The sequence below is a fragment of the Priestia sp. USM5 genome, from assembly GCF_058323215.1.
Window position 1 is genome coordinate 1537470 of sequence record NZ_JBSGKN010000001.1, and the last position, 224043, is coordinate 1761512.

Consider the following 224043-nt stretch of genomic DNA (forward strand, 5'->3'; position numbering starts at 1 on the left):
ATGAAATGTATTTACCAGGCTTAGTGGATGATTTATCTCTATTAGACGAAGCAGGTAATGATTTTTCAATTGAAAAAGTAAAGCAAGGCTTATTAACGCCTGTTTTCTTCGGAAGTGCGATTGCGAACTTCGGCGTACAGTCTTTCTTTAATTCATTTTTACAATTAACATCACCGCCGCAGCCTCGTGAATCAACGAATGGCACCGTTCAGCCTACCGATGAAAACTTCTCAGGTTTCATCTTTAAAATTCAAGCGAACATGAACCCAGCTCACCGCGACCGCATTGCGTTCGTACGCGTATGTTCAGGAAAATTCGAGCGTGGAATGAACGTAACATTAGCAAGAACGAACCGCAAAATGAAGCTAGCGCAGTCTCATCAGTTCTTGGCATCAAGCCGTGAAACAGTAGACACAGCGTATCCAGGGGATATCATTGGCTTGTATGACTCAGGTACGTATCAAATTGGCGATACCATTGTAGGAGAGGGAAAAGTATTCGAATTCGACGCTCTTCCAAAGTTCCCGCCTGAACTGTTTGTAAAAGTTCGTGCGAAAAACGCAATGAAATCCAAGCACTTTGAAAAAGGAATTAATCAGCTTGTACAAGAAGGGGCGGTACAGCTTTACCGTACGCCGTTCTTTGGAGATTATATTTTAGGAGCAGTCGGTGAACTTCAGTTCCAAGTATTTGAACATCGTATGAAAGGTGAGTACAATGTCGATCTTGAATTCACACGCATGTCTCACAACATTGCAAAATGGGTAGACAAAGCAACAATTGAAGATCGCATGCTAGATTCTCGCGTGATGCTAGTGGAAGATCGTGATAAGCATGCTGTTCTTATGTTTGAAAACGATTTTGTATGGCGTTTGTTCCAGGACAAATATCCATCTGTTAAATTCCTAGATCCGTTTAATCTATAAAAGAGTATAAAAAAAGGAAAACGATACATACTACTTTCATAAGTAGACAGTCGATTTTCCTCCTTTGCTTAAGAGTCAGTATTTACTGGCTCTTTTTTTAATGAGCCACTGATTTTAAATTTAAAAGAATGACTCCTGCAATGATTAATACGATGCCAAATACCATCGTAAGACTGCCGCTTTCTTTCCAAATGACTACACCAATCACAGCTGTCACAGCAGTTCCTACACCAGACCAAATGGCGTATGCAACGCTGAGCGGAATGTGCTGAAGCGATGTGGAAAGCGCATAGAAAGCAAGACCAAATCCTAATAAAACACCAAGACTAGGCCAAAATTTTGTAAATCCGTTTGATGCTTTTAACATAGATGTACCAAATAACTCTGAACTAATTGCAATTGCTAAAAATAAATAGGCTTTCATCGAAAACCCTCCTCTGTTAATTTCCGAAGTTGTTGTTGAATCTGTTTTTGCATGTCTGGATCCACGGGTGCGAGCCCAAACATTTGGCTGAACCATAATCCATCGGCTGCTAAGCGCACAATGGTAGCAAGGACAGGGTCAATGCCATCTTGTTCAATATGGTGCTGCCACTTTTCGTAGTGTTTTTGAAGGTGCTGCAGAAGTTCAGGATTCGTTGCAATACCTGCAAGCAACCCTGCGCTCATCGCTTGTTCACGCTGAAGGTCATGAAGGGTCTCAGCGAGATAAGCCCGGCTCCATTTGCCAGGAGAATTGTCATGTTCAACTTGTACGTTTAGTCCGTCATCATATTTCTTGGTGACTGAATACAGCATTTGCTGAATCAATTCATCTTTTGATGAGAAGTGGTACAACAAGCCGCCTTTACTAACACCGGCTTCTTTTGCTACTTTTTCAAGCGTCAAATTTCCAACGCCGTCACGCTGCACAACCTGAGTGGCCCCAAGCAATATATCATCATATGTAGACACATGAATTTCCTCCTTTTTGATTTTCCCTAGAATACTTTACCGTCTGGACGGTTTGTTTGGCAATACTTTTATTTCGAATTTCAAAAAAAATTTTTGTGCACACTAAAATATAAAGTATAAAAACAAAAATGAACGCGTAAACAAAGGGTTAATCCGTTTACTACTTTTACTATATGAAGAAAAAGGAAAATGAAAGCCTGGGTATATGAAAGATAAAAGAAAGGTGTGAAGAAACAGATGAGGGATGTGTATCAAAGTTTTCAAGAATTATCTCAGTGTGAACGAGCCGGAATCGATTACGAAATAGAGTGTGTCATTCGCCGGAGAGAAATTGTCGTGCTTGCGATTCACGGAGGAACGATGGAAATTGGGACAGAAGAAGTAGCGGAAAAAATAGCAGAAAAGCTGAACGCAACGGTGTACGTATTTAAAACACTGAAAACAGAAAATCCGTTTGAATTACATGTTACGTCTGCAAACTACGATGAAGAAATGGCGCGTCATCTTGTGAAAAAATCAGAGGTCACAATTTCTCTTCACGGTGCCTATAGCGATGTCTGTACAACTTATATTGGAGGAAGAGACGAAAAGTTAGAAAAAGCGGTGCGTCAAGCACTTTCTAATTTTCCGATCAGTGAAACGCCCGTACATTTAAAAGGCGTTTCACCTCGAAATATCGCCAACGACAATCAGCGGCATAAAGGACTGCAGCTTGAAATCACCACTCCGCAGTATGAACAATTATTACAGGATGAGCAGCTGGTCAACGAGTATGTGAATGCGATAGTATCGGCTGTGAACTCAGTGATGTAAAGATAAATTCAACAGCTTTCTGTATATCGGCTGCAATAAGAGTTGGTTGTACATCAGCCCACTTTTCTCGTTCATGTAACGTGTCATGCCCGGCACCTGTTAACACTAAAATGCAGTGAGCGCCTGCTGCACTGGCCGCTACTAGGTCTTTCCACCGGTCGCCAATCACGATGCAGTTAGCCAAATTTAAGCTGTGCTCCTCCGCTGCTTTTAACAGCATGCCGGGGTTTGGTTTGCGGCACGAACAGGCGTCTGAATCTTCATGAGGACAAAGGTAAACATCATCAAATCCAAAAGCTAAAAGTTCAGAGATAAACTGTGATTTATTTACCTTTCCTTTTGCAACATCGGGCTGATTTGTGAAGGAAAACAGCGGAATGTTTTGTTTTTTTATGTCTTTAATCGCTTGCTTTGCTTGGGGGAACAGCTGAAAATCACCTGGATATTGAATGTCATTACTGCCTCCAATCGTTCCGTCTCGGTCTAAAAATATTGCTTCAATCATGTTATTCACCTCTTTTTCTATCATAATATAAAACAGGATGAATTTGGTAAAAATTTTGTTTTTTGAAAAAAATCAAAGAAATATGACTGTCTTTTTACTTCTCATCATATGGATAAGTTAAATAGAAGTGGTGAGGAGGGGGAAGACAAGTGAACGAAGAATCGTTTTATTCACCATTTATAAGCGAAGAAGGAAAGAAAAAAACAATTGGAGAAATTGAGTTTTCAGATGTGCAGCGCATGATGGAAAAACATTTAGAAGAAGGCTATCAGCTTGAGTTCAAGCGCGAAGTAAGCTCAACGGTCAAACGGAAAATCCCAAATATCATCGCTTCGTTTGCCAATGAAAAAGGAGGGTGGCTTATTTTTGGCGTAGATGAAGACGACCATTCCATTAACCTGCTCGAGCGCAAGGAATATGAGCTGTTTATTAATAATATGCTGAAAGATGTCACCAATCCCATTCCTCGTATCGTTACGCGCTTTTTATCACCTGAAGATCACCCCGGGCAAGGTGTTTTTGTTATTTGGATTCCCGAAGGTCCGAACCCTCCGTACATGTCTTACGGGAAAATTTACAGAAGAATTGGAAGCGGCACATCTCCGGTTACGGAAATCGATGATCGCTATCATTTAGATCGTCTTTATCAAAAATCGGAGGATCAAACGCAGCGAATAGAGGAATTTTGCACAAAAGAACTGTCTATCTATAACAGAAAGTGGCCGATGCACGGGAAAAGCTATATTCATTACGGGATGTGTAATATGTACGTGCTGCCACTATATGATTTGCATTTAATCGAACAAATGGAAGAAGAACGGTTAAAGCAATATATTTTAAGCAAGTCTAGCGAACCAAAATACTATCGTTTGGACGATGAGAGTACGGTGATGCTGCATACACCGTTTGTCAAAGCTTCTTATTCAGCGGAATCCATCATTTTTCGAAGCACAGATGTAATTGATGCATATGATAAAACAATTGCGTGGGAGCAGTTTTATAACGGATCAGCTAAGTTTCACATTCCTATTCCGTATATGGAAGAACCAAAACAAATTCATGACGTGCTGAAATCCAGCATTTCAAGCTACATTGATGAGACGATTTTTGAGCAGTTTCAATATATAAACGGACCCTTTTTTCTTACATCTTTAATCAGCTGCATCGGCGGATACATCGATTGTATGATGGAATTAAAAACTGAGCTCGAAGACATGATTATTGTAATTGATTTAGAGAACGTTCGAAATGATGTGCTTTACTTTCCGCATCAGCAGTTTCAAACATTTCTAGAAGAAGAAGGGCTCGTCTTTTCAGATAAAAAGCAGTATCGGTTTAATCAATCATTTAAAACAACAAAACTAGGGGGAAACGTCGAGCTTCTTGCCTACGTTGATTATATCGTAACGGCGTTTGGGCTTTCAAAAAACCAGTCCATGGACTTTCTTAAACATTCGTTAAACCGAGTATAAAATATACAATTTTTTGACAATAGCTAAAAAAATGACAAAAATGAAAAAAAGTATGATAATATCTTTCGTAAGTAATGAGCAAGTAAAGAAGAGAAAGGGGACTCTTTTTTACAGCTGCCGTTGCTAGGTAGGGTTAAACATAAGGGGAGAAAAAGTAATGAAAAAAGCGACATCCATACTTCTAATTGTCCTAGCACTTGCTGGTCTAGGAGGAGTATGCGCTGCTTATTACCATTTGGAGCAGCAAAAGCAAACGGAAGAAATGACGTATGAACAGAACTACATAACCGTAAGAAATGCATGAAAAAACCAGCCGATCGGCTGGTTTTTTTGGGGTTTCAAGTCATAGTAAGTAAAATAAAGATTTTGCTTGTTCAGTTTTTTTAAATAACTCCAATGATGTATAGACGCAAAATAGAAAGCCAACGCTTGAAAAAATAAAAAACAAGCGGAGAAAAGGGCGTTTTTTTTGAATGCGAAAGTACGTAAAAACAACGAGTGAACATACAAGCAGTACGCTCATAGCAGCAAATCGAATCGCGAGCTCTGCTAAATCATCAACCGTGCTTTGAAACAGTTTTAGCGTTTCATCGTTCAAATCAGTCTCAGGAATGTTCGTTTTGTCTTGCTGATTTAACACCCCTACATCCCATTTTTCTCGACTATAATCATGAGAAACCGTGTAGTAAAACGGACCAAGCTTTTTTTCATCTGCACCGTCATCAGCAAGTGCTGAAGCTGGATGCATGAATGCTAGAACAAAAAATAAAAAGCTCCACTTTCTCATTACCAAAGCCTCTTTCTAACTCAGACTATCTCCCATTATAAACCAAAAATTTTTATGTTTCCATCATCCCTCTTTCCTATTTCCATTTCTATATATAAAGTGAAAGGGGGAATAAAAGATGGCAGAAAAAATTCAGCATTCAAGCCAGCTTCGCTTAGTATTAGAACAAGGAATAAAAGAGGATGGAAAACCCGATTTAAAGACAAAATCCTATATGAACATTCAGCCGGGAAGTTCTGCAGATGCACTCATTACAGCAAGCGAAACCATTGCCAGCCTGCAGTCGCTGCCGCTTGTTGAAATCAACGAAGTTGTCACGTTTTCACTTTTAAAATAAGAAAAGAGGTAGAGTATGAAAACTTTAACGATGCAGTTTTTGAATGAGTCACAAAAAGCAGTAAGCCTATCGATTGAATCACCAAAAGATACGTTAGACGCAGCAGCCATCACAGCAGCAATGAACGCGCTGATCGCAAGCGATGTCTTTACTTCAAGCGGCGGAGCGCTCGTTGCCAGAAAAGGCGCCCAAATTGTCGAGCGAAATGTAACCGAATTTACGATTTAAAAATGAAAGTCCTTCCACTTCGGTGCGAAGGGCTTTTTTAAAAGGAGAGAGGAAGATGGCAGAGTGGTTTACGCTTGTTTCAGACGTTGGTTTTCCTATTGTGGTGACGCTTTATTTACTTCACCGAATCGAAGCCAAGCTCGATACAGTTGTGCTGTCCATTCAGCATTTAACCGATGAAGTAAAAAAGTGATTATGACAATTGTAAGGCGGTTGTCATGGAAAAGTTGACGGATTTGACACCTCACACTACAATTAGTAGTGTGAGGTGTCGAATATGAAAATTGAAAAATTCAAATTTAACGAAACCGGCCTTAATCGCTTTTTTGGCCCGCTTGAAGCAAAAATTATGACGGCTTTATGGAACGGAAGTGAAATGTCCATTAAAGACGTGCAGCACGTGCTTGAGAAAGAAAAAACAGTTAACTTCAACACCGTTATGACCGTTATGAATCGACTGGTGGAAAAAGGCGTGTTGCAAAAGCGTTTAAAAGGACGTACGTCGATGTATCAGCCGATTCTTTCTAAAGAGGAATTTATCGACGCTCAGTCGAAAGAGTTAACGCACGAATTGATCGATGAATTTGGCTCGCTTGCTGTTACTCATATGCTTGATGCGCTAGAAGAAGTCGATGATTCACTGTTAAGTATGCTCGAATCAAAAGTCAAACAGTTAAAAAAGGATGAATAATCAATGAATCAAGGAATACTAAAGCGTTCAAAGCTTATTTTTAACCTGTGCTTTTTTATTGCCGTGACGTTGCTTATGCAAATGGGGATGTATGTGCTGCATTTGCTGTTTGGATGGAATTTATCGTTTAACTTAATTTTACTTTGTAACAAAGTAGCCCACTTTTTCGGCTTGTTTTTTATTGAATACATGCTGAATGCCGTTATTTTTCACACGATGTTTGTACTGTTCATTAAAGCTGTAAAGCAAGTGATTCAAATGCGGAAAGTCCGTAAAATGATTACGAAGCTGCGAGATGAAACAACAACGGCTGACCTGCAAAAAGCGTACGGAAAGGATTTAACGGTCTTAACAACAGATCAGCCCATTGCCTTAACGATGGGGCTGTTTACACCGCATATCGTCCTGTCTACAGGGTTGCTGTCGGTGCTTGATGAAAATGAACTCGAAGCCGTTATTTATCACGAGCAGTCGCACGTTGCAAACAAAGACCCGCTCAAAACGTTTTTGCTAAGTACGCTTGCCTCTGCATTATGGTATATTCCATTTATTAAATGGAGCCATAAACGCTTCAAAGTTATGCGTGAAGTGCTGGCTGATCAAGATGCCATTGTGAAAAATGGCACGCCTGCTCACATCGGCAGCGCGCTTTTAAAAATGGTGAAAACGGGACAGACAAGTCTCTCGTGTGCGCACGTATCGTTTGCTGATACGTCTGTTAATTATCGCATTCAATATATTTTAAATCCGGAAACGAAAATGCCGATGCAGCCTCCTGTTATTTTAACGCTGACGTCGCTATACGTGTTTTTTATTTTGTGTGCGCTGATTTTTACAGCTCTAACAGCTTTGTAAGTTTGTAAGAGAGAAAGAAAAGAAGGAGATGAGATTGTGTCAAAAGCAAAGAAAAAGAAAAAAGTAACGCCCAATCAGCAAACATCCTCAAGCAAGTGGATTTTTTGGGTGATTGGAATTATTGCGGTCTGTATTTTAGGGTTAATCGTCCTTTCGAATATGTCAAAGGGCGGAGGAGATGAAAAGGCCGCTCTTACATATGATAATCAGCCGTATCTTGGAAAAGAGTCAGCTCCGGTAGAAGTGGTAGAGTTTGGAGATTACAAATGCCCGGCTTGCAAAAACTTCACGGAATCCTTTTTCCCGCTGATTCAAAAAGATTATGTGGATACAGGTAAAGTGAAATTCTACTTTATGAACTATGCATTTATCAACAACGACTCCTCTCGTGCAGCAGAATTCGCCGAAACGGTATACAAAGAGCTTGGAAACGATACATTTTGGAAATTCCATGAACTTCTTTATAAAAAGCAAAACGCAGCGGACGAAAAGAAAGATGTCTTAACGGAATCCTACTTAGAAGATACGCTGAAAGAAGTGTCAAGCGATGCCGATGCGAAAAAAGTAGCGAGTGCATTTAAAGACGGAAAAGGAAAAGATGCGTTTAATCAAGATATGAAGACAGCCAATGACTTAGGCATCACAGGTACACCAACCATTTATGTAGGCGGCAAAAAATTCGAAGGAAAAACAATCGATGACTTTGATCAAATGGTCAAAGATGCGGCTAAGGAGAACAAATAATGAACAAGTCTTTGGTTTTCGGGTGGATTACAGCGCTTATCGCGATGCTTGGAAGCTTGACGTTTAGTGAAGTTCTTCACTTCATCCCGTGCGAACTTTGCTGGTATCAGCGAATTTTAATGTATCCGCTCGCGATTGTGCTAGGTGTAGCCGTGTACCGGAATGATACGTTCATCTACAAATACGTCCTGCCGTTTTCGGTGATTGGTATGGCGCTTTCAGGCTATCATTATTGCCTGCAGAAGATACCGGCTCTTAAAGCATTTGAAACGTGTACAAGCGGTGTTCCTTGCTCAGGTCAATATATTAACTGGCTTGGATTTATCACCATTCCTTTTTTAGCGTTTATTGCGTTTACCATTATTACGATTATGATGCTTGTTCTTCGCAAGCAGATGAAAAAAGCTTAACCTCCGGGTTAAGCTTTTTTTATCTGAAAACAAAAAAAGTCCCGCTTACAAGAAGCGGGTGCAAATAGGGTACATCTATGAAAAATGATGAAATTGTTTTGACAAGAACAGTATATAAAAGAAAAGTGAAAAAACGGTGAAAAGAGAAAAGCTTTTTTAAAAAATATGCTTTTCTTATAAAAAAAGCCCCGCTCACAAAAAGCGGGGAATAAATAGGGGTCATTTATGAAAAATGATGAAATTGCTTTGACAAACTTAGTATACAAAAGAAAAGTGAAAAAACGGTGAAAAGATGGAAGCTTTTAGAAAAAATAAAAAAAGACCTGTTTTGGGGAAACAGGTCACTAGAAAGGGAGTAAAACTATGAAAAAATATGCTAATTGGCTTTACATGTACTATCTTACCGCCCAATAGTGAAAAAACAGTGAAAAGAAACATCAAACAAAAAAAGACCTGCTCTGGGGAAGCAGGTCTTCACAAGGGAGTAAAACTATGAAAAAAATATGCTAATTGGCTTCGCAAGTACTATCCTATACCTTTATGGTGAAAAAACGATGAAAAGAGAAGCGGGATATAAAAAAGACCTGTTTTGGGGAAACAGGTCATTAGAAAGGGAGTAAAACTATGAAAAAATATGTTAATTGGCTTCGCAAGTACTATCTTATACCTTTATGGTGAAAAAATGATGAAAAAAGAAACTGGATAAAAAAAAGACCTGCTCTGGGGAAGCAGGTCTTCAAAAGGAGTAAAACTATGAAAAAAATATGCTAATTGGCTTCGCAAGTACTATCCTATACCTTTATGGTGAAAAAACGATGAAAAGAGAAGCGGGATATAAAAAAGACCTGTTTTGGGGAAACAGGTCATTAGAAAGGGAGTAAAACTATGAAAAAATATGTTAATTGGCTTCGCAAATACTATCCTATACCTTTATGGTGAAAAGATAATGAAAACGAGGTTAGGATATAGCTCCTATTTTTCCATATTATAGATTCATTTCTCTTTAATAGGGTATACGTTCATTAGAATCGATATAAACTTAAAGAACTGGCAGGGAGGGATATATATATGGAAAAGAAGCACGAAGCAACTGCAAATCAGCGCGTGGTTCACCGCGCTCGAAATAGCTGGTCAGGCTTTTTGTTTGGCGTAGGGTTAGTTGCTTTTATTGATGAAGCAGTGTTTCATCAGCTGCTTCATTGGCATCATTTTTATGATAAGTCCACAACGGCCGCTGGTTTAGTGTCGGATGGTTTGTTTCATGCATTCAGCTGGTTCGCTACAATCGCATCACTTTTTATGGTGGCAGATCTAAGGCGCCGGGGCGGCTGGTGGGTGAAAAGGTGGATAGGAGGAGTATTGCTTGGAGCGGGAGCGTTTCAGCTTTATGACGGGACCGTGCAGCATAAGCTTATGGGCCTTCACCAAATTCGGTACGGAGTGAAGATTGCACCTTACGACATTACGTGGAATGTACTTGCATGTTTGATGCTGCTTATTGGCATCATGTTAACATGGTTTACACGTAAACAAGGTGCACATCATGATTAAATATGAAGTACTATCTCAGCTTTTATTAGCCCTGCCTTTTGTCGCTGCCTTTTTTTTATACGTGTGGGCTGTAACGTCTTCAAATGCAACGTATAGAAAATGGTCATTATATAGGACGTCCAGCTGGACACTTGGTATTTTATGCGCCATATCTTCTGTAGCAGGACCGCTCGCAGCTCGTGCTCATATGGACTTTACCGCGCATATGACAGGGCATTTGCTTTTAGGTATGCTAGCTCCGCTTTTAATGGCGTTAGGAGCACCTCTTACACTGCTGCTTCGCACGCTTCCGGTTCATGCAGCCAGAAAGGTGTCAAAACTTTTAAAAGGGCGGTTTGTTCGGTTTATCAGCAGTCCGGTGACAGCTTCTGTTCTTAACGTAGGAGGACTTTGGATTCTTTATACAACGAGTCTGTATGGCATGATGCATCACTCTTTTTTCGTGCATGTCGCTGTACATATTCATGTATTTTTAGCCGGCTATTTATTCACCGTATCGATGATTTCAATTGATCCTTCGCCGCATCAAAAAGCTTTTACGCACCGAGCGTCCGTATTGGTTCTTGCTCTTGCCGCTCACGGTATTTTATCAAAATATGTGTACGCTCACCCGCCTATGCACGTCTCGGTAGAAGAGGCGCAGCAAGGGGCTATGCTGATGTATTACGGAGGCGATTTAATCGACTTATGTTTAATTGTACTTCTTTGTTATGAATGGTTTAAGCGGGTTCAAAAAGTCTCTTTTACATAAAAACGCGCAGAAAGCATCATGCTTTCTGCGCGTTTTTTTAGTGAATGTTTCGTTTTTTAAAGCGTCCGCCGCGGACTTCGGTAATATCTGCAACGGCTAAAAAGGCAGTAGGGTCAAAATCTTCAACAATGGTTTTTAGCTTTGATTCTTCAAGGCGCGTAATGATGCAGAAAATCACTTTTTTATCATCGCCCGTATAAGCACCTTCACCGTGCAAATAGGTAACGCCTCGACCTAGACGCGCATTAATCGCATCGCCGATGTCATCAGAATGATCACTAATAATCCAAGCTGATTTTGATTCTTCCAATCCTTCTACAACTGTATCAATGGCTTTAGCCGCAATGATGTACGCAAGGATAGAATACATGGCGCGGTCCCACGTGAACACAAATCCCGCTGCTCCTAAAATGAAGAAGTTGAAAAACATTACAATTTCTCCTACAGAAAACGGAATTTTTTTACTGATTAAAATGGCAAGTATCTCCGTACCGTCAAGCGCTCCGCCGTAGCGAATTACGAGTCCAATTCCAATTCCGAGAATAATCCCTCCAAAAACGGTAGCAAGGAGAACGTCTGCGGTAAACGCGGGGACATGGTGAAACCTAGAAGTTAAGATGGATAAAACTAGTATGCCAAAAATAGTGGAAAGGGCAAATGTTTTTCCCATTTGCTTGTACCCGATAAATACAAACGGAAGATTTAGTACAAAAAGAAAGATTCCTAGATTTACGCCGGTAATATGCGAAAGCATGATGGAAATACCGGTAATTCCTCCGTCAACAACGTGGTTTGGAACAAGGAAGATTTCAAGTCCTGTGGCCATGAGCAGGGCACCGATCGCAATGGCGATAGCCCTACCAAATACCTGCCCCTTGGACAGCTTTCGGTGCTGAATTTTCGCTTTTTCGAGTTCTGTCATTTGCATGTCTCCTTTGATGTCTCCTATGTATTTCTCACTTTAGAAAAGTGAAACTATCTTTAATTATACCTTACTATGCACAATTAGTGGGGATAGACGGCTTAATTACTTGTTTCAACCTATAAAAAAAGCCTGCTTTAGAGTCATAAGCAGGCTTTTTAAGGAGTAAAACGATGAAAAAAGATAGTTGGCTTCACGGCTTTAACTATATAGAGGCTTGATGAAAAAATGATGAAAATGCCGGCATGTGCGGCAAGAAAATCGGGGATACTAGTTAAAAAAGGCCAAAAGGAGATGACGAAATGAGCGTGTGGATGATGTATAATCACTTGATGCATTCGCAAATCTTTTTAAGCAGCGTATTAATTAGCGGTATTCTTCTTGTTAGCGGAGGATTTGTGTACGGCAGAATAATGAGTAAGAAGTGAACCTAATATTGCCGCGAATAGGTTGTTAATGGAAGATGCTCAATAGTAGCTTGGTTAATGTTATACTTGCTCCATAAGCTTAGCGTGGAGGTGTCAGCATGAGCAAGCATCATGATCTAACAGCATCATACGGAGAATCGCTAGTGACGTGTGAACATCAGTTTGAAGCTAGCTATTACTATCATCAAGTGCGCGAACAGTGCATGAATCACATTCATGAAATAAGCAAAGCGGTAGCTGAATTCACCGTTGATTTTACAGATGAAAGTTTGAAAATATTAGAGCTTCTTTACTATGATCTAGAAGACGGCGATCGCTTTGACTGTTTTTCAATGACAAAAGAAGAATTCGAAGAGTGTATGGGCGTATACTTTGGTGAGGTGGTTACATCTACGATTGATGAAGCGCGCTGGGTTGTGAAAGAATATCCGCTTATGGAAAACAAGTATGTGACCGGAATTGAAAAAGGGAATCTTTCACTCATGTTTCCCCATGGCTTTTTTAACCATAAAGAGCGTCATCCAGAGTGCGTTTTTACTCTTTATCATTTATATAAACAGCTGCAAAAATAGGAAAAAGGTGAACGTAAGTTCACCTTTTTTAATGTCCAAGCTTTATGGGAATATAAATATCCATTTCATATGTATCACTATATAAATTGCCGTGTATAGCTGTATTTACAATTTCAAGAGCAGGACCTTCAATCATGCTGTAAGGAGAGTTCTGCAGCCATTCATTCCAGATGCTGTTATACGTCGACCTAAGCGATGTAATGGGACCTCTGTGTTTAAACTGCAGGTATGTAAACGAAGGAAACGTATGAACGCTCATACCGCTTGGAATACAAGCCGTATCAGCCACTTCTGTACCTGCAATATAAAAATAATTTTCTCTTTTCGGAGCCATGCAAATGCCTGTAATCATATGAGGTTCTTTTGAAGAAGTAATCATTTCTTTTTCTTTAAGTATTTGCTTCAAAAGATTCTCTTTTTGATACTCTCCGTTTTTTGCTATGCCTATCACTGAAAATCCTTCTTTATATACAACTTTACCTTGCATAATCCACCTCGAATTTTTCAAGCTCTAGCTTTTATTCTATCAATCATAAATTACTTTACCGTGATTGTAACATAATCTTAAGTAGATATCGATGCAGAAAATGGAACATTACAGTAGCCAGCTTTTGTGAATTAAGAAATAGTTTTAACAAGCTGGTTTAAGGAGGTCTTTGAACTCTTAGTCATGTAAACCAAAAGGTAAGTATATACTTTATTACCGTATATTCCATATAAATAAAGGGAGGGAAAGTAATGGGAGACTTGATTCAAAGCCAGCTGAATATATTTTCATCGCAGTCTCAAAGCGTGCAGTCGTTGACTTACGGTTCTGAAACGAGCATTTTAACAGTAAATGCTGAGACCAAAAAAAACAATCAGAAGATGAAGATAGATGGATTTGCTACAGTTGAAGCAAACATTCCTCTTGGATTAACTAGTTATCAATACGGGGTAACACTTAGAGTATATAGAAATTCTCAGCTTTTGTTTTCACAGAATTTACAGCAAGGAGCTGCAGCCGTTTTAACACTATCATTCACTCAGCAAAATGTTCTTTCTTTTACATGGGTAGATACAGTAGCATCAATTGGTACATACACGTACTCAGTCAGAATGGAATTTTTTGTCCGTTCTTCAACTGGGGTGACCGTTCAAACGACCACCCGTACAATTGCGATTACTACATAAAAACAGCGCCAGAATTCTGGCGCTGTTTTTACTAATACAACACTTTATTTATATAACGTTTATGAAGAGTAAATCCGGGAAACTCCTTAATATAAGTCAAAATGGTAGCTAAACCAGTAGTCGTCCTGCACGTTCTTTGTGTTTGAAGCGACAATATGCTCATGACCTTGTTCATCCGTGGCAATCCAGTTATAGTTGATATCCATTTTAATCGGATACATATTGCCTTTTTTAAACAAAATAACGGGGGGAGTTACTTCAACAAACTCGTTTAGTTTTTTAACAACATTTTCTTTACAGCGCATTAGCTCCATGTCTTTTTCTCCTTCGGTGTTATTGCACAATCATATTTTTTGCGTTGTGCACAATATATAATTTAAAATAACAAAGGTAAGTTTAGCACATTTTACAAAAAACAGAGAAATAAAAAGGAGCGATATCGATGAATGAACAAATTTTATTAGCAGAACGCCCAAAGGGAATGCCAACAAAAGATACGTTTAAATACGAAAAAATTGAAATGCCTACAGCGAAAGAAGGCGAGGTACTTGTTCAAACACTTTACCTTTCTGTTGATCCGTATATGAGAGGACGCATGAACGATACAAAATCATATGTTCCTCCATTTGAGCTAAACGCACCGCTTGCAGGCGGCATTGTAGCACGCGTAACGGAATCAAAATCAGATCGCTTTAAAGAAGGCGATATCGTGACAGGTATGCTTCCTTGGAAACGCTATTCAGCCGCAGAAGCAAAAAACTTACAGAAAGTTGATCCAGAGCTAGCGCCAATTACAACGGCTATCGGCGTTCTTGGTATGCCTGGTCTCACAGCTTATTTTGGACTGCTTGAAATCGGTCAGCCAAAAGAAGGCGAAACAGTAGTCGTTTCCGGTGCAGCAGGTGCTGTTGGATCTGTTGTTGGTCAAATCGCTAAAATTAAAGGCGCACGTGTTGTCGGCATCGCAGGTTCTGAAGATAAAATTGCTTATTTAAAAGATGAGCTCGGATTTGATGAAGTGATTAATTATAAAAAAGGAAATGTGAAAGAAGCATTGAAAGAAGCGTGTCCTAATGGAGTTGATGTTTACTTTGAAAACGTCGGCGGAGAGATTTCAGATGCAGTTGTTAGCTTATTAAATAAATTTGCGCGCATTCCACTTTGCGGCCAAATTTCACTGTATAACTTAGAAAAACAAGATGTTGGACCACGTGTTCAAACACCTTTATTAATTAACAGTGCGCTAATGAAAGGGTTTATCGTAGCCGACTATGCTGACAAATTCCCTGAAGGCATTAAGCAGTTAGGCGAATGGGTGCAGCAAGGGAAAATCAAGTACAGCGAAAACGTTGTAGAAGGTTTTGAAAATGTACCTGAAGCGTTCCTTGGGTTATTCGAAGGAGCAAACTTAGGAAAACAGCTTGTAAAAGTAGCAGAATAAGCGTAAAAAAACCGTGCGGGATCATTTCCGCACGGTTTTTTTACATAGTTGAAGCCGTTTGTTGCTTGGCTTCTTCTTCAATATGTTCACCAGTTCGTTCGATTGGCGAGCGTTTGTGATAGCGTCCAAGCAGTCCTGTCATGATAAAAATACCAATTAACGAATAAAGAACTTGAACTACGCCGAATACCACTGTTGCAGAGCCTACAATCAACACATCTGTCAAAAGCATTGTTTTACCTGGATTAATGCCAAATCTCTTATCAAGAAACACGCATAGCATGTTGATTCCGCCAAGAGAAGAGCCGTGACGAAACAAAAAGATTAGTCCAATGCCGACGATAATGCCGCCCATAACCGCGGCTACAAGCGGATGCGGAAGTGCAAATGAAAAGTTGGCAGCTAATAAATCGGACATCACTGACATCAAGCTAACGCTGATGAAGCTTTTTATCGTAAACTGCAGTCCAATTTGTGTAAGAGCCATAAAATAAAACGGTAGATTGATGATAAAGAACAATACCCCAAATGAAATACCGGTTAAATGCTGCAGCACAATGCCAAGTCCTGCCGTTCCGCCAATAACGAGGTTAGAAGCGGTTAAAAATTGAATTCCGATGGCAACGCATAAGCAGCCAAAGGTAATCCATCCCCATTGTTTTACGTGATTCATATCTCCATCCCCTTTTGTATATTTATACAATACTTTCGATAGAAAACACCGTCTTTTAATTCACAAAATCTATTTTACTATATATCTTTTCAAAAAAAAGCACTTTTGTGAGAGAATCTAACACAAGATAAAAAGTTAGATAATTCAGATTTATTGAGTTCTTCTGGAGCAAATGAGTGATAAGCCGATATGTTTCTAAAAAAAGATTAAAAAGAAAGAATGAGAAAAACGGATTTTGGAAAATGTATAAACAAATATTTGGATAATGGTCAAAAAAAGGGAAGGAATATCAGTTAAAACGAACTATTTTAATTATTAATTAAAATATTATTCGTATTTGTGTTGATTTTTTGTTTGATTGAGGTAATATATAACATTATTAGCATGAAAATATGTAGAGATGGAAGTGGATGCAAAATGAATAAGAAATTATCAGCGTTGACAGGGGTGGCTGTACTTGCTTTTTCGCTTACAGCATGTGCCCCTCAGCAGGAAAAAGAGGTTTCTGCTGAGAAAAAAGAACCCGTTCAAAATCTAGCTGATCAGCAAATTATGGCGGACGCTTGGTACCAGACATCCGGCGAAATGAAAGCTTTGTATTACCAAGGCTATAATACAGGGAAGCTTCGTTTAGATAAGACGCTTGCAAAAAGTACCGATAAAAAGCCTGCCATTATTTTGGATTTAGATGAAACCGTGCTTGATAATAGCCCATTTCAAGCTTCAGCCATCAAAACGGGTAAAGGATTCCCTTATAAGTGGGATGAATGGGTGCAAGCAGCAAAAGCGAAAGCAGTGCCAGGTGCTGTCGATTTCTTGACGTATGCAGATCAAAAAGGTGTAGATATTTACTACATTTCAGGCCGTACAACTTCTCAGCTTGAGGCAACAATTAAAAACCTAAAGAATTTACATATTCCTCAAGCAACCAAAGACCATGTGCTGTTGACGGGTCCAAAAGACGAAGGAAAAGAAACGCGCCGTCAAAAAGTAGCGAAGAATCATAATGTAGTCCTGCTGTTTGGTGATAACTTATCTGATTTTAGCGGCTTTGATAAAAAGTCGATGAACGATCGAAATAAGCTTGTAGAAGAACAAAAAGAAGCATTTGGTCAAAAGCTAATTGTGTTTCCAAATCCAATGTATGGAGATTGGGAAGGAGCTATTTATAACTACGACTACTCAATTTCGGACAAACAAAAAGATAAGCTTCGCCGCGAACAGCTTCAATATTTTAATTAAAAAATAGGTTGAAACATAACGAAATCGCTCCAATCAAAAGGCGAACAAATTGGATACATGAGCTGAACCGCTTGTTACACCGCTGTTGATTTCCGTACAAGACTTCGCTTTCCGCGGGCGGCCGATGAGCCTCCTCGTCGCTTCTCTCCTGCGGGGTCTCATCTATTCCGCTTTTCCCGCAGGAGTCTTCGTCTTGCCCTCCAATCAACAGCTGGTATCACCTGCATTGAATGAAACCTGTGTTCAGCATCACAATAAAAAATCCGAACGAGGTTGATTCTTCATTAAGAATCAACCTCGTTCGGATTTCTCTTCAACTCACATATTGTTGTCCCAGCTTCTTTTAATCTTTTTACTATACCCTATTTAAACGATAGCTTGTACAAATGATCCTGCTTTTTAAGAAAGAAGCCACGGAGCATAAGGAGCTTGCTTCCACTCGTGTTTTAACATGCCATAAATTACAAGATCGTGGTAGTGGTCATATAGATATTCACCTTCTCTGCAAATGCCTTCTTCCGTAAAACCTAGACGCGTAGGGATGGCTTTGCTTTTTTCATTATTAATGCCGCAGCGTATTTCGACTCGATGAAGGTTTAACGTATTAAATGCATAATTCAGGCATCCGTGTACGGCTCTTGTCATAATGCCTTTTCCTTGGAAATCATGTCCAATCCAATAGCCGAGACTTGTACTTTTATTTCCCCAATTAATTCCGTGGAAACCAATCATTCCGGCGATTTCTCCGTAGTACCGAATGATCGCCTGGAACCCTTGGTTATTATAGTATTGAGCTCTCCATTCAGGGATGAGTTCATCATAGTCAGCAATACTTTGCATGCTATCTACCCATGGGAGCCATTCTTTTAGGTAAGGTCTTGACTCGTTAATAAGAGAAAGCAAGGGGAAAGCGTCAGTTGATTCAATTAAATGCAAACTAACTTCGTCATCAATTTTGTATTCAAACATACGAAAGCCTCCTGTGATGATGGGCCTGCTGAGATAAGCGTAGCGTGTAGGCAGTTCTAACATCTAGTTTTTCTTTATTCTACCACAAGTAGCAGAGCCGAGAACGAGGAAGTTTGAGCTAAACGTAAATAACGCATAAAGTCGATAGGATTTTAATGATTAAAAAAATTAATAATTGAAAGCACTTTTATCAATATTTTTACAGAAAAGAAGCATATACAGTGATACAATGGAAGAAGAGATAAGGCGTTGTATGTATACATACTTTCTAACAAACATGATATTGGATTGATAAAAGCAGGTGGTAAAAACATGGATGTACAACTATTAATAACGGTATTTGCACTCGGGTTTTTCGGGTCATTTTTAGCAGGTATGCTTGGAATTGGAGGGTCAGTTGTTTTGTACCCGCTGTTGCTATTTGTTCCGCCTCTTGTAGGAGTGGGAATATTCAGCGCGCACGAAGTAGCTGGTATAGGAGCTGTGCAGTCGCTGTTTGCCTCCGTTTCAGGAGCTCTTGCTTATAAAAAGGGCGGCTATTTGAATAAACCGTTAATTTTATATATGGGCGTCAGTGTCTTAGTTGGTAGTCTCATTGGTTCAACGCTATCAAACTCGTTTTCAGAAGGAATGATCAATTTCATTTACGGCGTGATGGCAACAATTGCTGCAGGATTAATGTTTATGCCCAAAAAAAATAATCCAGCGGCCGATTCATTCGAAGTGACGTTTTCAAAACCTTTGGCAGCAGCCCTGGCGTTTTTAGTTGGAATTTGCGGGGGGATTGTCGGAGCAGGAGGCGCATTTTTACTTGTTCCTATTATGATTACCGTGTTAAAAATTCCTGTGCGCGTAACGATTGCAAGCTCATTAGCCGTGACGTTTATTTCGTCTATGGGAACAACATTCGGTAAAGTAATGACACATCAAGTCCTTTTGCTTCCGGCGCTTATGATTATTGGAGCAAGCTTACTAGCAGCTCCGATTGGCGCTTTTGTCGGGCAAAAGACGAAGGTAGCGTCGCTGCAAGTGATCTTAGCAGTCGTTATTACGGCGACTTCGTTGAAAATATGGTTTGATTTACTAATGAAATCTATTCATTAAAAAAAGCTGCCTCTTTAAGGGCAGCTTTTTTATTTTGTAGTTGATGCAACAAGGTGAGCGACTAAAATATAGCGTTCAGGTGCTGAACCAACGTAGTTAAATGGATAACAGGTGCTGACGGTTAAAGTGGCTCTAGGTTTTGGCACAATAACGGTCCGGTCATCCGCATCCACAATTCGTACTTTGTTTACTTTGTATGTGAAGGTGCCTGCTGCTGTACTTACCACAAGCGAATCGCCTTCACCCACGTCGCCAAGCTTACGAAAAACCGTATCGCGATGTCCTGATAGAACAGAATTGTCGTTTTGACCAGGCAGCACGCTTCCCGCAAAATGACCGACGCCTTTTTCTAATTCATCTTCGTTCGTACCGTGATAAATTGGCAGCTTCGCATTTAATTTAGGAATATATAGTTCTCCCATTAAATCACCGATTTTTGGCTGTTTCGGATAAGACACATTTGACACTTTCGGCTTTTTTTCTGAGCTAGCAGTACGAGAGTGTACCGCTTTTTTTGGTTCAACAGAAGAAGCTTCAGCAGAAGAGTCTGCTGTTGATGAGTCCTTGCTTTTAGAAACTGAAGCTGCGGCTGGTTCTTCTGTATCCATTGTTTTAAATGCCAAATAGCCTCTTGCAAATTTATAGGCGTTTGTTGTTGTAAACCAAAGACCAAAGCAGATGACAGCGGCTAAAAGGGAAAGAACAATCAACCGCTTTTTACGATTGATTGTTCTTCTTATTTTTCTTGGTTCCATTTTATGCGCGTCTCACTTTGCGGAAAAGAACAAAGCCAGCGGCTACAAGCACTAATCCAATTAATGTATTTGTTACATAATTAGAAGCCGTTTCCGGAAGTTTTCCGCCTTTAACGGTTTTTTGTACAGCGCTATTCGTTTGTTGCTTCTCCGGTTCTTGTTTCTTTTCTACTGCTGGTTTTTGCGCTTGAGCTGGTTTTGCTACAGCTTCAGCAGATTTTTCTACTTCTTTTCCTGTATCTGTGATGATATCAGAATTAAACATATCGCCTGTGATCACCATGTCTGCTAAAAATTCACCGTCTGTTGTATAAAGAGAAATTTTTAGACTTGCATTTTTTAATTCTTCTAAGTTGATTAAATCAGTAAGAGAAAGCGGTCTTTCATTTCCGCCTTGTACAAGTGAAAATTTAGCGTCTAAATGGAAGATTGATAGCATTTCTTTATAAATAGACATTAATTCAGCGATTTGATCAGCAGATAATTCTGTTGCTGTATCAAAATCTTCGAATGCCGCTAAGCGCTCGCCTAATTGATCTAAGCGGTTAAGCGTTGCTTCATTTGAAAGCTCATCTTCTAACGATGTAAAATGTGCTTCAATTCGATTTAACTCTTCTGAAGTTAAGCCTAATTCAGACTGCATAAATGATAGTAAGCCGCTTAAATCTTCTTCACTTAATTCATCATCGTAAGAAGTGTCTTCTTCGTCATATGACTCATCATCTTCATACCAGTCATCGCCTTCTAGATAGAAGCCGACATCATCGTATAAATCATCTAGGTACACATAGTCGTCTAAGCTTTGGCCGTTCTCTTTTAATAACGCATTTAAGCTTGTTTTGTCTAAGTCAAAATCTGCATACAAATCTTGCACATTATGTAAGTCAGCTGCAATCGGTTCACCTAAAAAATCTTCTAAATCTGCGATTGTATCGTAGTTTTCAAGACTATCGTCATACAGTGAAAGTGAATATTCAACGTCGTCTTTGGTTACTTCAAAACCTCGCGTTTGGCTTACCGATTTTAAATATTTGTTGAAGTCTGCGTCAAATGTTGACGCGGCTGCGAATGAAGACGTTGGAAATACGCCAACAAACAGCAGAAATGATAATAAAATTGTCCCCAGTTTTTTCATCAATTTTCTCCTTTTTTTTACGTTTTCTACAAGATTATATAGTAAGAGTTATAAATTTACAATATATACTTATATTATATATACCTTGAATATAGTGGTAATTTAAGGTATTTATAGAACTATATATTTTGAGAATACCATATGGAAGGGAGCGGAAAGCCCTAGGTAGAAAAAAGGGAAAAATAAAGAAAAAGGTTTATAATTTTTTTGACAGAGCAGAAATATAAAGAAACATCAAAAAAGAACAGCATTTAGAAGCTGTTCTTTTTGAAATGATATGTAAGCATTAGCATAGATAGTTGAAATTCGATACCGTTCCGCTTTAGAAAAAGGTGGCTACGAGTTATGATTTTAGTAAGGATAGTGAAGAAAAGTGAGAGCGCGGTTTTGTCAGCTCTATTTTGATTCCTTTTAGTCTTAAACGTTCTACAAACTGTTTGCGTTTTTTTCGCTTTTCATGCGGGGATTGATTCATATTCGCCTCATCCTCCATATTTAGTCAAGTAGCTAACATATCATTATCATAATCAAAAGATGACGGTTACACAATAAACATTCTCAAATATTCACAAAGATTTAAAATTTGTTACATTGATAGTGTACATGTACCCCATTCTCTTTTTTTATAACATCTCAATGTGCTGTTTTTAAATTGAAGTTTTATGAATTCCGTCGCAGAATAAAAAAACATGATCAAAATGAGCACGCAGACTTTTATATTTTGATTCATGGTGCTTAAAAGCTATACTAGTAGTGCGTATAGAAAAGACGAAAACGAGATTGGATATCTCATCTATTCGTATACAAAAAAGAAAGAGGGATCTTGATGAAAACAGAACAGCAGTATTTTGAAGAAGGAAAATCAATTCAAATATATATGAACGACATGAGTACATTAAAAGAGGAAAGTTTAGCTGTTTATGAACAATTTCAGCTTCCTAAAGATGGACTGGCTGACAAATTAAAAGCTCACAAGCTTCACTTCTTAGCAATTACTGAAGATTGGTGCGGAGATGCGATGATGATTAACCCAATCATTCGTAAAGTAGCTGAAGCTGCCGGTATCGATGTGCGTGTTGCACTGCGCGATGCGGACACCGAATTAATTGATCGTCACTTAACAAACGGCGGCCGTGCTATTCCGATTATTTTAATTTTTAATAATGAAGGAAATTTACTAGGTAAATGGGGTCCTCGTGCTCCTGAAGTTCAGCAGATCGTGGATGAGCTTCGCGCCGAACTTCCTTCAAAAGAAGATCCTTCGTTTGAAGAAAAGCAAAAAGAAGTCTTTTCTGCGTTACGAACAAGATATAAAGAAGAACCGGCTCTTTGGTCGTATGTTTATAACAGCTTCAAAGAAACAGTGTTAGCTGTTGTAAAATAATTTAAAAAAGCAGGGTAAAATGAGCGCTTCATTTTACCCTGCTTTTTTTCTGGTTATTGCAGCAAAATCGTTTGTATATCACTTTAATGAAAAGGCTGTTTTTATAAATGTTAGTGTTCAAAACGCGTACTTTTAATTGGTAAAACGCACAAAATTCTAAAAATAAAAATATTTTTTATTCAAAACGCGTACTTTTTTAACTTGATGATGATATAATAGCAAATAATAAATGAAGAAGGGGGACGGGTGAATGAATGTAAAAGCTTTTGGTTAGTACTTTTAAGCAGCATTTTTAGAGATCAAAATGAATTTTATTTTTTAAATTTAATGAAAGCGCTTAATAACTCACTTCTCAGAATATATAGAAGAAAGGTGTTAGATACATGAATAACTTACATAGAAAAATGGGAACGTTTTCTCTCATGATGGTCGGCCTTGGATCTATTATTGGATCAGGATGGCTGTTTGGGGCATGGAGAGCTGCTCAAATTGCAGGCCCTGCAGCAATTGCTTCTTGGATTATTGGAATGGTTGTTATTTTATTTATAGCTCTTTCTTACAGTGAACTAGGATCGATGTTTCCAGAAGCAGGAGGTATGGTTAAGTATACGCAGTACTCGCACGGCTCATTTCTTGGCTTTATTGCGGCTTGGGCAAACTGGATTGCCATTGTATCCGTTATTCCTGTTGAAGCGGTTGCCTCTGTTCAGTACATGAGTTCATGGCCGTGGGAGTGGGCGAAATGGACAGGGAGTTTAGTAGAAAACGGGATTCTTACTGGAAAAGGCTTGGCTATTGCTACAGGGCTATTAATCATTTATTTTCTTTTAAATTATTGGACGGTAGGCTTATTTTCGAAAGCTAATTCACTTATTACCGTTTTTAAAATTGTGATTCCAGGGCTTACAATTGGTGCTCTTTTATTTGCAGGATTTCACGGCGGAAACTTTTCCTCTGCAGGAGGCGTTGCTCCAAATGGATGGGCAAGCGTGTTGACAGCTGTTGCTACGTCTGGGATTGTGTTTGCTTTTAACGGTTTTCAAAGCCCTATTAACATGGCGGGAGAAGCGAAAAATCCGGGACGCTCTATTCCAATTGCCGTGGTAGGATCCATTTTGATTGCAACCGTGATCTATGTATTGCTTCAAATTGCGTTTATTGGAGCGGTAAATCCTTCAGAAATCGTAAAAGGATGGAGTCATCTGAACTTTAATTCGCCGTTTGCCGATTTAGCGATTGCACTAAATATTAACTGGCTTGTTATTGTTTTATATGCAGATGCGTTTGTATCGCCATCAGGAACAGGTATTACGTATACAGCTACCACGTCACGCATGATTTATGGTATGGAAAAAAATAAATACTTGCCGAATATACTAGGACGAGTTCATCCGCTTTACGGCGTTCCTCGTCAAGCCATGTTTTTTAATCTATTTGTCTCATTCATCTTTTTATTTTTATTTAGAGGCTGGGGAATTTTAGCCGAAATTATTTCTGTAGCTACGTTAATTTCATATCTTACTGGTCCTATCACAGCTATGACGTTAAGAAAAACGGGGACCGATCTTTATAGACCTTTACGTATAAAAGGGTTAAATGTAATAGCGCCTCTTGGCTTTATTTTTGCTTCACTTACTCTTTACTGGGCGAGATGGCCGTTAACTGGACAGGTATTATTTATTATTTTAATTGGTTTGCCAATTTATTTTTATTACCAAGCAAAATCAAAATGGAAAGGCTTTGGTCAAAACTTCCGAGCTGGCGTTTGGATGATTGTCTACTTATTATGTATGATGACAATTTCCTGGATAGGAAGTGAAAAATTCGGGGGACTCAATATTATTAAATACGGCTGGGATATGGGACTTATTGCAATTGTTGCACTTTTCTTTTATGCTTGGGCACTTAAAAGCGGGTACAAAACAGAGTATTTAAAAGAAGCAATTCATGTTAATAATGAAATGAAAGAAGCGGAAGCACAGACTGCCTCGGCTAAAGAGCAAGTTATAGAAAAACAAATTAAATAAGTAGTAAAAATAAGGCTGGGACAAAAGTATTTCAGTTAAAGTCAAATGCGAACTATTAATTATTTTTTAATTGGTAGTTCGTGTTTTTTGTTGTTATGTTGAAGATAGATTTCATGTTTTCAATTGCTTCTAGCAGTTGATTGGAGGACAAGGCGAAGACTCCGGCGGGAAAAGCGGAACAGGTGAGACCCCGCAGGAGCGTAAGCGACGAGGAGGCTCAGCGGCCGCCCGCGGAAAGCGAAGCCTTGCACGGAAATCAACAGCGGTGTAACAAGCAGCTCAGCTCATGTATACAATTTATTCGTCTTTAGATTAGATTGATTTAGTTATGTCCCATCCTTTTTTTATGGATAAATTTTCTTTTTTTGAATACTAGATAGTAAAAAATGCTATAATGGTTGGCAAAATCATGCAGGGGGAGAACGGCTTATGGATATCGTATCAATCACTTCTTTTTTAGGTGTAGCCGCTTTGCTTACGGTTATGCCTGGTCCTGATAACTTATTTGTTTTAGCACAAAGCATATCAAACGGTAAATATGCAGGGATTTCGACTTCATTAGGTCTTTGCACGGGCTTGCTTGGTCATATAGCAGCGGCAACGTTGGGTCTGTCGGCTATTATTTATCAATCAGCTTTAGCATTTGCTATTGTCAAATACGCTGGGGCAGCTTATTTATTATATCTGGCTTATAAGACGTTTACAGCCAAAGATTCCGCTCTCGCTGTTGAAAATAAAGAAGCCATTGAGTACAAGGTGCTATATAAAAAAGGAGTGATTATGAACCTGCTAAATCCAAAAGTTTCGCTTTTTTTTCTTGCTCTTTTACCTCAGTTTGTTAATCATTCAACCGGACACGCCACACAGCAAATGCTTGTTTATGGAGCTGTGTTTTTAGTTCAAGCGCTGATTATCTTTACGTTAATTAGTCTATTTGCAGGGAAAGTAGGGGAGTTTTTGCGAAAATCTCCGGCGCTGTCTAAGCGGCTTAATCTCGTGCAAGGCTCTATCTTTACGCTTATTGGCTTAAAAATTGCTTTTAGTGAGAAATAGCAAAAGATAAGATGGCGAACCTGCTTTTTATCTCTATTAAAAGGCGTGGACATAGGTTAGTTAAAGGGAGATCCGAACGATAAATCCAATTCGTTCGGATTTTTTATGTTTATGGTAAAATCCAGTTTTTTAAGTTATTGTTCTCTAACCTTTAAGAGGACGAACCCTTCTTGTCCACTTACATATATATATAGAATGAGAGATAAAACATCGGACAAAGCCGGTGTTAACCCCAAGTTCTTTCATATTATGGCTGAAAGGAAAGGTTCACATGAAAAAAGTATGGCTAGATGCAGGGCACGGCGGTACAGATTCAGGCGCTTTAGGAAATAATTTGCGTGAAAAAGATATTACGCTGCAGCTTGTATTACACGCGCGGGCGTATTTAGAGCATAACTATTTAGTAGATGTTCAAGTAACTCGTTCAACCGATGTGTTCGTTTCATTATCAGATCGAGCGAACCGAGCTAATGCATGGGGAGCAGATATATTTGTTTCAATGCACATTAATGCCGGCGGAGGTACTGGATTTGAAACGTATCGCTATCCATCACAAGAGGGAAGTCAATCTTCTCTTTTACAAAAAGAGCTTCATGCAGAGATTTTACCAACCATGCGCAAATTTGGAACGATTGCAGATCGCGGTTTAAAAACAGCTAATTATGCTGTACTGCGTGAAACAAATATGCCTGCTGTTTTAACTGAAAACTTATTTATCGATACAACAGCCGACGCTGAAAAATTAAAAAACGCGACGTTTCTTCGTGAAGTGGGAGAAGCACACGCGCGTGGAATTGCTGCGTATTTAAACTTACCTTCTACTAGCGTTACATTCTATACCATTCAATCTGGAGATACGTTTTATAGCATTGCAAAGAAGTATAATATCACCGTTCAGCAGCTGCAGGATGCAAATAACGGCGTAGATCCTACCAAACTGCAAATTGGGCAGCAGATTGTTCTTCCTGTCACTACGTATACTGTACAAGCAGGAGATACGTTCTATAGCATTGCAAAGAAGTATAATATGACTGCTCAGCAGCTGCAGGATGCAAATCCCAGCGTAGATCCTACCAAACTGCAAATTGGGCAGCAAATTATCATTCCCGCTGTTTAATATCTGTAAATAAAAAAGATGACACGGCAGCGTGTCATCTTTTTTATTATTGAACTAATCTTACAAGCATATGGGCAAGGTGATGCTGCTGTTCTTTGTCTCCAACTTTCCACAGTTCGTGAAGCAGGTTTTCCTCTCGATTGCGAGGCTCTTCATGCTTAGCGAGATAATCAGCTACTTTCTGAGCTGTTTTAGCCAGCTGTTCCTCATTCATCCCTAACTTTTCACCTTTTGAGACCTTGTCCCCTAGATAACTTTTAAATCCTTCGAAGCTAGAGAGAATATCCTCTTTTTTCTCCTCGCTCATAGAATTAATGGCTCCTTCAACTTTTGCTGAATGATTTGTTTCTACAGAATTACTCATAGATTTTTTCTCCTCTCATGGTTATATTTGGGTGTTAGAAAGCATATTCCCTGAGGATTCAGTAAATAAACGTCCAAATGTGTTATTTTTACATGATGGCGTTTTACAAGGACTTAAAAAGGTGAGGTCAAACGAGATTTTATCAACCAATAATAAAATGACAAAAAAAGACTTTGAATAAAGAAATCAAAGTCTTTATATGATTTTTATACTGAAGCATCATATTTCCGGCGTAGGAGTAGGCGTGGCATAGCCTTCCTTATATTTATGATCAATTTCTTGACGAATGTCTTCGATGCTTTTGCCTTTGCTGTAGTCTACTACAGCTTGAGCCGCTATTTCTAAGCAGACACCGCATTTTGTTCCGTGATCATCCCACGTTACTGCGCCGTTTTCTTTGTTTTCAAAGATAAAACAGTCGTAGTTGTTTTGATGATTAGCTTCTTCTCCACATCCGCAGTAGCAAGGAATGTTTTCTAGTAAGGTTTGATGCTTAGCAGCGGCTGCATAAATAAGTTGCATATCTTCGGGCTTGTCACTCAGAAAGGAAGGGAGAGTTTCACTATTTTTTGTTTCTTCTCATTTATCCCCTAATGTGTGCGGCTGATGTTCTTCATGTTGTGTTGTTTCTGTATGTTTGTTAGCTGAAATTTCTTTACTTTCGTTTCCACAGCCGGACACCATGCCTGCTGCAAGGACAACTGGTATGACCTTTGATTTCATCATCAAAATGTTCATCCTTTCTTCAATTAAAGATAGAAAATAATATGTACATCCATCACGTTAAAAAGACATCATTCGTCTTTGAAGTCATTCATCAACTTTCTGCAAAATAATTTTCCGATACATACCTTTCAACATGACGCTTGAATTTTCCTTCAAGATAAGCTGATCCCGGCTTGCTTCAAGCATATGTTCAAAAGAGAGGCCAATATCTGTTCCTAGTAATTTTACGAAGAGGCGGAATATTTTTTTAGGAAAAGCCGCGGATTTCTTTTTGGTTTCAAATTTATCAAAAATCAGGATCGTTCCCTTGGGCTTTACTACTCTTGTCATTTCTTTTAAAGCTTGCTTTGCATCAGGTACTACGCTAAGAATCAAGCTTGCTACAACAACATCAAACGAAAAAGAGTCGAATGTTAGCTGCTGAGCGTCCATTTGGTGGAAAGTTATAGACGGGTTTTTGTATTTATCTTTTGCTTTTTGAAGCATTTCACTGGAATAGTCGATGGCTGTTACATTTACTTGATGAGGAATAAAAGCTAAATCGGCACCCGTTCCAACACCTACAAATAAAATGCGCTGCTCAGACGAAAAGGGGACATCTTGAAAGACTTTTTTTCTGGCTCGATAAAACATCCCGTTATTAAAAAAGACATCATAAAAAGGGGCCCAGCACTTATAAATAAATTGGTTCCAGCGGTTATTCACGTAAACCCTCCTAAAAAATAAGCTTTCCAACGCATGCTGGAAAGCTTATAGATTCCATTTATTTTTTCATTTTGAGTAAGCGAAGGCTGTTTAAAATAACAAGTAGCGCTGCTCCTGTATCGCTTAAGACGGCAATCCACAGAGTAAGCCACCCTGGGAAGATAAAGGCTAAGGCAATGACTTTAACAATAATAGAAAACCAAATGTTTTGTTTGATAACAGCTAACGCTTTGCGACTTAGCTTCATTGTATGAGGAAGCTTTTCTAAATTGTCTGCCATCAGGACAATATCAGCTGTTTCCATGGCTGTATCAGTACCAGCACCGCCCATTGCAATGCCAAGATCAGCAGTAGCAAGGGCAGGGGCATCGTTAATTCCATCTCCAACCATAGCCGTTTGATACCCTTCATGTTGAAGCTGCTGTATGGCCTTTACTTTGTCTTCAGGCAGCAAATCAGCGAAATAGCGGTCTACCCGAGACTGAGAAGCAATCATTTTAGCTGTTCCTTCGTTATCACCGGTTAACATCACAATTTGCTGCATTCCGTTTTGCTTAAGGCTTTCTAAAGCAGATATGGTTGTATGTCTGATGGTATCAGCTACGCTAATAATGCCTAGAACACTTTTAGCTGTTCCGACAATAATAATCGTTTTACCTTCGTTTTGAAGCTTTTCAATCTGAGACCAGCAGTGTGTTAGAGGTGTTCCTAAATCTGAGAATAATTTTGCATTACCTGCGTAATAAACCGTGTCTTGAATTGTTGCTTGCACGCCTTTTCCCGTAAGGATTTTAAAATTTGATCCTTGTAAAGAAACGACTTTTTTCTCCGCAGTATAATCCACGATAGCGCGGGCAATAGGGTGATTCGAATAATCTTCAAGCGTTTTGGTTATCGCTAAAAGCTGATTTTCTTCAGCAGCAAGGGAAACAACTTCTGAAACGGCTGGTTTGCCTTCTGTTAGCGTTCCTGTTTTATCAAAAGCAATCGCATTGATTGCACCGGCTTTTTCTAAAAACGTCCCGCCTTTAATGAGCACACCATTTTTCGCCGCGTTTCCAATCGCAGATACAATGGCGACGGGAGTCGAAATGACTAGCGCGCATGGACAAGCGACAACTAATAATTCAAGCCCTTTGTAAAACCACTCGCTCCATGCACCATCAAACAGGGGAGGGATGACCATAATGAATAAAGCTAAAATAAAGACAATAGGTGTGTAAATGGTTGCAAATTTATCAACAAATGCTTGAGTCGGCGCTTTTTTCTCCTGTGCTTCTTCCACTAAATGAATGATTTTAGCAATGGTCGTATCTTCGACTAGCTTTGTTACTTTAATTTCTAACGATCCGCTTTCGTTAATCGTGCCGGCATAGACAGCATCGCCCATTACTTTATCAACGGGAATAGATTCACCTGTAATAGGAGCTTGGTTGATACTGGATTCCCCGTTTATAATTTCACCATCGAGCGGAATTCGGTCTCCTGGCTTTACGACAATCGTGCTGCCAATTGAAATATCTTCCGCAGCTTTTTTAATCAGCTGCCCGTTTTCCTTTACCCATGCTTCAGAAGGAGCTAAATCCATCAAACCTCGTATCGAGTTTCTTGTTTGTTCAATTGATCTTGTTTGCAGAGCTACACCTAAAGCAAATAGCCAGACGACCGTAGCACCTTCAAGCCATTCACCAATAACAGCTGCTCCAAGTGCTGCAACGGTCATTAAAACATTCATGTCTAAAGAACGGCTTTTGATTCCGTAATAAGCACTTTTAGCCGGCTTATATCCGCTAACAATCATGGCAATAGCGTACAGTACAGTTGTCATATAAGAAGCAATTCCTGTATGAGAACCGATAAAACCTAGTGCGATGAGAATACCTGAAAAAATAATCGGACCATTTTTGCCTTTATGGTGCCGAGATTCAGCGGGCTGCCTGCTGCTGGTCACTAAAGTAGCGGTATACCCAGCTTTAGATACTTCTTTAATAATGTCATCAGCTTCATTATCATGTTCAATTTGTGCTTTTCCCGTTGAAAAGTTAACGCGTACGTCTTTGACAGCAGGAACTGTTTTTAAATGATTCACAATCGTGTTTGCACAAGCTGCACAGTCCATTCCTTCAATCAAATACGTTTTCATTTTCTTATTTGATTGAATAGGCTCAATACTAAAGCCCAGTCTTTCCACTGAGTTTGGAATGAGTGACAGAGCTGATTCACTTGCCGCCGCCACTTGAAGCTTTCCTGTATTGTAGTTGATTGCTACGTGTTGAATATCGTTTAACGTTTTTAAACTTTTTTCAATCGTAGCAGCACAAGAAGGACAATCCATTCCATACACGCGGTATTCAGCCGTTTCTTCTATGTCACTGCCTGTTGCTATATCGTGATCGCTGCAGCACGAATGCTGGCTTTTATCGGTCGTTAACGCACTTGTATCTGAACAGCAGCTGTGACTGTGTGCGTGACTCTTTGTACTACAGGAAGAAGGTTCTTCAGTAGGTGCGGCTTCTGAAGAAGAGGAGCAGCAGGGGCTGTTCTCAATTTCTGATGAAGAAGGGCCGCTGCAGCAGCTTCCGGTATGGTGATGATGTTTTTTATCTTCGTGTTTCATTGTGTCCCACTCCCTATACGGTAAGAAAAACTTAAATGGTTACATCTTCTTTTTTAGCAAACATAATATCAATTACTTGTTTAATATGTGCATCCCTTAAAGAATAAAAAGCTAACTTTCCTTCTTTGCGATAATTGGCAATTCCTATATTTCGCAGCAGTCTTAAGTGATGAGAAGCAGTAGCAACCGTAGAGCCTACAATGTTGGCTACGTCACATACACATAATTCCTCACCTTTATAAAGGGCTAATACGATTTTCAGCCGCGTTTCATCTCCCAACGCTTTGAACATCGTAGAAATATCCTGAACAGCTTCAACATCGATAGAAGGCTTAATACGATTCACCTTTTCTTCGTTAAAACAATAAATATCACAGCGGTCTTTTGGCATAGTTTCCTCCTTCATTCAAACATTCAAATGATTGTTTGTTTATAATATATGCCAATTTAAAAAAATGTTCAAACATTTATTGATTATTCGGACTTTTTTTCTGAGCAAAACATAAATATAGAAAGAATAAATATGAAAAGTATGCCTATTAGTGTATGTACTCTGGACTAAATGGTGCGGACAAAAAGAGAATGACTTTACGTGTAGAACAAAACAAAAAGCCACCCCTATAGGTAGCCTTTCAATGACTTTTAAAAATGAGAGAAATAACCGAATACAGCGCAAATTATGTTCATTTGGTTATCGTTTTAATCGATTAAATAATAAATCTGCTGCATTATTTAACACCTTGTCCGATTCTTTTAATCGCTTGTCTGAGTTTTCTAAATAGGATTGAGCAGATAATACAACATCTAATGGATCCTTGACATTTTTCTTTTCGGTGCATACTAAATGACCAACATTATTTTTCCAATGAATCGTGCATTTAAAATTCACAAATGTATCATCGCTCGTTCTCAAACGCAAATGCCTGATGATGGGGTTAGATGAAGAGTGCTGTGACAGCATCCACATTGCTTGTTTCCGGTCGTCTTTATGAATAATGCTCCACAGACTGGAGACTGAAGAAAAATAAGAATGTGCTTGACTAGAAAAATGCAGGATTTCACCTTCTTGATTTAATTGAAAGTAAGGAACGGGGATCCATTTAAGTATGTTACTTTCCATCATGCACCTCTCCCAACTTAAGTAATCTCTTTTACCATATCACAATTACCTAATATTTGTATGATTTTTATCATTTTTCCCACTCTTTTCTCCGTTTTAAGCTGTAAAAGCTACCGAATTATTCAGTTTAAAACACTTGAAAAAGGAACGTGTGTTCGGTAAACTAAAAATTAAAGGAGCGAATTCTATGGAACGGCTACTTCAAGAAAGCTACTCTTCGAAACGACCTGTTGAAATTATTTATATGGATGATAAAGGATGTTTGACACAGCGATTTATCATTGTGTATAAAATTGATCCTCAGAGCGTAAAAGCTTGGTGCTTACTAAGGAACGAGAAACGAACGTTTAAAATAGAGAATATCCTTTCATGCGGATTCAGCAATAAAAGGAAAAGCAGTTTTAGGCAGAAAGCTCACTCAATTTAAGAGGGGCTTTTTCATATCATTTCCTCTTATGGCGTGTGAGTTATTTTCATACACTATATCCACCAGAAAGGGGAATGAACATGACATTAAACCAAGGAAAGAAAACTAAACATATTGCTAAAGGGAGCACGGAAGAAAAAAATATGACAATGCAGGGTGAGAAAAAACAGCATGAAGCACAAAGTACCTCTTTGTCTCATAATAATTGTCGTGCAAACCTTGACGGAGATTAATCTATAAAAGGAAAGCTTTCGTCTCCGAGGCTTTCCTTTTTTGTGTATATTGCATTTTTAAGTTAACTCGTATTTTTCTGAGCCAATCACAATATAGTCTTTCGCTTCACGTGTTCATACTATCCTATCTCGCATCCTTCGTTTTTAGAATCATTTTTCTGACGTTCTTGCAACATTGGGTCTACTATATTACTCATAAGCGAACCTCAGCCTTAACGGGACAGAAAAGGGGAAATGAAGATAAAAATTCTGCGTTTCTTCATTATAATAAGAAAAAACGATCTGTTTACTAGTATTTAAATCTTTCGAAAAATCAAAATAAATAATGATTGATTTCGTCACTTTATTGTGGTTTCATAATAAAGTGTAAAAAGACCATTTTTCTTACAGAGAGAAATGAGATAGAGTACTTCTGTGTTGATTCTTTCTTTTGAATATAGTATACATACAGGGGTATAGAAATTAGTTGGGAGGAAAACATGGCGATATTATATATGAGCATAGGTATTTTACTTTTATTAATTTGTTACAGTTTTTATAAACGCTATGTGCCGGTGCAGGGAATAAAGAAAGTGACGACCGTCGACTGTGCTTCTACAACGATTTCGTATGTAGATGTTCGTCATTTTCATGAAATGAAACAAAACCCCTGTCAAAAAGCAATCCATATTCCGCTTCCTTATTTAGAGAGACAGCATGAGGAAATTCCATATAAAGAAGTGGTCGTAATTGTTCCTGACAGCATTTCCCGAAATTTAAGCATTCGGCAGCTCAAAAAACATGGATATCAGGTCAAAGGATACATGTGTGCGGAAAGATGTGTATAATAAAAAAACGGCAAATAAGCCTTAAACGACTTTGATATAGAAGGATATAATAGATAAGCTAAGCGATACTCATTTCAAAATGGGTATCTTTTTTTGCTTTAAGGATTAAGAAGGGGAGTGGAGATCGGTTTCTTTTGGTTCAACAGCTACTGAGTCTTTTAGCGTATTTTTATGACAAAAGGTTTGAAAAATCCCTTTTGTGGTAAAAAAAAACGTAGTTCTCCTAGTGCATAGACAGAGGTTTAATAGGAAGTTATAATTTAGGCAATTACATAAAAGGGGAGTAAGCTAAGGAAGGTGAATAGATGTGCGAAAGATAAAGCGGTTGCTATTTCTGTTCATTTGTATAGCGGTTGTAATTGTTGCGTATGAGATGATTCGATATCCGATTGAAAACAATGCTGAAAGTGTGCAGCAGCATTTGCGAAATTGGGAGCATAAAGAAAGTATTGATGGTTCTGCAAGGATTACGCTGCAAGATTTTAAACGGGTTGATCACTCTAATACATACATAGCCTTATTCTCCATACCTGGTGATAAAGAAGGAATGGCCGTATTGAAGCAAGGATGGAACAAACGCCTGCGTATTGAAGTCAGTACCAAAATGAGCAATTTAGTGGATTATGATGATATCCATACAAATAAAGGTACATATGCGCTGTTTACAGGAACAAATAGAAGTAAACAAATTGAGCGCGTAAAGGCGGCTTTGGTGCACGATACATATACAATTGATGCCGCGGTTCCAAAAAGTGATTATTTTGTGCTGTATGAAAAAATACCGAGTCATATTAAACATCCGTTTCCAGCAACGACAACGCTGCTAGATAAAGCAGGGGATGATATCACGGTTAAAGAATTTATGGATCAAGAGCTGCGTGAATAACACGCGGCTTTTTTCTATAATAAAAAGCTTTTTAAAAAAATTCACGTTTTGTTCATATTTTCGAAAGAAAGAATTTTAAGCAAAAAAATCAAATATTTGCTACAAAACAAAGGGGAATTAACGGGCAAAATAAGTTTCATACAGGGCGTCACATTTTCTTTGAAAATTTGTCACAAAATATTCAATTATGTCGATGTGTATTGATATATCAATGTTGAAGCAAACGTGCAAAGCTAATTTTGCAGTTATTCCTAAAGAAATAGTTAAGAAATGGGAGCTGAATCCTTTTATTTACATTTATTCATACCAAATTATGTGATAGAATATCGCAAGGTTGAAGCACTCTAACCCTATTGGTACAGTCACTATATTAGAATATTTTTAATATAAAAAAATAAAGCAAAAGGGACGAAAAAAATGTCATTTTGTATTACAATAGTAGTGGCCTACAAATAAGGGGGAAGAGAGTCTGTATAAAAATGTCGTTATCTAGCGAAAGATAGCGCATTTTGAATGTTCATCAATATAGGCTTCGCATCATGTGTTGTTAGAAAGGAGAGTTTTAAGTGAAACCAAAAAAAGGATTTTGGAAGCTAGTAGGTTTACTATCTGCGCTTTCACTAGTATTTTTGAGCGGTTGTTCAAAACTTGCTGTATTGAACCCGCAAGGTCCTGTTGCAAAAACGCAATCTGATTTAATCATTTGGTCTATGTGGATGATGTTGATCGTGGTTGTTGTCGTATTTGCTATTTTTATATTTGTTCTTGTCAAATATCGTGAAAAACCTGAAAACATGGACTATGAGCCACCTGAGCAAGAAGGTAACTTAAAGATGGAGGTTATTTGGACAGCATTCCCAATCATCATCTTAATTCTATTAGCAGTGCCAACTGTTAAAGCGATCTACTCTGCAGAAGAAGTACCGGCAGAATCAAAGGATAAAGATCCAATCGTGATTCACGTTACATCTGCAAACTGGAAATGGATTTTCAGTTATCCGGAACAAAATATCGAGACGGTTAACTACGTAAACATTCCAGCAGATACGCCAGTGAAATTTGAGTTAACGGCTCAAGGACCTATGAACTCATTCTGGGTACCAGAACTTGGCGGACAAAAATATTCGATGAACAATATGTCAATGCCATTATACTTAGAAGCTGATAAGCCTGGTTCTTATATGGGACGTAGTGCTAACTTCTCGGGTGAACATTTCACTCAAATGCAGTTCGAAGTTCAAGCTCAAACGGACAAAGACTTCAAAGAGTGGGTTAGTGACGTAAAAGGTACAGCTGGTAAATTGACTGAAAAGAAATATGATCAAATCCTAAGCCCAGGCGTTGTTGGTCGTCAAACTTACAACGGTACACATTTAAAATGGATTGACCATGCAAAAGATGTATACATTCCTGGCAAAGAGCTAGAACGTGGTACAGGACATGATCACAGCAAGATGAAAGAAGACGAAAAAACGAGTAATGAAGAAATGGAAAACATGGATCACTCAAATCATGAATAACATTCATTTATTACACTAAATAACGTAATGATTGGGGGAAGACATAATGAAGCTAGATGAATTTTTCGTCACTGGCGAACCTATGATTTACGCTGCTGACGCAGCAATCGCTATGACGGTCATCGGTATCGTTTTTGTCTTAACATATTTCAAGAAATGGAAATGGTTATGGACAGAATGGTTAACAACAGTTGACCATAAAAGACTCGGTGTCATGTACATCCTTTCAGCTGTATTAATGCTTTTCCGCGGCGGAATTGATGGAATCATGATGCGTATGCAGCTTGCATTCCCGGGTATGAACATTTTAGATGAACATCACTACAACGGAGTCTTCACGGCTCACGGTGTTATCATGATCTTATTCATGGCAATGCCATTTATTATCGGACTAATGAACGTAATCGTTCCATTACAAATTGGTGCGCGTGACGTAGCATATCCGTTCTTAAACGCAATCAGTTTCTGGACATTCTTTATGGGAGCAATGCTATTTAACCTTTCTTTCGTAATCGGAGGAGCTCCTGATGCAGGTTGGACAAGTTACTTCCCGCTTGCAGGTAAAGAATTCAGTGAGGGTATCGGAAATAACTTCTATGCCGTTTCACTACAGATTGCTGGTGCTGGTACATTAATGACTGGTATCAACTTCTTTGTAACAATTTTAAAAATGCGTGCCCCTGGCATGACAATGATGAAAATGCCAATGTTTACTTGGTCAATCTTCATCACATCAATTATTATCATTTTCGCGTTCCCTGTATTAACAGTAGCGCTTGCACTTATGACACTTGACCGTGTATTCGGAACAGCCTTCTTTACAATGGCTAACGGCGGTCTTCCAATGATGTGGGCTAACTTATTCTGGATTTGGGGTCACCCTGAAGTATATATCGTTATTTTACCGGTATTCGGTGTCTTCTCAGAAGTTATCAGTACACATTCTCGTAAGAACTTATTCGGTTATAAAGCAATGGTAGTATCAATGGTCGGTATCGCATTCTTAAGTTACCTTGTATGGGTGCATCACTTCTTTACAATGGGTAACTCACCGTCAGTTAACTCGTTCTTCTCAATCACAACTATGTTAATTGCCGTACCAACCGGAGTTAAAATCTTTAACTGGCTCTTTACAATGTATAAAGGCCGTATCAAATTTACGACTGCGATGCTTTGGTCATTAGCGTTTATTCCAAACTTCGTAATCGGTGGGGTAACAGGGGTTATGCTTGCGATGGCATCAGCCGATTATCAATATCATAACAGTTACTTCCTAATCGCTCACTTCCACTATGTATTAATCTCTGGTACAGTGTTTGGCTGTTTCGCAGGTTTATACTTCTGGTATCCGAAAATTTTCGGTCACACGTTGAACGAAAAATTAGGAAAAATTTCATTCTGGATTTTTGTTGTTGGATTTAACGTATGTTTCTTCCCACAATTCTTCCTAGGTTTAGACGGTATGACTCGTCGTATGCAAACTTATGCAGACAACCTTGGCTGGAACGGATTAAACTTAGTTTCAACAATCGGTGCATTCTTAATGGGTCTTGGCTTCTTCGTATTAGTAGTTAACTTATTATACAGTGCATGGAAAAACAAACGCGACACTGCAAACGATCCTTGGGATGGTCGTACACTTGAGTGGTGGACTAAATCACCAGTTCAAGCTTACAACTTTGCAGTAATTCCTCATGTGAAAGAAATGGATGCATTCTGGCACATGAAAAAACGTAATGAAACAGAAATTAAAGCAGAAGACTTAAAACCAATTCACTTACCAAGCAACTCTGGTGTGCCGTTTATCTCAGGTATTTTCTGGTTTATCGGTGGATTTGGCTTAGTATTTGAATGGATTCCAATGGCAATCGTTGGATTAGCAGGTATTTTTGCTTGTATGCTTGCTCGTTCATTTGATTATGATCCGGGCTTCTATGTAAAAGTAGATGAAATCAAGAAGGTTGAAGGAATTACAGGGGGTGACAAATAATGGCAGGACATTTAGATAAATCATTGCCGTTAGAATACCAAGAAGAACAAAGTCGCCTGAATATCCTTGGATTCTGGATTTTCTTAGGTGCCGAGATCGCGTTGTTCTCTACGCTGTTCGTAACGTACTTAACGTACCATACGCGTACAGCGGGTGGCCCTACTGCAGAAGAACTGTTCGTTGTTAAAGATTTTATGATCGAAACGCTGTTACTACTATTCAGTAGTTTCACGATGGGAATTGCCATCTTTAAAATGCGTAATAATGATTTAAAAGGACTTTTAGTTTGGTTTGTTATTACACTTGTTCTTGGTGGAGGATTCCTTTTCTACGAAATTCGTGAGTTTTACATGTACGCAGTTCACGAAGGTGCAACAATGCAAACAAGTGCCTTCTTATCAGGGTTCTTTACACTACTTGGAACGCACGGTCTTCACGTAACAGTCGGTGTATTCTGGGCAATCAGTATTATTATTCAATTAGTAAGACGAGGATTAACACCAGTTACTGCTCGTAAAGTATTTATTATCGGTTTATACTGGCATTTCCTTGATGTTGTATGGATCTTCATCTTCACGCTTGTATACTTGAACGGATTGGTGGGATAAGACATGGAAAATAAACAAGGCCAAAAAGCAGGTTTTCCGCTTAGTCATGTATTTGGGCTTATCCTTTCACTAGCCTTAACATTCGCAGCGCTTGGTTTAGTAGTGCTAGCTGATCTATCAAGAAGCATTACGATGACTCTTATCATGATCCTAGCGTTATTACAAGCAGCAATGCAGCTAGTAATGTTCATGCACATGACTGAAAGTGAAAATGGTAAAGTACAGGTTGCAAATATTCTTTACAGTTTCTTTATTGCACTTTGTATCGTTGTTGGTACACTGTGGATTCTTGCAGCTCACTTTAACCATTAAAAATAAAACCACTTACTTCGGTAAGTGGTTTATTTCTTTTCATTCAGTTTATATTTCAACGTTTGATATTCTCCCGTAGCTACTTTTTTTACTACTTTTCCTTTATCATCTCTATAAACATTTACTTGTTCGTATACTTCAATTCGGTATCCGCCTCTTTTTTCTGTTTTAACATGAACTTCTTTGACCGACATATTTAATTGTTCCGCAGCGTCTTCATCAGCAGAGGTTTCAACAGCTCCTCCATCAAGTGAAAGGTGAGCTAAGCTGTCAAACGACTGCTGGGAATTGTTATCAACGTAGCTTGTCACGACTAAAATGCCGGCAAAAAACAATACTAAAAAAAGCGTCCGGACTTTTATCTTCATCTTAAAACACCCCCGTAAACTGACAAACAAGCACGACTGCACCTAATATCCAAACGTAAATCGCAAACGTTTTTAACGAATGATGCTTTAAATAATTGATCATCCATTTTACCGCTACATAACCGAATAAAGCAGATGAAAGGGTAGCGACGAATAAAAAGAAAACGGAGAGCTGCTCGACTTCACCTGTGACTACATCTTTTAACTGAAGTAACACCGCTCCGCAAATGGCCGGAGTCGACAATAAAAAGGAAAAGTAAGCGGCTGTTTCACGGTCTAATTTTCGCATTAACGCAGCTACCATCGTTAAGCCAGACCTGGATACAGCAGGGAATATCGCAGCTGCTTGAAACGAGCCGATAAAAAAAGCATCTCCGTATGAAATATGATCCATTTTTTTATAGCCATTTTTTACGGAATCACCAAACCATAACAGCAGTCCCGTCGCAAGAAATTCCCAGCCGATCGTTAAGCCTGATTTAGAAATGCTGTCAAAATAGTCTTTAAACAAAAGACCAATTGCAACTGCAGGGATCGTTCCTATCACTAAAAGCCCTGTAAGCTTGCTAAAGGGATGCCGAATAATATGCCATAGCTCACGCTTATAAAAGACAAACACAGCAAGCAGAGTGCCCATGTGCAGCATCGTATCTAAATACAATCCCGCATCGTCTAAGCCAAATAAGTGGCGCCCTAAATACAAATGCCCCGTGCTGCTTATCGGTAAAAACTCTGTAAGCCCCTGAATGATTCCCAAAATAAATGCTTCAAACCACGACATCTTATCACCTCATACAGCGTGTCCTTATTAGTAGTGTATAGAGGAAGTTCTGAGAACATGACAAAAACATGGAAGTATAGGCATTCATTTAGTGAAATAAATACGTAAAAATAGGTCATAGTATAAGAAGAGACGACCATTCTTATCTCCATCTCATCCACTATGGAAAGAGGTGCTTAAAATGATACGAAAATGGGTTGCTGTATGCGTCGTATTCGCTGCTTTTATTTTTCCGCAAGCAGTAAGTGCTGAACAGCCAAAAGTAGAGGTGTTTCAAATTGAAACGGGCAGAGTCGTTCGTTCAACGCCCAAACCTCCAAATGTTCAAAAAGAAGCCGAAAAAAGTATTGCGTCCATTACTGGTTTATATAAAAAGGCAAGTCCGCTTCCTAAAAAAGGCTATCTTGTTAAAGTACCTCTTGATCCAGCCGTGAAAATTGAAAATAGTGCGGTCAACACGCTGGCAAGTGAAGTTATTTTTGTTCTTGAACCGAACCAAAAACCAATCATGATGGTATTTGACAATGAAAATAGAACCTATTTTTTTGAATTTACTCATGATTTAACTCTTCTCAGAAAAGCATTACAGCTATAAGTCATCGAAATGATGGCTTTTTTTTACATAGATAGTTGACAGTTTATTATGATAAATGTAATATATTTAGAAAAGTCAGAAATAATAAGGGGGAGAATTATGTGATAGCTCTACGACCGTTCTCCAAAAAAGACTTTAAACAGCTAATGGATTGGATTCCCTCCGAGTCATTTATGGTGCAATGGAGCGGCTCTAGCTTTTCTTTTCCGCTTACTCCTAGACAGTTAAAACACTATATTCGATATGCAAATGAAGATGGTGCCTCTACCTATGCTTTTTCTGTCATAGATGACAATGAACAGCTTATTGGGCATATTTCCCTGGCTCATATTGATTATTATCATAAAACAGGAAGAATTGGCCGAGTGCTGCTTGGTGAAAAGTATAGAGGAAAAGGGTTTTGCTCGCACATGTTTGAAAAAATGTTAGCTTTCGGTTTTGAAGAACTGGGCCTTCACCGAATTTCGCTCGGCGTCTTTGATTTTAACGAGCGGGCGATTCAGTCTTATGAACGAATTGGCTTTACACGCGAAGGCCTTCTTCGAGATGTCCGGCTTGTAGATGGACAGTACTGGAGCTTAATTGAAATGAGTATGCTAGAAAGTGAATGGGCACAGCGTGATGTGCATCAAAAATCAAGCTAACATCTACTAGTGAAAAGCCAGCTTCCCAACAAGCGGGCTTTTTTGACGTGTGCTTAAATTTCCTCAAGAAGGTATAAATTTTCATTCATTAAGGCATATAGAGAGTAAGTGATGTGTAAAGGAGGCCGTATGAATGAAAAAATACAAAGTAGGCATCTTAGCGGCATGTATGTTGCTTTTAGGAACCGCTGGGTTGGGAATTGTCTATCAGCATCAAACATCTGCTAAAGAGCAGCCTCATTCGTTTAATGTACTCGTTATGGGCGTAGATGAAAGGCCAGGCGATACGGGCCGCTCAGATGTATTAATGGTGGTCAATTTAGATAAAAGCCATAATAAAGCAAAGGTTATGCCGATCCCTAGAGATACGCGCGTGCACATTGATGGAAAAGGGATGGATGAGAAAATTAACCATGCTTATCGATACGGAGGCATTCCTTTAACCGTGCGCACGGTTGAGAATTTTTTAAATATTGACGTTGACTACTATGTGAAAGTAAATATGGAGGGGTTCAAAGATGTAGTCGATGAACTTGGCGGCGTGAACGTGAATAACCCGTTTCCTTTTGTCTTTGATTCATTTATCTTTCCTGAAGGAGAAAATGCGTTGAACGGTGAAAAAGCTCTTGCCTATGTACGGATGAGACATGAAGACCCAAAAGGTGATTTAGGAAGAAACAATCGCCAGCGTCAAGTGGTGGAAGCTCTATTAGATAAAGGAATGAACATGTCAACGGTGAAAAATATCCCAAGTCTTCTCACGCTCGCAAAAAAGCATATCCAAACGAATATTGATGTCAGCGATGCATTTACGATGTATAACGTCATTAAGAATGGACGGCCTGATTTCGAAACGGTAACGGTAAAAGGAGAAGGACAAATGGTAGATGGTACATGGTATTATGTTGTAAAACCATCTGAAAAAAAGCAGCTGAGCGCTATGTTTCAACAAACCCATTAATAAAAAAGAGGGCTGAATTTTTTCAGCCCTCTTTTTATTCACCAATTTCTTCTTGACGCTGCAAGCAAGAAATTTGTTTTTTCTCTGGATGGACACCAAATGTATAGCCCCACGTTTGCAATTTATCTAGAATGATTTCGTCTTTTTTAAAGCCAAAGATCATCACTACATCTTGGTTTTCATCTAAAAGCAAATACTTTTCATCTTTGCGCCACATCGTTAAGTTTGACGCATAGAAAAGATTCCAGCCGTTATTCATGCGATGGCCGGTTGCTTGGTTTTTATAGTTGACAATCATATTTCTTCCTCCATTAGTGAATCTTTCTAAAAGTAAAACTTCAAAGAATATTATAAACGTTCTCTTCCTAGAAATCTATTATTTATCCTATTGAGGGGACCTCGCCGTGATGTTTATAAAATACATGTGATAAAAGATTTAGTATATAAGGATATATCTGTATAAAACAAGAGTCAATAAGTAAGAAAACGGAGAAAAAAAGGGTCTAAAAGCGTATATAATTGAAAAAAATATAAGTTATCTAGCTTTAAAGACTTAAAAACACGCTTTTCAGACCCTGGACATGCTTTTTCGAATTTCTACCTACAAGAAAGAAGGCAGAGGTGCGAAATGTGTAGGTGAATCTAAATGAGTTTACGGTAAACATGGAGCCCCAAAACGTGGTACACGCTAGAAAAGGGGGAAATTCAACGATGTCCAAAAAAGCGCTATGGATTAAAAATGCTTCGCAAGTTGTAACGGCCAAAGAAAATAAAGGTCCTTTAGCTGGAAAAGAAATGAGAAACTTGACGGTGATTGAAAATGGCTCAGTCTGGATAGAAGGAGATCAAATTGTGACCGTAGGTACAACAAAAGAGCTAGAACAAAAATATGAAAAGGAAAGAAATGATGCAACGATTATTGATGCTTCTCACAAAATTGTAACTCCGGGTCTGATTGATCCTCATACACACGCTGTGTACGCTGGCTCTCGTGAAGAAGAATTTTATAGGCGGTTTGAAAGACCAACTTCTTACTTGGATTTATTAGAAGAAGGTGGAGGTATTCACTCCACTGTCGTTCAAACACAGGAAGAGTATGCGTATCGAATTTATCAGCAGAGCTATGAGCGTCTTACGTCTTTTCTAGCTCACGGAGTCACGACTGTAGAAGTCAAAAGCGGGTACGGCTTAGAACTAGAAACAGAACTAAAGCAGCTGCAAATCGCTAAAATGCTGAATGATACACACGCAGTTGATGTCATAAGCACCTTCTTAGGAGCACACGTCGTACCTTTAGCATATAAAAGAGATACGCAGAAATACGTCAATTTACTTATTCACGAAATGATTCCTCAAATTTCTTCTTATAAGCTCGCAGCATTTAATGATGCTGTATGTCTTCCAAATGCTTTTTCATTCCAACAATGTCAAGAAATACTCGAAGCCGGGAAAAGCCATGGCATGCTTCCTAAAATACATGCCGACCCCTTTGAATACTGCAGAGGAGCAGAGCTCGCAGCAGAGGTAGGAGCGATATCAGCAGATTATCTTTTGTATGCTTCTGATGAAGGGTTAAAGAAACTGGCTGAAAAACGGATCGTAGCCACACTTTTACCGGGGAATTCCTTATTTGTTGGAATGAAATGGCCAGATGCTAGAAAAATGATCGATTTAGGCGTTCCGGTTACTCTTTCTACAGACTGCAATCCAGGTTCATCTCCAACGACTTCACAGCAATTTGTGATGAATCTGGCATGTATGAATATGAACATGAGTCCTGAAGAAGTGCTTGTAGCCACAACTATTAACGCAGCTCATGCTATTAATCAAGGAGATAAGATTGGGAGTATTGAAGCCGGAAAACAAGCTGACTTAGCGATTTTTAATGTCTCTAGTTATCGAACCCTTCAATATCAGTATGGCTTGAATCATATTGATAGCGTAGTGAAAAAAGGAGAAGTAGTTGTAGAAAACGGTAAAGTTTTGTAAAACAAGTTTATAGAAAAAGAGAAAAGGGTAAAGAATAGAGAATTTGTCACACATGCAAAGGCAGGGAATTTAGATATGATTACAAAACAAAATGTTATTCCATTACTAAAAGAAGCTTGCCCATCTTTTGAGCCAAGCGAAGAAATCAACTTCAACGATAAAGAAGAGCTGCAGCATGAATTAAGCCGAGTAGCGGGTCATTTGATCTCTCTTGAATATAACGGCCAGCTCGAACGTGAACCGGATGTGTTTGAAGCGATTGAACAGCTGTATATAGAAGGTGAATCTGATGTGAAAGAAGCTGTTACAACGGGACTCTTTCAAGCAATGCATGAAATGATTATAGATCAGCAAATTAGTCCAGAAGAAATTGGAATGCTATTAAAACCTCACTCACTGAAGTGGTGGAAAACGATTGACCACTTTAGCGAAAATAGTGCGGAACAGTAAGGAAAAAGAACGTCATGGAAACATGATGTCCGTGACGTTCTTTTCTTTTACTGTTCTTTTTTCAGCTGGCGCTCTAAAATAAAAGGACCAAACGGAATAACCGACATAAGAAATGCAAATAAAGAGCGGCCGATTGACCATTTATGCGCGAATTTTACATGAACGACTGCAAGAGCATACAGCACAAAAAGTGCACCGTGTGCTGCGCCTACAACTGATACAGCTTCGGGTATGCCTGCTGCATATTTTAGCGGCATAGCAATGCCCAGCAGCAGTAAAAATGAAATTCCTTCTAAAATTCCTACTAAGCGCAGGCGACCGATTGGTGATGTAAGAACCATGTTTTCTCCTCCCGTAACGACGGAATAAATTTCTGTATCGATGACAAAAATGTACCATAGCAAGCTCTTCATATACAAGCATCATTTGTATCTGTCACAAAAAAGTCGAAAACGCTTTAATTTGTGCTATAGAAGTATTTTGTTTGAAAAACTGACATACTCTTGTGATGCAATGTATAAAAGAGCACACTACGTGTTGACAAGTTATTTTAATTATTTTATATGTATAGTATCGAAAACGTATGAGAGGATTTTTATCATGACAAACCGAAAACAGCAGCGGGAGAAAATTTTAGATGCTGCTTTTGAAGTGTTCGGATCCAAAGGTTACTATGAAGCAAAAATGATTGATATTGCTAAACTAGCGGGTGTATCTAAAGGAACGCTTTACTTGTACTTTTCGTCTAAAGAGTCGCTTTATATCGCTGTTAATAATCGTTCGTTTGATGAGTTTTTGTATCATGCAAAGCGAAGAACAGATAAATGCCAAACGTTTCACGAAAAGCTCTATTCAGTTGCGAAACATCACCTGCTCTTTTTTTACGAAACTAAAAAATATCCGGACTCTTTTTGGCAAGCCCCTCACCAAATGCCAGAAATGATGGGTCGTCTTCATCAATTTTTTGAGGATTATCACGGGCTTGTTGCTAAATTGATTGAAGAGCAAAAAATAAAAAACGCTTTTTTACACTCAAAAGCGTTTTGCAGCATGTTAAATGGGTATAGGATGGATATCGTTTCCGATGATGATATAACAGAAGAAGATATCATGAACTATGCGGAGTTCATTGTGAACTTATACATTGAAGGCTGCTATTTTGAGACCCAAAAATGACTCGTCGGTACTGGTTGATAATGGAGGGATATGATGAGTAACAGCAGCACAGTAATTAATTTTTCATATTTTCAAGAACAAACCGTTACCAAGGTAAACACAGACAACACCCTGCCGTTTTCTCTTGGATTTAGTAAAGGCGGACTTGTGGCAGAATGTCCATGGAGACTAAAAAACAAACGCAGCATCTTGCTTGGTCAAGCAGACTGGAAATCGCTACATTCCGCCGAGCAGCGTCAGCAAGTCGAAGCGCTGCTGCTTGGCCAGCGCATTCTCTCTATACAGTGGTATGAAGATATCGGTATACTTCGAATTGCGTTTTCTAATGGGTATGCGCTAGATATGTTTCATGACAGCTCGTTTTTTGAAGGCTGGGATTTATATGGTCAAGACGGCTTTTCCTTTATCTCGCTTCCAGGGGGAGCGTGCGACCATCAAATTTCAGTTTGTATAGACAGTTCATCAGCACATGAAAGGAGGTGAGTTTTTTTACGAAAAACTGACCCATGGGTACTCTAAAATTGTTTAAAAAAATAAAACGGGTCTGCAGCTATTAAAGGATGAAGGCTTCTCAAATAACTTAGTTACGTAACGGAGGAAAAAGATGAATTTTTTGACGAGATTTAGTTTAAAAAATGCGGTAGCTGTGTTTATCGTTTCATTTTTACTTATTTTAGCGGGGCTATATTCATTTTCAAAACTAAAAATTGATTTACTGCCGAATATCGAATTTCCGCAGCTGTCCATTGAAGCAACGTATCCTGGGGCTTCTCCTGATGACGTAAATGAAAGTGTCACGTCGAAAATCGAAGACCAAGTAAAAGGAATTGAAGGCGTTAAAAGCGTACAAAGCGTATCATATGAAAACGTCGGTATTATTAATTTAGAATTCCCGTTTAATACGGATTTAGATAAAGTTGAACAGCAAATTAACTCGTCGATAAAAGAATTAGATTTGCCAGAGTCATCAAATGTAGACGTAAACCGTTTTTCATTTGGTTCCTTCCCGATTTTCAACATTTCACTGTTTGCAAAAGATGATGCAAATCTTGAAAAAGTATTAAACGATGAAGTGATTCCTGAATTGAATAAAATTCAAGGTATTAACTCCGTCTCAGTTGGCGGTGTAAAAGAGGACCTTTTACAAATTACGGTCGATAAAGAAAAAGCAGCTCAAGCTGGTTTAACGCTTGATGGGATGAAAGAACAAATTAATCAAAAAGCCGTTTCCTTCCCAGCAGGAACATTAAACGGAAAAGAGCTCCAAATTCCAGTGCGAGTAGAAGAAAAAGTTGCCACGATCGATGCATTAAAGAAAATCCAGCTGAAATCCACGATGAACCCTGAAGCACAGCCTGTGAAACTTGGCGATATTGCCAAAGTCGAAGCCGTAACAGAACAAGGCGAATATACACGCTATGACGGCAAAGATGCGCTGTCGATGGCCATCACAAAAAAGCAAGACGCTAATACGGTTGAAGTGGCCAACGAAACGATGAAGATTTTGAAAAAATATGACGATCAGTTAGACTACGCAATTGGCTTTGACTCAGCTGACGGCATTGAAAAGTCTGTTGAAACATTAGTACGCGAAGGATTGCTCGGGGCATTATTTGCGTCACTCGCCGTGCTGATTTTCTTGCGTAACTTCCGTGCGACAATCATTGCGATTATATCGATTCCATTATCGCTGTTAGTATCAGCTATTTTCTTAAACCAGCTTGATATTTCGCTTAATATTATGACACTAGGTGGAATGGCTGTAGCCGTTGGGCGCGTAGTGGATGACAGTATTGTTGTGATTGAGAACATTTTCAGACGCGTTCGCCGTTCAGAAGAAGGCATGAGCAATGAGCTTGTCGAGTCGTCAACAAAAGAGATTTTAAAAGCAATTACCTCGTCTACGATTACAACGGTTGTCGTATTCTTGCCAATCGGCTTTGTAGGAGGAATTACAGGAGAGTTCTTCTTGCCGTTTGCTTTGACAGTTGTTTTTTCACTGTTAGCATCTCTTCTTGTAGCGATTACAATCGTGCCGATTCTCGCAAAGTTTGCATTTAAAAAAGTACCGCCTGAAGAAAAAGAAGGAAAGCTGCAGCGCGGGTATGCAAAAGCGATTGCATGGTCGCTTAATCATAAAATCAAAATTTTGATTTTATCCTTTATTTTACTGTTTGGATCATTTGCGCTTGTTCCTTCACTTGGCTTTACGTTTATTCCAAATGAAGAACAAAAAATGCTTCAAGCCAACGTTCAATTACCGGCATCTACGTCCCTTGAAAAAACAAACGATGTATCCTTAAAAATTGAAAAGATGTTTGCGGACCAAAACGAAATTTCAGACGTGACAACGGAAGTTGGATCACGCGACTTTTCAACAGGTGTAAAACGTCCGAACCAAGTTGGCTATTTCTTGAATGTAAAAGAAGGCGTGAATGTCGATACGTTTATTGATAAAGTTCAAAAGAAAATGGAAAGCATCACGAAAGAAGAATCACCGAAAGCAACAGTTAATGTGCAAGAAGCATCAACAGGAGGGCCGCCTACAAATAATAACGTGACGGTTGATTTATATTCTTCTAATTTAGATGACTTGCAAAAGGCAGCTAAGCAAGTGGAAAACCACTTAAACAAAGACAAACGTCTTAAATATGTAACAAATAACTTCTCAGATAAGCAAAAGCAGCTTGTAGTAGAAGTAGATCCTGATAAAGCCGCAGAGTATGGAGTATCTGGATTTCAGCTGCTTGGTACAATCTCTGATCAAACCAAACCGGTATCGGTTGGAGACTTAAAATTGGATAATACAAAACGAGCGGTTCAGCTTTCGTACGATAAAGACCTTGCCTCAGTAAAAGAAATTAAAGACCTGCAAGTGTTTACAGAGAGAGGGCCTGTGTTAGTAAAAGATATCGCTGACGTTCGTACAATTGATACGTTCACTTCTATTCAAAAGCTCGACGGTAAAGTATTTGCGCGAGTAGAAGCAGACATCAAAGGCGATGATGTTCAAGCTGTGACCAAAGATGTTGTAGATGGAGTGAAAAAGCTAGACTTGCCGAAAGATGTGAGCTTGGACGGAGGAGGCGGAAGCGACGAGACAGTAGAAGTCTTCCAATCTCTAGGTCTAGCCATTTTAACAGCAATCGGCCTTGTGTATTTAACAATGCTCGTTACGTTTGGAAAAGCGCGTATTCCATTTATCATTTTATCGTCACTCATTTTTGTGCCAATCGGTTCGTTAGTTGGTCTTGTCATTGCAAAAGAACCGCTGTCTGTCAGTGTCATGATTGGATTCTTAATGCTGATTGGAATCGTTACAACAAACGCGATTGTGCTTGTAGATCGAATTACCCAAAATCGCGAACAAAAAGGCATGACGATCCGTGAAGCCCTTATTGAAGCTGGGAAAACGCGCTTGCGTCCAATTTTAATGACGGCGTTTGCTACCATTGCTGCTTTAATCCCGCTGGCGCTTACTACGTCAAGCGGAACGCTGATTTCAAAAGGCTTAGCCATCACGGTAATTGGAGGACTTACGTCATCTACTCTTCTTACTTTAATTATTATTCCAGTTGTATACGAACTCTTCTTCGCAAGACAAGTAAAAAGAGAAAAACAGCTGGAAAAAGAAACGACATAAGAACTATTTTCTAATAGAGGAAAATATGACCATAGACTATATGTTATAATAAAAGTACGTTTTAACCCCTTATATTATAGAAAAAGAAGCGGCGCTTTCGAGCGCCGCTTCTTTTTTATGTAAAATCATTATTTACAAAAAATGATTAAATGTCTTGTATGGAGGGAAAGAGTGTTAACAGGAAGCTTTACTATATCATCGTAGAGTTATCTAAAAACCATACAAAGTACAGGAGTGTCGTTTTCGTGAGTTCAACAAAGAAAGCTGTATTTATCAGTTCCATTATTTTAAATGTCCTTTTCATAGGTGTTTTTGCTTTTTATGCAACAAGCAGCAGCGCGATGAAAAATCCGCTGTCATCTAAGGGTTCGTCTAAGCAAAGCTATAGAGACAATCCTTATTACATTGAACGGACTACTTTGTTCAAGCAATTAAGTATTCCTAAAGAGTCCATCGTATTTCTCGGTGATAGCATTACCCAGCGCTCTGAGTGGAGCGAACTTTTTCATAATAAGCAGATTGTCAATCGAGGCGTAGCCGATGATACAACTGAAGGGGTATTGCATCGTTTAAAAAGCATTACAGATGCTAAACCAAAAAAGATTTTCTTAATGATTGGCATTAACGATTTAAATGAGCAAAAATCTGTAAAAAAAACCAAAGCCAATTACGCTGAAATTCTTGAACGTATTCATAAAGAATCACCGAATACAAAAGTCTATATTCAAAGTGTACTGCCCGTGAACAATAAAAAATGCGGCGACGCAGTGGACAATAAAGATGTTATCGCATTAAACAACTATGTAGAGCGTCTAGCTAAGAAACATAGTGATTCTTATATTGACCTGTATTCGAAAGTATCTACACATAATCAGTTAAAAAGTAGTTTCACGGTGGATGGTCTTCATTTAAAAGGCCAAGGCTATGCTGTTTGGAAGCAAGAAGTTCAGTCATACGTAAACCAATAAAAAAAGCGCTCCGGAAGGAGCGCTTTTTTTAGATAAGCTCTGGTAAATGTTTTTTAGCATCGTATTCGACAAGAGCATCATCGTTTTTAATGCGGTGTAAATAATCAGGATTTGAAATTAGCGGGCGGCCAATAGCAGCTACGTCGATCCAGCCGGCTTGAAGCGCTTTTTCAGCTGATTCAGGCGTTAAATCACCCACGCCGATAATCGGTCCATCCCAGTACTTACGCGTGATTTCATAAAGGTTTTGGCCGTTTTGGACATCTTCGTAAAAATCAAGCATAGACGGGTGAATAATCTCAATGCCTGTTTCTTTAAAAGCTTCTGTATACGTTTGAATGGCTTTTTCGGTATCATCCCAGCGATAGTCTGGTTTATCAAGCTTATGAGGAGAGAAGCGAATCACAACTCGTTCTTTTCCGATAGCGTCAATAACAGCAGAAATCACTTCTTTCATAAACGTTAATCGCTGTGCAAGGTCGCCTCCGTATTCATCCGTGCGTTTGTTAGACCAGTCTGAATTAAATTGATCAATTAAATAGCCGTGAGCACCGTGAATTTCAACGCCGTCAAAGCCTGCTTCAATGGCATTTTTAGCTGCTTGAGCGTACTGTCCTACAACTTCTTTAATATCTTCTTTTGACATTTCTTCAGGCTCTTCGTACGGCTTGCGGAAACGAGGCACTTGACCTTGTGCTGCAATAGCAGAAGGGGCCTGAGGTTTATGCCCATTGATTAACCCGGAATGACTCAAGCGGCCAACGTGCCAAATTTGAGCGATAATCGTGCCGCCTTCTTCATGAACAGCTTCTGTTACAGGCTTCCATGAATCAATTTGTTCTTGTGTATAGATACCGGGAACGCCAGGATTTCCTTTTGCGCGTTCGCTGATAACAATTCCTTCACTAATAATTAAGCCAATACCATCCTTTGCGCGGCGGCGGTAGTAGTCTACAACGTCTTGACCGACTATGCCTGTCTCTGGATCAGCAAAGCATCGTGTCATCGGTGCCATTGCTGTACGAGTGTGTAAATCAAATGCTTCAATGTTTGTTGGTTGGAATAATTTTTCAAATTTACTCATTTTATATTCAGCTCCTTAAGAGGAAAGTATAGCTGCGAACGTTTTTGCAGCGGGTTCAGTTTATTGTAACAGGGGATTTGTTTTATCTTCAAACATTTCGACTTCCGAAAAATGATTACAAAAAAAGCCGGCTGTTTTGACAGCCAGCTTTTACAATATTAATGCTGTTTGTTAGGAAGTTTTTTCTCCGGGTGGCCAGTAGCTTGACCCTGCTTATTTTTACGCTGCTTTTCTTGATTGTCGTTCAGCTTTTGAACAAATTGATTTGTGTTTTCCATTATCCATACCTCCTTTATGAGCTTTCCCTGTTACTATAACCCATTGCATTCAAAAACATGACGCCAATCCGCTAAAAGCAGCTCCATATATACACCGGTATATAGAAATTAACAGGAAAATCGTGTATACTGTTGTAAAAATAACGTTAATGTTTCGTGAGTTTATAATTTCTTATTCATTCATGAACAAGAAAAGGTGTTACGCAATGAGTGATTTTTTTAGCGGGAAAGAAATGTCGTTTATTTTAATTTTGACATTCAGCGTGTACATATTTGTCTGGAATGTGCCCCTTCAGGCGACCAATGCCATGATGATTTACTTTATCCTGCTGTTTTTGTATACAGTCAGTAAGCTGCTTTTTTCTCCTCAGTTCCGACAATTTCCGCTTGTTAAGGTGCTATTGGCCATTTTATTTGTTCTTATGCTGGCTGAAATAATCGTTGCTTACAGCACTCATAGCATAAAGATTACAGATTTACATCATATTTTCGATTATTTCAGTCATATGGATTTGTATTCATAGTATGTACAGCAAAAAAATGATTTACGACGAAATCTTCTCTGAGTTCTGGCTGTGCTTTTTTATATTTTTTACACACTGCTTGCACAAGGAAAGAGAAAGAGTACGTTCTTTGACCAAAAGATCAGGGGAATGCCAAATTTCTTTGAATAGCTCTGTTAAGATGCTTTCGCAAGCATGTGGATCTTTTACTGCTGAATAGACAAGACGATACAAAAGCGTTTCATATCGATTGTAAAGCTGATGAAGTGCTTCTTTCTTTCGGTTTTTTATCTCTTGAATGAGTAAAAGATCATTGTTCATAAACGAGCCCCTTCGAAAATCAATTATAGTTCATTGTACCCTTGTTAAGATGAGCATAAACACCTAAAAAGGAGAGGCTTATGAGCTATGTAGTATCAAAAAAACAAGCCAAAATACTCAACGAGATATCAAAGAAGAGAACTTGGGGAAGTGAGAGACAACCTGCACGCTTTGCTCGTTACGTATCCAAATGAGCTGATAAACTTATTGTAGCTGGATGTGCAATGATTTTCCTTACAGTCGTCAGTTTACTAATCATCGGCATATATACAGTTTGTACATGGCTGTTTTTATAAAGAAAAGGTGCACATCAGTGCACCTTTTCTTTATGAATGTTGCTTCACTACGTGATTGATAATTTGCTCGGCTGCTGCAGCCGGTCCAGATGCCTGCTGGAAACTTACGTTGATTTCTTTAATTCCTTTTTTATAGGAATCGTCGCGGACAACTTCGTCAACGGCACTTCTTAAAAGAGAGGCATTTAACGTTTCTTTTGCTAAGCGATAACCAGCGTTTAGTTCCACGAGCCTTTGAGCAACGATCGGCTGATCTTTGCCATGAGGTAAAACGACTAACGGTACGTTAAAATGAATAGCTTCGTTTACGCTGTTCATGCCTCCGTGCGTGATAAAAACGTCCGCTTCTTTTAACACGTCAAGCTGAGGAACATAGGGCAAAATAATAAAATGCTCTGGCGCTTTTTTAATTCTTTTAAAATCGGCCCGGTCTCCTGCTGCAATCACAACTTTTCCATCAAAATCGCTAAATGCGTCGATGCAAAGGTTGAAAAAGCCTTCTACGTCATGAAGTACCGTTCCCATTGAAATATAAAGAACTTTTTCGTCTTTCAGCTTTTCTAATGGAAAATCATGAGAGCGGTGACGCTTTGGAAAGCTTGGCCCAATAAATAAACACGAGTCATCAAAATGTTCATGAAGCGGCTGGAAAAAGCGGCTTGTGTACACGACCGTTAATTCGCCTTCATTGTTCATAAATTGAAGCAGATTTTTAGGCTCTATGCCAAACTGATTTTTAAGCAGGCTGAGCCCGTACTGAGCTTGTTCATCCGGCTGAAATGGAACGTCTGAATCAGGATGAAGAGGCATCATTGCTAAGCGGTCTTTCGGCATTAAAAAAGAAGCAGATGATACAATGCCAGGGATCCGCAAATAATCACGCACTAATTCGCCTGCTCCAAACTTGTCGTAAAACACAAAATCAAATTCAATTTTTTTTGATAATATATGAACAAGCTTCAGCGTATCTAAAGACGTTTGGATGTGGATGTTTAAAAAAGCGTTGATTCCTTGAGGAGTTTCAGGCTTGATGGATACACCGCTTAATAAGTCTGGGTGAATGTGTACGATAGCCCCGGCGTTTTCAAGGCGCTCTTTAAAACGCTCGGCCGTAATGTAATGAACTGTATCACCTCGGTCTGAAAAAGCTTTTACCATTCCAAGCGTTGGGTTTACGTGACCTTCAGCGGGAAAGTTGATCATTAAAATGTTTGCCATTTTTTCACTTCACTTTCGGTAAGATTTCTTCAAGCGTAATCAAATATAAGGAAGTTGACAACTAATTTGGTTAGCGCATTTATTTTTTGAAGCCCTGCCTTTGTGTATAAAACGTGAAAAAATATAACTTTTTTCCTAAAAAATAACATAATTAAACTGAGTTTATGATAGAATTTTGAGAGCACTAGAGAGAAAGAATCATTTTTGGAGGTTGCTATTTTGAGTACGTTATCAACAAATTCAGAACCGGTTTTAAAGCCTAAAAAGAAAAAAGAGTTTACTTACTTCACATTGCTTCTATTTATCGTGTTGGGCTTTGGACTGCAAATCATAGCCGGAATTGGAGTAGCTATTTACGATGAAGTTATGGGTTCAAATATGACAGGAATTTTATTAGAAGGCCCATATGCTCTGCTTGTAGACGCGGCATTTTTTCTAGGGGTTGCGGTGCTTTATAGACCTGTGCGCAGATTTTTAAAACCTATGTGGAACGTCTCGGTATTAAAAGAAGGGAAAACGTATGTATATATTGTGGTAGGCTTTTTAATTGTAGCCGCGGTGCAGTACGTGATGCTTTCATTTTTAAACGTAGAAAGCGCAGATCAGCAGCAAAAAGATTTAAATCAAGGCAGTTTTAATCAAACGCAGCTTTCAAGCTGGATATTTTTTATAAGTGTAGCAGTTATCACGCCTATTAAAGAAGAGCTGCTTTATAGAGGTGTTTTATGTGGTTTCTTAACCAAACGCCATCACGTGCTTGTGGGCATTTTCGTTTCCGCTCTTGTATTCGGTCTTTTACATATTGGCTTTCCGATTACAGCTACCGTCATGGGACTTGTTTTCGCCATTATTTATTATCGAACAAAATCTATTTTCCCATCTATGATTTTACATATGCTGTGGAATGGATTAGTGAGTATAACCGTGTTCTTTTAAAAGAGGGTAAAACAAAGTAGTTTCGTTGAGGGAAAATCCGAACAATTCATCGTTCGGATTTTTTTATTGGTAGGATGAATCTAAGTTTCATGCATGTAGCTTCCTTCTAGCTGTTGATTGGATGGATTTCGTTATGTCTCAATTTCTTTTTATTTCGATAAAGACGCCGAATGCTTTACGCGAATTTTCCCAACTATTAATAACCCAAGAGGGTAAAATAGTCCAAATAACAGACTGTACGGAATCCACGTATCTCTGTCCCACGTTTGTTCATAGGGAATGCTTGGATACACGATAAGTGAAAATGTAACGGCAATAATGCCTAGCGGAAGAGTTAAAATTCGGTAGTTTTTTAATTCAAGAATTTGAGCGAGTCCGGAAACGGTCGCATAATAGTAGAGAGACGTTTTGAAATAAAGAGATAAAAACCACATAATGGCCATGATTACTTCAATATTTTTCAGAAAATCGGCAACTTCGATACGCCTTGCAAGCTCATAGCTTGGATATAAAGCGATACGTGTATACGTATTTCCAAGTACAAGAATGCCAAGTAATAAAATAATAATCATAATGCCTCCGCCGATTAAGCTTCCTGTAAAAAAAGCGCGGTTCCGCTGATCAGGTTCCCCTACGTGAGCAGGGAAAACGGTCAGCAATACAATGAAAGTGAGAGACGTAATACTTGTAAAGACCAGAATAGATCTAATAATAGGCTTAACGCCTACCTCTAACAAAGGCTGCAAATTCTCATAATGAATTTGAGGGAAGATCGAAAAAACTAAGATTAAAAACGGAATAACAAACCAAGGAAAGAGAATTTCAGCACAGCGGGCAATCGTTTCAATGCCAAGACGAACGCCGACAATCACAATTCCCATAAACAAAATATGAACAGCAAGCATAGGCGTTTGAATAATAATGCGAGTTGTTAGAAATGAGCCCACGTAAAACAAAACTTGACTGCAAAAAAGAAGAGTAGAAGCGACAAATAAAAGAGAGACAAACTTTCCTAGCCACTTGCCTAAAATGGCTTCGTTTAGTTCTACAAGGGTTTTATTCGGATAAAGGCTAGAAAGTTTGATATACATCCATACAAGAAAAACGCCTACACCTACGCCTAAAATGGCTGGAATCCATGCCTCTTGTTTAGAATCAGCCGTTAAGCTTCCAGGTACGACTAAAATAGTGTCGCCTAAACTATAAAAAATCACGAGTATTCGAAACTGTGCTGCGGATAATTTTATCTGACTATGCACGTTGTTCACTTCCTTTTACTTCAACAGACTGAACAAAAAATCACTAAAAGGTTTTAATAAAAAAGCAATGCCGTCTCCAGGGTTAGGGATTTCCACACCGCCATATTTTAAACTAACAATTAAAATACTTACTGTGAACAAACTCCAAAAAATTCGCTTTTCTCTTTGACTGTTCACTTTTTTTAAATAAGGTATTTCTACTAAACAAACAGCTGCACAAAGTAAAAAAATCCCTAAAAATATAAGCATGTATCAACCTCAATTAGTAACCCTTCAAAAATAATGAAGGGATGTTAAAGACGCCTGTGTTTCAAAAATAGTATCACCCAAAATGGCTTCATTTATGAAAAGTAAGACTAAAGGCAGTGCAAAACCGTGTTATAATGACCAAGTTGAGCGTTATAATAGAGAAAAAACAGCATGATTACAAACAAGTAGATACATAACAAGGTAAGGATGGGAGAGAGATAGATGGCAGACGAATTCAAAAAAATACTAGATGACAAAGAAAAGGTACAGCTTATGATCGCCGCCGTTGTCATGGTCGGAGGCCTGGTCGTTTTGTTAAAAAGCGTTGCAACGGGTCAGGCAATGGGCCAAAAATGGCTAGAAAGTAAAGGGAATGTAGACACAGATCTGTATGTTGAAACGGTAAAAAGCTACATACACCTGTATCAAATTGTGGGTGGCGTGATGTTTGGAGGAGGCCTTCTCACGTTACTTCGTGCTAAGCTAAAGAAATAAAGCGGCAGCAAAATAAAAGATCATAGTCCAAAAGAAGTGTCATATCTTTTTAATAACTTAAAAAATAGTGAAAAGGAGTTATGTATGAATAATGAAGAAAATACACCGGCTTATCATCTGTTTATGATGATAGGAGCGCTTGCTATGCTGATTTTTGGTGTTGTCGGTTTCTTTATTCAGTATCCTGCTACGTTAAGTTTTGTGATGTGCATTGGCGGAAGCATCATATTTTTGCTGCATTTATTTGAATATATGAAACCTAAAAATGAACTATAGCATCTTCAAACGAGGAAATCTAGAAGCAAAGGAAGATGAGAAATGCAGAAACATCGTACGTACGAAACGCTAGTTGATCTTTATCAAAAAAGCGCAAAAATTCATTATGAAATCGATTATCGAGATAAAAAATCTGTAAAAAAAGGAAACCGAGCTGCAGAAGATATGAAAAAAATTGCGCAGCTCATTCATTTATACTATCCAGGCATGCTCTTTGAATTTTCAACACTGCTGACGAATCCTACTTATCGAATTGACCTATGGGCTGCACATCATATTTTAGAAATTATGAGCTATTCACCAATGCTTGAGGACAACGCGCTTTCCGTCATTGAACGCTACGCCGACGAAAATGATTTTACGGCTTTAGGGAATCGCATGTGGTTAGGTCAGTGGAGAGAAAAACAGCGCTAAAACCCATATAGGCAAACAAGAATAACTAAAAGGAAGATAGATATATGAGTTTACGTACATTAAAGAATGGTATAGGCGTCACCATTCGAGAAGCAGAATCAAAAGACGCAGAGAAAATGATTGCTTTTTACAATCGAGTGGGAGGAGAAAGTGATTTTCTTTCATTTGGAGAAGGGGAGTTTCTTAGACCAGTTTCAGAGTATGAAGTGTTTTTAGCTTCTGTAAAACAAGAGCAAAACTCTCTTATAGTCGTGACTGAAAAAGAAGAAGAAATCATTAGTATTGCATCCATCACCTCGTCTCAAAACCCGCGTAATAAGCATATGGGTACCCTTGGTATCGTGGTAGAGAATGCTTATAGCGGGCTAGGGCTAGGAAGACAGCTAATGATTGAGCTGATTGAATGGGCACGTATGAATAAACAAACAAAAAAAATCGAACTTGTGACGCGAGAAGATAATCAAAGAGCTATTTCTTTATACAAACAGCTAGGGTTTCAAACAGAAGGATTAAAAGAAAAAGACACCTATATAAATGGCGTCTACTATAATACAATGCTTATGGGTCTTCACTTATAAAAAGAGGCTGAGACAAAAGTATGTTAAGTGAATGAAAATCCGAACGATGAATCGTTCGGATTTTTTCATTGTGGTGATGAACGTAGGCTTCATATAATTGATGTAGTTATATCTCAATCTCTTTTGATTTATTGTTTTTTAGCATCAGCAAATGTACTCATCGCCTCGTTCATGAATTTCGCTAATCCTTTTCCGTAGCGATCGATGTTGGCTGTAAACCGCTCATCTTGTACATACATCTCTCCAAGACCTTTAAAGGCTTCTAACGAATACGTTCCAAAGTTCTCATTTAAAAATTGATACCATTGCTCAATGGCTTTTTGAGCTTCTGTAGAGGATGGTGACAGATCACGCAGAGAAGCTAAGTGAGTGTAGATACTTTCCCATTCGTTTGACATGCGCTGCTGTTCTTCATGTGAAAAGCTTTGTACTTTTTCATTCGCTTCATCTACTCGCTGATTTCCCCAGCGCTTCCGGGCTTCTTCTTCGTATGGGTTATGCGAAAAATCCAGCCCTTTAAACCGCTCTTTTTCGTTCATTTTAATCGCTCCTTTTTCATATTGAATCGTTTTATTAATGGTTGCAATCATTTGATCGAGCCGACTGCGTTTTTCAATCAGCATGTTTTTTTGCAGTATTAACGCTTCTGTGCGATTAAATGTTGGGTCTGTTATAATCTCGTGAATTTGTTTTAAAGGGAAGCCAAGTTCTTTAAAAAATAATATTTGCTGAAGCATATCAAGATTGGCTGGTGAATAAAGCCGGTAGCCGGATTCACTGACAGCATCAGGTTTTAATAGCCCGATTTCATCATAGTGATGCAGCGTGCGGACGCTGATTCCTACTAAGTCAGCCACTTCTTTTACTTTTCTGTTCATTCTTTCATCTCCCTTCTGAAATCTACTATAAAATATAACGCAGCGTAAGGGTCAATACTAAAAAAGAAATAATTGACTTTTAGTTTATATGCATTTATATTTAATTAGCATTAACTATTTATAACATGAAATAAATAAGCAAGCCTGGAGGAATAGATGTGACAAAAAGCAATCAGTATCTTGGGGAGATTCGTTCATCGCTTCAAGTGCTATTTGAAAAAATGCAGCCCGAAATGATGGAGAGCCTTAATGAGCATGAGATGACTCCTACGCAATTATTTGTTCTTTCTTATTTAAAGAAAGTAGGGAGCAGTAAGGTTTCTCAAATTGCAGAGCTAATGGATGTAAAACCGAGCGCCGTGACTCTTTTAGTGGATCGTCTTGAACAGCACAATTTTGTTGTAAGAGAACACAATAAAGAAGACAGAAGAGTTGTTGACATTACCTTAACGGAGTTTGGGCATCGCAAACTTGAAGACGTGCTAAATGGTCGAAAAGCCATTATGGACCGCTACCTTTTGCATCTAACAGAAGAAGAGCTTTCCATGATGGCTTCTATTACGAAAAAGCTTGCAACATCAGCTGCTTCTTATAAAGATAAGCAGCAGTAACAAAAAAGAGGAGAGACACACGATGGAAAATCAAAAAAATTCAAAGCGCACGCTTTTATTAATTGGGTTAATTATTGCGATGTTCTTTTCTGCACTTGATGGAACCATTGTCGGAACAGCTATGCCAAGAATCGTAGGAGATCTTGGTGGTTTAAGCATGATGACATGGCTGACAACAGCCTATTTATTAACGTCAACAACGGTTGTTCCGATTGCAGGAAAGCTCGCTGATTTAGTAGGACGCAGAGTAATTTATGTTACAGGACTTATTATTTTTATGGTGGCTTCTGCTTTATGCGGGATGGCAAATAATATGACAGAGCTTATTTTATTCCGTGCATTACAAGGAATTGGCGGCGGCGTTATGATGCCGATGGCAATGATTGTAATCGGTGATTTATTTACAGGAAAAGCACGAGCAAAGTTTCAAGGAGTATTCGGAGGAATTTATGGTCTTGCTTCTGTCATCGGTCCGCAAATTGGCGGATGGATTGTTGATTCATTGAACTGGAAATGGGTGTTTTACATTAACTTGCCGGTAGGGATACTCGCTACCGTTTTTATTGCGCTCGGACTTCAAGGAAAAAAACATACAGGACCTGTTAAATTCGATGTAGCTGGTATGTTCACAATGGTTATCGGAGTAGTAAGCTTGCTTCTGGCCCTGAGCTTTGGAGGAAAAGACTACGACTGGAACTCTTGGCAGATTATTAGTTTGTTTGCACTTGCTGTTGCTGGGATCATAAGCTTTATTATTGTGGAAACGAAAGCTAAAGAACCGATTCTTCCGATGTATTTATTTAAAAACCGAACGTTTACGCTTTTAAATATCATTGGCTTTTTTATGAGCATTGGTATGTTCGGAGCTATTACATTTGTTCCGTTCTTTATGCAAGGAATCGTTGGAGTCAGCGCCTCAGAATCAGGTACCATTATGACACCAATGATGATTTCAATGATTGTAACGAGTATTATTGGAGGTCAGCTTGTTTATAAAGTTGGAATCAAGCCTCAAATCGTTACGGGTATGCTCATTATGGCAGGAGGGTTCTTCTTGTTAACAACATTAGACCTTCATACTAGCAAGCTTGTTGCTACTTCTTATATGGCCGTAATCGGTTTAGGAATGGGTCTTGTAATGCCAATTTTAACGCTTGCTCTTCAAGAAAGCTTTTCAAAAGAAGAGCTCGGTGTTGTTACATCATCAAGTCAATTTTTCCGTTCAATTGGAGGAACGTTCGGTATTACCATTTTAGGAGCGATAATGAACGCCAAATCAGGTACGCTTCTTACTGACAAACTCGTTCCATATTTAAACTCATTGCCTGCTCAAGCAAGCGCTTTTGCCGACGGGTTCAAAAAAGCGATTGATACGAATCCTGAAAGTGTGCTGCAGATGCTGTTTAGTCCTGAGGCGCTAAAGAGTATTCCAGCTGCGCTTTCAGACAGCATTGTGCCTATTTTGAAGACCTCGCTAATGAGCGCATTGCACAGCGTCTTTTTCATGGGCTTAGCTTTTATTATTTTAGGAGCGGTATGCACATTGTTCTTAAGACAGATCAAGCTTTCAAATAAAAAAGCCGAAGAAAAACCAGAAGAAGGCATTGCTGAAGTAGAGCCATCACATTAAAAAAAGCGCACAAATTTGTGCGCTTTTTTTCTATATTAACTAGTTGTTTCATTAGGCTTGCGAAGAAAAGGGGATTGTTTAGACGTGTCATACGAAATTTGATCAAGCAAATACGATAAATATAAGTTCAGTTCAAACCGATCTTCCGACACAAAATCTGTAAGCGCTTGCTTATTATCTTTCCACATAGTAATTCCTCCTTAATTTTACATACTAATGAATGGATTTAATATCAGAAAGCAAAAGGGAAACAACGGCTTCATTTTCGTCTTTTACGGATAGAATTTGCTGATGGAGATTTAAGTTGTGCACGCGGCCTTTGCACGTTTGCAACGTTCCATCTTTATAGTAAGAAACAGTTATCGTCCCACTTTTCGTTAATTCTCGTAAAAACATTCAAGAAGCCTCCTTAAAAAAGATTACCTGATTTAAAAGCCAGTCCTTTCATTTGAGATGAGCAAAAGGGAATGGTATGTACTGCAAGCTTCCCTTTATATTCTTCACCGTGTATGAATAGATAAAAGGTTGCTAGCTCACCTATAAACTGTCCTAAATTTCAGAATATACTGTCTTTTGTGTATAGTGTTTTTTAAAAGGATTAATGTTACATTTATTATGTAACATTCTGATGAGAAAGAAAACCGTTTCTACAAAACTTCTCTAAAAATTACAAAATATTCATATTCGTGTGAAGGATGTAGAATGAGCAGATATGGAAGTAACTGCATTTATAAAAAACGTAACGACAGCTTCAATTATTAATGATCTTAATACTAGTTATCAATTATATGTATTTTACTAATTTATTCTTCTCCGATAAAATGCAGGTAGACGAATTTGATAAGAATTTTCTAATGATTTATATAATTAAATTTGATATAATCTATAGGAATAATAATGTATGAAGGGAAACATCATTGATTAATTAGACACAGGTATTACATGTTGTTGAAGATGATTCGTAAAAGCATACATATTTAAATTATATATTTTTGTGAGGTGGACAGTGTTGCAACTTAAGGTAGTAAACAGCCCTTTTAATCAAGAACAAGCAGATTTGCTTAATCGCCTTCTGCCGACATTAACAGAAGCACAAAAAATGTGGTTGAGTGGTTATTTAACAGCATCTCAATCTACGTCTGCCGAAGGAACGCCAGACGTTTCTTCAGCAGCGCCTGCTCAAGCGGAGCAGACGATTTCAAAAGACGTAACGATTCTTTACGGATCACAGACAGGAAATGCTCAAGGTCTTGCTGAAAATACAGGCAAAACGCTTGAAGCAAAAGGTTTTAATGTAACTGTATCTTCTATGAATGATTTCAAACCAAATAATTTAAAGAAACTTGAAAATTTATTAATTGTTGTAAGTACACATGGAGAAGGAGAGCCGCCTGATAACGCGCTATCTTTCCACGAATTTCTTCACGGCCGTCGAGCGCCAAAGCTTGAGAATTTCCGTTTTTCTGTCTTGTCGCTTGGAGACAGCTCATACGAATTTTTCTGTCAAACAGGGAAAGAATTTGATGTGCGCTTAGCAGAACTTGGCGGTGAAAGACTGTATCCGCGCGTTGACTGTGATTTAGATTTTGAAGAGCCCGCAAATAAATGGCTTAAAGGTGTTATTGACGGATTAAGCGAAGCGAAAGGACACAGCGCTTCGGCAGCTGTTCCGGCGGAAGCTCCTGCAGGAACTTCCCCGTACTCAAGAACAAATCCTTTTAAAGCAGAAGTGCTTGAGAACTTAAACTTGAACGGCCGCGGATCAAATAAAGAAACGCGACACTTAGAACTATCTCTAGAAGGTTCAGGTTTGACGTATGAACCAGGAGACAGTTTAGGTATTTATCCTGAAAATGATCCTGAGCTTGTTGATCTTCTTCTTAACGAATTCAAGTGGGATGCGAGTGAAAGTGTAACGGTTAATAAAGAAGGAGAAACGCGTCCTCTTAGAGAAGCGCTACTCTCTAATTTTGAAATTACCGTGTTAACAAAGCCGCTTTTAAAGCAAGCAGCTGAGCTTACTGGAAATGATAAATTAAAAGCGCTTGTAGAAAATCGCGAGGAATTAAAAGCATACACACAAGGCCGTGATGTAATTGACTTAGTTCGTGACTTCGGCCCATGGAACGTATCAGCACAAGAGTTTGTAGCTATTTTACGCAAAATGCCAGCGCGCCTTTATTCAATTGCAAGCAGCTTGTCAGCAAATCCTGACGAAGTTCATCTAACAATTGGAGCGGTACGTTACGAAGCGCATGGACGCGAGCGTAAAGGTGTTTGTTCAGTCCTATGTTCAGAACGTTTGCAGCCAGGTGATACGATTCCTGTATACCTTCAAAGCAATAAAAACTTTAAGCTTCCTCAAAACCAAGAAACGCCGATTATTATGGTGGGACCTGGTACAGGTGTGGCTCCGTTCCGCTCATTTATGCAAGAGCGTGAAGAAACAGGAGCAAAAGGTAAGTCATGGATGTTCTTTGGAGATCAGCACTTTGTAACAGACTTCCTTTACCAAACAGAGTGGCAAAAGTGGTTAAAAGACGGCGTGCTATCGAAAATGGACGTGGCGTTTTCACGCGATACTGAAGAAAAAGTATACGTACAAAACCGTATGCTTGAACATAGTAAAGAATTATTCCAGTGGTTAGAAGAAGGCGCATCTTTTTATGTGTGCGGAGATAAAACAAATATGGCACGCGACGTGCACAACACGCTAGTTGAAATTGTTGAAACAGAAGGCAAGATGAGCCGCGAAGAGGCGGAAGCTTACCTTGCTGAAATGAAGAAACAAAAACGTTATCAGCGTGATGTATACTGAGGATTGAAAGGAGATTTTCAACATGGTAAACAAAATTTTAAAAGCGCCCGAAGGTCCTCCAAGTGACGTTGAGCGCATAAAAGATGAAAGTAATTATCTACGCGGTACATTAGGAGAAACAATGCTAGACCGCATCAGCTCAGGTATTTCTGAAGACGATAATCGTTTGATGAAGTTCCACGGAAGCTACTTACAAGATGATCGAGATCTTCGTAATGAACGTCAAAAACAAAAGCTAGAGCCAGCTTACCAATTCATGCTTCGCGTTCGTACGCCAGGCGGTGTTTCAACACCAGAACAGTGGCTAGTGATGGATGATTTAGCACAAAAATACGGAAATGGAACGTTAAAGCTGACAACTCGTCAGGCGTTCCAAATGCACGGAATTTTAAAATGGAACATGAAGAAAACGATTCAAGAAATTCATGCTTCTTTATTAGACACAATTGCAGCTTGCGGAGATGTAAACCGTAACGTAATGTGCAATCCGAATCCATATCAGTCAGAAGTGCACGCTGAAGTATTCGAATGGTCAAAAAAATTAAGTGATTATTTATTGCCTCGTACAAGAGCGTACCACGAACTTTGGCTAGATGAAGAGAAAGTCATTAGCACACCGGAAGTGGAAGAAGAAGTGGAACCAATGTATGGTCCGCTCTATTTGCCAAGAAAGTTCAAAATTGGCGTAGCTGTGCCACCTTCTAACGATATTGACGTGTATTCACAAGACCTTGGCTTTATTGCCATTTTAGAAGACGAGAAACTTGTTGGATTTAACGTAGCAATCGGCGGCGGTATGGGTATGACGCACGGGGATAAAGCAACTTACCCTCAGCTTGCAAAAGTGATTGGCTTCTGCCGACCTGACCAAATTCTAGAAGTAGCGGAAAAAGTCATTACGATTCAACGTGATTACGGAAACCGCTCTGTGCGTAAAAACGCGCGTTTTAAATACACGGTTGATCGTCTTGGATTAGAAACGGTAAAAGAAGAGCTTGAAAACCGTCTGGGCTGGAGCTTAGACGAAGCAAAATCTTATCACTTTGATCATAACGGAGACCGCTACGGCTGGGAAAAAGGTGTGAAAGGAAAATGGCACTTTACTCTTTTTGTTCAAGGTGGACGTATTGCTGACTTTGAAGACTATAAGCTTATGACGGGTCTTCGTGAAATTGCAAAAGTTCATAGCGGTGATTTCCGTTTAACGGCCAATCAAAATTTAATTATCGCGAACGTATCCACTCAAAAGAAAAAGCAAATTAGTGACTTGATTGAACAGTATGGATTAACAGACGGCAAGCATTATTCGGCTCTTCGCCGCAGCTCATTAGCTTGCGTATCGCTTCCGACTTGCGGGCTTGCGATGGCAGAAGCTGAGCGTTATCTTCCAGTTCTTGTTGAGAAGATTGAAGCAATTGTAGATGAAAACGGCCTTCGCGATAAAGAAATCACGATTCGTATGACGGGCTGTCCTAACGGCTGTGCGCGTCCTGCTTTAGGTGAAATTGCTTTTATCGGTAAAGCGCCGGGCAAATACAATATGTATCTTGGAGCAGCATTTGACGGCAGCCGCTTAAGCAAAATGTACCGTGAAAATATCAGTGAAGAAGAAATTTTAAATGAACTGCGCGTCTTACTTCCTCGCTATGCAAAAGAAAGAGAAGAAGGCGAGCACTTTGGTGACTTTGTCATCCGCGCTGGAGTAATTGAAGCTGTAACAGACGGCACGAATTTCCACGCATAATACGTATGAAGGGACTTTTCTAACTTACAGAAAAGTCCCTTTTTCTATTTTAGTATTCTCTAACAAATGCAGCTACTCCAAATACCCCTAATCTTTCAGCAGTAATTTGTTCAAAGCCGTTGTCAAGTAAACAATGAGCTGCAGTGCGGTAGCGCTGACCTTGAGCTAACAAACGTCCGCAAGGATTTGCGCGGCCAATTACCGTTGCTTCTACGATGGTACGAGGAGCTTGTCTATCCAAAGGATTTCGCTCCCACAGAATTGTCACCACATCCGGAGGACGCGGAATAGATACATTACCTGTGTGTTCATGCATAGCCATCACCTCCTTACCCTATAGTAAATGCAAAAAACGCCAAACTGCTTGTACACATGCTGATTTTTATTAAAAAAGGCGTTCAACTATGCCCCAGTTAACCACTTTTATGGAAATGAAGGAATCAATAGAAACAGCTGATAGAAAAAAGAATGCTATAATGTAAAAGAAAGGAATTTTCACCAAGGAGGGAGAAACATGCAGCAAAAACGAGTAGCGGTTATTACAGGGGGAGCAAGCGGGATTGGCAAAGAAACTGCCTTAAAGTTCGCGCAAAAAGGAGACGCAGTGGTCATTGCTGATTATGATGAAGGAAAAGGAAAAGAGACTCTTCAAAAAATTGAAGAAGCTGGAGGCCACGCTTTATTTGTGCAAACGGACGTCACCAAGTTTGAAGAAGTGGAAGCACTGATTGAGAAAACGGTGAATACATTTGGACGAATTGATGTGATGTTTAACAATGCAGGGATTGGACGTCCTACATCTATTTTAGATCAAGACTTAGAAGAATATCACCGTATTATTAATGTGAATCAGCACGGCGTTACATATGGGATTATGGCAGCAGGCAGGAAAATGAGAGAGTTAGGTATTAAAGGCGTCATTATCAATACGGCCTCTATTTTTAGCTTCTTAGCCTCACCCGGAACGTATGCTTATCATGCAACAAAAGGAGCTGTTGTGATGATGACAAAATCAGCTGCGCTAGATCTCGCTAAATACGGTATTCGCGTCGTCGCCGTTGCGCCAGGATTTGTTGATACGCCTATTATTCAAGGCTATAAAGACAACGGTATGATTGAAGGAATGAAAGCAAAAACGATGAGCAGAAAGCTCACTAATCCAAAACAAATTGCAGATATGGTTTATTTGCTGTCCTTAGAAGAAGCGGGAGCTGTAAACGGCAGTGTCATCATGGCTGATGATGGGTATGCGGCGTTTAAATAAAACGAAAAAGGATTCTTTTCTTAAAAAGAATCCTTTTTTTATTATGTAGGAGGCAGGGAGCTATAAACAAACGTATCGTGAGCTTTTCCGTTTTGATACATATAGTTTTTTAACACTCCTTCTTGTTGAAACCCGAGCTTTTCAAGCACGTGCTGAGATGCTTTGTTTTCAAGAAACACAACAGCTCCAATCCGCACTAGCTGAAGGGTAGCAAATCCATAAGCCATAACAGCCGAAGCAGCTTCCGAAGCATAGCCGTGCCCCCAGTGCTGAGGGTGCAGCTCATAGCCAATTTCCGCCCGCTTATGCTTTTGGTTCCACTGATTCAATCCAACTGTCCCGATTAGTTCCCCTGTATCGAGCCGTTCGATTCCCCAGCGCAAACCTTTTTGATTTCTGTAATTTTCAGCAAAAATATCAATCAGCACCAAAGCTTCTTGGAAAGTTGTGAATTTTTCTTGCCCGTAATATTTGATAACTTCTTCCTGAGAAAAGCAGTCAAAGATAGTATCTGCATCCGCTTCTGTTATTTCACGCAGTGTAGTGCGAGGTGTACGAAGAATAGGAAACATACGTTTCTCCTTTCTATTTTATATAGAAAGATTTCGTCAGCTCAGAGAAAATACCTTTTATTTTTCTGTTATAAATTAAGTGGAAATATGAGCTAAACGACTAAGAAAAACATAGGAACAGCTTCTAAATAACGCAAACATTTGTTACGTACTAGCACTAAAAACAGTATACTAAAAAAACAAATAGGACTAGCTGCACGTTTAGCAGCTAGCTTTCCCATTTGCAAGAACCTATTTTTTCGTTAACTGATTGCGATCTTCAATTTGAGGAGGCTCTTCAAGCCATCCGTTTTGAATCATAATTTTTCCACCTTCTTTTGCAAAAAAGTAAATGTCTTTAGCCAGCTGCAGCATTTTGAGCGGCAAATCACTTCTTAAGCTAAAAGCACCCCCTAAAGCATTGCTTCCTAGGCCAAAGGTGCTTAGAAGACTGGTGTTGTACATCATTAATTTATCTGAAAAAGGAGAAACAGTTGAGCTTGTTGCTTTTCCGGCATGGGTAGCAGGAGGCTCTATATAGCTATGACGTAAAATATCTCCGAGTTCTGTTTCAATTTTTTTTGATAGCTTCATCCCGCTGACAAAATGCTGCTGTGCCTCTTTGTTGCCAGCTGCTTGAGCAAAGCCAATCATCAGCTGCATTCCGACAAGATTTGTATCAACGGCATGTTGAATAAGCGACACTTCAATTGTATTAAGAGATCTTTTTTCACTAAGCCAACTTAGCCCGCCGATATAATTTTGTTCGTGGACAAACCGAACTTCTTTTGGCATCGAAACGTAAGGAGGCTTTGCAATGACGCCGGTTTCTAATAATATCTGAGTGGATTGATTGTATATGTTCTGCGATTCTGATGTTGCATTTACAAAAAAATTCCGTATATCTTCCCGGTAGGACATCGTTGAATGCAAAGCAAATAGGCCTGTTTCAATCTGAGACATTAAGCGTACGTACATGATTTCAAACATGGAGTCGAACAGTTTCGGCACTCCTAGGTTTACATCATGTTTAGTAAATCCTAAAGGAATAACCGCACCTTCGTTCTCTAAAATTTCTTTGATTTGCTCTGTAATATTTAATGAGCGGCTATAATACAGCTCAAAAAGCTCTTTATGATCTTCTTTACCTTCAAGACAATATTCTAAAAACCTCGAAATCATCGTTTTTTCTTGATAAGTCATCCATAAGTTAGCGAGCTCCGAGGACGTGAGCGGCGGAAGTTTTGATGTGCTCATTGTACACATTCCTCCTGAAAATAGTGATATGTAAATATGTATAGCTTCATTAGTATTTCTTTTATTTATAGGAATATTCTTCTTTTTACTTTACTGAAAAGATTCATTAGCTGTTATTATAGTAAGATAGTTGAAGGAAATAAAACTTACCAACAAGTCAGTTGTATGATAACTGATATGAATAAAACTAAGTTTTTCTATTACTTTAAATAATTTGACAATTGGTGTTATTCTTACTATTATGGAAACATAAGTTTTACATATATTGCTAGAGTTCAGCAACACATTCTAGCAGCACTATAAGTAAGGAGCTTACGATGAAGCACATTGTCCAAGCAACAGATCATCCTAGAACGAAAGAGACGTTAAAAGAAGATTTACGCAGGTTAGGCATCACACAAGGGATGACTATCATGGTTCATTCTTCACTATCTTCATTAGGATGGGTAAACGGAGGTTCAGTAGCCGTTGTTCAAGCTTTAATGGAGACAGTGACAGAGGAAGGAACGATCGTTATGCCGTCACAGTCGGTCGATCTTTCGGATCCATCAGAATGGGGCAATCCGGCTGTGCCAAAAGAGTGGTGGGAAACTATTCGGGAAACGATGCCTGCATATGATCCAGCCCAAACGCCAACAAGCGGGATGGGACAAATTGTGGAAACTTTTCGAACATATCCTGGAGTAAGAAGAAGCAGCCATCCAATGTATTCATTCGCCGCTTGGGGAAAGGACAGCGAAGACATCTTAAGAGATCATCCCCTTGAATTTAGTTTAGGCGAAAATTCTCCTCTTGAAAGGCTTTACAAAAAACATGCCTTTGTTTTATTATTAGGTGTCGGGTTTGGGAATAATACTTCTTTTCATCTAGCAGAATATCGGATTCCATATCGAAACGTGATTCAAAAAGGATCTCCAGTTATAGATTCAGGAAAGCGAGTATGGAAGACGTATAAAGAATTAGAGTTTCGAGAAGGGCTGTTTGAAGAGATAGGTAAAGCGTTTATTGAAGCAAAAGGAATAAAAGCTGAAAAAATTGGTTCAGCACGTGCATACTTCTTTTCAATGCCTAAAGCCGTCGATTTTGCTGAAACGTATTTGAAAGCGCTATAGTGAGCGGTTGTATGTTTTCTAAGTTGTCTGTATATCAGACAACTTGAAGTGAGACAAACAAGAGTTGCCGACACGTCTAGACTTTATATTAACAAAGCGCAGCAGTGGTTTAAGCAAGATAGTTTACTTTTTATGTTTCTTGTTTCATAATGGCACTTGTCTGTGAATTTATTCAGTCAGGTTGTCTTACAATTATGGAGATAAAAAGCAAGTGTTAAATAAATTCATTAAAAAATTTAAATGTATAGAAAAAAAGGAGAGAATACAATTATGTCACTACGTGATCAAGCACTACATATGCATCAAGAAAAACAAGGTAAGTTAGAAGTTAAATCAAAAGTTGAAGTTCAAAACGCTCAAGATTTAAGCTTAGCTTACTCTCCGGGAGTAGCAGAACCTTGTAAAGAAATTCATGAACATCCAGAAACGGTGTATGATTACACAATGAAAGGAAACATGGTCGGCGTTGTGACAAATGGTACTGCTGTTCTTGGTCTTGGAAACATCGGACCTGCGGCTTCACTTCCCGTTATGGAAGGAAAAGCAATTTTATTTAAAAGCTTTGCAGGCGTAGATGCATTCCCAATTACACTTGATACAACAGATACAGATAAAATTGTTGAAACTGTGAAATTAATGGCTCATACATTCGGAGGCATTAACTTAGAAGATATCGCAGCTCCACAGTGCTTTGAAATTGAAGAGCGCCTGAAAAAAGAAGTAGATATTCCTGTGTTCCATGATGATCAGCACGGTACAGCGATCGTAACAGTAGCAGGACTTGTAAATGCACTAAAAATTGTAAACAAATCAATGGAAGATTTAAAAATCGTCTTAAACGGAGCAGGAGCTGCCGGCATTGCTATTACAAAACTTCTTTATTCTTACGGTGTACGTGACATGATTATGTGTGATACAAGAGGTGCTATTTATGAAGGACGCCCTCAAGGCATGAACAAAGTAAAAGCGGAAGTGGCTTCTTATACAAACGTAAACAAAGAAAGCGGTACGCTAAGCGATGTAATTAAAGGCGCAGATGTATTTATCGGCGTATCTGCAGCAGATGCATTATCTCAAGAGATGGTTAAATCAATGAATGAAGATGCAATTATCTTTGCGATGGCAAATCCTAATCCCGAAATCAAGCCAGACGCTGCAAAAGAAGCAGGAGCGGCTGTTATTGGAACAGGTCGTTCAGACTTCCCTAACCAAGTAAATAACGTTCTTGCATTCCCTGGAATTTTCCGCGGTGCGTTAGACGTTCGCGCTACTCATATTAACGAAGAAATGAAAAAAGCTGCTGTTGAAGCAATTGCAGCCCTTATTACAGAAGAAGAGCTAAACGCAGATTACGTGATCCCTGGACCATTTGATCCTCGCGTAGCGCCAGCTGTAGCAGAGTCTGTAGCAAAAGCAGCAATGGATTCAGGCGTTGCCCGTATTACAATTGATCCAGCACGTGTAAAAACACATACAGAACAATTAACAAAAATCGAAAACTAATAACGGATAAAAAAGCCCTTTGAAACGCTGTTTCAAAGGGCTTTTAGGTTAAAGACCTGCTGTAACCCCAGTGAAATCTAAACGTAACACCATTTCATCTCCTATATGATGTACAATAAAGAGAAAAGAACCCAGGTTTTGTATCATAAAGGGAGGAACAAAGATGTACACCGTATTTTCAACATTTAATGTACCGGATGAAAAAGCTGAAGAAGTGATTGGAATTTATAAAAATCGTTCAAAATCAGTCGACGAGGCTCCAGGATTTGTAGATTTTCTACTTCTTCAAAACGATAAGCGAGCAGGGGAGCTCACCGTTCAGCTTACATTTGATACGAAAGAGAATTATTTAAGCTGGGTACGAAGCGAAGATTTCAAGCGTATTCATGATTTAGAGAAAAAGTACCCTGATCAAGAACTGGCAGCCGTCATCCCAAAAGTTTCTCAGTACAAAGTGGTGGCACGATGAGTTCACTTCCCGTTAATAAGATCGTCGAAAGAGTAACGGAGAAAATCTACGAGTTAGAACCTTCTTTGCTCGAAAAATTCGGAGAGCGCGGCAAAGAAAGATGCCATGAAGATAATCATTATCATATGAAGTATCTTGAGACAACATATAAGTTAGACAATCTGCAAATTTTTACGGACTATGCCTTATGGTTAAACAATTTACTTACAAGCCGAGGCATGAAAACACAGCATATTATTGATAATTTTAATTTTATACAAGAAGCGCTGTTTGAACTAGATAATTACGGTGATAAACAAGTACAGGCGTATGTGACTTACTTAGAAGAAGCGAATCATATATTGAAGCAACAGCAGCTTTAAAAAGAAGCTAGGACAAAAGTGTTTTAGTTGAAAGAAAATCCGAACGGGTTTGATTCTTAATAAAGAATTCAACCCGTTCGGATTTTTTCATTGGTAGGGTGAACGTAGGTTTCCTGGATGTCGTTATGTTTCATTTTTTGTTTTACATATGTATAAAGGTGGAAATAAAAAAGAAAAAGGAGAATACATATGCAAAAACAGCTAACAAAAGGAATCCTGTCCTTAGTCACTCTATGTATGATTGGAAGTGCGGCAGCTTGTTCAGGTGAACCAGCTAACAAGACAAAATCAGACAATCATAAAGCAGAGGAAAAACCAATTGAAGATCGTCAAGAATTGACAAAGCTACAGCAGTATTCCAATGACCCAGACATTAAAAAGGGGAAAGAAGAAGATTTTGACTTGATTGGTACGTTAAAAAAAGACGCTGAAAAAGAAATGACGCTGAGTATTGATGATCAACTTGTTAAAGTACCAAAGAGCTCTGGGATGGAAGTGGAAGGCTCACAGCTAAAAGATATGCTTAATAAAGAAGTAGAAGCTGAGATTGACGCAGCTACACAAGAAGCAATTAGTATTGAATTAACTCCAAAAGCAAAAGCAGATAAAGATGGCGTGTACGAACAAGATGGAAACGAACGTAAAGTTGTGGGTATTTTTATAGAAGAAAGTAACAAACATATAACGGTAAAAGTTCCAAACGGCAAAAAAACGTATCAAAAAAGCACTGACTTTGAAAAAGAAGAAAAAGGCAGTTTAAAAGAAAAGACGGTATACCTTGAAATCAACTCAGCTAACGAAGTAGAAAGTATAGAAAAAGAAGACCGTGAATAAATAAAGCTACAGTTCTTCTTTCCTTCCTTGCTCTCTTGACTTTTCGAACTGTCTCACTTAACGTTACAGTAGAGAAAGAAAAAAGGTGGTTTATGGAAGATGAACAGTGAATTTACCATTGCCGTGCACAGCTTAGTGTTCCTAGCAAATTTACCAGATCACCGAGCAAGCAGTGAATCGATTGCTTATAATATCTGTACCAATCCTGCACGGGTTCGGAAAACAATGAGTACACTCAGAAAAAACAACTTGGTTCGGACAAAAGAAGGGCTAGGCGGCGGTTATACTTTAGGCTGCAGCCCTGCTGAAATAAGTCTTGGGCTGATTTACCGAGTTATATCAACAGGAACGTTGAAGCCTCACTGGTGCAGCGGCGACCCTGACGCTGACTGTATTGTGAAATCAAACATTCAAACAGTGATGGACGACATTTTTACAGAGAGTGAGCAAAGCGTAATCAGGCATCTAGATCAAATTACGATCGAAGACGTGCTGAAAAAAGTTAGAACTGCTCACTAAGAAGCACCTTGCTTATGCAAGGTGCTTTTGTTATGACTCTTTGGAAGCTGCTGTTTCATTCACTGCTGCTTTTAAGTCATCATTTACTTTTCTTCCATTCTCTAAATACTCTGTTTTGAAGCCGCTTTTTAAAGCCCATGTGTAGAAGAGAAGAGAAACAACAACAATAATCCCCATATCCCATCCATATTTAATGACATTAAGACCGCCAAACTTTTCGCTTCCAAGCCATGAGATAGTCATCATACAAAGTAAGTATACAACCATCCATACGCCGCCTTTGAAGTTCTGTCGAAAGCCTTTCCATTTAGCCTTTGCTTGATAATAAAAATAAATAGGAAGGCCGATTAAAATAATAAACAAAACTTGTCCAGTTAGCGGCCAGCGCGCCCAATATAAGGTTAAAGAAGCAAAAATAAAACCAAGCGGCGCAATGATGCTTAATCCCTTTAAACGAAGGGGACGATATAAATCGCTGCCAGTTCGTCTTAGCGTCATAACCGTAACAGGACCTGTAATGTAAGAGATAAGCGTAGCGACTGAAATAATTTCAGCAAGCACGCCCCAGCCCCGAAATAAAAACAAAAAGACAAGAGCAACAGCTAAGTTAAAAAACATGGCTTGACGCGGAACACCATAAATCGGATGAAGGCGTCCTAGGACACTTGGCAAATATTTATTTTGTTCCATACCATAAATCATTCGAGCAGTAGTAGCTGTATACGTAATACCTGTTCCAGATGGTGAAACAAACGCATCTGCATACAGGACAATGACAAGCCAGTTAATGTTAAGGGCAATGGCTAAATCTGCAAACGGAGAGTTAAAGTTTAAATGACTCCATCCCTTCGCAATATCAGAAGGATTTACTGCCCCGATAAATGCAATTTGTAGAAGCAAATAAATGACTGTAGCAACTAAAATTGAGCCTACTACCGCAATCGGAATAGAGCGGCCCGGATTTTTCGCTTCTCCCGCCATATTAATAGGGCTTTGAAAACCGTTAAAAGCAAACACAATCCCAGACGTAGCAACTGCTGTAAGCACGCTAGCCCAGCCGTTTGGTGCGATGCTGCTTCCAGAAGTGAAGTTCTCGCCGTGAAAGCCTACAAACAAAAGTGCTCCGATTGTAAGTCCTGGTATAACAATTTTAAAAATAGTAATTAACGAGTTGGCTTTGGAAAATAGTCCAACTGTCCAATAATTCAGTAAAAAGTAAATAATCAATAGCACAGTAGCGATAGCTAATCCTTCGCCAGTTAACGTTCCTTTTTCTACGAGGTGGCTTGTCCACTGTGCCCACTTCCAAGGCCACGAACTCATATACTGTACAGAAGCTACTGCTTCGACTGGAATAACGGATACAATCGCAATCCAGTTTGCCCAAGCAGCAATAAAACCAATAAACGAACCGTGTGAGTACTGCGTATACTTGACCATCCCGCCGGCTTCGGGAAACATGGATCCTAATTCACTGTAAGAAAGTGCAATAAATAAAATAACGACCATTCCAATGACCCATGATAAAATAGCTGCCGGCCCTGCAATTTGAGCTGCTCGCCACGCTCCAAATAACCAGCCGGAACCAATAATTGATCCAAGTCCCGTCATGGTTAACGCGAATGTTCCCATTCTTCGATGTAAATTGTTCATCTGACTAACACCTTTCATGTAAAATAAGTCTTTCGTTTAAACGTTGTTGCTTTATTATTATTATTCTGAAATCTTTCGCTGTCAACTTTTGTCGTTACATGCAGTTCTTAATACCTATTGATTTCCAGTTATGCAGGACAGCTATCCTCAACCTTTCTGTCATAGCAATTAAAGCGCTTTACTTTCTTTTTCATCCTACAAGAAACCCTACAGAAATAGATAAAAACCGACAAAAAGTTATCAAGTTCGTATCTTATGCACTAGCAATATGAAAAAATTAGGGGATAAGTGGTAGTTATATTCCCTAAAATTGTGAAGAGAAAACACACTTCATAATAAAGCCCCTTTTGAATAGCGGAATAAATACCTTCAAAAGGGGTAAGAATTGGCTTTTTGAGCCTTTATCTTTCTTGATGTTTATACTCGAGTAATTTTACGACGTTTTCTACATCATTTTCAGCAGAAAGGTCGTTGATATTCACTTTGTAAATAAGCGTATCCGTTGCAAAGAATTCATCTTCTCCCTCAGGTTTTACTTTCAAGTTTAAGATTTTTACCCGCACAATATGAGTAAACTTACCGCCTTTACCTGGCTGTATTTCACCCATTTGTATTCCGATATCATCTTTTTTAATCGGGCGAACTTTTACTTTTTTATGCTGTTTACCGTACACCTTCTCATAATGAGAAGTAATATCTTGATGTACCCAAGGTTCAAGAGATTGATAAATAAAATCTTTTACAACAGGCTGACTTACGTGTGATTCTATATTTTCTTCTGGTATATTTTCTTCTGCGGAAATGGAAAGCGTAAAACAAAAAAAGACAAATGCTGCTAAAAACAAAAATTTTCCCACGAAAAAACCCACCTTACCTGTTCGTTTATGTAGCTGATTTTCTAGATCTGCATCTTTATCTTTTGAACAAAGGGAAGAAGGTATGCACAATTTTTTTGTGGAATTTACCTTATTGAAAACCAATTTCGTTTAAATAAAATATGTTCTAAATAATTGATTGAAAATTCAAACGCGGTTTACGTACAAAAATAGCCAAGTGCGCCTTTACATAGGGACACTTGGCTATTTTCATGAATATTTTATGCTGCTGTTTTCTTATTGCCTTTGAAAATAAAATAAAGAGCTAATAACATAAATGCTACACCAATCCAGCGGGATAGATCAAAGGGTACTTCTTTGCTTCCAAACCAGCCAAAATGGTCGATAATCATACTTGCAAATAACTGACCGATAACAGTTGAAATATTAGCTGCTGTTACGCCAATTTTAGGAACGGCTAGAACGGTTAGAAACAAATAAGATGCTCCGAATAAAGCGCAAGTAAGCTGCCATTTAGGGACATCAAAAACAGAGAGAATGTTTCCTTGTCCAAAGAAGACAACGACAATCGTTAAAATCATGGCACCTGTTGCAAAGGTTAAAAAAGCTGTTTCAAACGTACCTGTTTTTTTACTTAAAGTACCGTTAATAGAAGACTGAGCGCTTAGCGTTAATCCTCCTATTAAGGTAAGTATCACCATCAATAAACTCATTGTAAAACCCTCCTAGAAAATAAGTACAAGCGCAATTCCCATACATACAATAGCCATTACGCGTTCTTTGTTAATTTTAATTTTGCTGCTGCCAAGCCAACCAAAATGCTCAATGATCATGCTTGTAATCATTTGGCCCACAATAACCGCAACCATTGAAACACCAATTCCGATAAAGGGGATACTAATCACTAAAATCGTTAAATAAACCGTACCTAATAATCCACCGGTTAAATTCCACTTAGGCGCTTTTAAGACGTAAGGTAAATCTCCCTTTCCAGCAAATAAAGTGGTCAGACCTAAAATGAGCGTTCCCATGATAAAAATATAATAACTGCTTTCAAGTTTTCCAACTGTTTTTCCGAGTTCTCCGGCAATGGCGCCTTCCACACTTAAAGCAGCGCCGCCTAAAACCGCAACTAAATAAACCAACAACTTCACGTTTATCACTCCAATATTTCTTTATATTTGTATATCTAGAAAAATAGATATAATGAGTGAAAAAAACTCGTTAAAGTTTTTTTCGTAAGAATGAAGAAAGCTCTTGAAGCGTCTCTTCGTTTCGGCGATAGTATGTCCATTGACCGTGCCGAATTGACTCTAACAAACCTGCTTTTTGCATCATGGAAAGATAGCTGGATACTGTTGACTGAGACAGCTGAGCTTTTTCTTGAATATCTCCCACGCAAACACCGCCTCTGCTGCTGACCTCCTTAGGCAAATGTGCTTGTTTGTCTTTAAAATGCTTTTCAGGTTCTTTTAACCACTCTAATATATTTAATCGAGTTTCATTAGATAATGCTTTAAAGATATCAATAGGTTTCATACTTATTATTTTATTCGTCACAGCTCAGATGTCAAATGTTCAAGTTTGCATTTTATAGCTAAATAACTAGCAATGGGTTGAATTATAACAGCTGTGAACAAAAAGTTAACTTATAATAGGGTATAAAGAAGAACGTTTTATCCAGCTGCTTTTCTATTTATATAAGTAGAAAGTATCTTATTTTTGTGAGTAGAACAGATGACATATCCCTTATTTTTTAAGGGATAGTTTAGTAAAATAGAAAAAAGTGAATAACAAAAGAAGCTAGTCTATTTGCTCAGGGGGAGGGCTGCATATGCAAGGGAAAACAAAACAAGTGCGCTTTCGTAATATGGTAGCGTATGGATTTGGGGATTTATTTGGCGGAGGATCCTTTTTTATTATCGGCACATTATTTATGGTTTTTTTAACGGATGTAGTCGGGCTTTCTCCTGTAGAAGCAGGAACGATTGTAGCTCTTGGAAAAGTGTGGGATGCTTTGTTAGATCCAACCATTGGGTACATATCTGATCATCTTCAGACAAAAAAAGGACGAAGAAGAGTCTTTTTTCTTTTTGGAATCATTCCAGTTGCCATCACGTTCAGTATGCTGTGGATTCCTATTGAAGGCTCACATATGTTTAAATACTCCTATTTTATTTTAGCCTATCTTTTATTCAACACGGCGTTTGGTATGGTGATGGTTCCTTACAACACGCTAGCAGCAGAAATGACGACAGATTATAGTATTCGTTCGAAAATGACGGGAATACGCATGGTCTTTTCACAAGGCGCTTCATTTTTAGGTGCTTTTTTCCCGAAACGAATCATTGATGCATTTCCAGGCGGACAAGGATATTTAATCATGGGCATTATCTTTGGACTTCTTTTTGCTCTTCCATGGATTTTTGTTTACAAGGGAACATGGGATAGCGGAGAAGTAGTGGAACGAAAAAAGAAAAACGGATTTTGGTTAGAATTTAAGCAGCTGTTTATCAGTTTTGGAAGTGCATTTAAAAATAAGTCGTTTAACGTGTACCTTGCCATGTATTTAGCATCTTACATTGCAATGGATGTATTTAATGCTCTTTTCTTTTATTTTATTGCCTATTACATGCTGCGCGAAGCGATTTATGCAGATACCCTGAGCTTTGTGCAAATTACACAAGTGCTATTTATTCCTCTTGTTACGTACATAGCCATTAAGTTAGGAAATAAATTAACCTATAACTTCAGCATGGTCATTTGGGGAACGGGCATTATTTTATTCAGTTTCCTAACAACAGATAGCTCGTTAGTTCTTATTTACTTAGCGGCATTTTTTTTAGGAAGCGGTCATTCGGGAGCGATCATGATTCCATGGAATGTACTGCCGTTTGTATCAGATGTAGATGAGATGATTACGACAAAAAGACGAGAAGGCGTGTATGCAGGGCTGATGTCATTTATTCGAAAATCGTCTCAGGCGCTTGCGATTTTTCTTGTTGGTATTGCCTTAAAGAATATTGGCTATGTACCAAATGCCGAGCAGTCAGCGTCTACGCTAGCCGGCTTACAAAAGCTGTTCATGATTGTACCTGCTATTTTAATTCTCATGGGAATTATAGCAACCATATGGTTTAAAATAAGTCCGAAAAATCACAAAATTTTATTAGCTGAAATTGAAAGAAGAAAAAAGGGGGGCCCGGCGACCGCCGTTACTCCTGAAGCGAAAGCGGTTTGTGAAAGTTTAACGGGCTATAAATACGAACAGCTTTGGAAAGACGTAACCATTTCAAAAGAAATTCGAGATAAAACGGTTGTTTAGCCTTTAGATTCACGAAAAAAAGTAAAATTTTTAGCGCGGGGATTCGCTAATTATATCCAATAAGAAACTTCCTCTGACGTATTGCCTTTTAACAACAATAGAAATTCTCCTGCCTATCGACTCATTTTTTAGGTGAATTTTAGAAAGGAAGAATTTCTTGCCATTAAAGATGTGCAATTTGGCACGTCTTGATAGGGTGGATTGTACAATTTATAATGAAACTATAAACTAACCACAGGCGCTTTCAAGGCGCAGGTATAAATTAGAAAAAAGGAAGGTACAGTTTATGCCAATTCGATATGTTTGTCCACAATGCCAAGGAGCCGGTAAGAAATTTGGATTGATAAAGTGCAAAGTGTGCAACGGCGAAGGAAACATCATCATGTCTTCTAATGAGCCAGATCCAACTAAAAATAAAAAATTAAAATCATCTTCTAAACAAGATAAAGCAATGTAGGCTATTGCTAATAAAGGTATGTATGAACCCCGCTTTTCTACAAAAAAGCGGGGTTTTCTGCTAGACAGACGAACGCTTTTCTTATGATACAATAAAATAAAAGTCGCTAAAATAATAGATAGGGAACCGAAAGAAGAGGGAAATAGATGGAATACACCGCAAAACAATTTACGCCGCAGTTAGAAAAGCATATACATAAGGTTGAAAGGTCTATGCAAGAACTTCTCAAATCCATATATGAACAATATAAAGAAGCTTTTGAAAAAAAGGGGATGGAGATCTCTGTAGATGTGATCCGTGAAGGGGAAAATCCTTTTCACCCTGGTTATCACGCCACTATTCAAGTGGGTATTTTAGAAAAAGATGAGTTTTTAGATGGTCTTTTTATTCCTATCTGGCACTGTGTACGCACATTTTTGGGCATTCGTTCTTCGAAGAAGCTCCCAGGCAGCAAGATAACCGGAGAGCTGATGGAAGAAACAGAAGAGGAAATAACAAAAGAAGTAGTAGCCTATTTAGACATGCAGCTAGAAGATTAGAAGCAACCTGCTTCTAATCTTCTTTAAATTGAAGAAGGTGCAGTTTCTTTTTCAATTTGTCTTTTAGCACGAATAAAGGCCGTCAGCTGCTGAATTTCTTCTTGAGATAGTTCCGCACCGTCGACCGTAATTCTATGAGTTTGAGGCGATGTTAATTCGATGGGTGCATCTGAAGGAGAATGAGGTTCCTTTTCCTTACCTAGCAAGTAGTCTGTTGATGTATCAAATAGTTCTGCGATTGTAACGAGTGCTTCAAGAGAAGGACGACGATAGCCAGATTCGTATCCTGCGTAGGTGCTTTTAGCAATTTCAAGCTGGTCAGCTGTATATTGAAGAGACCATTTTTTTTCTTTCCTGAGTTGAGCTAATCTGCTTAACATTCATGACGCTCCTTTGTAGGTGTAGTATGTAAAAAACCGAGGCATTCAGCTCGCGCGCAGATCTTTGGAATCAAACCGTGAGCCAATTTACATTTTTATTCATTATATCATTGCCGTAGAGAAAAGTGTACGCGAAACGAATAATTTTTCTCTTGATTTATTGAATTTGGGTTACTATAATTACAGGTGAAGTACGCGAAATGAATATAATTTATTTGATAGATTGTCAGGTTTTTTTACAGAAATTAAGCAAAGGGGATGTCGGTTTTGAAAAAACTATTATTGTTATCAACTGGCGGAACGGTCGCTTCACTTGAAGGTGAAAATGGACTTGTTCCTGGAATGGAGCCAGATCAATTACTAAGCTACATACCTGATTTAAATGAACATTGTCAAATTGACAGCAAATCTCTTATGAATCTTGATAGTACAAATATGCAGCCTGAATGTTGGATAGAGATGGCAAAAGCGATTGAAGAGCATTATAATGAATACGATGGTTTTGTTATTACCCATGGAACAGATACAATGGCCTACACATCGGCAGCTCTTTCTTACATGCTTCAGCATTCTAAAAAACCAATTGCGATTACAGGATCTCAAATTCCTATTTCATTTAGTAAAACGGACGCGAAGCGCAATATTGCAGATGCGATTCGCTTTGCATGTGAGGAAACAGGCGGAGTCTATGTAGTCTTTGACGGTCGTGTGATTCAAGGCACAAGAGCAATTAAGCTTCGTACAAAAAGTTATGATGCATTTGAAAGCATTAACTATCCATACGTGGCGTCTATCCATGATAATACGGTGGAATATACAAAATCGGTTGGCTCTAGTAAAGAAGAGTTGACGGTTAATACATCTCTTTGTACGGATGTGGCAGTTGTCAAACTGTTTCCCGGCATTAAGCCTGAATTTTTCGATGGATTAAAAGATGTATATCAAGGCGTTGTTGTTGAAAGCTATGGAAGTGGAGGAATTCCATTTCAAGTTCGCAATATTTTAGCCAAGCTTATTGAATTGACAAATCACGGTGTATCCGTTGTCATTACTACTCAGTGCCTTGAAGAAGGAGAAGACATGGGCATTTATGAAGTAGGCCGAATGATTAATCATGACAGCGTCGTTCGCTCAAAAAACATGAACACAGAAGCCATTGTTCCTAAATTAATGTGGGTGCTCGGACAAACCAAAGACCCTCACCAAGTGAAAAAGATGATGGAAACGTCGATTGCAGAAGATATTAATTAAAAAAGAAAGCAGGTACAGCTATGAAACAAGAAACAGCAGGATATCGTACAGAAGCTGATTTTCTAGGAGAAAAACAAATTCCAGCAGACGTATACTACGGTGTACAAACCGCACGTGCCGTAGAAAATTTCCCGATTACGGGTTATAAAGTACATGAAGAAATGATTAAAGCGCTTGCTATCGTAAAAAAAGCGGCAGCGCTTGCAAATATGGATACAAAGCGCTTGTATGAAGGTATTGGAAATGCGATTGTGCAAGCAGCTGATGAAATCTTAGCAGGTCAGTGGCATGAATACTTTATTGTGGATCCTATTCAAGGCGGAGCAGGAACGTCAATGAATATGAATGCTAATGAAGTGATTGCAAACCGTGCCCTTGAAATTATGGGAGACAATAAAGGCGAATACGGTAAATTAAGTCCTAACAGCCATGTGAATATGTCTCAGTCAACAAATGATGTATTTCCAACGGCTATCCATATTTCAACGCTGAACTTATTAAATAAACTTCTTGTTACAATGAATGATATGCATGATGTATTTAAACGAAAAGCCCAAGAATTTGATCATGTGATTAAAATGGGCCGTACGCATCTTCAAGATGCTGTACCCGTTCGTCTTGGTCAAGAGTTTGAAGCATACAGCCGCGTGTTAGCGCGCGACATTAAGCGTATTAGCGCGACGCGTGACCACTTGCATGAAGTAAATATGGGAGCGACAGCTGTTGGAACAGGCTTAAATGCAGATCCTCGCTATATTGAAAATGTAGTCAAACACTTAGCCGATATCAGCGGTCTGCCGCTTGTACATGCAGAGCATTTAGTGGACGCTACTCAAAATACAGATGCTTATACAGAAGTATCTGCGGCGCTTAAAATCTGTATGACGAATATGTCTAAAATTGCAAATGACCTGCGTTTAATGGCATCAGGTCCTCGTGCAGGCCTAGGTGAAATTAGCCTTCCTGCTCGTCAGCCTGGTTCTTCAATCATGCCAGGAAAAGTAAATCCGGTTATGGCTGAATTAATCAATCAAATTGCGTTTCAAGTAATGGGAAATGACCAAACGATCTCTCTTGCTTCAGAAGCAGGTCAGATGGAGCTTAACGTCATGGAACCTGTGCTTGTATTTAATTTACTTCAATCAATCAGCATCATGAACAACGGTTTCAGAAGCTTTACAGATCACTGTCTAGCAGGAATTGAAGCAAACGAAACGCGGATGAAAGAATATGTAGAAAAAAGCGTAGGGATTATTACAGCTGTTAACCCTCACTTAGGCTATGAAGTCGTATCGCGTATTGCGCGTGAAGCGATTTTAACAGGAAAACCAATTCGTGAGCTTTGCCTTCAATACGATGTGTTAACAGAAGAGGAATTAGATCTCATTTTAAATCCATTTGAAATGACGAACCCTGGTATTGCAGGAAGTTCATTATTTGATCGTCAATAAAGAGAACGGCTTCCATAAGGAGGCCGTTTTTTTTTTATAAAGACATTTGCTGAATGACGCGGCGCATTTTCTGAGCTGTTGCAGCCAAGACGTCATCATTTTCAGCATATTCGGGTATTTGCGTATAAAAATCTCCGAAACACTCCTCTTTATATCTCGGAACGATGTGCATGTGAAAATGAGTTAACTCGTTAAACATACCCCCGTTTTGAGAGAGAGTAACTCCGTCTGGAATAAAAAGCGTCTTAACTGCTTTTGTCATTAGCTTCGCTGCATTCATCACGGCTAGTATGTGTTCAGTATCAAATTCGTCGATTTCCACTATATGTGCTTTAGGAAGAATTAAGAGGTGTCCTTCGTTAAACGGCTTGTGGTCTAGCAGGCATGTCACAAACGAATCTTCAAATATCATATGCGATTTTTCTTGGTTATTTGCTAATCGACACCCTAAGCAATCTATACTTGGATTCCCCATCATATGTTCTCTCCTTTTTTAAGATAACTAAAGTGTAGCACGAGAAGTGTCAGGAGGAATAGATTGAAATATACACAGTTGTTTTTTCGCTTAGTAAAGAGAGCCCGGGTATATGACCTGGGCTCTTTGGTTTGTTCTTTTTATTTATAGGCTTTGCTGCTTTATCTAAAATTTACCATGGTTTTAATTGTAAAATAAATATCTTTACAGTATAATGACAGTGTAACAGTTAACTGTAACTAAAAAGGGGGGATTGTTTGAAAACATATACAGGCAAGCAAATTACGGAATTATTAAACAATGAAGGTGCGGACTTGAACCTGCGTACGGTGAGGTATTACACGCAAATAGAAATTGTTCCTCCGCTGGAGCTAGTGGGAAATAAGCGCGTCTATACAGATCAGCATGTTCATTACTTTCGAGCCGCTTTAACATTATCAAAAGCAGGGGAGTCACTAGCTTCCATTCAAGAAACGCTGCGTTCAATGAGTGTGGAAGAAGTGAAAAGTATAGGTGCGCAGCTCCCCCTTTACCAAAGCAAACAAATTCAAAATCAAGAAATGCATCAAGTCAATGAAGATGTGTTTGTCGCTATGAATCGGAATTTATCAGCAGACGTACGGCAAAAAGTAATTGAGTCTGTTACTCAGATTTTAAAGGATCATTCATCGCATGATTAAATTAGCCATAGCAAAATCAGTAATGGAAAAAGAAGAAGGAATGAACCACCTATGTATTACATTTGAACGATCGCAAATAAAAGTTAAAAACATCACGATTGATATTCAGCTGCCCGAAGGTTTGTTCAAAACAAGAAACTTAAATGGGTACTGTGAAAACCCACAAGGACAAATCGAAGTAAAACATATTGACGATGAACCTTTATTAATAGAGCTCTACACGGAAGAGACCGTTTTATATCCACAGGCAGAGATTGCAGTTGTGGTGACTTGCCGCGATGAACGCTTGCATATACAGCAAGAAAGACATTCTCTAACGATTAAATTTACCGATGAAGATTTGATAGGGGATTCATTTTTAAATCAAGAAGTCAGTGCAAAAGTAAAAAAATTTGCTCGTATTAATTCAGTGGAAAGAGGCGGTCACATGAACTTAACTCCCTATGTAGTAGAACAAACAAGTAAAGGAGAGCGTGCCTATGACATTTATTCAAGGCTGTTGCTCGACCGAGTGATTATGCTCACAGGTGAAGTTACGGATGAGGTGGCTACTAGCATTATCGCTCAGCTTTTATTTTTAGATGCAGAAAACCCAGAAAAAGATATTAGCATTTATATTAATTCACCGGGAGGGTCCATTACAGCGGGCATGGCTATTTTTGATACAATGCAGCTTATACGTGCAGATGTAAGTACATTGTGTATAGGGCTAGCAGCATCTATGGGTTCAGTTTTACTAGCGGGCGGTCAAAAAGGGAAACGTTTTGCTCTTCCTAACAGCGAAGTGATGATTCATCAGCCGCTAGGAGGAGCAAAAGGACAAGCAGCTGAAATTGAAATTCGAGCGAAGCGTATTTTGCGCTTAAAAGACCACCTAAATGAACTTCTGTCTGAACGAACAGGACAATCGCTGTCAACGATTAATAAAGACACTGATCGAGATACATTCTTTACAGCGGATGAAGCAAAAGAATATGGCTTGATTGATCAAATTTTAGTTCATCAATAAGGAGGATACCATGTGGAAAAGTCAAATCGTTATTCAGTAGAATATGAATGGGGAAACGTGATTTATTACCAAGAAGTAGAAGCAATGACGATACACGAAGCAAAAGAATACGTTCAACATACAAAAGTAAACGCCGCTATTCGCGCTGTTCATGTCATAGAAGATGTCGAATCGTAACGAAAAACTGGATCCTTTCGGGGATTCAGTTTTTTTGAGCAAATGAAGCAGGGATTTATAGGAAGAAAAGAGAATGCAAAAAGAGATTTAAAAACGAGCAGCTGGTAGCATCATTCAGCAAGAACATCTCATTTCAATTACAAAAAGAAAGGTAGATGTAAATGAAAAAAGTATGGTCTGGATTAGTAGTTCTCATTGCTATTTGTTGGGTGATCACAGGATGTCAGCAAAGCAGTGCTTCAAGCGGTACTGTTGAACAAAAGCTCGTAATCGAAAAATACATAGCCGATAATCAATATGGCCATGCGGTTAAAATGAAAGACCAAAATCAAGTGCAGAAAGTGCAGCAGTGGTTAAAAGATGTATCCTGGAGAGAAGAAAAAGCTGAAATGATTCGAAAACCTAACTACATTCTTCACTTTGAACCGGTAGAAACCAAAAAGGATATAAAGGTACAATCTTACCGGATGTGGGTCAACTTAGACAACGAAACCGTTGAATTAGCTACAGATACACACTACGCACAGTTAAAGGGCAAACAAGCAAGGTCATTTATTGAACTAGTAGAACCGAAATAGAAAGCAGCTATAAAACAATGTCCAATAAAAGCTAAAACTGCACCCGTTCATATTGAAGCTATCTTCACCGATATGCTTGATGACCTCGAAGGGACAGAGGTGCTCATTACTAACGCGCTTGATATGAGGGTGTAGAAATATTAAATGTCAGAGGTGACAAACAGCAATTATTAAATGTAGCCATAAAGAATTACACTTACAGGTAGGTCCATTATTAAAACATTTTGCTATAAGAAGTAAGGGAAAAAGAGAAATCAAGACGCTGATTTCTCTTTTTTATTTAGGCGTGTCGATGATTATTATTTCCGCGCATTTTGCGTAAAACAAAACTCACAATTAAAACTAAAATAACAGCACCAATAATTGCAGGAACAATTGCGAATCCGCCGATCTCTGGACCGAAATCTCCAAAAATTAGAGAGCCTAACCATGCTCCAATGAAACCAGCGATGATGTTTCCGATAATTCCACCTGGAACATCTCGTCCTGTTAACACACCAGCAAGCCAGCCGATAAGTCCTCCAACAATAAGCGTCCAAATAAATGACATATACCTAACCTCCTTTTTATAGGGAATTCCTTTTCAGTCTTTCCTAAAACACATTTTGTCATGCGACATGCTTGCTGCAAACCCTTTTGCATTTTTTCATCTATTTATCATATATGCTAAAATAGTCTAACTTCAAATTGAAATGTTATGTATGAGAATTCACTGTGAAAGTAACGATAAAACGAAAGAGAGAAGTTCAGCTTATGTACGTTTTAGACTCAATTTAGCTCATTCTATTCGCAAAAAAGGACATCCGGTTTATTTTTAAAAGCTTTTTCCCTTAGTTTTACTTTTTTCAACAGTATTTGTGATATCATTTTAAGTAAACAAATTCTTAACGGGAGAACAATATGGAGTCATTATTATTAGATAAAAAGCTTAAACACATTACGAATTTAATTCTAGAAAAAAAAGAAGAGTTCTCAAAACAAAAACAAGATGAAGACAAAGATATTCAACAACAGTTAGAACCGTGGCGCGTTCATTTAATTAAAATATACGCTGATTCTGTATCAACAAATGATACGAAAAACTTTGAAGTGCTTGAGGAATGGGGAAGAGAAGTAGCGAATTTACTCGTTACTCTTCAGCTTCCGTTAGATGTAGCATTAGAAGAAATCAGCTATTACCGAAATATTATCGGGGAAATTATTAAAGAAGAAGCAAAAGCTGAAACGTTTACGTTTGATGCCTTCTATCAAGTTATTTCTCGTTTCAACTTAGTAGTGGACAAGGCTGTGCACTGGGTTAGTAAATCGTATATGACCGATTTTGCAAACAAAATTCAATCGGCTCGCTATGCAATTGATGAACTTTCAATTCCTGTGGTACGCATTACGAAAGAAATTGGCGTGATTCCTCTTGTTGGCGATTTAGATACAAATCGTGCTCAAATTTTAATGGAAAATGCCCTTCAGCACGGCAGCGAGTACAAGCTAAATTGGCTGATTATTGATTTATACGCAGTTCCAATTATTGATACGATGGTAGCGGACCAAATTTTCAAAGTAATCGGTGCTTTAAAATTATTAGGAATTCAAGTAGTTTTAAGCGGTATCCGTGCTGAAATTGCTCAGACGATGGTGAACTTAGGGTTAGATTTGGCTGATATTACAACTTTCAGTAGCCTTCACCAAGCAGTGGAATATGTTAATCAAGCGGACTAATATAAAACAAAAGCCCATGATATGGTTACATACTCATGGGCTTCTATTGATAGAAGAAAATTTGAAGTTTATTTAATAAAGCATCTAATGATTGACTAACTTGAAGTGTGTTAGGACTTGTCATTCCTTCACGGACAGCCGTTTGAATCATCAACGTTCGTGTCTGTTCGATTTCTTCTATTAGTATTTGGTACATAGATTTGTCTTTTTGATGGGTTGAAAGCAGCATGTTGATTCCTCTTTTTTTATAGTGATTATGGTTAAATTAACATTAATAGGTTTATTTTTCAATATTATGAAATTAAAAATAGTAAATTTTAAGAATTTTTCATATAAAAAAGAACCTCTTTTTCAACAGAGGTTCTTTTTCTAATATAATAATTCATTATGCATGTTTATGACTACCACGCATTTTTCTCATGATGAAACTTACGATTAACACTAAAATGATCGATCCGATAATAGCAGGAATAATAGCAAATCCACCTACAACTGGTCCGAAGCTTCCAAAGATAGCTGAACCTAACCAAGAACCGATGAAACCGGCAATAATGTTACCAATAATACCTCCTGGAACGTCTCTTCCCGTAATTAATCCGGCAAGCCACCCAATAATACCACCTACAATAAGTGCCCATAAAAATGACATAAATATCATCCTCCTTTTTAATGATGTATTGCTTATATAGGTTAGTACCCCACTTAAAAGAAAACTATTCATAGAATAACAAAAAAATAAAAAAACTTGGAAAAGGACTTAAGAACTGGGATAGAGTCATAGAAAATAGACTAACTAGTATATAATAGAAAAAGGAACATAGTTTAGAAGAGAAAGGAGACATGAAGTGAAAATAAAAAATCAAAGCGATATAGTAGAACAACACTTGATTCAGCACTGGATGTATTTTCAGCATACGAAGAAATCTGTGAAGGTGGATACACCAGAAATGAAATGGATTTCTGCATCTCCTTATAATCGCTGCATATATGCAGGAACCCGTCATATTGAGACTGCGTTAGGGATGTGCTCTTCGGAAGGGGAAGAACCTCTATGGATTGTTGGTCCATCTTCATATGATAACCTTGGGCCAGTTCTTCATAAAAATGGATTTGTTCCTTATGAAAAATGGATCGGAATGATTCAGCACATTCAAGAAAAAGAATACGTACACACAGGAGTAGAAGAGTTTCAATGTAAGCGAGTGCACACAGAAGCTGAATTGAAAGAATGGATTACGGTATACATAGATGGCTATCAAAAACCAAAAGAATATCAAGCTGACTTTCTTGAAAGGTTTAGGGAGCTTATGCAGCACACTGACCAATATCACTTATATTTGGGTCTTTATCATAACCGGCCAGCTGTAGCTGGGTCTCTCTTTTTTTATGACGGTACAGCGGGTTTGTACTGTATCACTACAGCTAGACATATGAGGAGAAAAGGCCTGGCTACCGCCTATTTGAAGGAAGTTCTTACTGAAGCAAAAAAACAGGCAGATACGTGTATTTTGCATGCTACAAGTGCAGGAAAGCCAGCCTATGAAAAACTTGGTTTTACAGCGGTTAACGAATTTGATGTATACAGATGGAGAAATAGAGATGGAAAATAATGTGCTGAAGCTTGTGAAACAAGAGACAAAATTCGACAAAATTTTAAAAAAGTGTAGCTTCCACTTCGTTTTTGGTGTATCCTAGGAAAAAGCAGCAGCATGAGCTAGTGTTGTACATAGAACACAGATAAAAGGAGTCATTATGAAACATTTTTTTAAAACGAGCACGTTTTGGATAGGTTTAGTTGTCGGAATCGCGCTCACATTTGGGGGATATTTTACTGTTACTAGTATTTATGATTATTATTTAGGACGAGAACAGCTGAAAGTATTGACTGCCTCTCAGAAAAACCTTCAAACTGCTTTTAAAGAGTATAATCAGCTTATGGCCGAAAAAAAAACCAAAAAGCAATTTATCAATGAACTCGATGATATTTCAAATACGATAAACTATGAATATAATGAATTAGCTTCCCTTGATCCTACGATGAAAACGATGTATAAGCATACGGGCGTCATCGATGATATGGAACTGATGATTGATAATATCGATAGCATTTATGAATTAACGATGAATGATCACAAAGACGCAACAAAACCGCTTCAAACCTACGTATCTGATTTAATGGAATATGTAGAAAAAGATATGAAAAAAGAAATAAGCATGCTAAGTAAATAGAAAAAAACAGCTGTCTAAACAAATAGGCAGCTGTTTTTTTGTTGATTATAAAAGGAATCTTTTGGTTGCAGGCGAAAGAGTATACTATGCACCCACTCACTTACGTGCACCACGTTCACAAAAAAGGGAGGACATAGTATGAAAAAAGTGGTGGTTATCCTATTTAGTTTATTTTCATTAACCGCATGTCAGGTTCCTACAGCTGAAACGCTTGAAGATCCTTATCCACCCGCTATAAAAATAATAGCCGAAGGCAAAGAAGCCATCATTAAGCCTTTATTTTTTTGCTGGACCGAATGTGAAGCTGATTTTGGCGAACGAAAAAATTTCAGACAAATTGTTATGAAAGATAGTATTCCCGTCTCTCAAGGTGGTCAAGTGTCCATTGAAATAGATGGTAAAGAACCTAATGCGCTTTATTACAAACAAATTCGCAATCAGTCTATTTATGAAAACATAGTAGAAAAAAAGGACATAAAAAAAACATCTGCTATTACAGTAGATTCTGCCTCTCACAGTAACAGTGATCGGTATATACTCGTAGCGGACTGGAAAGATAACAACGGTGAAAAGTTAATCGGGCGCGTCTACTATACTCCAGTAAAATTTGAAACGCCATAGATATGGCTCTCTATGCTGTAATAGAGAGCCATATGTTTAACTAATAGAATTAAGCGCCTGTGCAAGAGAAGAAGTAGTCTTGACCTGTTCAAATGAAAGCCCTAAGCGAATTGCAGTTTGAGAAATTTCCGGTCGAATTCCAGATAAAATTGTTTGCACCCCGATTAAACGAAGAGCTTTTACCAAATTAAAAATCTCTTGTGCCATCATCGTGTCAATCGTAGCTACACCGAGCAGGTCAATACATAAATGTTCAACGCCTTTTTCCGAGCATTGCTGAAGCGTGTTTTCTAAAATAAACTGACTTTTGACCGTTCCAATATCCCCCACAAGAGGCAGAAGGGCAACTTTGTTTTGAAGCATGATAACAGGAGAACTTAATTCATTAATTAACTCTTTCTGAGCGTTCAGCTGTTCTTGCGTATTCTTATGATATTCTTGAATAAAGATATAAATAGATAGATCAAAGGCTTTAACAATAATGTCATACCACATAAATATCTTATCCACGCTTACCTCTTCTGGGTGCAAAGAGATAAACTTCTTTAAGTAATTAACGACAATTTTTTGTGAATTAAAATATTCTCGAACGATAAAGTGAAGAGGCGTACTTAAATGCTTTGGATCACGTGCAAGTTCGACCGACCACTGCTGGAAATCGGAAAAAAAGTATTCCTCATCTTTTATAAATACGTCAAATAAATGCTGAAAATAATCTTGATTTTGCTGCTTCAGTTCTTTCACAATTACTGGATTTTTACTCGAATACACGGAGAACTCGTTTTCATCGTCGAGCTGATTGTACCAGTCTTCAGTTAATTGAAGAGAATGTTCTTTAAAAAAATGATATAGGTCCTGATTTCTATGCATGAAGACTCTCCTTACATATGTATAGTCTAATTGTTTTATAAATAAAGGCATAAAAGCATCCCCTGATCTAGAGTGAGGATGCTTATAAATAAACCCATTATGAAGCGCATTTATTTTCCTATACGCCTTGTTTTCCCTAACTGTATAATCTCAAACCCAATTTATTAAAAAATAAACATTTTTTAACTAGCCTATTCATGCATTTTACCTATTTTTCATAAAGAACCACTTCTTGTGCTTATAGCTTTAGCTTCGGTAAGGCATCTTTAATGCTTTGATAGACTAAAATAAAAGACATATCATCTTCTATAGTGCTCATATGTATGGCCATGTTAGGAGAAATTCCTGTTAAAACAAGCTGAGTTCCCATGAGCTTCAGCCAATTGTAAATATTAAGAATATCACGGCCGAATGAATCATTAAATTGCGCTAACCCTGATACGTCTAGGATTAAATAACGATCTTTGCTGGTTGTGTTACGCGAGGTGAAACTATTGAATAGCATTTCTATACGCCGTTCGTTTAACGTTCCGATTAATGGAAGAACAGAGATTCCTTCCTCTATTGGCACGATAGGAGTGGATAGTCTTTCAACTTCTTCCAAAGCTTGCTGAAGCTGTTCTTGGGCTGTAATTTCTATGGTAACGTCTTTTTGAACACCGATAAAGTAATATTTATCTTCTTCTTCTATATATGTTGGGTCAATCGTTAGCTGATTATGAAAGAAAGAGCCGTCTTTTCGGTAATTCACAAGCGTAACAGAGACTGACTGATTGCGGCTGATAGCGCTGCGAATTTCATCAACGTGGTGCGGGTTTGTAAGAGGACCTTGTAGAAAACGGCAATTTTCCCCTAATACTTCTTCTTCCTTATAGCCGGTCATAAGGGAAAACCCTTGGTTGAGGTAAATAATTGGATTATCAGGTAAAGAAGGATCCGTCACGATAATGCCAGATTGTGAGCTATGAAGGGCCTTATTTAAAATGGACCATTTTGAATCTTGAGCTTCAGGTGTAGTCAATGCATTCCCTCATTCCTTGGAAATTTTATAAAAATATTGTGACATAAACACGTCAAAAAAACAATTTTCGATGCGTTTGCTTCTAGAGAAAGAATGAAGATAAGGAAAAATATGTTATAATAGTTTCGGGGGCAAAGGGAGTGTGAACAAATGTGATAACAATCAATTTATTTAATGTTAGTTTCTTTGTGATGGCGCTAGTAGGCTTTATCCTCATTTTTTGTTTGCGTATAAAGTTCAAGCGGCCACTATCATTGTTTAAATGGTCTTTTTTGTTCGGAACGGTGCTGCTGTTGCTAAGTTTATACTTGTTTATGGCGACGAGCCAATATATTCATTTGATATGCAATACAATCGGCTCAGTTATGACAGCGCTCTATCTTATCAGTATTATGGTGGGAGCAGAAGAGTCATAAATACATATGTTTGAAAGTCTATTAAAAGTGGAAAATAAGTAGCGATGCTTAAAAGAGAAAGAAACGAACTTACATTCTTTCAGCCGAAATAATGACAACTGGAAAAACACCTCGGTAAAAAATGCCGAGGTGTTTTTCATAAATAAAAGGGAAAGGAGAATATTTAGAGAAATACTAGTCATATTTTACTGAGTATAGTAAGATTGAAAGTTATTATTCTATTTTTATATTGTTGCTATTGGCAACATGTGTTAGTCTAAAAGTGGTATACATTTTAGGCGATCTTGAAAAAGAGAGACGAGAAGCTTTTATTCAAGTTTCTTAAAAGCTTTACGTTTACTGAGGTGAAACAATGAAATCTCAAGTACAAAAATTTGTAGGCTATTTATTAGCTGGTGATCAAGACAGCGCTTGGGAAGTTGTGCTAGAAGAAATCCAACAGGGAAAGAACAGCCTAGATATTTATGAAAATTTAATTACAACCGCAATGCGAGTAACTGGAGATATGTGGGAAGAAAATATCATTTCTGTAGCTGATGAGCATGTTGCAACTACGACGTGTGATTATGTGCTAACTCGCTATCGCTTTTATAAAAAAATTCAGGGACACGCTTCAGACACCGCTCCAAGGGCACTGCTTCTATGCTTGGAACAAGAACAGCACTTCATTGGTTTAAAGATGGTGGCTTTATTGTTTGAGGAACATGGTTGGAATACTCGCTTTTTAGGTGCCAATCTACCTCTGGAATACGCTGAGAAAATGGCTATAGAATGGAAGCCGCACATGGTAGGATTATCTGTCAGCATTCCTTATCATATTGAGAGGCTTGCTGAATATACCAAAACTTTGGACAAATTAGAACCAAGACCAACAGTAATGGTAGGAGGGCGTTTAGTTTCTCAAATTGATTTCCGTTCTTACTGTTCTGAGCATACACGCCTAATTCCGGATCTTTACCAACTAAATAACTGGTTAATCAGTTATCACAAAGGAGTGGAAGTTAATGTCGATGCTTGAATATGTTCCAATTCCTTACTTTCTAGTGGATACTGAATTTAATATTTTGGAATGGTCGCAACAATCAGGTCATTTATTTAAGCCTTCAGCTAATTTTTTAGATCTTGTAGACGTATTTAGTCAAGAAAAGGCGAGAAAGTTTTTAAGCTTGCGCCAGAAAGATTCTCGAGAATTGTCTGTAGACGAACCCCATGATGAGCAAACGCTTGTCCAAAGCCGAGGCCAGGCTATTCAGAAAGTAGAGCTTGTGATGCAAACCAATGATTCGCCGTATTCACTGTTTGAATGCTTAATTCAATGGGATAGTGATATAGGTCATTTAGTTTGTATTCGCCAAGATGAACGTATACAGGAGCTAACGAATCTTGTTCAAGACCATCGGAAACGATTAGCAGATACAGATTTTGAACTGCTTGAACAAAAAGAACGTCTCGAAAAATCATTACAAAAAATTAAGCAATTGTCCGCTTCTTTTATTAAATTATCCTCTAAAGTAGGGCTTATACCTCTTTTTGGAGACTTAGACACAGCTCTTGTAGCTGAAAATACGTCCATTTTGCAAAACTTTGCACATGAAGGAAATTACACCACGCTTCTATTTGACTTTGGGGGCCTAGATATATTAACAACCGAAGGAATTCAAGCTTTTGCAGGCTTTATGCAGTCCTTCTATCTTATGGGGATCACATGCTATATTATTGGCATGAAACCGCACCATACGGCTGCTTTGAAAAATAGAACGTTTGGTGAACAAATTATTTATATGAATAACCTAAGTGAAATTATTGCTGTGAATAAAAATGTGAGTTAAAAGGGTGGAGGAGAAGAAAGAATAACTTTCTTCTCCTCTTTCTGTATACACTTCTCTTCTTATAATTAAACATCTATTAAAGAATCTTTTTATATTTCAGCTGAAAGAATGGCGTTAAGACGTTGAAGCCCTGTGTCGTTTTTAATTAACGGTATTCAAATGTTTTACGGGGGAATATTTCTACTCGTGCTATCTTTATGTACAGAGCAGATTCATGTTTCGACTATTATGCCTTGGAACGCAGTATGGTCTATTGTATATTTAATTTTTGTTGGTTCAATTGCTGGACACGGCTTATATTATTGGCTAATCGCCCAAACAAATCCGGTTTTTCCATCTACTTGGTTGTATGTATCTCCTTTAATCGCCGTGTTAATCGGCTATGTAGTCTTAAATGAAGCTATCACGCCTTCTATTATTGGCGGAGGTCTTCTTATTTTAATAGGAGTATTTATGGCCAATCGTGAAGCTTTGGGAGTACATTTTAAAAAAGGTGTGCTATTCAAAAAGCAGCTGTAAAACAAGTCGCCATTTGCTGACTTGTTTTTAGTTAATCGCAAGACAAAAAAGGGTGAAGAAGATATCAAAGATGACTAAAAGCCTCTTTCTAATGAAAGAAGAGGCTTTTTTGTTAAGAGTTTGCTGACATCGTATGAGACGGCAAAATGATGTCTTGGTCTACTAGGAAGGATAAAAGTTCTCGTGTAGCATATGACATATAGCGATCTTTTTTCAAAATGATGCCGAGCTCCCACATTGGAGTAGGTGCGGCAATTGGAATACTTTTAATAAAGGGATTATTGATTTTCGGAAACACGGACTTTGGTAAAATAGCAATACCTAATTCAGAAGCAACTAGTTCAATAATCAAATCCCATTGAGAACTTTCGTACGCTATTTTTGGATGAAAACCCGCTTGAATGCACTCATGAATAATGCGATCATGAAGAGAGAAATCTTTGCTGAACAGGACAAACGGCTCTTCTCTAAGCTCGCTCAAAGCAACAATTGATTTAGCTGCCAGGGGATGCTCATGATGAATGTATAAATTAAACTCTTCTTCAATAAACGGATAGACGTGAAAAAGAGGGTTTTGAATAGGCAATACGATAATGCCAAGGTCTACTTGTTCGTTTTCTACAAGTTCGACAATTCGCTTTGCGCCAAGCTCCACAAGCTCTAATTTCACCTGAGGATGTTTTGATGTAAAGTTTTTTGCGATCATTGGGAAAACAACAGTCCCTACTAAAGGAGGAATCCCTACTTTAATATCTCCTGTAGGGAGATTTCGTAAATCATCTAACAGAGCATGCAGCTCGTGAAGAGTGGATACCAGCTTTTGGCTTTGCCCATATACAATCTGTCCTGCATCGGTTAATGTCAGCTTTCGAGTAGAGCGATCAAAAAGGTCTACGCCGAGTTCTTCTTCTAGTTTTTTTACAATTTTACTTAATGCTGGCTGAGACAAGTGAATTGCAGCTGCTGCTTTCGTGAAACTTTTTTGATTAACTACTTCCATGAAATGTTGCAGTTCTCGAATATCCATAAATTCTCCTCACTAGTATTCTTAGTTTTCATACTATTTATTCTATTTATCTATTTTACTTATGATTCAAATAAATGTAAACTCTTACATAAGGAAGTGAATAGTGATTCATCCAAAAATAGCACATCAAATTCCTCTAAATACGTTAGAAACCCGCATATTTGTAAGCGTTAACAAAAAGTACCCTCGAAGAAAATCCTAAAAAAATATTTTTTTCTCCCGTAAAACAAAGCCGCGAGCGCAGAAATAACACGTGTTGAAATGTTCATTTTGTATACTGTTCTGACAATTAAGAAAGAGGAATAAAATGGTATAGTGCACCACTAAGGTGAGTCTATTCATTCTGCAAACGAGCCGTACATAAAAAAAAGGGCCGGTTTGTTAAAAATAATTGGGGGAGTGGTTGAGATGACATATGTTAAAGGACTAGAAGGAATCGTTGCAGCTGAAACAAAAGTAGGGCATGTTGATGGAGAGAAAGGTCAGCTGATTTATCGCGGATATTGGGCAAAAGATTTGGCGATCAATTATTCTTTTGAAGAAGTTTCTTATTTAATTTGGAACGGCACGCTGCCAAATCATGATGAGTTAAAAGCATTTAAACAAGAGATGGTGACTCATCGTACGCTTCCAGCTAATATTGTTGCGTTAATGGACTGTTTGCCAAAAGATACAGAAGTGATGAGCGCGCTTCGCACATGTATCTCGGCGTTAGGAGACCCTTCATACAGCTGGCCTCCGACAAAAGAGCAGGCGCTTGCGATTACAGCGGTAACACCTACCATTATTGCCTATTGGTATCGTAAAATGAATGATCTAGAAATAGTAGAGCCTAACGAGCATTTGGATCATGTAGCAAACTATTTATACATGATTAACGGAGAAATTCCAGATCAAAGTTTGGTTACGGCGCTAAACGCCTATTTTGTTTTGACAATTGAGCATGGAATGAATGCCTCAACCTTCTCATCACGCGTTATTTCATCTACCGAATCTGACATGGTTTCAGCTATATGCGGAGCAATTGGCGCGATGAAAGGTCCGCTTCACGGAGGAGCTCCTTCTGGTGTTATTAACATGTTTGATGAAATTGGAAGTGAAGAGAATATTGAGCCTTGGGTTCGTAAAAAATTAGATAATAAAGAGAAAATCATGGGGTTTGGTCATCGCGTTTATCGCACACATGACCCAAGAGCAGAAGCATTAAAAGAAGTATCGAAACAAATTTCAGGAGACAACGGGCTATTTGATTTAATTGTTAAAATTGAAGATAAAACCATTGAATTACTAAATGAATACAAGCCGGGGAGAGGCATTTATACCAACGTAGAATATTTCGCTGCAGCGGTTATGAAAGCGGTTGAGCTTCCGTCTGAACTATTCACTCCGACCTTCACAGCAAGCCGTGTGGTTGGTTGGACAGCTCATGTCGTGGAACAGTCAGAAAATAATCGTATTTACCGACCTCAGTCTGCTTATATCGGTTATACGCCAGTTGAGCAAAATCAATAATAAACCGGATTTCACATAAAAAACGTCGGTAGATCCGACGTTTTTTTCATATGGTTAAATATATTCTTTTTGAGAATAAAATCGCTTTAATAAATAGAATAATCCGACTGCTAAGCATAAACTTGCTGCAGCTAAGCTAGAGGTAATCATGGCGTGTTCACCTTCGGTCGGGGTATGTGAAAGTTTATAGCTGCTGTAGCATAAAAGAGCTGTGATACATAAACAGCAGGAGCTAATCAATCCATACCGTTTTTTGAACCCAATAATAGATAGTAATACAATCAAATAAATCCCGCTCACCATCATCATAATTGGAAACTGAGGGTGGAATTTAATTGTATATAACAAATAATCGATGTGAGAATAGTGATGAACCGCCGAGGACTTTGTTAGCCCTCCGGTCAAACTAGCTGATAAAGGTCCTTCAAGCATCGAAGAGCCGTTATACCAAGTAGCGACTGAGGAAAGTAAAAAAACAAAACAACTTGCAAATAGCTGCGTCATGCATTTTATTGACACGTATAGAAAGCTCCTCTCAATAACCATCTTTTGTTAATACAAGTCCGAAAATTATTATAGCAGGTTTTGAAAGTAAAAAAAGCACTATTGGAATGGTTTCATAAAACGTTCATATTTCAAAAGGTTTGTTTTTTCAAAAGAAAGGGAAAAAAGGTGAAACGGAAGATATGAATAGAGGAGAGAGAAAGATGAAGGCAGCAGTGATTTTGAATCCAAACGCAGGAAACAAAAAATTAGTAAATGAAATTGACTTTATATGTGATCGGTTAAACACTGCATTTGAGACGGTTACGTTATATAAAACAGAGCAGCCTGGAGATGGTGCCGAGCTGGTAAGAAAATTGGAAAGCGAAGCGGATGTCATTATTGGAGCAGGAGGAGACGGGACGATTTATGAGTTGATCAACGCTCTTGCTCCGCTGAAGCAACGCCCTGTATTTGCTATTTTACCCGGAGGAACGTGCAACGACTTTTCGCGTGCAATCGGAATGAATCAAAATCCTTTAAAAGCAGTGGAGCAAATTATTGAAAAGCAGACGGAAGCAGTGGATGTTGGAAAACATGGCGAAGATTATTTTTTAAACTTTTGGGGAATCGGTCTCGTAGCTGATGTATCTGAAAATATTTTAGAAGAAAATAAAGAGAAATTTGGTAAGCTCTCTTACTACATGAGCGTAGGTAGAACGTTAAATCAAGCAGAGCCTTTTCAATTAAAAATGACGAGCGAAAAAGCTTCCTATGAAGGAGAAGCAGTTATGGTGTTAATTGGGAACGGTCCTTTTTTAGGAGGAACTCGCGCTATGCTAGGAAACAGCTCATTTCAAGACGGATTATTAGATGTATTCGTTATTAAAGAAATGGGAATCGAGCCGGTTATGGCATGGTTACAAACAACTCCTGATGAGGAACAGCTTGCCCCTGAAAGCAACCTTATGCATTTTCGGACAAAAGAAGTCCATATTGAAACCACTCCTGAAAAAACGGTAGATTGTGATGGAGAAAAAGAAACGACAACACCTTCAACGATTACGGTTCTCCACAATCACATAAATATGATAGTAGGAAACAAATAAAAAAAACGCTGAAACTTCAAGCGTTTTTTTTATGAAGACAGCCATCGCGGAGAAGTGAAGAGCATAATCATTATGCTGCTCATCGTAATAACAAGCATGGAGTAGCAAAAAGCTGTAAATCCGATAATATGTAAGCCCACTATCATAATCGTACTGTCTAAGATAAAAATGGTTATTCCTATATTAATTTTCCATTTTTTTGATACAATAATAGCGATTAAATCCAGACCGTCCGAACTGATGCCGTAGCGAAGCATCAGTCCTATTCCCATTCCTACGAGTGTGCCTCCAAGCAATGAGCTAAAGAGCAAAGGAAGCTCCAGCGTGCCTTCGAGAATAGACAGCCATTCTGTCATAAAAAAAGAAACAAACAAACCTATACTTCCATAAAAAAAGTTTTGGCGATGACGAAAAAAAGCATATAAATAGACAGGTACGTTCAAAAAGAAAATGGACATTCCGATAGGAGTTCCAAACACATAATATACGATAAGCCCAAATCCTATAAGTCCACCGTCTAGTAAGTGATACGGAGCAATAAATCCGTTTAGCCCTAGTCCAATTAATAAGCTGCCACAGCAAATCGAAACCACTCTCGAAAAAATATTCCTCACCCTATACGTTAAATTTTAATGGGAGTACTCGTCCATCTATGTATATGACAAGCTTAGGTTATTTAGAAGTAAAGAAGAAGAAAAAAGAAAATTATGTAAAAAGTATTGATTCTATAACTCTGATATTCTATAGTTAATCTAACTTCGTTTTCACGACAATTTCTTGATTTTTTACCATACTGTTTAACTGTTTGTATTTTTTAATATATATAAAAGTTGTGTTCTGTAAAAAGCATACGATTGTAATAAGTCGATAAAAGCAAGCCGCTATATAAAGGGGTTGATTACGTGTAGGATTCTCTTTCTTTTCAGTCATACTAAAAAGAAAGAGGGATTGTCGTGAAAAATCGTTCCGTACTTTTTTTATGGTTTGGTCAAAGCCAAGCTAATTTAGCAGATGTATTATATATTGTTGCGTTAATCAGCATTCTTTACGCTCAAAATAGTTCTCCTGTGCTGCTTTCATGCATTCCGTTTACCATTACGGCTGCTAAGTTTTTGAGCAGTTTTACGGTGCCTTTTCTTATAGATCGCTACAGAGCTAAGCGTATTCTTGTGGTGTCTCAGCTGTTAAAAACCAGTGTTTTGTCTATGTTTTTCTTGTGGCATATGTCGCTTATCAGCATGCTGTGCTGCGTGGCGCTTATTGCTTTTTTCGATGGGTGGGCAGCTCCGGTTCAAAGCTCTATGCTTCCTCATTTAGTAGATAAAGAGAAGCTGTTAAAATGGAACAGTATGTTTAATGTCACGGATCAAACGATTCAAATTGCAGCCTATCCGCTTGGAAGCTTTCTGATTATTAGCTGGGATGCTACCGGCCTTTTATGGCTGTCATTTTCGTTATTTAGTTTGTCACTCGTATTCATGCAGGCCATTCGCATGAACGTTCATTCTTCTAAAACGAAGCAAAAACAAGGGTTAAAAGAGGGATGGAAGCTAATTTGGCATTATCCGCGCCTGCGGGTTTTATTAGTCATGGAGGTTTTAGAAGGGATGGCTGCCGGCGTTTGGGCATCAGCTATTGTCTACGTGTTTGTGAAAGAAATATTAAATAAAAATGAAGCTTGGTGGGGATATATTAACAGCAGTTTTTTTGTTGGAACGGTTCTTGGTGGTTTCGTTTTGCTGAAGATTTCAGTTGAGCAAGAGAGAAGTCTTTATCATATCGTAATACTAGGCAGTCTTTTTTCAGGTTTCTTTACATTATTGTTCGGAGTGATATCTGTGCCGTTTCTTTCCCTTTTACTTAGTTTTACTATTGGCATTGCCCTTCAAATAAGCGCTACGTGTTCTTACACGCTTACACAAACGGCCGTTCCTTTAGAAAAGCTTCCTAAGGTGCTTTCCGCTACGCTGAGCGTTTCATATGTGACGTTTGGACTTTCGGTGCTGCTGCTTGGCGCTGCTGCTTCGCTAAATGTGACGGCGGCGTTTCTAACGGCAGGAGGACTGATTGTAATCAGCGGCTGCGTAGGTTTATTCTTACGAAATTATGCGCTTGCTAACTAAAAAAGGTTGCTGTTTGCAACCTTTTTTTAAAACAGCGTATTTTCTCTCCTCAACCATAAGCCGTATAAGGTTGTTTGCTTTAAATATCCCCTTGTGTAAAAGTAGGGAGCTTTTCACGAAAACGAAAGGAAAAAAAGTATAGCTATCGAATTATGTTAAGAGCGTTGAGCTAAAAGGAGTGATTAAATGGTTGTCATTCGACAGGCGGTTGAAACTGATCGAGAGCGACTGGCTACGTTAATGCAAGAATATATAGTGAAATTCTGCGAGCAGCCTGACCCTTCCCGGAAAGCTTTAACTTTACATATTAAGCGTCTATTGAATAATCCTTCCTACGGTATCCAGTTTGTTGCTGAATTGGAAGGGAAACTAGTAGGTTTTGCGACGGTGTACGTATCGTGGAGCACCCATTATTTTAAAGAAACAGGCGTCTTAAAAGATTTGTACGTATCTCCTTTAAACAGAGGAAATAAAATTGGTGAACGTTTGTTTAAGATTTGCCTTGCCTATTCTCAAAAGTATGAGTTTGCAGGAATGACCGCTGAGTGCAGCAGTGAAAATAAAGTTGCTCAAAACCTTTATCAAAAAATGAACGGTAAAGAAAATGCAGGGGTTCAATACCGTTTTTTTTAAGAGAAGTACAGCTTTTACTTTTAAGACTTCTACTAAATGGCAAAAATATGTTATAGTATGAAAAGTGAAATTGATGAAAATGTCGGTGGGCTATATGTTAGATGATGGTAGGAATAGTAGGGGGAAGTTGGACTAGCTGTTTGAAAGGCGGCCATCCTATTTTTAGTATAGCCGCAAGGAAGGAGCAGGACCTTGAAAAAAAATCCAATCTTAAACGCGTGGAAAATAGTAACTGCGACGAGCGGTTTTTTACTTGCGCTGTTTATCTTTAAAGTCCGAAAAGGAAGATAACCATATAAAAAAAGCTCCTCGATTGAGGAGCTTTTTATTATTTAGTAATAGGAAACGTCAAGGGAGTCACTGTTGATAAAGAATCTCGGTAAGAATGATAGGTGAAATAATGACGTGTTGGACTATAAATAGTCATGTAAAGTAAATAATCATATTTCGTTTCCATATAGAAAAAAACGCCGTCTTCGTGGAGTGCATAGAAAGAGTACGAAATCCCGAGCAGCGTTTGCTTTTGTACGCTTGCGCTTGGATTTTCTTTAATCCATTCATACAGTTCAAAAACACTCACTCCTGGTGAAGATTGCAGCGTATGTACTTTGTCATATAACTTATCAGATACATCCGAAACCGACTGTTTTAATTGGTTAAATAAGTTGGACATTTGTTCTTTCATTGTGGTGATCTCCTTTACGGGTAGTCAGCTATTAGCATGCTCAGAGAAATTCACGCTTATGTATAGTTAGTGAATGGCTGATTTGAATTTGCCGCCCTGCGCTTCTTGGGTATCCATAATGGTTGTAAATGCCTGTGGATCAATTTCAGAAATAATGGTTTTAAGCTTGGTAATTTCTAAACGCGTCACAACTACGTATATGACTTCTTTTTCTGTACCTTCAAATCCGCCTTTACCATACAGTTTCGTCACGCCGCGGCCTAGACGATGCGTAATAGCGTCTGATAGCTCTTCATAGTGATTTGACACAATAAAAGCTGCTTTTGTTTCATCAAGCCCTTGAATGATCGCATCGATTGTCTTAGACGCAATATAGTACGTAAGGATCGAGTACATGGCCTGTTCCCAACCTAGCACGAACCCTGCCCAAGCGAAAATGAAGATATTTAAAAACATCACAAATTCACCCACAGAAAACGGGATTTTTTTTGTTAATAAAATACCTAAAATCTCAGTTCCATCTAACGCTCCACCGTGACGAATGACCGTTCCTACACCCGCTCCTAAAAGGAGCCCGCCAAATACGGTAGCAAGAAGCGGTTCAGATGTTACAGCTGGAACATGGTGCAATTGAGATTCTACAATGGATAAAGCAACAACTGCAAACATAGATGAAAAGCAGAAGCTACGACCAATTTGTTTGTATCCACTATATAAAAAAGGGAGATTAAAGATGATGATAAGAAGACTGAACGGCAATTTCGTTAAGTAAACTAAAATTAGAGAAATACCGATAATACCGCCGTCAATTACGGAATTTGGGACTAAAAATAATTCGATAGAAACGGCAGCCAAGGAAGCTCCAATTAACATCATAATGTAGCGATAAATGAGCCGACCTGCCTTTTCCTTTTTGTGCTGTTTCGTTGTCATAAAATCTTTCCTTTCAACATACTGCCTATACGCAACTCTTACTAGTATAACTAAGTCTTGGGAACTCTATCCAATTATCTACTTTAAAAAAGACTAGCCAGAATAAACAAAATCCTGTTAAATTAAACGGTAGACATTTGCTGAAATAAAGGAGCTGTACATATGATAAACGTTTATATTCCACCGCTTCAAACAAGCGCTGGCGAAAAAGCGGCACGCTATATTGATACATTAACCAAACCGATAGGAAGCCTTGGAAGGCTCGAAGAAATAGCAGTTGAATTAGCGGCCATGACCGGGGAAGCTTTTCCGACAGTCACGCCGCCAGGAGTCCTCGTTTTTGCAGGCGATCATGGAATTGTAAAAGAAGGAGTTTCAGCTTACCCTCAAGACGTAACGGCACAAATGGCGCTAAATTTTTTGCAGGGAGGAGCAGCTATTAACGTGTTTAGTGGGCAAATAGATGCCCAGTTCAAACTGATTGACATCGGCATTGCTTCTGACCTTTCCCATAAGGATCTTGTACAACGCAAAGTGAAGCTGGGCACAGCAAGTTTTTATAAAGAAGACGCGATGACGCGCAGTGAGGCAGAATTGGCTGTTCAAGTCGGATATGAAGAAGCTGAAGAGCTTATTGCCCAAGGAATTAAATGTTTGATTGTGGGAGAAATGGGCATTGGAAACACTACGTCAAGCACGGCTATTTTAGCTGTATTGACAGGAGAAAAAGTCTCTAAGCTTGCAGGAATGGGCACAGGGATTTCTGACGAACAACTGCGCCACAAAGTGAAGGTAATTGAAGAAGCGCTGCAAAACAGGCACATCAACCCTCAGGATCCGATTGATATTATTAGTAAAATAGGGGGGCTTGAAATTGCAGGGATGACAGGTGCTATGCTGGCGGCAGCTGCTCACCGTATTCCTATTTTAGTAGATGGTTTTATTTGTACAGTTGCAGCTCTTCTAGCGACAGAAATCAATACACAAGCAAGAGACTATATGTTTGCTAGTCACGAATCTGTTGAACAAGGTCATGCGTGTGCAATGAAGCTTCTTGGCAAGAAACCGCTTCTCAACCTCAATCTTCGGTTAGGTGAAGGAAGTGGAGCTGCTGTTACATTTCCGCTGCTGCACTCGGCTTCGCTGATGATTGCTAATATGGCTACGTTTCAATCTGCGGGAGTGTCTGAGAAAGAATAAACTTAGAAAAAAATAAACCTAAAAAAGACATGGGAACAAAACCATGTCTTTTTTCTTTATTTTATAAAAAAATCTTATATTTTTAACATCATAAACCAATAAACGCTAAAGCTAGCACCTGTTAAAATAAATGATCCAATAATTAACAATACCAGTGCAACGCGTCGTTTAATCGCTTGAATTTCTCTATCTTTTGGCAAACGTCCCATTGGTCTTCCTCCATTATGTAAATATTTCACGTATTTTCCTATTTTACTCCGCTTTAAAAAGAGAGAACATATGTCAAAGTTACTAAAAAACAAATTATTTTACAAAAAAATTGTATCCACGTTACAGCAGGGCAAAGAATACGTATTTTTTCAGTTAGAAAAGGACTGCTCTAAAGGTTTACTTACATGGCAACAACCTTTATCATATAACTGACTATACTATGATGTTATCCAAAGTTGGAAGAAATCTCAATAAATGTGAGTGTTATAATTACATGATAAGAGTCAGAAAATTTTAAAAAAGAGTGTGAGCAAACAATGAACGGTATGTTGATTATTCGGAACGGTGCTCCTTTTTATGAAGGAGCTTCCGTGCCTATTCCAAAAGATAAAGCTTGTATTATCGGACGAAGCAGTGAAGAATGGGAGCCTTATCTGGCCTTTCAAAGTGCTTACATTTCACGCAAGCATTTTGAAGTAACGTACGAAAGCAATGCATTTTTCATTACAGACTTGTTTAGTAAACACGGGACAAAAGTAAACGGAGAAGAGTTACAGCCTGGAACCCCTCGTTTCTTGAAAGAGCAGGATGTCATTACCTTAGCAAATGAGGAGGCAGCTTTAGTATTTAGAAATGATGATATGGATGCAACCCTCGATTTAGGACCTTTGCTAAAACAAATAAATAAGCCATTTTACACATTAGATCCAATTTTGCAGAAAGTAAAAGTAAAAGAGGAAACGTATATTCTGTCAGATAAAGAATACGCGTGCTTAGCTTACCTTCTAGAATATAACAATCAATTTGTTTCAAAAGAAGCATTAAAAAAAAGCGTTTGGCCTGAACGAGTAGAGTCAAATGGAGAAATTCTGGTAGCAGCGGAAGAGCTGAATGCGCTGATTTACCGGGTTCGCAAAAAAATAGGAACATATTTAGAAATCGAAGTGATTCGAGGAAAAGGATATTGGCTGCACTTTAACGAAAATGGACGTGAATAGAATCACGTCCATTTTTTAATCTCGTTTTACAGCATGTACACGTATATGTTTAGCTTCTGCTAGCCAAGATCCGTTTTGAAATAGTTTGTCTTGCATTCGATTTTCTAAGCGCGTAATGAGGACATTTTTAGTTTCTGTCGTCACGTGAGCAAAAAGAGGGGCTGCATTTGTTTCGAGCCAATTACGCAAGCCGTTTTCCCCTTTTAACAAGAGGGGCCGGCTGTAGTGTATGGCCGTGGTGACTTGAAAATTCTGTGATTCCAAAAGAGAAGAATATTCAGCTACAGAAGGGAAGTACCATGGGAAATCTACATCGTTATAAGGGATATCAAACGTTTTAAATTGACGAATGATTTCTGTGAAAATTTCGTCCATGTTTCCTTTTCCCCAAAATTCTGCTACAAATCGGCCATTTGGTTTTAAAGCATTGTAAATGTTTTTAATGACAAGGTGAGGGGGACGGATATCGTGTAAAGTTGCATTGGAAAAAACTGCGTCAAATTGTTCGTAATAAGGAAGGTTAAGGGCGTTTAACTGTTCAAAGGATAGAGTCGGGTACTGATGACGAGCCTGTTCAATCATATTTTCAGAGCAATCGATGCCCGTTGCACGGACATGAAGCTTATTGAGCTGCGAAATAAATTCGCCAGTGCCACAGCCAATATCTAAAATATGTTCGCCAGCTTGAGGAGAAAGAAGGTTCATAGCACTTCCTCCAAATGAAGAAACAAACGGAAGATGATACACTTGAGCAATTTTTTGTTGATTAACAGTTTGACTCATGAAGTGATTCCTCCTTTGTAAAAGATGATGACGATCGTTTTATAAGAAGAAACAAGCTTTGAATAGTAGATATGAAGTTATTGATAGAATTATACCATATATCTTACTTATTATGCCGAAAACTCCAAAGAAAAAGCGCACCAAACTTCTAGCTTGGGCGCTTACAAGTCGAACTATTTTATAACCATTAACCGAACTGAACAAATAGAGGAAGATCTGTATGACCCATCTCACGTACGTAGACGTATAAATTTCCTTTATGATGAATTTCATGGTCAATGGCCATTTGTAAAAGCTGTCTTCCAGGAAGCTTTCTTCCAAACGCTGCAGTTGCGTCAATGGTCTTGTTTAAGTCATCTTCGCTAAGTGAGCGTAATACGTCTACTGTTTTGTTCGTATATTCAGCTGCAAGGTCCGATAATGACTTACCGCCAAAATCAGCTTTTTGACCAAGTGGAGATAAATCACCGGATTTTACCACTGATGCAAATGCATAAAAGGATGTTAAAATATGCGTAGATAAGTCAAAAGCTGACATAGATGTCGGGGCAGGCTTGTATTCGTAGTGACCTGCTTCAATTTTGTTGATTAATTCATTAGTTACGTTTCGATGTGCTAAAAAGTGATGAGTCATTTGTTCAACTGTCATGATAAAAGGCTCCTTTATTATGTATTCGCTTCTGAGTATAGCATCTGAAAATCAGAAAGCGAAGAAAAAACTTTAATAAAAAGAAAAACAGCTGCTTACATGCAACTGTTTTTCTTTTTATTAGAAATTACGTTGTTTTAACTCTTCAAGTAATAACTCCATACCTTCGCGGCTTAAAGTTAATTTGCCATCTGCGATTGTTACGTTGTCAGAAGATACTTCACCAGTAATCGCACAAGCACCGTTCGGCTCATATTTCTTTAAAATAATTCGATCTGTTTCGACAAAAATTTCAACAGGATCTTTTACATCTATTTCAAGAACACGTCTTAACTCTTTAGGAATTACGATACGACCTAAATCATCTACTTTTCTTACAATACCAGTCGATTTCATTTTTTAATCACCTTTACTTTTATATTTTATTGAGTACACAAAATATTATTTTTGGAATTTCTAAGATGATTATATACTAGATAACCGCTAAATTTGTCGAAGTTATTAATATGTAAATGAACTGTAATATTATTGAAATATTATCTGTAAATACAAATCCTCCTACAAAATGGAATATGTAGGGCTCTTTGTATGATATAGGAGATGAAGGAATTAATTACATTTGACATACAATTTTATTTATGTTTATACAGCAGTTTAGGAGAGAGGATACATGTAAGCGTGGAAGCAAACAAGTTGAAAAAATGAAGAAAATATGATTAAATTTAAAAAGTAATTTGCTCAAAATAATTAAATCGTAATGATTACGTATTTTAAATAAAAATTGATAAAGCGAAAGGATGACAAAGAGTTTGGCTAAAAAATCAAAAGTTGTAAAAGAACAAAAGCGCCAAGAGATAGTAGCGAAATATGCGCAATTGCGCCAAGAGTTGAAGGAAAAAGGAGATTACGAAGCGTTAAAAAAATTGCCTAGAGATTCTTCACCAACGCGCTTAAATAATCGCTGCCGCGTTACCGGTCGCCCTCGAGGCTATCTTAGAAAATTTGAAATGTCACGCATTGCTTTTAGGGAATTGGCCTACAAAGGACAAATCCCAGGTGTTAAAAAAGCAAGCTGGTAGTATAAAAGCCCTCATAATGAGGGCTTTTATTATTTATTAGCTGCAAAGTATCGAGCAATTCCTTGATAAATACCTGTAGATATTTGCTGCTGATACGCATTAGAAGAAACAATTTGCTCATCGTGAGCATTTGATAAAAAGCCTAATTCAAGAAGTACAGCACGCTGGTTGTTTTCTCGAGTAACATAATAATCTCCAAAACGAACCCCCATATCCTTCATAGAAGGCGCATTTTCAGCCATGCTTTCTTGAATGTATTTTGCTAATTCTTTATCTTTAGCTTCACTGTAATAAAATGATGCGATGCCGTTTGCAGAAGATGAAGTAGAAGCGTTATAGTGAACGCTGATAAATGCATCTGCATGCTTTGCTTCACTAACGTTCACACGTCCGCTCAGTGAAATAAAAGTATCGTTTGAACGCGTCATAAATACATTTGCTCCGGCATTAGCTAAGCGGCTTGCCACAAGTTTTGCGGTTGTTAACGCTAGGTTTTTCTCAATCGATGACTTGCCTGAAGTGCCAGGGTCATATCCGCCGTGCCCAGCGTCTACCACAATAATTTTATCTTTTAAAGCAGCAGATGGGGAAGGCAAACTAGCTGAAGTTGTAGAACCAGCCGCAGCTGTTAACCCTTTTGACACCCATGCTGTTTGACTTGCAGAGTACTGAATTTGCACCCAGTCATTCGTTTCGCCTACTTTTTTGAATCGTTCGCCTGCTTTTGCTACACGAATAATTCCCGCACTTAAGCTCGGCTGACTGCGCAAATTTGAAGCTTTTGTAATTTGAATCGACTGGGCTGGTTGTGAAGACTGTCCAGAATTAGCTTGTAAATACTGACTTGCTACCCAGCCCGTTTGGCCGCTTGCCGTTTTAATCTGAGACCAAGATCCGCTTTCTTTTAAAACCATTACTTTTGAATTGCGCGGTAAGTTTGTTACGACCGATGCGCTTGTGCTTGCAGAAGAACGAACGTTTAATGAACTGGCGTTAACGACCGCTGACTTAGATGACGTGGATCCAGAATCTTTAGCTGGCGCAGAAGAAGCAGAGCCTGCTTGTAGGTACTGACTTGCCACCCAGCCCGTTTGACCACTTGCTGTTTTAATCTGTGACCAGGATCCGCTCTCTTTTACCACCGTTACTTTGGAACCCCGGGATAAGTTCGTCACGATAGACGCGCTTGTGCTTGCAGAAGAGCGAACGTTTAATGAGCTAGCGTTAACAACAGCTGACTTGGATGTTGTAGAACCCGAGTTACTAGTCGGTGTAGAAGAACCGGAGCCTGCTTGTAGGTACTGACTCGCTACCCAGCCCGTTTGACCTGATGCTGTTTTAATCTGTGACCAGGATCCGCTTTCTTTTACCACCGTTACTTTTGAATTGCGCGGTAAGTTCGTCACGACCGATGCGCTTGTGCTCGCAGAAGAGCGAACATTTAATGAGCTAGCGTTAACAACAGCTGACTTGGATGTTGTAGAACCCGAGTTACTAGTCGGTGTAGAAGAACCGGAGCCTGCTTGTAAATACTGACTCGCTACCCAGCCTGTTTGACCCGCTGCCGTTTTAATCTGTGACCAAGATCCGCTTTCTTTTACCACTGTTACTTTGGAACCTCGGGATAAGTTCGTCACGATAGACGCGCTTGTGCTCGCAGAAGAGCGAACATTTAATGAACTGGCGTTAACAACGGCTGACTTGGATGTCGAATTTGCCGTAGACGTACTGTTTGTTTGTGTTTTGTTTATGTATTGAGATGAAATCCAAGCTTCTTTACCGTTATACGTAATTTTAGCCCATCCCTTGCTTTCATCTACTATATTAACGGTGTTTCCCTTCGTTACTTTTCCAACGATAGCGCCGCTTGTACTAGGCGTTGCACGTACATTTAACGATGTAGCAGTTACTTTGGCCGATTCAGCTGCATCTGCGTCAATCGAATGCAAAAGCAATGAAGAGCTTAAAAGAACAGAAGAAACGGCTGTGTACATGACATGTTTTTTATTCATTTTTTCCTCCTTGCAAATTACAAATTTCAACATAAGTTAATTAGTATACAAAGCATATATCGGCAAATAGCCCAAAATTTTGAGTTAAATCTACTATTATCTCATAATGCCGATATTATCCATCATACTATATGTCGAATTTCAATTGTATAATGAATTTGAACTATCTGCCATCCTTAACGATAAAATTTTACATTAATGTAAAATATAATTATATCAAAGGTGAAATGTAGGGACGTCAAGGGCATATAAAGGTCTTTAGCCCTTTGTTCACCGATGTTTTGAGGACATGTTTTATACTAGAAAAAATGTAAAATAGTATAAAGCAGCTGAATGTGAATATGATAGAGGAGAGATAGCAAATAAAAGAGTATCTATCTTTTGGAGGAGGAAACATCCACAATTATGAAACATTCAGAATAAAAATAACAAAAATATATAAAATAATATAAAGCCTGTCTATATCGATGGAAAAGCTCATAGCATAAACCAAAAGTAAATAGTTAGAAAATTCTTTCTTTTTACTTTGAAACATGGTACAGTATAAAAAAGTGAAAGGGTGGAAACTGATATGCGAAAGATTGTTCAGTATGAAACAAAGTGGTCGCTTTTGTATCAAATGGAAAAAGAAGCGTTACTTAATACACTAAAAGATTTTTCAGTAGACATCGAACATATTGGAAGCACGTCCGTTCCAGGATTGGCAGGTTCACCAATCGTTGATATTTTAATCGGCGTCAAACGCGAAGAAGACATAAATGAAGTGCGCGCTATATTAAAAAATAAATCTCACGTATACGTAGCGGAAAAAGAGATGTTCGTCTTATTAAAAGAAGGCGTTCCAGCTGCACACTACCCTCCAATTATGACAGCTAAAAATGCCCGTAAGCTCATTCCACATGATGCTAGAAGAAGTCATGTGTACGTAACGGTCAGTGAATCACCTTACTGGAATGAACGAATTAATTTCAGGGAGCAGTTACGCTCGAGCGAACGTGCTAGAAAAAAATATGAAGGTATGAAATACGAGCTTTCAAAACGATTGTGGAACGATATTTCTACCTATGAGTACAAAAAAGAAGAATTCATTCAGCGCAGTCTATAAAAAACGTCATTTCAATTGAAATGACGTTTTTTTAATTAATTATCTTGTAAAACAATGGTCTCAAGCTTATCAGCAGTATTTACTGCGAGAACCGTATAGTTTTTACCGCTTTGAAGATTTGTTCCAGGAAGACTTAGTATTTCTTTTCCGTCTGCTGTGGAAACAGATAAATCATACGAACCCGGATTTACTACTTGATAACCTGAAATGCTTTTAAAAGACAGATCTTTAAATAAAGGAGCAGCCCCTTTAGGACCTACGTTTACCGCAGGAGCATCAGGAGATAAATGAGCAACACGTAAGCTTGCTTTTCCATCCATCCCTTGCTTATTATTCGTAAAAGCCTGCAGTTCAAGATTTTCGGCTTTATTTACAGCGGCTACTGTATACGATTTTCCACCGTCTACAACAAGGGTAGCTTCGATGATGGAATCTTTTGTTCCTTTTGTCTTCGCTTCGTATACTTCTACTTTATGAGAACCAGCTGACAAAGGCAGGGAGTTGGAGACATCTTTAAACTTTGCTCCTTCTACTAAAGCTTTGTCATCCACAAAAATGTCTACAGCTGGAGCATCTGGTGAAGCATGAACGATACGAACTTCTGCATTTTGAGCTGGTCGCTCATCTGCAGCAGGAGGTGTTTCAGCGGCAAATACTAACATGCGGCTAAGTGCCAAGAAGGCAATCACTGCTACCATTACGAATAGTCGTTTCATCAAGTATCACTCCTTTTTTAGTATACACAGCTTTATGTAAAGAGAAGGACTGTGCAGTTGTTAGCGTATACTAAATAAAATCAACTATTCGTTTGTTTGTTAACTTTTAACGTGTTTACTGAGATTTCTGACGGAAAAATCGAAGAATAGCCAAAATATTGTACAAGGTTGTTAAGAGCCACGTCAATAAAAAGCCTAGGCCAAGTCCGATATTGGCATCTATATACGTATGCGTGAAGTCATCATATACGACGTAGGCAAGAGGAGCAATTGACAGTAAAAGGAGAAGAAAAAACAAAAGTGTTTTCCATCTGCTTAAAGTGAAGGTTAGATAAAAGAAAAGGAAAGCGGAAAACAATAGAAGACCGTCTCGAATAGCCCAAGGTAAAACGCCGATATGTGGATTAGCGAGAAGAAAGGTTGGAACAATTGAAAGGAGGAAAAGGAGAGACAGCAAAGTCACGTGAAGGGTGTTCTTTTTTGTAAAAGCCGGTATCAATAAAAACGCTGCCGTTGCACCTAAAAGAAAATTACAAATTAAAATAAACTCCATCCAAACACCTCATTTATCGAGTATTACTTTTAGTCTATTCAAGACGCTGTTAAAGTAGATAAAAAAAGCTGCGATGAACATCGCAGCTTTTGATCATTCGAATTTAAATCCTTGTTTTTCAAGCATCGCTCGAACTTCTGGATAATAAATGGTTTTGTAAATAGCGGATACAGTTTGTGACCAGTTGCGGTCATCTGCACCGTTTGTTCTCTTTTTCATATACTCTGCCATTTCAGCATCATAGTCTTGAATCAATGACTTTAAGTCATGATTATAGCTTTCACGATGGTGCACAGCAGCTTGTGGCAATCGAGGCTTTTTCGCAGAATGATCTGCCGGATGTCCAATGACAAGACCGCTTACTGGGAATACGTATTCCGGTAAATCTAGGAGTTCAATGACTTCTAGTGGCTTTCTGCGAATTCCGCCGATTGGTACTGTACCTAAACCGAGTGACTCTGCTGCAACTGTTGCTGCTTCTAAAGAAATTCCAGCATCGGTTGCCCCCACCAAAATTGACTCAAGCCCATCGGTTACGCCAAGAGGCGCATCGTTAAGCTCAGCTGCAATCTTAGCACGATTAAAATCTGCACAAAAGATTAAAAATAGAGGAGCTTGGTCAATCCACGCTTGGTTGCCCGCAAGCTCTGAAAGCTTTTTCTTCTTTTCTTTATCTTGGACGCTAATAATAGTTACTTGCTGTCCGTTAATAGAAGAAGCGGCTGACTGAGCAGATTGAATAATTGTATCTAAATGCTCGTCGCTTACTGCTTCGTCTGTATATTGACGGATAGAACGATGATCTTGAATTGTACGAATTGCTTCATTCATGATGCGTCATCCTTTCAAAGAAGTTATTTTTAGCCTTGTAATGTTTTTACATCTAAAGGTGCTACAAGTACGCCAGTTTGAGCAAATGCTACAAAACTTTGGAAATGAGCTGATTTATTGTGTGCTTGAATTGCTTCTTCGCTTTTCCACTCTTCAATCATCATAAATGTGTTAGGTGTAAAAGCATCTTCAAATAGTTGATAGTTGCTGTTTCCTTCTTCTTGTAAAGAATGCTTAATTAGTTCTTGTACGTTTTCTAAAAATTCTTCTCTTTTTGCTGGGTTAACTTTCATTGAAGCTTGTAAATGAATCATGGATGATTCCTCCTTTAATAATGATGGTGCTTTATATTATTTGTTTTGTTTTTAATCTTTCATTCAATTTACGATTAAAATGAAGATAAGTTCGAATATCATCGAACAATGAAACTATAACACCGATTAAATAACAGTGCAAGGAATTTAGTTCGAAAGTTATCGAACATTGATACACAAAAGAAGCTGTGTTATATTTTAAGCATGAGAAAACCTTATCAACCACCGAAATCTGAAATTAAATTAACGCCTATTTTACATGCGTTGAGTGATCCTAACCGGCTGCGAATTGTACAGTGTTTAGCGACAAGAAAGGAGCAGACCTGTTCGTATTATCAAAAATTAAATGTATCAAAATCAACGCTATCACATCATATTAAAGTACTTCGCGAAGCTGGAATTATCAAACTACGTATAGAAGGTACGCAGCACTATTATTCCTTGCGTTTAGAAGAACTTGAGGAACTGTTCCCAGGTCTGCTTCCTTCCATTATCAATATAGATGAGCAATTATTTTAAAAGCTGAACGATGTTTTGTTCAGCTTTTTTGTTCAAAATAAATGTGTCCATGCAGGCTGCATCCGGGATTAAAAGAAGAACGACAGTGAGGGCAAGTCGAGTTACAGGTTAAATATTCATTAATTGAGAGCTCATGTTTACATACTCCGCAAAGAATAGCTTTTTCATTAAACATAGATGTTGGCCATCTTTTAATGTCGTGATCCGCATGTGCGTTATGACATTGATAGCATGGATAATATGTATAACAGCAATAAAATTTTATTGCGATAATATCTTTATCCGTATGATAGTGCGTACAGCGCGTTTCGGAATCCACTGTGTCACCTTTTACTGCAGGTACAGATTTGTTCATTATCATCACTCCTTATGAAAAGTATAGCATGCTTTTATACGCCTTATCATACATATGTAAAAAGAAAAATGCTATAATAAAACCATCGTTTTACATGTCAGATCGCATGATAAAAAGATTAGATAAAAATTGATGTCAAAACAGATCGATTAAGTGATGCAAAGAGAGGAAGAAAAAATGAGTAAGCAAGTTATCGTTTTTACCGGAGGCGGAACAGCGGGGCACGTAACGCCAAACATTGCCATCATGAAAGAATTAGACAGTGAAAAATGGGATATCCATTATGTCGGTTCTCACAATGGTATTGAGAAAGAATTAATTACAAAATTAAACGTTCCATATCATGCGATTTCAAGCGGGAAGCTGCGTCGATACGTAGATATGGAAAATGTAAAAGATGTATTTCGAGTAGCAAAAGGGGTTGGCGATGCACGTCGCGTGCTGAAAAAACTAAAGCCTTCTCTTGTTTTTTCAAAAGGCGGTTTCGTCACAGTTCCTGTGGTAATGGCTGCTAAATCTTTAAACATTCCCGTGTTCATTCATGAAAGTGATTTAACACCGGGACTGGCAAATAAAATTGCGCAGAAATTTGCCACTAAAATTTTTACTTCTTTTGATGAAGCCGCAAACTACTTTCCAAAAGAAAAAGTGCAGGTTGTTGGTTCACCTATTCGAAAAGAGCTATTTAGCGGAAGCGCAGCGAACGGGGAAAGCTGGCTACGCTTTTATGATAAGCGCCCCATTTTAACGATTATGGGCGGAAGTTTAGGAGCACGCCGTATTAATGAAATCGTTCGAGAGTCTTTGCCTGAACTGCAAAAGAAATTCCAAATTGTACACCTTTGCGGAAAAGGCAATATTGATACAAGCCTTGAAAAAGAGTCAGGCTACCGTCAGTTAGAATACGTAAACGAACAGCTTCCTGATGTTCTAGCGGCAACTGATTATGTGATTACACGCGGTGGATCCAATGCCATTTTTGAGTTTTTAGCTCTTCATAAACCGATGATGATTATTCCTTTATCAAAAGCACAGAGTCGCGGAGATCAAATTTTAAATGCACAATCTTTTAAGAAAAAAGGCTACTGTATGGTTGTAGAAGAAGAACAGTTAACAAAAGAACTGTTTTTGCGTGAAGTAAATGAGCTTCAGCAGCAAGCAAGTACGATGAAGCGTACAATGCGTGAAGCAACAAAAACGGATGCCATTTCAATTCTTGTAAATGAAATTGAGAAAATGAGCTAAAAAAGAGACTGAAACAGACGTATGTTAGCCGAAGTGAAAAACGAACCATTGATCAAGGTATTTGATTAGTGGTTCGTTTTTTTTTAAAATCTATTATTTTAAAATAATGAATAAACATAGAAAAATAAAGCTTTTAAAATTTCAAAAAATGTTGTTGACAGTAAATTTTAACAGGAGTAAGATTACTCTCATGAAACGTTCCACTGTGAAACGCTGAGTCTTTTCTGAAAGAGAAGGAAAGAGCGGAGGACCCAATTATCAGGGGTGAATCTCTTAATTGAGTAGGGTTACTTTCTTGACCCGAACCCGTCAGCTAACTTCGTAAGCGTTAAGAGAGAGGATGGTGTAATCGTGGTCGTTTTCTATAACAGCGGATAGTACGCTCCTTTCAAAATATAGGTGAAAGGAGCGTCAGGATGCATTTATCTAAGCAAATGATTCAAATGATTGAATATCGGGCCATGTGCGATCAGCAATCTTTTGATCTAGCAAACCGCTATTTGTCTACGTTAGCTAATCAAAGTTTTAAACGCAGCAGTAAAAACTATTATTAAGTCTAAAAATTAAATAACAAATATACGCTTAATCAATTATGAGCGGGGGACCCAATATTTTGTACGTATGTACTAGGGGTGAATCTCTTAACTGAGTAGGGTTACTTCCATAACCCGAATCCGACAGCTAACTCCGTAAGCGTTTTGGGAGTAAAAAATTCGTGTCAATCACGGCTTATTTGTCGTGCATTAAACCGCGGAAGAGAACTCTCTTCTGCGGTTTTTTAGTGGAAAAAAATAGCATCACGTCTCACCTTTAGCTTTCTTGGACGTGATGGTTTATGTAAAGCAATAGTTACTAAGCTTAGAAGCTATCATTTTTGTTAGGAAAAAGTCAGGAGGGAGCAACGTGGATATAATCATGCTTGGAACACTTGCCATATTAACAGCTGCTATGTACGGAATTATTTGCTGGTCGTCTCATGTAGTAGATGAAAGAGAGGAGAAGTGAACGTGTCGTTCATTTTGTTAGGTATTTCAGTTCTCGTTTTAATTTATTTAGTGTATGTACTGTTAAATCCAGAACAATTTTAATAAGCGGAGGAATAAAAAGTGGGGATTTTTCTACTATCAGTTGCGCTGCTGCTTGTTTTTGTAGCGCTTATTGCAAAGCCCGTAGGTATTTATATAGCGAATGTGTTTTCAAACGATAAAAACACTAGCTTGATAGGAAAGATAGAAACGGTGATGTTTAAAGCAGCAGGAATTAAAGGGCTTAATCAGACGTGGAAGCAATATGCATTTGCTCTTGTTTTGGCGAATACGTTTATGATTTTTGTGGTGTACCTTATCTTCCGGTTTCAGGGGGTACTGCCGCTTAACCCAAGCCACATCAAAGGAATGGATCCGGCACTCGCTTTTAACACGGCCATTAGTTTTATGACAAATACGAACTTGCAGCACTACAGCGGCGAATCAGGTTTGTCCTATTTCTCGCAGATGGCAGCCGTTGTATTTATGATGTTTGCAGCACCAGCAACGGCACTTGCAGTAGCAATCGCTTTTATTCGCGGGCTAGCAGGGAAGGAAATGGGAAACTTTTTTGTTGACTTTGTAAAATCAATTACGCGTATTTTACTTCCTATCGCTTTTATAACAGGCATTTTATTTATGTTTTTAGGTGTCCCTCAAACGTTAAGCGGAACGGTGACTGCCCATACAATAGAAGGGGCAACACAGCAAATAGCAAGGGGACCAGTTGCTTCTTTTCTTTCAATCAAAGAGCTAGGCAACAACGGAGGGGGATTTTTTGGTGTCAATTCAGCTCATCCATTTGAAAATCCTAATGCGTGGAGCAATGTATTACAAATCGTCCTTATGCTGTTATTGCCAACAGCCCTTCCTTTTACGTACGGAAAAATGATTGGACAGCGTAAACAAGGCCGCATCTTGTTTGTAGCGATGAGTATGCTGTTTATCGTTATTTTAAGCACAGCGTTTGTAACAGAGTGGGGAGGCAATCCAAGACTTGGTGCTTTTCATCTAAATGAAGCGAGCGGTTATATGGAAGGGAAAGAAGTCCGTTTTGGTGTCGGCATGTCGACGCTTTACGCCATCGTGACGACAGCAAGTGAAACAGGTGCAGTCAACACCATGCACGATACCCTGACGCCTCTTACCGGGTTATTAACGCTTGGAAATATGATGTTAAATACCGTATTTGGCGGTGTCGGAGCAGGATTTATGAATGTTATGATGTACGTCATCATTGCCGTATTTTTATCAGGTTTAATGGTTGGAAGAACACCAGAATACGTAGGTAAAAAAATTGAAGGAAAAGAAATGAAGCTAATCGCCGTGACGCTTATTCTGCAGCCGCTGCTAATTTTAGGAGGAACAGCCGTAGCACTTACCACTCATTTAGGAATGGAAGGTATATCAAACCCTGGCTTTCACGGCTTAAGTCAGGCACTGTACGAATTTACGTCGTCAGCAGCAAACAATGGGTCCGGTTTTGAAGGACTCGGTGACGCAACGCCGTTTTGGAACATTTCTACGGGAATTGTTATGTATATTGGACGCTACTTCGGACTAATTACAATGCTGGCGGTATCGAGCTCACTAGCATCTAAGCAGCTTGTTCCCGAAACACCTGGAACATTTAAAACGGATACGTCTTTATTTAGCGGCATTTTAATTGGAACTACCGTTATTGTAGGAGCACTTACGTTTTTCCCAGTGCTTGTGCTTGGGCCGGTTGCTGAGTATTTAACACTGTAATCAAGAAAGCGGAGGATCATAATGAATAAACGGAATTTTGCAAATAATATTGAATTGGATCGCAACAGTCATATTCAAGGTTCTGTAGATAAACAAGCTTCATCGATTTTTATTCAATCAGTAAAGCAGGCGTTTATCAAGCTCAGCCCAAGAACGATGATAAAAAACCCTATCATGTTCGTAGTAGAAATCGGGTTTATAATTACGCTTTTTTTAGCCGTTGTTCCGGACCTTTTCGGAGAAAGTACAGTAAGCACAGGATTTAATGTTGCCGTATCTCTCGTGTTATTTTTCACCATTGTTTTTGCTAATTTTGCAGAAGCATTAGCAGAAGGACGAGGAAAAGCACAGGCAAACTCATTAAAGAAATCGAAAGGCGATATTACAGCTAATCAGCTTCAAAACGGGCAAATGATACAAGTTCCGGCATCGCAACTAAAAAAAGGAGACATCGTCGTCGTTTCACAAGGCGAAATGATTCCTGGAGATGGAGAAATTATTAAAGGACTGGCGTCCGTTGATGAATCGGCCATTACGGGGGAATCGGCACCTGTTATGAAAGAAGCAGGCGGGGATTTTAACTCTGTAACGGGAGGTACAAGAGTTGTCAGCGATGAAATTACAATTAAAATTACGTGTGAGCAAGGTGAATCGTTTTTAGATAAAATGATTTCGCTTGTTGAAGGAGCAGAGCGTCAAAAAACGCCAAATGAAATTGCGCTAAACACGGTTTTGACAAGTTTGACGATTATTTTTTTACTAGTTGTTGTGACGCTTCCTGTCTTTACAAACTATTTACATTTTCAACTCGACACGGCTATTTTAATTTCACTGCTCGTCTGCCTTATTCCTACGACGATTGGAGGATTATTATCGGCGATTGGAATTGCTGGAATGGATCGAGTCACGCAGTTTAACGTGATTGCTATGTCAGGAAAAGCAGTAGAAGCAGCTGGTGACATCAATACAATTATTTTAGATAAAACCGGCACCATTACGTTTGGAAACCGAATGGCTCATCAATTAACGACTGTAGAAGGCGTAGACGAACGTGAACTGTACAAATGGGCGTTTGTTTCTTCTCTTTACGACGAAACACCAGAAGGACGCTCGGTGGTTGATTTTATCCAAACTCGCATGGGAGTAGAAGACCTTAGAAAAACGCAGGGAACGTTTGTAGAATTCAAAGCTGAAACGCGAATGAGCGGCATTGACTTACAGAATGTATCTGTACGAAAAGGAGCAGTGGACGCCGTCACGGCATGGGTAGAGTCAAATGGCGGGAAGGTTCCCTCTGATTTACAGCAAAAAGCGAACGAAATTGCAGGAGCTGGTGGCACGCCGCTTGCCGTCGCCGCCGATGATAAAATTTATGGCTTGATTTATTTAAAAGACACGGTAAAACCAGGAATGAAAGAACGCTTTGATGAACTTCGTAAAATGGGCATTAAAACAGTCATGTGCACAGGAGATAATCCGTTAACCGCAGCAACTATTGCAAAAGAAGCTGGAGTAGATGAATTTATTGCGGAATGCAAGCCAGAAGACAAGATTCAAGTCATTAAATACGAACAGCAGCAAGGCAAGCTAGTTGCGATGACAGGTGACGGAACAAATGATGCCCCTGCACTTGCTCAAGCTGACGTTGGTTTAGCAATGAACAGCGGAACCTCAGCTGCTAAAGAAGCAGCAAATATGGTGGACTTGGATTCGGATCCCACTAAAATCATTGAAGTCGTTTCAATCGGAAAACAGCTATTAATGACAAGGGGTGCCTTAACTACATTCAGCATCGCAAACGATATTGCTAAGTATTTCGCGATTATTCCAGCGATGTTTACCTTGGCGATTCCGCAAATGGAGGCTCTTAACGTAATGAAGCTGAATTCACCTCTATCTGCTGTATTGTCAGCGCTTATTTTTAATGCCGTCATTATCCCGCTGTTAATTCCCTTAGCCATGAAGGGAATTGCCTATAAGCCGATGAGTTCTAACGCCCTGCTGCGAAAAAATTTGTTCATTTACGGATTAGGTGGGGTATTAGTTCCATTCATTGGGATTAAAGCGATTGACTTATTACTTTCATTTGTGATGTAGAGGAGAAGAAACGATGATACAAACAGAACGAACGGGAAGCATTATTGTTCGCTTAACAATTATGATGATGATACTTTGTGGTCTTATTTATCCTGTTGTGATGACAGGTATTGCTCAAACAGCTGTTCCAAGTAAAGCAAACGGCAGCCTAATCTATTCAAACAATCATCAAGTTATCGGTTCTAAGCTGATTGGGCAGCAGTTTACAAGCAATGCATTTTTTCACGGCAGAGTCTCTAGTATTGATTATAACGGGGCAGGATCTGGGTCGTTGAATTTAGCACCTTCAAATAAAGATCTTACGAATCGTATCGAGAAATCCGTAGCGGCGTGGAAAAAAGAAAACGAAGTGCCCAAAGAAGGAATTCCAATTGATGCCGTCACAAATTCGGCTTCTGGACTCGATCCTGACATGACGCCACAAGCTGCATATGCACAAGTAGAGCGTGTGGCAAAAGCCACACATATTAAAGCCAACACGCTAAAACAGTTAATCAAAGAACATACTCAGCAAGGGGCTTTTAGTGAAAAACGAGTAAATGTAGTAGAGCTAAATTTAGCTGTTCAACGAGAGCGCTAATTACATGCACTCGCTTCATGTACTGAAGCGAGTGTGATAAAGGGGCACAAACAATGAAAGAAAAAGAAGCTCATCCATACTTTCGAAGAAAAACTCCGGAAGAACTATTGCGTGAACTTCATGATCAGAAGCGCGGAAAGCTTAAACTCTACATCGGTGCCGCACCGGGAGTAGGGAAGACGTATAAAATGCTTCAAGATGCGCATGACTTAGTCAAAGAAGGCGTAGATGTCGTAGTTGGATATGTAGAAACACACGGCAGGAATGAGACTAAGGCGATGATTGGAAATCTAGAAGTAATCCAAAGAGAAACCGTTTTTTATAAAGGAAAAGAATTACAAGAACTTGATTTACTGGCGATTGTAAGAAGGCGGCCAAAAGTTGTAATTATCGATGAACTTGCTCACACAAATGTTCCGACAAGCCGCCATAAAAAACGTTTTGAAGATGTTTCTTACCTGCTCAACCAAGGTATTTCAGTTATGTCAGCAATGAACATTCAGCATATGGAAAGCGTACATGACCTCGTATATGCTGTTACCCAAGTAAAAGTTCGTGAAACGGTGCCAGATTTATTTATTCAGCAAGCAGATGAAATTCAGCTTGTCGACGTTACACCGGAACAGCTGCAAAAGCGTCTTCGTGAAGGCAAAATATACGAAGTCCATAAAATTGAACAAAGCCTGCAGTCTTTTTTTAAGCTCGCAAATCTCCATGCCCTTCGTGAATTAACGCTCAGAGAAATAGCGGATGAAGTGGACGGTAAGCTCATTCATTCCCATGAAATTGGTGTAACAGGTATTTGTGAACGCATTTTAGTATGCATTCAATACAGTGAAACAGCTGAAAAATTGATTCGAAGAGGCTGGAGAATGGCGAACCGATTGAAAGCAGATTTGCTGCTGCTCCATGTTTTTAAAGGCGATCAGACTGAGAGGGAGAAAACACAAATCAAACAGTGGCAGGCATTCGCTGACCGTTTCCACGCATCGCTAATTGTTGAAGAAGCTAAAAAGCAAAAACCAGCTGCAGTGATTGTGAACGTAGCCAAGCAGTATCGCGTTACTCAAATCTTACTAGGGCAATCAGCGAGGACAAGATGGGAAGAGATTCGAAAAGGCTCTATTGTGAATACAATTATGCGACAGACTCATAACATCGATATTCATATTGTTTCAGATTCAGCAAAACAACAAAAATAAAATGCATATATAACAAAAGGAGAATATGAGTGAATATTGCGTTCTTTTTACTTCCTAAAAAAGAAGTGGTTACCCTATCGACACGGTCAACGATCCGTCAAGCATTGGAGAAAATGGAGTATCATCGCTACTCTTCTGTGCCGCTTATTAATCAAAAAGGAGAATATGTAGGGACTTTGGCAGAAGGAGACTTGTTATGGAAGCTAAAAAGCCTAGAACATATAGAACTCCATGAGTTAGAACACCTACGAATTGAGGAGGTTCCAAGACATCGCGATTACGAAGCTATCACCATTAACGATGAAATGGAAAGTATTTTGTCACGCGCGTCTGAACAAAATTTTGTGCCAGTTGTAGATGATCAAAACATTTTTATTGGACTCGTGCGGCGAAGAGAGATTATAGAGTATTGTATCTCCCAACTTTTTATACATGGAGAAACGCCTTTAAATGTGAAGATTTAGTTAAGTTTGCGTAAAAAACATAATTTTTACATAAAAGGTAGTCTCTTTTTATATAATTAATGTTATAATAAGAGATGTAAAGACGAAACTTGCGTAATGTAAGCCTCTAACATTTGTTAGAGGTTCTTTTTTTACATAACATAAAACATTTGATTTCAGTTCTTTCTATGGTTAAGTTAGAATAAGTGTTAAAGTAAGAGGTTTCTTGCTTTTTTACATAAGAAAAGTGAGCTGTACAAAGGAGACAAAGCATATTGACTACGGAAAAAACAAAAAGCGATCAATTACGCAGCATATTCAAAACTATTATCTTCGCTATCGCTCTAGTATTTATGATTCGCGCATTTTTATTTTCTCCGTATATTGTAGAAGGCGCTTCAATGAACCCAACGCTGCATAACGGAGAGCGGTTGTTCGTGAATAAACTGTCGTATTCGCTCCATGATATTCGCCGCGGAGATATTGTGATTATTAAAGATGAGGCTAAGAATAAGCATTATGTAAAAAGAGTAATCGGTCTGCCAGGTGAAAAAATCGAAATGAAAAAAGATCAGCTTTATATTGATGATAAAAAAGTAAGTGAACCTTATTTAAAAACGAATCGTCAAATTGCCAACAACATGGATATGGAGCTTACGGGAGATTTTGAACCCGTACAAATACCTAAAAACGAAGTATTTGTAATGGGTGACAACCGTCTGTACAGTATGGATAGCCGCAACGGTCTAGGTCTTATTGATGAAAAACGAATTGTCGGAAAAAGCGAATTTGTATTTTATCCGGTCAAAAAAATAAGAAAAACAACGTAAAAAGAAATGCCGATAAAGGTATTTCTTTTTTTATGCCTATGTCTACTCCGCTTATAGATGGGCAAGCTAAGGGAAAAAAGGTGTGAATCAATTGAAGACGGCCTATGAAAAGTTATTTAAACATTTTAAATTTGTTGATGCTCTTGAGATGAAAAACCGATTAGCAATGGGACCTATACTCACATACGCTTCACGAGAAAACGGGGAAATATCCGATATCGATCTGACTTTTTACGAAAAACGAGTAGGGGGCGTCAGTACGGTAATTATCGGCCCCGCGTTTATCACAGAAAATGGCCAAGTAGCACATGGTCAAATCGGAATTCATCGTGATCAGGTCATACGAAAGCTTCATCAACTAACCCAAATGATTCATAGAAGAGGAGCTAAAGCGATTCTTCAACTATCGCACGGGGGAAGAAAGTGCGTAGAAATGGAAAGTAAGTGGCAAGCAATTAGCCCTAGTGAAAAGCCTCACAAACGTAAAGGAAAAAAGCCTGTTCAAATGACCGAGCGCGATATAACTTATATTGTTCAAGCGTTTGGCGAAGCTACCACAAGAGCTATGGAAGCAGGGTTTGATGGAGTGGAAATTGACGGAGGAAATGAATGTTTACTGCAGCAGTTTACGTCAAGGCAAGCCAATGAACGAAGTGATTCTTATGGAGGAAGCGCAGAAAACCGCTTCACTTTTGCACTTGAAGTTATTCGTGAAGTGACGCGTCGAGCAGCACATGCGGGCAAACCATTTATTGTGGGATATACATTAGCGCCCAAAGAAAAAGGCTATTTAGGAAATAAAGTGGAAGATACATTTGAGTGGATTGATCGTCTTGTTCATACAGAAATTGATTATTTACATATCAGTGCTTTGCATGAACCTACCTCAAAAAGGGAAGAAAATCATTCACTGCTTTCTTTGATCATTAAGCACGTCAATTACCGGGTCCCTCTTGTGGGTACAGGAGGACTTACGGCAACGGAAGTCGCAGAAGCTTTTGAGCAAGGTCTGGCTTTAATTACGATTGAACAAGCGTTAGTCGTACAGCCAGATTGGGTAGAAAAAGTGATAAATAGCGATGAGCCTACTTCTATGGATGTGACGTCATTAGATAAAGATGTGAGTTTACCACCTGAAGTGCTAGCTCACTGGCAAGACATGCATAAAAATGACCGCCCTTATTAAGTGAGCGGTCGTTTTTATGTTGTTGACTTAACAAGAAGAATTTTATTTTACTGATACTATAACCAAGCAGCATACATAGACTAAAAGAAAAACTAAAAACACAGTTGACTTCTAGGAATAGTTAGGATTACAATATAAACAACTTATTTATAAAACGGACAGCTGATCGGACATACCGAAGGCTTCTAGCAAACAACTGTTGGAGGCCTTTTTGTGCTCTCTAACAGAAGATTAAAGTGGAGGGACAACATGAAAAAGTTAATTACGTTTGCACTTATTGGCTTTTTAGCTCAGTTAATTGACGGATCACTTGGAATGGCGTACGGGGTGACATCAACTACCCTACTTTTAACGTTTGGAATTGCACCAGCTGTGGCTTCGGCATCTGTTCACTTGGCAGAAGTTGTAACAACAGCAGCGTCTGGTGTTTCACATATTAAATTTGGCAACGTAGATAAATCGATGGTTTTAAAACTGATTATTCCTGGTTCCATCGGGGCTTTTGTAGGAGCCTGCTTTCTAAGTAATTTACCTGGAGATGCAGTAAGACCTTACGTTTCAACATTCTTATTGCTCCTAGGAGTTTATGTGTTATTTCGCTTTTTATTTACGTTTAAAACAAACGAAGAAAAGAGCACCAAACCTTTATCGACGAAGCAGTCCATTCCGTTAGGATTAATTGCTGGATTTGCTGATGCTACAGGAGGAGGAGGCTGGGGGCCGATTGCAACGCCTGTATTGCTAGCTAAAAAAGGCACAACAGCACGGAAAGTCGTTGGAACCGTTGATACAAGTGAATTTGCTATTGCCGTCTCGGCTACACTTGGCTTTTTAATTTCTCTCGGCTGGGAGCAGGTAAACTGGTTCTGGGTAGGCGCTCTTATGATTGGCGGAATTATCGCGGCTCCGATTGCTGCATGGTTTGTTCGTATTATCCCGGCTCACTTGCTTGGTTCGCTTGTTGGTGGGTTTATCATTTTAACAAATGCTCGAACACTCTTAAATACATGGGTATCAAGCAGCTCAACGCAGATAGCTGTATACGCATTTATCCTTATTGTATGGGCAGCAGCAATCGTTTACTCATTTTTACAAGGGAAAAAATATAATCAAAATCGAAACGTAGAAGTTTCGTAATAGAAGGATGGAATAAAAATAGCTTAGTTAAAGAAAGATCTGAACGTGTTTGATTCTGTATAGAGAATCAAATGTGTTCAGATTTTTTTATGGTTAGAGTGAAGGCAGTTTCATGTATGTAGTGGCCTCTAGCTGTTGGCCGGAGGGCAAGGCGAGGAATTACGCGTAAAAAGCGGAACAGGTGAGACCCGGCAAAAGTGGTCGCCCTCGGAAAACGAAGCCTTACACGGAAGTCAACAGCGGTGTAACAAGGGAGCATACTAGCGTATTTATCTCATGCTCGTCTTTAGATTGGGATGATTTTGTTATGTCTCAATCTCTTTTAGTATCTGAATACCGTAAAATAGACGAGCGTAGATATTTTTTTTGCGTCTTATGATACAATAGACGAGTTCATTCATGAGTGGGAATACTTTCTAACACATATAAAATTCATTGAATCGTCGAGGTGTGAAGAGTAAGTGGTCTATTTTATTTTAGTATTAGTAGCAGCTATCGAAGTAATTGTCTTATTGATTAATCGACCTGTATTTGCAAACATTCCGTATGTGCAAGTATATATTGTTCCTTTGTTAATAGTAATTGTCATAACGATGTTACTTTCGCGAAATCCAAAGAGGTTTATGCGGTGGTTTAAACAAGGGCTTATTACGATTTCAGTCGTTGTACTTGTATTCGTACCGGTTCTCTATGCCAAAAATCTCCCGCTGTATGGTTATAATGAAGCAAAAAAAATGCTTGCGCAAAGAGAACAGCTCTTGCTAAGTCAGTTCCAAAAAGGAAAATACGTATATCCAGCAAAAGACAGCCCTAAAAAATACAGGTATCTATTCAAAGTTCATCGTGGAAACGGCATGCTTGAATATGTATTCGACCCATACACAGGCGGTTATGAAGTTGTGACAGATGTGATAAAAAAATAAAGGTTTAGCTTATTTAAAGCTAAGCCTTTTTATATGAGAAAAAATTGAAACTTTTTGAAAATCTGTGCGTATTTACTAAAGAGCGTTCACAAAAAAGTCACAAAAGGAGTTGTACAATGGCAAAATTAGAATACCGACTGCTAAAGCCTGATGATACGTTTGTATCTATTTATCACTATCAGTCTATTGAACTTGAACAAATTTTAGCAAGAAGAGAATGCGAATTTTTTGTTAAAGAAGGAATAACGTATAAACAAACTTCATCTGCAGTCGAAGATGATATACATATTATTTATGTGAAAGAACATGAACATGGACCGAAAGAGCAAGCAGAAGGTGATCACAGAGAGATTACGTTAGAAGTCCGCGAACTGAATTCTCTTCAAGGACATCCGATTTTATTCGCCTCTTCATTTTATACGCATTTGGACGTATTAAGCTATATCGGAACTGTTTATACGTACTATAATGGATTGGAATGGGAAAGAGACTCTGCGGAAATTGATGAAGACCGCAGCGCGTACAGTTTATATGTAACAAAAACAGGCATAACGTATGAAAGGGGAAAGGCTTAATGTCAAAAACAAAAAAAATGATGGCGGGGGTTTTGACCACTGCTTTAATGACATCGCTCGTTGCCTGTGGTTCAACTGATCAGGCAAGACCAGCTAAACCGAAAGATAAATCGTGCGACAAGTGGAAATGGGATGAAGATACGAAAACGTACTACTGTTCAGATTCTTCTTCTTCGCACAGCGGTTCATATTATCACGGAGGGCGCTACTACGGGTCTAAAAAACAGCTGACCTCATCATCGTCCTATAAATCATTTAAATCAAGCAGCTCGTATAAATCTGGAATTGGGAGCGGCTCTAAAGGCGGTTTTGGCGGGTAATGCATAAAGAAAAGCGAGAAATGTTTTATAAAGAAATTCAAGATTTTTGGTACGACTTATATGGAACAGAGTATGCTCTTTATGACGTACATATGGAGTCTTCTCACATCATTCATTCTATTAAAGAAGCAGCAAATCAAATCGGGGAACTATTTTTTAAAACGGCACCTTTACTTCGTTCATTAGATGATCAGACGCTTCTTTCTTTAGGATTTCCAAAAGCCAGTTTACCGTACCTGCGACTGAAAACGATGGAAACAGAAAGTGTTATTTCACGCCTTGATTTTGCTGTTACGGCTGATCAAATCAAGCTTCTAGAACTAAACGCGGATACGCCTACATTCATCAAAGAATTATTTCATGTAAATGAGTTAGTCTGTCGGCATTTTCAGGTTCAAAACCCTAATAAGCTTGAAGAAAAAAAGCTTGCTTTAGCATTAAAACACGCCATTTTTGAAGCTTATAACGAGCTAGATAGAACGAACTATCCAAACGTCGTTTTTTCTTCTCATGATACACATGAAGAAGATAAGCTAACGACTCTTTATTTAATGAAGCTAGCCGATGTAGATGCTACATACGTTCCGTTATCGCAGCTTCGAATTGTCCCTGCCTCTACAGTTGAAGAAGGTGAACATATAGAAGCGGGCGTGTATGATCAACATGGACAAAAAATAGACGTACTCTATCGCCAAACTTATCCGCTTGAACATTTAATTGAAGATGAAGATCCGAGTACGCATGAAAAAGTCGGACACATGCTTTTAACATTGGTACAGCAAAAACAAGTAGCCATAATCAATCCGCCTTCTGCATTTTTACTGCAGTCTAAAGCCGTGCAAGCACTCATTTGGGCTTTGTATGAACAACATCATCCTTTCTTCACTAAAGAAGAGCATCACATTATTGAAACATACTTTTTACCAACGTATTTAGAAGAAGATCCATTTATTGAAAGAAAACAAGCATTTGTGAAGAAACCATCGTTTGGTCGTGAGGGAGATACCGTTGAAATTTATAATGAAGACGGAATCAAAATAGACGAAGATCAGCATAAGACATATCAAGAATACACGGCTGTATATCAACAGTTTATTCCTTTGCCAACTGCAAAAATGAAGACGCAAACGAAAACAGTAGAGGCTCATATCATGTACGGGTGCTTTTTATTAAATGGAAAAGCAAGCGCAGTAGGAATTCGAGCTGGAAATCAAATTACAGATAACGAATCGTATTATTTGCCGATTGGATTAAAATGAAAAGGGGAACTAAAAATGACACAATGGATTGATTGGGCTAGTATAGGGAGTTTTTTATCTCACGTAGCGGTAGGATTAGGGCTATTATTTATCGGAGTAATCGTATTTGAATTAACAACAAAATTTAATGATCGTGAACTTATAAAAAAAGGAAATGTCGCAGTCGCTTTGAAGTTATGGGGAAAAGGAATTGGGCTTGCTATTGTCATTTTCACTGTGTGGAGCAACAGCTTAAATTTGGTAGATGCAACTCTTTGGGGAGTAGTAGGTATCATTACTCAAGTAGTGACATATTGGATTATTGAATTTATTATGACGCCTAAAACGAGCCTAGCCAAAAAAGTAGAAGAAGGAAATGTAGCGGTTGGAGTAACTCTTTTTGCAGCATCGATAGCCGTTGGCCTTATTGTCGCTGGAAGCTTAACATATTAAAAGAAGGCGATTCCTGTTTTACGGGGAATCGCTTTTTTTATGTCCAGATTGCTCGTGTTCACTTAGTAATAATATACGTGTATTTTCACGGTCGGCACGAACAATTTTTTGCTGTGTGTAAAGCGGAATGACAAAGAGCAAAATAAATAAAAAAACATAGCTCATTTTTGTTATCCTCCCATGTAAATTGTAAACGCCTGCTAATAGTGTGTGACAAACAATACGTAAATATAGCATATTTGACTGGATAAACTGGGAAAAATTGAGGGGTGCAAAAAGAATATAATCTTACCTTCAACAAAAACTAAAAGCAGTATAGAGACACGTCTTTTATTAAGAAAGGAGTTGGGAAAAGTGAAAAGGTGGCTCATTTTGTTTTTATTGATCGTAATCGCATCTGGATGTGGCCGTCCAGATGAAACGTCTCAACCGAGCATTTTCCTTATACCAGAAGGGTACAAAGGATGGGTTATGGTCGAATATGATAAAGATAACGGAAATCCTAGCAAGACAGAAGGAGACTACACTGTATTTAAAGTAAACGAGCAGGGAGTCGGGAAAACCAAAACGCTTTTAAGCGGCGGCGGCTGGGCAAGAAATAAATATTTCTATGTAAATAAAAATGGAGAGCGAAAGCAATTGAAGCAAGGGAAGATGATTCATGGCACGACTCAAGGTAACAAAAATCATACGGTAACCTACTTTTTCGTCGGCACCGCAAAAGAGTTCGACAAGGCCGGGGACTATCGAAGAAAACTTACCGAAGAAAGTTCTTCGTAAAAAAGAAACGCTGCCTCTTTGGCAACGTTTCTTTTCTATCTTCATTTGAATGTGCAAAAGACGGTGTCTTTTAAACGTTGAATTTCGTTTAGTGCTTCTTCCTGCTTATGAATTACCCAATCTGGCAATGAGTGTTCAACCGACAGCTCGTCGAAACAAGCCCCGCATGTTTTAACTTCAATATAAGATTCAATATATTGAAGGTGATCTAAGTTATAAGCCCAAAGTCGACGTTCAGGGCAGATTGTTTCCAAGTAAAGCGGAAGCTGAAAAAAAGGATCTACTGCTTCAGAAAGTTCTAACGGTCCTTGGCCCTCAGCGCTGATGACGTCTAGATAACCACAGTGAGGACACGTGCATGAGTGTGTTGACCCGCTCAATTTTTTATCCAGTTTTACAACTCGCGCACATAGTTCGCAGTTTGGACATTTTACTAAGATAAAGTCAAGGAACTTATCTAAAAATTGCTGCTGTATTACTTGTTGATTTGTCATTTTTTGTACCTCTAACTGTCAAACTTTTTTTAGTTACGAAAATAAATCATGAAACCTACATACTATTCATAACACATGATGGGGGTTAAAACAACAAAAACCCTTTTCGACAGCAGGGTTGTGTGATATAGTATGACAAATCAGAATAAATAAAGAAAAATGGTGAGAAAACATGAGTCAAAACGAACAATGGACATCAAAACTCGGCTTTATCTTGGCATCCGCCGGTTCAGCAATTGGAATCGGAGCCATTTGGAAACTTCCTTATGTAGCCGGAACAAGCGGAGGAGGGGCCTTTTTTTTACTGTTTATCTTGTTTACAGCAATTATTGGTTTGCCGCTTTTGCTTGCTGAATTTGTACTAGGTAGACATACACAAAAAGAAGCAATTCGTGCTTATGATGCAGTTGCTCCCGGTTCTCTTTGGAAAGGAATCGGGTATTTAGGCGTGATTACATGCTTCATTTTATTATCTTTCTATAGTGTAGTAGGAGGATGGATTTTACAATATATTTTTGCAAGCGTCACGGGTCAGCTCAATGGAGTAAGTGACTACGGGAGTTTATTTAACTCCACCATTGCTAATCCAACAAATGCTGTTATCTCTCAATTTGTTTTTCTTCTTTTAACAATTGTTGTAGTAGCAAGAGGTATTCAAAATGGTATTGAAAAAGCAAACAAAATTTTAATGCCTGCTCTCTTTATTTTATTTATTATTATTATTATTCGTTCTTTAACATTAGACGGAGCGATGGAAGGCGTATCTTTCTTTTTGTATCCAGATTTTTCAAAGCTTACCTCCCAAACCATTTTGTTTGCAATGGGACAAGCATTCTTTTCGCTTAGCGTAGGCGTTTCGGTTATGGTTACGTACAGTTCGTATCTGTCCAAACAGCAAAACTTGCCAAAATCGGCTATTTCAATTTCAGCGTTAAATATTTTGATTTCTTTACTAGCAGGTTTGGCAATTTTCCCTGCAGTCTTTTCAATGGGCGTAAAGCCGACGGAAGGACCAGGTCTTTTATTTATTGTATTGCCTTCTATTTTTGAACAGCTTCCGTTCGGAATTGTGTTTCAAACTTTCTTTTTGGCGCTGTTTTTATTTGCTACTTTAACATCTGCGTTTTCGATGTTAGAAATTATTGTTGCTTCATTAGCCAAAGGAGAGCAGCATAAACGCATAAAGCTATCTTGGATTTCGGGCTTACTAATCTTTGTGGTAGGAATACCTTCAGCACTATCGTATGGTTTATTAAGTGACGTATCGATCTTTGGAAAAAGCATCTTTGACGCTTTTGATTTTCTTGTAAGTAATATCCTTATGCCTCTCGGTGCTCTTTTAATTGCCATCTTTGTTCCTTGGAAGATGAAAAAAGATGTGTTAATTGAAGAGTTTAAGCATGGTTCGACGAATGTGAAGCGCTGGTTCTCTTTATGGCTTCTTGCTATTCGATACATCGCACCTGTTTTAATTATCATTGTATTTATTAATATGCTAGGCTTTATCTAACGAAAAAACGCTGTTAAAACGCTTGGTTTTAACAGCGTTTTTTTTGGAGGAAAAGGAGGAGTATGATGCTGGATTTCTTGTACGATATGTTTGTAGGAGCAGGGGTATTTATTTTATTATTCGTTCTTTTGCTAGTAGCGAGAACGTCGGGGAAACGCAAGAAATAGGCGGGTATAATTCCCAGTGTAAAAACCTCAAAAAAGACTAACACCACAGAATTAAACTATGATAATATATTATCCTATGAGCATAACCAATGCTCACATATGTTGTGATGAAGCGTTTTTTAGAAAGAGGGATCATCTTGAGTGGAGAAGTTCTTGTCAAGATTTTATCTCAAGCGTATGAACAAAAAAAGACATTACCAATCGTCTCATTCTCGTCTTTTTTTGAACAAAAAAAGGTGGGCTTTCGTTTAAATAACGATGTGTCCGCTGATATCATCTACCATACGCTTACATGTATTCAGAGAAAAACGTGTGTCCAAGATGTGTTAGTGGAAGTACTAAAAGTTGATAGTCCAAACAATGACGGGGCATTTTCTGATTGTGTATATATTTTAGCAAATGGTACAAACCAGCAAGTGAAAGAATGGGTTCAACCCTTACATCCTAAAAGAGTTACACAAGGATATCAGCACGGGACACCCATTGATGCGCCACAGTTAAAAAATGACTACCACGTGTTTGCCGTTACTTGGTCATAAGCGTTTAACCCAAAAAACATCCTGCTGTCGCTGCAGGATGTTTTTTGTTAATAAGGATGGGCGTCTTTTCCTTTTTCATTAGCTTCTTCTACCGCATCAGCAGCTTTGTTGCTTCCTAACGGTGAACCGCCTTCTTTTGGCAATTTCCCATATGTAGGAGTCATTTCTGCTCCCATTTCAATTTCTAAAGAACCATCATCATGCATGAGAAGACCGATACCATTAGCTACTCGATTGCCGTAGTCAAAATCACATTGAGTTAAAAGCTCAATCATCTTTGTTTGAACGGTATGGTGACAGCACTTTAAACCGTCTACTAAGTTTTGAATAAGCTCATCACGTTCCCAGTCTTCTAATAAACGATAGCGTTCACCAGCTTGCTTAAAGTCATTTGTACGGTCAATTTTTTCTTTTTTTACATTCCCTTCAACATAAGGCTGATGAGGTTTTGGATGATCATGCGCTTCTTGAAGACCTCCAAGAGAAGATGGCTCATAATTCACATGCGGGTTCTGACCAGGAGCTGCATCTACATGATAGGCCATTTGACCATCTCGTTGATTTGTTGCTACATGTTTTTTCGGCGCGTTAATAGGCAGTTGCAAGTAGTTTGTTCCCACGCGGTGACGCTGCGTGTCGGAATAAGAAAACGTTCTTCCTTGCAGCATTTTATCATCAGAAAAATCTAGCCCATCCACAAGCACACCCGTACCAAATGCGACTTGCTCCGTTTCAGCAAATACGTTGCTTGGATTTTTATCTAGGACCATTTTACCTACTGGAAGAAATGGAAACTGGTCTTCCGGCCAAATTTTCGTGTCATCAAGCGGATCGAAATCTAGTTCGGAATGCTCTCCGTCTTCCATGACTTGCATACAAAGTTCCCACTCAGGGTAGTTGCCGCTCTCAATCGCTTCATACAAGTCTTGAGTAGCGTGACTGATATTTTTAGCCTGAATTTCCTCTGCTTGTTTTTGGGTCAAATTTTTAATTCCTTGTTTTGGTTCCCAATGGTATTTAACAAGAAAGGCATCGCCATCTTTGTTGACCCACTTATATGTATTAACACCGGAACCTTGCATTTGCCGATAGTTAGCAGGTATTCCCCAAGGTGAAAATAAAAAAGTAATCATATGCATAGCCTCAGGTGTATGAGAAATAAAATCAAAAATACGCTCGGTATCTTGACGGTTTGTCACAGGATCGGGCTTAAAAGCATGAATCAAATCAGGGAATTTAATAGCATCGCGGATAAAAAATATTTTAAGGTTATTTCCTACTAAGTCCCAGTTCCCGTCTTCTGTATAGAACTTTACAGCAAATCCCCTTGGGTCTCGCATCGTTTCTGGAGAGTCCTTTCCATGAGTTACGGTAGAAAATCTGACAAAAACGGGCGTCTGTTTGCCTGCTCCTGAAAAAACTTTTGCGCGGGTGTATTTTTCAACGGGCTCGTCCCCAAGCTTTCCGTACGTTTCAAAATATCCATGAGCTCCCGTTCCTCGGGCATGAACAACACGTTCCGGTATACGTTCACGATCAAAATGCGAAAGTTTTTCAATCAGCTGGTAATTTTCAAGAGTAGCAGGTCCTCTGTTGCCTACCGTTCGAGAATTTTGGTTATCACGAATGGGGTGACCTTGACGCGTCGTAAGCGTCTGCTCGTTCTCTCCGTTTGCATAGCGTTTGTCTTCCGAGTCACCTGATCCGCTAACATTTGTACCATGAATGCCTTTATGGCTCATAAAATAATCCTCCTTATTTAAAACATAACCAAGACTATTTTTTTCAGCACGCGCTTTTTTATTCATTAATATGGAAATAATATAAATTTTTAGAAGAAAAGCTGTTTTGCTGAAGAGGGGAACAAATCCACTAAACGAATAATTTTAAAAAAAGTTTCACATTTCAAAAAAAAATAAATTGTTTTTTTTGAAATATAAAGATAATGTTACGGGTGATTTTTTACCTATTATTAGTGTAGGAAAAGGAATAATATTGGAATATATTAGCTTTTTTGTCGAACTTATTAAGTGTTAAACGACAATAAACTACGACAATATACACCATACGGCTGCGCTACTGTCGTTTCCTGTAACATAAATGTAATATTAGTGATGTTATTTTGTAATAATGTGTTGTTACAATGTAAACGTCTTATAGATTAGTAGATTATGGCATTGGAGGAACCTTTTTTTATGAAAAAGTTGATATATTCGTTAGCGTTATGTGGATCTTTAACAGTAGTACCTACAATTAGTGAAGCTGCTTTAGGAGATGCTACGCTGCACCCAGGAACAAGTAATTCAGATGTGAAAGAATTACAGCAAAAATTAAAAAACAAAGGTTATTTTACATACGGTACAACAACAAACTATTACGGTTCAATCACGACTAGCGCAGTAAAATCGTTTCAGCGCGCAAATGGTTTATCAGCAGATGGTATTGCAGGTCAAGCTACATTTAATAAACTGCTAGGAAGCGGAAGCTCATCAAGTTCATCAGTTAGCTCAAGCTCATTGCTGCGCGTTGGTTCAACAGGACCAAACGTACAATCTTTACAGCAACAGCTAAAGAATAAAGGCTATTTTAAAGGAACTACAACTCAATACTTCGGTTCAATTACAAAGAATGCAGTAATGGCATTTCAACGTGCAAATGGACTGTCTGTGGATGGAATTGCGGGTCCAGCTACGTTAAGTAAATTAAAAAATGGGGGTTCTAGCGCTTCAACTGGCGGTTCTAGCTCTAGCAGCTCAACTATTTTACGTCAAGGTATGAAAGGTTCAGCAGTAAGCAGCCTTCAGCAAAAACTAAAAAATAAAGGTTACTTCTCAGCTGGTGTAACAGGATACTTTGGCTCAATTACAACAAGTGCAGTAAAATCATTTCAACGTGCAAATGGTTTATTAGTAGACGGAGAAGCGGGTCCGGATACGCTAAATAAATTAAACTCAAGCAGCTCAAGCAGCTCAAAGCCTTCAACATCAACAGGAAGCAGCTCAAGCTCAAGCTCAGCTTCAAAAGTTATTTCATACGGTAAACGTTTTATGGGAACACCTTATGTTTGGGGCGGAGCTGCGCCTGGAGGATTTGATTGCAGTGGTTACCTTAACTATGTATATCGCAATGCAGTAGGTGTAAGTCTTCCTCGTACAGTTGCTAGTATCTATCAAACTGGTACGCGTGTAAGTTCACCTCAGCCTGGAGATATCGTTTTCTTTGAAACGTACCAACCAGGAGCTAGCCATGCTGGAATTTATATCGGAAACGGTCAATTCATGCATGCAGGTTCTTCAACAGGCGTAACAATCACATCATTAAGCAACTCTTACTGGTCAAAACGTTACTTAGGAGCAAAGCGTTACCTATAAGAGTGTAACAAAAAGGAGTAGTTGCATAACTATTCCTTTTTTCTATGCACCGTAAACGTAAAAGTAGGAAATTTTTGTGTCGTTTGGTATGATAATTGGAGAATAAACAAAAGGAGTGTATAACATGGCTATTGTAGATGTAACCATTATTCCGGTAGGTACGGAAACGCCAAGCGTGAGTCAGTACGTAGCTGATATTCAAAAAGTGCTGGCCAAGCATGAAGATGAAATTACATATCAATTAACCCCTATGAATACATTGATTGAAGGGGAATTAAGCACGCTGCTAAAAATTGTTCAAGAGATGCATGAAGTACCTTTTGAAAATGGTATTCAGCGCGTGTGTACAAATTTACGAATTGATGATCGCCGTGATAAAGAAAATCATACGATGGCTGGGAAATTACAATCAGTACAGTCTAAATTAAAAGCGAAATAAATAATATGCACTACAATAAAAAACGCTTGAGTATCTACTCAGGCGTTTTTTATTGTAGTTATACTTAATTGGCATGCACAAGAGAAAAAATTTGAAAAGCTACGCGCAGCCGAAGGGTTTCCTCTGACGTGTGAATAGGTCTTTTTAGTAACTCTTCGCATTTTTCGATTCGATAGATTACCGTGTTCCGGTGAACGAATAACTGCTTAGCAGTCTCTGAGATTTGGCAATTGGAATTTAGATATGTTTCGAGCGTGTCAAGTAAGATGGAGCGATCTTTCTTATCGTACTGCAGCAAACCTTCTAATGTTTGAGAATAGTAATCCTGTAAATCGTTTGCTGGAAGCAACCTCAGCAGCTCTTTGAACTGTTTTGGCTGATAAAATTGAATAAGCTTTGACTGATCTTTAAAATGGATGGTTTCAAGAGCTTCAACAGCTTCTTTATATGAGTCAGCGATTGTAAGTAGGGATTGGCTTTGGTTTCCAATTCCAAATGACATTCGCTTATCGTAGTGACGGTAAACAGCTTCCTGCAAGCGATGCAAGCATTCTATAATCATAGGTTGAGAATGAGGTGTAAACAAGAGAATGTAAAGATTGTCATAGAAAAACAAAACGGCCTCTGTAGGACCTGCTGATAACTCATATTGAAGGAGCTCATAGATCATATCATCATCGCTGTAAGGCGTGAATGTAGAATGAATTTTCCCAACGGCGCAAATATAGCTGTTTCCTGCTGATAAGCCCATCATCTGTGCTTGAAAGGAAGCATCCTCAGGCGTTTTATAATAATTGTTAACAAGCTGATTGAAAAAATCGTTTTTTCGTCGCCGTTCAGCTTCATACAAAGCCTGCTGTCTCATCATTTCGAAGGATAAAACGTTTGTCGCTTGTTCAATCGTTAGGAGCGCTGAATCGGATAAAGAAACTTGGTGTTCAATAAATAAATAACTGTACTTTCTTGTATGAGTAGCAATCGGAAAAAGCGTAACGGTTTTTTTTGTGTTCAAAAAGGAAAAGGTTGTATATTTTGACGTTCGTAAAAACAGCTGCTTAGCGCCCGCTACCGCTTCTTCCATTGGGAGCGAAAAAGGTTCGCGTTTGTTTGTGTAAAAGAGTTCATGGCCATGGGTATCAAAAAGGGCAACGTGAGCATTGCATAACGTTTGAATGGATTGCATAATTTTCTCAATGCCTTTTCCTTGTAAGATGTAGGAGGAAAATAGCTGATGTGTGACCATCGCTTGCTGAAGCTCGGCTGTTTTTTTATCTAAAATAAAGCTGAGAGATTCATTAATAACCGCGCCTAACGTTTCGTCCGTTTGGAAATCAATGATTGGAAAGTGAAGTTCATCAGCTAGCTGACAAATAGAAACAGGCACGTGTTCGAAAAAACGCTTCGTTTTTATGGCCAATCCTGCACATTTCTTTTTAGCCATTCCTTCTACAAGTTTTGCTAAGCTTTCTTCATGTTCTTTGAAGTGATAACCCGTTGTAATTAAAAATTCTCCTTCTTTTAAAAAAGATAAAATATCGGGTGCGTCCATCATATTGACGTTATGTACTTTGCGGGTGACCCCTTTTTGTCCGGCTACTACAGATGCTTTCTCATAAATCGGGATGCGTAAAAGAGTTTGTAGTTCCATTATTCATTACTCCCTTTGTTAAAAATTCTCACATTTCCCTGCGCGTATTTTTATCTATCTTCTATTTTATAAGAAAGTTTAGTTAAAATAAATAAAATTTTCAGAAAAAAATGTATAAATTGTTAATGAAGAAGTTTATTTAATTCTGTAAGATAAAATAAATAACATATAACGTTAGGAAAAGTAACGTATATAAGACTTTGTGTATTTAGTGATAATAGCTAAAAAAACACTAAATCATTGTAGAAAGTGTTAATGAAAACAATCAGTCATTTTCTTAAAATGAAGATAGCAGGAGGGATAGCAATGGTTGCAGATATGACGGGAAAATCTAAGCTTTGTCAGCAAATCGAAGAAAACATTAGCTGGTTGTCACAGTTTGGGTTAGATGAAAAAGAAGGTGTCACGAGGCTTTTATATACGGAACAGTGGAATGCAGCTCAAAAGGCATTGGAAGAAAAAATGAAGGGACTTCACCTCAAAACGTATTACGATGATGTAGGAAATTTATTTGGACGGTTGCAAGGAACGGGTCCAGAACAACAAGTTATTTTAACAGGATCCCATATCGACACCGTGATAAACGGAGGAAAATATGACGGGGCTTTTGGTGTTGTGGCAGGTATCATTGCTCTGCAGTACCTATATGCGCATTATGGCTCCCCTACAAAAACCTTAGAGGTCGTATCACTTTGTGAAGAAGAAGGTAGCAGATTTCCTCTTACGTATTGGGGATCAGGTAATATGAATGGATTACACAGCAAAAGTGATGCAAAACATGTTATAAATAAAGAAGGGGTTAAGCTGGATGACGCAATGAAACAGCTCAATTTCGGAGAAGGCCTCCACAGCGAGCCATACCGCACAGACATCGCTTCTTTTATTGAACTGCATATCGAGCAAGGAAAGCAGCTTGAAATGTCTCATTGCGATATCGGAATTGTTTCTAGTATCGTCGGGCAGAAACGATTTACAGTATCTGTTAAAGGTGAAAGTAACCATGCGGGCACAACCCCGATGAACATCCGAAAAGATGCATTTTATGTGAGCTGCAAACTCGCTAAGGCATTTATTGAATTGAGCGAAAAATATCATAACGCTTTATACGTAACGGTTGGAAAAATTACACTTTCTCCAAATGCACCGAATGTAATACCAGGATATGTAGAATTCACGGTCGATATAAGACATCATGAGTATAAGGTTTTACAAGAAGCAGAACGAGAAATGAAGGAAATTATCAAGCGAACAGCAGGGGATTTAGAAGTGAATCTCAACTGCTGGATGGATGAAAAACCTGTTGCCATGAGCGAACAATTATCTGAACTTTCCAAAATTATTTCCTCGGAAAAGAATATCTCCTCCCGAGAATTAGTAAGCGGTGCAGGACACGACTCGCAGGTATTCGGGCGAAGAGTTCCCACATGTTTGTTATTCGTCCCGAGCCAAGATGGAATCAGCCATTCCCCAAAGGAATTCACCAAAGGAGAACAGTTAGAAAAAGGAGTAAAGGTCTTAATAGAACTATTATATAAACTTGCCTACTAGGAGGAATTTGACATGACTATAACAAAACAGCTTCATACACCGCCGCGTACGATTATGACACCAGGCCCCGTAGAAGCAGATCCACGCGTATTAAGAGCATTAGGAACACCTATTTTAGGTCAGTTCGACCCCGCATTTACGCGCATTATGAACGAAACGATGGAAATGCTTCGTGAGCTATTTCAAACCAAAAACAAATGGGCTTTTCCCGTTGATGGAACGTCTAGAGCTGGGATTGAAGCAGTTCTTGCAAGTGTAGTTGAACCGGGCGATAAAGTATTCGTCCCGATTTTCGGCCGCTTCGGCTATTTATTAACGGAAATTGCCGAGCGCTACGGAGCTGAGGTACACAATATTGAATGCGAATGGGGAGAAGTGTTTGACCCTGAGACCGTAATCCAGGAAATAAAAAAAGTAAACCCAAAAATCGTTGCAATGGTTCATGGCGAAACGTCTACAGGGAGAATGCAGCCTCTTAAAGAAATTGGTGCTGCATGTCGCGACCAAGATGTTTTATTTATCGTCGACGCAGTAGCTACTATCGGCGGTACGGATGTAAAAGTAGACGAGTGGAACATTGACGCATTGATTGCAGGTACACAAAAGTGTTTATCTGTTCCGTCGGGTATGGCACCTATTACGTACAATGATCGTGTTGAAAAAATTATCATGGAACGTAAAAAAGTTGAAAAAGGAATTGCGACAAAAGCAGATGCTCAAACTGTTCGTCTGCGTCCAAATATTATCAGCAACTATTTTGATTTGAGTCAGCTTCAAGACTATTGGAGTGAGCGCAGGCTAAATCATCACACGGAAGCAACGTCCATGCTCTATGCTTTGAGAGAAGGACTGCGCGTTATTTTAGAAGAAGGGTTAGAAGAAAGATTTGCAAGGCATCGTCTCCACGAAAAAGCACTTGTAGCCGGAATTAAAGCAATGGGATTATCTTTATTTGGCGATGAGCACTCAAAAGTTCCAACCGTTACGTGCGTCTTAATTCCATTAGGAATTGACGGGGAAGCAGTTCGTTCTACGCTTCTTGAACAATTTGGAATTGAAATCGCAAGTTCTTTTGGGCCGATGCACGGAAAAATATGGCGTATCGGTACAATGGGATACAGCTGCCGTAAAGACAACGTTCTCTTTACATTAGCCGGTCTTGAAGCAGTGCTTATTCGAAACGGGGCAAGCGTAAATGCAGGTTCTGCTCTGCAAGCAGCTTTAGAAGTTTATGAGGAAGAAGTAGCGTTGTCTAGTCTGTAAAGATTCGTTATTCACCATATAAAGAAATGAGGAGATTTTCTATGAGCGAATACTTTTTCACACACCCATATGCATCGCAGCGTACGTGCACGTTTGGAAAAAACGGAATGGTAGCAACTAGTCAGCCTCTTGCCGCTCAGGCGGGTCTTGAAATGTTGAAAAAAGGAGGCAATGCAGTAGATGCTGCTATTGCCTCCGCAGCTTGTTTAACGGTGGTAGAACCTACTTCAAATGGAATTGGCGGAGACGCATTTGCTCTTGTGTGGATAAATGAAGAACTATATGGACTCAACGCGAGCGGTCCTGCTCCTGCTTCTATCTCTATTGAGGCTCTGCGCGCCATGGGGATAAAAGAGATGCCGGCTCGCGGTTTTGTTCCTGTTACGGTCCCAGGTGCCCCGAGTGCGTGGGTGGAGCTGTCAAAACGCTTTGGCCGGCTACCGTTAAAAGAAGTGCTGCAGCCGGCTATTTCTTATGCGCAAGAAGGGTTCCCAATCTCCCCAATTTTAGGGTACAATTGGGAACGAGCGTTTGAACGATTTACACACGCGTTAAAAGGTGAAGAATATAAACACTGGTTTGAGACATTTACTAACAATGGATCTGCTCCTAAGGTAGGGGAAATGTGGCGATCACCAGACCATGCTGCTACACTGCTTGGAATTGCCGAAACGAATGGGGAATCTTTTTACAGAGGGGATTTAGCTGATAAAATAGCAGCTTTTTCGAAAAAACACGGCGGATTTTTAGCAAAAGAGGATTTAGCAGCTTTTAAAGCAGAGTGGGTAAAGCCGATTTCAACTTCTTACCGAGGATACGATGTGTGGGAAATACCGCCCAACGGCCAAGGCCTTATTGCGCTTTTAGCTCTAAATACGCTAAAAGGTTTTTCTTTTGATGCCAAAGATTCTGTCGATACATACCACAAGCAAATTGAAGCTATGAAGCTAGCGTTTGCAGATGGACAAAAATTTATTACAGATGCTGATAAAATGACAGTAGCAGTTGAAGATTTGTTGAATGATTCTTATGCAAACAAGCGCAGAGGGCTGATTGGTGAAAAAGCGCTTATTCCCGAAGCCGGACAGCCGTCTCATAGCGGCACGATCTATTTGGCTACAGCTGATGGAGAAGGAAACATGGTATCATTCATTCAAAGTAATTACATGGATTTTGGCTCAGGACTTGTCGTACCTAATACGGGCATATGCCTGCAAAACCGCGGGCACAATTTTTCGTTAGACCCACAGCACCATAACCGATTAGAGCCTGGAAAACGAACCTATCATACCATTATTCCTGGATTTTTAACAAAGAATAAAAGTGCTGTAGGTTCATTCGGTGTAATGGGTAAATTTATGCAGCCGCAAGGACATGTGCAAGTCATCATGAATATGATTGATTTTCATCTAAATCCTCAGGCAGCTTTAGATGCACCAAGATGGCAGTGGATTGAACATAAAAAGGTTCTTGTGGAAAAAGAAATGCCTTCACATATTGTAGAAGCATTAGAACGCAAAGGGCATGATATTCATGTGGCTACGAGCAGACATACGTTTGGAAGAGGGCAGATTATTTTAAGAGATGAACAAACCGGTGTATTATACGGCGGCACAGAAGCACGAACAGACGGAGCCGTCGTTGCTTATTAAATCACAGAGAAAGGAGCGCGAGAAATGCGACAATTGGATATTTTTATAGCGTTTTTTCGCTCAGGTATGCTCGGCTACGGAGGAGGACCTTCAGCTATTCCACTTGTAAAAAAAGAAGTAGTCGATACGTACAAGTGGATGGATGACGATGAATTTGGCGATTTGTTAGCAATTGCCAATACGCTGCCTGGGCCTATTGCGACAAAGCTGGCTGGATACATCGGCTATCGAGTCGGCGGTATCTTAGGTCTCGGTACAGCTTTATTTGCAGCCGTTATTCCAACCGTTTTTTTAATGGTATTACTGTTGACCACTTTAACGCAATTTAAAGATCAGCCCTGGGTTATGGGGATGACCAAAGCAGTCGTTCCTGTAGTGGGAGTGATGCTCGCGGTTATGACATGGGATTTTTTTAAAAAATCAACGTCTGGTTTAGGCTGGACGCCAGCTATTATCTTACTCATTATTAGTTTAGGACTAATGGAATTTGCCCATATTCATCCAGCAGTTATTATTATTGTACTTATGGCAGCAGCTTGGATTCCGCTAAAACGAAAAGGAAAAAAAGGCGAAAGTGATGAGCACAAGCAAAAGAGGGAATCGGTATGATTTATATTCAGCTATTTATGGCGTTTTTTGTTTCAAATATTTTAGGCTATGGAGGAGGACCTGCGTCGATTCCGCTCATTCAAAAAGAAGTTGTAGACCGCTACCATTGGCTTACCGTTAAAGAGTTTAGTGAAATGCTGGCAATTGGAAATGCGCTTCCAGGTCCAATTGCGACAAAAATGGCGGGATTTATCGGATATCAGCAGGCAGGGATTTTAGGCTCGGTGATTGCTCTTTTTGCAACGATTGCTCCGTCGGTTTTGCTTTTAGTCATTTTACTTCGAATATTATTTAAGTATAAAGATTCACCAAATGTTAAGAAAATGACCAACTACATTCGTCCCGTAATCGCTATTTTACTTGGCTTAATGGCGTATGAATTTTTTATGAATTCATACGGTGATTCAGGTATATGGCAAACTCTATTTTTAGTAGCAGCCAGCTTTCTTTTATTGGAAAAATTACGTGTGCATCCAGCGTTCGTTATTGTCGGAGCACTCGTATACGGAGCTGTTTTTCTTGCTTAAATGAAGCTCTCAAATGCTGAGAGTTTTTTTTGTAAAAGAGACGAAAAGAGGGAGAACAATGGTTGAAAAAGCACTATTAGAAGACGTGCAGGACCTGGTTAACCTGCGAATGCTGCTCATGAAAGAACTGGGAGAACTAAATGGGAGTGAGGAGCTGTTTCGAAAGGCGACAGAAGAATATTTTACTGCGAATATAAATAGCCCAAATAATTATACGGCTATTTTAAAAGTCGATGGAAAAGTTGTATCATCAGGAAGCATCGTCTTTTTTATACGTCCGCCTTCACCGGGTAACCTTCAAGGAAAAGAAGCATATGTTATGAACATGTATACAGCTTTTGATCACCGAAAGCACGGCTATTCTTCCGCTATTTTAAAGCACTTGATGCAGTACGGCCAAAAAAGTGGTGTAAATCGAATATGGTTAAATGCTTCCGCCGCTGGAAAAAGCTTGTATCAAAAACATGGATTTATTGAATATGACTCTGAAATGGAATACGTGTTTGAAAAAAATTAAAGTGACAAAACTCTTGATAGAGAGAGGTTTGAAGGGGAAATGGTTTTTAAAAAATAAAAAAAATTAATAAAAAGTGTTGACGAAGATAAAAAAACCATTCATAATACAAATCAACATCACACAACATTACACACAACTTGGAAGCGACAAACAGTTTCAAACGATCGGAACTGATTATCCAAGTACGCATACATAGTCAATACTGAGCGTTGATAGGAGCACGAGTAGAAAAAATTTCCCTGTATCAGAGAGCTGACGGTTGCTGCGAGTCAGAACAAAAATTTTTTCGAAGTACATTCCTTGAGCATCTTTTCCGAGCAGGAAAAGACGGCCTGGCCGTTATTTTAATGAAGAGGCAAGCAAAATGCTTGCAACTAGGGTGGTACCGCGAATTTTCGTCCCTACTGACTCTTAAGAACAATCTTAAGGGTGAGTAGGGACTTTTTGTATTTCGGTCCATTATAATTTTATATCCATTACAAGCGATGAAAAGAGCATAGTAGCAAAATCTTCCCTGTATTCAGAGAGCTGATGGTTGGTGCGAATCAGTACAAAAGAGATTGCGAATTACATTCTTGGAGCTTTCTTTTGGCAATAGTCAAAAGCGGCAATAGCCGTTATCTTAATGAAGAGGCAAGCAATGCTTGCAATTAGGGTGGTACCGCGATCAATTCGTCCCTACTGATACAATCAGTAGGGACTTTTTGTATATCCGCATAAGCGGCTGTGTAGGTGTAAAACGGATTTTTAAATACAAACTAAACGAAAAGATCCGTTCAAGGTTGTAAAATCAAAGGAGGATTTTTAAAATGACAAAATCACTAGAACAATTACGAGGACAAATCGACGAAATAAATTTAGAAATTTTAGAATTATTAAATAAACGCGGTGAAATCGCACAAGAAATTGGAAAAGTAAAAGGTACACAAGGTGTGAATCGCTTTGATCCAGTTCGTGAACGTAAATCATTAGATCAAATCTTAGCTAACCATAATGGTCCATTCGAAGCTTCAACAATTCAGCATATTTTCAAAGAAATTTTCAAAGCAAGCTTAGAACTTCAAGAAGACGATCACCGTAAAGCACTTCTTGTATCTCGTAAAAAGAAATCAGAAGATACAATCGTTGACATCAATGGCACAAAAGTAGGACCTGGAAACTTAGAATTCGTAATGGGACCATGTGCAGTAGAAAGCTACGAACAAGTAAAAGAAGTGGGCTTAGCGCTTAAAGAACAAGGCATTACATTAATGCGCGGCGGAGCGTTCAAACCACGTACATCACCTTACGATTTCCAAGGTCTTGGAGTGGAAGGATTAAAAATCTTACGTCAAGTAGGAGATGAGCTAGGTCTATCAATTATCAGTGAAATTGTTTCTCCTCAAGATATTGAAACGGCTCTAGACTACGTAGATGTGATTCAAATTGGTGCACGTAACATGCAAAACTTCGAGCTATTAAAAGCTGCAGGTTCTGTAGACAAACCAATTCTTTTAAAACGTGGATTGGCAGCAACAATTGAAGAATTCATTAACGCTGCTGAATACATTATGTCTCGCGGAAATGGAAACATTATTCTTTGTGAACGCGGTATCCGCACATACGAGCGTGCAACACGCAACACATTAGATATCTCAGCTGTTCCAATCTTGAAAAAAGAAACGCATTTACCAGTTGTAGTAGACGTAACGCATTCGACAGGACGCAAAGACTTACTATTACCATGTGCAAAAGCAGCGATTGCTATCGGCGCAGATGCTGTAATGGCAGAAGTTCATCCAGACCCAGCAGTAGCACTATCAGATTCAGCACAGCAAATGAACATTCCTGAATTCCACAAATTCATGGAAGAATTAAAAGGTGCAGCAGTAAAATTATCTTAATTTCATAGTGATACAGTGATAAGAAACTAGTAGCAAACATTTCCCTGTCTCAGAGAGCTGACGGTTGGTGGAAGTCAGTACAAAAATGTGAGCGAATTACACTCTTTGAGTACTCTTTTACAGAGCGGTCAGCGGATCGTTAACAATTCGAGGTGGCAAGCAATGTTTGCAACTAGGGTGGTATCGCGAGAAAAACTCGTCCCTATGACGTAGGGGCGAGTTTTTTATTTTTTATAACAGAAAGGAATCGATAATATGAGATATTTAACAGCAGGAGAATCGCACGGACCTCAATTAACAGCGATTATTGAAGGAGTACCGGCAGGACTTGAGTTAACAGCCGAACATATTAATGAAGACTTAGCAAGAAGACAAAAGGGACATGGGCGCGGACGCCGCATGCAGATTGAAAAAGACCAAGTTCAGATTAAAGGCGGTGTTCGCCACGGTGAGACGCTTGGTTCACCAATTGCTTTAGTCGTTGAAAACAAAGATTTTACGCATTGGAGAAATATTATGGGTGCTGATCCAGTTGATCATGATGAAGAAGTAAAGAGACAAATTACAAAACCTCGTCCAGGTCACGCGGATTTAAATGGAGCGATTAAATACGGCCACAGAGATATGCGAAACGTATTAGAACGTTCATCTGCTCGTGAAACGACGGTACGAGTAGCCACAGGCGCAGTTGCCAAACAAGTATTAAAAGCTGTAGGTGTAAATATTGCATGTCACGTACTTGAAATCGGCGGTGTGAAAGCTGAAAAAACGGCATATGAGTCGCTAACAGAACTTCAGGAAAAAACTGAAGCGTCACCTGTTCGCTGCTTAGATGAAGAAGCGGGACAGAAAATGATGAAAGCAATCGATGATGCAAAAGAAAATGGAGACAGCATTGGTGGCGTAGTGGAAGTAGTAGTAGAAGGAATGCCTACTGCAGTAGGCAGTTACGTGCACTATGATCGTAAGTTAGATTCAAAGCTAGCTGCTGCTATTATGAGCATTAACGCGTTTAAAGGCGTTGAAATCGGCGTAGGCTTTGAAGCAGCTCGCAGACCGGGAAGTGAAGTCCATGATGAAATTCTATGGGATGAACAAAACGGCTATACGCGTAAAACGAATAATGCAGGAGGTTTAGAAGGAGGCATGACAACAGGGATGCCGATTGTGGTGCGAGGCGTCATGAAACCTATTCCTACCTTATACAAGCCGCTGCAAAGTATAGATATTGATACAAAAGAGCCGTTTGCTGCAAGTATTGAACGATCAGACAGCTGTGCAGTACCGGCGGCGGCGGTTGTAGCAGAATCAGTGATTGCTTGGGAACTAGCATCTGCTATTATCGATCAATTTGGGGCAGATCGAATTCAGTTAATTCAAGAAAATGTAAAAAAACACGAAGAATACGCAAAGCAATTTTAAAGAATAGAGGAGAATGAAAGGTGAAAACACGTGTATTACTTATTGGCGTTGGCCTTATTGGAGGATCATTAGCGCTAGCTATGAAGAAGCATCGTCACGTAACAGTCGTTGGAGCTGATATCAACACAAATGAAGTACAAGTAGCCAACCAGCTAGGTATCATTGATTATGTAGCTGAAGATATAAAAACAGAAGCAGCCCAAGCAGATTATATCGTGCTTGCTACTCCAGTAGAGTATACGACAGCATGGATACACGACCTTTCTACTTGGAAGCTTAAAGAAACGGTTATCGTAACGGATGTCGGAAGTACAAAAGGTGAAATTATGAAAGCAGCCCAAGCGCTGAATAAAAAACGTATTTCATTTATTGGGGGGCATCCGATGGCTGGTTCTCATACGAGCGGTGCAGTCAATGCACGAGCGGATTTATTTTGTTCGGCGCGCTATATTTTAACGCCGTTTGAAAATGAGCAAAAAGAAAAAATAGATGCGCTTATGCATTTGCTAGAGCCTACAGGTGCACAATTTGTACCGCTTGATGCAGCTACTCATGACCAAATCACCGGAGTTGTCAGTCATTTACCACATGTGATTGCAACCAGTCTAGTAAGACAAGTCAAAGGCTATTCAGCAAATAATCATCTTGTTACAGAAATGGCGGCAGGCGGTTTTCGAGATATTACGAGAATTGCTTCAAGCAACCCTCATATGTGGAGAGACATATTAAAGCAAAACCGTTCTATGCTTTTAACATTGCTCGATGACTGGATGAAAGAAATGGAACAAGTAAAACTATTAGTAGAAAAAGGTGACGGACACGAGTTATTTGATTACTTTTCAGATGCTAAAGAATTTCGTGATTCGCTTCACGCATAAAAGGAGAGACAGATTGTGACAGTAAAAGCTTTACGAGGAACGATTCAAATTCCAGGAGATAAATCCATTTCTCACCGTTCCGTCATGTTTGGTTCAATTGCAGAAGGAACAACAACAATTAACGGATTTTTGCCGGGAGATGATTGCCTTAGCACCATTTCCTGCTTTCAAAAACTAGGTGTAGATATTCAAATGATTGATGAACAAAGCGTCGTGGTAAAAGGAAAAGGTCTACAAGCGCTAAAAGAGCCATCTGATATCTTAGATGTCGGAAATTCGGGCACCACGATTCGCCTCATGATGGGGATTTTAGCAAATACACCCTTTCATTCAACGTTAATTGGAGACGAATCTATTGCCAAACGCCCTATGAAGCGTGTGACTGGTCCGCTTCGTGATATGAATATTCATTTAGACGGCCGAAAAGACGCTAATTTTACACCGCTTGTTATTCGAGGTGGGAAAGCAAAAGGTATACACTATACATCTCCTGTTGCAAGCGCACAAGTAAAATCAGCTATTTTACTTGCTGGACTGCAGGCGGAAGGAACAACTTCTGTAACGGAACCGGCGAAATCGCGTGATCATACAGAACGTATGCTAGAGGCGTTTGGAGTTAAAGTGAAAGAAGAAGGATTAACCGTTTCAATTGAAGGCGGTCAAACGTTAAGAGGAACGCATGTAGAAGTGCCTGGTGATATTTCGTCAGCTGCATTCTTTTTAGTAGCGGGGGCTATTATTGCAAACAGTCGCATTGAAATTCAAAAAGTTGGGATGAATCCGACTCGAACGGGTATTTTAGATGTGTTTTCAAATATGGGGGCTTCGATCGAGACAGTCAAAGAAACAAAAGACACGGCGGAACCCTATGCAGATTTAGTTGTAGAAGCTTCTCACTTAAAAGGTACGGAAGTAGGCGGAGACTTAATTCCACGTCTAATTGACGAAATCCCAATTATTGCACTAGCTGCCACACAGGCAGAAGGGATTACCGTTATTAAAGATGCTGCAGAGTTAAAAGTCAAAGAAACAAATCGTATTGATACGGTAGTGAATGAGTTAACCAAAATGGGAGCTAACATTGAAGCAACGGAAGATGGAATGATTATTCACGGAGGTACAAAACTTCATGGAGCAAATGTAAACAGCCACGGAGATCACCGTATCGGCATGATGCTTGCTGTTGCCTCTTGTATTGCAGAAGGGGAAACAATTATTGAAAATCGTGACGCGGTATCCGTTTCATACCCGCAGTTTTTTGCTCACTTAGAGTCTTTACAGCAGTAAATTCCCTTATTATGTTAAAATAGCAGTTTGAAAGTTGTAAGGAATTTATAAAATTAAAACCAATGACTCTATATTTCGCCGGAGAAATCCGATATAATCATTACAACACCTCTAGTATTAAATAGAATTTGGTGAATGATTATGTTTTTGATGATTGTCTACATCGGGGCCATTTTATTTTTTATAAAAATGTTTATGGATCGAGATTTTATTTGGTTTTTGTTTCTATTGCCATTTTTGATGTTTGTTATGTTTTTTGAAACAGACTATCTTGATCATGTCCCTGAATCTGGAAGGTTAATTATCTTTACGTTTTCTTTTTTAGTCATTTATGCAATGGTTTTAGTGTATAATCGATACTTTAGAAAAGAAGGATGTAAAGAGTAAATTCAAATGTGAATCCATTGATAATGATAAAAAAAGCATGCCCTACGGCGTGCTTTTTTTATCGCTTGAATTGACATCCACTGGTGTAAGCGGCTTTTTAGCAGGGCCTTCTACCACAGATCCGTCGTAAGAAAAACGAGAACCGTGACAAGGACAGTCCCACGTGCGGTCACCGGCGTTCCAATTTACTTCACATCCTAAGTGCGTGCATGTAGTATCGACGCAGTGAAGCTTCCCTTGAGGATCTTTATACGCCCCCGTACGTTTGCTGTTTACATATACGACCGACCCTTCATCATTTTGAAGCTGATCGAGTCCTTTTTCAGGCATTGAAAACTTACCGGTAATAAAGTGTTCAGCCACATCAAGATTTTGACGAAAGAAATGCTTAAGGCTAGGGTCCGCATAAAAACGAGACGGATTATACAACTCTGCATATGGGTTGTCTTTCCCGGTTATTGCATCCCGGATAATATGTGCTGCAATGGTGCTATGAGTCATGCCCCATTTTTTAAATCCGGTAGCAATAAAGATATTTGGCTTGCTTTCTTTAAGGGGCCCGATATATGGAATTTTATCAAGCGTAAATAAATCTTGTGCAGACCATTTATAACGAAAATGTTGGACAGTAAAATTTTCTTCGGCGAACCTCTGAAGGGACTCATAGTGAAACATAGTATTAATTCCTTGTCCAGCTTTGTGGCCTTCTCCGCCAATTAAGATGAGTTCTTCTCCGTCAACTTTTGTTGAACGCAGCGAATGAGTAGGCTGATCAGCACTTAAATACATGCCTCCAGGGTAAGCTTGTTCAACTTTTGCTGCTAACACATACGAACGTTTGGCATACATGCGCGTATAGTAAAATCCCGCTCCATCATAAAATGGAAAGTGTGAACACGCCACTACATATTTGCAAGAAATGCGATGTCCGTCTCTTGTGACAACGGTGGGCGACGTGCTTTCTTCTACATCCGTTGCTACGGTGTTTTCAAAAATCAATCCGCCGCTTTCTGTGAATTTTTTTACTAAATGAAGCAGATATTTTAACGGATGAAACTGAGCTTGATCTTTCATAATAGCTGCTGCTCTAATATCAAAACTAAAAGGAATCTCTGTTGCAAATTCACATGGAATATGTAATCGCTGATAGGCTCGAAATTCTTTACGAACTCGATGGTCAAACTCCAGCGTTTCTCCGTATAAGTAAGCATCTTGTACTGAAAAATCACAGTCAATGTTTTCCGTTTGAATTAAGTTTTTCATAAACTGCAGAGCTTGTTCGTTTGCTTTATAATACAGCAGCGTTTTTTCTTCGCCAATGTGTGAAAGCAGTTCATCGTAGATAACGTCATGTTGAGCTGTAATCTTTGCTGTTGTGTGACCGGTTGTACCATTTAAAATATTATCAGCTTCAATTAACGCCACGTTCAGTCCTTCTTTTTGTAATAAATAAGCCGTTGTAATACCGCTAATACCGCCTCCTACTACTACAACATCAACTTTTCGATTTTCTGAAAGAGATGGGTATGTTGGAAACTTTAAATGATCGCGCCAGTAGGGCTCAGTATCCTTTGGGATATTTGCCAATTTATTCACCTCCATATGATAAGTCTTATTTTTACCATAGTTTTCTAAAAAATGTATGCAAAATAAAGGAATCTACTCTAATAGCACCTCTTGGCTATACCTATTTAAAGAAAAGGAGGGGAAAAGAGTGATTACAATCAGCCTTTGTATGAATGTTGCGAACAAAGAAGAGGTTAATCCAAAACATTTGCTATTCAAGATGCTTCTTTTTCAACGTGGCTTCCACACCTGCACCTTGCCATTTGCTCCTATAGAATTGGTGAATAAAAAGCAGAGCATGAAATAATAAAAGGCTACAGATTGAAACATGCAGAGCAATAAATTCATATAAATGATAGGGAGCATCATATAATAAAAGTATAGATGCTTAATTCGGCAAAAGGTATGTAAACATCAAGGTCCAAATAAAAGGGCAAACGGCATGTTTGTCCTTTTTTCATGATTATAGTGACAATTTTCATATATAGTAATAAAGTATATATATAGCAAAAAAATCCCAAATTTCAAGAATATAAAAAACGGCTTAAAACCAAAACAAGTTGTACTCTCAGAGTATGTAGAACGTGCAAAAAAACGAAATAATATGTAGTATTGTAATACAGGACGTAATTGGGAAGAAAAATGAAAACGTTGACAAAAAGAGGAGGGGTACCATGTTGGGTTCACTACCTAATGTTATAAATACGTCAACGCTTGTGTCTTCAAGTGAACAACAAGAAGCGTCATCTGAATCATTTAAAACATATACTCATAAAGGAAAAAAATTCAAGGTCTATTTACCTAAATCTTATCATATTTTAAAATCTTACCCACTAATGGTTATGCTGCATGGATGTACACAAAATGCAGATGATTTTGCGATAGGCACGCAAATGAATGAGCTCGCCGATGAAAAGGAATTTATTGTCGTATACCCACAGCAGTCTTCTAACTCAAATATGAATAAATGCTGGAACTGGTTTGAACCGCTCCATCAAATTAGAGGGTTTGGCGAACCAGCTATTATCGCAGGAATTGTAAAAAAAGTCCAAAACATGCACTTTATTCAGAAAAATAAAGTGTTTATTGCCGGTCTGTCGGCAGGAGGAGCCATGAGCATCGTTATGGGGGTAACGTATCCAGAACTATTTGCTGGAATAGGTGTGTCAGCAGGTATCGAATATCAGGCGGCTCTTAACGTATTTAATGCGTATTCTGTCATGGCCAGTAAAGGTCCTTCCCCCGTTAAACAAGGGAGAATTGCTTATCAACAAATGGGAAAACGGGCAAAGCCACTGCCGCTCATTGTATTTCATGGTAACGCTGATTCTACGGTAAATGTAGCCAATGCAGATCAAGTGGTTCACCAGTGGATTACAACGAATAATCTTGCTTATAACGGAAGAATAGATGGATGGATTCAAGATAGCCCGGTTAAAACGAGAGAAGAAAAAATCCTCTTTGGACGGGATTATACAACGTATCGCTACGAAAGCAGTAAGGGAGAATTGGCTATTGATAAATATATTATCAATGGAATGGGGCATGCATGGTCAGGAGGGAATTCAGCGGGCAGCTATACGGATCCTAAAGGCCCCAATGCTAGCCGAATCATGTGGGACTTTTTCATGAGTCAAAAAGTATAAACAGAGCATATAATGAGGTTCAGTTGCGTTCTTATCGCAGAGAAGAAGAGCTGAAAGTAGCTCTTCCGGCCCTTATTAGTATAAAGCAGCAGCTGCAGGAGCAATCATTTTAACTAGACGGTTTTTTCTAAAAATTAGGATTTGATTATTTAGAAAACGGGTACTGTAATAAAGAAATATGAAGCCGAAATTACATAGCTTAGGATTGACAGCTTCTAGTTGTAAATGTAAGATAACTGCGAGCTGCATTTTGTATGATTAAAACATTAAAATAAGCCGAAAACTGAACAAATAAATAGAAATTGTAAGATGAGCGGGTAAGGAAAAGGAGATTAAAAAATGAATATTGCATTTTTCTTAGTACCAAAAAGTGATGTTGTAACATTAAATATTCAATCCACATTAAGACAGGCTCTTGAAAAAATGGAGTATCATCGCTATTCTACAGTTCCACTGGTTGACGATGATGGTAAATATGTGGGCGTTCTTACTGAAGGAGATCTTCTTTGGAAGTTAAAAAGCCTAGGAGACTATCGCTTTCAAGATACGGAAAATATTAAATTAACAGAGATTGATCGCTATCAAGATTATAACCCAGTTGCTATATATGATGAAGTTCAAAACATCCTTTCAAAGGCAATTGACCAAAATTTTGTTCCTGTAACGGATGACCAAGGCGTATTTATTGGAATTGTGAGAAGAAGAGAAATTTTAGAGTTTTATGCAGAAAGCGCAAGTAAAGTGAAAAATCAAATATAAAAAAGCCATCTAGAGATGGCTTTTTTTCTTGTCTTATCTTCCCCGTACATACTCCTAAAAACAGGCTTAGGTCATGGCCCACAGCAATGCACTTCCTTGTACTAGTTTACATAATCTATTTATATATAGGTATAAAATTGCCTATATAAATCTTATTTATAGATAAGGATGGTTTATGTGAGTTACAACAACAAAAAGAACTGTTGCTGGTGTTCTAATCAGTATTATTACAAAACTTCTGGTTATGATCCAAGAAGTAGCCATGAAGGAAAATGCTGTCATAACGATTATAAGCATAACGATCATTGTCCTAAACATGATGATGATCATCGTTCAGGTCATAAAAAATGTCATCATGGTGGCAACCATGGCGGAGGTCACGACGGTAACCATGGCGGTAATCACGGCGGAGGTCACGGCGGTAACCATGGCGGTTGTCATGGCGGAGGTCACGGCGGTAACCATGGCGGTTGTCACGGCGGCAGTCATGGCGGAGGTCACGGCGGTAACCATGGCGGTTGTCACGGCGGTAACCATGGCGGTTGTCATGGCGGTAACCACGGCGGTTGTAAAAGACGTCGCTGCTGTTGGGGCTGGGTTTTTTAATACAGGAGCTTTAAAGCAACAGAAAGAACTCAAGAAATTGAGTTCTTTTTTTGTAAGTTGAAACTTATAAACGGTATACTTCGTATATATAGTAAGAGCATTTTGGAGGAGGAAAAAAATGTTTAAAAAAATGTTTGCTAAAATGGGAGTTGGAGCTGCCAAAGTAGATTTACGATTAAATGAAACGGCCTATACGCTCGGTCATGTCATTGAAGGAGCTATTGTCATCCAAGGCGGAAACGTTCAGCAACATATTAATTTAATTGATGTTGAATTTTGGCTTGAAGTTCAAATGAAAAGCGGTCAAATGCATACACATCGTGTGGAAAGCCTGCGCGCAGCTTCTTCATTTACAATTAATGAAGGTGAGAAAAAGGAAATTCCATTTACATATCATTTACCTTTGGATCTTCCAATCTCTGCGAGCAACGTTAGCTATTTCTTTAAGACACACTTAGATATTGAAGGGGGAGTTGACTCAACAGACCGGGACCCTGTGCGCATTAAAGCACCAAAAAGCTTATATCAGCTAGTAGAGGGCTTTGAAGCACTTGGGTTTAGAGAAAAACACCATTCAGGAAAATTTAACGGATACAAACAAGAATTTGCATTTTTTCCTACAGACTTCTTAAAGGGATATGTAAATGAGGTTGAGTTTGAGGTAGCCATTGAACGAGAAAGTATACGAGTGTTATTGGAGCTAGATTTGCCTTCTTTCGGCCGGGAGAGGGAAATAAAAAACGAACTCTTTTTTACAAATGATGAACTAAGCCATCCATCCACTATCGCTCGTTTGCTGGAAGAAGCGATGGAAGAGATGATGGAAAATCCTCGAGACTATGAATATTATAAGCCTTCTCACTATGATCAGCATTCACATCATCCACGTATGAGCGGGTTAGGAGGAGCAATGGGAGGCTTTGCAGCAGGTATGTTAGGCGGGCTGCTCATTGAGAATTTGATGGATGATATGTTTGAAGACTCGGCTCTTGGTGAAATTGGAGAAGATATTGAAGAAGCCGGGGAGGATCTGTTGGATGGAGATTTTTTTGATGGAGGAGACGATTGGTAAAAGGAGTTTTGAATAACTAAAAAGGATGATTAATGATGATCATCCTTTTTTTCTTTCTTCTTTCTTTTTTTTACTTCTATATACTTAATGTGAAAATCTTCTATAATCAACACTTTAAAGTAAAATTGCTCATGCTGAATGATATCATTTTTGGTCACATCAAACTTTTCGGTTAACACCCACCCGGCAATGGTATCTACTTCTTCGTCGCTAATATCCGTGCCGAGTAAATCATTTACTTGGCTAATGAGCATTTTTCCGTCAAGAATATAATGATCGTCTTTGATTTTTTGTACATAAGGAATTTCGTCCGTATCAAACTCATCTCGAATTTCTCCCACAATTTCTTCAATAATGTCTTCTACTGTGACAAGCCCCGCCGTTCCACCATACTCATCAAAAAGAATAGCCATTTGAATGCGTTCTTTTTGCATCTTTACGAGCAAGTCATGAATAGGTACGGTTTCAATTACTTTAAAAATAGGCTTGACATATGATTCTAACGTATTAGTTCCGTCTTTTTCGTTAAATACAATGTCGTTATAAATTTCTTTAATATTAACGAGACCAATTATCTTATCTTTATCTCCATCTTCAACAATTGGATAGCGGGTATATTTTTCGACATTTGCAATTTGCAAAAAAACCTCTACCACGTCATCTTTAGAAGCACTTACAATTTCCGTTCGTGGGACCATTACTTCTTTAGCTAAACGGTCATCAAAATCAAAAATTTTGCTCATATATCGATATTCGGACTGATTAATTTCACCGCCTTCAAAGCTTTCAGATAACAAAATGCGAAGTTCTTCTTCACTATGAGCAGCTTCATTTTCCGAAATCATCGTTATACCAAACATCTTGGTCAACATACGAGCTGAGCCGTTTAATATTTTAATGAACGGATACATAAGTTTGTAAAACACGATAATCGGTTTTGCAAAGTTCAGCGTAATTTGTTCAGCCATTTGAATAGCAAACGTTTTAGGAGCTAATTCTCCTAAGACAACATGTAAAAAGGTAATAACAACAAATGCAATGACAAAAGATAAAATACCAGCAAGCGGCTCATTCGTATGGAAGGTAGTAAAAAGAGGATGCAGCAACCGATCTAGCGTCGGTTCACCGAGCCAACCAAGCCCGAGAGCCGTGATGGTGATACCAAGCTGACAAGCGGATAGATATTCATCTAGATGCGTAATAACGTGTTTGGCAGATACAGCTTTTTTGTTTCCTTCTTCTAGAAGCTGGTTGATTTTTGAACTCCTTACTTTTACAATAGCGAATTCTGTCGCTACAAAAAAAGCAGTTAATGCAATCAAAACTGCGACTAATAGTAATTTTACGGCGATCATCAAAGTCACCACCTTGTACGTAAATGTATATCTTAAGTGTTAGCCAAAGTGGAGAAAACATGTATTAAATCGGAAAAAGAAAAACGCACATAAAAAAACTGCTTCTATCTTTAAAAAGAAAAAGAAGCAGTTTATTATGTTACATGTTCATTTAGGGGAATTAATCTTAACTTTACCATCATGGTCTATCACATATCGGTTCTACAGTTCAACTGACTTTTAGCAAACGTATTGCGAGCGTGTTATGACACCTCCTTTAACTGTAATCCGAGTATATATGATGCATCTCTCACTCCTTTCTATTAGTTAACTGTATTATAATACATAATTAATCAAAATACTACAAATATTCAGAAAATAATTCAAAATGCATAGTTTTTTGTCATTTTCTGAAATATATACGCAAAAGAGATTGAAACACAACTATATCAATCGAATCTAAAGGGGAACAAATTGGATAAATGGTCGAGTATGGATCGCTTGTTCCACCGCTGTTGATTTCCGTGCATGACTTCACTTCCCGCAGGAGTCTTCGCCTTTCCCTCCAATCAACAGCTAGAATCAACTCTAAACATAACCTATATTCACCATATTAATGAAAAGATCCGAACGATGAATCGTTCGGATTTTCCTTTAATTAAAATACGTTTGCCCCAGCCTCTTTGTAATTAATGCAGTTTATGGTTATTAGGCATCTGAGGAGAGGCAGTAGCTTTTGCGAAACTTGTGATCATTTGCTGCATATCTTCTTTTGCAAGCTGCGGCACTTGATAATAATGATGTTTGTTTTGATAAAGAGAAATTTCATAAGCCATTTCAATCCAATTAGGAACACTGTCTCCGAATATTCGGCGAACAACAGGATTAGTTATTTCTAAAGCTGTCATAGTTAAAAGAGATGCTTGAGACTTGACTAGACCCAGCATATGACCTGAAATTCCTTTTTCATTAATTTCCTCAACGGACTGATTCGGCTTTTTAGGCTGCGAAGGCTTTAAGCCATAAACAAAGGTATGAGACTGCTTCATGTTATATACATGTGTAGAACCGGCCGGCTTTTGGCCAGTAGAAAAAGCTTCTACGATTAAATTATATTCATTTAAAATAAACTGATATTGCCGATCAATAATATCAAGCAGCTCTTGTTCTTTTACATATTGCCTAAACATCATAAACTGATCCATTACATTGATCGAGCCGGCAAGTGTTTCATGAACGTCAAATAGCTCATGCCCTCCATGGTTTAATTGAGGGGGGACAGCTCCAGTTTGCATGTTTGTAGGAAGTTCGTGATTATTCATACTAAGTCCTCCTTAAAATCGGTATCGACTATAGTCTTTTAACTTCTTCAAGTTTTATACTCAAACTTGATTTATTCATAAAATGTCGCTCTACATAACTTAATTTACCTCTAGTTAGTTAATTAAAGGGTAAAAATGAAAGGGTTTTATAAAAAAAAAGCGAATATCAATAACAATTCACGATCTATAGATAGGGGAATCAAAAAACATGAATGAGCTGCTGTCATACTCAAGTGAATTAAAATATGAAGCAAATCAACTGGTGGTATCCAACCGTTTATTTAATTTGTTAAGAGAATACGGTTGCCCGCTCTCAGGGGAGAGTTTTGAGTTAAATGTCATGACAAATCGCATCATTAATTTTTACGTAGGAAATGATGAAATGGATGAAGAATCTATTTTCCACATGGGATATCAGCTTACAAAGCGTTTTCAACCTTATAAGATGATATTTGCTAATGAAAAAGATAAGTATCAGTGGAGTGTGTATATGATTCAGCAGGGTGAAGAGTGGAAGCTTGATATTTCCGTGCTTCCAGAAAATATCGTGAAGGGCAAAGTTGAGAAACAAGAATTATTAAAATCACTTCTCACTGAAAAGAAGCGGGAATGTATTTTATTTTTCAAGCAGCAAAGCGGATATAATCGCTACTATACGAGTGATCATGTGTATAAGGCTGTGCTAGAAGATGACATTCACGATGATATGTCTTTTTTTATGTGGCTGCAAAAACAAAAAAAAGGAAATCAACAAACGTAAAAAAGAGCCGGTTAGGCTCTTTTTATGCATTTACAGATGTTTTTACAGGTAAAGCAGCTTTTAGCATCCAAATATGTTTTTCAATGTTGCCAATTGTTCCAATGAATAAGTCAGCTGTTACGTGATCATGTGCTTCTTCAGCTTTTTCAACTGCACTTTTTAGGTTTTTAACAAGTAGCGTATAGTCAATAATTAAGGCTGCTACCATTTCTTCACTCGTTTGCTCATTTCCATCTTCAGAAAGAGTAGCTGCTTGTAAAAATTGCTTCATCGTAGCAATCGGGCTTCCTCCAATGGCTAATAATCGTTCTGCATATTCATCTATATAGTCTGCCGTCTCATTATAGAATTCTTCAAATTTTTCATGAAGCGTAAAAAATTGAGGCCCTTTTACATACCAGTGAAAGCGATGTAGCTTCGTATATAATACGTTAAAATCGGCAATTTGTTGGTTCAATACATTTTCTAAATTCATAGTTAATAGCCTCCTAATGAGTGGTTGTTATCTTATGTTTATATTATATCAAATATCAAATTAAAATCAATACTTATTTATAATAATTATTAAATAATAATAAGAACGCTTTTGAATTGCAGTTATTCTCTTTAAAAACTCTAAAGATATGATAGGATAGAGCAAGAGTATTGAAAGGAAGAAGGGTTAGTCATGCATATTACACCAGAAGCAAAACAATTAATTAACAATATACTTGAAGAGCAGGAGATAACAGGAATTCGCTTGTATTTCAAAGGAATTAGCTGTGAAATCCCTAATATTGGGTTAGCTTTTGAAGAGCCTTTTGAAAATGATGAAATGTATGAAGTCGACGGAGTACAAGTAGCAATGGAGGCTTCTATTGTGCCTTATACAAATGAATTAATGTTAGATGTTCATACAACGCCGTACGGTCCAGGTTTAGCATTAGTTGGGGCTAAAGAAGCTGAGTAAAAAATTTATGTAAGAGAAGCTAACAGGTTTGTTGTTTGTTTTGGTAAACCTTGGTTTACTTAATTCAAACGTTAGTGAAATGGAGGGGGACCTATGCTTCTTTCTCATCATGTAACGGTTGAACAAAGACAGCAAATCAAACGCTTTAAGCAGCAAATACAAGACGCAAAAACGCTAGACGAGCGCCGTTTGTATCAAGCCCAGCTAAATAAATTTGTTGAGCGCCTATTTATTGAGAATCGCTTGCAGCGCAGCGGCGAACAATAAAAAACACCTAGAAAAGAAGCCTTCAAAAGAAGGTTTCTTTTTTTTAGTAGATTATTATACTTTTACACCTTGTAATTATTCATTTTCTTATATATCGCCCTTTATCTACTTAAAATCCGGTTTTCTGTATGAATATAGCACTAAAAACGTGTAAGTCACTATTAAATGAAAGCGCTTTCTGATATAGTGAATGTATAGAATTGTACTTGTTCACCTACAATGTTCATAAGGAGTGGTTTGTATGATTGAAAGAGGAAACTTCTTAATTGGTTTAGCGTGGGGAACATCTTTGAGCATACCTTTATGGATCGCCTTCTTTGGCTGGATAAAATTAGTTTGGCGCTTGCTTTAAATAAATAAAAACAAAAAAAGTAAAAAAAACTTCAGTGAATATGCGCTGAAGTTTTTTTAAATAGCATAAATAGGCATTAAGAACTATTTAATAAATTGCAATTTGTAACGATAAGTAAATAAGACTACTATAAATATTATTTTTGGATTTTTTAGGTTTCTAATGTTTTAGGTCTTATTACACAATAGGAAGAAGGAGTACAAATTGAAAAGCTATCGTTTAGTAAGTTTCTCTACCTTATGTATCTGTCTATTCGTTTTATTCATTTCACCTTTTCAAGACACGTCTAGTGCATCAACTGATAAATATCAAAATTTCAAGCAGCTCTCACAGCACGAGTCTTCAGCTAGCTATAAAGTGACGACTAAAGAAGCGAAAAGCCCTGTCCTTATCTTTGCTCCACACGGTGGAGGAATTGAAGGAGGGACAAGCGAAATTGCCCAAGAGCTTGGCAAACAAAATGCTCTCTACCTATTCGAATCGTTAAAATCGAAAGGCTCGCGAGATCTGCACATCACAAGCACTCATTTTGATGAGCCTACAGCGCGTAAGATGGTAAGCAAGTATGATAATGTTTTATCTCTTCACGGGTATTCTGGGAATAAAAAATATATTTTTGTAGGGGGAACTGATCGGGAACGTGCAAAAAAATTAACGCAATTATTAAATCAAAATGGATTTCCGGCGGAACTTATCACAAAAGGGCACGATGAGATTGCAGGCATTAATCCTAAAAACATTGCAAATAAAAATCGTACCGGCAAAAGTATTCAATTAGAGATTAGCCAACCGCTGCGAAATGCCATGTTTCATTCATTCACTTCAAAAGGAAGAGCTTCGTCTAAAACTCAAACTTTTTATAAGTTTACAAATGTGCTTTCTACATTTGTTTCCACTTCTTACTGAATCCAAAAAAGAATGCTTTCGCAAGCATTCTTTTTTTATAAACTAGTTTTGCTACTCGTGACTTATAATAGGTTTCCAGTTAAAATCTTTTACATCTTGAACAGAAGGCTTTCTCACGTGCTGTAAGCTTTCTTTATTACACGCTCCATAAACTATAAAATTTTGCTGAGCTTCTATTAAAGAAATAGAGTTGGCTCCTAGTTCATTGGCATTCAGCTTTTGATACGGATCGTCTTCCCAAAAACATATCTCACAAATATCATAGTCACCATCACTGTCTAACGATTGATAACCGCAGCAAGGGCACGTATACTTTTTCATTGTTCCTATCCTTTCTGTATGGGATTTTAAGCTAGAAAAAAGTCAGCCATCTTATTTAACTATTTTACTATATTCAAAGGTAACCTGAAAGAATATTCAAAAAAATTACAGCAGCATATTTCCTAGGATTTGTGAACATTTTATAACGAATTGGTGATAGTTCTTGTGAGATTGAGTGAAAAAGGAGTACACTTACTAGGAAAATAGATCGTGTTCGGAAACGTCTACATAAAAACATTTTTGGATATGATGAATGAAAAAAGAAAAAAGAAAAAAGAGATAGGGAGTCATAAATATGAAAAAAATAATAGGTTTACTTTTAGCATGCTTTTTAGCTGTCCCGACAGTTAGTTTTGCTCATACACATGTGCAAACAACCGTACCGGAAAATGGTGCAACTGTTACAGCTCCTCTAAAAGAAATTAAATTAACCTTTGAAACACCCATCGAGAAAATCAGTACAATGACCGTTACAAAAGATGGACAAAATATTTCACTTGCGTCGCAAAAAGTAGAGGGTCATGATTTAATAGCTTCTGTTGATCAGCCTCTTGAAAACGGATCTTACGCAGTGAATTGGGAAATTGTAGGGGAAGATGGTCATGTAATAAAAGATTCGATTGCTTTTAAAGTAGATGTGAAAGATGAAGCGAAAGAAGAGAATACTCAAGCAGCCGGAAAAGATAGTGAAAAAAAGCAAGGCACCACGCAGTCCGAACAAGATCAAAAAAGTGCAGTAGCAAAGGATGAAAAAACAGATAACAATGATTCTTCATCGTTTTTTGTTATCATGATTATTGCTATTGTAGTGGTGGTTGGCGCATTACTCTTAATCTTCAGAAAGAAAAAGGCTTAAAAAGATGAGTGTTTTGTTGCCTGTTTTTGAGTGGTTCACATACGTAGCTCTTTCCTTATTATTAGGATTTGCCGTACTGCAATATGTGCCCCTTACAAAAAAGCCAACAATTTTATTATCAAAGCGATGGCTACTTGCAAGTGCAGCGGCTGTCGCTCTTTTTTCGGTTGGAAATTCGCTTGAGATTATTTTATCTTTTTCAAAAATAAGAGGGTTAGGTGAAACAGTTCGTCTTGTATTATTGGAAACAAGAACGGGACACGCCTGGATCTTTGTTGTACTGATTGCTATTTTATGTATGGTTGCTGTTTCAATAGAGAGCCACCCCCATATGTATACATTACTGACTGTAGCCTTAGTGGGAGGAATCGCCTACGCAAGTCACGCAGCATCCGCTTCTGTGCTTAGCGGCATGTTGTCTCATTCCCTTCATATTTTAGCAGTTGGACTGTGGGGAGGAGTGGTTCTGATTGTTGCCGCTTTTTCAAAAGAAACTTCCAATTGGAAAAGTTTCTTAAGCTGGTTTACTCCTTTTGCGATCGCTTGTTTTGTGCTTCTTTCATTAAGTGGGTTCATTTCGATGGTTATTATCATGGGGCTGTCCAACTATGTAAATTCATGGGCTACAGATTACGGGCAATCTCTTTTGTTAAAGCATATTACGATTATTCCGCTGCTTGCATTTGCCGTCATCAATGGCTTTCTTATGAAAAAAGCGATAAAACATCCAGAATATAAGCCCGTGATGTGGATTCGAGCAGAAAGCATTATTTTGCTTATCATTTTTTTATTTACAGCTATCATGGTAACGCAATCGCCGCCAACTAATATAAGTCATATGGCAATGGATTCATCGATTCTTCCTTTTATCTATGGGAAACAAGTGACGCTGCCTCTAACGTTTCACGTAACGATTGTAGGAATCCTATTCTTATTTGTTGCACTGCTGTTTTTTGTGTATTTACTTGTTTGTTTTTACAAAAAGACAGTATGGCTCAGCGTATTAAGTGCGGGTTTGTTTGTGTTTGCTTTTTATATTGCGATGATGACAAGTATTCAAGTCTAAAAACAGTGAGAAATATCTCACTGTTTTTTTATTAGCCATTAAAAGTAGTGTTATCTCTCGGGCCATTTCTCGGAGAAGGGGGCATCGGCATTTGGGAACTAGAACCGGAGCCGGATGTAGAGCCGCTTGGAGGCGATATATTTCCTGCGTTTCCAAAAATAACGATCCCGCCAGAAATGGTGCCAATAGAAATAGATTTAATATAAACAGACATCCTTATTCAACCTCTCATCTAGTAAAAGAATTCAGTGTACCATAGTATATGACCAGCTTGTCATTTTTGTATAGACGAGTTTAAAAAATAGGTAAAAGCTTAGAAGTTCAGGTTGAGAAAGGAAATGGTGTAAAATAAGATAGAACTTTGAAGGTAAAGTGTTGATATCACCTATTAAAAGAAGTAGAAAGGAACTAAGATGAATACGCAAAAAGGAATTCATTTTTCATTTAAAAAATTATGGTTGCTAACGAACCCTCCGACAGGAAAGCTACTCATTTCGTTTATACTGGCCTTAATTAATACCGGAGCGTCGCTTTCTATTCCTCTTGTCATTAAAGAAGTGATGGAGAAAATTGCAGTAGGCGTCTCACCGCAGCTTATAGCAGGACTCCTTGGTTTATTTGCTGCTCAAATGGCAACAAGCGCAGTATCTCTTTATCTCCTTGCTCAAGTAGGCCAAGGTGTTGTAAAAGAACTCAGACATAAAGTGTGGAACAAGCTCATAAAGCTTCCGGTTTCATTTTACGACCAAAATCGTTCCGGTGAAATGGTAAGCCGCATTACAAATGATACAACCATTGTGATGAACTTATTGTCAACAGAAATGATTGACTTTGTTAAAAATATTTTATCTATTATCGTTGCCATTGTTATTTTATTTACGCTTGATGTACCCATGACGCTCATTTTATTAGCGGTTATTCCCGTTATGTTTGTACTGGTTATGCCGCTAGCGAGAAAAATACATAAAATTTCACGTGAGCAGCAGGATAAAATGTCCAAGCTTACAGCTTTTTTAGCTCAAATGCTGAGTGAAATCCGCTTGATTAAAGTATCCGGTTCAGAGAAAAAAGAAGTTGATTCCGGCTTACAATCGTTTCAGTCACTCTACCTCTTCGGTGTAAAGAGAGCTAAAATTGAAGCTATCATTACACCGATTATTAGCACGGTGATGACCGCTGTTATGATTGCCATCGTCGGGTTTGGTGCATACCGGGTGAGTGAGGGATTTATCACTGCAGGAGAGCTGGTGGCTTTTGTTCTTTACCTTTTTCAAATTATGGTTCCGGTTGGTTCACTTACCCGATTTGTTACGAGCTTTCAGCAAACTAAAGGAGCTTCAGAAAGAATCTTTGATATATTAGCTGAGAAAGAAGAGAACTATGAAAATGGAGAAGTGCTTGAACAGGTAGGGAGTTTAAGGTTCGATAAAGTTGCTTTTCAATATGAAGATAAACCCGTATTGCAGGAAGTTTCATTTTCTGCTAAAAAAGGAGAAGTTACCGCTTTTGTTGGACCTAGCGGAGCTGGAAAATCTACTGTTTTTTCTCTTATCGAACGCTTTTATGAGCCTTCATCGGGTCACATATTCTTGGATGGAACAGACAGTCAAAACGTCAACTTACGTTCGTGGCGTCACCTATTTAGCTATGTTCAGCAAGATTCTCCGATTTTAGCAGGAACAATTCGAGAAAATCTCATTTACGGATTAGAGCGGCATGTGACGGATGAAGAAATAGAAGAAGCAGCAAAGTTAGCGAATGCTCATCATTTCATTCAGTCCTTTGAAGCTCAATATGAAACAATGATTGGAGAAAGAGGTATTAATCTCTCAGGAGGACAGCGACAGCGTATTGCAATTGCCCGAGCGCTGTTACGAAATCCTCAGTTTTTATTACTGGACGAAGCGACAGCTAGCTTGGACTCCGAGTCAGAAAAGCTTGTGCAAGAGTCATTGGAGACAGTAATGAAAGAACGCACATCACTCGTCATTGCCCATCGTCTATCTACGGTCATTAATGCAGACCAAATTGTTGTAATAGAAGAAGGGCAAGTTACAGGAAGCGGAACGCATAAAGAGCTGTTAGCCTCTCATTCTTTTTACCGGCGTTTGGTAGAGCAGCAGTTTCAAACATCCCTATAGAACAAACAAAAAAAGACTGCTTTCGAGCAGTCTTTTTTTAGTTTATTTATTTAGCTTTTTAACTAATTCATCACCCATTAACTCAGAAGAAAAAGGATCTCGGCTTGTGACAATTTGATCATTTGCCCAAACAGCATATGCTTTTTTATCCATCTCAGGGATGTAATTAGCCACTTCACGAAGTTCTTGTTCTAAACTGTATGGTAAAAAGGGAAGTACTTCTTCCGGTTCAATTTCATCAGGATAACCGGTTACGTCTAGTCCTTTAATTAAAAGTTCATCATCGGATCCTTTCAAGAAAGCAAACACAGAAGGTCCGTGACACTCAGCTGCTAAAATACCTCCGTTGTCGTACACTTTGTTCATAAGTGCATGCAAGTCCACATTTTTTGCTAAGTCAAACATAGCGCCGTGGCCGCCTACTACTAAGATAACGTCATAGTTCTCAGCATCTACTTCTTCAAGTTTCATTGTCTGATCCGCTCTTCCTGACTCATATAATTTCTTATACGTTCCGTCTGGATCAAAGTCTTCTGAAATACTTCGAACGTCTAGTTCCGGCTTACCTCCAAAAGGTGAGGCTAAGTCAACGGTGTGTCCTGCGTTCTCAAGCTTTTGCAGCGGAGCAAATAATTCTTCTGCCCACCAACCTGTGTGATAATCTTTCTCTTCGTATCCGCTTGATAATACAGCTAACACTCTTGCCATGTTTATACCTCCTAAATGATGTAAAACGTATAGTGATACATATCATGTATTCATTGTGAACTGTACCCTATATAAAAAAACTTTAAACAATGGCAAGTTATGAAAAGGTAGCGTGAATCATAAACAAAACCAAAAAAGAGATAGCAAATTTAAGATGCCACTTTTTATCTGTACGCTTATAGCGCTTCACGCCCATCACGAGCAGACAAGCTAGAACAGCCATCGTGATAATTCCTGAAAAGTACGTAAAATTTGCTTGAAATCCTTTTATCAAAGCCATATAACCATGTAAAATAATCAAAGCAGTTGATATAAGGGCAACGGGAACGTGCCACTGACGAACGTACTTGGCTAAAAACTGAATAAGCGGTTTTAACTCAAACTTTCCTTTTTTAATTTGCGATATCGGTTTCCATTTTAATAATAAAAAGATAGGATAAATAGCTAAAGCTGCAAAGAAACCAATTCGTGCGATAGAACCAAGCTCTTTAAAATTCCCTTCGTATATTTTAGAATCAAGCGGAAGGGAATGTTTATAAATAGGGACGTAAATAAGCCCTGCTACAACTAGTAAAAAAGAGATAGTAAAGATAAAGATCACTTTTTTACGCTCACTTTTATTTTTGATTAACGTCTGTAGCCATGATTTTTTAGCTGGAGATTTAGCGGAATTCATTTTCTTCCTCCTTGGAAAAAACTAGTTAGTATCAGTATGAACTTTTTTTCTTAAAAAATCTTTAAAAATCCTTCTTTTTTAAAAAAATTCATTTTTTTCTTTGCAATACGCGTTATAGTTAAACAAAGGGTTTAAAAAGGAGATGAATACATGAAAAAAAGAATAAGTATATCTATAATCAGTCTTTGTTTACTTTTAACAGCCTGTGGTCAGGAACCTGCTCAAAGCACAAATGCTGAGCAGCCAAAACCGTTGGACGTAAACCTTCAAGGCCCAGAGAAGTTACAGAAAAATGAAAACGGTATCTACAAAGCCGAAGTTACATATGGAGACGAAAAAGTAAAAAATGATGACGTTGAAATGATTGAATTTGAAATAGAGAAAAAAGATGGCGAAGGGAAAGGGAAGATGTTAAAGCCTAAACAAATAGGAAAAGGTGTATATGAGATACAAACATCTTTCTCTGAGCCTGGCACATATACCGTGCAGTCACATGTTTCTGCAAAAGGGACTCATAACATGCCTCTTATAACCGTTACGGTTAAATAAAAGAAGTCAAGGATGCTAATTCCTTGGCTTCTTTTCGTTTAGTATGTCCGTTAAATTCCCATTCTACAAGGGGAAAAGGTTATTTGGAATAGGATGATGTTTTCTATCATCAATTAAAGTAATGCACTGAGCCAGCTGTTCAATCCCTCGTTTGATCGTATTCTTATTTACTTGTGAGATGCTTAATCGGAGAAGCGTGTCTCGTTTATATTCTGGTAAAAAAAATCTAGAAGCATCATCAACATATATGTGCTGCTCGTTTAGCATGTGGACGATCTGTTTTGCTTTCACATGCTCAGGCAAACTAATGGATAAATAGAATCCTGAAGGCGGCTTAGAAAAATGTGTATGAGCGGGCAGCAGTGAATCACATGCTTCTACAAGAGTTTGCATTTTGGTATGGTATACCTCTTTTATCTTTTTAAGATGACTAGTAAACATGCCGCTTTTTAAATAAATTTCAAGAGCGCCTTGGGAAAGCGCTGAACTATTAAAATCTGAACTGAATTTATATCGTAAAAAGTTGCTATTCATTAACGAAGGAAGCACGATAGCAGCAATGCGTAACCCAGGAAGAAAAATTTTTGAAAAGCTTTTAATATAAATGACTCGTCCAGAAGGATTAAAAGAAAATAAAGGATCTGATTTTGCATCGGGATCAAGGTCGCCCAAAAAGTCATCCTCGACTATATATACATCGTATTTTTCGGCCAGCTCCACGATTTTTTTCTTCTCGAAATTTGTATAACAATGTCCAAGAGGATTATGGAATCTTGGAATAATATAGAAAAATTTTATGTCATTATTTCGAAAAATGTACTCCAAACGATCAAGATCAATCCCTTCCATCGATAGCTCGATCCCAAAAGTAGTAGCTTGGTGCAGGGTAAGAGACTCGATAAAACCGAAATAAGTGGGCTGTTCAATCAGGATATTATTTTTTCCATTTGGAAATGGCATAGAAACTAATAAGTGAAGAGCTTGCTGAGACCCAGATACAACAACTAACCTTTCAGCTTGAGTGAACACCTGTAGGCTCTGCAAGTGTTTCACTAACTGTACCCGCAATGAGTAAGAGCCTTGTTGATCAGAGTATGTAAAAAGCTTTTCTTTGTAGTGTTCAATTGCTTGGTTTATACAATGCTGAAATTCAAGATAAGGCATAACGTTTTTATCTGGACCAGCAGACAAGAAATCAATCACTTCATTTTCATTCGTCCTATGTTGAAATTCTGCCACAACGTAGTAGCCGCTTTTAGGAACAGAATAAATTAAATGCTCTTTTTCTAATTCGCTGTACGCTTTAATAACGGTATTCTTGCTGCACGAAAAATGGTGGGAGAGTCGGCGAACAGAAGGGAGTTTACCACCTGCAATAAGCGATCCATTTGCTAGGCCAAGCTTAATTTCTTCCATGATTTTTAGATATTTCAAACTCATAGGTCCTACTCCTTTAATTTGTACCCGTACAGTTAGGTAAAAGAATGATTTATTTTACTAGTTGTCCTGCGCTATCCTTTTAATTATATCAGAACTTTTTTTAGAAAAATGGTACAGTTCTGAAAAATAAAAAGACAGGGGTAGGGTAAGATGCAAAAAGAAACGAGAGAGAAAATCGGCTTATTGTTAGGGGTAGTAGGCGTTATCTGTTTTAGCTTAACCCTTCCTTCTACAAGTGTTGCAGTCGAGTATTTCGGAACGACAGTCGCCGGTTTAGGAAGAACAGCTATAGCTGCTATCTTAGTAGCTGTGATATTGATTGTACGAAAAGAAAAATTTCCTTCTTTTCGCCAATTTAAAAGTCTGCTGATCGTTGCTTTAGGCGCAGTTTTAGGGTTTCCTCTGCTCACTTCCTGGGCAATGAAATCATTGCCTGTTTCTCACGGAGCGGTTGAACTCGCTCTTTTACCATTAGCCACAGCCGGTTTTGCGATGTTTAGAGGAGGTGAACGTCCTTCTTTCAAATTCTGGATATCAAGCATGATTGGTTCTGCAGCTGTTATCGTGTATGCTCTTCACCTCGGATTTGGTCAACTGCAGTTTGCCGATGCCGCTCTACTAGCAGCGGTGCTGATACTTGGACTGAGCTACGCAGAAGGAGGGGTGTTAGCAAGAGAATTAGGCAGCTGGCAGGTAATTGCTTGGGCCATTATCATCGGTGCGCCATTTTTTATGATTCCAGTGGGACTAAGCATTACAGCTGAAATGCTTCATGCGCCTTTAAAAGCGTGGGTTAGTTTGATTTATCTATCAGTCGTGAGTCAATTTTTAGCATACGTTGCTTGGTACAGCGGGATGGCTATGGGGGGAATAGCCAGAGTTAGCCAGGTTCAATATTTGCAGCCATTTTTAATGATTCTGTTTGCAGCTCTATTTCTAGGCGAATCAATTACACTTTTTACTCTTGCTATAGCAATAATTGTTGTCTTTTCGGTTGTGCTAGGCAAAAACGCCTCGGTATCAAAAAAAGAAGTGCATCCCCAGAAAATGATGAATAAAGACGCTTAACTAATATGTAAATTTGTTACATTAAAACAACATGCTCTATTTCCGTTAGCAATCGGCAGGTTCATTCAGTCTCCTGTTTTTCTATGTAAGTTTCAAGAGCCAAAAGATAAGAAATGAATGAATTTCCTATGTAAAAAAGGTATATAACGGTTTTTTTTCACATAGGTTGAACATTATACAAGAACTTGTACACCGAAAAAATACAATTAGACAAATAATTCGTATTGGGCTTGTCATATACATAGAGAGAAGAGGTAGTGATGAAAAAGGACGGGAGATAGAGGAGATAACGAGATGAACACTTTTTTGAAAGGAACGTTTATTCTAGCAGGTGCTGCCTTTGCAGGAGAGTTAATTGAATTTCTTGTAAATATGGTACTTGCTAGAGAATTAGGAAGGGAAGGCATGGGCATGTACATGACTGTTCTTCCTATCATTTTTCTTATTGCCACCGTAGCCAACTTAGAACTGCCTATTTCTATTTCTAAATTTCTTGCTGAACATCATCGCAAAGAACATCAGCATATGATGAAGCATGCCACCATTTTTGCGACTGCTGTGAGCTTGGGGATCTTTTTTATTACACTGGCCGTATTAGCAGCCTTTCCATTTTTCAGTCACTATCATCCTTACTTGAAATGGGTTGTACTATGTTTCATTCCGGTTGTTTCATTTTCAGCGGTGCTTCGTGGATATTTTACGGGTAAAAATAATATGACGACCATCGCTGTGTCTAATTTTATTCGCAAAGCCTTTCAGCTAACTATTTTATTTGTTGTTTTTCAAATGTTCGCTTTCACAGATGTTAAAATGTCTCTGTTTATTGCGATTTGTACACTGATTGGAACCGAAGCTGTTATTTTGCTTTATTTTTTTATCACGTATGTTACTCAGTTAAGTGTTTTATCAAGAGGGCACAGGCCTCTGCTTTCTCCAAGTGAGATTCGGAAAAAGCTGTTAGGCGTCTCACTTCCGACCACGGGACTGCGTTTATTTAATGCGGTATGTAATGCTATTCAGCCGTTTTTAATCAAACACGCGCTCGTTTTATCGGGCATGACGTTAACCGGGGCAACGCAGCATTTTGGTATGCTAACAGGGGTAGCGATGTCGATCGGCTTTTTTCCGGCTTTCTTTGCTCACTCTCTTTTAGTAGCACTCATACCTGCTGTATCTGAAGCTCATGCGAAAAATCAGGAAGAACAGCTTCAAAGACTTTTGACTCAAAGTATGCAAATGACATTTTTATATGGGATTCCGTCTATAGTGGCGATGTATTTCTTTGCTGAGCCGCTTACTAACTTGTTTTTTCATTCTACAGAAGCCGTGTACTATCTAAAGGCTTTATGGCCGTATTTTCTTTTTCACTTCTTTGCCGTCCCGCTTCAAGCTTATTTAATTGGACTCGGCTATGTAAAAGATGCTTTTTATCATACGATTTGGTCTCATATTGTCTCTTTTTCCCTGATGTTTTTCTTAGGATCACAAACAAATATTGGCATGCAGGGAATTATTATCGGGATGAACTGTGGCGTGGTTGTTTTGACCGTTCTGCATTATGTAACGATTTGCAAAGTCATTAACGTTTCCTTTTTTTCACTTAAGCATAAAACGCATTTATCTTAAAAAAACCTCCAACAGTGAAGTTGGAGGTTTTTTGGTTACCAGTTATTCATAATTGAGCTAAACAGTGTAGCAGGGTCTTGTCCGCCGCCGCCTGATAAGTATTTCGTTGTTTGCGTAGAATTAGCATTATCAAAGCCAGCGTGGATAGAAACGACTGCATCATCGGTATACCCGACAAACCAAGCATCTTTGACGTCGTTGGTTGTACCGGTTTTACCTGCAGCATCTCGTGAAGAACGAGCGTTAACACCTGTTCCATAGCTTTTTTCAATTACGTCTTGCAGCATGGATGTCATTGTATCCGCATTTTCTTCACTCATTACTCGCTCTGTCTGAATGTCTGGCTTTTTCACTTCACCGTCGCGCATCTCAATTTTTCGAATTGCGTACGGCTTAGTCATGACGCCTTTGTTAGCGAAGGTTGTATACCCTTGTGCTAACTGAAGGGGAGAGAACGTTGTCGTCGTTCCTCCAAGAGCAAGTCCTAATTTTGACTTATCGTCATCTTCAAGAGGGAGTCCAGCTTTTTCCATGAATTTTACGCTTGTATCAATACCAATTTGTTTTAAAAGCCAAACAGCTGGAACGTTAAGTGAACGAGTAAGTGCTTCACGCATTGTCACATGCTTTTGATATTCACCTTCTGCGTTTTTAGGGCTATATCCACCGCCAAAGTCTTGTCGTTCGTCACTTAAGAGTGAAGTTGGTGTATAATCTCCAGTTTCTAATGCTGGACCGTATACGGCTAAAGGCTTAATAGCTGAACCAAGCTGATAGCCGCTTGTAGCACGGTTTAAGCCGTTTCGCTCATAGCTGCGTCCTCCATACATCGCTGAAATCCCGCCTGTTTTAGGGTTGACAGCTGAAATCCCAACCTCTACTTTGCTGTTGATGTCATCATCTCGGAACGTATGATTTGCTACAGAGTTATTAATCGATTCCTGTAAATTAGGATCTAAATCTGTATAGATGGCATAACCACCCTTATAAAGGTCATCAGCAGATACGCCATATTGTTGAGCAGCTTCTTTAATTACATAATCAATAAATGCTTGATTTGAGTTCGGTTTTTTAACCGGAATACTAGGCTCGACTACGCGTTCGTTTAACGCTTGCTGATACTGAGTATCGCTAATAACGTTTTGGTCATGCATCAGTTTCAATACAACGTTTCGTCGGGCTGTTGCTTTTTCTGTACTATTGCTTGGTGAATACGTACTCGGCGCTTTTGGGAGTCCTGCTAAAAGCGCAGCTTCGCCTACGGTTAAATCTGATACAGGCTTATTAAAATAAATCTGAGAAGCTGCACCAATACCGTATACACCGCTTCCGAAATAAATTTGATTTAAATATAATTCCAAAATTTGATCTTTTGTAAATTGTCTTTCTAAGCCTAGTGATAGAAACATTTCATCTACTTTACGTTTAATGGTCTTATCACTAGATAAGTAAAGATTTCTTGCTAACTGCTGTGTAATGGTACTTGCGCCTTCAGCTTTACTCATTGTTACAATGTTCTTAAAAAGGGCGCGGCCAATACCTTGTAAATCAATCCCAAAATGCTTGTAAAAGCGACGGTCTTCCGTTGCAACAAACGCCATTTTTACATAATCGGGAATTTCATTGCTCGAAACATTTTGACGGGGAACGGTTTTATACAATTCGTCAATCTTACGGTCATTTTTGTCATAGACTACCGTACTTTGAACCGACTGCAGTTTCGAGTAAGATAAATCAGCCGTTTGCTGAAATTGCTTTAATACATAGGTAACTCCTAGCATTACAATTAAAACAACGACTAAAAAGGCTAAAATAAATTTCCTCATGTTGGTTCACTCCACTAAGTAATAATTCCATGTTCACACATAGCTACATTCTTCGTCTTTACAAGGTCGTTATGTAAAGAATGCTGAAGTTTGTTGACCCATTCAATCTTTTAACAAAGAGATGGGTGATAAAGTATTAACGTTTAAAAGCTGACGCGCTAAGTTTAATAAAGGCTATTATTCAGGTGCAGGTAAGTTTTTAGGGTATAAGATGATTGACATAAATAGCTCTTTACGCAGTTATTTTTTGCTTACTCGCAGATGCTTCGTTTTTTTATTAAACTGAAACAAAGTGAAATACAATCATCTGAACTTAGTTTACCCATAAATTTGTGTTTGTCAAATAAAGTCGTATAAAGCACCATTCGGGGCTTTGTTCCCCTTTATGAAAAACCAAGGCGGTATTTTACGTTCTGTTTCTCATAGAAAAAAGTTGTTATAACACGTATAAGAAATACGATTTAGTACGCTCGGGTATAAATGCTGATATCTGTTGAAAGTAACGAAATAAAGAAAAAATTAACTAATTTATCAGACTAGGGCACTTTTTATACGAAGGAGGACGGGCGAGTTTTAATTATTATCCACCTTTTGACGGGAGCACTTAGATAAAAGTGGAATATTTCTTTACCCGCTGTAAGTCAAACGAATTAAATACCTAGCTGCATATGAGTAATGGTCATATGAAGTTATTCAGTATTATGTGATACTGCCAGCAAAACATACAGGTATTTCTTTGACAGTAGTTCCTTTACAAATGCTTCGAAAGTTCTTATAATAAAATTATCTTTAATTCGAGATATTTAAAAGGAGTGGATATACGTGAAACATATTTTTAAAAAAGGAACGGACGAGACGAAACCGACTTTATTGCTGTTGCATGGTACAGGAGGTACAGAACAAGATCTGCTCCCTGTTGCAGATATGATTGATTCCTCTTGCTCCGTATTATCTGTAAGAGGAAATGTACTAGAAAACGGAATGCCCCGTTTCTTTAGACGTTTACAAGAAGGAATATTTGATATAGAAGATTTAATTGAACGTACAAAAGAACTTCATCAATTTTTAGATGAAGCGGCTGAAACATATTCATTCGACCGACACAACATCGTAGCTGTAGGCTACTCAAATGGTGCCAATATTGCAGGAAGTTTGCTGTTTCATTATGAGAATTCTTTAAAAGGGGCGGCTCTTCTTCATCCGATGGTTCCAAGAAGAGGAAGTGAAGTGCCTAAGACCGACGCCTCTATCTTTATCGGCGCAGGTACAAACGATCCTATTTGCCCAGCATCAGAAACGGAAGAACTTTCTGCTCTTTTAGAAAAAGCCGGAGCGGACGTACAGGTCCATTGGGAATCATTTGGACATCAGTTAACACGAACAGAAATTGAAGCAGCTGAAAAATGGTATCGGTCAAAATTTTAATTTCAAAACTTTCCGCACTCGTGCGGGAAGTTTTTTTATTTTCAAAAAACAAGGGCAGTTATCATACAAAAGATAGATATAAATGGTAAAAAGTACTTTTTTTACTGAATGAAGGGAAATTTTATGATATCATTTTATTTCCGGTATATCCTTGCAGAACAGCTATTTTTAGGTAAAGTATCAAATTATTTTAAAATTCCTGGCTTCTATCACAAAAAAATGAAACCAAAGTCTGAGTAAACCGTTATAATAAATGCAGGATTTAAATTCAAAAGGATGGTTAAAAGCATATGACTCGTTTTTTTATTGTTTTACTTTTCGTTCTAATGGTTATATGTGTATATACCATTATTTCGCAAACCCTTTACCGTCGCTATCATTCATCAGTCATAATAAAAGGGGCAAAAAAGCATAAAATAGCTATAACATTTGACGATGGGCCTCATCCTGTTTATACGCCAAAAATTTTGGACTTGTTCAAACTGCATGAAATGAAAGCTACTTTTTTTATTGTGGGAGAACTAGGGGAAAAACACCCGTCTATTTTAAACAGGATGATTGATGAAGGACATGAAGTAGCTATACATCATCATCGTCACGTGAGTGCATGGACGCAAACACCTTGGCAATTAAAAAGACAAATTCATCAATGTGCACAGGTTATAGAGAAAGTAACAAATCAAAAGCCGCTTTTTTATCGTCCGCCGTGGGGACATTTAAATATGAGCAGTTTATTAATGGCCAAGCCATATCACCTCGTGATCTGGACAGGAATCTTTCAGGATTGGACACTAAAAACAACGAAAACGGCATTAGTTCAAAAACTAATGCGTAAAGTAGAAGATGGAGCCATTTTTGTTTTACACGATAATGGAGATACCCCGGGAGCAGATGAAAAAGCACCTGAAATGACGATTGCGGCGTTAGAAGAATTTTTACCTTACTTAAAACAGCAAGGGTATGAAAGTATAACCATGCAGCAATTGATGAATCAATCGTAAATAGAGGAGCGAGCAGTGGACTTAACAATTATTTCTCAGTATATACATTCCTATGGTTATATTGTTATTTTACTTGTACTTTTTTGTGGGATCGTTGGAATTCCAGCGCCTGAAGAATCATTTTTAATATTATTAGGCATGTTTATTGCCAAACATCAGCTGAACTTATACGAATCATCTCTTTTTGCTTTTTTAGGTGTTATAACTGGAATGCTTACTGCTTACGGGCTAGGAAGGTATGCAGGAACCCCATTTTTTGATAAATACGGAAAATACGTAGGGTTAACCAAAGAGAAAATTGAAGCGGCAAGCGGCAGCTACCATAAATATGGGATATGGACCATTTTATTTGGTTTATATATTCCAGGCTTACGTCAAATTAGCCCATATATGGCAGGAATAAGTCGCTATCCGTTTTTGCTTTATTTGCTGTTATCGGTGGTAGGCAGTCTAGTATGGGTCCTTTCTTTTCTCGTTCTAGGTTACTATGTAGGAGACCGGATTCATATTTCGTATATCATTATGGGAGCTGTAGCTTTTTTTGTTATTTATTTACTTATAAAAAGAAAAAGAAACCGAAAACGTCTTGAGAGGAGGGATGGTCAATGAGGAAGGTTCTGTTCTTGCCGCTTTTTCAGATGCCATCTGGTCATCACCAAGTAGCAGACGCCGTTATGGATGCCATCATGGAACGTTTTTCTCACGTTATTTGTCAAAAAATTGATTGTTTAAGCTATTGGAGCAAACCGCTTGAACAAATGATTTCATCGATATACATGAAATGGATTTCTGTTTTTCCAAAGCAGTTTGAAAAATTTTATTACGGGCATGTATACAAAAAAAACGACCATACGATGGATGATTTTGTCGTGAAAAAGTGGCCGATTATCGAATATCATATGAAGAAATTAATTGATGCAGAGCAGCCCGACGTCATTGTTTGCACACACAGCTTTCCTTCCTGTGTATTAAGCGGCTTAAAAGAAAAAGGAATCATTGATCTTCCTATTATAAACGTATACACCGACTTCTTAGTAAGCGACGTATGGGGTAAAAATGGAATCGAGCTTCACTGCGTGCCTGATCAGGATACGAAAGCATTTCTACAAAACGTTCACGGTGTAAAAGAGTCTTCTATTTATGTAACGGGCATTCCCGTTCATAAAGCGTTTTTAAAAAGACGGATTGACCATCTCATGCCACAGAAGCATATCCTGATTGCCGGCGGAAATTCGGGCCTTGGGAATGTACGCAAAATGCTTCAGCAGCTTCCGCAAAACTGTACGTATATGTATTATGTGCTGTGTGGAAAAAATAAAAAGTTGTATCAAGAACTAGTGAAACTAAACCACCCGAAAGTTAAAGCGGTCCCGTATGTAAAATCAAGAGAGAAAATGAATGATTTATATGAAGGAGCAGATGCCATTGTCACAAAAGCAGGAGGCGTTACAATTAGCGAAGCCCTTCATAAGAGACTACCTATTTTTATTCATTCATCTCTTCCCGGTCAAGAACAAATTAACATTGAATATCTAAAAGAAAAAGAGCTGCTGATACCGCTTAATGATGCTGAAGCCTTTGAACAGCAGCTTAAGAACATTTTAGAAAATGATGTGAAACGAAACCGGTTGATAAAACGAATGGACGAATATGTAGACAGCTTAGAAGTAAAAGTAGATCGCGTGCTTGCAGATCACTTTAAGCTGTATCGATATGAGACAAGTCAAAATCAATTTTAAGCAGAACATTGGTTATTTCTTTTTACATTCGATAAACTAACTGTAGATATAACATCTGTAGAAGGTTAAATGAAGTAAAAGGAGATTATAATATGAACTCAGTTATTGAAACGATTTTAAATCATCGTTCTATTCGCAAATATGAAGACAAACCATTGTCGGAAGAGCAAATTCAGACGATTGTAGAAAGCGCACAGGCAGCTTCCACATCAAGCTATATTCAAGCGTACTCCATTATTGGAGTAAAAGATAAAGAAACGAAGCGAAAGCTTGCCCAATTAGCAGGAAATCAGCCTTACGTAGAAACAAATGGACACTTCTTTGTATTTTGCGCTGACTTTCATCGTCATGATGTCATTGCAGAAATGGAGAAAAAAGATTTATCGACAGCGCTCGAAAGCACAGAGCAGTTCATGGTAGCTATTATTGACGTTGCCCTTGCTGCGCAAAATGCAACGCTTGCTGCTGAATCAATGGGACTTGGAGCTTGTTATATTGGCGGTTTGCGTAACGAATTAGAAGAAGTAAGCAAATTGTTAAAACTGCCTCATCATGTAATCCCGTTATTTGGTCTAACGGTTGGATATCCAGCGGGTATGACGGATAAAAAGCCGCGCTTACCATTTAAACATGTGTATCATGAAGAAACATATGAGCCAAACCATGAGCAGACGAAAAAAGAATTAACGACGTATAACGAAGAAATTTCTGCTTATTACAACGAACGAACAAATGGCAAACGCCAAGACACATGGACTGGTCAAATGGCTGAAATGCTTTCCAATCCTAAGCGTATGTATATGAAAGAATTTGTTGAAAAGCAAGGATTTAATAAGAAATAAAAAGGCTGGGACACAAGTAGTTTAGCCGAATTGAAAAGCGAACCGCTCATCAGAATCTTTGATGAGCGGTTCGCTTTTTTTGTTATGGTGAACATAGGTTTCATTTATGTAGTTCCTTCTAGCAGTTGACTGGATTCATTTCCAACCTCTTTTTTGTTACGAAAAAACTTAATATACCCGTTAAATGGTCAATAAAAAAGAAGAGGCATAGCCAGCAATGATAGAGAAATTTAACTATTTTGGTTAAAACAACAATAAAAAGCAGTAAAAAGTAGAAACGTTTCATCATATAGCCAAATTATCAGAAATATTACGTTTAAACGTTCCTTTTTGTTAAGTTTTGTAATAAAAGTAGCATGGCTCTGTAACGGCTGTGAAATGTGAGGATGATATCATTCAATCATTGAGTAAATAAGGAGGTATTCGTAATGAAAAAATTTATATTTACTCTAGGAACAACAGCAATCCTTTCAGCGGGATTTGTAGGTGCAGCTTCTGCTTCTACAAGCGGAACGTATCACGTAGAAAAAGGTGATACGTTATGGAAAGTCGCTCAAAAGCACAGCGTGAGCGTAGACGAGCTAAAAGATGCAAATAACTTAACATCTAATATTATTTATCCAAATCAAGAATTAAACGTAGCTACTATAAAAGAAATGACGCACAAAGTTCAGCAAGGAAATACATTATGGTCCATCAGTCAGCAATACGGCGTGACGGTAGATCAAATTAAAGAATGGAACGGACTGAAGTCAGATTTAATTTATCCTGGCGAACAACTAAAAATTCAGTCTCCAAACGGCCAAGCTCAGCAATCAAGCCCTTCAGTAGCCCAAGCTGCTCCAGAAACTCAGCAAGCTCAAGCGCCGGCTGAACAAACTCAAGAAGAACAGCAGCAAGCTCAAGCTGAACAAGCTCAAAAAGAGCAGCAGCAAGCTCAAGCTGAACAAGCTCTAAAAGAACAGCAGCAAGCTCAAGCTGAACAAGCTCAAAAAGAGCAGCAGCAAGCTCAGGCTGAACAAGCTCAAAAAGAGCAGCAGCAAGCTCAAGCTGAACAAGCTCAAAAAGAGCAGCAGCAAGCTCAAGCTGAACAAGCTCAAAAACAACAACAACCTGCTGAATCGTCACAACAAGCCAGCGGCAAATCAATGACAGTTGAAGCAACTGCCTATACGGCTAATTGTGCTGGATGTAGCGGTACAACTGCTACAGGAGTGGATTTAAAAGCAAATCCAAACCAAAAAGTAATCGCTGTTGATCCTAGTGTTATTCCGTTAGGTTCGAAAGTTTATGTAGAAGGCTATGGTGAAGCTGTAGCTGCCGATACAGGTGGAGCAATTAAAGGCAATCGAATCGATGTATTCGTTCCTTCTGAAGGTGATGCTCAACAGTTCGGAAGAAAATCTGTTAAAATCACGGTTATGAACTAAGAAGTTCTTTATAAAATTGCTAGTCTAGTATAGAAATACATAGCTAGTAAAACAAAAGAGGTGCCATAAGGCACCTCTTTTTACTTTATAATACGCTTTGCGCCCGCATAGCTGTTTTTCCAGTACGCTGTTGAAAGTGATTGCGTTTTAACGCCTTTGCTGCTGACATAAATGAATTCTTGTTTGTCTAGGTAAATTCCTACGACTGAAACGGATTTGCCGTTTTTAAAGAAAACTAAATCTCCAGCCTGCAGACTGTTTTGCTTTACGTCCGTTCCGCTTTTATACTGATCTGCTACTGTACGGGGGATAGAAATAGTTGAACCCGCGTTTTTATATACATACTGTGTGTACCCTGATACATCAAAACCTTTTGGTGTCGTTCCTCCATATTTATATGGCTTTCCAATTAGCGTTTTGGCATACGATACGATTTGCTGCTGTTTTGCACTAACAGAAGTTTGGGGTGCTGGAGCCGGCGCAGGTGCGCTTGTACTTTTCACTTTCAGCACTTGTCCAACTTTTAGCGCATCTGTTTTTAAATTGTTTAATTTTTTTAATTCAGCTACCGTCATGCCGTACTTTTTAGCGACTGCTGTCAGCGTGTCTCCCTTTTTCACCATGTAGGTGCCATTGTTATCAGCCGGTGTAGATGGAGCTGTTGGTGAAGGTTGAATATCTTCATCAAGCAAATAACTCATATTTGCGCTAAACGTTACTTTTCGCTTCGTTTTATAGCTCTTCGCTTTTTGCTGAAATTGCGTATTGTATGCGTTGATTTCTTTTTCAAAATTTGCAGAGATCTTATTAAATTCCGCGTCACTTACATCTCCAAACGCATAGTCTTCAAGATCTACAATGTAATTGTAAAGAGCAATTAAGCTGTCATATAAATACCCTTGAAGCTGATCAGCTTCTGAATTAAGATGATTCATCGCGTAATTTTTATCAGTCTTTGTTAGAAACTGGTCAATTTGATCCGCAAGCTGATCATATGCCGCTAACGCTTTTTCGTCATCTTTTATTCCTTCAATTTCTTTTAGCTTTTTTTCTACGGTTTTATAAAATGGTGCGTAATAATCTGCTAGCGAATTAACGTCTTTTTGATAAACGCTCACAGAAGAAGCAGCATAAGCAGAGTGGCTAAAAACAGGCGTTGTCACCGATGCTCCTACTAAAACGGATGCTGCTATAAATGGTACAAGTAGTTTCTCTTTTTTCATTTGTAAAGTCCCCCAAATATCCAAATAATAGTATAGCAGATAGATTATACTATATTAGGTTATAAAAGAACTAGTACTTTTCCTTTAATTTCATATTTTTTAGCAGTTTGCGTACCTGATAGAAGATAATCTAAGGAGCAAAGGAAATATGTGATACAATGTACAAATATTCAGTTAAAAAGGAAGTGTACGATATGCAACAATTTATCAAAGAAATAGCGCGCGGAAAAAGAGGATCAACTGACTTAACGTATGAACAAGCAAAAGAAGCAGCTCGCTTAATCGCTTCTGGACAAGCTACGGATGCTCAGGTCGCTGCTTTTTTTATTGCGGAACGTATTAAAACCGAAAATGCAGATGAACTATTGGGATTCGTTCATGCTTTTCGCGAAAAAACAAAAGAGATACCGCTGTCTCAGCCGTTAAAAGATAAATCAATTGATTTTGCAAGCCCTTATGCAGGGAGAAATTCATTTTTTGCGACCATTCCTGTATCGATTTTATTAGCTGAAAGAGGTGTGCCAGCTTTTTTACACTGTACAGAAGCGCTTCCTCCAAAGTTTGGAACAACGATTGAAGATGTACTTCATTCATTACAGATCCCTCAAGCTCAAACGATTGAAGACATCGGTCATACGTTAGAAACATTAAAAATTGGCTTTGTAAATGCTGAAACAATCTCTTATCCTCTTAGTCGCATCAAACAAATTCGTCATGAAATTGGCGTAAGAACACTAATTAATACGGTTGAAAAACTATTAAATTTATCAAATGCTTCTTCTTTAATGATGGGCGCTTTTCACCGCACGGCCATTAACAAAATTGTGCCCATTTTTGCTTCGCTCCCGTTTAAACATGTATACGTGGTGCAAGGTATAGAAGGATCTGAAGATGTACCTGTACATAGAAGCAGCTTTGTTTTTACTATCTCAGAAGGAGAGATGGAGTCGTTTATTGTCAATCCAAAAGAATACGGACTGTTTGTGGAAGAAGAACACTTTGAAAAGAAAATAAGTGTTGAAAAACAAGCGGCATATGTGACGCGCATTTTGGAGGGTGAATCTTCTTCCGAACTGACTTATGTCTATAATCAAGTAGTATTAAACGCCGGCTTGCGCTATTATTTATTTGGCTATGAAACTTCTATTGAAGAAGGAGTAGACTATGCAAAACGTCAGCTAGCTGAAGGTCTAGGTTGGAAACACCTGCAGAAATGGAAAACACAAGTGATTTCAGAAGAGTAAAAGGTGAGCAAATATGCTCATCTTTTTTTATCGAAAGATATAAATCCTTTGTTTTTTATCAGAAAATTTAATATAATTAGTTGTGTATTTGTGTTAGAAAATATCACATTTGATGTTAACAAGAAAATAGATTAGCAGAAAGGAAGCTTTCATTGAAACTTACGTCGAGAGAACAAGAAAAATTAATGATTGTCGTAGCTGCAGACTTAGCAAGACGCCGTCAGACAAGAGGATTAAAACTTAACTATCCCGAGGCAGTAGCGATCATTACATATGAAATTATGGAAGGAGCTCGCGATGGCAAGACGGTAGCACAGCTAATGCGAGAAGGTACCAAGATTTTAAAACGAGAAGATGTAATGGAAGGTATTCCTGAAATGATTCATGATATTCAAGTAGAAGCTACCTTTCCAGACGGAACCAAGCTCGTCACTGTTCACGATCCAATTCGTTAAGAGGAGGGAAAAATATGATTCCAGGGGAATACGTCTTAAAAAAAGAACCCATCACATGTAATAACAGAAAGCAATCGATTAGCGTGACTGTAATCAATAGAGGCGACCGCCCCGTTCAAGTAGGTTCACATTTTCATTTTTTTGAAGTGAATGCCGCGCTCGAATTCCCCCGCGAAGCTGCGCTTGGCTATCATTTAAATATTCCAGCCGGTACAGCCGTTCGCTTTGAGCCAGGTGATGCAAAAGAAGTAGAGCTGGTTGCTTTTTCCGGAACAAGAGAAATTTACGGTCTGAACAATAAAACAAACAGATCGCTTTCTGATAGAAAGGAAGATGCATAAGATGAGTTTTCAAATGTCGCGACGTCAGTATGCAGATATGTTTGGACCAACCGTTGGAGATGCTGTTCGTTTAGCAGACACAGAGCTATTTATTGAAATTGAAAAAGATTTCACAACCTACGGAGATGAAGTAAAGTTTGGCGGAGGAAAAGTGATTCGTGACGGAATGGGGCAGCATCCTCTTGCAACGCGAAGTGAAGCAGCGGACTTAGTGTTGACAAATGCCATTATCGTTGATTATACAGGCATATATAAAGCAGATATTGGAATAAAAGATGGACTCATTCAAACTATTGGAAAAGCGGGTAATCCGCTGTTGATGGATGAAGTAGACATCATCATTGGTGCGAGTACGGAAGTAATTGCAGCTGAAGGGAAAATTGTAACCGCGGGCGGTATTGATGCGCATATTCATTTCATTTGTCCGCAGCAAATTGAAACCGCCCTTGCCTCTGGCGTGACAACGATGATTGGAGGAGGAACAGGACCTGCTACAGGAACAAAGGCTACCACTTGTACACCCGGAGCGTGGCATATCGAACGAATGCTTGAAGCCGCTGAAGCATTTCCGATGAATATTGGCTTTTTAGGAAAAGGAAATGCAAGTGCGAAAGAGCCTTTAATTGAACAAATTAAAGCAGGAGCAATTGGACTAAAGCTTCACGAAGACTGGGGAACCACGGCATCTGCCATCGACACAAGCCTGCAAGTAGCAGACGAGTACGATGTTCAAATTGCGATTCATACAGATACTTTAAATGAAGGCGGCTTTGTTGAAGATACGATTGCAGCAATTGGTGATCGAGTCATTCATACCTACCATACTGAAGGAGCTGGAGGCGGGCATGCACCTGATATTATGGAAATGGCAAGCTTTCCAAACGTGCTTCCATCATCAACTAATCCAACAAGACCCTATACGGTCAACACGCTTGAAGAGCATTTAGATATGCTCATGGTATGTCATCATCTTGATCCTGCTGTACCAGAAGACATCGCTTTTGCTGATTCCCGCATTCGCAAAGAAACGATTGCAGCTGAAGATATTTTACACGATTTAGGTGTATTCAGTATGATTTCTTCAGATTCTCAAGCAATGGGACGTGTAGGAGAAGTGATTACACGAACGTGGCAAACAGCTGATAAGATGAAAAAGCAGCGAGGAAAAATTGATGGTGACAGCGAAGTCGGCGATAACGCACGTGTCAAACGCTATGTAGCTAAATATACGATTAATCCAGCTATCGCTCATGGAATTTCCGAATACGTAGGATCGGTAGAAACAGGGAAAATAGCTGACTTAGTCCTATGGGAGCCAGCGTTTTTTGGAATAAAGCCTGACTTGATTGTAAAAGGCGGTTTAATTGCTCACAGCTTAATGGGAGACCCTAACGCTTCAATTCCAACCCCACAGCCGGTCTTATATCGTCCGATGTTTGCTTCTTATGGAAAAGCAAGAGCTAAAACCTCCGTTACGTTTGTGTCAAAAGCAGCGTATGAGAACAAAGTGGGCGAAAAACTAGGGTTACAAAAGCTGCTTAAACCAGTAAAAGATATTCGTCAGTTAAAAAAAACAGATATGAAGTTAAATGGAGAAATGCCTAAGATTGAAGTTGATCCCCAAACGTACGAAGTAAAAATAGATGGACAAATGATTACATGTGAAGCGGCAGAAGTTGTGCCTATGGCGCAGCGATACTTTTTATTTTGAGGTGAAAAAATGGTAATCGAAAAAATTATCGGAAATATAGCAACATTAGAAAAACGAGCTCCACATATAGAAAAGGTATATATCGAAAGTGATCACTTAGTAAAACGCGTTCAGCGCGTTGTAACAGATCACGGTAAGGAACTCGGAATTCGTCTGAAAGAAAACCGCGAGTTAGTTGATGGCGATGTACTATTTATGGATGAAAGCAATATGATTGTTGTGCAAGTTCTGGCAGACGATATTTTGACCATTCAGCCGATTGATATTCAGCAGATGGGAGAAATTGCTCATCAGCTTGGGAACCGCCATTTGCCGGCGCAGTTTGAAGGTGGAGACATGCTTGTACAGTACGATTATTTAGTCGAAGAATTGCTTCAGCAGCTCAACATTCCCTATAAGCGCGAAAAAAGAAAAGTAAAACAAGCTTTTAAGCATATCGGACATAGTCATGACTAATTCATTGCTTTCGCTGATTCAACTATGTGATTCAAATTTCCCATCGGGTGCATTTTCGCATTCGTTTGGTTTTGAAACGTATATTCAGCGAAATCAAATTTACGACACAGAAACCTTTCAAGAAGCGCTTCGTACATACCTTGATGTTCAGCTGACGTATACGGACGGCTTAGCATGCAGGCTGGCTTATGAGTATGCTGTTCGTGACCAGTTTAACGAAATTATGAGAATTGATCATGAACTATACGCTCTTGCTTTGTCAAAAGAAACAAGAGAAGGGACAAGACGGGTGGGCCAGCGCATGTTAAAGCTTTGCTTAGAGTTATTTCAAGGCTCTTATTTAGAAAAGTATATGAGTGAAGTAAAAGCAAAGAAGGCGTACGGACATCCTGCTGTTGTATTTGCATTAGCCAGCCTGCAGTTAAACATTACAAAAGAAGAGGCAATTTTAAGTCATTTGTACGCTAGCATCTCTTCATTAATTCAAAATGCTGTTCGCGGCATACCAATCGGCCAAACCGATGGGCAAAAAACGCTCGTTCTTTTTCAGCCGCTGCTGCAGCAAGCGCTTCAGCATATTTTGCAAGCAGATCAAGAGGAATTTGGTGCCGTGACACCAGGGTTAGAAATTGCTCAAATGCAGCATGAACAACTGCATGTTCGATTGTTCATGTCATAAAAAAGGAGGGAAGGCCTTCGAATGATGAAGGCATAAAAAATGGATGCAATTAAAATTGGAATTGGTGGACCTGTTGGTGCAGGAAAAACAATGTTAGTAGAACGATTAACGCGTGCGCTAGAAGGGCAGCTCAGTATGGCAGTCATTACAAACGATATTTATACAAAAGAAGATGCACAGTTTCTAGTAAAAAACAGTATTTTGCCAGAAAATCGTATCGTAGGAGTAGAAACAGGAGGATGTCCTCATACAGCTATTCGAGAAGATGCATCCATGAACTTTGCTGCAATTGATGAGTTAGTGGAACGTCACCCCGATGTTGAACTTATTTTTGTAGAAAGCGGAGGAGATAATTTAGCCGCAACGTTTAGCCCAGAGCTCGTTGATTTTTCAATTTATATCATCGATGTAGCACAAGGAGAAAAAATCCCGCGTAAAGGCGGTCAAGGAATGATTAAATCTGATTTATTCATTATCAACAAAACAGATTTAGCCCCATATGTAGGAGCGAGTTTAGAAGTAATGGAAAAAGATACAATCCAAGCGAGAGGGCACAAGCCTTTTGTTTTCACCAATTTAAAAGAAGATAAAGGGCTCAATCAAGTGATAGAATGGATCAAAAAAGAGGCCTTTTTAATCGGCCTTGAATCATGAGCTACACGGGTTATTTAGAGCTTCGTGCAGAAAGAAACAGTGAGCGAACGGTTATTAAAGATACTTATCATTACGGGGCTTTCAAAGTTGCCAGACCTATTTACATGACTCCTGAATCACCTTTTGTTTATATGCTTCACGTAGGCGGGGGATACGTGAGTGGAGACAAATACAAAACGATGATAACGGTCGAGAAAAATGCTCAGCTGACTGCTACTACTCAATCTGCGACAAAGGTGTACAAAACACCGAACGCAGCTGTTTTACAAGAAACGTGCATAACCCTTGAAGAACAATCCATCATGGAATATATACCAGACCCGCTTATTTTGTATGAAAATGCTGCATTTGTCCAAGAAATAACGGTTCATATGGCAGAAAACGCTGCTTTGTTTATGTGTGACAGCATCACCCCGGGGTGGTCGCCGGATGGGCAGCTGTTTCAATATACCTCTATGCGTTCCAAGCTGAAACTGTATGTAAAAAAGCAGCTGAAGGTATACGATCACTTATACTTGAAGCCAGAAAACCATCTGCGCGGCATGATGAAAATGGAAGGGTATACTCATTTTGGATCGATTATTATTGTTCATCCAAACGCCGACGACGCATTTATAGCGAAAGTACATCAGCTGTGCGAAGAGGCAGGCTGTAAAGCAGGAGCTTCCGCACTTCCGATTTCCGGATGTGCTATTCGAATACTAGCTGCTAGTACACAAGAAGTGGAAGAGATAATCGTCAAAGTATACGGATTGTTCCGGCAGGAGTTATTAAAAGCTGAAGTATCACTTTTGCGTAAGTATTAAAGTGCCTGTACAAAAGTATAGTAGTTAAAGAAAAATCCGAACGAGCTGAACTCTTGATAGAGAATCAAATTCGTTCGGATTTTTTATTGGTAGGGTGAACGTAGGTTTCCTGTATGTAGTTCGTTCTAGCCGTTGATTAGAGGACAAAGCGAAGTCTTGCACAGAAATCAACAGCTGTGGAACAAGCAGTCCAGATCATTTATCCTACTTATTCGTCTTTAGATTGAATTATTTTCATTATGTTTTATGCTCTGTTAGAACCACAGACTAAATAATCCGTCGCTTACACCTAAATTATACATATAATAGAGGCCAAATATAATGCTGACAGCACCTGTTACCTGCATCAACCAGCGGTTTAACGTCACTTGCTTTTTAGTTGTAACGAATGGAATTCCAATAACCGTCGTAAATAACAGCATGCCAAGACAAGTGCCGATTCCAAAAATGATAATGTACAGCGCACCTTGCCATACGTGAGTAACGGTGCTCATCGTTACTACAACCATCGCTGCGCTTCCGGCCAGTCCATGAACAAAGCCAATGCCTAATGACTTTAAGTAAGACGTTTTTTCGTGATGCGTATGCACTTGTTTTTTGTAAGACAGAAACGATGTAAAACCGAGATAAACGAGCATAATGCCCACTAAAAATTCAAGTGACATGCTCATACGTTCAGAAATACTGCTTTTTAACACTATTAAAATCATGCCAAAAATAAACAGCGTAAGCGTATGACCAATCCCCCAGTATACTCCTGCAAGCGAAGAGCGCCACAGCTTTTTACTTTTTGAAGCAATGGTTGATACAGCGATAATGTGATCTGGTTCTAGAGCATGCTTGATTCCTAAAAAAAATCCTAGTATTAAAATTGAAAAAAAACTTGTTTCCATGTCAGCTTTCTCATCCTTTCGTACGTATAAAACTAGTATATCGCACGCTTTTGTTTTAATAAACAGAAAATTCTAAACGAAAATGTCTGGTTGAATAGCTAAAACATTTATCAATTTACAATAAGTTACAAATATTAAAGGAGATGTAGTATAAAAATTTTACATTTACAAAAACTATAAGTAAATTATTGTGAGGTTGATAACTATGGACAAAATTTCTACTGATATCATGCTGTGGAGTTCTTTTATACGCCAAAATGTTGGGATAGAACGTGACTAGACTAGAAGCTCTTTTATGGAGCATTGCGTTGCCAGGCTTTGGACAATTACTAAACAAAAAACATATAAAAGGAATTTTGTTTATTGTACTTGAATTTCTCATTAATATGGGCGCAAATTTTAATGAAGGCATTCGCTTAAGCTTTTTGGGGGAAACAAAGCAATCCCTCGAGGTAATGAACATGCAGTGGTTAATGTTTTATCCATGTTTATATTTTTTTGCAATTTGGGATGCTGTTAAAGAAGCAGAAAACGGCGCATCGAGATTTACATTTATTCCTTTTGTCTCCTGTGCTTATTTTGTTACAGTAGGCATTATGTATTCCTCAGTGACAACCATCAACGGTGTTTTTATAGGCCCAATTTGGCTCCCTATGCTGTCTGTTGTACCGGGACTGGTTATTGGACTCATTGCCAAAAAGTTATTAGAAGTGTATATACATAAGAAAAAATAAACGTCATTTCAATCTATACATCCGTAGATTTTAATGGACGTTTATTTTATTTTTGTTTATAAATAAGTAATAAAGTCTCTTATTTAGGGAACGTACTAACAGTGGCTATTTTCACATAATCTTAAGAGAGTGTGTTCTACTCATAGAAAAGAGCACATTGAAAATGGAGAGAATGTGTACAAGCTTATATAATAGCAATTTGATAAAAAGAAGCTGGAGAGAAGGTGAATCGATGATCACAAATGGTATTTATCGTTTTTTTCTTATTTGGTACGTATGCGGAGTCGTTTTGCTTTCATTTGATTTGCTGCCTTCATGGTTAGAATGGGCAAATGCTGTTTTTTTACACTTGAGCAGTCTTCTTGCTCTTATTTATCTAGCTAAAGCCTATGGAGTAAGGCGGGCACTGGTCGTTGCCGTATTTGTGACAGGCGCATCTATTTATGTCGAAAGTCTAGGTGTTAAACATGGGTTTTTGTTTGGATCCTACGATTATGAAAAAGATTTTGGCGCCAAAATTTTAGGAGTTCCTCTGACCATTGGATCGGCTTGGTTTATGGTCGTAATCACAAGCAGAATATTAGCTCTCGGAATTATGAAGCGCATGGAGCTGCCGTTTATTGTCCATGGAATTGCCTATGCGGTCATTAGTTCGCTATTTGCTGTTATTATGGATTTGGCTATTGATCCCGTTGCCTATATTGTTAAACAATATTGGGTGTGGGAAGGGGACAGCTTTTATTATAATATTCCTTTATCCAATTTCTCCGGCTGGTTTTTACTGTCTTTCTTCATTCAGCTGGTCGTATATTTCTTTTTAGCTAAGGTTCCTAAAGAAGAAGAGCCGGTATGGGAAAGAAGAATGGTGTTTTTGTATAGTGCAGTCGTCATGATGTTTGTAATTGTAGCATTAGTAAATGGCCTGTGGCTTGTGGTATGGCTGACGATGATTCCTTTTCTTATTCTTTATATTGTGTATAAAAAGGAGACTCGCTTATGATTTATCCGAAGAAAAACTCACTATTTGAGCGCTTTTTTCAACTGTTTGTCACATATCAGCTCAAAAAACAGTTTTATCGTATTCATTTACATATAGAAGAGCTCCCAAAAGATAAAAAAATTTTATTAATTGCTAATCATTCCAGCTGGTGGGACGGTTTAGTGACATTTTATTTAAATAACGCAGTATTAAAAACAGATCTATACGCTATGATGTCTGAACAAGGAATGAAGGATTTTCCTTTTTTTCAACGAATCGGGGCTTTTTCAGTAAATGCAGCGTCTCCGAAGCATACGATGGAATCGTTAAGGTTTGCCAGTAGGCTGTTAGCAGATAAAAAAGCGGTGCTTGTTTTTCCTCAAGGAAAAGAAGAGCATCTTGAGAAAAGACCGTTAGCTTTTTCTGAAGGACCTGCTTTTCTTCTAAAAAAGCAATCTGACGTTGAAGTTATTCCCATTACATATTATTATACGTTTCGCCATGATCAGCGACCGGAGCTTTTTATCTGGGTAGGGCAAGCTGTTTTTTACGACTTAGCCAATGCAAGAGAAGATATAACCAAAACGCTAGCCGGTGCAGTCACTGCTCAGCTCGATCATCAAAAACAAAAAATCATTCAAGAAAACGACGAGGAATTTACGGTTTTATTAAAAGGACGAAAGACGCTTAGCGAGTGGTTAACGTGGTGGAAAGCGAAGGTGAAAGAATGATTTACTATATGCTTTTATTTATTTTGATGCTGCTTCTGACCATTGTAAATATTCAAGCAATGCCTAAATTAAATAGATACAAGTTGAATTCAAAAACACCTCAGCCTCTCATTTCTATTTTGATTCCAATGCGAAACGAAGAACGAAATGTAAAGCGAATCATTTCTTCTGTTAAAGGATTAACGTACAGCAATCTAGAATGTGTCATACTAGACGATCAGTCCACAGATGAAACACGAACAAAGCTTTTGAAAGAAATTCACGGAGATTCAAGGTTTACCATCATAGAAGGAAAAGAGCTGAAAGAAGGGTGGGTAGGAAAAGTTCATGCCTGTCACCAGCTGTCGCAAGCTGCAAATGGAGACTATTTATTGTTTGTAGATGCCGATGTACAGCTCAAAGAACGCACGCTAGAACATACTTTAGCCACCGCACAAGCGACAAAAGCCGCTCTTTTAACAGGGTTTCCACGTTTTCCCGTAAAAACGTGGTTAGAAGCATTGGTTGTTCCGCTTCAGCATGTTGTTGTTTTTAGCTATTTACCGGTTGTGGTAGCGAACCGTAACAAGGTGAGCAAAGCTTCAGCAGCTCACGGTGCTTTTATGTTTATAAAAAAAGAAGCTTATGAGATCGCAGGAGGACATGAAGCTGTTAAAACTTCACTAGTAGAAGATGTGCATCTAGCTCAGCTTTTTAAGAAAAAGAAACAGCGCGTTATTTTAGCCAATATTACGTCTCACGTTAGCTGTTATATGTATGAAACAACTGAAGAAGTATGGAATGGGTTTGCTAAAAATATCTTTGTTGGTCTAGGCCGATCCGCTAAAGCAGTTTGGATACTGAGCGTTTTTTTTGCCTGTTACTATGTGCTGCCGCTTCCTTTGTTTATAGCAGGAATTCTTACAGGCAACATGCTTTGGATTATGCCTTTTTGCATCATGCTTTTACAGCGGTTTTTAATTGACCAATCGGCTCAGCAAAAAGGGCTTTTGTTTCTTACTATGCCGGCATCCGCAATTGTGCTGATGCTGCTGATGAACCATTCTATGAAGCGTGAACGAAAAAAGCAGGGATATGAATGGAAAGGAAGACATTATCAATGAAAAAAGTACTAATTGTCGGGGCAGGATTAGGCGGATTAGCTGCAGGAGTTCTTCTTCAAACAAAAGGGTTCGATGTCACAATCGTTGAAAAAAACGAGCACGTAGGCGGAAAAATGATGCCTGTGCAGCTAGGAGAATATTCTTTTGATTTCGGGCCTAATACCATTACAATGCCAGAAGTTTTTCAGTGGTTATTTGAGCAAGCGGGCGAACGTGCAGAAGACTATATGCCTCTTGTCAAACTAACGAATCATACAAATAATTTCTTCACCGACGGTTCACAATTTTCCATGTCTATCGACGAACGAAAAATGATTGAGCAGCTTGAACGTCTCGACCCCTTTGCTGCTAAACAATACCCGGCCTATTTAAAAGAAGTAAAAAGAATATATGACATTGCAAAAAGTCAATTTTTCTATCGGACATTTTCGTCATGGAAAGATTACACAAACCCTTCTCTATTAAAAGCACTGCTGCAAGTAAGGCCGTTTGAAACAGTAGATACGTTTCATCAGCGCTTTTTTCGAAATGAAAACATTCGAAATGCATTTAATCGATACGCAACCTATATTGGATCTTCACCTTATACATCGCCGGCTACCTTTTCACTGATTGGACACTTAGAAATGAATGACGGGGTGTACTATGTAAAAGGAGGAAATACTAGAATTGCAAAAGGGCTGGGGCATGTGTTCCAAAAAGCCGGCGGAAAGCTGTATACAAACTGCAGCGTGACTGAAATAGTAGTAAAAAGTAAGCGGGCTGTCGGAGTGGAAGTGAATGGAGAAGAAAAGATAGACGCGGATATCGTTATTGTAAACGGGGACTTGCTAAATGCCTATCCGGCACTCGTAAAAGAGCAGGATAGACCTCATTTTAAAAACAAAAAAGCAGCTGAATTTGAGCCTTCCATATCAGCCTATGTAATTATGGCAGCAGTTAAAAAGCGCTTTTCTCAGCTGATTCATCATCAAGTGTACTTTTCTCAGGATTACAAGCAGGAATTCTATGAACTATTTCAGCAAAAAACGCTTCCAACCGACCCTACCATTTACGTTTGTAATTCTTCGTATACCGATAACACGGTAGCTCCGGGTGATAATTTATTTATTTTAGTGAATGCCCCTGCTGTAAAAGAAGCGAATCAAGAAAAAATGAAATCTTACAGAGAGGTTGTCTATCGCAAGCTTTCTCAGTTTGGTTTAGATATTGAGCCCTCGCTTGTACATGAACGAATTGTTACTCCATGTGAAATTGAACAAACCTTTGGTGCATTTAAAGGCGCTTTGTATGGAGTGAGTTCAAATCGGAAAATGGATAGTTTTCTTCGTCCAAGCAACGTCTCAAAAGATGTTAAAAACTTATATTTTGTAGGAGGAACGACTCACCCAGGCGGGGGATCTCCTATGGTCACAATTAGCGGTATTAATGTAGCTACGCTTATTTCATCTTCCTAATTGATAAATCAGGATTGTCAAAAAGTTTAGTTTTTTGGTACTATAAGAAAGGACAGAGGCTGTTAACCACCTGTTCTCACGGATGGAAAAAAATGTTACATAATGAAGTTGAAAAGGTGATTACATAACTATATGATTGTATTTACGTGTCTTATTATTATCATAAGCATTATTCGTCCGTACTTGGAGAGCGTGACTGTTAAGCGAATTGCTTCAGAAGGCAAAAAAATTCGCTACTACAAAGAACAGTTCTTTTTTTATGTGCTAATTTTACTATTTTATATTGCGGTGATGGTATACCATGCGGTTCCACTTTCTATGTTAGGATTGCAGGGAGTATATCTAGATACGATTCACCGGACGGCTCCGTATCCAGCGTGGATTGAATATCTGCTGCTTTTAATCTTTGCAGGTTTTATTATTATTTCCATTATGATCCAATGGATGAAAGATCATGGAGAAACGGTTTTTGTGGAACAGGAGATGCCCACGTCAATTGAGGCAACCGTTCCTAAAACAGAAAGAGAGCAAAAGTGGTGGCTTGCATACAGCGGTATTTCCAGCTTCGTAGAAAGCACCGTCTATTTTCCTAGCTTTTATTTATATAGTCACTATGTATTAGCCATTCAAAATACATGGGTGTTGGCTATTTTAATTGGTATTGGTTATTTCCTATCACAGCTAGCTTTTCAGCGTGACCGTTTGAGTGTCCAGACGCTGTTAGTTGGTATCGGGCTAGGCGCTTTATTTATCATGACAAAGTCAGTTGTAATCATGGTCTTGTACTATGGTTTTAGTTTCTTAATCTATGATATTTATCAACAAGATCGCAATTTAGTAAAAAGCACAGAAGATCACTAAGAAACAACACGGCATAACGCCGTGTTGTTTCTTTTTTTTTATAATTTATAAAAAAAGCTTGAAAAGCGCTTTCAATAGTCTTATAATTTAGATAAATCGATTTACTAAACCGGTTTAGTAAGTGGTTAGCTAGTATAATAAGAAAGGTAGGTCGATTTATGAATCATATCATTATTCCTTTAAATGCATTTGAAACGACAAACTCTCAGCACACCATGATTGGGAGAATATATGAACAGCAAGTACATGGAGTGGAAATTCGAAGAGAGTTAATGAAAAAAGTAGATCAAGAGATTGAGCTTATTGCCGAAGAATTAAAAAGATATCCGCTTTTTACAGTATATTCGGCTCCAATCGAACTGTGGAAAGAAAGTGGAGAGTTAAACAAACAAGAATTAAAATCTATTCTTGAAGAAGCCGTATCACTTGGCGCTCAGTGGGTAAAAGTTTCTCTTGGTTTTTATCAGCCACAATCACCTATAGGGGAATTGCAGGAGCTATTGCAGGCATTTCCAGCTTTACATCTATTTGTGGAAAACGATCAAACCAGTTATGGAGGCAACATAGCATCTTTGCACGCATTTTTTGATAACGTTTACGAAATTCCTGTTTCCATGACGTTTGATATTGGTAACTGGCTTTATGTACAGGAACGACCCCAGGAAGCAATCAAAAAGCTAAGGTCCTTTGTAGGCTATATTCATATTAAACACGTAATAAAAAATAGCGGAAAGCTAGTAACAACCTCTATATCAAACGATTCAAATGAAATGTGGAAAGATATTTTGAAAGGGTTTTCTCATTCGATTTTTAAAGCTTTAGAGTTTCCAATCGATGAACCGGAACAAATCCCCCGCTTCATTTCATTGGTGCAAGCAGCAGAACAGGAGGAAGTGCAATGAATTCATTAGACGTTATTACCTTCGGAGAAGCAATGGCGATGTTCATGGCAGAACAACCAGGACCGCTGTATGAGATTAAGCATTATACAAAAGAGCTAGCCGGAGCAGAAACAAATGTAGCAATTGGTCTCGCTCGTCTCGGTCTGCGCGCAGGGTGGGTGAGCAAAGTCGGCAATGATCCTTTCGGTACGTTTATTATGAAACGGCTACAAGAGGAGTCGGTCAACACCGATTGTGTACTAGTAGATAGCGAACATTCAACAGGCTTTCAAATTAAATCAAAAGTGGAAGTGGGAGATCCGGAAGTTTGTTACTTCCGAAAAAATTCGGCAGCCAGTCACTTGCACCCACGCGATTTTAATCGAAACTATTTTTTAGCGACAAAACACATGCATATGACAGGAATACCGCTTGCTGTGTCAGCAAGCATGCGTGAATTTGCTCTACACGCGCTTACCTCGATGAAAGCAGCTGGAAGAACGGTTTCCTTTGACCCGAACCTGCGACCGACTCTTTGGACATCAAAAGAGGAAATGATTTTTACAATCAACGAAGCTGCTAAACAAGCAAACTACGTTCTGCCAGGCATTGAAGAAGGGAAAATTTTAACCGGATACGAAAACCCAGAAGACATCGCTTCTTACTATTTAGATGCAGGCGTAGAGCTTGTCGTTATTAAACTAGGTGAACAAGGAGCCTTTTTTAAGACGGCTAAAGAGCAAGGAATGGTTGAAGGAATAAAAGTCAAACAAATAGTGGATACAGTCGGTGCAGGAGACGGCTTTGCAGTAGGGCTGTTAAGCGGACTTCTTCAACATGATTCTCTTACTCAATCTGTCATGAGAGCAAATGCTATTGGGTCATTAGCTGTACAAAGCCCTGGAGATAACGACGGATATCCAACTGAACAGCAGTTGCAAAAATATATGGAATCCCAAAAACAAGGAGTGAAGTGATAATGAAACAGCAGCTAGCAAAAAAAAGATGGCTTCGGTTAATTCCTATCGTATTTATTACGTATAGCCTTGCATATTTAGACCGCGCAAACTACGGGTTTGGAGCAGCGGCAGGGCTGGCAGAAGATCTTCATATTACGCCAGGTATTTCGTCTTTATTAGGATCGCTCTTTTTCTTAGGTTATTTCTTTTTCCAAATTCCAGGCGCTCACTATGCTGAAAATAAAAGCGCCAAAAAGCTGATTTTTTGGTCTCTGATTTTATGGGGAGCACTTGCTACAGCTACGGGTATGGTAAGCCACGTCGGATTTTTGTTTGTTATTCGATTTGCTTTAGGAGTAGTGGAAAGTGCCGTCATGCCCGCTATGCTCGTTTTTTTAAGCCACTGGTTTACAAAAGCAGAACGTTCTAGAGCCAACACGTTCTTAATTTTAGGAAACCCGGCAACCGTTCTTTGGATGTCAATTGTTTCTGGATATTTACTAGAATCATTTGGCTGGAGATGGATGTTTATTTTAGAAGGTTTTCCAGCTGTTATTTGGGCGTTTTTATGGTGGAAACTAGTAAACGACGAGCCAAAAGATGCAGGCTGGCTGTCGAAAAAAGAAAAAGCAGATTTACACGATGCGCTGCAAAAAGAACAAGAAGGAATCAAACCTGTTAAAGGCTATAAAGAAGCTTTCAAAAATCGTACTGTCATTTTATTAAGCATTCAATATGCTTTATGGAGTATTGGCGTCTACGGATTTGTTATGTGGCTGCCGTCTATTATTAAAGCAGCGCCTAACATGAGTATAGTGAAGACAGGGTGGTTAGCGTCCGTTCCTTACGTATTAGCAGTCGTACTAATGTTAACGGTTTCATATCTATCAGATAAGTTTTTAAAACGAAGCGCATTTGTATGGCCGTTCTTATTAGTAGGAGCTCTTGCCTTTTACGGATCTTATTTAGTTGGCACAAGCAACTTCTGGCTTTCTTTTACTTTACTCGTTATCGCCGGAGGAACGATGTATGCTCCGTACGGACCGTTCTTTGCGATTATTCCTGAAATTTTACCGCGTAATGTTGCCGGAGGAGCGATGGCTTTAATCAATAGCATGGGGGCACTTGGTTCATTTGCCGGTTCTTATATTGTAGGATTTTTAAATGGATCAACAGGAGGGTTTGGCGCTTCCTATATCTTTATGGCTGGATCATTATTCCTTGCGGCAGTTTTAACCATTGTCGCAACGAAAAAGCCAAGAGAAGTTCAGAGTGTGAAGCCAGTTGAAACAACGGCTTAATGTAATGATAGAAAAGGAGAATTGAGATGCATATTGAGAAAATTACAAGTAGCGGTATTGTAGCGGTCATTCGAGGAGCAAGCGCTGAGCGAATTATTCCGCTTGCCTACGCGTTAAAAGAAGGCGGAGTAACAAATCTAGAAATCACAATGGAAAACCCTGCTGCCGTAGAGGTTATTAAAGAATTGAAAAATGAATTTGACGATTCAATGTTTATTGGAGCAGGAACTGTTCTAGACGAAGAAACAGCACGAATTGCCATTATGGCAGGAGCGTCATTTATTTTTTCCCCTACGGTGAACGAACGAACAATTAAAACGGCTAAAAGATACGGAGTCATTAGCGTTCCGGGCGCTTTTACACCTACTGAAATACTAACAGCGTATGAATGCGGCGCAGATATGATTAAAGTCTTCCCGGCAAGCGTAGTAGGCCCCGCTTATTTTAAAAATATAGCAGGACCGCTTCCTCATATTCCGTTAATGCCAACGGGCGGCGTTACGGCTGAGAATGCGGGAGCTTATATTAAAGCTGGAGCAGCTGCTATTGGAGCAGGAAGCACATTAGTAGATGGCAAGCAGCTTCCAACTCCTGAATACTTACTTCAAGTAACAAGGGAAGCGAAACGTTTTACTCATGAAATTCAAGAAGCTAGGCTTGCGTACGCTTAATAAATAAAGTCTTCTGCTAGCAAGAAGGCTTTTCCTTTTTCGTTTTTTTCGTTTACACTAGGAGTAGCATAATTTTAGGGATTGAATGAAAAGGACGGATCATGATGCAAAAAGTTACTATGCTGGACGTTGCAAAAGCAGCAAATGTCTCCAAAAGCACCGTATCACAATACATTAACAAGCGATACGAATATATGGGCGAAGAAACGCGAAAGAAAATTAAAGAAGCGATTGATACACTGGGCTATCAGCCCAACTATCTAGCACGAAGCTTAAAACAAAAGCGAACGTCGATGATTGGGATTATTGTCGCCAATATTATGCACAGATTTTCTACGGAAGTCATTCGTGCCATTGAAGACTATTGCCATTCGCAAGATATACATGCCATCATTTGCAACGCAGATGATGACCCTGATAAAGAAAAGAAATATATTAATATGTTAAAAGCAAAGCAAGTAGATGGCCTTATTTTATTTCCAACGGGTGCGAATACTTCTCTTTATGAGCAGATGATCAAAGAAGAATATCCGGTTGTTATTATGGACCGTAAAATTCATGATGTAAAAGGGAAAATTCCATCCGTAGTGGCAAACAATCAAGAAGCCACAAAACAGGCTATTTTGCATCTCCTCGAGCTTGGACATAAGCATATAGCGATCATTACAGAACCCTTAACTATTACACCCCGGATTGAACGTGTAGAAGGTTACAAAGAAGCGTTAACATCAGCCAATATGCCTGTAAATGAATCCATGATTATCAGCTGTAAAAAAGCGGACATGCAAAAAGCGCTTGAGAACCTATTTTCAGCCGACAGTCCGCCGACAGCGCTGCTTGCTGGAAACGATTTAGTGTTCATTGAAGTGCAGAAATTTATTAAACAACACGGATTTAATATCCCAAATGATTTATCTTTAATTGTTTATGATAATATTCCTTACGCAGATGTAGCAACGCCTGCCGTTACGACGATTTCGCAGCCCGCTTTTGATATGGGAACAAAAGCAGCAGATTTACTTATTAAACAAATTTTGAAAGAAAAGATAGCTTATGAAGAGTACCAGTATGATTGTGAATTAATTATTCGAGAAACAACTTTATCCCATTAAGCTAAAAAGAGCGCCTATGGCGTGCTCTTTTTAGCTCATCAAAATATTGGTTTTTTTTACGCTGTTACTAAACCGATTTAGTAGAAAGTGAGGAGAAAAAATATGAAGATACAATTAGCATTAGATCGCGTCACAATTGAAGAAGCTATTATCCTTGCCAAGCTGGCAGAACCCTCTGTTGATTGGATTGAAGTAGGTACATCTCTTATAAAAGAGTATGGAGTTGAAAGTATTTATAAAATCAAACAGGCATTTCCGCACAAGACGATTGTAGCAGATATCAAAACGATTGATAACGCAGAGTATGAATTTACCATGTGCTATCAAGCAGGAGCAGATATAGCAACAGTCATGGGCGTATCACCTTTACCCACGATAGAGACTTGCGCAAATGTCAGCGAAAAATGGAATAAAAAAATGATGGTGGATTTATTAAACACGTCAAGCAGCTCTCAAAAACAAGTAGGTACTTATAGAAACGCTATTTTTTGCCATCATATCAGCAAAGACGAGCAAGAAAAAGAAGGGAAATCGCTGAGTCAAATAAATTTGCGGCAGTATTTTCATTCAGATGCCCAAATAGCAGTAGCAGGGGGAATTAATCCAACCTCAGCAGCATCATTACTTCAAATGAAAGCGGACGTCGCGATTATTGGATCAGCGATTACAAAAAGTGCGGATGTGGCAAAGGCATCTGCTGAATTTCAAGACTTATTTATGAGCAGGGGGAACGTATAATGACAAAAACACAAACGATTTTAGACGAAATTACAGCCGTAATGAATCACATAAAAGAACCGCAAATAGAAGAAGTAGCGTTTTCACTTTACCAAGCGAAACGAATTTTTGTTATAGGCGAAGGCCGCTCTGGGCTAATGGGCAAATCATTTGCGATGAGACTGATGCATTTAGGTGCGACAGTATATGTTGTAGGAGAGACCATTACTCCTTCGATTGCAGCAGGTGACGTGTTGGTGGCCGTATCGGGTTCAGGAAAAACACAGCAGGTGGTGAGTGTAGCGAAAAAAGCTAAAGAAGTAGGATGTTCAGTTATCGGCATTTCAGCTAGTACAGAATCACCATTAACTGCTCATACTGATGAGCTGCTGCACATTCCCGCTGCAACTAAATATCGAAGCGAAAATGAAGCAGCTTCCATTCAGCCGCTTGGTTCATTGTTTGATCAATGTGCTCACGTTGTATTTGATACCATTTGTTTAGAATACGGGAATTTGAATCACACCGATCATGAACAAGCGTTTAAGCAGCATAGCAATTTAGAGTAAGTGGAAAGAGGCTGAAACAAAAGTAGGTTATTTAAAAGAAAATCCGAACGATGAATCGAGATTCTTGATGAAGAATCACATTCGTTCGGATTTTTTCATTGGTATGGGTGAGCGTAGGTTTCATGTGTGTAGTTGCTTCTAGCTGTTGATTGAATCGATGTAGTTATGTCTCACTCTCTTTTGATACAGGCAAGTCTAAGTCTAAACGTTTACTTCGCTTTTGTTTATTGCGAATATATTCCTTCTCTTCAAAGTAAATGACAGCATTTTTATGCTGAAATTGCTATAATATACAAGCCGGTACATATACTAAGGCGACTGAAAATAAAGGAGTTTTGATTAATGACAAAAATAAAATTAATTTCACATAACGATTTAGACGGGGTAAGTCCAGCACTGTTGGGTCGGTTAGCGTTTGGCGACGACAACTTTGATTACAGCACGGTAAGCATTGGCCGCATCAATGACACAGTGACGCATTTTATTGAAGAAGAAAACGATGGAGACACAGCTTTATACATAACGGATATTAGCGTAAACGATGAAGTAGCGGAAAAATTAAATGAACTGGTAAAAAAAGGACAGAAAATCACTCTTATTGACCATCATATCTCTGCTCTTCCACTAGCTGAGAAATACGATTGGGTTCATGTTATTGCAGAAGACGAAAACGGTAAAAAGACAGCAGCTACATCTCTTTTCTACGACTACTTAGTGCGCAACAACATGCTTCAAAAAACGGAGTTGCTTGATGAATATGTAGAACTTGTGCGCTTATTTGATACGTGGGACTGGTTTCATGAAAATAATTTGAAAGCAAAGCGCCTCAATCACCTATATTATCTAATCCCGCATGAAGAATTTAAAGAGACCATTCTAGAAACGCTTCGTGAATCGTACCATACTGAAAATCAAGAATTTACGTTTACGGACAAACACGAAATTTTACTAGAAGCAGAAGAAAAAAAGATTGAAAAATATATTTACGACAAGCAAAAACAAATCATAAAAGAAAGTGTTGAAATTGCTAAAACAGCGTACAACGTAGGCATTGTATTTGCAGATACATATCAGTCTGAGCTAGGAAATGCACTGTGTCTAGAAAACGAAGATATCGACTTTTCCGTTATGGTGGACATGGGACGCCAAAAGATTGGCTTCCGTGCAGTAAAAGACGAAATCAACTTAGCCGAAATTGTTGGGCACCTTGGAGGAGGGGGTCATCCAAAAGCTTCTGGATGCAAGTTAACGGCTGAAACATTTGCTCTTTTCGTCACGGATCACTTGTTTAAAGACGAAGAAAAAAGTGAATAAAGCGTATAAGGAGGAGATGATATGTCATTTAAAGATTTAGTTGTTGTTGTTACGGGAGCTGCGAATGGAATAGGAAAAGATGTATCACGCGCATACGCAAAACAAGGAGCAAAAGTGGTATTGGCAGATGTGGACGAAACCGAAGGCGAGCGTCACGCAGAAGCTATTCAAAGACAAGGCGGAGAAGCCATTTTTGTAAAAACAGACGTCCGAAAAGAAAGCGACATTTTACATCTCGTTGAAAAAACGGTCAGTACGTATGGAACGATACATATTTTGATTAATAATGCAGGCGTTTCTCGCTGGAAATCACCGTATGAGCTAACCATTGATGAATGGGATGACATTATCAATACGAACCTGCGCAGCGTGTTTCTATGTTCTCGCGAAGCAGCTAAAGTGATGAGGAAAAACGAAAGCGGAGGCTCCATTGTAAACTTAGCTTCTACAAGAGCTTCAATGTCTGAACCAGATACAGAAGCCTATGCTGCTACAAAAGGAGGAATCGTTGCTTTAACTCATGCACTTGCCGTTTCGCTTGGTGATGACAACATCACGGTAAATGCTATTTCTCCAGGATGGATTGAGACATCTGACTACGATGGCCTTCGTGAAATCGATCATACGCAGCATCCGTCTAATCGGGTAGGAACGCCAGCGGATATCTCAAGAGCGTGTATGTACTTAACAAACGTCGAAAATGATTTTGTAACAGGAGCTAACCTCGTAGTAGACGGGGGAATGACGCGAAAGATGATTTATGAACATTAAGTATCTATAAAAAAGGCTGAGATAAAAATATTTTAGACGAAGTGAAAAAATGAACCCTTGATCAAAATTTTTGATTAGCGGTTCGTTTTTTTATTACGGTGAACGTAGGTTTCACCTATTTCGTTCCTTCTAGCAGTTGATTGAAGGGCACGACGAAGACTCCTGCGGAAAAAGCGGAACAGATGAGACCCCGCAGGAACGCAAGTGACGAGGAGGCTCAGCGGCCGCCCGCGGAAAGCGAAGTCGTGCACGGAAATCAACTGCGGTATCAAAAGCGGTTCAGCTCATATATCCCATTTGTTTATTTTAGATTGGATTCATTTCGTTATGTCTCAACCTCTTTTGATGATCAACAAAAAAAATAATTTTTCTGTTGACAGGTAATAATAATCATTGTAAAGTAAGTTACATAAAGTAATTAAATTTCAATTAATATTTTTTTAGTTTAATATCTCGAATTAGAGATATAAGAATTCATTATATCTTGTTTATCTCCTTTTATCAGGGAGAAGGGTATAAACATGCAATTTAAGCTTAAAAAAACAAACAATTAGGAGTGTGGAAAATGGGTTTTTTAGATAAATTATTTGATAAATCAAGTGATCAACAACAGGTTGGAAAAGATTTTTATGAAGCAATTAAAAACCGACGTTCTATTTATGCAATTGATAAAAATGTAAAAATGTCAGAAGAAAAAATTGAAGAAATTATTAACTTTGCGGTGAAACATACTCCTTCAGCATTTAATTCCCAAAGCGCACGCGTAGTCGTTTTATTTGGCGAACAGCATGATAAAGTGTGGAATATTACGAGAGAAACGCTTCGTAAAATTGTTCCAGCTGAAAATTTTTCAGATACGGATCAAAAAATGAACTTATTCGGAAGCGGCTATGGAACAGTTCTTTTCTTTGAAGATCAAGAAGTAGTTGAAGGGCTGCAAAAGCAGTTCGCATCTTACAGCGAAAATTTCCCGGTTTGGTCTAACCAATCATCAGGCATGCTGCAGCATGTGATTTGGACAGCGCTTGAGCTCGAAGGCCTAGGAGCAACATTGCAGCATTACAATCCATTGATTGACGATGAAGTAAAAGCAGCTTGGAATATTCCGAGTTCATGGAAATTAATTGCCCAAATGCCATTTGGTAATCCTGTGGCGCCAGCGGGTGAAAAAGAATTTCAACCACTAAGTGAACGTGTAAAAGTATTTAAATAAGCAAAAAAAGAGGTACGGACAAAATTATTTTAGTTGAAGCAAAATCCGAACGATTCATCGTTCGGATTTTTTTATTGGTATGGCAAGCGTAGGCGTTGCGTATGTAGCTGCTTCTAGCGGTTGATTTTGTTATATCTCAGACCCTTTTTTACGGTAAATAGTTTGAATATTCTTTTATGTTTAACCTAAGAAAAATGCGGTTAAATAAGAGGAGTAGTCCTCAAATCTTCTGTGGAATTTATGCGCTATACATAAGCAATTCAACGATGTTTTACAAAAAAAAAAGTTTTTAACTTGGTTTTTTAGAGAATATTTGTTAACATATCCACTTGTGAGGTCTTAGTAAGAGGAGGATGATGTAAAGAATCCCATATCGGACGCAAGGGCGTAGATATGTGGAGTGGAAATTTTAAAGGAGGATATTATGTCTGATCAAGGAAATCAAGGAAAGTTTAAAAAATCAATATCGTTACTTGACCTAACGTTAATTGGGATGGGAGCTATTTTTGGTTCCGCCTGGTTATTTGCGGTTAGTAACGTAGCGTCAAAGGCTGGTCCAGCCGGAAGTTTTTCGTGGCTGATTGGCGGAGTCATTATTTTACTTATCGGTTTAGTGTATGCTGAACTTGGAGCAGCGCTGCCGCGTACCGGTGGAATTATCCGTTATCCGGTTTACTCACATGGTCATTTAGTGGGTTACTTAATTTCATTCATTACCATTATTGCTTACACAAGTTTGATTGCCATCGAGGTAACGGCTGTACGTCAGTATGTTGCGTTTTGGCTTCCTGGTCTAACTAAACATGGTTCTGAATCGCCTACTACAATCGGCTGGTTATTTCAGTTCGCGTTATTAACGCTATTTTTTATCATTAACTACGTAAGTGTAAAAGCATTTGCTAAGTCAAATGTTATTATATCTGTGTTCAAATATGCGGTTCCTCTTACAATTATCGTCGTGTTAGCTTATCACTTTAAATCAGCTAACTTTACAACTGGCGATTTTACTCCGTTTGGTTTTAATGGTATTCAAGCAGCCATTTCAACAGGTGGCGTTATGTTTGCTTACCTAGGACTTCACCCTATTGTTTCTGTAGCCAGTGAAGTTAAAAACCCGCAGCGTAATATTCCAATCGCGCTCATTATCTGTATTGTACTTTCAGCGATTATTTACACAGCACTGCAAGTATTGTTCATTGGTAACATTCCGGCTGATATGCTATCAGGAGGATGGGGAACAATTCAAGAGCAATTCTCTTTACCATTTAAAGATATTGCACTTATTTTAGGCCTTGGCTGGTTAGTAACGCTTGTTATTTTTGATGCTATTTTATCACCAGGCGGTAACGGGAACATCTTCATGAATACAACTTCTCGTTTAGTTTATGCTTGGTCTCGTAATGGAACACTATTTAAACGTTTCTCAAAAGTAGATAAGAAAACAGGAATTCCACGTGCGTCACTATGGCTATCGTTTGGAATGTCCGTATTCTGGACACTGCCATTTCCTTCTTGGGAAGCGCTAGTAAACGTATGTTCAGTAGCACTTATTCTGTCTTATGCGATTGCGCCAATTTCAGCTGCTGCATTCAGAGTAAATGCAAAAGACCTTAAAAAGCCTTTCAAATTAAAAGGCATGAGCGTTATTGCTCCTGTGTCATTTATCTTCTGTTCATACATCGTATATTGGTCAGGATGGACGACAATTTCTTGGCTTCTAGGATCACAGCTTCTAATGGTTGTTATCTACGTAGCATTTAAGAAATACGTACCAACTGACGTTGTAAAATTTGCACAGCAGCTTAAATCTGCTTGGTGGCTAGTTGCTTATTATATTATTATGCTTGTTATCTCTTACCTAGGCTCATTTGGTGGAGGACAAGGTGTGCTAAGCAACCCGCTTGACTTAATTTTAATTGCTCTTGTTTCAATCGGTATTTTCTACTGGGCGAAATACACGGGTTTGCCAAAAGCAGTTATCGATACGGATGATTAATAAAAAACACGGCATGAATTCATGCCGTGTTTTTCGTTTGTATAGGGGCGTACTCTATTTATTTATCAAACAGCCACGTTTTTAAGATAGCAGCATACTCACGAAAGTAGGCTTGAAGTTTAATTGAATTTGGTGTCTTTGCACCTAAAGGATAAACGTCAAAACCTTGACGCTTGGCAATAATAGAGGCGCGAAATAAATGAAAATCACTGCTAACAAGCACGACTTTTTTGTGTTGAATATCAACTTTCTTTTTAGTGAAAGTGAAATTCTCAAAAGTAGAAGTTGACTGATCCTCTTTTATCATTCGATTCTTTTTAATTCCTTCTTTTCGTAGAAAACGATAGGCTGCTTCTGCTTCAGAAATTTCTTCATCGGATCCTTTTCCACCCGTTACGATAACTTTTGTTTGTTTATGAGTCTTTAAATAAGATAAAGCCGTTTTTGCTCGTTCTTTTAAACTAGGAGACATTTGATCTCCGTCTACTTTCGAACCTAAAATGAGCACATAATCTGCTTTTTGCGGAACAGGCTGATGAGCGGTTTGATACATACAAAAAGACATGATTACAGCATAAAGAACAAGCAAACTAATAAAGATATAAATGATTTTTTTCTTCAACTACGAGCACCTTCCTAGCTATTTCATAAGATGTTTGGAAAATAATTGTTATTATAGCATACGAGACCCAAATAAGTATAAACACAGTAATATATAATAATAGAAGAAAATCGTTATTGTGAATGGTTATAAAATTCGTTACAATAAAGAATAAATGATTTTAAAAGTGCCTCTAAGGAGGATAATAGGGAAATCGGTGTAAATCCGGTGCAGCCCCCGCTACTGTAAATGTGGATGAACCTGCAAAGACCCACTAGTCAAACTAGGAAGGATGCAGAAGTAAAATGAAGCATAAGCCAGGAGACCTGCTTTTAAAAACCCCTTATTTTTCGGTGGGAGAAATAAGTCAAGACAATGTGTTAATGAGCGCATGACCAAACCTTGACTTTTACAGTTAAGGTTTTTTTATGTGATAGGGAGTGGAAAAAGTGAAAAAAGGAAAACCTCTTATGATTCAAGGAACGCACTCAGACGCTGGAAAAAGCATGATTGCTACAGCGTTTTGCCGTATTTTTAAAGAAGACGGCTATCAAACTGCACCGTTTAAATCGCAAAATATGGCGCTTAATTCATACATTACAATGGATGGAAAAGAAATTGGAAGAGCGCAAGGAATTCAAGCTGAAGCGGCTGGAGTAGAAGCAACAACCAATATGAATCCTATTTTAATTAAACCAACTCGTGATCATGAATCTCAAATTGTCGTTCATGGAAAGCCGCTTCGTAATATGTTTGCTTTTCAGTATCGGCAAGAATTTTTTAATGAAGGTTTGAACGTTATCACGGAGTCTTATAAAGAGCTTGCCAATCATTATGATCGAATTGTGATTGAAGGTGCTGGAAGTCCTGCTGAAGTGAATTTGAACGATCGGGAACTGGTAAATATGCGCGTAGCAAAGATAGCCCAAGCCCCTGTTGTGTTAGTAGGAGACATTGATAAAGGAGGGGTTTTTGCGAGTCTGGTGGGTACTCTTCAATTGCTTCCAGATGAACATAAACCTAGAGTAATTGGAGTGTTAATCAATAAATTCCGAGGAGACTTAGAGCTTTTAAAACCGGGGTTGAAGTGGTTTGAAGAATACACGGGAGTTCCGGTACTAGGAGTGATTCCTTATATGCACGACGTGGAAATTGACGCTGAAGATTCGCTATCACTCAGAAATTACTCAACGCTTGTGAATCCGTTAAAAGAAATCGATATTGCGGTTATCTCGTATCCTCGCATCTCAAATTTTACGGACATTGATCCTCTAAGCTTAGAAGAAGACTGTCATGTGAGACTTGTAACCAAGCCATCACAACTAGGTACGCCTGATTTAATTGTTTTACCAGGAAGCAAAAATACGATTGAAGATGCGCAGTTTTTACAAGAAAGCGGCCTGGATCTAGCCATTAATCAAGTCTTGAACGCAACGAACGCTCACGTTATTGGCATCTGCGGGGGATATCAAATGTTAGGCGAGACAATTACGGACCCCGATGCAGTAGAGTCCCGGATTGAATCTATTAAAGGGCTGTGTTTGCTTCCAGTGGAAACCGTTATGAAAACCAGCAAAAAAACAGAAAGAGTTTCTGGATATGTTCAGTTAGAGAGTGAGAAGGTTTCAATTGAAGGCTATGAAATTCATATGGGAAAGACGATTTCTAAAAGCATGACGGAAGCCTTTGCGGTGGTAGATGATCAAAAAGAAGGAACGGTTAAAGACAACATCATTGGCACGTATGTTCATGATGTGTTTCATAACGATGCTTTGCGCAGAGCTTTGCTTAATCAAATTCGTAAACATAAAAAATTGCCGCCTATTACGGATACATTCAACAGTCGCCTGCAAAAAGAGGAGTCTTTTTCAAAAGCAGCAGCATATGTGAGAGAAGCTGTAGATATGGAAAAGCTGTATCATTTAATAGACAACTATAAAAGCCCGGAGCAAGCACAAAAAGTGTAGCTTGTAGAGGTTTTCGCTTGTTTTTTCACCGAGAACTTTAGTACGCTATTCTACGTTGCCTAGTTCAACAGTCTAGCACTCGTAACAAATAAAAGATGATTGTTTCCAATACTATGTAGGATGGAAACATGGTTTATGGACAGGAAAATGAATGGTTAATGTAATGTAAAACATCACGCCTCGTTTCCTAGAGGAGCTGAAAGTATTGATTTTTAAACGTATTTTTTTAAACAAAGCATCTATTTTATACATAGTCAGTTTATTTATTGTATGTACTTCGGTGATTATGGGAGTATTTATTGGTACAGTTTCGTTAACCGTAGGAGATACAATCAAAATTATTATTGGCCACCTTACCGGACTATCCTTATATCATGGTCCGGAAAACATGGATTTAATCATTTGGCAAATTCGTTTTCCAAGAGTACTGGTGGCATTTTTAGTAGGAGCTTCGCTTTCAATAGCAGGGGCTGCCTTTCAAGGGCTATTAAGAAACTCTCTTGCGGATCCTTACACGATCGGAGTTTCCTCAGGTGCAACCCTTGGCTCTGTCATGGCAATTTATTTTCACTGGAGTATTTTTGGTTTGTCTATCTTCACGCTGCCTGTAGTCGGCATCGTATCTGGTTTTATTACTCTTCTTTTAGTTTTTGGTATTACGAAACTCGCAAGCGGCAATTTGGCCAATGAAACCATCATCTTAGCGGGGATTATTTTATCATCCTTTATGAGCGCGCTTATTTCATTAATTGTAGCTCTTTCTCCTGAAGAAGATGTAAGGCAGGTTTTATATTGGCTAATGGGAAGCGTATCAATGAGAGGATGGTCGCATATTCAAATTTTAGGGCCGTTCTTTTTAGTCGGTACGATTATGCTGCTGTTACATGTGAAAGAGCTGAACGGCTTAGCATTTGGCGATCAATCCGCTCAATTTATGGGGATAGACGTAAAGAAGAAAAAAAGAATGATTTTAATAGGTGCATCCGTATTAACCGGGGCTGCGGTATCAGTATCTGGGGCAATTGGATTTGTTGGCTTAGTTATTCCCCACGTAGTGCGTCTCGTAGCGGGAGCTAATCATAAGCATGTACTGCCGCTTTCTATTTTAATCGGAGGAAGTTATTTGGTTTTAGCCGATTTATTAGCAAGAACGATATTAGAACCTCGTGAACTGCCGATTGGAGTCGTAACCGCCTTAATTGGTTCGCCAATTTTTACGCTGCTGCTTGTAAAAGAACGTATGCGGAAAAGAGGAATATCATGATTGAACTATATAATGTGACGGGAGGATACGATAAACAGAAACCGACCGTTCGTGACATCACGTTCACCGTAGACAAAGGTTCTTTTGTTGCTTTACTAGGACCAAATGGAAGCGGAAAAACAACGCTTATTCGCTTAATTATGAATGTATTAACCACTCAATCAGGAGAAGTGAAGGTAGAAGGGAAGTCAGTGAAGGCTTATTCACCAAAACAACTGGCGCAAAAAGTTGCAGTCATGACGCAAGAAAATCAAATTGGATTAGAATTTACGGTTCAAGAAATTGTTTCACTGGGACGTTATCCTTATCAGGCAAAAGGTTTGTTTAGCACTGTATCAGCACAGGATGAAGAAGTGGTAGAAAGCGTGATGAAATTAACAAACGTCTGGCACTATCGAAATCATACCTTTCAATCGCTGAGCGGTGGAGAAAAACAGCGGGTTTTACTTGCTAAAGCACTGGCGCAAGAACCTGACTACTTACTTCTTGATGAACCAACGAATCACTTAGATGTAAAACATACGATGGAACTGCTTCAGCTGTTAAAAACGTTACAGCAGGAAATGAGCTTGACGGTTCTGGCCATTTTGCATGATCTCAACATTGCCTCGCTGTTTGCAGATAATGCCGTATTATTGAAAGATGGAAGAGTAGAAGAAACGGGGATGGATGCCATTTTTCAGGATGCAGCTACGTTAAAAAGAGTATATGGCGTTGATTTGCATGTATTTCACCATCCCGCTGTGAACAAGCGGCAAATTGCTTTTGTGCCGCCGTATCAATATCCAGAGACGGACTTCCATGAGTTGTATCAGTTGCAAAAGGAACCGGGCAAGCTATGTTTATCCTTTGCTCGTCCTTTGAGAACTGTTTCACTGGGTTCCAATGAAACAGGTCTAGACTGGTGTCAAGAAATTGTTCAACAGCAAAGCAGTTCTAACACGGCGTGGAAATCTGCGTCTTTATCTAGTCATGAAGTTCGCTTAAAAGACGATAAAGGTTACTCGTGGCTGACTGTACTGACACATGGACAAAAAGAGAATGAAATGAATATTGTTCTACTAACAAATACACCGCTTTCGGACGCGAACTTACTTCATGCTGCGATGAAGGTAATTGAATACCGGGCTTTCTTAGGAAAAACAGGCCGTATTGTTGTAGCATCATCTCATCATAAAGAAGAAAATCAAGAAGAAATTTCAGCGTTCTTAATGGAACGCCTACAGAAAGAATTACAACTATTTATGGAAACAAAAATGACCGACAATTGCTTTAAATAAGCAGTAGCGGTCATTTTTTATTCTTCGGAGTGATCAGGCTTTTCTGTTTCACCTCCTGAACTCATCGTTGTCTCAGTTGTATGTTCATCAATCTTTTTTTCTTTTAGCTTAACAGAAAATAAGTCTTTGACTTCTTCATCCACTTGATCGGAGTCAGCGCTGTAAGTTGTACCAATGTTTAAGTGGCCGGTCAAATCTTTAATGCCTAGCTGGCCAAAATTATTACTAAGGTCAATTTTGTCTAACAATACTTTTTCCACCATAATTTTTTCAACAACAATGGACTGCTTTGGCTGAGTTACTTCATCAATCTTTTTGTCAAGAGTTTTCACCATCTCATATAAAGCTGTATTGGACGATTCTTCCTTTAACGCAGAGAGCTGATTCTGAATGTCTTCGAAATTAGGAGCTGACTGCATAGCCGAAAGTAAATGAGCTGTTTGCTCGTGCAGTTGAGACAATGATTGAATAAGATGAGCTGATTCATGTAATTGCTGATGAAGCTCTTCTATTTTAGGAATCGCGTCGGTTAAACGCGTCACTTGATCAATAATTCCCTGCAGGTTCAGCGCTGAATCTGACGAATGAACAGGTTTTGTGAATTCAACTTCATCAGATGTCTTAGGCTCCGTTTGGCTCGGCAACTTCTTTGGCTGCTGAGGGGGTTTCTTTAGATTAGACTGTTTTTTAGTTTTCATCTTTTCGGGTAATTCTTTCCGCTTTTGATTAGAGCTTTGGTCTATGGGACTTACTTTTTTTTTGGTTGGAAGGGAAGACGGATTTATTTTGCGGACTGTTTCAATTTTAGGCGATTGTTTAAACCACTTAGAAAACATGAAATTCCCTGCCTTTCATGCTACGTATAGTTCTGCACAATAAATTACAAATCAAATTTCACGTGCAATAGACCATCTTTAAATGATGCGTGACACGGCGCTTCCCCTACAGCAGGTGGAAGGATGATTGATCGTTGAAACGTTCCTTCACGTCTTTCTTTGTGAAGAACATTTGCATCCTTCATCGTTAAAAGAGATGAACCGGATATGTGTAAAGTATTTTCATGCATGGTCAATTCGACGTCTGTTCGTTTAGCACCGGGTATTTCAATCACAACTAACAGTTGATTTGCCCATTCGTATACATCAATTAAAGGATAATCTCGATACTCATTTACAATTTGAGGAGAAGCATCTGCTTCCGTATCATTCTTTTCTTCAGGATCATCATCAAAAATCTTTTCCCAAAATTTTGTATGGTTTTCTTCTTGTAACGTTTCTGCCCACTTTTTAAACTTTCCATGATTCATATTTGTCACCTTCTTTAAAAAAATAAAACAAGGCCTTTTGCCGCTTTCTATTTTATATGTATGCATGAAAACAGAAAAAAACGTCCACTTTAATCTAAATCGTGGACGTCTATTTGAGACATAGGAATATTAACATGTTTAGGCATCCGGATTTCCAACACCCCGGAACGATATACGGCGCGTGTACCTTTTTTGCGAACCGAACAAGGAAGCTGAATTTCTTCTTTGAAGGATTCTTCTCCATCTATTCCTTCAATCGTACACACGTATGGAGTATGATAGACTTTAATGCTTGATACAATATCGCGGTTAGGAATTTTTAACTGAACAATGCATTCGTCTAATGTATTAATGACGTTTGAATCAAATCTTCTTAGCTGTTGTCCATGACCTTCATTTCCCACATCCTGCTGTTCTTTCATCATGTCTTGGGCCTGCTTAAAGAATTCATTTCCTTGCATAAAATCCGGAAAAGAATGGGACATCGTAGAAGAAATCATTTGCTGAATATATTTATTCATGTCTTTAGATGCCATTCCTTTTGGGATATTTTCCATCATTCCTTTAAACGGAGACTTTCCAAATGGAAACATATTTACACACCTCCTTGTAATGTGCCAAGTAAAACGACAAAATCGTTAAATCTAAATTTGATTTCCAATTGGAGCTGAAGGGTTTGCAATTTGATCTTGATCGCTTACGTCAGGATCTAACACGCCCGTATTCATTTGAGAGCAAGTAGGAGAGAAGTTACCTAAAGAGAAATTTGCGCCGTTAAACTTTGAGTTCGCCGTGTGACTGTTTTGAATGGTGGAACCGAAATCAATATTTGCGTTTTGTGTGACACCGTTTGTTACGATATTAAAAACGTTAATTTGAAGAGGCATAAAGAGACTCCTTACTGTTTTTATTCATTCTACTCCAACGGCCTATTGCGTTCAGAGAGAATGTATTCACCGTTTGTCGTCATGCTGTTGACAAGCATTGCCCTATATCACTGCTGATAACCATTGACATGATCAACGTTTGCAATATCTGTTTGGTCATTTGTATCAGGATCGATATAAATGTTTCGCATTTTCGAGGAAGCAGGTGAGACATCGCCATAAGAAGAGTTCGTACCAGTGGATTTTGAATGAGCCGTGTGACTGTTATGGAGTGCTTCGCCAATGTTGACAGAACCGTTGCTTGAGATACTGTTGATCTTTAAATTATAAATGTTAATAACACTTGGCATACGCTCTCACCCTTTTCTATGGTTGATTAATGTATCCTATGATGATAAGTGCCTAAACGTTCACAATTCCTCATAACTAAAATCGCCTTTTCCGATTGAAGGAAAAAGCGATTGAGAGAGGATTACTTAATGATATGATGGGCTTATGAAATGGGTGCAATACGACAATTCTTTTTTTCTAAAATGTAAGAGATGCTTTGTTGGACAGTGGAAAATGTTCGCCAATTAAACTGAGAATCTACAAGCGACAGAGCCATTTTTGAAGAAAGACCAACAATAAGGCAAGTGGTACCAATCAAACGCAAAGCATCGTGGAGCGTGTTAATATAATAACCGTGTTCTTCATCTAATGAATGAAGGGAAGATAAATCAATAAGCAAATAGCGCGCCTGTTCTTTTACAACTGCCTCCAATACCGTTTCAGTTAGCTTCTTTCCACGTTCTATATCCATCTTACCGGTAATGGGCACAGCTAAAACCTCGTCCCATATCTTTAATAAAGGAGTGGACAAATCCTCAATTAACCGCTCTTTTTCAAGCTCTGCTTCGGCTTGATCTGTAAAGTCTAATAGCATAAGCAAGTAGCCATAGCGCTCGTCGTCTTTTGTATCAATGGGGTGAATCACAGCTTCTGCTACGTATTGACTGCCAATCGTTATACGCGTTCTGTAGGTTGTATGAAGAGAGGTGAGTAAATTTTCCGCTTCTTCAGAATTGGAATGAAAGAAGTCCATATGCTTTCCAATTAACTCTTCGATATGAGATAACTGGTAGATTGGGAGTACTGGCTGAAGTGTTTCAATTGCTCTTGCATTCATCCACTGCACACGATAGTCTTGATCTGCAATGATCATGGTTTCTTGAATATTTTCTAAAATCAAATGTCCATTAAGCTTTTGTGGAAGTCGTCCAATTCCATTCATTCTCCATCTCTCCTTATGCGTGTAGTAAGTTTATGTACATCTACTTTATATTTTACAGTGAAAAGAATGAAGAAGGCTATAAAAAATTTATTAACGTATGTAGGGATCATGGTATGTAAAAAAACGTAGGAGTAAGCACTCGCTTCAATCAAAAAACTCCCCTGGGTAAAGGGGAGTTCACTTTATTCATATGATTTAATAAAATCAACGTTATATTTTTCAACGCTTGATAAGTAGGAGTCTCTAAATGATGAATCAGGCGTATACCATGACTTTTCATAAAAATAGGCTTGAAGATCTTTCGATTTAAATACATACTCATGCCGAGCATAGATTTCATTTCGAGCTAGCCTTCGTTCACTCGAGCTCAAACTGCTAATATCACTATAGCTTAATTTGTAAGAGTCCGAACCAGGAAGAATATAAGAGCTTGAAGTAGCATAAGAGCGCGGCCCAGGCACGATTACTTCTCGTTCTTTTATGACGGTTTTTTCCTTTTCAACGGGCGGCGTTTGTATATTTAATATAATACTTTCTTCACTTTGAATGGTGTAAGGACTGCTTTTGAACGTGGTGCCGTCTTTTTGCACTTCTGCATGAACAGTGACGCTTCCATCCGTGGCAACAGGCCCTATTTGTGATGAGCTATTCACCTGCAGTCCCGTGCTTTTTCCGTTTACAAATAAAATAGCGTCATCTCTATTCGATGAGATTGTAACGTAAGCTCCTTTAAATACAACAGATATATTTTCTTCTTTTTGACGGTGAAAGTTTACAGTGGTTTGGTCTGTAAGCTTTCCGTAAGAGCTTTCATAAGAAGCCGTAAGCAGGTAATTTCCAATCATAAAAGGCCCTATTTTTTGCGTTTGATTTTTGGATATCGATTGTTTTGTATCATTGACTGTAACCGTTGCATCCTCTGGCGTGGTGAGGGAGATATAATATGATGACGGCACAACCACGTACTGTTTTTTGAAGAGTAGTGAATGTTTCTGTTCTTTTATTGTAAAGTAGATACTCGATTTATTTTTTAAATCATTTTCAACGTCTCGTAAAATAGAACCATCGGAAGTTGCATCCAACAGAGCTTGAATAGATGTGTCATTAATAACTATAGTAGACTGCGAAGAGTCTAATAACTCTCTTAACACAGCTGTATCTTTCGATTCCAATGCCTCAATAAAGCGGTCAGCCGTTTTTTCTTCTGAACCAGAGAAAAAGAAATAAAATACAAAAGTTAAAAGAAGTATAAGCACAATACCCCCGCCAATATACCAGCTCTTTTTATGCTTAGCTGCAGCTGGCGACACGGTGAAAGAAAAGCCGCAGTTATTGCAAAATAATTGATCTGCGCTTGCACTGGCACCGCATTTTGGACATTGATTCATTCACACCATTCCCTTCTTTTTATTCCATTAAATGTATGGAATGTGTAGGTGAAACAGACCATTAAATTGGAAAAAGAATAGATTTAACGAGAAAGATAAACACACCAAACATGCACAGAAAAGATGAGGTATGCTATGATAAGAACCATATATTAATCCGATAGGGACACTCTGTCATATAAAAAGGAGATGAAGCAAATGAGTGTTTCATTTGTAAATAAAAATCAAAAGGATACGTATGAAAAACTGCTGCCTCTAGTCGAAAAATTTAAGAAACGAGCTTTTAAAATAGATGAAGAAGGTACGTTTCCGTTTGAAAATATTCAAGAGTTAAAAGAAGCTGGCTATACACGTCTTTCTCTAGAAAGCAACTATGGAGGAGATGAATTACGCCTTTATGATTTTTTATTATTTCAAGAATTAATTGCTCAAGGGGACGCTTCTACAGCTCTTAGTATTGGATGGCATATGGGGATTACAATGGACTTGCGTGAAAAACAGCCTTGGAGTCAGCAAATGCTCGATTTTATTTTTAAAGAAATAGAAAAAGGTGCACTTATTAATACCGCTGCTACTGAACCGAAGACAGGAAGTCCTACTCGAGGAGGCAAACCGGAAACGCTAGCTGTAAAAACAAAAAAAGGCTGGCGAATCAATGGCCGAAAAACATTCACCACGATGTCTCCAGTGTTAAATTACTTCTTAGTAAAAGCAAGCATTGAAGGTGAAGAAGAGATCGGCTTATTTTTAATTCCTCGTGAAACAAGCGGACTTTCAATAGAAGAAACATGGGATATGATTGCAATGCGCGGGACAGGAAGTCACGATCTTGTGCTAGAAAATGTCGATATTGAACAAGACTTTCTTGTTGAACGCCTAGGTGGCTTTAAAAAGAATGAGCCAAGCGGCTGGTTGCTTCATATACCAGCTTGCTACATGGGTACAGCCATCGCAGCAAGAGATTATGCTGTCGCATTTGCTACAGAATATTCGCCTAATAGTATTGAAGGAACGATTAGCGAGTTGCCAAATGTGCAGCGTTTAGTCGGAGAGATGGAACTTGAACTCATGCAGGCGCGTCACTTTATGTACAGCGTGGCAAACAAATGGGATGAAACAAGCGACCGAGCAGCATTAGCGGGAGAATTAGCAGCTGTCAAACACGTAGTGACCAATAGTGCCTGTACGGTTGTTGACAAAGCCATGCGCATAGTAGGAGCGCGTAGCTTGCAGCGCAGTAATCCGCTGCAGAGGTATTATAGAGACGTGCGTGCTGGGCTCCACAATCCTCCAATGGATGATATGACGGTTGTTAATTTAGCGAAGCAGGCGTTTGCTAGATAAAACTTAATAACATGTTAAATGATGAAAAACTGCTTATTATAGGCTATTCTATAGTAAGCAGTTTTTTCGTTACAAAAGGAGGAATTGAAGATGAAGTCCGTAAGAGAAATTCAGCTGACACCTCATAATATCGCGTGGGAAAAGGAATTTTCAAAAGAAGCTGACACCTTAACAACTATAATGTCAGCTCAAGTTTTAGAGGTTCATCATATCGGAAGCACTGCTGTTCCCGGCTTAAGCGCAAAACCGATTATTGATTTACTTATTGAAGTAAAAGATATAAAAAAAGTAGATACATATAATCAGAAGATGGAACAGCTTGGTTACGAAGCGAGAGGTGAAAACGGCATAAAAGGAAGACGATACTTCCAAAAAGGTGGAAATGAAAGAACTCACCACGTTCATATTTATGAAAAAGGCCACCCAGAAATTAATCGGCATATATGGTTTCGAGATTATCTGCGTACTCACCCTGATGCAGCCAAAGAATACGAAACGTTGAAAACAGAACTAGCGCATCGCTATCGCTTTGAACCGGAAAAATATGTGGAAAATAAAACGAATTTTATTCATAAAATAGATGGGCTAGCTTTAAAATGGAGAAAGGGAAGCAGCAATAAGAATAGGAAAGATGATCTTAGATAAAAAGGAGGAACGAGCTTGACTCCAGTTCTAAATCGACAGACAAATACAGGTAAAAAGAAAAAAACAATATGGATCAGCCTGATATCCTTTGTTATTCTTTGTTTTGTACTTTGTACGGCCATTTCTCTTTATGTAGGCATAAGCCTGACAAAACTAGATAAAAATCCTGCTGTGAAAAATCCTAGTGATTACGGCATGCACTATAGCAATCAAGTATTTTTGAGCAAAGACGGAATAACCCATTTAAAAGGATGGATGATTGAACCAACGGAACAGCCAAAAGCGACTGTTATTATGTCACATGGATACGGAAATAACCGTGAAGCACAAGGAGCTGGCTTTCTGCCGCTGAGTAAAGAATTTGTAAAAGCGGGATATCGAGTAGTCATGTTTGACTTTAGAGATTCAGGAGACTCAGAAGGAAATCAAACGACGATTGGTGTAAAAGAACAGCTCGATTTATTAGGCGTTATTCAGAAAATGAAAGAAACAACAAAAGAGCCAATTGTGCTCTACGGCATTTCAATGGGAGCAGCCACTTCTTTATTAGCAGCCTCTCAAGATGACGACGTAAAAGCAGTGGTAGCCGATAGTCCTTTTAGTGATTTAACCTCTTATTTAAAAGAAAATCTATCTGTATGGTCTCATTTACCAAATTTTCCATTTACACCGCTAACCATTGCTATTCTTCCTGTTATTGCAGATGTAAATCCTGCTGAAGCTAGTCCTATTAAAGCAGTCGAGCATATTTACCCTCGACCAATTTTATTTATACACAGCACAGGAGATACAAAAATCCCTTACACTGAAAGTGAAAAAATGGCTAAAACACACCCGGATGCTTTTCACTTCTGGAAAACTGATAAAGCAGAACACGTTCAAAATTATCATGTATACAAAAAAGAATATGTAAAGCGCGTATTATCTTTTATTCAGCAATCGCTGTAAAAAAAGTGGATGGGACAAAAATATTTTAGACGAAATGAAAAACGAACCATTAATCAAGACTTTTGATTAGTGGTTCGTTTTTTTATTAGGACAAACGTAGGTTTCATTTTGTAAATCTTTAGATGGGATTCATTTCGTTATGTCTCAACCTCTCTTAGCCGTTGGTTTTACCTTGTTCTATAAGCTCAGCATGTAAATTACGAAGAATGTAGGTTTTATAACTTTCTAGCTTTCTTCCATCGATTTTAGATATATTGGCCGCTTTTAACTGCTGAACAAACCAGCCCTTTGAATAGATATGAGCCATTGTTAATCACTCCTTCAAAAAAATCCACTCTAAATAATTAACTATATTCATAAAAAGAACTAAAAAGAAGTGAACGAAGCAAATGAATTGACGTTCATTTTTTACAGCGTTATACTGCTCTACAGCTACATAAAAGGAGGAAATGAACAATGAGCAAACAGTATATAAACGTAAATGGCGTTAATTTGCACTACATAAGCAAGGGACAAGGAGAGCTTATGCTATTTCTTCATGGGTTTCCTGACTTTTCGCATATTTGGCGACACCAGATAGATGAATTTTCTAGTGATTTTCACACAGTTGCTCTGGACTTAAGAGGATATAACTTATCTGAAAAGCCAAGCGGACTAAAATCATACGAGATTGATGTATTAGTAGAAGATATTCGCCAAGTGATTGAAGGCCTAGGATATAGCTCCTGCACGCTAGTTGTACATGACTGGGGAGCAGGAATCGGATGGACATTCGCTTATCGCTACCCGGAATATGTACAAAAATTAATTGCTTTTAACGGTCCGCACCCTTATACATTTATGCGTGAGCTTAGAACAAATAAAAATCAGCAAAAAGCAAGCGAGTATATGAAATGGTTTCAAAAACAAGAAGCACAGGACTATATGGAACGAGACAACTTCTCAGGTTTGCGTAAGCTTGTGATCGACCCAGGTGTAAAAAAAGGATACCTAACAGCTGATGATGTTCAAGCATACATGAACTCTTGGGAAAATGGCTCTGTGCTGTCCATGCTAAGTTATTACCGCAATTTAAAGATTTTCACGGAAGAAGACCTTCGAAGAAAATCTTTGTTTCCGTTAGAAGAAGAAGTGTTAAACATCCCGGTACAAATTATTTGGGGAAATCAAGATCCTACTTTTATGCCTGAAAACTTAGATGGTATTGAAGAATATGTGCCAAACATATCTGTTCACCGATTAGCTGAAGCATCTCATGCCCCTCAGCATGAAAAGCCTCAAGAAGTAAACAACGTGATGTGGAATTTTTTAAATAAGTAAAGAGAAAAAGAAAGGTTTCCTTTAGAAACCTTTCTTTTTCTTTTGAATTTAAAATAATTTTAAAAAAAGTGATCCAACAGAATAAGGTGATCGTTAGGTAAGTAGAAAAGGAAGTACTTCTTGAAAAAAGCGGTTAAAAACTTTTTCAAAAAAAGTGATCTAGCTGAACAAAGCGTTCGTTAGATAAGTAGAAAGGGAAGGAATTCTTGACGAAAATGACATCTTAAAAAAGTTTTAAAAAAGTGATCCAAGGTCATTCGCCAATCGTTTAGTAGATAGAAAGAGAATACTTCCTAAAAAGAGTCATTAAATACGGGAGAACATGAAGGTAAAATATAAAGAATATTCAAAATGTTCAATCTGTTTAATGATTTAAGATGTAGTAAGAATGAAAAAAGTAGCGTACATCAACTAAAAATGAGGAGAGTGGAAAATGATGAAATTAAGCAAAAAGTTAATGATCCCTGTACTAGGAGCTTCACTATTGATGCCCACAATTGCAAACGCAGAGGAAGCACAACCAACGGCAGTAACAAAAGCTGCAGATTTACGAGCGAACTTAGACTACTTATTATCTGAACACTTTACGCTTGCCGTTGCCGCTATGACAACAGCCTATGACGGTTCTAAAGACGCTGACGCTGCGTTTAAAGCATTGGACCAAAATGCCGTTGACATGGAGCCTGCTATTGCGTCTGTCTATGGTGATAAAGGGGCAGCTGAATTTGAAAGAATTTTCAGAGAACATAACAATTACACAGATGATTTTGTAAAAGCAACAAAAGAAAATGACAAAGAAGCCATGGCTGAAGTAGATAAAGAAGTAAATCAATTCGTAAATGAATTTGCTAAGTTCTTAAGTACTGCTACGGAAGGCAAACTACCTGAAGATGCAGCAAAAGAAGCGCTTCGCGTACATGAAGACCAAGTAAAAGAAACATTTGAAGATTATGTAGCAGGTGACTACGAAGCGGCCGCTAAAACATACCGCGAAGGATATCAGCAAATGTTTGCCATTAGTAAAGCGTTATCAAATGCAATCGTAACGCAAATGCCCGATAAATTTGACAATACCAAAGTAGATACACCAGCAGCAGATTTACGTTCTTCATTAAACAGCTTAGCAGCAGAACATTTTGCTTTAGCAACAATGGGAATGGAAAAAGGGTTCAACGGTTCAAAAGATTACGACTATGTTAGCTGGTTAGAAAATGCTAACACAGCAGATTTTAAAGCTGCAATCGGTTCAGTATATGGCGATGAAGGAGCTGCACAATTCGAAAAAATTTGGCAAGGAGATCACATCAATGCCCAAGCTGAACTAGTAAGTGCACAAGTAAAAGGGGATGAAGCAGGAGAAAAAGCTGCTAAAGACAAGCTCCATAAATTCGCGCAAGAATTTGGTACATTCTTAGGAACAGCAACAGATGGAAACCTTCCAACTGCAGACGCACAGGCAGCTATAAAAGCACATGAAGATACGGTTATTAAAACATTTGAGCAATATGCATCCGGCGACTACGCTGGAAGTTATGATACGTACCGTGAAGGGTATAAATTAAT

At 38.6% G+C, this 224043-nt stretch carries 252 protein-coding genes, 4 pseudogenes, 3 riboswitches and 3 other annotated features (2 of these 262 running past the window's edge); of the genes and pseudogenes, 170 read left to right on the top strand and 86 right to left on the bottom strand.

Annotated features, from left to right (window positions below; translation table 11 throughout):
* Nucleotides 1-926: the 3' portion of a peptide chain release factor 3 gene (locus tag ACWATA_RS08385; RefSeq protein ID WP_028414456.1), read on the top strand. 652 nt of this gene lie to the left of the window's left edge; 926 of the gene's 1578 nt are visible here — the last part of the coding sequence; its start codon lies beyond the left edge, outside the window; the stop codon is at nucleotides 924-926.
* Between the two features lie 97 nt (nucleotides 927-1023).
* Here ACWATA_RS08385 and ACWATA_RS08390 read toward each other — a convergent pair whose 3' ends face one another.
* Both ACWATA_RS08390 and ACWATA_RS08395 read right to left on the bottom strand, forming a co-directional pair.
* Entirely contained in the window at nucleotides 1024-1350 is a 327-nt protein-coding gene (locus ACWATA_RS08390; RefSeq protein WP_013057875.1) for a DMT family transporter, read from the bottom strand.
* Nucleotides 1347-1880 carry a TetR/AcrR family transcriptional regulator gene (locus ACWATA_RS08395; protein ID WP_473049761.1) on the bottom strand — a complete coding sequence of 178 codons (534 nt, stop codon included), beginning with the start codon at nucleotides 1878-1880 and terminating at the stop codon, nucleotides 1347-1349. Before ACWATA_RS08395 ends, ACWATA_RS08390 begins: the two co-directional genes overlap by 4 nt.
* A 237-nt stretch (nucleotides 1881-2117) precedes the next feature.
* Here ACWATA_RS08395 and ACWATA_RS08400 point away from each other — a divergent pair, with 237 nt between their 5' ends.
* Nucleotides 2118-2693, top strand: a complete 576-nt coding sequence (locus ACWATA_RS08400) for a poly-gamma-glutamate hydrolase family protein (protein WP_048018934.1) — start codon at nucleotides 2118-2120, stop codon at nucleotides 2691-2693.
* Here the strand turns inward: ACWATA_RS08400 and ACWATA_RS08405 are convergent.
* The gene (locus ACWATA_RS08405; RefSeq protein WP_047750495.1) at nucleotides 2644-3198 is read right to left on the bottom strand and encodes an HAD-IIIA family hydrolase; all 555 of its coding nucleotides are present in this window, start codon (nucleotides 3196-3198) and stop codon (nucleotides 2644-2646) included. The two genes, ACWATA_RS08400 and ACWATA_RS08405, sit on opposite strands and share 50 nt — an antisense overlap.
* Nucleotides 3199-3347: 149 nt before the next feature.
* Between ACWATA_RS08405 and ACWATA_RS08410 the strand changes: the two genes are divergently transcribed.
* The gene (locus ACWATA_RS08410) at nucleotides 3348-4670 is read left to right on the top strand and encodes an AlbA family DNA-binding domain-containing protein (protein ID WP_048018935.1); all 1323 of its coding nucleotides are present in this window, start codon (nucleotides 3348-3350) and stop codon (nucleotides 4668-4670) included.
* Nucleotides 4671-4827: 157 nt separating this feature from the next.
* Complete coding sequence (locus ACWATA_RS08415) at nucleotides 4828-4974, top strand: hypothetical protein (protein ID WP_165351766.1); 147 nt, start codon at nucleotides 4828-4830, stop codon at nucleotides 4972-4974.
* Nucleotides 4975-5013: 39 nt separating this feature from the next.
* On the opposite strand, the gene ACWATA_RS08420 is transcribed toward ACWATA_RS08415, so the two are convergent.
* Nucleotides 5014-5457 (bottom strand): hypothetical protein, encoded by a 444-nt coding sequence (locus tag ACWATA_RS08420; protein ID WP_028414451.1) that lies wholly within the window; start codon nucleotides 5455-5457, stop codon nucleotides 5014-5016.
* A 118-nt stretch (nucleotides 5458-5575) separates the two neighbouring features.
* Between ACWATA_RS08420 and ACWATA_RS08425 the strand changes: the two genes are divergently transcribed.
* The 9 genes from ACWATA_RS08425 to ACWATA_RS08465 all read left to right on the top strand — a co-directional run bounded on the left by ACWATA_RS08425 (nucleotide 5576) and on the right by ACWATA_RS08465 (nucleotide 11024).
* Nucleotides 5576-5794, top strand: a complete 219-nt coding sequence (locus tag ACWATA_RS08425; protein ID WP_013057868.1) for a DUF1659 domain-containing protein — start codon at nucleotides 5576-5578, stop codon at nucleotides 5792-5794.
* Between the two features lie 15 nt (nucleotides 5795-5809).
* The gene (locus tag ACWATA_RS08430) at nucleotides 5810-6022 is read left to right on the top strand and encodes a DUF2922 domain-containing protein (RefSeq protein ID WP_013057867.1); all 213 of its coding nucleotides are present in this window, start codon (nucleotides 5810-5812) and stop codon (nucleotides 6020-6022) included.
* Between the two features lie 55 nt (nucleotides 6023-6077).
* Nucleotides 6078-6215 (top strand): YvrJ family protein, encoded by a 138-nt coding sequence (locus tag ACWATA_RS08435; protein ID WP_028414450.1) that lies wholly within the window; start codon nucleotides 6078-6080, stop codon nucleotides 6213-6215.
* Between the two features lie 84 nt (nucleotides 6216-6299).
* Nucleotides 6300-6713 carry a BlaI/MecI/CopY family transcriptional regulator gene (locus tag ACWATA_RS08440; protein ID WP_028414449.1) on the top strand — a complete coding sequence of 138 codons (414 nt, stop codon included), beginning with the start codon at nucleotides 6300-6302 and terminating at the stop codon, nucleotides 6711-6713.
* 3 nt (nucleotides 6714-6716) lie between these two features.
* On the top strand, nucleotides 6717-7568 hold the full coding sequence (locus ACWATA_RS08445; RefSeq protein ID WP_028414448.1) for a M56 family metallopeptidase: 852 nt from the start codon (nucleotides 6717-6719) through the stop codon (nucleotides 7566-7568).
* 36 nt (nucleotides 7569-7604) lie between these two features.
* Nucleotides 7605-8312, top strand: a complete 708-nt coding sequence (locus tag ACWATA_RS08450; protein ID WP_033580543.1) for a DsbA family protein — start codon at nucleotides 7605-7607, stop codon at nucleotides 8310-8312.
* Nucleotides 8312-8722 (top strand): disulfide oxidoreductase, encoded by a 411-nt coding sequence (locus ACWATA_RS08455; protein WP_028414446.1) that lies wholly within the window; start codon nucleotides 8312-8314, stop codon nucleotides 8720-8722. The genes ACWATA_RS08450 and ACWATA_RS08455 overlap by 1 nt, the downstream gene beginning before the upstream one ends.
* Before the next feature lie 1068 nt (nucleotides 8723-9790).
* Nucleotides 9791-10273: a DUF2243 domain-containing protein gene (locus ACWATA_RS08460; RefSeq protein ID WP_047750497.1), complete on the top strand. Its 483-nt coding sequence runs from the start codon at nucleotides 9791-9793 to the stop codon at nucleotides 10271-10273.
* A complete protein-coding gene (locus ACWATA_RS08465) occupies nucleotides 10266-11024 on the top strand; it encodes a cytochrome c oxidase assembly protein (RefSeq protein ID WP_048018937.1) in 759 nt (252 codons plus the stop codon). Before ACWATA_RS08460 ends, ACWATA_RS08465 begins: the two co-directional genes overlap by 8 nt.
* 37 nt (nucleotides 11025-11061) lie before the next feature.
* Here ACWATA_RS08465 and ACWATA_RS08470 read toward each other — a convergent pair whose 3' ends face one another.
* Nucleotides 11062-11946, bottom strand: a complete 885-nt coding sequence (locus tag ACWATA_RS08470; RefSeq protein ID WP_033580547.1) for a YitT family protein — start codon at nucleotides 11944-11946, stop codon at nucleotides 11062-11064.
* A gap of 302 nt (nucleotides 11947-12248) precedes the next feature.
* On the opposite strand from ACWATA_RS08470, the gene ACWATA_RS08475 reads away from it, so the two are divergent.
* Nucleotides 12249-12374 carry a hypothetical protein gene (locus ACWATA_RS08475; protein WP_016764808.1) on the top strand — a complete coding sequence of 42 codons (126 nt, stop codon included), beginning with the start codon at nucleotides 12249-12251 and terminating at the stop codon, nucleotides 12372-12374.
* 98 nt (nucleotides 12375-12472) lie between these two features.
* Nucleotides 12473-12946 carry a hypothetical protein gene (locus ACWATA_RS08480; RefSeq protein ID WP_063247343.1) on the top strand — a complete coding sequence of 158 codons (474 nt, stop codon included), beginning with the start codon at nucleotides 12473-12475 and terminating at the stop codon, nucleotides 12944-12946.
* Between the two features lie 28 nt (nucleotides 12947-12974).
* Here ACWATA_RS08480 and ACWATA_RS08485 read toward each other — a convergent pair whose 3' ends face one another.
* Nucleotides 12975-13433, bottom strand: a complete 459-nt coding sequence (locus ACWATA_RS08485; protein WP_473049762.1) for a GyrI-like domain-containing protein — start codon at nucleotides 13431-13433, stop codon at nucleotides 12975-12977.
* A 251-nt stretch (nucleotides 13434-13684) separates the two neighbouring features.
* On the opposite strand from ACWATA_RS08485, the gene ACWATA_RS08490 reads away from it, so the two are divergent.
* On the top strand, nucleotides 13685-14119 hold the full coding sequence (locus tag ACWATA_RS08490) for a hypothetical protein (RefSeq protein ID WP_048018939.1): 435 nt from the start codon (nucleotides 13685-13687) through the stop codon (nucleotides 14117-14119).
* Between the two features lie 86 nt (nucleotides 14120-14205).
* Here ACWATA_RS08490 and ACWATA_RS08495 read toward each other — a convergent pair whose 3' ends face one another.
* Nucleotides 14206-14433, bottom strand: coding sequence for a hypothetical protein (locus ACWATA_RS08495; protein ID WP_048018940.1), 228 nt, complete (start codon nucleotides 14431-14433; stop codon nucleotides 14206-14208).
* Nucleotides 14434-14561: 128 nt separating this feature from the next.
* On the opposite strand from ACWATA_RS08495, the gene curA reads away from it, so the two are divergent.
* Nucleotides 14562-15560, top strand: coding sequence for an NADPH-dependent curcumin/dihydrocurcumin reductase (curA, locus tag ACWATA_RS08500; protein WP_028409240.1), 999 nt, complete (start codon nucleotides 14562-14564; stop codon nucleotides 15558-15560).
* A 40-nt stretch (nucleotides 15561-15600) separates the two neighbouring features.
* On the opposite strand, the gene ACWATA_RS08505 is transcribed toward curA, so the two are convergent.
* Nucleotides 15601-16233, bottom strand: coding sequence for a YitT family protein (locus ACWATA_RS08505; RefSeq protein WP_028414439.1), 633 nt, complete (start codon nucleotides 16231-16233; stop codon nucleotides 15601-15603).
* 417 nt (nucleotides 16234-16650) lie between these two features.
* Between ACWATA_RS08505 and ACWATA_RS08510 the strand changes: the two genes are divergently transcribed.
* Nucleotides 16651-17475, top strand: coding sequence for a 5'-nucleotidase, lipoprotein e(P4) family (locus ACWATA_RS08510; RefSeq protein ID WP_048018942.1), 825 nt, complete (start codon nucleotides 16651-16653; stop codon nucleotides 17473-17475).
* Here ACWATA_RS08510 and ACWATA_RS08515 read toward each other — a convergent pair.
* Together ACWATA_RS08515 and ACWATA_RS08520 are read right to left on the bottom strand one after the other, a co-directional pair.
* A complete protein-coding gene (locus ACWATA_RS08515; RefSeq protein WP_165573214.1) occupies nucleotides 17468-17683 on the bottom strand; it encodes a hypothetical protein in 216 nt (71 codons plus the stop codon). The genes ACWATA_RS08510 and ACWATA_RS08515 overlap by 8 nt on opposite strands.
* A gap of 191 nt (nucleotides 17684-17874) precedes the next feature.
* Nucleotides 17875-18444: a GNAT family N-acetyltransferase gene (locus ACWATA_RS08520; protein WP_034270344.1), complete on the bottom strand. Its 570-nt coding sequence runs from the start codon at nucleotides 18442-18444 to the stop codon at nucleotides 17875-17877.
* A gap of 312 nt (nucleotides 18445-18756) precedes the next feature.
* On the opposite strand from ACWATA_RS08520, the gene ACWATA_RS08525 reads away from it, so the two are divergent.
* Complete coding sequence (locus ACWATA_RS08525) at nucleotides 18757-19548, top strand: sulfite exporter TauE/SafE family protein (RefSeq protein ID WP_033580552.1); 792 nt, start codon at nucleotides 18757-18759, stop codon at nucleotides 19546-19548.
* A 29-nt stretch (nucleotides 19549-19577) separates the two neighbouring features.
* Here ACWATA_RS08525 and ACWATA_RS08530 read toward each other — a convergent pair whose 3' ends face one another.
* From ACWATA_RS08530 to ACWATA_RS08540, 3 genes are all read right to left on the bottom strand, one after another.
* On the bottom strand, nucleotides 19578-20303 hold the full coding sequence (locus tag ACWATA_RS08530; RefSeq protein WP_473049763.1) for a class D sortase, LPxTATN-specific: 726 nt from the start codon (nucleotides 20301-20303) through the stop codon (nucleotides 19578-19580).
* 1 nt (nucleotide 20304) lies between these two features.
* Nucleotides 20305-21438 carry a processed acidic surface protein gene (locus ACWATA_RS08535; RefSeq protein ID WP_048018943.1) on the bottom strand — a complete coding sequence of 378 codons (1134 nt, stop codon included), beginning with the start codon at nucleotides 21436-21438 and terminating at the stop codon, nucleotides 20305-20307.
* Nucleotides 21439-21781: 343 nt separating this feature from the next.
* Complete coding sequence (locus tag ACWATA_RS08540) at nucleotides 21782-21913, bottom strand: hypothetical protein (RefSeq protein WP_013057845.1); 132 nt, start codon at nucleotides 21911-21913, stop codon at nucleotides 21782-21784.
* Nucleotides 21914-22264: 351 nt separating this feature from the next.
* Here ACWATA_RS08540 and ACWATA_RS08545 point away from each other — a divergent pair, with 351 nt between their 5' ends.
* From ACWATA_RS08545 to ACWATA_RS08565, 5 genes are all read left to right on the top strand, one after another.
* A complete protein-coding gene (locus tag ACWATA_RS08545) occupies nucleotides 22265-22822 on the top strand; it encodes a thioredoxin family protein (RefSeq protein ID WP_048018944.1) in 558 nt (185 codons plus the stop codon).
* Nucleotides 22823-23205: 383 nt separating this feature from the next.
* Nucleotides 23206-24849: a glutamate/serine transporter AimA gene (gene aimA / locus ACWATA_RS08550; RefSeq protein ID WP_047750503.1), complete on the top strand. Its 1644-nt coding sequence runs from the start codon at nucleotides 23206-23208 to the stop codon at nucleotides 24847-24849.
* 136 nt (nucleotides 24850-24985) lie between these two features.
* Nucleotides 24986-25120, top strand: a complete 135-nt coding sequence (locus ACWATA_RS08555; protein WP_255901545.1) for a hypothetical protein — start codon at nucleotides 24986-24988, stop codon at nucleotides 25118-25120.
* Nucleotides 25121-25278: 158 nt separating this feature from the next.
* On the top strand, nucleotides 25279-25902 hold the full coding sequence (locus tag ACWATA_RS08560) for a LysE family translocator (RefSeq protein WP_033580556.1): 624 nt from the start codon (nucleotides 25279-25281) through the stop codon (nucleotides 25900-25902).
* Between the two features lie 271 nt (nucleotides 25903-26173).
* Nucleotides 26174-27019 carry an N-acetylmuramoyl-L-alanine amidase gene (locus ACWATA_RS08565; protein ID WP_048018945.1) on the top strand — a complete coding sequence of 282 codons (846 nt, stop codon included), beginning with the start codon at nucleotides 26174-26176 and terminating at the stop codon, nucleotides 27017-27019.
* A gap of 46 nt (nucleotides 27020-27065) precedes the next feature.
* Here ACWATA_RS08565 and ACWATA_RS08570 read toward each other — a convergent pair whose 3' ends face one another.
* From ACWATA_RS08570 to ACWATA_RS08595, 6 genes and pseudogenes are all read right to left on the bottom strand, one after another.
* Nucleotides 27066-27383, bottom strand: a complete 318-nt coding sequence (locus ACWATA_RS08570; RefSeq protein ID WP_013083905.1) for a DUF3243 domain-containing protein — start codon at nucleotides 27381-27383, stop codon at nucleotides 27066-27068.
* Between the two features lie 219 nt (nucleotides 27384-27602).
* Nucleotides 27603-28109 (bottom strand): annotated as a pseudogene (locus ACWATA_RS08575) (PCYCGC motif-containing (lipo)protein).
* Nucleotides 28110-28193: 84 nt separating this feature from the next.
* A complete protein-coding gene (locus ACWATA_RS08580; protein WP_028414429.1) occupies nucleotides 28194-28814 on the bottom strand; it encodes a class I SAM-dependent methyltransferase in 621 nt (206 codons plus the stop codon).
* Nucleotides 28815-28872: 58 nt separating this feature from the next.
* A complete protein-coding gene (locus tag ACWATA_RS08585; protein ID WP_063247337.1) occupies nucleotides 28873-31431 on the bottom strand; it encodes a heavy metal translocating P-type ATPase in 2559 nt (852 codons plus the stop codon).
* Nucleotides 31432-31462: 31 nt separating this feature from the next.
* Complete coding sequence (locus ACWATA_RS08590; protein WP_028414427.1) at nucleotides 31463-31822, bottom strand: ArsR/SmtB family transcription factor; 360 nt, start codon at nucleotides 31820-31822, stop codon at nucleotides 31463-31465.
* 300 nt (nucleotides 31823-32122) lie between these two features.
* On the bottom strand, nucleotides 32123-32551 hold the full coding sequence (locus ACWATA_RS08595; protein ID WP_230624700.1) for a PAS domain-containing protein: 429 nt from the start codon (nucleotides 32549-32551) through the stop codon (nucleotides 32123-32125).
* Between the two features lie 187 nt (nucleotides 32552-32738).
* Between ACWATA_RS08595 and ACWATA_RS08600 the strand changes: the two genes are divergently transcribed.
* The 8 genes from ACWATA_RS08600 to qoxD all read left to right on the top strand — a co-directional run bounded on the left by ACWATA_RS08600 (nucleotide 32739) and on the right by qoxD (nucleotide 39354).
* Nucleotides 32739-32978 (top strand): hypothetical protein, encoded by a 240-nt coding sequence (locus ACWATA_RS08600; RefSeq protein WP_033580560.1) that lies wholly within the window; start codon nucleotides 32739-32741, stop codon nucleotides 32976-32978.
* A gap of 80 nt (nucleotides 32979-33058) precedes the next feature.
* Entirely contained in the window at nucleotides 33059-33211 is a 153-nt protein-coding gene (locus tag ACWATA_RS08605; protein ID WP_176544739.1) for a hypothetical protein, read from the top strand.
* Between the two features lie 479 nt (nucleotides 33212-33690).
* A complete protein-coding gene (locus ACWATA_RS08610; protein WP_033580561.1) occupies nucleotides 33691-34038 on the top strand; it encodes a rhodanese-like domain-containing protein in 348 nt (115 codons plus the stop codon).
* Between the two features lie 307 nt (nucleotides 34039-34345).
* Nucleotides 34346-34924 carry a hypothetical protein gene (locus tag ACWATA_RS08615; RefSeq protein ID WP_033580562.1) on the top strand — a complete coding sequence of 193 codons (579 nt, stop codon included), beginning with the start codon at nucleotides 34346-34348 and terminating at the stop codon, nucleotides 34922-34924.
* Nucleotides 34925-35490: 566 nt separating this feature from the next.
* Nucleotides 35491-36444, top strand: a complete 954-nt coding sequence (gene qoxA / locus ACWATA_RS08620) for a cytochrome aa3 quinol oxidase subunit II (RefSeq protein WP_013057827.1) — start codon at nucleotides 35491-35493, stop codon at nucleotides 36442-36444.
* A 46-nt stretch (nucleotides 36445-36490) separates the two neighbouring features.
* Entirely contained in the window at nucleotides 36491-38434 is a 1944-nt protein-coding gene (gene qoxB, locus ACWATA_RS08625) for a cytochrome aa3 quinol oxidase subunit I (RefSeq protein WP_013083896.1), read from the top strand.
* On the top strand, nucleotides 38434-39042 hold the full coding sequence (gene qoxC, locus ACWATA_RS08630) for a cytochrome aa3 quinol oxidase subunit III (protein WP_013057825.1): 609 nt from the start codon (nucleotides 38434-38436) through the stop codon (nucleotides 39040-39042). Before qoxB ends, qoxC begins: the two co-directional genes overlap by 1 nt.
* A 3-nt stretch (nucleotides 39043-39045) precedes the next feature.
* The gene (gene qoxD / locus ACWATA_RS08635; protein WP_013057824.1) at nucleotides 39046-39354 is read left to right on the top strand and encodes a cytochrome aa3 quinol oxidase subunit IV; all 309 of its coding nucleotides are present in this window, start codon (nucleotides 39046-39048) and stop codon (nucleotides 39352-39354) included.
* Between the two features lie 29 nt (nucleotides 39355-39383).
* On the opposite strand, the gene ACWATA_RS08640 is transcribed toward qoxD, so the two are convergent.
* Nucleotides 39384-39722 carry a hypothetical protein gene (locus tag ACWATA_RS08640; protein WP_034270308.1) on the bottom strand — a complete coding sequence of 113 codons (339 nt, stop codon included), beginning with the start codon at nucleotides 39720-39722 and terminating at the stop codon, nucleotides 39384-39386.
* Between the two features lies 1 nt (nucleotide 39723).
* Complete coding sequence (locus tag ACWATA_RS08645; protein ID WP_025751115.1) at nucleotides 39724-40503, bottom strand: undecaprenyl-diphosphate phosphatase; 780 nt, start codon at nucleotides 40501-40503, stop codon at nucleotides 39724-39726.
* A 181-nt stretch (nucleotides 40504-40684) separates the two neighbouring features.
* On the opposite strand from ACWATA_RS08645, the gene ACWATA_RS08650 reads away from it, so the two are divergent.
* The 3 genes from ACWATA_RS08650 (at nucleotide 40685) to ACWATA_RS08660 (ending at nucleotide 42703) form a co-directional block, all read left to right on the top strand.
* Nucleotides 40685-41098: a hypothetical protein gene (locus ACWATA_RS08650; RefSeq protein WP_033580565.1), complete on the top strand. Its 414-nt coding sequence runs from the start codon at nucleotides 40685-40687 to the stop codon at nucleotides 41096-41098.
* Between the two features lie 101 nt (nucleotides 41099-41199).
* Entirely contained in the window at nucleotides 41200-41742 is a 543-nt protein-coding gene (locus tag ACWATA_RS08655; RefSeq protein WP_473049764.1) for a GNAT family N-acetyltransferase, read from the top strand.
* A gap of 133 nt (nucleotides 41743-41875) precedes the next feature.
* Entirely contained in the window at nucleotides 41876-42703 is an 828-nt protein-coding gene (locus ACWATA_RS08660) for an LCP family protein (RefSeq protein ID WP_473049765.1), read from the top strand.
* A gap of 34 nt (nucleotides 42704-42737) precedes the next feature.
* Here ACWATA_RS08660 and ACWATA_RS08665 read toward each other — a convergent pair whose 3' ends face one another.
* Entirely contained in the window at nucleotides 42738-43001 is a 264-nt protein-coding gene (locus ACWATA_RS08665; protein WP_013057818.1) for a hypothetical protein, read from the bottom strand.
* Between the two features lie 413 nt (nucleotides 43002-43414).
* On the opposite strand from ACWATA_RS08665, the gene hutI reads away from it, so the two are divergent.
* Both hutI and ACWATA_RS08675 read left to right on the top strand, forming a co-directional pair.
* A complete protein-coding gene (gene hutI, locus ACWATA_RS08670) occupies nucleotides 43415-44692 on the top strand; it encodes an imidazolonepropionase (RefSeq protein WP_176343805.1) in 1278 nt (425 codons plus the stop codon).
* A 75-nt stretch (nucleotides 44693-44767) separates the two neighbouring features.
* Nucleotides 44768-45142 carry a DUF7674 family protein gene (locus ACWATA_RS08675; RefSeq protein WP_028414419.1) on the top strand — a complete coding sequence of 125 codons (375 nt, stop codon included), beginning with the start codon at nucleotides 44768-44770 and terminating at the stop codon, nucleotides 45140-45142.
* A 47-nt stretch (nucleotides 45143-45189) separates the two neighbouring features.
* Here the strand turns inward: ACWATA_RS08675 and ACWATA_RS08680 are convergent, their stop codons facing one another.
* Nucleotides 45190-45483 (bottom strand): DUF3817 domain-containing protein, encoded by a 294-nt coding sequence (locus tag ACWATA_RS08680; protein ID WP_013083888.1) that lies wholly within the window; start codon nucleotides 45481-45483, stop codon nucleotides 45190-45192.
* Nucleotides 45484-45742: 259 nt separating this feature from the next.
* Here ACWATA_RS08680 and ACWATA_RS08685 point away from each other — a divergent pair, with 259 nt between their 5' ends.
* The 4 genes from ACWATA_RS08685 (at nucleotide 45743) to ACWATA_RS08700 (ending at nucleotide 50929) form a co-directional block, all read left to right on the top strand.
* Nucleotides 45743-46318 (top strand): TetR/AcrR family transcriptional regulator, encoded by a 576-nt coding sequence (locus ACWATA_RS08685; protein WP_028414418.1) that lies wholly within the window; start codon nucleotides 45743-45745, stop codon nucleotides 46316-46318.
* Between the two features lie 33 nt (nucleotides 46319-46351).
* Nucleotides 46352-46801, top strand: a complete 450-nt coding sequence (locus ACWATA_RS08690; protein ID WP_034270292.1) for a DUF6188 family protein — start codon at nucleotides 46352-46354, stop codon at nucleotides 46799-46801.
* Between the two features lie 121 nt (nucleotides 46802-46922).
* Nucleotides 46923-49961, top strand: coding sequence for an efflux RND transporter permease subunit (locus tag ACWATA_RS08695; RefSeq protein WP_028414416.1), 3039 nt, complete (start codon nucleotides 46923-46925; stop codon nucleotides 49959-49961).
* Between the two features lie 245 nt (nucleotides 49962-50206).
* Nucleotides 50207-50929 carry a GDSL-type esterase/lipase family protein gene (locus ACWATA_RS08700; RefSeq protein WP_176343807.1) on the top strand — a complete coding sequence of 241 codons (723 nt, stop codon included), beginning with the start codon at nucleotides 50207-50209 and terminating at the stop codon, nucleotides 50927-50929.
* A gap of 28 nt (nucleotides 50930-50957) precedes the next feature.
* Here ACWATA_RS08700 and ACWATA_RS08705 read toward each other — a convergent pair.
* A pseudogene (locus tag ACWATA_RS08705) lies at nucleotides 50958-51998 on the bottom strand (alkene reductase); the annotation flags it as partial.
* A gap of 173 nt (nucleotides 51999-52171) precedes the next feature.
* Nucleotides 52172-52291: a DUF4023 domain-containing protein gene (locus ACWATA_RS08710; RefSeq protein WP_080754499.1), complete on the bottom strand. Its 120-nt coding sequence runs from the start codon at nucleotides 52289-52291 to the stop codon at nucleotides 52172-52174.
* Between the two features lie 206 nt (nucleotides 52292-52497).
* Here ACWATA_RS08710 and ACWATA_RS08715 point away from each other — a divergent pair, with 206 nt between their 5' ends.
* Nucleotides 52498-52815 (top strand): hypothetical protein, encoded by a 318-nt coding sequence (locus ACWATA_RS08715; RefSeq protein ID WP_028414413.1) that lies wholly within the window; start codon nucleotides 52498-52500, stop codon nucleotides 52813-52815.
* A gap of 21 nt (nucleotides 52816-52836) precedes the next feature.
* On the opposite strand, the gene ACWATA_RS08720 is transcribed toward ACWATA_RS08715, so the two are convergent.
* Nucleotides 52837-53115, bottom strand: a complete 279-nt coding sequence (locus ACWATA_RS08720) for an RNA polymerase sigma factor (RefSeq protein WP_028414412.1) — start codon at nucleotides 53113-53115, stop codon at nucleotides 52837-52839.
* A gap of 326 nt (nucleotides 53116-53441) precedes the next feature.
* The gene (locus tag ACWATA_RS08725) at nucleotides 53442-54629 is read right to left on the bottom strand and encodes a macrolide family glycosyltransferase (protein WP_473049766.1); all 1188 of its coding nucleotides are present in this window, start codon (nucleotides 54627-54629) and stop codon (nucleotides 53442-53444) included.
* 219 nt (nucleotides 54630-54848) lie between these two features.
* Here ACWATA_RS08725 and ACWATA_RS08730 point away from each other — a divergent pair, with 219 nt between their 5' ends.
* Nucleotides 54849-55565: a CPBP family intramembrane glutamic endopeptidase gene (locus ACWATA_RS08730; RefSeq protein WP_033580570.1), complete on the top strand. Its 717-nt coding sequence runs from the start codon at nucleotides 54849-54851 to the stop codon at nucleotides 55563-55565.
* A 149-nt stretch (nucleotides 55566-55714) separates the two neighbouring features.
* Here the strand turns inward: ACWATA_RS08730 and ACWATA_RS08735 are convergent, their stop codons facing one another.
* Entirely contained in the window at nucleotides 55715-56824 is a 1110-nt protein-coding gene (locus ACWATA_RS08735; protein ID WP_028414409.1) for a GerAB/ArcD/ProY family transporter, read from the bottom strand.
* Between the two features lie 15 nt (nucleotides 56825-56839).
* Nucleotides 56840-57073 carry a hypothetical protein gene (locus ACWATA_RS08740; RefSeq protein WP_028414408.1) on the bottom strand — a complete coding sequence of 78 codons (234 nt, stop codon included), beginning with the start codon at nucleotides 57071-57073 and terminating at the stop codon, nucleotides 56840-56842.
* A 222-nt stretch (nucleotides 57074-57295) separates the two neighbouring features.
* Here ACWATA_RS08740 and ACWATA_RS08745 point away from each other — a divergent pair, with 222 nt between their 5' ends.
* From ACWATA_RS08745 to ACWATA_RS08760, 4 genes are all read left to right on the top strand, one after another.
* Entirely contained in the window at nucleotides 57296-57568 is a 273-nt protein-coding gene (locus ACWATA_RS08745; RefSeq protein WP_473049767.1) for a hypothetical protein, read from the top strand.
* Between the two features lie 84 nt (nucleotides 57569-57652).
* A complete protein-coding gene (locus ACWATA_RS08750; protein WP_014459359.1) occupies nucleotides 57653-57844 on the top strand; it encodes a hypothetical protein in 192 nt (63 codons plus the stop codon).
* Nucleotides 57845-57886: 42 nt separating this feature from the next.
* Nucleotides 57887-58258 carry a hypothetical protein gene (locus tag ACWATA_RS08755; protein WP_013083874.1) on the top strand — a complete coding sequence of 124 codons (372 nt, stop codon included), beginning with the start codon at nucleotides 57887-57889 and terminating at the stop codon, nucleotides 58256-58258.
* A gap of 44 nt (nucleotides 58259-58302) precedes the next feature.
* Entirely contained in the window at nucleotides 58303-58836 is a 534-nt protein-coding gene (locus ACWATA_RS08760) for a GNAT family N-acetyltransferase (RefSeq protein ID WP_047750518.1), read from the top strand.
* A gap of 128 nt (nucleotides 58837-58964) precedes the next feature.
* Here the strand turns inward: ACWATA_RS08760 and ACWATA_RS08765 are convergent, their stop codons facing one another.
* On the bottom strand, nucleotides 58965-59714 hold the full coding sequence (locus ACWATA_RS08765; protein WP_473049768.1) for a MerR family transcriptional regulator: 750 nt from the start codon (nucleotides 59712-59714) through the stop codon (nucleotides 58965-58967).
* A gap of 158 nt (nucleotides 59715-59872) precedes the next feature.
* Here ACWATA_RS08765 and ACWATA_RS08770 point away from each other — a divergent pair, with 158 nt between their 5' ends.
* On the top strand, nucleotides 59873-60325 hold the full coding sequence (locus tag ACWATA_RS08770; protein ID WP_013057798.1) for a MarR family winged helix-turn-helix transcriptional regulator: 453 nt from the start codon (nucleotides 59873-59875) through the stop codon (nucleotides 60323-60325).
* 22 nt (nucleotides 60326-60347) lie between these two features.
* A complete protein-coding gene (locus ACWATA_RS08775; RefSeq protein WP_047750520.1) occupies nucleotides 60348-61955 on the top strand; it encodes an MDR family MFS transporter in 1608 nt (535 codons plus the stop codon).
* A gap of 35 nt (nucleotides 61956-61990) precedes the next feature.
* Here ACWATA_RS08775 and ACWATA_RS08780 read toward each other — a convergent pair whose 3' ends face one another.
* A complete protein-coding gene (locus ACWATA_RS08780) occupies nucleotides 61991-62143 on the bottom strand; it encodes a hypothetical protein (protein WP_168760996.1) in 153 nt (50 codons plus the stop codon).
* A gap of 25 nt (nucleotides 62144-62168) precedes the next feature.
* Nucleotides 62169-62351, bottom strand: coding sequence for a YolD-like family protein (locus tag ACWATA_RS08785; protein ID WP_013083869.1), 183 nt, complete (start codon nucleotides 62349-62351; stop codon nucleotides 62169-62171).
* Between the two features lie 613 nt (nucleotides 62352-62964).
* On the opposite strand from ACWATA_RS08785, the gene ACWATA_RS08790 reads away from it, so the two are divergent.
* Nucleotides 62965-64773 carry an assimilatory sulfite reductase (NADPH) flavoprotein subunit gene (locus tag ACWATA_RS08790; RefSeq protein ID WP_473049769.1) on the top strand — a complete coding sequence of 603 codons (1809 nt, stop codon included), beginning with the start codon at nucleotides 62965-62967 and terminating at the stop codon, nucleotides 64771-64773.
* A gap of 22 nt (nucleotides 64774-64795) precedes the next feature.
* On the top strand, nucleotides 64796-66517 hold the full coding sequence (cysI, locus tag ACWATA_RS08795; protein WP_048018962.1) for an assimilatory sulfite reductase (NADPH) hemoprotein subunit: 1722 nt from the start codon (nucleotides 64796-64798) through the stop codon (nucleotides 66515-66517).
* Nucleotides 66518-66566: 49 nt separating this feature from the next.
* On the opposite strand, the gene ACWATA_RS08800 is transcribed toward cysI, so the two are convergent.
* Nucleotides 66567-66833 (bottom strand): hypothetical protein, encoded by a 267-nt coding sequence (locus ACWATA_RS08800; protein WP_473049770.1) that lies wholly within the window; start codon nucleotides 66831-66833, stop codon nucleotides 66567-66569.
* A 198-nt stretch (nucleotides 66834-67031) separates the two neighbouring features.
* On the opposite strand from ACWATA_RS08800, the gene ACWATA_RS08805 reads away from it, so the two are divergent.
* On the top strand, nucleotides 67032-67781 hold the full coding sequence (locus ACWATA_RS08805; protein WP_034270246.1) for an SDR family NAD(P)-dependent oxidoreductase: 750 nt from the start codon (nucleotides 67032-67034) through the stop codon (nucleotides 67779-67781).
* Between the two features lie 41 nt (nucleotides 67782-67822).
* Here ACWATA_RS08805 and ACWATA_RS08810 read toward each other — a convergent pair whose 3' ends face one another.
* On the bottom strand, nucleotides 67823-68353 hold the full coding sequence (locus tag ACWATA_RS08810) for a GNAT family N-acetyltransferase (protein WP_176343817.1): 531 nt from the start codon (nucleotides 68351-68353) through the stop codon (nucleotides 67823-67825).
* Between the two features lie 231 nt (nucleotides 68354-68584).
* A complete protein-coding gene (locus tag ACWATA_RS08815) occupies nucleotides 68585-69589 on the bottom strand; it encodes a DUF3231 family protein (RefSeq protein WP_049165436.1) in 1005 nt (334 codons plus the stop codon).
* 317 nt (nucleotides 69590-69906) lie between these two features.
* Between ACWATA_RS08815 and ACWATA_RS08820 the strand changes: the two genes are divergently transcribed.
* From ACWATA_RS08820 to ACWATA_RS08845, 6 genes are all read left to right on the top strand, one after another.
* Complete coding sequence (locus ACWATA_RS08820; protein ID WP_176343819.1) at nucleotides 69907-70701, top strand: AAC(3) family N-acetyltransferase; 795 nt, start codon at nucleotides 69907-69909, stop codon at nucleotides 70699-70701.
* 270 nt (nucleotides 70702-70971) lie between these two features.
* Complete coding sequence (ystJ, locus tag ACWATA_RS08825; protein ID WP_033580580.1) at nucleotides 70972-72204, top strand: NADP-dependent malic enzyme; 1233 nt, start codon at nucleotides 70972-70974, stop codon at nucleotides 72202-72204.
* 163 nt (nucleotides 72205-72367) lie between these two features.
* The gene (locus ACWATA_RS08830) at nucleotides 72368-72673 is read left to right on the top strand and encodes an antibiotic biosynthesis monooxygenase family protein (protein WP_013057785.1); all 306 of its coding nucleotides are present in this window, start codon (nucleotides 72368-72370) and stop codon (nucleotides 72671-72673) included.
* The gene (locus tag ACWATA_RS08835; protein ID WP_025751140.1) at nucleotides 72670-73035 is read left to right on the top strand and encodes a hypothetical protein; all 366 of its coding nucleotides are present in this window, start codon (nucleotides 72670-72672) and stop codon (nucleotides 73033-73035) included. The genes ACWATA_RS08830 and ACWATA_RS08835 overlap by 4 nt, the downstream gene beginning before the upstream one ends.
* 189 nt (nucleotides 73036-73224) lie before the next feature.
* Complete coding sequence (locus ACWATA_RS08840) at nucleotides 73225-73869, top strand: hypothetical protein (RefSeq protein WP_033580581.1); 645 nt, start codon at nucleotides 73225-73227, stop codon at nucleotides 73867-73869.
* Between the two features lie 99 nt (nucleotides 73870-73968).
* The gene (locus ACWATA_RS08845) at nucleotides 73969-74388 is read left to right on the top strand and encodes an Rrf2 family transcriptional regulator (RefSeq protein ID WP_028414393.1); all 420 of its coding nucleotides are present in this window, start codon (nucleotides 73969-73971) and stop codon (nucleotides 74386-74388) included.
* 30 nt (nucleotides 74389-74418) lie between these two features.
* On the opposite strand, the gene aimA (ACWATA_RS08850) is transcribed toward ACWATA_RS08845, so the two are convergent.
* The 5 genes from aimA (ACWATA_RS08850) to ACWATA_RS08870 form a co-directional block, all read right to left on the bottom strand.
* Nucleotides 74419-76041 (bottom strand): glutamate/serine transporter AimA, encoded by a 1623-nt coding sequence (gene aimA, locus ACWATA_RS08850; protein ID WP_028414392.1) that lies wholly within the window; start codon nucleotides 76039-76041, stop codon nucleotides 74419-74421.
* Between the two features lie 401 nt (nucleotides 76042-76442).
* Entirely contained in the window at nucleotides 76443-76898 is a 456-nt protein-coding gene (locus tag ACWATA_RS08855) for a hypothetical protein (RefSeq protein WP_028414391.1), read from the bottom strand.
* 239 nt (nucleotides 76899-77137) lie between these two features.
* A complete protein-coding gene (locus ACWATA_RS08860; protein ID WP_013057779.1) occupies nucleotides 77138-77590 on the bottom strand; it encodes a DMT family transporter in 453 nt (150 codons plus the stop codon).
* 12 nt (nucleotides 77591-77602) lie between these two features.
* A complete protein-coding gene (locus ACWATA_RS08865) occupies nucleotides 77603-78031 on the bottom strand; it encodes a DMT family transporter (protein ID WP_176343820.1) in 429 nt (142 codons plus the stop codon).
* Between the two features lie 70 nt (nucleotides 78032-78101).
* Nucleotides 78102-78416: an ArsR/SmtB family transcription factor gene (locus ACWATA_RS08870; protein ID WP_013083854.1), complete on the bottom strand. Its 315-nt coding sequence runs from the start codon at nucleotides 78414-78416 to the stop codon at nucleotides 78102-78104.
* 295 nt (nucleotides 78417-78711) lie between these two features.
* On the opposite strand from ACWATA_RS08870, the gene ACWATA_RS08875 reads away from it, so the two are divergent.
* The 3 genes from ACWATA_RS08875 to ACWATA_RS08885 all read left to right on the top strand — a co-directional run bounded on the left by ACWATA_RS08875 (nucleotide 78712) and on the right by ACWATA_RS08885 (nucleotide 81198).
* The gene (locus ACWATA_RS08875; RefSeq protein WP_028414389.1) at nucleotides 78712-80202 is read left to right on the top strand and encodes an MFS transporter; all 1491 of its coding nucleotides are present in this window, start codon (nucleotides 78712-78714) and stop codon (nucleotides 80200-80202) included.
* Between the two features lie 286 nt (nucleotides 80203-80488).
* On the top strand, nucleotides 80489-80659 hold the full coding sequence (locus ACWATA_RS08880) for a hypothetical protein (protein ID WP_013083852.1): 171 nt from the start codon (nucleotides 80489-80491) through the stop codon (nucleotides 80657-80659).
* 146 nt (nucleotides 80660-80805) lie between these two features.
* Nucleotides 80806-81198 carry a hypothetical protein gene (locus ACWATA_RS08885; RefSeq protein ID WP_028414388.1) on the top strand — a complete coding sequence of 131 codons (393 nt, stop codon included), beginning with the start codon at nucleotides 80806-80808 and terminating at the stop codon, nucleotides 81196-81198.
* Between the two features lie 23 nt (nucleotides 81199-81221).
* On the opposite strand, the gene ACWATA_RS08890 is transcribed toward ACWATA_RS08885, so the two are convergent.
* The gene (locus ACWATA_RS08890; protein ID WP_028414387.1) at nucleotides 81222-81578 is read right to left on the bottom strand and encodes a helix-turn-helix domain-containing protein; all 357 of its coding nucleotides are present in this window, start codon (nucleotides 81576-81578) and stop codon (nucleotides 81222-81224) included.
* A 267-nt stretch (nucleotides 81579-81845) separates the two neighbouring features.
* Between ACWATA_RS08890 and ACWATA_RS08895 the strand changes: the two genes are divergently transcribed.
* Both ACWATA_RS08895 and aspA read left to right on the top strand, forming a co-directional pair.
* Entirely contained in the window at nucleotides 81846-82829 is a 984-nt protein-coding gene (locus ACWATA_RS08895; protein WP_033580584.1) for an asparaginase, read from the top strand.
* 20 nt (nucleotides 82830-82849) lie between these two features.
* Nucleotides 82850-84280 (top strand): aspartate ammonia-lyase, encoded by a 1431-nt coding sequence (gene aspA, locus ACWATA_RS08900; protein WP_014459383.1) that lies wholly within the window; start codon nucleotides 82850-82852, stop codon nucleotides 84278-84280.
* Nucleotides 84281-84314: 34 nt separating this feature from the next.
* Here the strand turns inward: aspA and ACWATA_RS08905 are convergent, their stop codons facing one another.
* Nucleotides 84315-84758 carry an HIT family protein gene (locus ACWATA_RS08905; protein WP_084595970.1) on the bottom strand — a complete coding sequence of 148 codons (444 nt, stop codon included), beginning with the start codon at nucleotides 84756-84758 and terminating at the stop codon, nucleotides 84315-84317.
* A gap of 254 nt (nucleotides 84759-85012) precedes the next feature.
* Here ACWATA_RS08905 and ACWATA_RS08910 point away from each other — a divergent pair, with 254 nt between their 5' ends.
* From ACWATA_RS08910 to ACWATA_RS08925, 4 genes are all read left to right on the top strand, one after another.
* Entirely contained in the window at nucleotides 85013-85435 is a 423-nt protein-coding gene (locus tag ACWATA_RS08910; RefSeq protein WP_034270210.1) for a MerR family transcriptional regulator, read from the top strand.
* A 427-nt stretch (nucleotides 85436-85862) separates the two neighbouring features.
* On the top strand, nucleotides 85863-86444 hold the full coding sequence (gene clpP / locus ACWATA_RS08915) for an ATP-dependent Clp endopeptidase proteolytic subunit ClpP (protein ID WP_028414383.1): 582 nt from the start codon (nucleotides 85863-85865) through the stop codon (nucleotides 86442-86444).
* Between the two features lie 12 nt (nucleotides 86445-86456).
* On the top strand, nucleotides 86457-86621 hold the full coding sequence (locus ACWATA_RS08920) for a hypothetical protein (RefSeq protein ID WP_165573521.1): 165 nt from the start codon (nucleotides 86457-86459) through the stop codon (nucleotides 86619-86621).
* A 161-nt stretch (nucleotides 86622-86782) separates the two neighbouring features.
* Entirely contained in the window at nucleotides 86783-87199 is a 417-nt protein-coding gene (locus tag ACWATA_RS08925) for a YhfM domain-containing protein (RefSeq protein ID WP_028414382.1), read from the top strand.
* Nucleotides 87200-87479: 280 nt separating this feature from the next.
* On the opposite strand, the gene ACWATA_RS08930 is transcribed toward ACWATA_RS08925, so the two are convergent.
* Nucleotides 87480-87749, bottom strand: a complete 270-nt coding sequence (locus ACWATA_RS08930; RefSeq protein WP_013083843.1) for a GlsB/YeaQ/YmgE family stress response membrane protein — start codon at nucleotides 87747-87749, stop codon at nucleotides 87480-87482.
* Nucleotides 87750-88099: 350 nt separating this feature from the next.
* On the opposite strand from ACWATA_RS08930, the gene ACWATA_RS08935 reads away from it, so the two are divergent.
* Nucleotides 88100-88915, top strand: coding sequence for an STAS domain-containing protein (locus ACWATA_RS08935; protein WP_028414381.1), 816 nt, complete (start codon nucleotides 88100-88102; stop codon nucleotides 88913-88915).
* A gap of 43 nt (nucleotides 88916-88958) precedes the next feature.
* Here the strand turns inward: ACWATA_RS08935 and ACWATA_RS08940 are convergent, their stop codons facing one another.
* Both ACWATA_RS08940 and ACWATA_RS08945 read right to left on the bottom strand, forming a co-directional pair.
* Entirely contained in the window at nucleotides 88959-89144 is a 186-nt protein-coding gene (locus ACWATA_RS08940) for an aspartyl-phosphate phosphatase Spo0E family protein (RefSeq protein ID WP_028414380.1), read from the bottom strand.
* 156 nt (nucleotides 89145-89300) lie between these two features.
* Nucleotides 89301-89564: a GlsB/YeaQ/YmgE family stress response membrane protein gene (locus tag ACWATA_RS08945; RefSeq protein WP_013083841.1), complete on the bottom strand. Its 264-nt coding sequence runs from the start codon at nucleotides 89562-89564 to the stop codon at nucleotides 89301-89303.
* Nucleotides 89565-89760: 196 nt separating this feature from the next.
* Here ACWATA_RS08945 and ACWATA_RS08950 point away from each other — a divergent pair, with 196 nt between their 5' ends.
* The 3 genes from ACWATA_RS08950 to ACWATA_RS08960 all read left to right on the top strand — a co-directional run bounded on the left by ACWATA_RS08950 (nucleotide 89761) and on the right by ACWATA_RS08960 (nucleotide 91765).
* Complete coding sequence (locus tag ACWATA_RS08950) at nucleotides 89761-90525, top strand: GNAT family N-acetyltransferase (protein ID WP_325077744.1); 765 nt, start codon at nucleotides 89761-89763, stop codon at nucleotides 90523-90525.
* A 142-nt stretch (nucleotides 90526-90667) separates the two neighbouring features.
* Nucleotides 90668-91144, top strand: coding sequence for a hypothetical protein (locus tag ACWATA_RS08955; protein WP_014459392.1), 477 nt, complete (start codon nucleotides 90668-90670; stop codon nucleotides 91142-91144).
* Between the two features lie 138 nt (nucleotides 91145-91282).
* The gene (locus tag ACWATA_RS08960; protein WP_473049771.1) at nucleotides 91283-91765 is read left to right on the top strand and encodes a hypothetical protein; all 483 of its coding nucleotides are present in this window, start codon (nucleotides 91283-91285) and stop codon (nucleotides 91763-91765) included.
* Nucleotides 91766-91801: 36 nt separating this feature from the next.
* Here ACWATA_RS08960 and ACWATA_RS08965 read toward each other — a convergent pair whose 3' ends face one another.
* Both ACWATA_RS08965 and ytvA read right to left on the bottom strand, forming a co-directional pair.
* Entirely contained in the window at nucleotides 91802-92635 is an 834-nt protein-coding gene (locus ACWATA_RS08965) for an STAS domain-containing protein (RefSeq protein WP_028414377.1), read from the bottom strand.
* Nucleotides 92636-92873: 238 nt separating this feature from the next.
* Entirely contained in the window at nucleotides 92874-93656 is a 783-nt protein-coding gene (gene ytvA / locus ACWATA_RS08970; RefSeq protein ID WP_033580591.1) for a YtvA family blue-light photoreceptor, read from the bottom strand.
* A gap of 152 nt (nucleotides 93657-93808) precedes the next feature.
* Between ytvA and ACWATA_RS08975 the strand changes: the two genes are divergently transcribed.
* The 4 genes and pseudogenes from ACWATA_RS08975 to ACWATA_RS08990 form a co-directional block, all read left to right on the top strand.
* A complete protein-coding gene (locus ACWATA_RS08975) occupies nucleotides 93809-94072 on the top strand; it encodes a hypothetical protein (RefSeq protein WP_081751998.1) in 264 nt (87 codons plus the stop codon).
* A gap of 352 nt (nucleotides 94073-94424) precedes the next feature.
* Complete coding sequence (locus ACWATA_RS08980; protein WP_048018977.1) at nucleotides 94425-95090, top strand: cobalamin B12-binding domain-containing protein; 666 nt, start codon at nucleotides 94425-94427, stop codon at nucleotides 95088-95090.
* Nucleotides 95077-95901 (top strand): STAS domain-containing protein, encoded by an 825-nt coding sequence (locus ACWATA_RS08985; RefSeq protein ID WP_029714452.1) that lies wholly within the window; start codon nucleotides 95077-95079, stop codon nucleotides 95899-95901. The genes ACWATA_RS08980 and ACWATA_RS08985 overlap by 14 nt, the downstream gene beginning before the upstream one ends.
* A gap of 138 nt (nucleotides 95902-96039) precedes the next feature.
* Nucleotides 96040-96420 (top strand): annotated as a pseudogene (locus ACWATA_RS08990) (EamA family transporter); the annotation flags it as partial.
* A 112-nt stretch (nucleotides 96421-96532) separates the two neighbouring features.
* On the opposite strand, the gene ACWATA_RS08995 reads toward ACWATA_RS08990, so the two are convergent.
* On the bottom strand, nucleotides 96533-97447 hold the full coding sequence (locus ACWATA_RS08995; protein ID WP_013083830.1) for a LysR family transcriptional regulator: 915 nt from the start codon (nucleotides 97445-97447) through the stop codon (nucleotides 96533-96535).
* Between the two features lie 408 nt (nucleotides 97448-97855).
* Here ACWATA_RS08995 and ACWATA_RS09000 point away from each other — a divergent pair, with 408 nt between their 5' ends.
* Nucleotides 97856-98959 (top strand): citrate/2-methylcitrate synthase, encoded by a 1104-nt coding sequence (locus tag ACWATA_RS09000; RefSeq protein WP_425204800.1) that lies wholly within the window; start codon nucleotides 97856-97858, stop codon nucleotides 98957-98959.
* Nucleotides 98960-99013: 54 nt separating this feature from the next.
* On the opposite strand, the gene ACWATA_RS09005 is transcribed toward ACWATA_RS09000, so the two are convergent.
* A complete protein-coding gene (locus ACWATA_RS09005) occupies nucleotides 99014-99478 on the bottom strand; it encodes a DUF4306 domain-containing protein (RefSeq protein ID WP_223260182.1) in 465 nt (154 codons plus the stop codon).
* Nucleotides 99479-99666: 188 nt separating this feature from the next.
* On the opposite strand from ACWATA_RS09005, the gene ACWATA_RS09010 reads away from it, so the two are divergent.
* The gene (locus tag ACWATA_RS09010) at nucleotides 99667-100551 is read left to right on the top strand and encodes a diacylglycerol/lipid kinase family protein (protein WP_473049772.1); all 885 of its coding nucleotides are present in this window, start codon (nucleotides 99667-99669) and stop codon (nucleotides 100549-100551) included.
* A 29-nt stretch (nucleotides 100552-100580) separates the two neighbouring features.
* Here the strand turns inward: ACWATA_RS09010 and ACWATA_RS09015 are convergent, their stop codons facing one another.
* Nucleotides 100581-101144, bottom strand: coding sequence for a YitT family protein (locus ACWATA_RS09015; protein WP_033580595.1), 564 nt, complete (start codon nucleotides 101142-101144; stop codon nucleotides 100581-100583).
* 360 nt (nucleotides 101145-101504) lie between these two features.
* Here ACWATA_RS09015 and ACWATA_RS09020 point away from each other — a divergent pair, with 360 nt between their 5' ends.
* Both ACWATA_RS09020 and ACWATA_RS09025 read left to right on the top strand, forming a co-directional pair.
* Nucleotides 101505-102674: an MFS transporter gene (locus ACWATA_RS09020; RefSeq protein ID WP_473049773.1), complete on the top strand. Its 1170-nt coding sequence runs from the start codon at nucleotides 101505-101507 to the stop codon at nucleotides 102672-102674.
* Between the two features lie 186 nt (nucleotides 102675-102860).
* Nucleotides 102861-103307, top strand: a complete 447-nt coding sequence (locus ACWATA_RS09025; RefSeq protein WP_033580597.1) for a GNAT family N-acetyltransferase — start codon at nucleotides 102861-102863, stop codon at nucleotides 103305-103307.
* Between the two features lie 328 nt (nucleotides 103308-103635).
* On the opposite strand, the gene ACWATA_RS09030 is transcribed toward ACWATA_RS09025, so the two are convergent.
* On the bottom strand, nucleotides 103636-103992 hold the full coding sequence (locus ACWATA_RS09030; protein ID WP_033580598.1) for a hypothetical protein: 357 nt from the start codon (nucleotides 103990-103992) through the stop codon (nucleotides 103636-103638).
* 66 nt (nucleotides 103993-104058) lie between these two features.
* Nucleotides 104059-104925, bottom strand: a complete 867-nt coding sequence (locus ACWATA_RS09035; RefSeq protein WP_033580599.1) for a YitT family protein — start codon at nucleotides 104923-104925, stop codon at nucleotides 104059-104061.
* Nucleotides 104926-105087: 162 nt separating this feature from the next.
* On the opposite strand from ACWATA_RS09035, the gene cobT reads away from it, so the two are divergent.
* Entirely contained in the window at nucleotides 105088-106125 is a 1038-nt protein-coding gene (gene cobT, locus ACWATA_RS09040; protein WP_033580600.1) for a nicotinate-nucleotide--dimethylbenzimidazole phosphoribosyltransferase, read from the top strand.
* A 74-nt stretch (nucleotides 106126-106199) separates the two neighbouring features.
* Here cobT and ACWATA_RS09045 read toward each other — a convergent pair whose 3' ends face one another.
* The gene (locus tag ACWATA_RS09045) at nucleotides 106200-106334 is read right to left on the bottom strand and encodes a hypothetical protein (protein ID WP_255219782.1); all 135 of its coding nucleotides are present in this window, start codon (nucleotides 106332-106334) and stop codon (nucleotides 106200-106202) included.
* Nucleotides 106335-106652: 318 nt separating this feature from the next.
* On the opposite strand from ACWATA_RS09045, the gene ACWATA_RS09050 reads away from it, so the two are divergent.
* Nucleotides 106653-107333, top strand: coding sequence for an FHA domain-containing protein (locus ACWATA_RS09050; protein WP_033580601.1), 681 nt, complete (start codon nucleotides 106653-106655; stop codon nucleotides 107331-107333).
* 15 nt (nucleotides 107334-107348) lie between these two features.
* Here ACWATA_RS09050 and ACWATA_RS09055 read toward each other — a convergent pair whose 3' ends face one another.
* From ACWATA_RS09055 to ACWATA_RS09065, 3 genes are all read right to left on the bottom strand, one after another.
* Nucleotides 107349-108116, bottom strand: a complete 768-nt coding sequence (locus ACWATA_RS09055) for a class I SAM-dependent methyltransferase (protein ID WP_028414366.1) — start codon at nucleotides 108114-108116, stop codon at nucleotides 107349-107351.
* A gap of 187 nt (nucleotides 108117-108303) precedes the next feature.
* Nucleotides 108304-108765, bottom strand: coding sequence for a DinB family protein (locus ACWATA_RS09060; RefSeq protein ID WP_028414365.1), 462 nt, complete (start codon nucleotides 108763-108765; stop codon nucleotides 108304-108306).
* A gap of 120 nt (nucleotides 108766-108885) precedes the next feature.
* A complete protein-coding gene (locus ACWATA_RS09065) occupies nucleotides 108886-109161 on the bottom strand; it encodes an AbrB/MazE/SpoVT family DNA-binding domain-containing protein (protein ID WP_013057736.1) in 276 nt (91 codons plus the stop codon).
* Between the two features lie 413 nt (nucleotides 109162-109574).
* Here ACWATA_RS09065 and rpsN point away from each other — a divergent pair, with 413 nt between their 5' ends.
* The gene (rpsN, locus tag ACWATA_RS09070) at nucleotides 109575-109844 is read left to right on the top strand and encodes a 30S ribosomal protein S14 (protein WP_028414364.1); all 270 of its coding nucleotides are present in this window, start codon (nucleotides 109575-109577) and stop codon (nucleotides 109842-109844) included.
* 29 nt (nucleotides 109845-109873) lie between these two features.
* Here rpsN and ACWATA_RS09075 read toward each other — a convergent pair whose 3' ends face one another.
* Nucleotides 109874-111856: an N-acetylmuramoyl-L-alanine amidase family protein gene (locus tag ACWATA_RS09075; protein WP_473049774.1), complete on the bottom strand. Its 1983-nt coding sequence runs from the start codon at nucleotides 111854-111856 to the stop codon at nucleotides 109874-109876.
* Between the two features lie 571 nt (nucleotides 111857-112427).
* Between ACWATA_RS09075 and ACWATA_RS09080 the strand changes: the two genes are divergently transcribed.
* A complete protein-coding gene (locus ACWATA_RS09080) occupies nucleotides 112428-112961 on the top strand; it encodes a GrpB family protein (RefSeq protein WP_028412757.1) in 534 nt (177 codons plus the stop codon).
* 35 nt (nucleotides 112962-112996) lie between these two features.
* Here ACWATA_RS09080 and ACWATA_RS09085 read toward each other — a convergent pair whose 3' ends face one another.
* From ACWATA_RS09085 to ACWATA_RS09100, 4 genes are all read right to left on the bottom strand, one after another.
* Nucleotides 112997-113677, bottom strand: a complete 681-nt coding sequence (locus ACWATA_RS09085) for a DUF4397 domain-containing protein (protein WP_033580604.1) — start codon at nucleotides 113675-113677, stop codon at nucleotides 112997-112999.
* Nucleotides 113678-113792: 115 nt separating this feature from the next.
* Nucleotides 113793-114230, bottom strand: a complete 438-nt coding sequence (locus ACWATA_RS09090) for a hypothetical protein (protein WP_098113291.1) — start codon at nucleotides 114228-114230, stop codon at nucleotides 113793-113795.
* Nucleotides 114231-114323: 93 nt separating this feature from the next.
* Nucleotides 114324-115061, bottom strand: a complete 738-nt coding sequence (gene nfsA / locus ACWATA_RS09095) for an oxygen-insensitive NADPH nitroreductase (RefSeq protein WP_028412760.1) — start codon at nucleotides 115059-115061, stop codon at nucleotides 114324-114326.
* 29 nt (nucleotides 115062-115090) lie between these two features.
* Nucleotides 115091-115375 (bottom strand): putative quinol monooxygenase, encoded by a 285-nt coding sequence (locus ACWATA_RS09100; protein ID WP_013057729.1) that lies wholly within the window; start codon nucleotides 115373-115375, stop codon nucleotides 115091-115093.
* A gap of 204 nt (nucleotides 115376-115579) precedes the next feature.
* Here ACWATA_RS09100 and ACWATA_RS09105 point away from each other — a divergent pair, with 204 nt between their 5' ends.
* Nucleotides 115580-115894 (top strand): ArsR/SmtB family transcription factor, encoded by a 315-nt coding sequence (locus tag ACWATA_RS09105; RefSeq protein WP_013083811.1) that lies wholly within the window; start codon nucleotides 115580-115582, stop codon nucleotides 115892-115894.
* A 19-nt stretch (nucleotides 115895-115913) separates the two neighbouring features.
* Here the strand turns inward: ACWATA_RS09105 and ACWATA_RS09110 are convergent, their stop codons facing one another.
* Nucleotides 115914-116249 carry a CHY zinc finger protein gene (locus tag ACWATA_RS09110; RefSeq protein ID WP_274862527.1) on the bottom strand — a complete coding sequence of 112 codons (336 nt, stop codon included), beginning with the start codon at nucleotides 116247-116249 and terminating at the stop codon, nucleotides 115914-115916.
* 177 nt (nucleotides 116250-116426) lie between these two features.
* Here ACWATA_RS09110 and murG point away from each other — a divergent pair, with 177 nt between their 5' ends.
* From murG to ACWATA_RS09190, 16 genes are all read left to right on the top strand, one after another.
* Nucleotides 116427-117494 carry an undecaprenyldiphospho-muramoylpentapeptide beta-N-acetylglucosaminyltransferase gene (gene murG / locus ACWATA_RS09115; RefSeq protein ID WP_029714620.1) on the top strand — a complete coding sequence of 356 codons (1068 nt, stop codon included), beginning with the start codon at nucleotides 116427-116429 and terminating at the stop codon, nucleotides 117492-117494.
* A 201-nt stretch (nucleotides 117495-117695) separates the two neighbouring features.
* Nucleotides 117696-117838: riboswitch (cyclic di-AMP (ydaO/yuaA leader) on the top strand.
* Between the two features lie 72 nt (nucleotides 117839-117910).
* Nucleotides 117911-118048, top strand: coding sequence for a hypothetical protein (locus ACWATA_RS09120; protein WP_155278280.1), 138 nt, complete (start codon nucleotides 117911-117913; stop codon nucleotides 118046-118048).
* Nucleotides 118049-118063: 15 nt separating this feature from the next.
* Nucleotides 118064-118204: riboswitch (cyclic di-AMP (ydaO/yuaA leader) on the top strand.
* Between the two features lie 297 nt (nucleotides 118205-118501).
* Nucleotides 118502-118582: a K(+)-transporting ATPase subunit F gene (kdpF, locus tag ACWATA_RS09125; RefSeq protein WP_063611563.1), complete on the top strand. Its 81-nt coding sequence runs from the start codon at nucleotides 118502-118504 to the stop codon at nucleotides 118580-118582.
* 24 nt (nucleotides 118583-118606) lie between these two features.
* Nucleotides 118607-120268: a potassium-transporting ATPase subunit KdpA gene (gene kdpA / locus ACWATA_RS09130; RefSeq protein ID WP_473050213.1), complete on the top strand. Its 1662-nt coding sequence runs from the start codon at nucleotides 118607-118609 to the stop codon at nucleotides 120266-120268.
* Nucleotides 120269-120289: 21 nt separating this feature from the next.
* Nucleotides 120290-122365 carry a potassium-transporting ATPase subunit KdpB gene (gene kdpB, locus ACWATA_RS09135; protein ID WP_473049775.1) on the top strand — a complete coding sequence of 692 codons (2076 nt, stop codon included), beginning with the start codon at nucleotides 120290-120292 and terminating at the stop codon, nucleotides 122363-122365.
* Between the two features lie 13 nt (nucleotides 122366-122378).
* Complete coding sequence (gene kdpC, locus ACWATA_RS09140) at nucleotides 122379-122945, top strand: potassium-transporting ATPase subunit KdpC (protein ID WP_409405335.1); 567 nt, start codon at nucleotides 122379-122381, stop codon at nucleotides 122943-122945.
* Nucleotides 122946-122998: 53 nt separating this feature from the next.
* Nucleotides 122999-124147 carry a KdpD-like non-kinase potassium sensor gene (gene kdpDN / locus ACWATA_RS09145; protein ID WP_182030245.1) on the top strand — a complete coding sequence of 383 codons (1149 nt, stop codon included), beginning with the start codon at nucleotides 122999-123001 and terminating at the stop codon, nucleotides 124145-124147.
* 29 nt (nucleotides 124148-124176) lie between these two features.
* Nucleotides 124177-124611 (top strand): CBS domain-containing protein, encoded by a 435-nt coding sequence (locus ACWATA_RS09150; RefSeq protein ID WP_047750552.1) that lies wholly within the window; start codon nucleotides 124177-124179, stop codon nucleotides 124609-124611.
* Between the two features lie 254 nt (nucleotides 124612-124865).
* Nucleotides 124866-125420, top strand: coding sequence for a signal peptidase I (gene lepB / locus ACWATA_RS09155; protein WP_028412768.1), 555 nt, complete (start codon nucleotides 124866-124868; stop codon nucleotides 125418-125420).
* An 82-nt stretch (nucleotides 125421-125502) separates the two neighbouring features.
* The gene (locus tag ACWATA_RS09160; protein ID WP_473049776.1) at nucleotides 125503-126606 is read left to right on the top strand and encodes an oxidoreductase; all 1104 of its coding nucleotides are present in this window, start codon (nucleotides 125503-125505) and stop codon (nucleotides 126604-126606) included.
* Between the two features lie 249 nt (nucleotides 126607-126855).
* Entirely contained in the window at nucleotides 126856-127743 is an 888-nt protein-coding gene (locus ACWATA_RS09165) for a sulfite exporter TauE/SafE family protein (protein WP_033580612.1), read from the top strand.
* A 461-nt stretch (nucleotides 127744-128204) separates the two neighbouring features.
* On the top strand, nucleotides 128205-128666 hold the full coding sequence (locus ACWATA_RS09170; protein WP_033580613.1) for a hypothetical protein: 462 nt from the start codon (nucleotides 128205-128207) through the stop codon (nucleotides 128664-128666).
* A gap of 116 nt (nucleotides 128667-128782) precedes the next feature.
* Nucleotides 128783-129241 (top strand): hypothetical protein, encoded by a 459-nt coding sequence (locus ACWATA_RS09175; protein WP_274862525.1) that lies wholly within the window; start codon nucleotides 128783-128785, stop codon nucleotides 129239-129241.
* Nucleotides 129241-129561, top strand: a complete 321-nt coding sequence (locus tag ACWATA_RS09180; RefSeq protein WP_028412772.1) for a hypothetical protein — start codon at nucleotides 129241-129243, stop codon at nucleotides 129559-129561. Before ACWATA_RS09175 ends, ACWATA_RS09180 begins: the two co-directional genes overlap by 1 nt.
* Nucleotides 129561-130820, top strand: a complete 1260-nt coding sequence (locus ACWATA_RS09185; RefSeq protein ID WP_274862524.1) for a glutathionylspermidine synthase family protein — start codon at nucleotides 129561-129563, stop codon at nucleotides 130818-130820. The genes ACWATA_RS09180 and ACWATA_RS09185 overlap by 1 nt, the downstream gene beginning before the upstream one ends.
* A 15-nt stretch (nucleotides 130821-130835) precedes the next feature.
* Nucleotides 130836-131252, top strand: coding sequence for a DUF350 domain-containing protein (locus tag ACWATA_RS09190; RefSeq protein WP_033580616.1), 417 nt, complete (start codon nucleotides 130836-130838; stop codon nucleotides 131250-131252).
* Between the two features lie 18 nt (nucleotides 131253-131270).
* On the opposite strand, the gene ACWATA_RS09195 is transcribed toward ACWATA_RS09190, so the two are convergent.
* On the bottom strand, nucleotides 131271-131417 hold the full coding sequence (locus ACWATA_RS09195) for a hypothetical protein (RefSeq protein ID WP_165351762.1): 147 nt from the start codon (nucleotides 131415-131417) through the stop codon (nucleotides 131271-131273).
* 189 nt (nucleotides 131418-131606) lie between these two features.
* On the opposite strand from ACWATA_RS09195, the gene ACWATA_RS09200 reads away from it, so the two are divergent.
* Nucleotides 131607-132032 carry a DUF6843 domain-containing protein gene (locus tag ACWATA_RS09200; protein WP_033580617.1) on the top strand — a complete coding sequence of 142 codons (426 nt, stop codon included), beginning with the start codon at nucleotides 131607-131609 and terminating at the stop codon, nucleotides 132030-132032.
* Nucleotides 132033-132073: 41 nt separating this feature from the next.
* Here the strand turns inward: ACWATA_RS09200 and ACWATA_RS09205 are convergent, their stop codons facing one another.
* On the bottom strand, nucleotides 132074-132526 hold the full coding sequence (locus ACWATA_RS09205; protein WP_028412776.1) for a hypothetical protein: 453 nt from the start codon (nucleotides 132524-132526) through the stop codon (nucleotides 132074-132076).
* 172 nt (nucleotides 132527-132698) lie between these two features.
* Here ACWATA_RS09205 and ACWATA_RS09210 point away from each other — a divergent pair, with 172 nt between their 5' ends.
* The gene (locus tag ACWATA_RS09210) at nucleotides 132699-134036 is read left to right on the top strand and encodes a sodium-dependent transporter (protein ID WP_028412777.1); all 1338 of its coding nucleotides are present in this window, start codon (nucleotides 132699-132701) and stop codon (nucleotides 134034-134036) included.
* A 304-nt stretch (nucleotides 134037-134340) separates the two neighbouring features.
* Nucleotides 134341-134742, top strand: a complete 402-nt coding sequence (locus ACWATA_RS09215; RefSeq protein WP_224980258.1) for a hypothetical protein — start codon at nucleotides 134341-134343, stop codon at nucleotides 134740-134742.
* 217 nt (nucleotides 134743-134959) lie between these two features.
* On the opposite strand, the pseudogene ACWATA_RS09220 reads toward ACWATA_RS09215, so the two are convergent.
* Nucleotides 134960-136484 (bottom strand): annotated as a pseudogene (locus tag ACWATA_RS09220) (catalase); the annotation flags it as partial.
* Between the two features lie 453 nt (nucleotides 136485-136937).
* Here ACWATA_RS09220 and ACWATA_RS09225 point away from each other — a divergent pair.
* Together ACWATA_RS09225 and ACWATA_RS09230 are read left to right on the top strand one after the other, a co-directional pair.
* Entirely contained in the window at nucleotides 136938-138113 is a 1176-nt protein-coding gene (locus tag ACWATA_RS09225) for a C40 family peptidase (RefSeq protein ID WP_430079163.1), read from the top strand.
* 124 nt (nucleotides 138114-138237) lie between these two features.
* Nucleotides 138238-138552 carry an MTH1187 family thiamine-binding protein gene (locus ACWATA_RS09230; protein ID WP_013057706.1) on the top strand — a complete coding sequence of 105 codons (315 nt, stop codon included), beginning with the start codon at nucleotides 138238-138240 and terminating at the stop codon, nucleotides 138550-138552.
* A 64-nt stretch (nucleotides 138553-138616) separates the two neighbouring features.
* Here ACWATA_RS09230 and ACWATA_RS09235 read toward each other — a convergent pair whose 3' ends face one another.
* Nucleotides 138617-140200, bottom strand: a complete 1584-nt coding sequence (locus tag ACWATA_RS09235; protein ID WP_028412781.1) for a PucR family transcriptional regulator — start codon at nucleotides 140198-140200, stop codon at nucleotides 138617-138619.
* A 306-nt stretch (nucleotides 140201-140506) separates the two neighbouring features.
* Here ACWATA_RS09235 and allC point away from each other — a divergent pair, with 306 nt between their 5' ends.
* From allC to ACWATA_RS09290, 11 genes are all read left to right on the top strand, one after another.
* Nucleotides 140507-141748, top strand: a complete 1242-nt coding sequence (gene allC / locus ACWATA_RS09240; protein ID WP_224980593.1) for an allantoate deiminase — start codon at nucleotides 140507-140509, stop codon at nucleotides 141746-141748.
* A 12-nt stretch (nucleotides 141749-141760) separates the two neighbouring features.
* A complete protein-coding gene (locus tag ACWATA_RS09245) occupies nucleotides 141761-143011 on the top strand; it encodes a pyridoxal-phosphate-dependent aminotransferase family protein (RefSeq protein WP_367077060.1) in 1251 nt (416 codons plus the stop codon).
* A gap of 41 nt (nucleotides 143012-143052) precedes the next feature.
* Entirely contained in the window at nucleotides 143053-144663 is a 1611-nt protein-coding gene (ggt, locus tag ACWATA_RS09250) for a gamma-glutamyltransferase (RefSeq protein ID WP_367077061.1), read from the top strand.
* Nucleotides 144664-144687: 24 nt separating this feature from the next.
* Nucleotides 144688-145272: a chromate transporter gene (locus ACWATA_RS09255; RefSeq protein WP_028412785.1), complete on the top strand. Its 585-nt coding sequence runs from the start codon at nucleotides 144688-144690 to the stop codon at nucleotides 145270-145272.
* Entirely contained in the window at nucleotides 145269-145799 is a 531-nt protein-coding gene (locus ACWATA_RS09260) for a chromate transporter (RefSeq protein WP_014459451.1), read from the top strand. Before ACWATA_RS09255 ends, ACWATA_RS09260 begins: the two co-directional genes overlap by 4 nt.
* A gap of 58 nt (nucleotides 145800-145857) precedes the next feature.
* Nucleotides 145858-146316 carry a GNAT family N-acetyltransferase gene (locus tag ACWATA_RS09265; RefSeq protein WP_274862521.1) on the top strand — a complete coding sequence of 153 codons (459 nt, stop codon included), beginning with the start codon at nucleotides 145858-145860 and terminating at the stop codon, nucleotides 146314-146316.
* A 200-nt stretch (nucleotides 146317-146516) separates the two neighbouring features.
* Nucleotides 146517-146722 (top strand) — a binding site (T-box leader).
* 70 nt (nucleotides 146723-146792) lie between these two features.
* Nucleotides 146793-146999 (top strand) — a binding site (T-box leader).
* A 126-nt stretch (nucleotides 147000-147125) separates the two neighbouring features.
* Complete coding sequence (locus ACWATA_RS09270) at nucleotides 147126-148199, top strand: bifunctional 3-deoxy-7-phosphoheptulonate synthase/chorismate mutase (RefSeq protein ID WP_013057698.1); 1074 nt, start codon at nucleotides 147126-147128, stop codon at nucleotides 148197-148199.
* Between the two features lie 6 nt (nucleotides 148200-148205).
* Nucleotides 148206-148406 (top strand) — a binding site (T-box leader).
* A 48-nt stretch (nucleotides 148407-148454) separates the two neighbouring features.
* Entirely contained in the window at nucleotides 148455-149621 is a 1167-nt protein-coding gene (gene aroC / locus ACWATA_RS09275) for a chorismate synthase (RefSeq protein ID WP_047750559.1), read from the top strand.
* A 20-nt stretch (nucleotides 149622-149641) separates the two neighbouring features.
* The gene (locus ACWATA_RS09280; protein ID WP_033580624.1) at nucleotides 149642-150499 is read left to right on the top strand and encodes a prephenate dehydrogenase; all 858 of its coding nucleotides are present in this window, start codon (nucleotides 149642-149644) and stop codon (nucleotides 150497-150499) included.
* A 15-nt stretch (nucleotides 150500-150514) separates the two neighbouring features.
* Nucleotides 150515-151786 carry a 3-phosphoshikimate 1-carboxyvinyltransferase gene (gene aroA, locus ACWATA_RS09285; RefSeq protein ID WP_473049777.1) on the top strand — a complete coding sequence of 424 codons (1272 nt, stop codon included), beginning with the start codon at nucleotides 150515-150517 and terminating at the stop codon, nucleotides 151784-151786.
* Nucleotides 151787-151927: 141 nt separating this feature from the next.
* On the top strand, nucleotides 151928-152173 hold the full coding sequence (locus ACWATA_RS09290; RefSeq protein ID WP_013057694.1) for a hypothetical protein: 246 nt from the start codon (nucleotides 151928-151930) through the stop codon (nucleotides 152171-152173).
* A 42-nt stretch (nucleotides 152174-152215) separates the two neighbouring features.
* Here ACWATA_RS09290 and ACWATA_RS09295 read toward each other — a convergent pair whose 3' ends face one another.
* Nucleotides 152216-153760 carry an FAD-dependent oxidoreductase gene (locus ACWATA_RS09295; protein ID WP_080754504.1) on the bottom strand — a complete coding sequence of 515 codons (1545 nt, stop codon included), beginning with the start codon at nucleotides 153758-153760 and terminating at the stop codon, nucleotides 152216-152218.
* Nucleotides 153761-153887: 127 nt separating this feature from the next.
* On the opposite strand from ACWATA_RS09295, the gene ACWATA_RS09300 reads away from it, so the two are divergent.
* From ACWATA_RS09300 to ACWATA_RS09320, 5 genes are all read left to right on the top strand, one after another.
* On the top strand, nucleotides 153888-154046 hold the full coding sequence (locus ACWATA_RS09300; protein ID WP_155404191.1) for a hypothetical protein: 159 nt from the start codon (nucleotides 153888-153890) through the stop codon (nucleotides 154044-154046).
* Between the two features lie 367 nt (nucleotides 154047-154413).
* Entirely contained in the window at nucleotides 154414-155385 is a 972-nt protein-coding gene (locus tag ACWATA_RS09305) for an extracellular catalytic domain type 1 short-chain-length polyhydroxyalkanoate depolymerase (RefSeq protein ID WP_016764703.1), read from the top strand.
* A 339-nt stretch (nucleotides 155386-155724) separates the two neighbouring features.
* Nucleotides 155725-156144 carry a CBS domain-containing protein gene (locus ACWATA_RS09310; protein WP_013057690.1) on the top strand — a complete coding sequence of 140 codons (420 nt, stop codon included), beginning with the start codon at nucleotides 155725-155727 and terminating at the stop codon, nucleotides 156142-156144.
* Nucleotides 156145-156406: 262 nt separating this feature from the next.
* Nucleotides 156407-156811, top strand: coding sequence for a hypothetical protein (locus tag ACWATA_RS09315; protein WP_430079158.1), 405 nt, complete (start codon nucleotides 156407-156409; stop codon nucleotides 156809-156811).
* A 57-nt stretch (nucleotides 156812-156868) separates the two neighbouring features.
* Nucleotides 156869-157822, top strand: a complete 954-nt coding sequence (locus ACWATA_RS09320) for a sporulation protein (RefSeq protein ID WP_430079155.1) — start codon at nucleotides 156869-156871, stop codon at nucleotides 157820-157822.
* A 29-nt stretch (nucleotides 157823-157851) separates the two neighbouring features.
* On the opposite strand, the gene ACWATA_RS09325 is transcribed toward ACWATA_RS09320, so the two are convergent.
* The gene (locus ACWATA_RS09325) at nucleotides 157852-159177 is read right to left on the bottom strand and encodes a hemolysin family protein (protein ID WP_047750563.1); all 1326 of its coding nucleotides are present in this window, start codon (nucleotides 159175-159177) and stop codon (nucleotides 157852-157854) included.
* A 668-nt stretch (nucleotides 159178-159845) separates the two neighbouring features.
* On the bottom strand, nucleotides 159846-160478 hold the full coding sequence (locus ACWATA_RS09330; RefSeq protein ID WP_028412794.1) for a spore coat protein: 633 nt from the start codon (nucleotides 160476-160478) through the stop codon (nucleotides 159846-159848).
* Nucleotides 160479-160686: 208 nt separating this feature from the next.
* Here ACWATA_RS09330 and ACWATA_RS09335 point away from each other — a divergent pair, with 208 nt between their 5' ends.
* Nucleotides 160687-161238: a hypothetical protein gene (locus tag ACWATA_RS09335; protein ID WP_071273296.1), complete on the top strand. Its 552-nt coding sequence runs from the start codon at nucleotides 160687-160689 to the stop codon at nucleotides 161236-161238.
* Nucleotides 161239-161260: 22 nt separating this feature from the next.
* On the opposite strand, the gene ACWATA_RS09340 is transcribed toward ACWATA_RS09335, so the two are convergent.
* The gene (locus ACWATA_RS09340; RefSeq protein ID WP_274862518.1) at nucleotides 161261-161713 is read right to left on the bottom strand and encodes a Dps family protein; all 453 of its coding nucleotides are present in this window, start codon (nucleotides 161711-161713) and stop codon (nucleotides 161261-161263) included.
* Between the two features lie 192 nt (nucleotides 161714-161905).
* On the opposite strand from ACWATA_RS09340, the gene ACWATA_RS09345 reads away from it, so the two are divergent.
* The 3 genes from ACWATA_RS09345 to ACWATA_RS09355 all read left to right on the top strand — a co-directional run bounded on the left by ACWATA_RS09345 (nucleotide 161906) and on the right by ACWATA_RS09355 (nucleotide 163712).
* Complete coding sequence (locus ACWATA_RS09345; RefSeq protein ID WP_013057684.1) at nucleotides 161906-162187, top strand: hypothetical protein; 282 nt, start codon at nucleotides 161906-161908, stop codon at nucleotides 162185-162187.
* Between the two features lie 93 nt (nucleotides 162188-162280).
* Nucleotides 162281-162454, top strand: coding sequence for a hypothetical protein (locus ACWATA_RS09350; RefSeq protein ID WP_013057683.1), 174 nt, complete (start codon nucleotides 162281-162283; stop codon nucleotides 162452-162454).
* A 556-nt stretch (nucleotides 162455-163010) separates the two neighbouring features.
* Nucleotides 163011-163712 carry a poly-gamma-glutamate hydrolase family protein gene (locus ACWATA_RS09355; protein ID WP_473049778.1) on the top strand — a complete coding sequence of 234 codons (702 nt, stop codon included), beginning with the start codon at nucleotides 163011-163013 and terminating at the stop codon, nucleotides 163710-163712.
* Nucleotides 163713-163763: 51 nt separating this feature from the next.
* Here the strand turns inward: ACWATA_RS09355 and ACWATA_RS09360 are convergent, their stop codons facing one another.
* Nucleotides 163764-164033, bottom strand: a complete 270-nt coding sequence (locus tag ACWATA_RS09360; protein WP_033579458.1) for a CPCC family cysteine-rich protein — start codon at nucleotides 164031-164033, stop codon at nucleotides 163764-163766.
* A gap of 295 nt (nucleotides 164034-164328) precedes the next feature.
* On the opposite strand from ACWATA_RS09360, the gene ACWATA_RS09365 reads away from it, so the two are divergent.
* The 3 genes from ACWATA_RS09365 to ACWATA_RS09375 all read left to right on the top strand — a co-directional run bounded on the left by ACWATA_RS09365 (nucleotide 164329) and on the right by ACWATA_RS09375 (nucleotide 168096).
* Nucleotides 164329-164889: a copper resistance CopC family protein gene (locus ACWATA_RS09365; protein WP_098625852.1), complete on the top strand. Its 561-nt coding sequence runs from the start codon at nucleotides 164329-164331 to the stop codon at nucleotides 164887-164889.
* A 4-nt stretch (nucleotides 164890-164893) separates the two neighbouring features.
* A complete protein-coding gene (locus ACWATA_RS09370) occupies nucleotides 164894-165955 on the top strand; it encodes a copper resistance D family protein (RefSeq protein WP_232217049.1) in 1062 nt (353 codons plus the stop codon).
* A gap of 413 nt (nucleotides 165956-166368) precedes the next feature.
* Nucleotides 166369-168096 carry an ABC transporter ATP-binding protein gene (locus ACWATA_RS09375; protein WP_034270099.1) on the top strand — a complete coding sequence of 576 codons (1728 nt, stop codon included), beginning with the start codon at nucleotides 166369-166371 and terminating at the stop codon, nucleotides 168094-168096.
* 42 nt (nucleotides 168097-168138) lie between these two features.
* Here the strand turns inward: ACWATA_RS09375 and ACWATA_RS09380 are convergent, their stop codons facing one another.
* The gene (locus tag ACWATA_RS09380) at nucleotides 168139-168804 is read right to left on the bottom strand and encodes a type 1 glutamine amidotransferase domain-containing protein (protein ID WP_028412803.1); all 666 of its coding nucleotides are present in this window, start codon (nucleotides 168802-168804) and stop codon (nucleotides 168139-168141) included.
* A 97-nt stretch (nucleotides 168805-168901) separates the two neighbouring features.
* Complete coding sequence (locus ACWATA_RS09385) at nucleotides 168902-169480, bottom strand: hypothetical protein (RefSeq protein ID WP_028412804.1); 579 nt, start codon at nucleotides 169478-169480, stop codon at nucleotides 168902-168904.
* Nucleotides 169481-169630: 150 nt separating this feature from the next.
* On the opposite strand from ACWATA_RS09385, the gene ACWATA_RS09390 reads away from it, so the two are divergent.
* Entirely contained in the window at nucleotides 169631-170029 is a 399-nt protein-coding gene (locus ACWATA_RS09390) for a FixH family protein (protein WP_034270096.1), read from the top strand.
* 63 nt (nucleotides 170030-170092) lie between these two features.
* Here the strand turns inward: ACWATA_RS09390 and ACWATA_RS09395 are convergent, their stop codons facing one another.
* Nucleotides 170093-171469, bottom strand: a complete 1377-nt coding sequence (locus ACWATA_RS09395) for an aminotransferase-like domain-containing protein (RefSeq protein ID WP_473049779.1) — start codon at nucleotides 171467-171469, stop codon at nucleotides 170093-170095.
* A gap of 150 nt (nucleotides 171470-171619) precedes the next feature.
* Here ACWATA_RS09395 and ACWATA_RS09400 point away from each other — a divergent pair, with 150 nt between their 5' ends.
* Both ACWATA_RS09400 and ACWATA_RS09405 read left to right on the top strand, forming a co-directional pair.
* Nucleotides 171620-172537 (top strand): DMT family transporter, encoded by a 918-nt coding sequence (locus ACWATA_RS09400; RefSeq protein ID WP_034270093.1) that lies wholly within the window; start codon nucleotides 171620-171622, stop codon nucleotides 172535-172537.
* Between the two features lie 294 nt (nucleotides 172538-172831).
* Nucleotides 172832-174163, top strand: a complete 1332-nt coding sequence (locus ACWATA_RS09405; protein WP_013057669.1) for a polysaccharide biosynthesis protein — start codon at nucleotides 172832-172834, stop codon at nucleotides 174161-174163.
* Nucleotides 174164-174198: 35 nt separating this feature from the next.
* On the opposite strand, the gene ACWATA_RS09410 is transcribed toward ACWATA_RS09405, so the two are convergent.
* Complete coding sequence (locus tag ACWATA_RS09410; protein ID WP_034270090.1) at nucleotides 174199-175989, bottom strand: transglycosylase domain-containing protein; 1791 nt, start codon at nucleotides 175987-175989, stop codon at nucleotides 174199-174201.
* Nucleotides 175990-176811: 822 nt separating this feature from the next.
* Between ACWATA_RS09410 and ACWATA_RS09415 the strand changes: the two genes are divergently transcribed.
* The 6 genes from ACWATA_RS09415 (at nucleotide 176812) to ACWATA_RS09440 (ending at nucleotide 182426) form a co-directional block, all read left to right on the top strand.
* Nucleotides 176812-177414 (top strand): alpha/beta hydrolase, encoded by a 603-nt coding sequence (locus ACWATA_RS09415; RefSeq protein ID WP_098113309.1) that lies wholly within the window; start codon nucleotides 176812-176814, stop codon nucleotides 177412-177414.
* 290 nt (nucleotides 177415-177704) lie between these two features.
* On the top strand, nucleotides 177705-178415 hold the full coding sequence (locus tag ACWATA_RS09420; RefSeq protein WP_034270087.1) for a polysaccharide deacetylase family protein: 711 nt from the start codon (nucleotides 177705-177707) through the stop codon (nucleotides 178413-178415).
* A 15-nt stretch (nucleotides 178416-178430) separates the two neighbouring features.
* Complete coding sequence (locus tag ACWATA_RS09425) at nucleotides 178431-179024, top strand: DedA family protein (RefSeq protein ID WP_028412811.1); 594 nt, start codon at nucleotides 178431-178433, stop codon at nucleotides 179022-179024.
* Entirely contained in the window at nucleotides 179021-180154 is a 1134-nt protein-coding gene (locus tag ACWATA_RS09430) for an MGDG synthase family glycosyltransferase (protein WP_028412812.1), read from the top strand. Before ACWATA_RS09425 ends, ACWATA_RS09430 begins: the two co-directional genes overlap by 4 nt.
* 92 nt (nucleotides 180155-180246) lie before the next feature.
* Complete coding sequence (gene nfsA / locus ACWATA_RS09435; protein ID WP_473049780.1) at nucleotides 180247-180996, top strand: oxygen-insensitive NADPH nitroreductase; 750 nt, start codon at nucleotides 180247-180249, stop codon at nucleotides 180994-180996.
* Between the two features lie 428 nt (nucleotides 180997-181424).
* Nucleotides 181425-182426: a 3D domain-containing protein gene (locus ACWATA_RS09440; RefSeq protein WP_274862515.1), complete on the top strand. Its 1002-nt coding sequence runs from the start codon at nucleotides 181425-181427 to the stop codon at nucleotides 182424-182426.
* 80 nt (nucleotides 182427-182506) lie between these two features.
* Here ACWATA_RS09440 and ACWATA_RS09445 read toward each other — a convergent pair whose 3' ends face one another.
* Complete coding sequence (locus tag ACWATA_RS09445) at nucleotides 182507-183649, bottom strand: C40 family peptidase (RefSeq protein WP_473049781.1); 1143 nt, start codon at nucleotides 183647-183649, stop codon at nucleotides 182507-182509.
* Nucleotides 183650-183843: 194 nt separating this feature from the next.
* On the opposite strand from ACWATA_RS09445, the gene ACWATA_RS09450 reads away from it, so the two are divergent.
* From ACWATA_RS09450 to ACWATA_RS09485, 8 genes are all read left to right on the top strand, one after another.
* On the top strand, nucleotides 183844-184893 hold the full coding sequence (locus ACWATA_RS09450) for an anthranilate phosphoribosyltransferase (RefSeq protein ID WP_028412816.1): 1050 nt from the start codon (nucleotides 183844-183846) through the stop codon (nucleotides 184891-184893).
* Nucleotides 184894-185045: 152 nt separating this feature from the next.
* A complete protein-coding gene (locus ACWATA_RS09455; RefSeq protein ID WP_013057659.1) occupies nucleotides 185046-185348 on the top strand; it encodes an urease subunit gamma in 303 nt (100 codons plus the stop codon).
* A 14-nt stretch (nucleotides 185349-185362) separates the two neighbouring features.
* Nucleotides 185363-185689, top strand: coding sequence for an urease subunit beta (locus ACWATA_RS09460; protein ID WP_028412817.1), 327 nt, complete (start codon nucleotides 185363-185365; stop codon nucleotides 185687-185689).
* 1 nt (nucleotide 185690) lies between these two features.
* Nucleotides 185691-187400, top strand: coding sequence for an urease subunit alpha (gene ureC, locus ACWATA_RS09465; protein ID WP_028412818.1), 1710 nt, complete (start codon nucleotides 185691-185693; stop codon nucleotides 187398-187400).
* 9 nt (nucleotides 187401-187409) lie between these two features.
* Nucleotides 187410-187856: an urease accessory protein UreE gene (gene ureE / locus ACWATA_RS09470; protein WP_028412819.1), complete on the top strand. Its 447-nt coding sequence runs from the start codon at nucleotides 187410-187412 to the stop codon at nucleotides 187854-187856.
* Nucleotides 187849-188535 (top strand): urease accessory protein UreF, encoded by a 687-nt coding sequence (locus tag ACWATA_RS09475; RefSeq protein WP_028412820.1) that lies wholly within the window; start codon nucleotides 187849-187851, stop codon nucleotides 188533-188535. Before ureE ends, ACWATA_RS09475 begins: the two co-directional genes overlap by 8 nt.
* A 39-nt stretch (nucleotides 188536-188574) precedes the next feature.
* Nucleotides 188575-189189, top strand: a complete 615-nt coding sequence (gene ureG, locus ACWATA_RS09480) for an urease accessory protein UreG (protein WP_028412821.1) — start codon at nucleotides 188575-188577, stop codon at nucleotides 189187-189189.
* Nucleotides 189186-189995 carry an urease accessory protein UreD gene (locus tag ACWATA_RS09485; protein ID WP_098113311.1) on the top strand — a complete coding sequence of 270 codons (810 nt, stop codon included), beginning with the start codon at nucleotides 189186-189188 and terminating at the stop codon, nucleotides 189993-189995. The genes ureG and ACWATA_RS09485 overlap by 4 nt, the downstream gene beginning before the upstream one ends.
* A 254-nt stretch (nucleotides 189996-190249) precedes the next feature.
* On the opposite strand, the gene ACWATA_RS09490 is transcribed toward ACWATA_RS09485, so the two are convergent.
* Nucleotides 190250-190888, bottom strand: a complete 639-nt coding sequence (locus ACWATA_RS09490; RefSeq protein ID WP_098113312.1) for a HoxN/HupN/NixA family nickel/cobalt transporter — start codon at nucleotides 190886-190888, stop codon at nucleotides 190250-190252.
* A 272-nt stretch (nucleotides 190889-191160) separates the two neighbouring features.
* On the opposite strand from ACWATA_RS09490, the gene ACWATA_RS09495 reads away from it, so the two are divergent.
* The 17 genes from ACWATA_RS09495 (at nucleotide 191161) to ACWATA_RS09575 (ending at nucleotide 208257) form a co-directional block, all read left to right on the top strand.
* A complete protein-coding gene (locus ACWATA_RS09495; protein ID WP_033579442.1) occupies nucleotides 191161-191622 on the top strand; it encodes a hypothetical protein in 462 nt (153 codons plus the stop codon).
* A 232-nt stretch (nucleotides 191623-191854) separates the two neighbouring features.
* Nucleotides 191855-192622 carry a carotenoid biosynthesis protein gene (locus ACWATA_RS09500; RefSeq protein ID WP_028412825.1) on the top strand — a complete coding sequence of 256 codons (768 nt, stop codon included), beginning with the start codon at nucleotides 191855-191857 and terminating at the stop codon, nucleotides 192620-192622.
* Entirely contained in the window at nucleotides 192619-193332 is a 714-nt protein-coding gene (locus tag ACWATA_RS09505; protein WP_099000315.1) for a lysophospholipid acyltransferase family protein, read from the top strand. Before ACWATA_RS09500 ends, ACWATA_RS09505 begins: the two co-directional genes overlap by 4 nt.
* Nucleotides 193329-194435, top strand: a complete 1107-nt coding sequence (locus ACWATA_RS09510; RefSeq protein ID WP_028412827.1) for a glycosyltransferase family 2 protein — start codon at nucleotides 193329-193331, stop codon at nucleotides 194433-194435. Before ACWATA_RS09505 ends, ACWATA_RS09510 begins: the two co-directional genes overlap by 4 nt.
* Nucleotides 194432-195892 (top strand): phytoene desaturase family protein, encoded by a 1461-nt coding sequence (locus ACWATA_RS09515; RefSeq protein ID WP_028412828.1) that lies wholly within the window; start codon nucleotides 194432-194434, stop codon nucleotides 195890-195892. The genes ACWATA_RS09510 and ACWATA_RS09515 overlap by 4 nt, the downstream gene beginning before the upstream one ends.
* A gap of 132 nt (nucleotides 195893-196024) precedes the next feature.
* Complete coding sequence (locus tag ACWATA_RS09520) at nucleotides 196025-196753, top strand: hypothetical protein (protein ID WP_028412829.1); 729 nt, start codon at nucleotides 196025-196027, stop codon at nucleotides 196751-196753.
* A gap of 158 nt (nucleotides 196754-196911) precedes the next feature.
* Nucleotides 196912-197655, top strand: a complete 744-nt coding sequence (locus ACWATA_RS09525) for a sugar phosphate isomerase/epimerase family protein (protein WP_473049782.1) — start codon at nucleotides 196912-196914, stop codon at nucleotides 197653-197655.
* Nucleotides 197652-198611 carry a sugar kinase gene (locus ACWATA_RS09530; RefSeq protein ID WP_028412831.1) on the top strand — a complete coding sequence of 320 codons (960 nt, stop codon included), beginning with the start codon at nucleotides 197652-197654 and terminating at the stop codon, nucleotides 198609-198611. Before ACWATA_RS09525 ends, ACWATA_RS09530 begins: the two co-directional genes overlap by 4 nt.
* A 2-nt stretch (nucleotides 198612-198613) precedes the next feature.
* Complete coding sequence (locus ACWATA_RS09535; RefSeq protein WP_013083743.1) at nucleotides 198614-199894, top strand: MFS transporter; 1281 nt, start codon at nucleotides 198614-198616, stop codon at nucleotides 199892-199894.
* A gap of 26 nt (nucleotides 199895-199920) precedes the next feature.
* Nucleotides 199921-200565: a bifunctional 4-hydroxy-2-oxoglutarate aldolase/2-dehydro-3-deoxy-phosphogluconate aldolase gene (locus tag ACWATA_RS09540; RefSeq protein WP_014459503.1), complete on the top strand. Its 645-nt coding sequence runs from the start codon at nucleotides 199921-199923 to the stop codon at nucleotides 200563-200565.
* Between the two features lie 101 nt (nucleotides 200566-200666).
* Nucleotides 200667-201677 carry a LacI family DNA-binding transcriptional regulator gene (locus ACWATA_RS09545; protein ID WP_034327672.1) on the top strand — a complete coding sequence of 337 codons (1011 nt, stop codon included), beginning with the start codon at nucleotides 200667-200669 and terminating at the stop codon, nucleotides 201675-201677.
* A 102-nt stretch (nucleotides 201678-201779) separates the two neighbouring features.
* Complete coding sequence (gene hxlA, locus ACWATA_RS09550; protein WP_028412833.1) at nucleotides 201780-202415, top strand: 3-hexulose-6-phosphate synthase; 636 nt, start codon at nucleotides 201780-201782, stop codon at nucleotides 202413-202415.
* Nucleotides 202415-202963, top strand: a complete 549-nt coding sequence (gene hxlB / locus ACWATA_RS09555) for a 6-phospho-3-hexuloisomerase (RefSeq protein ID WP_028412834.1) — start codon at nucleotides 202415-202417, stop codon at nucleotides 202961-202963. Before hxlA ends, hxlB begins: the two co-directional genes overlap by 1 nt.
* Nucleotides 202964-203305: 342 nt before the next feature.
* Complete coding sequence (locus tag ACWATA_RS09560; protein WP_098113318.1) at nucleotides 203306-204277, top strand: DHH family phosphoesterase; 972 nt, start codon at nucleotides 203306-203308, stop codon at nucleotides 204275-204277.
* A 21-nt stretch (nucleotides 204278-204298) separates the two neighbouring features.
* Nucleotides 204299-205048, top strand: a complete 750-nt coding sequence (locus ACWATA_RS09565; RefSeq protein ID WP_328170731.1) for an SDR family oxidoreductase — start codon at nucleotides 204299-204301, stop codon at nucleotides 205046-205048.
* Between the two features lie 565 nt (nucleotides 205049-205613).
* A complete protein-coding gene (locus tag ACWATA_RS09570) occupies nucleotides 205614-206261 on the top strand; it encodes a nitroreductase family protein (protein ID WP_154973687.1) in 648 nt (215 codons plus the stop codon).
* 424 nt (nucleotides 206262-206685) lie between these two features.
* Nucleotides 206686-208257 (top strand): APC family permease, encoded by a 1572-nt coding sequence (locus ACWATA_RS09575; RefSeq protein ID WP_028412838.1) that lies wholly within the window; start codon nucleotides 206686-206688, stop codon nucleotides 208255-208257.
* A 58-nt stretch (nucleotides 208258-208315) separates the two neighbouring features.
* On the opposite strand, the gene ACWATA_RS09580 is transcribed toward ACWATA_RS09575, so the two are convergent.
* Nucleotides 208316-208879: a YdcF family protein gene (locus ACWATA_RS09580; protein WP_028412839.1), complete on the bottom strand. Its 564-nt coding sequence runs from the start codon at nucleotides 208877-208879 to the stop codon at nucleotides 208316-208318.
* Between the two features lie 147 nt (nucleotides 208880-209026).
* Nucleotides 209027-209206: riboswitch (cobalamin riboswitch) on the top strand.
* 92 nt (nucleotides 209207-209298) lie between these two features.
* Between ACWATA_RS09580 and ACWATA_RS09585 the strand changes: the two genes are divergently transcribed.
* From ACWATA_RS09585 to ACWATA_RS09595, 3 genes are all read left to right on the top strand, one after another.
* Nucleotides 209299-210825 carry a cobyric acid synthase gene (locus ACWATA_RS09585; RefSeq protein ID WP_311264678.1) on the top strand — a complete coding sequence of 509 codons (1527 nt, stop codon included), beginning with the start codon at nucleotides 209299-209301 and terminating at the stop codon, nucleotides 210823-210825.
* Between the two features lie 205 nt (nucleotides 210826-211030).
* Nucleotides 211031-212089: a FecCD family ABC transporter permease gene (locus ACWATA_RS09590; protein WP_028412841.1), complete on the top strand. Its 1059-nt coding sequence runs from the start codon at nucleotides 211031-211033 to the stop codon at nucleotides 212087-212089.
* Nucleotides 212086-213369 carry an ABC transporter ATP-binding protein gene (locus ACWATA_RS09595; protein WP_099000306.1) on the top strand — a complete coding sequence of 428 codons (1284 nt, stop codon included), beginning with the start codon at nucleotides 212086-212088 and terminating at the stop codon, nucleotides 213367-213369. Before ACWATA_RS09590 ends, ACWATA_RS09595 begins: the two co-directional genes overlap by 4 nt.
* Nucleotides 213370-213386: 17 nt before the next feature.
* On the opposite strand, the gene ACWATA_RS09600 is transcribed toward ACWATA_RS09595, so the two are convergent.
* The 7 genes from ACWATA_RS09600 to ACWATA_RS09630 all read right to left on the bottom strand — a co-directional run bounded on the left by ACWATA_RS09600 (nucleotide 213387) and on the right by ACWATA_RS09630 (nucleotide 218223).
* A complete protein-coding gene (locus ACWATA_RS09600; protein ID WP_028412843.1) occupies nucleotides 213387-214205 on the bottom strand; it encodes a hypothetical protein in 819 nt (272 codons plus the stop codon).
* A 44-nt stretch (nucleotides 214206-214249) separates the two neighbouring features.
* On the bottom strand, nucleotides 214250-214675 hold the full coding sequence (locus tag ACWATA_RS09605; protein ID WP_028412844.1) for an Hsp20/alpha crystallin family protein: 426 nt from the start codon (nucleotides 214673-214675) through the stop codon (nucleotides 214250-214252).
* A gap of 89 nt (nucleotides 214676-214764) precedes the next feature.
* Complete coding sequence (locus tag ACWATA_RS09610) at nucleotides 214765-215268, bottom strand: Hsp20/alpha crystallin family protein (protein WP_028412845.1); 504 nt, start codon at nucleotides 215266-215268, stop codon at nucleotides 214765-214767.
* A 51-nt stretch (nucleotides 215269-215319) separates the two neighbouring features.
* Nucleotides 215320-215562 carry a spore germination protein gene (locus ACWATA_RS09615; protein ID WP_013057626.1) on the bottom strand — a complete coding sequence of 81 codons (243 nt, stop codon included), beginning with the start codon at nucleotides 215560-215562 and terminating at the stop codon, nucleotides 215320-215322.
* A gap of 107 nt (nucleotides 215563-215669) precedes the next feature.
* Nucleotides 215670-215912 carry a spore germination protein gene (locus tag ACWATA_RS09620; RefSeq protein WP_013057625.1) on the bottom strand — a complete coding sequence of 81 codons (243 nt, stop codon included), beginning with the start codon at nucleotides 215910-215912 and terminating at the stop codon, nucleotides 215670-215672.
* Nucleotides 215913-216055: 143 nt separating this feature from the next.
* Nucleotides 216056-216835: an STAS domain-containing protein gene (locus ACWATA_RS09625; protein WP_034266780.1), complete on the bottom strand. Its 780-nt coding sequence runs from the start codon at nucleotides 216833-216835 to the stop codon at nucleotides 216056-216058.
* 182 nt (nucleotides 216836-217017) lie between these two features.
* Nucleotides 217018-218223, bottom strand: a complete 1206-nt coding sequence (locus tag ACWATA_RS09630) for a TcaA 3rd/4th domain-containing protein (RefSeq protein ID WP_473049783.1) — start codon at nucleotides 218221-218223, stop codon at nucleotides 217018-217020.
* A 198-nt stretch (nucleotides 218224-218421) separates the two neighbouring features.
* On the opposite strand from ACWATA_RS09630, the gene ACWATA_RS09635 reads away from it, so the two are divergent.
* The 3 genes from ACWATA_RS09635 to ACWATA_RS09645 all read left to right on the top strand — a co-directional run bounded on the left by ACWATA_RS09635 (nucleotide 218422) and on the right by ACWATA_RS09645 (nucleotide 221160).
* Nucleotides 218422-219567 (top strand): acyl-CoA dehydrogenase family protein, encoded by a 1146-nt coding sequence (locus ACWATA_RS09635; protein WP_473049784.1) that lies wholly within the window; start codon nucleotides 218422-218424, stop codon nucleotides 219565-219567.
* Between the two features lie 90 nt (nucleotides 219568-219657).
* The gene (locus ACWATA_RS09640; RefSeq protein WP_473049785.1) at nucleotides 219658-220212 is read left to right on the top strand and encodes a GrpB family protein; all 555 of its coding nucleotides are present in this window, start codon (nucleotides 219658-219660) and stop codon (nucleotides 220210-220212) included.
* A gap of 15 nt (nucleotides 220213-220227) precedes the next feature.
* Nucleotides 220228-221160, top strand: a complete 933-nt coding sequence (locus ACWATA_RS09645) for an alpha/beta hydrolase (RefSeq protein WP_367078026.1) — start codon at nucleotides 220228-220230, stop codon at nucleotides 221158-221160.
* Between the two features lie 154 nt (nucleotides 221161-221314).
* Here the strand turns inward: ACWATA_RS09645 and ACWATA_RS09650 are convergent, their stop codons facing one another.
* Nucleotides 221315-221467: a YflJ family protein gene (locus ACWATA_RS09650; protein ID WP_081732856.1), complete on the bottom strand. Its 153-nt coding sequence runs from the start codon at nucleotides 221465-221467 to the stop codon at nucleotides 221315-221317.
* A 149-nt stretch (nucleotides 221468-221616) separates the two neighbouring features.
* On the opposite strand from ACWATA_RS09650, the gene ACWATA_RS09655 reads away from it, so the two are divergent.
* Both ACWATA_RS09655 and ACWATA_RS09660 read left to right on the top strand, forming a co-directional pair.
* Nucleotides 221617-222480: an alpha/beta fold hydrolase gene (locus tag ACWATA_RS09655; RefSeq protein ID WP_099000303.1), complete on the top strand. Its 864-nt coding sequence runs from the start codon at nucleotides 221617-221619 to the stop codon at nucleotides 222478-222480.
* Between the two features lie 433 nt (nucleotides 222481-222913).
* A protein-coding gene (locus ACWATA_RS09660) for a hypothetical protein (protein ID WP_033579419.1) crosses the window boundary here: on the top strand, nucleotides 222914-224043 show its 5' portion. 214 nt of this gene lie beyond the right edge of the window; 1130 of the gene's 1344 nt are visible here — the first part of the coding sequence; the start codon lies at nucleotides 222914-222916; its stop codon lies beyond the right edge, outside the window.

What these genes read in the sequence shown, in the direction of transcription:
- ACWATA_RS08390 (WP_013057875.1), bottom strand. Translation starts at nt 1,350, where the DNA reads ATGAAAGCCTATTTATTTTTAGCAATTGCAATTAGTTCAGAGTTATTT.
- ACWATA_RS08400 (WP_048018934.1), top strand. Translation starts at nt 2,118, where the DNA reads ATGAGGGATGTGTATCAAAGTTTTCAAGAATTATCTCAGTGTGAACGA.
- ACWATA_RS08405 (WP_047750495.1), bottom strand. Translation starts at nt 3,198, where the DNA reads ATGATTGAAGCAATATTTTTAGACCGAGACGGAACGATTGGAGGCAGT.
- ACWATA_RS08415 (WP_165351766.1), top strand. Translation starts at nt 4,828, where the DNA reads ATGAAAAAAGCGACATCCATACTTCTAATTGTCCTAGCACTTGCTGGT.
- ACWATA_RS08420 (WP_028414451.1), bottom strand. Translation starts at nt 5,457, where the DNA reads ATGAGAAAGTGGAGCTTTTTATTTTTTGTTCTAGCATTCATGCATCCA.
- ACWATA_RS08425 (WP_013057868.1), top strand. Translation starts at nt 5,576, where the DNA reads ATGGCAGAAAAAATTCAGCATTCAAGCCAGCTTCGCTTAGTATTAGAA.
- ACWATA_RS08430 (WP_013057867.1), top strand. Translation starts at nt 5,810, where the DNA reads ATGAAAACTTTAACGATGCAGTTTTTGAATGAGTCACAAAAAGCAGTA.
- ACWATA_RS08435 (WP_028414450.1), top strand. Translation starts at nt 6,078, where the DNA reads ATGGCAGAGTGGTTTACGCTTGTTTCAGACGTTGGTTTTCCTATTGTG.
- ACWATA_RS08440 (WP_028414449.1), top strand. Translation starts at nt 6,300, where the DNA reads ATGAAAATTGAAAAATTCAAATTTAACGAAACCGGCCTTAATCGCTTT.
- ACWATA_RS08445 (WP_028414448.1), top strand. Translation starts at nt 6,717, where the DNA reads ATGAATCAAGGAATACTAAAGCGTTCAAAGCTTATTTTTAACCTGTGC.
- ACWATA_RS08455 (WP_028414446.1), top strand. Translation starts at nt 8,312, where the DNA reads ATGAACAAGTCTTTGGTTTTCGGGTGGATTACAGCGCTTATCGCGATG.
- ACWATA_RS08460 (WP_047750497.1), top strand. Translation starts at nt 9,791, where the DNA reads ATGGAAAAGAAGCACGAAGCAACTGCAAATCAGCGCGTGGTTCACCGC.
- ACWATA_RS08465 (WP_048018937.1), top strand. Translation starts at nt 10,266, where the DNA reads ATGATTAAATATGAAGTACTATCTCAGCTTTTATTAGCCCTGCCTTTT.
- ACWATA_RS08470 (WP_033580547.1), bottom strand. Translation starts at nt 11,946, where the DNA reads ATGACAGAACTCGAAAAAGCGAAAATTCAGCACCGAAAGCTGTCCAAG.
- ACWATA_RS08475 (WP_016764808.1), top strand. Translation starts at nt 12,249, where the DNA reads ATGAGCGTGTGGATGATGTATAATCACTTGATGCATTCGCAAATCTTT.
- ACWATA_RS08480 (WP_063247343.1), top strand. Translation starts at nt 12,473, where the DNA reads ATGAGCAAGCATCATGATCTAACAGCATCATACGGAGAATCGCTAGTG.
- ACWATA_RS08485 (WP_473049762.1), bottom strand. Translation starts at nt 13,433, where the DNA reads ATGCAAGGTAAAGTTGTATATAAAGAAGGATTTTCAGTGATAGGCATA.
- ACWATA_RS08490 (WP_048018939.1), top strand. Translation starts at nt 13,685, where the DNA reads ATGGGAGACTTGATTCAAAGCCAGCTGAATATATTTTCATCGCAGTCT.
- ACWATA_RS08495 (WP_048018940.1), bottom strand. Translation starts at nt 14,433, where the DNA reads ATGGAGCTAATGCGCTGTAAAGAAAATGTTGTTAAAAAACTAAACGAG.
- curA (WP_028409240.1), top strand. Translation starts at nt 14,562, where the DNA reads ATGAATGAACAAATTTTATTAGCAGAACGCCCAAAGGGAATGCCAACA.
- ACWATA_RS08505 (WP_028414439.1), bottom strand. Translation starts at nt 16,233, where the DNA reads ATGAATCACGTAAAACAATGGGGATGGATTACCTTTGGCTGCTTATGC.
- ACWATA_RS08510 (WP_048018942.1), top strand. Translation starts at nt 16,651, where the DNA reads ATGAATAAGAAATTATCAGCGTTGACAGGGGTGGCTGTACTTGCTTTT.
- ACWATA_RS08520 (WP_034270344.1), bottom strand. Translation starts at nt 18,444, where the DNA reads ATGTTTGAATACAAAATTGATGACGAAGTTAGTTTGCATTTAATTGAA.
- ACWATA_RS08525 (WP_033580552.1), top strand. Translation starts at nt 18,757, where the DNA reads ATGGATGTACAACTATTAATAACGGTATTTGCACTCGGGTTTTTCGGG.
- ACWATA_RS08530 (WP_473049763.1), bottom strand. Translation starts at nt 20,303, where the DNA reads ATGGAACCAAGAAAAATAAGAAGAACAATCAATCGTAAAAAGCGGTTG.
- ACWATA_RS08535 (WP_048018943.1), bottom strand. Translation starts at nt 21,438, where the DNA reads ATGAAAAAACTGGGGACAATTTTATTATCATTTCTGCTGTTTGTTGGC.
- ACWATA_RS08540 (WP_013057845.1), bottom strand. Translation starts at nt 21,913, where the DNA reads ATGAATCAATCCCCGCATGAAAAGCGAAAAAAACGCAAACAGTTTGTA.
- ACWATA_RS08545 (WP_048018944.1), top strand. Translation starts at nt 22,265, where the DNA reads ATGAAAACAGAACAGCAGTATTTTGAAGAAGGAAAATCAATTCAAATA.
- aimA (WP_047750503.1), top strand. Translation starts at nt 23,206, where the DNA reads ATGAATAACTTACATAGAAAAATGGGAACGTTTTCTCTCATGATGGTC.
- ACWATA_RS08560 (WP_033580556.1), top strand. Translation starts at nt 25,279, where the DNA reads ATGGATATCGTATCAATCACTTCTTTTTTAGGTGTAGCCGCTTTGCTT.
- ACWATA_RS08565 (WP_048018945.1), top strand. Translation starts at nt 26,174, where the DNA reads ATGAAAAAAGTATGGCTAGATGCAGGGCACGGCGGTACAGATTCAGGC.
- ACWATA_RS08570 (WP_013083905.1), bottom strand. Translation starts at nt 27,383, where the DNA reads ATGAGTAATTCTGTAGAAACAAATCATTCAGCAAAAGTTGAAGGAGCC.
- ACWATA_RS08585 (WP_063247337.1), bottom strand. Translation starts at nt 31,431, where the DNA reads ATGAAACACGAAGATAAAAAACATCATCACCATACCGGAAGCTGCTGC.
- ACWATA_RS08590 (WP_028414427.1), bottom strand. Translation starts at nt 31,822, where the DNA reads ATGCCAAAAGACCGCTGTGATATTTATTGTTTTAACGAAGAAAAGGTG.
- ACWATA_RS08595 (WP_230624700.1), bottom strand. Translation starts at nt 32,551, where the DNA reads ATGGAAAGTAACATACTTAAATGGATCCCCGTTCCTTACTTTCAATTA.
- ACWATA_RS08600 (WP_033580560.1), top strand. Translation starts at nt 32,739, where the DNA reads ATGGAACGGCTACTTCAAGAAAGCTACTCTTCGAAACGACCTGTTGAA.
- ACWATA_RS08605 (WP_176544739.1), top strand. Translation starts at nt 33,059, where the DNA reads ATGACATTAAACCAAGGAAAGAAAACTAAACATATTGCTAAAGGGAGC.
- ACWATA_RS08610 (WP_033580561.1), top strand. Translation starts at nt 33,691, where the DNA reads ATGGCGATATTATATATGAGCATAGGTATTTTACTTTTATTAATTTGT.
- qoxB (WP_013083896.1), top strand. Translation starts at nt 36,491, where the DNA reads ATGAAGCTAGATGAATTTTTCGTCACTGGCGAACCTATGATTTACGCT.
- qoxC (WP_013057825.1), top strand. Translation starts at nt 38,434, where the DNA reads ATGGCAGGACATTTAGATAAATCATTGCCGTTAGAATACCAAGAAGAA.
- qoxD (WP_013057824.1), top strand. Translation starts at nt 39,046, where the DNA reads ATGGAAAATAAACAAGGCCAAAAAGCAGGTTTTCCGCTTAGTCATGTA.
- ACWATA_RS08640 (WP_034270308.1), bottom strand. Translation starts at nt 39,722, where the DNA reads ATGAAGATAAAAGTCCGGACGCTTTTTTTAGTATTGTTTTTTGCCGGC.
- ACWATA_RS08645 (WP_025751115.1), bottom strand. Translation starts at nt 40,503, where the DNA reads ATGTCGTGGTTTGAAGCATTTATTTTGGGAATCATTCAGGGGCTTACA.
- ACWATA_RS08650 (WP_033580565.1), top strand. Translation starts at nt 40,685, where the DNA reads ATGATACGAAAATGGGTTGCTGTATGCGTCGTATTCGCTGCTTTTATT.
- ACWATA_RS08660 (WP_473049765.1), top strand. Translation starts at nt 41,876, where the DNA reads ATGAAAAAATACAAAGTAGGCATCTTAGCGGCATGTATGTTGCTTTTA.
- ACWATA_RS08665 (WP_013057818.1), bottom strand. Translation starts at nt 43,001, where the DNA reads ATGATTGTCAACTATAAAAACCAAGCAACCGGCCATCGCATGAATAAC.
- hutI (WP_176343805.1), top strand. Translation starts at nt 43,415, where the DNA reads ATGTCCAAAAAAGCGCTATGGATTAAAAATGCTTCGCAAGTTGTAACG.
- ACWATA_RS08675 (WP_028414419.1), top strand. Translation starts at nt 44,768, where the DNA reads ATGATTACAAAACAAAATGTTATTCCATTACTAAAAGAAGCTTGCCCA.
- ACWATA_RS08680 (WP_013083888.1), bottom strand. Translation starts at nt 45,483, where the DNA reads ATGGTTCTTACATCACCAATCGGTCGCCTGCGCTTAGTAGGAATTTTA.
- ACWATA_RS08685 (WP_028414418.1), top strand. Translation starts at nt 45,743, where the DNA reads ATGACAAACCGAAAACAGCAGCGGGAGAAAATTTTAGATGCTGCTTTT.
- ACWATA_RS08690 (WP_034270292.1), top strand. Translation starts at nt 46,352, where the DNA reads ATGAGTAACAGCAGCACAGTAATTAATTTTTCATATTTTCAAGAACAA.
- ACWATA_RS08695 (WP_028414416.1), top strand. Translation starts at nt 46,923, where the DNA reads ATGAATTTTTTGACGAGATTTAGTTTAAAAAATGCGGTAGCTGTGTTT.
- ACWATA_RS08710 (WP_080754499.1), bottom strand. Translation starts at nt 52,291, where the DNA reads ATGGAAAACACAAATCAATTTGTTCAAAAGCTGAACGACAATCAAGAA.
- ACWATA_RS08715 (WP_028414413.1), top strand. Translation starts at nt 52,498, where the DNA reads ATGAGTGATTTTTTTAGCGGGAAAGAAATGTCGTTTATTTTAATTTTG.
- ACWATA_RS08720 (WP_028414412.1), bottom strand. Translation starts at nt 53,115, where the DNA reads ATGAACAATGATCTTTTACTCATTCAAGAGATAAAAAACCGAAAGAAA.
- ACWATA_RS08725 (WP_473049766.1), bottom strand. Translation starts at nt 54,629, where the DNA reads ATGGCAAACATTTTAATGATCAACTTTCCCGCTGAAGGTCACGTAAAC.
- ACWATA_RS08740 (WP_028414408.1), bottom strand. Translation starts at nt 57,073, where the DNA reads ATGCTTATATTTTTAGGGATTTTTTTACTTTGTGCAGCTGTTTGTTTA.
- ACWATA_RS08745 (WP_473049767.1), top strand. Translation starts at nt 57,296, where the DNA reads ATGGCAGACGAATTCAAAAAAATACTAGATGACAAAGAAAAGGTACAG.
- ACWATA_RS08750 (WP_014459359.1), top strand. Translation starts at nt 57,653, where the DNA reads ATGAATAATGAAGAAAATACACCGGCTTATCATCTGTTTATGATGATA.
- ACWATA_RS08755 (WP_013083874.1), top strand. Translation starts at nt 57,887, where the DNA reads ATGCAGAAACATCGTACGTACGAAACGCTAGTTGATCTTTATCAAAAA.
- ACWATA_RS08760 (WP_047750518.1), top strand. Translation starts at nt 58,303, where the DNA reads ATGAGTTTACGTACATTAAAGAATGGTATAGGCGTCACCATTCGAGAA.
- ACWATA_RS08765 (WP_473049768.1), bottom strand. Translation starts at nt 59,714, where the DNA reads ATGAACAGAAAAGTAAAAGAAGTGGCTGACTTAGTAGGAATCAGCGTC.
- ACWATA_RS08775 (WP_047750520.1), top strand. Translation starts at nt 60,348, where the DNA reads ATGGAAAATCAAAAAAATTCAAAGCGCACGCTTTTATTAATTGGGTTA.
- ACWATA_RS08780 (WP_168760996.1), bottom strand. Translation starts at nt 62,143, where the DNA reads ATGTGGAAAGATAATAAGCAAGCGCTTACAGATTTTGTGTCGGAAGAT.
- ACWATA_RS08785 (WP_013083869.1), bottom strand. Translation starts at nt 62,351, where the DNA reads ATGTTTTTACGAGAATTAACGAAAAGTGGGACGATAACTGTTTCTTAC.
- cysI (WP_048018962.1), top strand. Translation starts at nt 64,796, where the DNA reads ATGGTAAACAAAATTTTAAAAGCGCCCGAAGGTCCTCCAAGTGACGTT.
- ACWATA_RS08800 (WP_473049770.1), bottom strand. Translation starts at nt 66,833, where the DNA reads ATGCATGAACACACAGGTAATGTATCTATTCCGCGTCCTCCGGATGTG.
- ACWATA_RS08805 (WP_034270246.1), top strand. Translation starts at nt 67,032, where the DNA reads ATGCAGCAAAAACGAGTAGCGGTTATTACAGGGGGAGCAAGCGGGATT.
- ACWATA_RS08810 (WP_176343817.1), bottom strand. Translation starts at nt 68,353, where the DNA reads ATGTTTCCTATTCTTCGTACACCTCGCACTACACTGCGTGAAATAACA.
- ACWATA_RS08815 (WP_049165436.1), bottom strand. Translation starts at nt 69,589, where the DNA reads ATGAGCACATCAAAACTTCCGCCGCTCACGTCCTCGGAGCTCGCTAAC.
- ACWATA_RS08820 (WP_176343819.1), top strand. Translation starts at nt 69,907, where the DNA reads ATGAAGCACATTGTCCAAGCAACAGATCATCCTAGAACGAAAGAGACG.
- ystJ (WP_033580580.1), top strand. Translation starts at nt 70,972, where the DNA reads ATGTCACTACGTGATCAAGCACTACATATGCATCAAGAAAAACAAGGT.
- ACWATA_RS08830 (WP_013057785.1), top strand. Translation starts at nt 72,368, where the DNA reads ATGTACACCGTATTTTCAACATTTAATGTACCGGATGAAAAAGCTGAA.
- ACWATA_RS08835 (WP_025751140.1), top strand. Translation starts at nt 72,670, where the DNA reads ATGAGTTCACTTCCCGTTAATAAGATCGTCGAAAGAGTAACGGAGAAA.
- ACWATA_RS08840 (WP_033580581.1), top strand. Translation starts at nt 73,225, where the DNA reads ATGCAAAAACAGCTAACAAAAGGAATCCTGTCCTTAGTCACTCTATGT.
- ACWATA_RS08845 (WP_028414393.1), top strand. Translation starts at nt 73,969, where the DNA reads ATGAACAGTGAATTTACCATTGCCGTGCACAGCTTAGTGTTCCTAGCA.
- aimA (WP_028414392.1), bottom strand. Translation starts at nt 76,041, where the DNA reads ATGAACAATTTACATCGAAGAATGGGAACATTCGCGTTAACCATGACG.
- ACWATA_RS08860 (WP_013057779.1), bottom strand. Translation starts at nt 77,590, where the DNA reads ATGAGTTTATTGATGGTGATACTTACCTTAATAGGAGGATTAACGCTA.
- ACWATA_RS08870 (WP_013083854.1), bottom strand. Translation starts at nt 78,416, where the DNA reads ATGAAACCTATTGATATCTTTAAAGCATTATCTAATGAAACTCGATTA.
- ACWATA_RS08875 (WP_028414389.1), top strand. Translation starts at nt 78,712, where the DNA reads ATGCAAGGGAAAACAAAACAAGTGCGCTTTCGTAATATGGTAGCGTAT.
- ACWATA_RS08880 (WP_013083852.1), top strand. Translation starts at nt 80,489, where the DNA reads ATGCCAATTCGATATGTTTGTCCACAATGCCAAGGAGCCGGTAAGAAA.
- ACWATA_RS08885 (WP_028414388.1), top strand. Translation starts at nt 80,806, where the DNA reads ATGGAATACACCGCAAAACAATTTACGCCGCAGTTAGAAAAGCATATA.
- ACWATA_RS08890 (WP_028414387.1), bottom strand. Translation starts at nt 81,578, where the DNA reads ATGTTAAGCAGATTAGCTCAACTCAGGAAAGAAAAAAAATGGTCTCTT.
- aspA (WP_014459383.1), top strand. Translation starts at nt 82,850, where the DNA reads ATGAAACAAGAAACAGCAGGATATCGTACAGAAGCTGATTTTCTAGGA.
- ACWATA_RS08905 (WP_084595970.1), bottom strand. Translation starts at nt 84,758, where the DNA reads ATGATGGGGAATCCAAGTATAGATTGCTTAGGGTGTCGATTAGCAAAT.
- clpP (WP_028414383.1), top strand. Translation starts at nt 85,863, where the DNA reads ATGAACTTAACTCCCTATGTAGTAGAACAAACAAGTAAAGGAGAGCGT.
- ACWATA_RS08925 (WP_028414382.1), top strand. Translation starts at nt 86,783, where the DNA reads ATGAAAAAAGTATGGTCTGGATTAGTAGTTCTCATTGCTATTTGTTGG.
- ACWATA_RS08930 (WP_013083843.1), bottom strand. Translation starts at nt 87,749, where the DNA reads ATGTCATTTATTTGGACGCTTATTGTTGGAGGACTTATCGGCTGGCTT.
- ACWATA_RS08935 (WP_028414381.1), top strand. Translation starts at nt 88,100, where the DNA reads ATGGAGTCATTATTATTAGATAAAAAGCTTAAACACATTACGAATTTA.
- ACWATA_RS08940 (WP_028414380.1), bottom strand. Translation starts at nt 89,144, where the DNA reads ATGCTGCTTTCAACCCATCAAAAAGACAAATCTATGTACCAAATACTA.
- ACWATA_RS08945 (WP_013083841.1), bottom strand. Translation starts at nt 89,564, where the DNA reads ATGTCATTTTTATGGGCACTTATTGTAGGTGGTATTATTGGGTGGCTT.
- ACWATA_RS08955 (WP_014459392.1), top strand. Translation starts at nt 90,668, where the DNA reads ATGAAACATTTTTTTAAAACGAGCACGTTTTGGATAGGTTTAGTTGTC.
- ACWATA_RS08960 (WP_473049771.1), top strand. Translation starts at nt 91,283, where the DNA reads ATGAAAAAAGTGGTGGTTATCCTATTTAGTTTATTTTCATTAACCGCA.
- ACWATA_RS08965 (WP_028414377.1), bottom strand. Translation starts at nt 92,635, where the DNA reads ATGCATAGAAATCAGGACCTATATCATTTTTTTAAAGAACATTCTCTT.
- ACWATA_RS08980 (WP_048018977.1), top strand. Translation starts at nt 94,425, where the DNA reads ATGAAATCTCAAGTACAAAAATTTGTAGGCTATTTATTAGCTGGTGAT.
- ACWATA_RS08985 (WP_029714452.1), top strand. Translation starts at nt 95,077, where the DNA reads ATGTCGATGCTTGAATATGTTCCAATTCCTTACTTTCTAGTGGATACT.
- ACWATA_RS08995 (WP_013083830.1), bottom strand. Translation starts at nt 97,447, where the DNA reads ATGGATATTCGAGAACTGCAACATTTCATGGAAGTAGTTAATCAAAAA.
- ACWATA_RS09000 (WP_425204800.1), top strand. Translation starts at nt 97,856, where the DNA reads ATGACATATGTTAAAGGACTAGAAGGAATCGTTGCAGCTGAAACAAAA.
- ACWATA_RS09010 (WP_473049772.1), top strand. Translation starts at nt 99,667, where the DNA reads ATGAAGGCAGCAGTGATTTTGAATCCAAACGCAGGAAACAAAAAATTA.
- ACWATA_RS09025 (WP_033580597.1), top strand. Translation starts at nt 102,861, where the DNA reads ATGGTTGTCATTCGACAGGCGGTTGAAACTGATCGAGAGCGACTGGCT.
- ACWATA_RS09030 (WP_033580598.1), bottom strand. Translation starts at nt 103,992, where the DNA reads ATGAAAGAACAAATGTCCAACTTATTTAACCAATTAAAACAGTCGGTT.
- ACWATA_RS09035 (WP_033580599.1), bottom strand. Translation starts at nt 104,925, where the DNA reads ATGACAACGAAACAGCACAAAAAGGAAAAGGCAGGTCGGCTCATTTAT.
- cobT (WP_033580600.1), top strand. Translation starts at nt 105,088, where the DNA reads ATGATAAACGTTTATATTCCACCGCTTCAAACAAGCGCTGGCGAAAAA.
- ACWATA_RS09045 (WP_255219782.1), bottom strand. Translation starts at nt 106,334, where the DNA reads ATGGGACGTTTGCCAAAAGATAGAGAAATTCAAGCGATTAAACGACGC.
- ACWATA_RS09050 (WP_033580601.1), top strand. Translation starts at nt 106,653, where the DNA reads ATGAACGGTATGTTGATTATTCGGAACGGTGCTCCTTTTTATGAAGGA.
- ACWATA_RS09055 (WP_028414366.1), bottom strand. Translation starts at nt 108,116, where the DNA reads ATGAGTCAAACTGTTAATCAACAAAAAATTGCTCAAGTGTATCATCTT.
- ACWATA_RS09060 (WP_028414365.1), bottom strand. Translation starts at nt 108,765, where the DNA reads ATGACAGTTGAACAAATGACTCATCACTTTTTAGCACATCGAAACGTA.
- ACWATA_RS09065 (WP_013057736.1), bottom strand. Translation starts at nt 109,161, where the DNA reads ATGAAATCGACTGGTATTGTAAGAAAAGTAGATGATTTAGGTCGTATC.
- ACWATA_RS09075 (WP_473049774.1), bottom strand. Translation starts at nt 111,856, where the DNA reads ATGAATAAAAAACATGTCATGTACACAGCCGTTTCTTCTGTTCTTTTA.
- ACWATA_RS09080 (WP_028412757.1), top strand. Translation starts at nt 112,428, where the DNA reads ATGCGAAAGATTGTTCAGTATGAAACAAAGTGGTCGCTTTTGTATCAA.
- ACWATA_RS09085 (WP_033580604.1), bottom strand. Translation starts at nt 113,677, where the DNA reads ATGAAACGACTATTCGTAATGGTAGCAGTGATTGCCTTCTTGGCACTT.
- ACWATA_RS09090 (WP_098113291.1), bottom strand. Translation starts at nt 114,230, where the DNA reads ATGGAGTTTATTTTAATTTGTAATTTTCTTTTAGGTGCAACGGCAGCG.
- nfsA (WP_028412760.1), bottom strand. Translation starts at nt 115,061, where the DNA reads ATGAATGAAGCAATTCGTACAATTCAAGATCATCGTTCTATCCGTCAA.
- ACWATA_RS09100 (WP_013057729.1), bottom strand. Translation starts at nt 115,375, where the DNA reads ATGATTCATTTACAAGCTTCAATGAAAGTTAACCCAGCAAAAAGAGAA.
- ACWATA_RS09105 (WP_013083811.1), top strand. Translation starts at nt 115,580, where the DNA reads ATGAGAAAACCTTATCAACCACCGAAATCTGAAATTAAATTAACGCCT.
- ACWATA_RS09110 (WP_274862527.1), bottom strand. Translation starts at nt 116,249, where the DNA reads ATGAACAAATCTGTACCTGCAGTAAAAGGTGACACAGTGGATTCCGAA.
- murG (WP_029714620.1), top strand. Translation starts at nt 116,427, where the DNA reads ATGAGTAAGCAAGTTATCGTTTTTACCGGAGGCGGAACAGCGGGGCAC.
- ACWATA_RS09120 (WP_155278280.1), top strand. Translation starts at nt 117,911, where the DNA reads ATGCATTTATCTAAGCAAATGATTCAAATGATTGAATATCGGGCCATG.
- kdpB (WP_473049775.1), top strand. Translation starts at nt 120,290, where the DNA reads ATGAATAAACGGAATTTTGCAAATAATATTGAATTGGATCGCAACAGT.
- kdpC (WP_409405335.1), top strand. Translation starts at nt 122,379, where the DNA reads ATGATACAAACAGAACGAACGGGAAGCATTATTGTTCGCTTAACAATT.
- kdpDN (WP_182030245.1), top strand. Translation starts at nt 122,999, where the DNA reads ATGAAAGAAAAAGAAGCTCATCCATACTTTCGAAGAAAAACTCCGGAA.
- ACWATA_RS09165 (WP_033580612.1), top strand. Translation starts at nt 126,856, where the DNA reads ATGAAAAAGTTAATTACGTTTGCACTTATTGGCTTTTTAGCTCAGTTA.
- ACWATA_RS09175 (WP_274862525.1), top strand. Translation starts at nt 128,783, where the DNA reads ATGGCAAAATTAGAATACCGACTGCTAAAGCCTGATGATACGTTTGTA.
- ACWATA_RS09180 (WP_028412772.1), top strand. Translation starts at nt 129,241, where the DNA reads ATGTCAAAAACAAAAAAAATGATGGCGGGGGTTTTGACCACTGCTTTA.
- ACWATA_RS09185 (WP_274862524.1), top strand. Translation starts at nt 129,561, where the DNA reads ATGCATAAAGAAAAGCGAGAAATGTTTTATAAAGAAATTCAAGATTTT.
- ACWATA_RS09190 (WP_033580616.1), top strand. Translation starts at nt 130,836, where the DNA reads ATGACACAATGGATTGATTGGGCTAGTATAGGGAGTTTTTTATCTCAC.
- ACWATA_RS09195 (WP_165351762.1), bottom strand. Translation starts at nt 131,417, where the DNA reads ATGAGCTATGTTTTTTTATTTATTTTGCTCTTTGTCATTCCGCTTTAC.
- ACWATA_RS09205 (WP_028412776.1), bottom strand. Translation starts at nt 132,526, where the DNA reads ATGACAAATCAACAAGTAATACAGCAGCAATTTTTAGATAAGTTCCTT.
- ACWATA_RS09210 (WP_028412777.1), top strand. Translation starts at nt 132,699, where the DNA reads ATGAGTCAAAACGAACAATGGACATCAAAACTCGGCTTTATCTTGGCA.
- ACWATA_RS09225 (WP_430079163.1), top strand. Translation starts at nt 136,938, where the DNA reads ATGAAAAAGTTGATATATTCGTTAGCGTTATGTGGATCTTTAACAGTA.
- ACWATA_RS09230 (WP_013057706.1), top strand. Translation starts at nt 138,238, where the DNA reads ATGGCTATTGTAGATGTAACCATTATTCCGGTAGGTACGGAAACGCCA.
- ACWATA_RS09235 (WP_028412781.1), bottom strand. Translation starts at nt 140,200, where the DNA reads ATGGAACTACAAACTCTTTTACGCATCCCGATTTATGAGAAAGCATCT.
- allC (WP_224980593.1), top strand. Translation starts at nt 140,507, where the DNA reads ATGGTTGCAGATATGACGGGAAAATCTAAGCTTTGTCAGCAAATCGAA.
- ACWATA_RS09245 (WP_367077060.1), top strand. Translation starts at nt 141,761, where the DNA reads ATGACTATAACAAAACAGCTTCATACACCGCCGCGTACGATTATGACA.
- ggt (WP_367077061.1), top strand. Translation starts at nt 143,053, where the DNA reads ATGAGCGAATACTTTTTCACACACCCATATGCATCGCAGCGTACGTGC.
- ACWATA_RS09255 (WP_028412785.1), top strand. Translation starts at nt 144,688, where the DNA reads ATGCGACAATTGGATATTTTTATAGCGTTTTTTCGCTCAGGTATGCTC.
- ACWATA_RS09260 (WP_014459451.1), top strand. Translation starts at nt 145,269, where the DNA reads ATGATTTATATTCAGCTATTTATGGCGTTTTTTGTTTCAAATATTTTA.
- ACWATA_RS09265 (WP_274862521.1), top strand. Translation starts at nt 145,858, where the DNA reads ATGGTTGAAAAAGCACTATTAGAAGACGTGCAGGACCTGGTTAACCTG.
- ACWATA_RS09270 (WP_013057698.1), top strand. Translation starts at nt 147,126, where the DNA reads ATGACAAAATCACTAGAACAATTACGAGGACAAATCGACGAAATAAAT.
- aroC (WP_047750559.1), top strand. Translation starts at nt 148,455, where the DNA reads ATGAGATATTTAACAGCAGGAGAATCGCACGGACCTCAATTAACAGCG.
- ACWATA_RS09290 (WP_013057694.1), top strand. Translation starts at nt 151,928, where the DNA reads ATGTTTTTGATGATTGTCTACATCGGGGCCATTTTATTTTTTATAAAA.
- ACWATA_RS09305 (WP_016764703.1), top strand. Translation starts at nt 154,414, where the DNA reads ATGTTGGGTTCACTACCTAATGTTATAAATACGTCAACGCTTGTGTCT.
- ACWATA_RS09310 (WP_013057690.1), top strand. Translation starts at nt 155,725, where the DNA reads ATGAATATTGCATTTTTCTTAGTACCAAAAAGTGATGTTGTAACATTA.
- ACWATA_RS09315 (WP_430079158.1), top strand. Translation starts at nt 156,407, where the DNA reads ATGAAGGAAAATGCTGTCATAACGATTATAAGCATAACGATCATTGTC.
- ACWATA_RS09320 (WP_430079155.1), top strand. Translation starts at nt 156,869, where the DNA reads ATGTTTAAAAAAATGTTTGCTAAAATGGGAGTTGGAGCTGCCAAAGTA.
- ACWATA_RS09325 (WP_047750563.1), bottom strand. Translation starts at nt 159,177, where the DNA reads ATGATCGCCGTAAAATTACTATTAGTCGCAGTTTTGATTGCATTAACT.
- ACWATA_RS09330 (WP_028412794.1), bottom strand. Translation starts at nt 160,478, where the DNA reads ATGAATAATCACGAACTTCCTACAAACATGCAAACTGGAGCTGTCCCC.
- ACWATA_RS09335 (WP_071273296.1), top strand. Translation starts at nt 160,687, where the DNA reads ATGAATGAGCTGCTGTCATACTCAAGTGAATTAAAATATGAAGCAAAT.
- ACWATA_RS09340 (WP_274862518.1), bottom strand. Translation starts at nt 161,713, where the DNA reads ATGAATTTAGAAAATGTATTGAACCAACAAATTGCCGATTTTAACGTA.
- ACWATA_RS09345 (WP_013057684.1), top strand. Translation starts at nt 161,906, where the DNA reads ATGCATATTACACCAGAAGCAAAACAATTAATTAACAATATACTTGAA.
- ACWATA_RS09350 (WP_013057683.1), top strand. Translation starts at nt 162,281, where the DNA reads ATGCTTCTTTCTCATCATGTAACGGTTGAACAAAGACAGCAAATCAAA.
- ACWATA_RS09360 (WP_033579458.1), bottom strand. Translation starts at nt 164,033, where the DNA reads ATGAAAAAGTATACGTGCCCTTGCTGCGGTTATCAATCGTTAGACAGT.
- ACWATA_RS09365 (WP_098625852.1), top strand. Translation starts at nt 164,329, where the DNA reads ATGAAAAAAATAATAGGTTTACTTTTAGCATGCTTTTTAGCTGTCCCG.
- ACWATA_RS09370 (WP_232217049.1), top strand. Translation starts at nt 164,894, where the DNA reads ATGAGTGTTTTGTTGCCTGTTTTTGAGTGGTTCACATACGTAGCTCTT.
- ACWATA_RS09375 (WP_034270099.1), top strand. Translation starts at nt 166,369, where the DNA reads ATGAATACGCAAAAAGGAATTCATTTTTCATTTAAAAAATTATGGTTG.
- ACWATA_RS09380 (WP_028412803.1), bottom strand. Translation starts at nt 168,804, where the DNA reads ATGGCAAGAGTGTTAGCTGTATTATCAAGCGGATACGAAGAGAAAGAT.
- ACWATA_RS09385 (WP_028412804.1), bottom strand. Translation starts at nt 169,480, where the DNA reads ATGAATTCCGCTAAATCTCCAGCTAAAAAATCATGGCTACAGACGTTA.
- ACWATA_RS09390 (WP_034270096.1), top strand. Translation starts at nt 169,631, where the DNA reads ATGAAAAAAAGAATAAGTATATCTATAATCAGTCTTTGTTTACTTTTA.
- ACWATA_RS09395 (WP_473049779.1), bottom strand. Translation starts at nt 171,469, where the DNA reads ATGAGTTTGAAATATCTAAAAATCATGGAAGAAATTAAGCTTGGCCTA.
- ACWATA_RS09400 (WP_034270093.1), top strand. Translation starts at nt 171,620, where the DNA reads ATGCAAAAAGAAACGAGAGAGAAAATCGGCTTATTGTTAGGGGTAGTA.
- ACWATA_RS09405 (WP_013057669.1), top strand. Translation starts at nt 172,832, where the DNA reads ATGAACACTTTTTTGAAAGGAACGTTTATTCTAGCAGGTGCTGCCTTT.
- ACWATA_RS09410 (WP_034270090.1), bottom strand. Translation starts at nt 175,989, where the DNA reads ATGAGGAAATTTATTTTAGCCTTTTTAGTCGTTGTTTTAATTGTAATG.
- ACWATA_RS09420 (WP_034270087.1), top strand. Translation starts at nt 177,705, where the DNA reads ATGACTCGTTTTTTTATTGTTTTACTTTTCGTTCTAATGGTTATATGT.
- ACWATA_RS09430 (WP_028412812.1), top strand. Translation starts at nt 179,021, where the DNA reads ATGAGGAAGGTTCTGTTCTTGCCGCTTTTTCAGATGCCATCTGGTCAT.
- nfsA (WP_473049780.1), top strand. Translation starts at nt 180,247, where the DNA reads ATGAACTCAGTTATTGAAACGATTTTAAATCATCGTTCTATTCGCAAA.
- ACWATA_RS09440 (WP_274862515.1), top strand. Translation starts at nt 181,425, where the DNA reads ATGAAAAAATTTATATTTACTCTAGGAACAACAGCAATCCTTTCAGCG.
- ACWATA_RS09445 (WP_473049781.1), bottom strand. Translation starts at nt 183,649, where the DNA reads ATGAAAAAAGAGAAACTACTTGTACCATTTATAGCAGCATCCGTTTTA.
- ACWATA_RS09450 (WP_028412816.1), top strand. Translation starts at nt 183,844, where the DNA reads ATGCAACAATTTATCAAAGAAATAGCGCGCGGAAAAAGAGGATCAACT.
- ACWATA_RS09460 (WP_028412817.1), top strand. Translation starts at nt 185,363, where the DNA reads ATGATTCCAGGGGAATACGTCTTAAAAAAAGAACCCATCACATGTAAT.
- ureC (WP_028412818.1), top strand. Translation starts at nt 185,691, where the DNA reads ATGAGTTTTCAAATGTCGCGACGTCAGTATGCAGATATGTTTGGACCA.
- ureE (WP_028412819.1), top strand. Translation starts at nt 187,410, where the DNA reads ATGGTAATCGAAAAAATTATCGGAAATATAGCAACATTAGAAAAACGA.
- ACWATA_RS09475 (WP_028412820.1), top strand. Translation starts at nt 187,849, where the DNA reads ATGACTAATTCATTGCTTTCGCTGATTCAACTATGTGATTCAAATTTC.
- ureG (WP_028412821.1), top strand. Translation starts at nt 188,575, where the DNA reads ATGGATGCAATTAAAATTGGAATTGGTGGACCTGTTGGTGCAGGAAAA.
- ACWATA_RS09485 (WP_098113311.1), top strand. Translation starts at nt 189,186, where the DNA reads ATGAGCTACACGGGTTATTTAGAGCTTCGTGCAGAAAGAAACAGTGAG.
- ACWATA_RS09490 (WP_098113312.1), bottom strand. Translation starts at nt 190,888, where the DNA reads ATGGAAACAAGTTTTTTTTCAATTTTAATACTAGGATTTTTTTTAGGA.
- ACWATA_RS09500 (WP_028412825.1), top strand. Translation starts at nt 191,855, where the DNA reads ATGATCACAAATGGTATTTATCGTTTTTTTCTTATTTGGTACGTATGC.
- ACWATA_RS09505 (WP_099000315.1), top strand. Translation starts at nt 192,619, where the DNA reads ATGATTTATCCGAAGAAAAACTCACTATTTGAGCGCTTTTTTCAACTG.
- ACWATA_RS09510 (WP_028412827.1), top strand. Translation starts at nt 193,329, where the DNA reads ATGATTTACTATATGCTTTTATTTATTTTGATGCTGCTTCTGACCATT.
- ACWATA_RS09515 (WP_028412828.1), top strand. Translation starts at nt 194,432, where the DNA reads ATGAAAAAAGTACTAATTGTCGGGGCAGGATTAGGCGGATTAGCTGCA.
- ACWATA_RS09520 (WP_028412829.1), top strand. Translation starts at nt 196,025, where the DNA reads ATGATTGTATTTACGTGTCTTATTATTATCATAAGCATTATTCGTCCG.
- ACWATA_RS09525 (WP_473049782.1), top strand. Translation starts at nt 196,912, where the DNA reads ATGAATCATATCATTATTCCTTTAAATGCATTTGAAACGACAAACTCT.
- ACWATA_RS09530 (WP_028412831.1), top strand. Translation starts at nt 197,652, where the DNA reads ATGAATTCATTAGACGTTATTACCTTCGGAGAAGCAATGGCGATGTTC.
- ACWATA_RS09535 (WP_013083743.1), top strand. Translation starts at nt 198,614, where the DNA reads ATGAAACAGCAGCTAGCAAAAAAAAGATGGCTTCGGTTAATTCCTATC.
- ACWATA_RS09540 (WP_014459503.1), top strand. Translation starts at nt 199,921, where the DNA reads ATGCATATTGAGAAAATTACAAGTAGCGGTATTGTAGCGGTCATTCGA.
- ACWATA_RS09545 (WP_034327672.1), top strand. Translation starts at nt 200,667, where the DNA reads ATGATGCAAAAAGTTACTATGCTGGACGTTGCAAAAGCAGCAAATGTC.
- hxlA (WP_028412833.1), top strand. Translation starts at nt 201,780, where the DNA reads ATGAAGATACAATTAGCATTAGATCGCGTCACAATTGAAGAAGCTATT.
- hxlB (WP_028412834.1), top strand. Translation starts at nt 202,415, where the DNA reads ATGACAAAAACACAAACGATTTTAGACGAAATTACAGCCGTAATGAAT.
- ACWATA_RS09560 (WP_098113318.1), top strand. Translation starts at nt 203,306, where the DNA reads ATGACAAAAATAAAATTAATTTCACATAACGATTTAGACGGGGTAAGT.
- ACWATA_RS09565 (WP_328170731.1), top strand. Translation starts at nt 204,299, where the DNA reads ATGTCATTTAAAGATTTAGTTGTTGTTGTTACGGGAGCTGCGAATGGA.
- ACWATA_RS09570 (WP_154973687.1), top strand. Translation starts at nt 205,614, where the DNA reads ATGGGTTTTTTAGATAAATTATTTGATAAATCAAGTGATCAACAACAG.
- ACWATA_RS09575 (WP_028412838.1), top strand. Translation starts at nt 206,686, where the DNA reads ATGTCTGATCAAGGAAATCAAGGAAAGTTTAAAAAATCAATATCGTTA.
- ACWATA_RS09595 (WP_099000306.1), top strand. Translation starts at nt 212,086, where the DNA reads ATGATTGAACTATATAATGTGACGGGAGGATACGATAAACAGAAACCG.
- ACWATA_RS09600 (WP_028412843.1), bottom strand. Translation starts at nt 214,205, where the DNA reads ATGTTTTCTAAGTGGTTTAAACAATCGCCTAAAATTGAAACAGTCCGC.
- ACWATA_RS09605 (WP_028412844.1), bottom strand. Translation starts at nt 214,675, where the DNA reads ATGAATCATGGAAAGTTTAAAAAGTGGGCAGAAACGTTACAAGAAGAA.
- ACWATA_RS09610 (WP_028412845.1), bottom strand. Translation starts at nt 215,268, where the DNA reads ATGTTTCCATTTGGAAAGTCTCCGTTTAAAGGAATGATGGAAAATATC.
- ACWATA_RS09615 (WP_013057626.1), bottom strand. Translation starts at nt 215,562, where the DNA reads ATGCCTCTTCAAATTAACGTTTTTAATATCGTAACAAACGGTGTCACA.
- ACWATA_RS09620 (WP_013057625.1), bottom strand. Translation starts at nt 215,912, where the DNA reads ATGCCAAGTGTTATTAACATTTATAATTTAAAGATCAACAGTATCTCA.
- ACWATA_RS09625 (WP_034266780.1), bottom strand. Translation starts at nt 216,835, where the DNA reads ATGAATGGAATTGGACGACTTCCACAAAAGCTTAATGGACATTTGATT.
- ACWATA_RS09630 (WP_473049783.1), bottom strand. Translation starts at nt 218,223, where the DNA reads ATGAATCAATGTCCAAAATGCGGTGCCAGTGCAAGCGCAGATCAATTA.
- ACWATA_RS09635 (WP_473049784.1), top strand. Translation starts at nt 218,422, where the DNA reads ATGAGTGTTTCATTTGTAAATAAAAATCAAAAGGATACGTATGAAAAA.
- ACWATA_RS09640 (WP_473049785.1), top strand. Translation starts at nt 219,658, where the DNA reads ATGAAGTCCGTAAGAGAAATTCAGCTGACACCTCATAATATCGCGTGG.
- ACWATA_RS09650 (WP_081732856.1), bottom strand. Translation starts at nt 221,467, where the DNA reads ATGGCTCATATCTATTCAAAGGGCTGGTTTGTTCAGCAGTTAAAAGCG.
- ACWATA_RS09655 (WP_099000303.1), top strand. Translation starts at nt 221,617, where the DNA reads ATGAGCAAACAGTATATAAACGTAAATGGCGTTAATTTGCACTACATA.